Consider the following 227421-nt stretch of genomic DNA (forward strand, 5'->3'; position numbering starts at 1 on the left):
CGCCCGGTTACATTCCGAACCCGGAAGCTAAGCCTCACAGCGCCGATGGTACTGCAGGGGGGACCCTGTGGGAGAGTAGGACGCCGCCGAACAATCATTCAGGGAAAGCCCCCCGCCTTCTGGCGGGGGGCTTTTTCGCGTTTCCAGAGAATTCCCGACGCCGCCCGGCCCGGACCGCCCCACCGGCCCGGACCGCCCCACCGGCCCGGGCCGGCACGCCTCAGAGGTGCGAGCCGCCGGTCGCGTCGATGGTCTGGCCGGTGATCCAGCGGGAGTCGGGGGTGGCCAGGAAGGCGACGATGTCGGCGATGTCGTCGGGCTGGCCGATGCGGCCGAGCGCGGAGAGGGAAGACGCGTGGGCCTGGGCGGCGGGGTTGTCGCGGAGCCAGAAGGCATTGACGTCGGTGTCGATGATGCCGGGCCGGACCGAGTTGGCCGTGATGCCGCGGGGGCCGAGCTGGGCGGCGAGGTTGAGGGTGAAGTTGTCGAGGGCGCCCTTGGTGGCGTTGTAGGCGATGATCTCGGGCATGGCGATACGGGCGACGCCGCTGGAGATGTTGATGATGCGGCCGCCGTCGCGGAGCCGGGGCAGGGCCTGCTGGGTGATGAAGAACGGGGCGCGGACGTTGACCGCGAAGACCTCGTCGAACTCGTCCTCGGTGAGCTCGGGGAGCGCGGAACTGCGGCCTATACCGGCGTTGTTGATCAGGATGTCGAGCCCGCCGTCGGGGGTGTACTCGCGGCCGGCCCGGTCGAAGGCTTCCCAGAGGCGGGCGGCGTCGCCGTGGCTGCCGAGGGGTGCGTGGACCAGGAAGGCCCGGCCGCCGTTGGCGCGGATCTTCTCCAGGACGGTGGTGGCGGCGTCGTGGTCGCGGGCGTAGCCGATGGCGACGGTGGCTCCGTCCTGGGCGAGGCGTTCGGCGATGCCGCGGCCGATGCCGCGGGAGGCGCCGGTGACCAGGGCGATCTTGCCGTCAAGTGCGCGAGCAGACATGGTGGTTGACCCATCCCTCATTTGTTGAGTGACCGTTCAAGAAGGACCGTAGCACGGCCCGGCACACTTTTTGAGTGATCGCTCTAAAATGGATGGCATGACGACGAGTGCAGGTGCGAGACGCGGCCGCCCGCCGGCCTTCGACCGGGCGGCGGTGCTGGCGGCGGCGACCAGGCTGTTCTGGGAGCGGGGCTACCAGGCCACCTCGGTGGGGGAGTTGACCGGGGCGATGGGGATCAAGCCGGGCAGCCTGTATGCGGCGTTCGGCGACAAGGAGTCGCTGTTCCGCGAGGTGGTGCGGGCGTACCAGCAGTCCCCGGCGGGGGAGTTCGTGGGGCTGGCGTTCGCCGAGGAGCCGACCGTCCGGGCGGCGTTCGCCCGGATCCTGCGGGAGGCGGCGCGGGTCTACTCGGATCCGGAGCACCCGGCGGGCTGCCTGGTGATCAGCGCGGCCACCAACGTGGCCGCCCAGGACGACGAGGTGGCGGTGTTCCTCCGGGAGCTGCGGGCCGCGAACCTGGCGGCGTTCGAGGAGCGGCTGTCCTCCGCGCAACGGCTCGGCGAGCTCCCGCCCGGCGCGGAACCGGCCGCGCTGGCACGGTACTTCGGCGCGGTGCTGCAGGGGATGTCGCAGCGCTCCCGGGACGGCGCGGACACGGCGGAGCTGGCGGCGACGGCCGAACTGGCCATGGCGGCCTGGCCCGTTGTGGGCGCAGGCAGTATCGCCTCCTGAAAGCGGGCCGGAGGACGTACGCTCGGCAGTATGCAGACTGCTGAGAACACGTCAGGCGGCGGCCGGGTCGAACGCGTCGAGGTGCTGACGGCGGAACAGGCCGAGGCGGTACGGGAGTTGCTGGCGGAGGCGGCCCGGACGGACGGCCGGGAGGCGGTCTCGGAGGCGGGCCGACTGCGCATTCGCCCCGACAGCCCCCGCCCGGGCGTGCGGCACCTGGTGCAGCTGGCGGACGACCGGGTCACGGGGTACGCCCAGCTCGAGGGCGAGCGTCCGGGGACGGTCGAGCTGACGGTGGCCCCGGCCGACCGCGGCCGGGGCCTGGGCGGATCGCTGGTGGACGCGGTGCTGAACGGGGCGGACGGCGAGCTGAACTTCTGGGCGCACGGCGGCCTGCCCTCGGCCCGGCACCTGGCCGAGGCCCACGGGGCGGTGCTGGTGCGGGAGTTGCGGCAGATGCGGCGCACCTCCGAGGCCCCGGAGCCGGTGCCGCTGCCGGCCGGCGTCGAGCTGCGGACGTTCGAGCCGGGCCGCGACGAGCAGGCCTGGCTGGCGCTGAACGCGCTGGCGTTCGCCCACCACCCCGAGCAGGGCTCGTGGACGGAACAGGACCTGGCCGAGCGGATGGCCGAGCCGTGGTTCGACCCGAAGGGCTTCTTCCTGGCGGAGCGCGACGGCCGGCTGGTCGGCTACCACTGGACGAAGATCCAGCCGGACGGCCTGGGCGAGGTGTACGTGGTGGGCGTGGACCCGGCGGAGCAGGGCGGCGGCCTGGGCAAGGCGCTGACCGCGGCCGGCCTGCGGCACCTGATCCTGGAGCGCGGGGTGCCGACCGTGATGCTGTACGTGGACGCGGACAACGCTGCGGCCGTCCGGGTGTACGAGCGGCTGGGCTTCGCCGTCCACGAGGTGGACCTGATGTACCGCTGGGAGCCGTCCGCAGGCCGCTGAGCCGGTCGGGCTCGGGGCGGGTACCGGGCGGACGGAGCCGTCCGGTAACTGCCACAGGGGTGACGGACTCAGCTTTCCTCCCGGCCATGCGGTGTTTACCGTGGATTCAATTGGCGCCGCGAAGATCACAGAATGTCGTCCGTATTGCCCCGTCCGCGTCACCGCTCCACCCGCCGTCCGGCCGGGCCGGTTCCGGCTGCGCCGGGTGGGTGGCCGTGGGTCGACGAGGACGAGCAGCGAGCGGAGGCGTGTCCTTCGTCCCGCCGGGACCGTGTCCTGCAGGAGGAGCTGGAACAGATGAGCATCCCGCGCCCCGTCTCCGATTCGGCAGCGGCCGAGTCCAGCACCGAGCAGAAGCCGACCGCCCGGTCCGGCGCTAAGGCCGGGCCCGCGAAGGCCGGGCCCAGGTCCGGCGGCAGGTCCGCGGCCAAGGACCCGGCCGGTGGTCCGGTGAAGCCGTCGAAGCCCCGGGCCGCGGCGCGCGCCAAGGCCGAGCCGCCGGCGCCGGCCGAGCCGCTCCGGGCGACCACCGCACTGCCGGCGGCCTTCCTGGCGGGCAGCGCGGGCGGCGTGGGCGGCGTGGGCAGCACGGGCAGCACAGCCGTCGCGAGCAGCGCGGACGGGCGCGGCGCCGAGGAGGCGGAGCTGCCGCAGGGCCGGTTCCTGGACCGTGAGCGCAGCTGGCTGGCGTTCAACGAGCGGGTGCTGGAGCTCGCCGAGGACCCGAACATCCCGCTGCTGGAGCGGACCAAGTTCCTGGCGATCTTCGCGTCCAACCTGGACGAGTTCTTCATGGTGCGGGTGGCCGGCCTGAAGCGCCGGATCGCCACCGGGGTCGCCCAGCGGTCGGCGTCGGGGCTGCAGCCGCGCGAGGTGCTGGACCAGATCTGGCGCCGCTCCCGCGAACTGATGGCCCGCCACGCGGCGACGTTCCAGCAGGAGGTGCTGCCGGACCTCGCGGCCGAGGGCATCGAGCTGGTGCGCTGGCCGGACCTGGCGGAGACCGAGCAGTCCCGCCTGCACACGCTGTTCCGGCAGCAGATCTTCCCGGTCCTGACGCCGCTGGCGGTGGATCCGGCGCACCCGTTCCCGTACATATCGGGGCTGTCGCTGAACCTGGCGGTGGTGGTGCGCAACCCGGTGACGGGCCACAAGCACTTCGCCCGGGTGAAGGTGCCGCAGCTGCTGTCGCGCTTCCTGGAGGCCTCGCCGCAGCGGTACGTGCCGCTCGAGGACGTGATGGGCGCGCACCTGGAGGAGCTGTTCCCGGGGATGGAGGTGCTCGCCCACCACGCGTTCCGGGTCACCCGCAACGAGGACCTGGAGGTGGAGGAGGACGACACCGAGAACATCCTGAAGGCGCTGGAGAAGGAGCTGATGCGGCGCCGCTTCGGGCCGCCGGTGCGCCTGGAGGTCGAGGAGTCCATCGACCCGTACATCCTGGACCTGCTGGTGCGGGAGCTGAACATCACCGAGGCGGAGGTCTTCCCGCTGCCCGGCCCGCTCGACCTGACCGGCCTGTTCGGCATCGCCGACCTGGACCGCCCGGAGCTGCGGTACCCGAAGTTCGTGGCGGGCACCGCGCGCGGCCTGATCGACGTCGAGTCGGCCTCGCAGCCGGACATCTTCGCCGCGATGCGCGAGCGCGACGTGCTGCTGCACCACCCGTACGACTCGTTCTCCACCTCCGTGCAGGCGTTCCTGGAGCAGGCCGCCGCCGACCCGCACGTGCTGGCGATCAAGCAGACGCTGTACCGCACCTCCGGCGACTCGCCGATCGTGGACGCGCTGATAGACGCCGCGGAGTCCGGCAAGCAGGTGCTGGTCCTGGTGGAGATCAAGGCGCGCTTCGACGAGCAGGCCAACATCAAGTGGGCCCGCAAGCTGGAAGAGGCCGGCTGCCACGTGGTGTACGGCCTGATCGGGCTGAAGACGCACTGCAAGCTGTCGCTGGTGGTCCGCCAGGAGGGCGAGACGCTCCGCCGGTACTCGCACGTCGGCACCGGCAACTACCACCCGAAGACCGCCCGGCTGTACGAGGACCTCGGGCTGCTGACCTCCGACCCGCAGGTCGGCGCGGACCTCTCCGACCTGTTCAACCGGCTGTCCGGCTACTCGCGCCGCGAGTCGTACCGGCGGCTGCTGACCGCGCCGCGCGGGCTCCGCGACGGCCTGGTCGCCAGGATCAACGGCGAGATCGCGCACCACCGGGCCGGCCGGCCCGCCTCCGTCAAGATGAAGGTCAACTCGATCGTCGACGAGGTGGTCATCGACGCCCTGTACCGGGCCTCGCAGGCCGGCGTGCCGGTGGACGTGTGGGTGCGCGGCATCTGCGCGATCCGGCCGGGCGTGCCCGGGCTGAGCGAGAACGTCCGGGTGCGGTCCATCCTCGGCCGGTTCCTGGAGCACTCCCGGGTGTTCGTGTTCGGCAACGGCGGCGACCCCGAGGTGTGGATCGGCAGCGCCGACATGATGCACCGCAACCTCGACCGCCGGATCGAGGCACTGGTCCGGGTCACCGACCCGGCCCACCGGGCCGAACTGAACGGGCTGCTGGACCTCGGCGTCTCCGACGAGACCGACTCCTGGCACCTCGGCCAGGACGGCAGCTGGATCCGCCACGCGCAGGACGCCGAGGGCCGCCCACTGCGGCACGTCCAGGACCTGCTGATCGACTCACGCCGCCGCAACCGCGGCTCCGCCGCCGCACGCTGAGCGGCACCCCGCCCGCGCCGGGAGCCCTCCCGGCGCGGGCGGCATGCAGCCCCGGGGCAGGCCCGGGGACGGAATCGGGGAGAGCCACAGCCATGACCGATGCGCCGACGACGGCCCCGGTGGCGCGCGCCGCGACCGCCGGGGAGGTCCTTGCCGGCTACCTGACCGCACAGGCGGGCGTGTTCCTGCGCGCCCTGCCGCAGGCGGTCGGCGAGGCGGGCTCCAGACCGGGTGCGCTCCCGGCGTCGGCACAGGCCGCGGACGACCTGCTGCGCGCGGTGCGCCGGATCGGCGGGGCACTGCACACCTTCGGGCCTGCCTTCGACCCGGTGTGGGCGCAGGAGTCACGGACCGAACTGCGCTGGCTGATCGACCTGCTCACCCAGGAACCCGGCTACCGGCGCCGCTCCGACCGGCTGCTCGGCGCCGTCGACTCGCTGGCCGACACCGCCCCTGACGGGGCCGGCATGCTGGCCGGCCACCCGGGCGCGCCGAAAGCCCGGGCGCTGCTGGAACGCCAGCTGACGCTGGCCCGGACCCGTTCGCACACCGCGCTGCTGCAGGAGCTGCGCTCGGCCCGGCTGCACGCGCTGGCCGACCGGATGACGCTGCTGGCCGGCGAACTGCCGCTGGCGCCGGAGGCCGCCGCCGAGCCGGCGGTGGCGCTGCTGCCGCGGACGGCGGCGGCGCTGGCGGCGCTGGTGGCGGCGGCCGAGCGGCTGCCCTGGCAGCGTTCCGCGCAGGCGTACGCCGGTGCGGGCCTGCACCGGCTCGGTGCGGCCCCGGCGGACACGGTGCCGGTACCGCGCGGCGCCGGAGACACCGCGGACGTGGCGCTGGCGGCGGACGACGCGCCGTGGCTGCGGGCCCGGATCCTGGTGAAGCGGGCCCGGTACGCGCTGGAGGTGTGCAGCGCGCCGGACGGCGAACTGCTTGAGCTGGACCGGGTGCTGGGCCACCACCAGGACGCCTCGGACGCGGCGGCCACGGTCGCCGCGGCCGCCCGCACGCCGCGGATCACCCCGGCGACGGCATACGTGCTGGGTGTGGTGCACGCCGATCAGCGGCTGGACGTGGAGGCCGCCCGGTACGCTTTCGGGCGCCAGTGGCCGGCGTTGGCGCCCGGGCTGGCCGGCCCGGCAGCGGTGGCGTCGGACTGAACCCTGGATCCCCGACCCGGATGGACCGCGTGCCGCAGCTCCCAGATCACCCGTCCCCGTCCGACCGCGCCCACCCCCGGGCGGGCGGTGCCCGCACCGACCGCCGCCCGGCGGCCGGTGCGCGGTCGACGGTGCTGGCGGCGGGCGCGGTGCTGTGGGTGCCCGGGCCGCTGCGCAAGGACGGCAGCCGCAAGAAGCCGCGGGTGGCGCTGGTGCACCGGCCCAAGTACGACGACTGGAGCCTGCCGAAGGGGAAGCTCGACCCCGGCGAGGGCTGGCGGACGGCGGCGCTGCGCGAGGTGTGGGAGGAGACCGGGATGCGCTGCGTGCTGGGCCTGGAGCTGCCCACCCAGCACTACCTGGTGCAGGGCCGCCCGAAGGAGGTCCGGTACTGGGCCGCGGTGCCGACCGGCGGGGCGTTCCGGCCCAACCGGGAGGTGGACCGGCTGGAGTGGCTGCCGCCGCGGCGGGCCAAGGAACGGCTGACCCACCCCCGCGACCGGGTGCTGATCGACGCGCTGCTGGAGCTGTTGCTCGGCTGAGCGCCCCGGCCTGTTCCGTACGGCCGGGACGGGTGATCTGCCCGCGCCCGACCTGTGACGCAACCGTTACTACTGGCCAAGGTTTCCTGACATCCGTCCGAGGTTCACTCCCCGTTCATTTGTGACGGGCTGACGCGTCACCTGTCCTGCCTAACTTCGGGGTTACCGGAGGGCCGGAAGGGCCCCGGACCACAGCAAATCCGGTCACCCGTGGACCGGTATTGCCTCAGAAAGGGACACCCTGTGAACCTGCGGAACGGCCGCTCCAAGGCCCTCGCCATCGGTGCCGTCGCGCTCGTCTCCACGCTGTCGCTGTCGGCCTGCGGCACGGACGACAACTCCAAGCCCAGCGCGAACGGCTCGTCCGCCGGCGGGGCCCCGGCCGCCAAGATCGCCTGCTCCGACAAGGGCGGCCAGCTGCTGGCGGCCGGTTCGACCGCGCAGACCCCGGCGATCGAGGTCTGGAAGGCCGCCTACGGCGCCGCCTGCTCCAGCACCAGCCTGACCTACAGCGGCGGCGGCTCCGGCGCGGGTGTCACCCAGTTCAACCAGGGCAAGATCGCTTTCGCGGGCTCCGACGGTGCCCTCAAGGCGGCCGAGATCGACGCCTCGAAGCAGGTCTGCACCGGCGGCCAGGGCATCGACCTGCCGATGGTCGGCGGCCTGATCTCGATCGTCTTCAACGTCGAGGGTGTCGACAAGCTGACCCTGGACGCCCCGACCCTGGCGAAGATCTTCGACTCGCAGATCACCAAGTGGAACGCCCCGGAGATCGCCGCCCTGAACCCGGGCGTCAACCTCCCGGCCGCCGACATCCAGGCGATCCACCGCTCGGAGGACTCCGGCACCACCCAGAACCTGACCGCCTACCTGGCCAAGGCCGGCAACGGCGCCTGGAAGTACCCGGCCGCCAAGAGCTGGGCCGGCCAGGGCGGCCAGTCCGCGAACGGCTCCGCCGGCGTGGTGGCCCAGGTCAAGCAGGCCAAGAACTCGATCTCCTACGTCGAGCTGTCCTACGCCCAGACCAACAAGCTGAACAGCGCGTCCATCGCCACCGGCGCCTCCAAGCCGGTCGAGGCCAACGCCGCCAACGCCGCCACCACGCTGGCCAACGCCAAGATCACCGGCACCGGTGCGGACATGGCGCTGGACATCGACTACGCGACCAAGGCCGAGGGTGCCTACCCGCTGACCCTGGTCACCTACGAGATCGTCTGCGACAAGGGCAACAAGGCCGACACCCTGCCGGCCCTGAAGTCCTTCCTGAACTACACCGTCAGCGACGAGGGCCAGCAGGCCATCGGTGCGGTCGGCTACGTGCCGCTGCCGAAGGAGCTGGCCGGCAAGGTCAAGACCCAGATCGACGCCCTCGCCTGAGGCTGAGCGACGACCGGCCGGGCGGCCCCCGAAGGAGGGGGAGGGGCTGCCCGGCCGGCCGTGCGCCACGCGCACCACCTGTAACACCAGCACCACCCACCATCAGAACGTCCGGGGCACCGCCGCCAAGGTGCCGCCCTCCGCGGGGCAGCGCCGCCAGACCGGAGTAAACGATCATGACTTCTTCCTCCCCCGCCGACGCGCGGGGACGGACCCCACGACGCCGCGACAGCCGCCGCGGTGACGCCGTGTTCTTCAACCTCTCCCGCGGTGCGGGCATCCTGCTGCTGGTCATCATGGCCGCCATCGCAGGCTTCCTGGCCTACCGCTCGGCCCTCGCCCTGGGCAAGAACGAGGGCAACTTCCTCACCACCTTCGAGTGGACGCCGGACGCCGCGACGCCGGTGTTCGGCATCGCCGTGCTCGCCTTCGGCACCCTGGTCAGCGCGCTCATCGCGATGCTGATCGCGGTCCCGATCGCGGTCGGCATCGCGCTGTTCATCTCGCACTACGCGCCGCGCCGGATCGCCCAGCCGTTCGCCTACCTGGTGGACCTGCTGGCCGCCGTCCCGTCGATCGTCTACGGCCTGTGGGGCGTGCTGTTCCTGGTCCCGCACATGGACGGTCTGACCAGCTGGATGGACCAGTACCTCGGCTGGACGTACATCTTCGACCAGTCCAGCGCCGGCGTCCTGCCACGCAACCTGTTCACCGTCGGCATCCTGCTGGCGATCATGGTGCTGCCGATCATCACCGCGGTCACCCGCGAGGTGTTCCGGCAGGTCCCGCGGATGCACGAGGAGGCTGCGCTCGCGCTCGGCGCGACCCGCTGGGAGATGGTCCGCACCGCGGTGCTGCCGTTCGGCCGCCCCGGCATCATCTCCGCGTCCATGCTCGGCCTGGGCCGCGCGCTCGGCGAGACCATCGCGGTCGCCACCGTGCTGTCCACCAACAGCAAGCTGTCGCTGCACCTGCTCGACCCGGGCGGCGGCACCTTCGCGGAGAACATCGCGCTGAAGTTCAACGAGGCCCAGCCGCTCGGCCGGGACGCCCTGATGGCCTCCGGCCTCGTCCTGTTCGTGATCACGCTGCTGGTGAACGGTGCCGCCCGCGTCATCATCGCCCGCCGCAAGGAGTACTCGGGGGCCGCCGCGTGAGTACCGTCTCGACCGTCACCGACGCCACCGTTCCGCAGCTCAGCCACCGGCTGACCGCGGCCCGGCTGCCCCGCTGGGCACCGGCCGGCATCGCCGCGGCCTCGATCGCCGTCGGCTGCGGCCTCGGCGCCGTCGCCGGCCTCAAGAGCCACCTGCAGTGGGGCCTGATCTCCGCCCTGCTCTTCCTGGTCGCCAGCTACGCCGTCTCCGCCTCGGTGGAGGGCCGCCGGCAGGCCAAGGACCGCTTCGCCACCTCGCTGGTGTGGGTCGCCTTCATCTGCGCCGTGGTGCCGCTGGTCGCGCTGACCTTCTACACCGTGCAGCAGGGCATCGGGGCGATCAGCCCCGAGTTCCTCAGCCACTCGATGAAGGGCGTCGTCGCCACCCTCAGCCCGGACGGCGGCATCTACCACGCCATCATCGGCACCGTCGAGCAGGTCCTGCTGGCCACCCTGATCGCCGCGCCGATCGGTCTGCTCACCGCCGTCTACCTGGTGGAGTACGGCCGCGGCCGGCTCGCCAAGGCGGTCACCTTCTTCGTCGACGTGATGACGGGCATCCCGTCGGTCGTCGCCGGTCTGTTCATCCTCTCGCTCTGGAACATCCTCCTCGGCTTCCAGTACTCGGGCTTCTCCGGCAGCCTCGCGCTGGCGATCCTGATGATGCCGGTCGTGGTCCGCTCGACCGAGGAGATGCTCAAGCTCGTCCCGAACGAGCTCCGGGAAGCCTCGTACGCGCTCGGCGTGCCGCGCTGGAAGACCATCCTGCGGATCGTCCTCCCGACGGCCATCGGCGGAATCACCACCGGTGTGATGCTGGCGGTCGCCCGCATCACCGGTGAGACCGCCCCCGTGATGATGCTGGTGTTCGGCGCCGACTTCATCAACAGCGACCCGTTCAACGGACCTCAGCAGTCCCTGCCGCTCTACATCTGGCAGCAGTACTCGCAGGTCAACAACGACTACGGCTACTCGCGCGCCTGGGGCGCGGCGCTGGTGCTGATCGCCTTCGTGATGGGGCTCAACCTCATCGCACGGGGCATCGCCCGCTGGCGCGCGCCCAAGGGCGGACGCTGACCCCGACTGACGTACGAACAGACGAGAGAAGACGAAAGATCATGGCCAAGCGCATCGACGTCAGCGGACTGTCCGCCTACTACGGCTCCACCCGCGCCATCGAGGACATCTCGATGACCATCGAGCCCCGCTCGGTGACCGCGTTCATCGGCCCCTCCGGCTGCGGCAAGTCCACCTTCCTGCGCACCCTCAACCGGATGCACGAGGTGATCCCCGGCGCCCGGGTCGAGGGCAAGGTGATGCTCGACGACGAGAACCTGTACGGCTCGAACGTCGACCCGGTCGCCGTCCGCCGCTCGGTCGGCATGGTGTTCCAGCGTCCCAACCCGTTCCCCACCATGTCGATCTACGACAACGTGGTGGCCGGCCTGCGGCTGGCGGGCGTGAAGAAGAAGTCCGTCCTGGACGGCGTGGTGGAGAAGTCCCTGCAGGGCGCCAACCTCTGGAAGGAGGTCAAGGACCGCCTGAACAAGCCCGGCGCGGGACTGTCCGGCGGCCAGCAGCAGCGCCTGTGCATCGCCCGGGCGATCGCGGTCGAGCCCGAGGTGCTGCTGATGGACGAGCCCTGCTCGGCCCTCGACCCGATCTCCACCCTCGCCATCGAGGACCTGATCGGCGAGCTGAAGTCGCAGTTCACCATCGTGATCGTGACCCACAACATGCAGCAGGCGGCCCGCGTCTCCGACCGCACCGCGTTCTTCAACCTGGCGGGCGTCGGCCAGCCCGGCAAGCTGATCGAACTGGACGACACCCAGCGGATCTTCTCCAACCCGTCGGTGCAGGCCACCGAGGACTACATCTCCGGCCGCTTCGGCTGACCGGCCCCGCCGCCTTCCGGTGGCGGAGCACACCAGCTGCTCCACGGTGCTGCATGGCGGTGCCGCCGCGGAGCCGACGAAGGGCCCGCCCCCGTGCTGTGGGGGCGGGCCCTTCCGCTCTGTCGCTTACTCTGACGCGGTCAGAGGACCAGCAGGTTGGTGAGGCCGAACATCGCGGCGGCCACGAGCGCCGCCGCCGGCATGGTGATGAACCAGCCCATCACGATGTTCTTCGCCACGCCCCAGCGGACCGCCCGGACCCGCTTGGTGGCGCCCACACCCATGATCGCCGAGGTGATCACGTGGGTGGTGGAGATCGGTGCCGCGTAGACGAACGAGGTGACGTACATGACCGCGGAGGCGGTCGCCTCGGCGGCGAAGCCCTGCGGCGGGTCCAGCTCGATGATCTTCCGGCCGAGGGTGCGCATGATCCGCCAGCCGCCCGCGTAGGTGCCCAGCGAGAGCATCATGGCGCAGGAGATCTTCACCCAGATCGGGATGCCGGTGCCGGAGTGGTGGCCGGAGATGGTCAGTGCCATCACCACGATGCCCATGGTCTTCTGGGCGTCCTGCAGGCCGTGCGCCAGCGCCATCGCGGCCGCCGAGGCGGTCTGCGCCACCCGGAAGTTGCGCTTGGCCTTGTGCGGGTTGGCCTTCTTGAAGATCCACAGGATCGCCAGCATCACCAGGAAGCCGCCGATCAGGCCGACCACCGGCGAGATGACCATCGGAAGGATGATCTTCTCGACCACGCCGTGCCAGATCACCTCGGTACCGCCCGCCAGCGCCGCGCCCACCATGCCGCCGAACAGCGCGTGCGAGGAGGAGGACGGTAGGCCGAAGTACCAGGTCACCAGGTTCCAGGCGATGGCGCCGACCAGCGCGGCGAACAGGATCGCCATGCCCTTGGAGCCGGTCGGGGTCTCGATGATCCCCTCGGAGACGGTCTTCGCCACCCCGCTGCCGAGGAAGGCGCCCGCCAGGTTCATCACCGCGGCCATCGCCAGCGCCGCCCGGGGGGTCAGCGCCCGGGTGGAGACCGAGGTGGCGATCGCGTTCGCGGAGTCGTGGAAGCCGTTCGTGTACGTGAAGAAGAACGCCACGCCGACGACGACGATCAGTGCTGCCATGTCCACGGAGCTCAGGACTCCTTGACGGCGATGGTCTCCACCGTGTTGGCCACGTGCTCGAACGCGTCGGCGGCCTCTTCGAGGACGTCCACGACCTGCTTGAGCTTCAGCACCTCGATCGCGTCGTACTGGCCGGAGAACAGGTGGGCCAGCAGCTTGCGGTGGATCTGGTCCGCCTGGTTCTCCAGCCGGTTGATCTCGATCCAGTACTCGGTGAGGTTGGCCATCGAGCGCAGGTTGGGCATCGCCTCGGCGGTCAGCTCGGCGGCCCGGGCCAGCACCTCGATCTGCTGCTCGATGCCGTTCGGGAGGGTCTCGATGTCGTACAGGACGACAAGGTCGACGGCCTCCTCCATGAAGTCCATGATGTCGTCCAGCGAGGACGCCAGCGCGTAGATGTCCTCCCGGTCGAACGGGGTGATGAAGGAGGAGTTCAGCTGGTGGAAGATCGCATGGGTGGTGTCGTCCCCGGCGTGCTCGGCGGCGCGCATGCGCTCGACGATCTCCGCGCGGGCGGACACGTCCGAGCCCAGTAGTTCCAGCAGGAGCTTGGATCCGACGACAAGGTTCTCCGCCGCGGCGGCGAACATGTCGTAGAAGCTCGTCTCCTTCGGGGTCAGGCTAAAACGCACGGAAATCTCCGATGTGCGGGGTCGGTACTTGACGATGCTAGGCGCACGTCCGCCGTGTCCGGACACGGGGCCGCCGACGCGCGCCCTAAGTGTGTCCCACGACACGCCGGTTTGCTCCCGCTCTGCAGGGGGATCTGTGCCCTGACGCCCGGACGGCGGAACACCAGACCGGCGCCGGATGTTGGACACTGGGGGCACCTCCCGGCCGAAGGCTGGGGGAGGGCCGAGTACCGAAACCAAGAGGGCGGACCGGGATGACCACCATCGACACCCCCAGCACCGACACCGCACCGGCGTGCCACGGAGCGGCGCAGGGCGCCGGGCCGCACGGCTACAGCAGCGACAAGGAAGCACACCTGAAGCGACTGCGCCGGATCGAAGGTCAGATCCGCGGCCTGCAGCGGATGGTCGACGAGGACGTCTACTGCATCGACATCCTCACCCAGGTCTCCGCGTCGACCAAGGCGCTGCAGGCCTTCGCGCTGTCCCTGCTCGAGGTGCACCTGGCGCACTGCGTGGCGGCCGCCGCGGCGGCGGAGGACGGCGGCGAGGAGCTGAACGCCAAGGTCTCCGAGGCCAGCGCGGCCATCGCGCGACTGCTCCGCACCTGACGCCCGGTCGTCCTGACGTCCGCTCAGCCGTCCGTGCCGGACGGCTGTTCGTCGTCCCTGCGCAGCAGCACCTGGTCGATCTGCTCGGCGGCCAGCCGTTCGGCGCGGCTGGCCGAGGCGGCGATCATCAGCTCACCGGCCAGGTCGATCTCGTCCAGCGCGGTGCTGTCGTGGCCGCCGGTGCCGTTCTCCCCGGTTGCCATTGGCCTCCACCCCTTCCGCGCCCCGTCCGTGCCGACTACCCGCCCCGTACCAGCGTAGGCAGCGGGAGGCCGGCCCACATGGCACGGACGGGCCATCTCTGGTGTCCGAAACGGGTGGGACGGTCACTTCGGGGAGGGCGAGGCCGACATCGACCAGAGGTCGGCGGCGGACGGCTCGGCGGCCTCCACCGGCTTGCCGAAGTCGGTCAGCGCCAGCGTGGAGACCACCTTCACCTGGTCCTTCGCGGCGGTGGAGCCGGCCACCCCGGCGAAGGTGAAGTTCTCCACCACCTTGTGCAGCCGGCCCTGGCCGTCCAGCCAGACCTCGTACGGGACCTCCTTGACCGTGAAGGTCTGCCCGGCCATCCGCAGGCCGTCCGCACCGCGGCCGCCGGTGGCGTCGGCGGCCTTCACCAGGTCCAGGGTGCCCTTGTAGTGCTTCAGCTCCACGCCGTTCACCGTCTCGGAGCCGACCAGCTCGGCGCTCTGCGCCCCGCGCAGCGCACCCGCGGCGGACGCCGGGTCGGTGGCGCCGGAGCTCACCAGATTGCCGTCCGGGAGCTGGCGGACGTCCAGCTTGACCCACTTGCCCTCGGGGATCTTGGCGCCGCTGTTCTGCAGGTAGACCGTGCCCGGCAGCACCACCTCGACGATCTTCCCGCCGGCGGCGGCCCCCGACGGGACGTCGATCTCCAGCCGGCCCAGCCGCTTCACGTAGTCGTAGCCGCCGGTGCCGTGGAACACCGCCTTCTTCTCCGCGGACTCGGTGCTCAGCTCGGTGGACGCGTGCGCCGAGCCGGTGCGGCCGGTGATGTCGGCGGTGGAGCGGACCGCGGTCAGCGGGTCGGCGGACAGCTGGTCGGCGGAGCTGTCCTGGTTCTGCCCGCCGCCGGTGCAGGCGGTCAGCACACCGGCGAGCGCGGCCGCGGCAGCGGCCCGGTAGAGCTTCTTCACGACTTCGACAACCCCCTGGCCCCGGAAGGCCCGGCCAGCAGCCGCCCCGGATGGACAGCGCGCCTGCCAGGCAAACGAATTGGGGTCCGGAAGGTTACGGGCGATCGACCCTTCGCCGAACACGTACCGGCGTGCGACCAGGGAGGATTACCGTGAAGGACGTGGCAGACCGGCAGCCGGAGACGACCGGCGTGGCAGCGTGCAGCGACCATCGACCCGAGGTGGTGGAGCGCGGATCCTTCTGCTTCGCCCAGTGCGACTGCGGCTGGTTCGCCCCCGGGCGGCGCTCCCGCGACCGGGCCCGGCGGGACGCCGCCGACCACCTGGCCGACCCGGAGCCGCTCGACTGACTCGCTGCTTCCGTGAGGCGGTCAGGCCGCCAGGTCGGACTCCCGGTCGCGCTCCGCACGCCGGCCCGAACGGGCCGCCCGCCCGCTGCCCTGACCGGCCGACCGACGCCGGCCACCGGCCGCGGCGGGGGCCTTGGCCGCCACCAGCGGCCGCAGCGCCGTCCGGGACAGCGCGTGACAGAGCGGCACCAGCACGGCCATCGCGATCGGCGCGAGCAGCAGCACCACGGCGGTGGCCAGCGCGTAGCCGCCGATCACGTCCGTCGGGTAGTGCACGCCCACGTACATCCGGCAGAAGCCCTGCAACAGGGCGAGCGCACCGGCGGCCACCCCGAGCTTGCGGTTGACCAGGAACAGCGCGACGGCGATGCCCATGGACATCGCGGAGTGGTCGCTGACGAAGGAGAGGGTGTCCTCCTTGCCGGGCACCAGCACGTCGATCTCGGGGTGGTCGACGAACGGGCGGGGCCGGTCGACGATCGCCGAGATCGGCAGGTTGGCGAGCTCGGCGATGGCGACCGCGATCGGCGCCCACAGCACCCCGGCGACGGCGACCGGCGCATCGGGGCGACGGCGGGCACTCAGCCAGGCGGTCAACCCGATCGCGGCCAGGCCCAGCAGGATGCCGTACTCGGCGGTCCAGGCGACCAGTGAGTCCAGCCAGCCGGGCGCGTCGGCGGCCAGGCCGTTGACTGCCTTGAGCAGGCCGAGGTCGGGGTCACCCGAACCGGTTCCCGCATCGGCGAGCAGCGTGGCCACGCCGTACCTCCCTGTCCGCATCTCCGCAGTGGTTCCCGATCAGTGCGGCCGGGTGCGGACGTCCGGCAGCCTCCTGAGTCAACGCGATCGAGACCACCGGGGGTTCCGTCCGAAACATGCTGTTATGCAAACTTGACTCACCGTCCACCCCGCATGCACATGCCGAGCGGACGGCCCGTCAGCTCTTTACCGGTCCTTGACCCGCCGTGATGGTGCCGTCGTTCGTGTTCCGGTTGGGCAGCGCGGCCGCACCGTCCGGGGTGACCCGGGTCGCCCCGATGTAGTCCCGCTGGTCGATCTTGTCGTAGCGCACCTTGGCGCCGGTGTGCGGGGCGTCGATCATGTAGCCGCCGCCGACGTACAGACCCACGTGGTGGATGGTCCGCGGGTCCTCCAGGTCATTGGCGAAGAACACCAGGTCGCCGGGCCGGAGTTGGTCCCGCGACGGGTGCGGCCCGCTGTACCACTGGTCGTTGGCCACCCGGGGCAGCTCGATGCCCACACTCTTGAACGCCGCCTGGGTCAAACCCGAGCAGTCGAACCGCCCGTCCTCCCAGGTCTGCCCGGTGCCACCCCACATGTAGTCGATGCCCAGCTTGCTCTGCGCGTAATAGATCGCCCCCGCCGCCTCCTTGGACAGCGCGATCTGCGCCCCCGCCTTCGGCGGCGCGGTGAACGACTTCGCCAGCGACTGGATGCTCTTCACGTACCCCTGGGTCTCCTTGTACGGAGGCACCCCGTTGTTCTTGATCACCGCATACGGCCCGGCGTTGTACGCGGCCAGCATGTTGGCCTGCTTGTCCCCGGGCACCTTGGCGACGTCCCGGGCCAGCGCGCAGTCGTAGGTGGCGGCGGAGGCGATCGCGTCGTCCGGGTTCCAGATGTCCGGCTTGCCGTCGCCGTTGCCGTCCGTCCCGTACGTCGCCCACGTCCCCTCCAGGAACTGGGCCATCCCGTACGCCTTCGCCGGGCTCTTCGCCAGCGGGTCGAAACCGCTCTCCTGGTACAGCTGCGCGGCCAGCATCGGCGCCGAGATCTCCGGGCACAGCGCGCCCCACTTCTGGATCTGCGCCCGGTACTGCGCGGGCACCGTCCCACCGGACAGCGTCAGTTCACCGGCCTGCTCCGGCGCCCCGCTGGCCGCGTACGTCCCCAGCGTCACCACCCCGACGAACCCGATGGCCACCACCGCGGTCGCGGCACCAGCGAGCCGAGCCTTCCGGAGCACCATCCCGCACCATCCCGACGGATCGTCAGCAGTCATGTCCTGTTGCGTTATTGCCCGGTGCAATCATCACAGATACCAAGGGAGGGCAGTATCCTCGGACTACCGGACATCTTGGCGGAGGCGTCCGGCCACCACGAGCAATCCGCGAGAAGCAGCCAAGTCGGCGTCAGATCTGGCCAAGAATAGGACCTGCCCCTTCGCTCGACCGTGGTCCGGGGCCTTGAATTTTCCTGATCGGGCGGTGAGATGGGATGAACCTGAACGTGGACAGCGCAGTGATCGGGTACCTGGCGGAAGACCCGCCGAAGAAGGCCGGCATCGACACCATCATCGGCGGCATCGCCCCCGACTGGGGCCCGTTCGCCTCACTCGGCTCCTCGGCCCGCGTGATGGTCCAGGTCGTGATGGCCGTCGCCATCCTGGTCTGCCTGGGCATCGCGATCTGGGGCGCCGCCAAGCAGCGGATCGGCGCCACCGCGATGCGTGACACCTTCAGCGCCGAACAGGGCAAGGGGCTGATCATCGCCGGCCTGACCGGCGTGTTCATCATCGGTTCGCTCGGCACCCTGTTCACCATTGTGTACGGCATGGCGATCTGACCATCGGACAACTCCCGTCCACCTCGCGCAGATCCACGCTCCGCGCGCCGACACCGAGAACACCCGTCACGCCGCCGCGCCCCGCGCGGTGACGCCGCACCAGGAGGGCCCCCGTGCCGTTGTCCGACGACCAGCCGCACACCCGTACGCGGCTACCGGTCGCCGAACAGACCGCCCCCGCGGCCGGCCGCCAGGCCCGCCCCCTGCGCACCCTCCTCACCATCCTCGGCATCGTCACCCTGCTGGTGATCGCCGTCGCCATCGCCAACCGTGACAAGGCCCTACCCGGCCGCACCCCCGCCGCGACCTCCGGCGACCAGGCCCGCGGCGGAACCGCCCCCGCCGCCGACCGCACCGCCGCGACCGGCCAACAGCCCGTCACCACCACCACCAACGGCATCGGCACCGGCTACCCCCACACCGACCAGGGGGCGCAGTCCGCCGCCGCCAACTACGCGGTCGCGCTCGGCTCCACCGACATGTTCCGCCCCGACACCCGCCACACCATCCTCGCCACCGTCGCCGACCCCACCAGCCTCCCCACCCTCCAGACCCGCCTGGACCAGGCGTTCTCCCCGGAGATGGTGACCCGGTTCGGCCTGGACGCGCAGGGCCGCGCCCCGAAGGGGCAGACCTTCGTCAGCCGGATCGTCCCGGTCGGCACCCACACCACCAACGGCGCCGACACCGCCACCAAGGTCGATGTCTGGTGCACCGGGCTCTACGGCCTGGCCGGCGAGGACTCCACCAACCCGGTCAGCCAGGACTGGTACACCCTGACCGTCACCATGCGCTGGACCGGCAGCGACTGGAAGCTCACCGACTACTCCCGCGCCGCGGGCCCCGCCCCCCTGCCGGGCGACCAGCAGGCGGCCACCGCGAAAGAGATCGCCGATGCCGTCCAGCAGTTCGGAGGGTTCCGCTATGCCCGCTGACGCGTCCAGACTGCGCTTCCTGGGCCGGGCCGGGGTGCTCGGCGCCGCGCTGAGCAGCCTTCAACTCACCGCGCTGGTGGTCGCGCAGCGGGTCGCTGCCGATCCTTCGCCCTCCCCGTCCTCCACGTGTGCCGCCCAGAACGTGCCGCTGCCCGGGGCCGGGAGCCAGTGCCTTCCCCCTGGGGTGCCGGTGGTCGGCGGGGACACGGTCTCCTCGGTGACGGATCCGTTGGGGTCGTTGGCCAAGGGTTGTGCGCAGGCGGCGGCCTGGGTGGTGCGGCAGTTGGCGGGGGCGATCGACGGGACGACGAAGGTCGATTTCACCAACGCGGCGTTCCTGCAGCAGTACGCGGTGGTGTTCGCGGTGTCGACGGTGGTCACGCTGGTGCTGTGGCTGCTGGCGGTGACGAAGCGGGCGGTGCGCGGTGCGGCGCTGGGGCAGGCGTTCGGCGAGGCGGTCGGGTTCCTGTGGCTGACGGTGATCGCTTCGGCGTTCACGCCGCTGATCCTGTACACGGTGGTGACGGTCACCGACGGGCTGACGGATGCGATCGCGGCGGGGACGAAGTCCGACACGGGCACGTACCTGGGCGGGTTCGCGGACACCCTGGACAAGGGCAGCATGGGCGGTGGCCCGCTGATTCTGATCATCGTGTCGCTGGTGGCGGTGCTGGCCGCCGCGGTGCTGTGGATCGAGCTGGTGATCCGGGCGGCGATGCTGTACGTGGGCGCGCTGCTGGGGACGGCGGTGTACGCGGGGCTGGTGGACAAGCAGCTGTGGAAGCACGTGCGCCGATGGGCGGCGATGATGCTGGCGATAGATCTGGCGAAGCCGATCATCGTGATCATCCTGGGCCTGGCGGGTGCGGTGGCGACCGGTGCGGGCGCGGACGACGACTTCGCGCGGGTGCTGAGCGGGCTGGCGATCCTGTTCCTGTCGATCTTCGCGAGCGCCGCGGTGTACCGGTTCGTGCCGGGCTTCGGCGACGAGCTGCTGTCGATGCGGCAGGCCCGGGCGAGTGCGGTGCAGGCGGGCAGTGCGATGATCAACGGCCCGGCGAACTTCGTGAAGCAGGGTATTTCGACGCACGGTTCGCGTGGCGACGCGCAGGGCGGGGGCGGCTCCCCGGGCGCGGGTGGCGGTGGCGGGGTGGCCCCGGGCATCGCCGCGCACGCGTCCCGGCCCGCCGGTCCCGGCCGGCAGGCCGGTCCGCCCGCGCAGTCCCAGGCCCCGGTCAACAACCCGAAGGGAGGGTGACGGGCAGATGAGCAGCGAACAGTTCGGCCAGTACGGCGCCCAGTACGCCCAGCCTTATGCCCAGCCGCGTCGCAGTTACCTGATCGGCAAGGCGCGTCCGAACGCGCCGATCGGGCGCAACCGGGAGACCGGCGAGATCGTGCTGATCATCGCCGGCGCGGGCCTGGGCATGCTGTGGGGTCTCGGGGTGCCGTTCCTGACGCTGCGGCTGGCCGGCCTGGTGGGCTTCCCGCTGCTGGCGATCATGGCGGTGTACGTGCCGTACCGGCGGCGGACGTTCTACAAGTGGGTGGAGATCAACCGGACGTACCGGCGTACGGTGCGCAGTGGTCGGGCGGTGTGGAAGCCGGACGTGCACGAGGCCGGGACGCGGCTGGACGGGCGCGAGGTGGAGATCGGCCCGCCGCCGGGGGTGGGGCGGCTGCGCTGGCTGACGGCGCCGTTCGGGCCGGACGAGGTCACGGTGCTGATGCACCTGGAGCGCCGTACGGTGACGGCGGCGATCGAGATCGAGGGTCCGGGCGTGGGCCTGCGCGACTCGGAGGACCAGGAGGCGCTGGTCGACCGGTTCGGCACGCTGCTGAAGCACGTGGCCAACGGCGACGGTTTCGTGACGCGTCTGCAGATCCTGGCCCGCACCCTGCCGGCCGACCCGGACGCGCACGCCAAGGACGTGGAGCGGCGCGGCGACCACGCGGCGCCGCGCTGGCTGCAGGACAGCTACGACGAGCTGCAGTCGATGGTGTCGACCTCCTCGGAGCAGCACCGGGCGTACCTGGTGGCGTGCATGCAGTACACCCGTGACCTGGCGTCCGAGGCGCACGCGATGGGGCGGACCGCGTACGGGCGGGACGAGGGCAAGCGGGACCGCGGCGACGACGGTCTGGCGACCGTGATGGCGCGTGAACTGACGGACATCTGCGCCCGGTTGGCGGAGGCGGACATCCGGGTGCGGCAGCCGCTGGGGCAGGCCCGGCTGGCGTCGCTGATCCACTCGATGTACGACCCGGACCACCCGATCGACCACATCCAGGCGATGAGCCGGCGCAACGCCTGGCCGGCCGAGCTGGACGCCACGCACCCGCAGTACCTGACGGCGAAGACCCGGGAGTCGGCGACCCGGGAGCCGTGGTGCCACGCCACCGCGTGGATCAAGGAGTGGCCGCTGACCCCGGTCGGGGTGAACTTCCTGGCGCCGCTGCTGGTGCACACCCCGGACGTGATCCGGACGGTCGCGGTCACCATGGACCTGGAGCCGACCGACGTGGCGATCGAGCGGATGCTCACCGAGAAGACCAACGACGAGGCGGAGGCCAGCCGCGCGGCGAAGATGAACCGCACGGTGGACCCGCGCGACCTGGCGCACACCGGCCGGGTGGACCAGCGCGGCGACGACCTGGCGTCCGGCGCGGCCGGGGTGAACCTGGTGGGCTACCTGACGGTGTCCTCGCGCAGTCCGGAGGCGCTGGCCCGGGACAAGCGGACCATCCGCGCCTCGGCCGGCAAGAGCTACCTGAAGCTCGAGTGGTGCGACCGCGAGCACCACCGGGCGTTCGCCAACACCCTGCCGTTCGCCACCGGCATCCGCCGCTGACCCTCTCGGAGGCCCGCACATGCTCGGCAATCTCACCGACGCCTTCGCCAGCGCCCTGTTCGGCAAGGTGGAGACCACCCGGCTGCCGGTGCGCACCTCCAGCGGCCAGGCACAGGCGGTGTACCTGCCGACGGCGGCGCCCGGCCTGGGCGACTCCGGGGTGATCATCGGCCGCGAGGTGTACAGCGGCAAGGGTTACGTCTACGACCCGTTCCAGCTGTACGGCCAGCAGCTGCCGGCCCCGCACTGGCTGGTGCTGGGGGAGTCCGGCAACGGCAAGTCCGCGCTGGAGAAGACGTACGTACTGCGGCAGTTGAGGTTCCGCGACCGCCAGGTGGTGGTGCTGGACGCGCAGGGCGAGGACGGCGTCGGCGAATGGAACCTGATCGCCAACGCGCTGGGGATAAAGTCCATCCGGCTCGACCCGATGGCGGCTCGGGACGGCGGGGTGAAGCTGAACCCGCTGGATCCGGCGATCACCACCACCGGTCAGCTGTCGCTGCTGCGCACCATCATCGAGGTGGCGATGGCGCGTCCGCTGGAGGAGCGGGCCGGTTTCGCGCTGAAGGCCGCGCACGCGCACGTGCACGCCACGGTGAAGGACCGTCAGCCGGTGCTGAACGACATCATCGACACGCTGCGCAGCCCCGACCTGTCGGCGGTGGAGTCGCTGGGCGTCGAGGTCGGCGAGGTGCAGTCCTGGGGCCTGGACGTGGCGCTGGTGCTGGACCGGCTGGTCGACGGTGACCTGCGCGGAATGTTCGACGGCCCGACCTCGGCGGGCATCGACCTGGACGCGCCGCTGATCGTCTTCGACCTGTCGCACATCGACCGGAACTCGATCGCGATGCCGATCCTGATGGCGATCGTCGGGGTGTGGCTGGAGCACACCTGGCTGCGGCCGGACCGGGTGAAGCGGATCTTCCTGGTCGAGGAGGCCTGGCACATCATCAACAGCCCGTTCGTGGCGCAGCTGTTCCAGCGGCTGCTGAAGTTCGGACGCCGGCTGGGCCTGTCCTTCGTGGCCGTGGTGCACCACCTGTCGGACGTGGTGGACGGGGCGGCGGCGAAGGAGGCGTCGGCGATCCTGAAGATGGCGTCCACCCGCACCATCTACATGCAGAAGGCGGAGGAGGCCAGAGCCACCGGCCGGGTGCTGGGCCTGCCGCGCTGGGCGGTGGAGATCATTCCGACGCTGTCGCCGGGCATCGCGGTGTGGGACGTCAACGGCAATGTGCAGGTGGTCAAGCACATCATCACCGAGGCCGAGCGCCCGCTGGTGTACACCGACCGCGCGATGACCGAGGACGCGATGGAGGAGCGGGAACGGGCCGAGCAGCAGCTGGCCGCCCAGCCCAGGATCTGACCTCCGCAGGCGGGCTGAGCAGGCGTCAGCGGAAAACTCGTCAGGCTTCGGATACCAGCTCGTTACCCCAGGGTTCCTGACAGCTACGCGCGTGGACCCTAGGCTGCTCCCCGATACAACGCCAGGCCGCCGTCCGTCGCGGCCCCGACGGTGCAGGGGACCCTCATGCCCATTTCCGGTTCGACCGGCCGCCGCAGGACCGCGCTCGCGGTCGCCGCGACTGTTGCCCTCTTCGGCTCGATGGCCCTGCCGGCCACCGCCGAGGCCAACGGCCAGGGCAAGCCGAAGCTCGAGGACCTGCAGCTCCTCGCCATCAACGACCTGCACGGCAACCTGGAGCCGCCGGCGGGCTCGTCCGGCACCATCAACGAGATCGACGCGACCACCGGCAAGACCGTCGCCACCCCCGCCGGCGGAGTCGAGTACCTGGCCACCGCGCTGCGCAACGCCCGCGAGGGCCACCCGAACAGCGTGACCGTCGCGGCCGGCGACATCATCGGCGCCAGCCCGCTGATCTCCGGCCTGTTCCACGACGAGCCGACCATCGAGGCGATGAACCAGATCGGCCTCGACGTCACCTCGGTGGGCAACCACGAGTTCGACGAGGGCTCGGCCGAGCTGAAGCGCATGCAGGACGGCGGCTGCCACCCGACCGACGGCTGCTACGAGCCGGGCCGCACCTTCGAGGGCGCCGAGTTCCCGTACCTGGCGGCCAACGTCACCAACGAGAAGACCGGCAAGCAGCTGCTCAAGCCGTACTGGGTGAAGAACGTCCGCGGCGTGAAGGTCGGTTTCATCGGCGTGACCCTGGAGGGCACCCCGAACATCGTCACCGCGTCCGGCGTGCAGGGCCTCAAGTTCGGCAACGAGGTCGAGACGATCAACAAGTACACCGCCGAGCTGAAGCGCCAGGGCGTCAACTCGGTGGTCGCGCTGATCCACGAGGGCGGCCTGCCGGCCAGCAGCGTCTACAACTACGACTGCGGCTCGGGCGGCTCGGGCATCTCCGGCCCGATCGTGGACATCGCCAAGCGCCTCGACCCGGCGGTCGGCGCGATCGTCACCGGCCACACCCACAACTCGTACGCCTGCATGATCCCGGACCCGAACGGCGTGCCCCGCTCGGTCACCAGCGCCGCCTCGTTCGGCCGCCTGTACACCGAGATCGACCTCAAGCTGGACAAGCGCACCGGCAGCATCGTCCGCCCGTCGGTGACCGCGACCAACCACATCGTGCGCCGCGACGTCCCCAAGGCGCCGGACATGACCACCCTGATCGACCGGTACCGGCAGCTGTCCGCGCCGATCGCCAACCGGGCCGTCGGCTACATCAGCAGCGACATCAACGGCCGCGGCTCGACCGACCTTGAGAAGCCGCTCGGTGACCTGATCGCCGACGCGCAGCTCGCCGGTCTCGCGCCCGCCGACAAGGGGGGCGCGCAGGTCGCGTTCATGAACCCCGGCGGCATCCGCTCGGACCTGGTCTACAAGGCGTCCGGCAGCGAGGGCGACGGCGTGGTGACCTACGGCGAGGCGTTCACCGTCCAGCCGTTCACCAACATGATGCAGATCAAGACCCTCACCGGCGCCCAGCTGATCCAGGTCCTGCAGCAGCAGGTCTCCGGCTCCAACGCGGCCTCCCCGAAGATCCTGCAGATCTCCGGCAACCTCGCCTACACGCTCGACCTGAACAAGGCCGGCGCGGACCGCGTGGTCCTCGACTCGGTCCGCCTGAACGGCGCCCCCGTCGACCCGAACGCCAAGTACCGGGTCGCCGCCAACGAGTTCCTGGCCGGCGGCGGCGACGGCTTCCCGGCCTTCGCGGCCGGCACCGACAAGCTCGTCGGCGCCTCGGACCTGGACGTCTTCAACGCGTACCTGTCCGGCCACAGCACCGCCACCGCCCCGATCGCCCCGCCGGCCCAGAACCGGATCAAGGTCATCGCGGTCGGCCAGACCGGCTGACGAACCAGTCACGGCGAAGGGCGGGGCACTCCGGTGCTCCGCCCTTCGCCGTGCTCAGCGCGGGTCGTCCGGCTGCCCCGGCAGCACCATCACCGCCTGCGTCCCCGGGCCGCCGTCCGCCGCCGGCCCCAGCGAGACCTGGCCGCCGGCGTCCCGGACGGTCTGCGCGACGATCGACAACCCCAGGCCCGAGCCCGGCAGTTGGCGGGAGGACGGGGAACGCCAGAACCGGTCGAAGACGAACGGCAGCTCCTCGGCCGGGATGCCCGGGCCGTGGTCGCGGACCGTCAACCGGCCCGCGCGCAGGCGTACTTCGACGGTGCCGGACGGCGGCGAGTACTTCACCGCGTTGTCCAGCAGGTTGATCACGGCCCGTTCGAGTGCGGCCGGATCGCCGTGTACGTACCAGGGGTTGACCTCGGTGACGAAGGTCAGCGCCGGGCCGCGCAGCCGCCCGCGCTCCAGCGCCCGCTCCACCGTCTCGTGGAACGGCACCACGGTGCGCACCGCCTCCGGGTTCGGGGTGTCCGGGCGGGAGAGCTGCAGCAGGTCGCCGATCAGCACGGTGAGTTCCTGCATCTGCGCCTTCATGTTGCCCAGCATCCGGGCCCGCGTCTCCGGCGGCAGCGCCCGGCCCTGGGCGTCGGACCGGATCAGCAGGTCCACGTTGGTGCGCAGGGAGGTGAGGGGCGTGCGGAGCTCGTGCCCGGCGTCGGCGATCAGGCGGGTCTGCCGCTCCCGGGAGTTGGCGAGCGCGGTGGACATCGAGTTGAAGGAAGTGGAGAGCCGGGCGATCTCGTCGCTGCCGTTGACGGGGATGGTGGTGCCGACTTCTTCGGTGCGCGCGATGTGCTCGACGGCGCCGGTCAGTTGGTCGACGGGCTTGAGCGCGGACCGGGCCACCACCCGCCCGGCGACGCCCGCGCCGAGGACGCCGAGGCCGGCGACGCCGGTCATCAGCAGGGCGAGAGAGCTGAGCGAGTTCTGCACTCCCTGGGTCGGCAGGGCGGTCAGCAGGACGGCGGGCTGCAGGATGCCGTTCGGCAGCAGGACGGCACTGTTGGTGCGCCGCACCTGCGCGTGCTCGTCGCTGTCCACGTAGTGGCCGGTGCGGTAGACCGTGGTGTTCCGGGGCAGCGGTGCGCTGTCGCCGGGCGCCACCTGGATGGCCCGGGTGGCGTCGCCGGTCAGGCAGATGGTGCCGTCGGGCAGCACGTACTGGAAGTCGTACTTCTGCGGGCCGAGCCGGCCACTGCCCCCCGGGGGGACGTTCGCCAGCGCCTCGGCCGGGGTCGCGCCGCAGTGCAGCTGCCCCCGGTCGGGCGGCGCCACCGGGCTCCTGGGGGCGGCGGAGAGGGTGTCGTGCAGCTCCTGGTAGAGCCGCTCGCGGACCAGCAGCCAACTCGCCAAGCTGACCACCGCGATGGCCACCGCCACCGCGGCAGCCGTGAGCATGGCCAGTCGGCTCCGCAGCGACCTGCTGCGGAACCACCCCGTGAACCGGCCGATCAGTTTCACGCCGCAGCGCCGCTGGTGGCGGTGCGCAGCGCGTAGCCGACGCCGCGGACGGTCTGGATGATGCGGGGCATGGCGTGCTGTTCGGTCTTGCGGCGGAGGTACATGACGTAGACGTCGAGGGAGTTGGAGGAGGGCTCGAAGTCGAAGCCCCAGACGGCCTTGAGGATCTGTTCGCGGGTGAGCACCTGGCGCGGGTGGGAGAGGAACATCTCCAGCAGCATGAATTCGGTGCGGGTGAGCTCGATGGTGGTGCCGGCCCGGGTGACTTCGCGGGTCGCGGTGTTCATCCGCAGGTCGGCGAAGGCGAGCACCTCGCCGCCGTCCTCGTCGGCGGCGGTGCGGGCGGCGGCCTCGGTGGCGAGTGCGTTGCGGCGGAGCAGGGCGCGGACCCGGGCGAGGAGTTCGTCGAGTTCGAAGGGCTTGGCGAGGTAGTCGTCGGCGCCGACGTCGAGTCCGGTGACGCGGTCGCCGACGGCGTCCCGCGCGGTGAGCATCAGGACGGGGACGGTGTCGCCGCGCGAGCGCATCCGGCGGACGGCGGTGAGGCCGTCCATGCGGGGCATCATGATGTCGAGCAGGACGAGGTCGGGGTGTTCGCGGTCGACGGCGGTGAGGGCCTCGTAGCCGTCGGTGGCGGTGGTGACGTGGTAGCCCTCGAAGGCGAGGCTGGATTCCAGCGCGTCGCGCAGGGCGGGTTCGTCGTCGACCACGAGGACGCGGGCGCCGCCGCCCGGGGCCTCGGCAGGGGTGCGGTCGTCGGCGGGGGGAGTCATCGGCGCGGGGCCCTTTCTGAGTCCGGTGCGGTCGTGGCCATTGTCCGTCGCTGGGAGACGGAACCGGCGGGTGTCAGAGGTTCTTGCCGGCCTGGAGCTGCGGCAGCACCTGCTTGACGCTGTTGATCGGGATGGCGAAGCCGAGTCCGACGCTGCCGGCCTCGGTACCGCCGGTGGAGCCGGAGCCGCTCGCGGCGTACATGGCCGAGTTGAGGCCGATGACCTGGCCGGCGGCGTTGATCAGCGGTCCGCCGGAGTTGCCGGGGTTGAGGGCGGCGTCGGTCTGCAGCGCCTGGTAGGTGGCGGTCTCGGAGCCGGTGGCGCCGGTGGAGCCGCGCAGGCCGGGCAGGTTGGGGAGGCCGAAGCCGCCGTTTCCGCTGGTGGTGCCCTCGTCGACCTGGACGGTGACGGGGCGGTTCTTGGCGGAAATGATGCCGGAGGTGACGGTGCCGGTGAGGCCCTCGGGGTTGCCGATGGCGACCACGGGGTCGCCGACGGCGGTGGCGTCGGAGTCGCCGAGCACGGCGGTGGTCAGGCCGCTGACGCCGGACGCGGTGATGACGGCGGTGTCCAGGGACTTGTCGGTGCCGGTGACGGTGGCGGAGGCGGTCCGGCCGTCGTGGAAGGTGACGGTGGCCCGGCCGCCGTTCACCGCGCCGGAGATGACGTGGTAGTTGGTGAGGATCTGCCCGTCGGCGGTGAGGATCACGCCGGTGCCGGTCGCGGTGCCGTTGCCGGTCTTGACGGTGATCTGCACGACGGCGGGGGAGAGCGCGGCGGCGATCGCCGACACGTTGGCGCTGCCGTCGGCGTTGGCCGCCACCGGGCGGACCAGGGCGCTCGCAGTGGCGCTGCCGGAGCCGTTCCGCTCGTTCACCAGGGCGCCGCCGGTGACGCCACCGAGCAGGGCCGCCACCGCGGCGACGGCGGTGGCCAGCGCGACGCGGCTCTTCAGCAGGCCGCGCCGGGCACGGTGGCCGTGCGGGGGCGGCGGCAGTTCGGGGCCTTCGGGGCCGTGGAAGGCGGGCGGCGTCGGCGGGAGCCAGCCCGCGCCGCCGTCCTGGGGGTGGGGCTCGTGGGTGCTGCGGTACTGGTCGCTCATGGAGATGACGTTCCGCCCGTTTCATGAACGTTCGATGAGAGGGCGGTACGAGTTCCCCGAGAAGCGCGTCAGCTTCTCATAAAGCCTGGTCAGGCCGGAGGTCAGTCGGTTTCGCCGGAGCAGCCGCAGGAACGCCGCACGACCAGCCGGGACGGGAACTTGCGGACCCGTTCGGTGTCGCTGCCGGGCACCATCAGCGAGTCGTCGAGGACCAGGTCGACGGCGGCCCGGGCCATCGCGTCCCGGTCGGAGGCGACGGTGGTGAGCGGCGGGTCGGCGAACCCGGCCTCGGGGATGTCGTCGAAGCCGGCCACCGCGAGGTCCTCGCCGACCTTCAGGCCGAGTTCGCGGGCGGCCCGCAGCACGCCGATGGCCTGGTCGTCGGTGGAGCAGAAGATCGCGGGCGGCCGCCGGTCGGAGGCGAGCAGCTCGAGCGCGACCTGGTAGGCGCCGTAGCGGTGGAACGGGGCGTCGATCAGGTGCGGCTCGGTGGGCAGGCCGTGCGCGGCCATGGCGAGTTCCCAGCCGGCCACGTGGTCGATGACCGGGTCGCCGGGGGCGGGCGATTCGACCGGGCCGCCGAAGCACGCCACGTACGGGTGACCGTGCACTTCGAGCAGGTGACGGACGACCAGTTCGGAGCCGCCGACGTCGTCGGTGACCACGGCGACGTCGTCGATCGCCTCGGGGCGGCGGTGCAGCAGCACCACCTTGGCGCCCTCCATGGCGGCGAACTCCTCGGCGGCGCGCTGCGAAGGGCCCTGGCTGACCAGGATCAGGCCGGACACCCGCATGCCGAGGAAGGCGCGGACGTAGTGCACCTCGCGGTCGTCGACGTAGTCGGAGTTGCCGATCAGCACGAGCTTGCCGCGCTCGGAGGCGGCGCGTTCCACGGCGTGCGCCATCTCCGCGAAGAACGGCTGCCGGGCGTCGGGGACGACCATGCCGATCAGGTTGGTGCGCCGGGAGGCCATCGCCTGGGCGACGGAGTTCGGGCGGTACCCGAGCTGCTCGATCGCGGCGAGCACCTTTTCCCTGGTGGCCGGGGCGACCGGCCGGGGACCGTTGTTGATCACATAGCTGACGACCGCGGTCGAGGTCCCAGCCAGTCGGGCTACATCGTCGCGCGTCACCTTGGCCACGGGGGGAGTCTACGCGTGTGGTCAGGTGCCTCTCGCCGGGGTCTTGCCCGGTGGGACGGGGCGCTTTTCCGGACCGAATCGGACCGATCCGGGCAAGCCGGGCGGGCCGGGCGAGGGGTGCCGCCGCCCGGCCCGTCCGACGGCCGGTCAGCGTCCGCGGCGTGCCGCGGCTCTGCTCGGCTCGGCCCGGTCGGTGCCCTTGTCGGCCCGCTCGGGGACCACGAAGCGGTAGCCGACGTTGCGCACGGTGCCGATCAACTGCTCGTTCTCGACGCCGAGCTTGGCCCGCAGCCGGCGCACGTGGACGTCCACGGTGCGGGTGCCGCCGAAGTAGTCGTAGCCCCACACCTCCTGGAGCAGCTGGGCCCGGGTGAACACCCGGCCGGGGTGCTGGGCCAGGTACTTGAGCAGCTCGAACTCCTTGAAGGTGAGGTCGAGGACGCGCCCCTTGAGCTTGGCGGAGTAAGTGGCCTCGTCGACGGACAGCTCGCCGTTGCGGATCTCCATCGGGGAGTCGTCGACGGCGACCTGGAGGCGGCCGAGGGCGAGCCGCAGCCGGGCTTCGACCTCGGCCGGTCCGGCGGTGTCGAGCAGCACGTCGTCGATGCCCCATTCGGCGGTGACGGCGGCCAGGCCGCCCTCGGTGACCACCAGGATCAGCGGGCTGCCGATGCCGGTGGAGCGCAGCAGCTGGCACAGGCTGCGGATCTGCGGCAGGTCGCGGCGCCCGTCGACCAGGATCACGTCGGCGCTCGGGGTGTCGACCAGGGCGGACCCCTCGGCGGGGGCCACCCGGACGCTGTGCAGCAGCAGTCCGAGTGCGGGCAGCACCTCGGCGGAGGGTTGCAGGGCGTTGGTCAGCAGGAGCAGTGAACTCATACCCGGTTAGTCCCCTTTCCGGGTCGTCGCGGTCGCGGCCGCCGGGGGGAACGGCGGACGCGGTACAGGGCGGGGGAGCGCCGACAGTCCGGAGGGTGCGGCGGTGGACGGGGCGGTGGCCGGCCGGGGATCCCGCAACCCCTGGCGTCCCACTGGTGCCTCGTCCATCGGCGTACCCTCCGCTCTGTCCGCCGGCGGCCGACACGTCGTCGTGCGCCCGGCGGTGGGGCCGGTCCGGCGGCCGGTGCGGGTGGGGCACCGGTCGCAAGAACGTCCTACTGGCGTCCTGAAAGCACAAAAGGACCCGGGGGCGACTCTGCCCGGATCCCTTACGGAATCGAGGATAGCCGACCGCTCGCGTGGCCGGGAGTGGCTCGAGCGGCGCGCGGGCCCGCGACCGGCTCCGGAACGGGTGAGGTACGACACCTTGTGCCCCCGTGATGACCTGGGAGGTTTGCCCGGCGGCGGGGGCCGGGGGCGATGATGGGGGCCGCACCGGGCCGGCCGCCGACCGGGCGAGGACCACCGAGAGGGGTTGCCGTGACCGGGACCGCCGATGCCCGTCCCACGCCGGATTCACCTGTGCGGGTGAGTGGGACGGTCCGCTACTGGGCCGCAGCCAAGTCCGCCGCGGGCCGGGCCGAGGAGCCGTACCTGGCCGTCACGCTGGCGGAGGCGCTGGCCGAGGTGCGGGCCGCGCACGCCGGGCGGCCGGAGCTGCTGCGGGTGCTGACCATGTGCTCGTTCCTGGTGGACGGCGATCCGGTCGGCGCCCGGGAGCACGCCGCGGTGCCGCTGACCGAGGGCGGCACGGTGGAGGTGCTGCCGCCGTTCGCCGGGGGCTGAGCGCGCATTTGCCCGAGTACCGCGCCGGAACCCGGGCATCCGTGCGATCGTCCTGTCTTCGGGGCCGGTTCGTCGACGGAGCGGCCCGGCCGGAGCGTTTCAGGGGGAAGCGATGCGTGGCGCGGTGAAGTTGCTGATCGGCCTGGGGGTCGTGGGCGCCCTGCTGGTCGCCGCCGACCGGGTGGCCGTGGGGGTCGCGGAGGACCAGGCCGCCGATGCCGCGGTCTCCTCCGGCTGGCTGACCGGCAAGCCGGACGTCGAGATCGGCGACATCCCTTTCCTGACCAGCGCGGTGGCCGGTGAGCTCGACCAGGTCAGCCTCTCCTCGGACGGAATGACCGTCACCGACGGCAAGGAGAAGGTGACGGTGCACTCGTTCCGGGCCAGCCTGTCCCAGGTGAAGTTCACGGACTCCTACCGGGGCGTGACGGTCGGGCGCGGTGACGGCCAGGGCGTGGTCGACTACAAGGAGCTCGCCAAGTTCATGAACGGCAGCGGCCTGCTCGGCCTGGAGTACGCCGGCCCCGGCACGGTGAAGGCCGCGGTGCCCGGTGGCGGGATCGAGGGCAAGCTGCGCAGCGAGGGCAACGACCTGGTCGTCGACAACCTCCAACTGACCGGCGCCGCTTCGGTGTTGAAGGGCGTCGCGGGCGACCGGCTGAAGCCTCAGCGGTACCACCTGGCCGGCCTGCCCAAGGGCCTGTCGCTGGCCGAGGCCACCCCGGAGGCGGGCGGGGTGCGGCTGCGCTTCACGGTCGCCCCCGGCACGTCGCTGGGGCACTGAGGCTCCTCGGTGCCTGTCCGGTGGGCGAGACGCGCTGTCCAGCGCCGCCGGAAAAATCCTTCGCAGCACCGATTCGCCCGGCCCCCGTGCGGGGGTCCGGGCCCCCCGGTGTGTGTGCGTGCACGGCGGAAAGACGGTGAATCTCAGGATTCGAGTGATCCGGTCTCATTATTTGACACGATGATGACAGCGCCCCTCCGGAGTCCCTAGCATCGTCGTCATGAAGCGACAGGCAGACCTCACAAAGCGGCGGGCGGTAGACCACTGCCGCGTGTCGAGCTGCCTTTGTCGAATGCGCTGACCGGGCGGTCCTGACCCCAGTCACGGCAAGCCCGCCCCCGTTCCGACGCCGCAAACCGGTAGCAGTTGCGCACCGGTGCGTCGGGGACGACGAGCACACCTCACGATCAACTCCCCCGGCTCTGCCGCACCTAACGCCGTCCCAGCATGCGGACAGGTGTGCGGACAACGCGGCCCGGGAGAACCTCCAGCAGCCTTCCGCCAACCGCCCCCGGATGGAGAACAGCACATGAGCCGCAGCGACGTCCTGGTCGATGCCGACTGGGTCCAGGCCCACCTGGACGACCCGAAGGTCGTCATCGTCGAGGTGGACGAAGACACCGCCGCCTACGACAAGAACCACATCCGCAACGCGGTCCGGATCGACTGGAAGAAGGACCTCCAGGACCCGGTCCGCCGCGACTTCATCGACCAGGCCGGCTTCGAGGCGCTGCTGTCCGCCAAGGGCATCGCCAACGACGACACCGTGGTGCTCTACGGCGGCAACAACAACTGGTTCGCCTCCTACGCCTACTGGTACTTCAAGCTGTACGGCCACGGCGACGTCCGCCTGCTGGACGGCGGCCGCAAGAAGTGGGAGCTGGACTCCCGCGAGCTGGTCGTCGAGCAGCCCGAGCGGGCCGCCACCCAGTACACCGCGCAGCCGGCCGATTCCTCGATCCGCGCCTTCCGCGACGACGTGATCGACGCGATCGGCACCCTGAACCTGGTCGACGTCCGCTCGCCCGACGAGTTCTCCGGCAAGCTGCTCGCCCCGGCCCACCTCCCGCAGGAGCAGTCGCAGCGCCCCGGCCACGTGCCGAGCGCCAAGAACATCCCGTGGGCGAAGAACGCCAACGACGACGGCACCTTCAAGAGCGATGACGCGCTGAAGGCGCTCTACGAGGCCGAGGGCGTCGACCTGGCCACCGACACCATCGCCTACTGCCGGATCGGCGAGCGCTCCGCGCTCACCTGGTTCGTCCTGCACGAGCTGCTCGGCCAGCAGAACGTCAAGAACTACGACGGCTCGTGGACCGAGTACGGCAGCCTGGTCGGCGTGCCGATCGAGCTCGGCAACTGAGCCCCGGCTCGCGCGAAGCAAGGAAGAGGGAGAACAGACATGTGCGGTGCGAAGGCCGGCGGCCCGGACCTGGCAGGAGTTGACGTGGCGAACGAGACGATCATCCAGGGTTCGGTGACCCGCAACGAGGAGCCGGTCAACGGCTACGTGCGGCTGCTTGACGAGAACGGCGAGTTCACCGCCGAGGTGCCGACCTCGGCGACCGGGCAGTTCCGGTTCTTCGCCCGCCCGGGCAAGTGGACCCTGCGGGCCCTGGTGCCCGGCGCCACCGTGGACCGCCAGGTGGTCGCCACCCAGGGTGAGTTCACCGAGGTCGCGATCGCGGTCTGACGACCGTGGTGAGGGCCCCGGTCGTCTTCTGGCGGCCGGGGCCTTCGGCCTACCCTGGAAGCGTGCAGGCACACCGGCGGCATGTGCGCTACTTCGTGATGATGGGCGTCTGCCTTGGGCTGTTCGTCCTCGCCTGGGGCGTGGTGCGCTTCTTCTCGGTCGGCGCCGCCATCGGCATGTGCGTGGTCGCCATGCTGATACCGCCACTGGCCGCCGTCCTCGCCAACAAGCGCGACAAGGACGACGACTGGTGGAACGACCCGCGCTGGGAGGACCCGCGCTGGGAGCAGCGCGGCCACGACCGGGACCGGCCGGACCACGAGCCGCCCACGGACCCGTGGGGCGGTGAGGGCGCGGACGACCCGCGCTGGGACGACCCGCACTGGGAGCAGCCCGGCCACGACCGCGACCGGCCGGACCGGGAGCCCCCGGACGCTCAGTAGACGAGCGCCTGGGCGTCGTCCGCCATCACCTCGGACAGGAACACCTGCGCGCCGGCGATCCGCACGCCCTCGATGACGTCCGCCTGGCCGATGTCCCGGCGCGCCGCGCACTGGGTGCACAGGGTGACGGTGCCGGCGGCGAGGATCGCCTCCAGCAGGTCGGGCAGCGGTGCGGCGTGCGGCAGTTCGAACTCGGCGGCCTTGCCGGGCAGCGCGAACCACGAGGACTCACCGGTGAGCCAGAGCGAGACCGGCACGCCGCTGGCGACCGCGACCGAGGCGACGGTGAAGGCCTGCGAGCAGCGCTCCGGCGCGTCCGCACCGGCGGTGACCTTGATGACCAGCTTCTTCGACATGCCCCAGAGACTACGGCCGCAGGGGCCGCCCGATAGACTCCCGGCCGTAGTGGAAAGCCCCGTTCCTCCGTCGAACCCGCCCCTGGGAGCACACCGTGTCCGGTCTTGAGATCTTCTTCGAAAGTGTCCTGGTTCTGGTGGCCGTGCTGATCACCTGGTTCGCCATCTTCTCGGTCATGAAGCTCTACCAGGGCCAGCGCTGAGCACTGCCGTACGGTTGAGCCGGTAACCGCCCGACGACAGCAGCCAGGATCATGATCGAGATTCCTTCCGACCTCCACCGGGACGTCGTCCCGCTCGCCTTCCTCCTCGGTACCTGGGAGGGCGCGGGTGTGCATGACTTCCCCGGCAGCGAGAAGTGCAACTTCGGCCAGGAGATCGTCTTCCGTCACGACGGACGACCCTTCCTGGAGTTCCGTTCCCGCACCTGGGTGCTGGACGAGCAGGGCGAGAAGGTCCGCCCGCTGGAGATGGAGCACGCGTTCTGGCGCGTCACCAGCAACCAGCACGGGACCAGCGGCGAGCGCGAGATCGAGGTCTCCTCGGTGCGCGACGACGGCACTGTGGAGATCTGGTACGGCAAGCTGCACGACGGCAAGCCGCAGATCGACCTGGCCACCGACGCGGTCGCCCGGATCGAGGGCGCGGCCCCGTACAGCGGCGGCAAGCGCCTGTTCGGCCTGGTCAAGGACGAGCTGCTGTGGGTCGGCGAGAAGGCCGCCCCCGAGGTGCCGCTCCGGCCGTACATGTCGGCGCAGCTGAAGAAGGTGCTCAACCCGGCGCAGCTGATCAAGGACGTCAACGACCTCCCGGACGACGGGATCGCGTTCTTCCGCTGAGCGGACCGGCGTGGACGAGTGGGGGACCGACCCGGCGGTCGGTCCCTACACTGGTCGGCACGACCTCTCAACGGGCAGGGACACCGTGGCGAACACCGACACCACCGACTGGAAGGCCGACCTGCGCGAGCGCGGCTACCGGTTGACCCCGCAGCGCCAGCTGGTGCTGGAGGCCGTCGACGTGCTCGACCACGCCACCCCGGACGAGATCCTGGCGCAGGTCCGCCGCACCGCCAGCGGCGTCAACATCTCCACCGTGTACCGGACGCTGGAGCTCCTGGAGGAGCTCGGCCTGGTCTCGCACGCCCACCTCGGGCACGGCGCGCCCACCTACCACCTGGCGGGCCGGCACACCCACCTCCACCTGGTCTGCCGGGACTGCGACCAGGTCACCGAGACCGACACCGCGATCGCCGCGCCGCTGATCGACAGCCTGCGCACCGAGCACGGCTTCGACACCGACCTGAAGCACTTCGCCATCTTCGGCCGCTGCGCGGACTGCACCGCGAAGCTGGAGGACGGCCGGTCGTAACGGCGAGGCTTTAGGCTGGCCGGTATGAAGAGCCCGCTGCTTGCGCTGCCCGGCGCCGTCGCCGCCGAAGGTCCCGACGAAGGGGTCGCCGCCCACTACGGCAACCTGTTCCGCGAGCAGCGCGAACTGGCCGCCGGGCGCGGCTTCACGGACCTGTCGCACCGCGGCGTGATCACCGTGACCGGCCCGGACCGGCTGAGCTGGCTGCACCTGCTGCTCACCCAGCACGTCAGCGAACTGCCGCCGCAGCAGGCCACCGAGGCGCTGGTGCTGTCCCCGCACGGGCACGTCGAGCACGCCCTCTACCTGGTCGACGACGGCTCCACCACCTGGATCCACGTCGAGCCGGGCACCGCGCCCGCGCTGGTGAAGTACCTGGAGTCGATGAAGTTCTGGAACCGGGCCGAGGTCACCGACGCCACCGCCGACTACGCCGTGGTGTTCCTGCCGGCCGGCTCCACCGCCCCCGCCGACCGGGCCGCCGCGGTGCGCGAACTCCCGTGGGGCCGCGACCTGTTCGTCCCGCGCGCCGAACTCGCCGAGGCCGTCGCCGGGTTCGGCCCGGCCGCGGGCGTGTGGGCGTACGAGGCGCTGCGGATCGAGGGGCACCGGCCGCGCCTGGGCTTCGAGACCGACCACCGGACCATCCCGCACGAGGTGGACTGGCTGGGCAGCGCGGTGCACCTGAACAAGGGCTGCTACCGCGGCCAGGAGACGGTCGCCCGGGTGCACAACCTGGGCCGCCCGCCGCGCCGGCTGGTCTTCCTGCACCTGGACGGCACCGAGGAGAAGCTGCCCGGGCACGGCGCCGAGGTCCGCGTCGAGGGCCAGGACCGTCCGGTCGGCTTCGTCACCTCCTCGGCCCGCCACCACGAGCTCGGCCCGGTCGCGCTGGCCCTGGTCAAGCGCAACACCCCGGTCGACGCGGTGCTGCTGGCCGACGGCGTGCCCGGCAGCCAGGACGTGATCGTCCCGGCCTGACCGGTTCTCAGACCTCCAGCAGGACGGTGAACGGCCCGTCGTTCACCAGCGACACCTTCATGTCGGTGCCGAACCGCCCGGTCTCCACCTTCGCGCCCAGGGCGCGGAGCTCGGCGACCACGGCGTCCACCAGCGGTTCGGCAACCGGGCCGGGGGCGGCGGCGTTCCAGGTGGGGCGGCGGCCCTTGCGGGCGTCCCCGTACAGGGTGAACTGGCTGATCACCAGCAGCGGGGCGCCGAGTTCCGAGCAGGACTGTTCGGGGCTGCCGGGGAACAGCCGCAGCGTCCACAGCTTGCGGGCCAGTTGGGCGGCCTGCGCCGGAGTGTCCTCGTGGGTGGCGCCGACCAGGACGCACAGGCCCGGCCCCTCGATCGCGCCGACCGTCTCGCCGTCCACCGTCACGGCCGCCTCGGCGACCCGCTGCACCACTGCTCGCATGCCGCCATTGTGCCCGCACGTCCGTACCGGGGGCGCGCACCCTCCGGTTGCACGCCGGGGTCGCACGTGATGCGCCCCGATCGGTGCAGGTGAACCCATGGCGCGAATTCTTCGTACTAGCCAGGGGTGTTCGCCAGGGGGCCATCCGGGTACACGGGCGTGCGGCGCCGGGGCCCGGGGTGGCACGCTGTCCGACGGCCCGGAGCCATCCGGGCCCCGAGGGGGCGTCCGTCGTCCCGGCGAACCGCGTCACCCGCACGAGTGGCATCGCCCGCCGGGGGGAACCCTGAGTGGCGGGCGGCCGTGCGATCGGCGGGCACAGGTACTACGGCAGGTGGTCGGATTGATGGACGTGAGCGCGCTCGACGGGCTGGCCGGCCTGGCCCTGGAGGAACTGCGGGTGCTGCGCCGGGACGCCCTGGAGCAGGAGGCCGACCTGTCGTACCTGCGCCGCCTGCTGCACGGCCGGATGGACATCCTGCGGGCCGAACTCCAGCGCCGGGAGATCCCGTTGGCCGGCGCCAGCGAGGCGCAGTGCGCGCTGCTCGACCGGCTGCCCGCGATCCTGGCGGACGCCCCGTCCGCGACCCGCCGCCCGGCCCGGCACCTGACCCTCGGCCCGCCCCGCGGCGAGCGCTACCGGCTGGAGGCGGACGCCCTGATGGGCGACGTCCAACTGGCCGACCTCGGCGCGCACGCCACCGCCGACCTGCTGTCCGCCGTCGAACGGCTGGCCGAGCACGAGCGCGAGGTGTCCGGCCGCCGCCAGGCGCTGCAGCGCACCGCGGACGACTGCGGGGCGGAGATCACCCGCAGGTACCGTGAGGGGGAGGCCCGGGTCGAGGACCTGCTCGGCGGAGGCTGAGCGGTCGGGACGCGGCCGGAGCCCACCCACCCTCACCGCACGTCCTGGAGACCACCCGTGTCGCAGTCCGCCCTGCCCGCCCTCGCCGAGGTCATACGCTCCGGTTTCACCGAGGGCCGCCACCGCGGTTCGCTGGTCCTGCTCGACGCCGACGGCACCGTCGCGTACACGCTGGGCACCCCCGATCTGCCGGTCTACCCGCGCTCCACCGCCAAGCCGTTCCAGGCGATGGCCACCCTGCGGGCCGGCCTGGAGCTGCACGGCGAGCAGCTCGCACTGGCCGCCTCCAGCCACTCCGCGGAGCCCTTCCACCGGGCCGCGGTCCGCCGGATGCTGGCCGACGCGGGCCTCACCGAGGCCGCCCTGCGCACCCCCGCCGAGCTGCCGCTGGACGAGGTCGAGGCGGAGGAACTGCTGCGCTCCGGCGGGGAACGGGCGCCGATCATGATGGACTGCTCCGGCAAGCACGCCGGCTGGCTGGCCGCCTGCGCCGCCAACGGCTGGGACCTGGCGTCCTACCTCGACCCCGAACACCCGATCCAGCGCCTGGCCCGTACCGCGCTGGAGGAGACCACCGGCGAGCCGGCCGCGCACACCGGCACCGACGGCTGCGGCGCCCCGCTGCTGGCCGTCTCGCTGACCGGCCTGGCCCGCGGCTACCGCGCCCTGGTGCTGGCCGAGCCCGGTACCGTGCAGCGCCGGGTGGCCGACGCGATGCGCGCCCACCCCGAGTACGTGGCCGGCACCCGCCGGGCCGACACCTGGCTGATGCTTGCGGTGCCCGGCACGCTGTCCAAGATGGGCGCCGAGGCCGTCCAGGTGGTCGCGCTGGCCGACGGCCGGGCCCTGGCGTTCAAGATCGAGGACGGCGCGGAGCGCGCCCGCGGCCCGGTGCTGGCGGCCGCGCTGCGCCGCCTCGGCGTCCAGGACCCGGTGCTGGAACGGATCGCCTCCGCCCCGCTGCACGGCGGCGGCGCGGTGGTCGGCGAGGTCCGCGCGGCGTTCTGACGCCCCGTCGGGCGAAGCCGGGATGCCCGCCCCGGCGCTCTGGTGCACGGTGGACGGCGGGGGAGTGCCCGCCACCGCCGCACAGGGAGTACCTGCCATGTCCGACCACACCTACCGGGTCACCGAGATCGTCGGCTCCTCGCACGAGGGGGTGGACGCCGCCATTTGCAACGGCATCGCCCGCGCCGGCCGCACCCTGCGCCACCTCGACTGGTTCGAGGTGGTGCAGGTCCGCGGCCACATCGAGGACGGGGCGGTGAAGCACTTCCAGGTCGGCCTGAAGGTCGGGTTCAGGCTCGACGACAACGACGGCTGACCGGCCGCCGGAAACCGGCGAGGGGCGGGAGTCCGGTGTCGGACTCCCGCCCCTCGCACGGGCACTGCGGGCCACCCCGAAGGGCGTGACGGCTCAGTGGCCGCCCTGCTCCTGGAGGCGCTTGATCGAGGCCTCGACCTCGGCCTCGGCCTCGGCCCGGCCGACCCAGTCGGCGCCCTGGACGGACTTGCCGGGCTCCAGGTCCTTGTAGACCTCGAAGAAGTGCTGGATCTCCAGACGGTCGAACTCCGACACGTCGTTGATGTCCTGCAGGTGCGACCAGCGCGGGTCGGTCGCCGGGACGCACAGCAGCTTGTCGTCGCCGCCGGCCTCGTCGGTCATCTGGAACATGCCGATGGCGCGGCACTTGATCAGGCAGCCCGGGAAGGTCGGCTCCTCCAGGATGACCAGCGCGTCCAGCGGGTCGCCGTCGTCCGCGAGGGTGCCCTCGACGTAGCCGTAGTCGGCCGGGTAGCGGGTCGAGGTGAAGAGCATGCGGTCCAGACGGAGGCGACCGGTCTCATGGTCGACCTCGTACTTGTTGCGCGAGCCCTTCGGGATCTCGATCAGGACGTCGAACTCCAACGCTTCCTCCAAGGGTGGGGACTGACAGAATCCAAGTGTCTCCTACGGCAGGGAGTGCTCGGGAAAGGGGCCGGTCGGTGAGATCAGGGACAGGGGTGGGACGCGGGCGCAGGACGGCGCTCGTCGGGGTCCTGGGGGTGGCGCTGGCAGCGGGAGTGCTGACCGTCGCCGATCCGGCACTGGCCCAGCCCTCGCCGGGCGCCAGCCGCTCGGACGGGCACGGCAAGCACGCCGACGACGGGCACGGGCAGGGCGGGGACGGGCAGGGCAACGGCCGCGGCAAGCAGGACCGGCGCGGGGACCGGCACCGGGCCGTCCCGGTCAAGGGCCCGGTGCTGCCGGCCGGGGACGCCGGCGACAGCCACCCGCCGACCGGCAGCGGGCTGCGCGGCGCGCTCGGCGCCACCGTCCAGGACAAGTCGCTGGGCACCCTGAACTTCGCGGTCGCCGACGCCGCCACCGGCGAGCTGCTGTTCGGCGCGCAGGAGAACGCCCCGGCCACGCCCGCCTCCACCACCAAGCTGGCCACCGCGGTCGCCGCCCTGGCGCTGCTGCCGGCCGGCCACCGGATCGCCACCACCGTGGTGCAGGGCGCCACCCCCGGTGAGATCACCCTGGTCGGCGGCGGCGACCCCACCCTGACGGCGCTGCCCACCGATCAGATCCGGATCGGCGGCGCCCCCGTGGACGCGGACAGCGCACCCGCCTCGATGGCCGACCTGGCCCGCCGCACCGCCACCGCGCTGAAGGCGGCCGGCACCACGAGCGTCAAGCTGTCCTACGACACCTCGCTGTACAGCGGCCCGCTGCTGCACAAGGACCACGACGCGATGAACATCGCCGCGGTCACCCCACTGATGGTCGACGAGGGCCGGATCGACCCGCGCTCCGTCGACGAGGCCCCGGCCCGGGTGTTCGACCCGGCCGGGCAGGCCGCCGAGACCTTCGCGAACCTGCTGAAGGCCGAAGGCGTCACCGTCCAGAACAAGGCAGGCCAGGCCACCGCCCCCGCCGGGGCCAAGGAACTGGCCCGGGTGGAGTCGCCGGAGATCGGACGGGTGGTGGAGCGGATGCTCACCACCTCCGACAACCAGCTCGCCGAGGCCGTCGCCCGGCAGGCCGCGCTCGCCGCCAAGCAGCCCGCCAGCTTCGAGGGCGGCGCGAGCGCCGTCACCGCCGAACTCGGCAAGCTCGGGGTGCCGATGACCGGCGTGGTGCTCACCGACGGCAGCGGCCTGGCCAAGGCCAACCTGATCCCGCCGATCACCCTGGTGAAGCTGCTCGCCGAGGCCGCCTCCCCGCAGCACCCGGAGCTGCGCCCGGTGATCACCGGCCTGCCGGTCGCGGGCTTCACCGGCACCCTGGCCGGCCGGTTCGGCGCCAAGTCCGGGGCCGGCGAGGCGGCCGGCATCGTGCGCGCCAAGACCGGCACCCTGCAGGGCGTCAACACGCTGGCCGGCACCGTGGTCGACGCCGACGGCCGGGTGCTGGCGTTCGCGCTGATGACCCGCACCGGCGCCGACCCGACCGCGGCCCGCGCCGCGGTCGACCGGATCGTCGCGAAGCTCGCCGCCTGCGGGTGCTGATCACCCGGTGACACCCCGTCGGCCCGCTGACCCGCCGTCAACGGGCCGGACAGGCCGCCGGACAGACCAAGGGCCTGTCCGGACGCCCAGTTGTCTCCCGGGGGCGGGGGCGAGCACGTACCGTGAGGGCATGACGAGCGCGAACAGCGGTGCGGAGATGGTCGACTGGGATCTCGCGGTGGCGACCGCGGTGCGCCTGGCCCGGCCCGGGCCCCGGATCGGCCGGGAGGAGGCCCGTGCGGTGGTCTCCGAACTGCGCCGGCATGCCGTCGAGGCCGAGCGGCACGTGCGCGAGTTCACCCGGATGGGAACGGGCGAGGACACCCCCGGCACCCCCGTGCTGGTGGTCGACCGGCCCGGCTGGGTGCGGGCCAATGTGGCGGGTTTCCGTACCGTGGTCCGCCCGCTGACGGACCGGCTGGCGGCCCGCCGCCCGGAGGGCCCGGGCACGGCGGCGGTCGGCTCGGTGGGCGCCAAGGCCACCGGCGTGGAGGTCGGCGCGGTGCTGGCGTTCCTGTCGGCGAAGGTGCTCGGCCAGTACGAGACCTTCGCCCCCGCCGAGCTGCCCACCGCCCCGGACAGCCCCGAGGGCCTGTTCGACCAGCCGCGCCGGGGCCTGGCGATGCCGCCCGGACGGCTGCTGCTGGTGGCGCCGAACATCGTCCAGGTGGAGCGCGAACTCGACGTCGACCCGCACGACTTCCGGCTCTGGGTGTGCCTGCACGAGGAGACCCACCGCACCCAGTTCACCGCGGTGCCCTGGCTGCGCGACCACATCCAGTCCGAGGTGCAGGAGTTCCTGGCGCAGACCGACGTCGACCCCTCGGCGCTGCTGGACCGGCTGCGCGAGGCGCTCGGCGGCCTGCCGGGCTTCGGCGGCCGCGGCAACGGCTCCACCGCGGGCAGCCTCGTCGACCTGGTGCAGACGCCCGCGCAGCGGGAGATCCTGGCCCGGCTGACCGCCGTGATGTCGCTGCTGGAGGGCCACGCCGACGTAGTGATGGACGGCGTCGGCCCGGCCGTGGTGCCCTCGGTGGCGGAGATCCGGGAGAAGTTCCAGCGCCGCCGCGACCGCGGCAGCGGCCGGCTCGACCTGGTGCTGCGCCGGCTGCTCGGCATGGACGCCAAGCTGCGCCAGTACCAGGACGGCGCGGTGTTCGTCCGCGGCGTGGTGGAGCGGGCCGGGATGGACGGCTTCAACCGGGTGTGGACCTCGCCGAACACGCTGCCCACCAAGGACGAGATCCACGACCCGGCGTCCTGGGTGGCCCGGGTGGTCGGCTGAGGCGGATGTCCGGGAACGCCCGGTCGGGCGGCAGGTGGGCCCGCGGTGGACGGTCAACCGGGCGAGTCGTACACCTGGCGGCAGACGTAACGTTTCTCCATTCACCCGTACGTGGGACCGTGGATCCGCCGTTGGCGCGGAGGGCGTGGGCGGTGGCCGGATTCTGCGACCATCTGTGAGCGCCTGGTGACAGAGAGCTGACAGGCGGCCGACGTACCCCCCCCTCCGCCAAGGAGTGCCAACCATGGGCCCACACCCCGCTGTCGCGGCGATACGCCTCGCCGTCCGCCGTACCCTCACCGAGCTCGCCGCCGAGGCGGGCGTCACCCCCGGAGAGCCGGTGCGCGCCGTCCGCACCGCGCCGCCGGCGCAGGCCGCCCCGCTGCCCGCGCTTGCCACCACCGCCACGGTGCCCGGCACGTTGATCGGCAATGCCCGCCGCCACCCCTCCGGCCTGCCCCGCACCCCGGCCGCCCCCGGCTCCCCGCTGGTGCTGGTCGCTGTCTCCGGCGGCGCCGACTCGATGGCCCTGGCCACCGCCACCGCCTTCGAGGCCCCCAAGCTCGGCCTGCGGGTCGGCGCCGTCACCGTCGACCACGGCCTGCAGGACGGCTCCGCGGAACGCGCCGAACAGGTCGCCGTCCGGCTGCGCGAACTGGGCCTTGACCCGGTGGAGGCGGTCGCGGTGCACGTCGGCCGCGAGGGCGGCCCGGAGAACGCCGCCCGGGAGGCCCGCTACGCCGCGCTGGACTCCGCCGCCGAACGCCACGGCGCGCTCGCCGTCCTGCTCGGCCACACCCGCGACGACCAGGCCGAGACGGTGCTGCTGGGCCTGGCCCGTGGCTCCGGCGCCCGTTCGCTGGCCGGGATGCCCGCACAGAAGGGCCGCTACCGCCGCCCGCTGCTGGAGCTCGACCGGGCCGCCACCCGGCAGGCCTGCTCCGCGCAGTCCATCCCGGTCTGGGACGACCCGCACAACGCGGACCCGGCCTACACCCGCTCCCGGGTCCGCCACGAGGTGCTGCCGGTCCTGGAGAAGCACCTCGGCGGCGGAGTGGTGGAGGCGCTTGCCCGCACCGCCCGGCTGTTCCGCGACGACGCGGACGCGCTGGACCAGTGGGCGGCCCTCGCCGAACGCGACCTGCGCGGCCCCGACGAGGCCCTCGACGTGGGCAAGCTCTCCGAACTGCCCCCCGCGGTGCGCCGTCGGGTGCTGCGTCGCGCGGCCCTGCGCGCGGGCTGCCCGGCCGGCGACCTGTTCGCCCGCCACCTGGAAACCGTGGACCTGCTGGTCACCGGCTGGCGCGGCCAGGGCCCCCTGCACCTACCCGGGGGCGTCGAAGCCGTGCGCCGGTGTGGCACGCTGGTGTTTCGGCGGCAGGGCGACTGAGCACGAACCAGTCGTACCGCCGCCGCCGAACCCAGACCCCGAACGTTTGAGGACGTATCCCCGGTGGACCAGAACGACATGGGCGCAGACCTCGCGAAGGTGCTCATCAGCAAGGACGAGATCGACGCCAAGCTGGTGGAGCTGGCCGCGCGGATCGACCAGGACTACGCCGGGAAGGACCTCCTGCTGGTCGGCGTCCTCAAGGGTGCCGTGATGGTGATGGCTGACCTGGCCCGGACCCTGCACAGCCAGGTGACCATGGACTGGATGGCGGTCTCCTCGTACGGCATGGGCACCAAGTCCTCGGGCGTGGTGCGCATCCTGAAGGACCTGGACACCGACATCGCCGGCCGCGACGTGCTGATCGTCGAGGACATCATCGACTCCGGCCTGACGCTGTCCTGGCTGCTCGGCAACCTCGGTTCCCGCGGCCCGGCCTCGCTGAAGGTGTGCACCCTGCTGCGCAAGCCGGACGCCGCCAAGGTGGAGATCGACGTCGAGTACGTCGGCTTCGACATCCCCAACGAGTTCGTGGTCGGCTACGGCCTGGACTACGCGGAGAAGCTGCGCAACCTGCCGTTCATCGGCACCCTGGCCCCGCACGTCTACGGGGGCTGAACCGTTCGGGCGATGGGTGGGAACAGTGCCTTGTTCCCGCCCGTTGTGCGGGGGTAGGAAAATAGGCTGCACCGTGGTGTGATCCCGTCGTGAGCGGGGGCCGCTGCGGTACGGTCCAATCAACCGCTCGTCTGACGAGCACATATCGGATGCGCCACGGCCCACGGCCGACCAGCGCCCGTTGAATGGCAGGAGGGACGGGGCGGTGACGCCCCGCATGGATGGACGTCAAGCGATACTTCCGTGCGCCGATCATGTGGGTCGTGCTGGCCGCCCTCGCCGTGTTCGCGTTGATGGAGCTCGTCTCGGACTCGAGCGGCTACAAGACTGCGGACACCGGTCAGATCATCAGCGCGATCGACAACAACCAGGTGAAGTCGGCGCAGCTCACCACCGGTGACTCGAACCTCATCAAGATCCAGCTGCAGGACAACCAGAAGCTGAAGCCGGGCGCCAACGGCAAGTCGCCGTCCGGCAGCCGCTTCCAGGCCTCCTACACCGGCGACGTTCAGGCCGCCGACCTGGCCAAGAACCTGCAGACCAAGTACGCCGGCGGGCAGATCCCGGACGGTTACACCGTCAGCCCCGAGAAGCAGTCGACCTTCGTCAGCCTGCTGTTCTCGATGCTGCCGATCGTGATCATCGTCGTGGTCTTCCTGTTCCTGATGAACCAGATGCAGGGCGGCGGCTCCCGGGTCATGCAGTTCGGCAAGTCCAAGGCCAAGCTGCTCACCAAGGACACCCCGAAGACCACCTTCGCGGACGTCGCGGGCGCCGACGAGGCCGTCGAGGAACTCCACGAGATCAAGGAGTTCCTGCAGGAGCCGGCCAAGTTCCAGGCGGTCGGCGCGAAGATCCCCAAGGGCGTGCTGCTGTACGGCCCGCCCGGTACCGGCAAGACCCTGCTGGCCCGCGCCGTCGCGGGTGAGGCGGGCGTCCCGTTCTACTCGATCTCCGGCTCGGACTTCGTCGAGATGTTCGTCGGTGTCGGCGCCAGCCGGGTCCGCGACCTCTTCGAGCAGGCCAAGGCCAACGCCCCGGCGATCATCTTCGTCGACGAGATCGACGCTGTCGGCCGGCACCGCGGTGCGGGTCTCGGCGGCGGTCACGACGAGCGCGAGCAGACCCTCAACCAGCTGCTGGTCGAGATGGACGGCTTCGACGTCAAGGGTGGCGTCATCCTGATCGCCGCCACCAACCGCCCCGACATCCTGGACCCGGCGCTGCTGCGCCCCGGCCGCTTCGACCGGCAGATCGCCGTCGACCGCCCGGACCTCCAGGGCCGGCTGGACATCCTCAAGGTGCACCAGAAGGGCAAGCCGATCGCGCCCGACGTCGACCTGTCGGCCGTCGCCAAGCGCACCCCCGGCTTCACCGGTGCCGACCTGTCGAACGTGCTGAACGAGGCGGCGCTGCTCACCGCGCGCTCCGACAAGAAGCTGATCGACAACCTGATGCTGGACGAGGCGATCGACCGCGTCGTGGCCGGTCCGCAGAAGCGCTCGCGGATCATGTCCGACAAGGAGAAGAAGATCACCGCGTACCACGAGGGCGGTCACGCCCTGGTCGCGGCGGCCTGCAACTACTCCGACCCGGTGCACAAGATCACCATCCTGTCCCGGGGCCGCGCGCTCGGCTACACCATGGTGCTGCCGGACGAGGACAAGTACTCGACCACCCGCAACGAGATGCTCGACCAGCTCGCCTACATGCTGGGCGGCCGGGCGGCGGAGGAACTGGTCTTCCACGACCCGACCACCGGCGCCTCGAACGACATCGAGAAGGCCACCGCCACCGCGCGGGCCATGGTCACCCAGTACGGCATGAGCGAGCGCCTGGGTGCGATCAAGTTCGGCACCTCCGACTCCGAGCCCTTCCTGGGCCGCGAGATGGCCCACCAGCGCGACTACTCCGAGGAGATCGCCGGGCTGGTGGACGAAGAGGTCAAGAAGCTGATCGAGACCGCGCACAACGAGGCCTGGGAGATCCTGGTCGAGAACCGCGACGTGCTCGACAACCTGGTCCTCGAACTGCTGGAGAAGGAGACGCTGAACAAGGAGCAGATCGCCGAGGTCTTCGCTCCGGTCATCAAGCGTCCCCCGCGTCCGGCGTGGACCGGCTCGGCCCGCCGCACCCCGTCCACCCGGCCGCCGGTGCAGTCGCCGAAGGAGCTGGCGCTGAGCAACGGCGCCGTCTCCGGCAACGACAGCCCGGTCGACACCGTGAAGCTGCCGCCGGCCGACGGCGGCCAGGTCGAGAGCTGACCGACCGAGCACCTGTTCGGAATGGATGCCGCGTTTCCGGGGTTTGTACCCTGGAGGCGCGGCATTCGTGCTGCACGGACACTGTTTTCCCCTTTGACGAGCAGCGAGGCACGCATGATCGATCCGGTGACGCTCGACGGTGAGTTCCCCGTCCGCGAGTTCGACCAGAAGCGGGCCGAGAACGCCGTCCGCGAACTGCTCATCGCCGTCGGTGAGGACCCGGACCGGGAGGGCCTGCTGGAGACCCCCGCCCGGGTCGCGCGTGCCTACCGGGAGATATTCGCGGGCCTGTGGCAGCAGCCGGAGGACGTGCTCACCACCACCTTCGACCTCGGCCACGACGAGATGGTGCTGGTCAAGGACATCGAGGTGTACTCCACCTGCGAGCACCACCTGGTCCCGTTCCGCGGCGTCGCGCACGTCGGCTACATCCCCGCGGTCAGCGGCAAGATCACCGGCCTGTCCAAGCTGGCCCGGCTGGTCGACGTGTTCGCCCGCCGCCCCCAGGTGCAGGAGCGGCTCACCAGCCAGGTCGCGGACGCGCTGATGCGGATCCTGGAGCCGCGCGGCGCCATCGTGGTGATCGAGTGCGAGCACATGTGCATGTCGATGCGCGGCATCCGCAAGCCGGGCGCCACCACCGTCACCTCGGCGGTGCGCGGCCAGCTGCGCGACCCCGCGACCCGGGCCGAGGCGATGAGCCTCATCATCGGGCGATAGAGGCAGTACCGGGGAGGGATGCCCCCGTCAGGGCCGCGGTTCGCGGTCCTGCGGGGGTGCGAGGTGGTCGCTGAGCCACTCCAGGGTGGCCGGCAGTTCGCGGCGCCAGGTGTCGAAGGTGTGGCCGCCGTCCGGCAGCAGCAGCGAGTCGATCAGGAATTCCGGGTGGTCGGCGGCGGCCTGTTTCGCGGCGCTGAGGAACTTCTCGGTCGCCGGGTAGTCGTCCTCGGCGTGGGTGGAGACCACCAGCAGGGTCGAGGCCGGTGCGGGCAGGTTCTTCAGCCGCCAGTTCAGGTCGGCGTGCTTGGCGGCGTCCGCGTCGCCCCCGAACAGGTCGCCGTCGGTCCACCGGTCGTTCGGGACGACGTAGTCCGGGTGCATCCCGGCGGCGTTCCGGTACACGTCGGGGTGACGCATCGCCAGCCGCAGCGCGCAGGAGCCGCCGGTGGAGTAGCCGAACACGCCCCAGGACTCCGCCGTACGGCCCACCCGGTACGCGGAGCGCAGCGCGGCCGGCACGTCCTTGACGAACCAGGTCTCGGTCTTCGGGCCGCCCGCCACGTCCACGCACTCGGTGTCCCGCGGCGGGGCGACGGTGGGGCGGGCCATCACGATCACGGTGGGGGCCATCTGTCCGGTGCGCTGCAGTTCGGCGGCGGTCTGTGGCAGCTGGAGGTTCTCGACCAGGTGCAGCGTCGGGCCGGGGTAGCCGGCCAGCGCGACCAGCACCGGGAAGTGCTCGCGGTTGTAGCGGGGGTTGAAGTACTCGGGCGGCAGATAGACGAACATCTGATCCGACAGGCCGGACTCGGTGCCGGTCAGCCGCACCGAGTCGACCCGGCCGACCTGTTCGGGCGGCCCGGCCGGCAGCACGTCCTTGACCGTCTCCAGACCGCCGTCGGTGGTCGGCTGCACCAGCTTGTCGGTCTCGGGGGCGGCGCCGGGGGAGCGCCCGGTGTTCAGGGCCAGCGGGGCGGCCTTGCCGGGGCGGAGCAGGTCGTTCCAGGAGGTGTAGAAGCCGTAGGCGTTGTTCACCGACAGGAGCAGCACCGAAAGCGCCGCCACTTGAGTGACGGTCAGTAGCCCTAGTCGCCCCAGCACCGGAAGCGGCCGTTGCCGGGACAGTCGCGGCCACAGCCAGAGGGTCGCGATCAGGGCCGCCACACCCACCACGGTCAGCACGTACACCAGTGTCCGGCTGGTCAGCTCCATGCCGTCCGGCCCTCCTCGACTCCCGCTCGGTCAACGTTGTTTGACGGTCCGTCGGGTGCGAGTGGGGGTAGTCTGACCGAGCGTCGGAAACCAGTACGACCGGATGACTGCACGAACGGGAACCGTCGCCCTAGAATGCGGCGTCCACGGGTTGGAATCGCGCCGAACCGCCGGGCCGGCGGCCACAGGTGCGGCATCGGTGGTACCCGCCGCGTCCCCCGGTCCAATGAGCGCAGCCGTTCGAACCGAGCCCCGGGCGGGCCCCTTGCTCCGCCCGGTGTACCCCTCTTGACGTGCGGATTGCCAGAAAAAGGAACAGTCATGAAGGTTCATCACAACCCGGCGCCCGGGGTGCGCGAGCAGCGCCCGGGTGCCTCTAGGCTGGGTTCCCATGAGCGCTCCCGTGTCTGCTGAGACGACATCCGACCAGCCCCGCCGGCGGGGGCTGCAGGCGCTCCGGTCCCAAGCCTCCGCCGTACCGAGGCAGTGGCTGCCGGGTGTCGTCGGGTACGCCTGTCTGGCGATCGGCCTGATCGACATCACCTCCGCGGTCTTCCCTCGGTTCCGGGCCACCCGGATGCACACCTGGGCCGGTCAGCTGCCCGGCGGCACCACCACACTCGCCGCCGCCGGCACCCTGATGGTCGGCATGGTGCTGGTGCTGCTCGCGCACGCGCTGCGCCGCCGCAAGCGGCGCGCCTGGCGCGCCGTGTGCGTGCTGCTGCCGATCGGTGCCGCGCTCCACATGCTGCGCTGGCACCAGTTCGTCCAGGCCGCGATCTCGCTGGCGCTGTTCGTGGTGATGCTGATCCACCAGCGCGAGTTCTACGCCAAGGCCGACCCGCGCACCCGCTGGCGCGCGGCGCTCAACTTCGTCGTGCTCGGCACCGTCTCGGTGCTGATCGGCATGGCGATCGTCTCCGTCCGGTGGAAGTACGAGATCGGCGACCCGTCGCTGTACCAGCGGCTGGAGCACGTCGGCTACGGCCTGTTCGGCTTCGAAGGCCCGATCCACTACACCAGCGAGCGGATCAGCGACCTGGTCGGCTACTCGCTCGGCGCGCTCGGCCTGGTCACCGCGCTCACCACCGCGTACCTGGCGCTGCGCCCCGAGAAGCCCGAACCCGAGCTCACCCCCGAGGACGAACTCAAGGTCCGCGAACTGCTCGCCCGGCACGGCAAGCGCGACTCGCTCGGCTACTTCGCGCTGCGCCGCGACAAGAGCGTGCTGTTCTCGCCCACCGGCAAGGCCGCGATCTCCTACCGGGTGGTCTCCGGCGTGATGCTCGCCTCCGGCGACCCGGTCGGCGACGTCGAGGCCTGGCCCGGCGCGATCAAGGTCTTCATGACCACCGCCCGCGAACACGCCTGGGTGCCCGCCGTCATGGGCTGCTCCGAGGTCGGCGGTGAGGTGTGGACCCGCGAGGCCGACCTGGACGCGCTCGAACTCGGCGACGAGGCCATCGTCGACACCTCCACCTTCTCGCTCTCCGGCCGCGCCATGCGCAACGTCCGCCAGATGGTCAAGCGGATCGAACGCAACGGCTACTCCTGCAAGGTCCGCCGGGTCGGCGACCTCACCCTGGAGGAGAAGCGCCAGATCGCCGACGCGGCCGCCCGCTGGCGCGGCACCGACACCGAACGCGGCTTCTCCATGGCGCTCGGCCGCTTCGGCGACGCCGGCGACGACGACTGCGTGGTCGTCACGGCGCACAAGGCCCCCGAGGAGGGGGAGGGCGCTTCCGGCGGCGACGACCTGAAGGCCGTGCTGCACTTCGTCCCGTGGGGCGACGACGGCATCTCGCTGGAACTGATGCGCCGCGACCGGGAGGCCGACCCCGGCCTCAACGAACTGCTGATCGTCGCCGCCCTCCAGGAGGTCGGGGCGATGGGCATCCGGCGGGTCTCGCTGAACTTCGCGATGTTCCGCTCGGCGCTCGCCCGCGGCGAGCGGATCGGCGCCGGGCCGGTGCTGCGGGCCTGGCGCGGGTTGCTGGTGTTCCTGTCGCGGTGGTTCCAGATCGAGTCGCTGTACAAGTTCAACGCGAAGTTCCAGCCGGTCTGGGAGCCCCGGTTCCTGGTCTACCAGCAGACCCGCGACCTCCCGCGGATCGGTTTCGCCGCGATGCAGGCGGAGGCGTTCATCACGCTCGGCATGCCGCGGTTCGGGCGCAAGCGGCAGCGGCAGGGGCTCATGCCGGAGGTTCCGGCGCAGCTGGGCAAGGCCGCGTAGGGCGAAACCGGGGAGAGCACCATCAGGGGCGCGGGGGACTGCGCGAGGCGGAAGGCACCCCGACAGGAAGATCGCGACGCAGGGCAGTGGCCTGCACGTGTTCGCGACCTGGCTGTCGGGTGCGTGGTCGCTCGCGCAGTTCTCCCCCAGCCCTAGGGGGCTGGGAGGTGCCCCCACGCGCCCCTGGTTGTGCTCTCCCTGGTTGCCTCTCCTCAGCATCGATAATGGGTCGTATGAGCGAAAACCTCCCTGGCCTGCCCGTCCTGGACCGTTGTGCGGTGATGGGGGTGGTGAATGTCACGCCGGATTCGTTCTCGGACGGGGGGATGTGGCTGGATCCGGCGAAGGCGATCGCGCATGGGCTGGAGCTGGTGGCGCAGGGGGCTGACCTGGTGGACGTGGGTGGGGAGTCGACCCGGCCGGGGGCGTTGCGGGTGACGGAGGAGGAGGAGCTGCGCCGGGTGGTGCCGGTGGTGGCCGAGCTGGCCCGGGCGGGGGTGGTGGTGTCGGTGGACACCATGCGGGCGGGGGTGGCGCGGGCCGCGGTGGAGGCGGGGGCGAAGATCGTCAACGACGTGTCCGGAGGACTCGCGGACGCGGAGATGGCCCGGGTGGTCGCCGAGACCGGCGCGCCGTTCGTGGTCATGCACTGGCGCGGGCAGTCGGCGGACATGGACGCGCTGGCGGTGTACGAGGACGTGGTCGCGGACGTGGTGCGGGAGCTGACCGTCCGGGTGGAGGACCTGCTCGCGGCGGGGGTGAAGGAGGATCAGCTGATCCTGGACCCGGGCCTGGGGTTCGCCAAGACCAGTGCGCACAACTGGGCGCTGCTGGGCCGGCTGGACGCGCTGACGGCGCTGGGGCGGCCGGTGCTGGTCGCGGCTTCGCGCAAGCGCTTCCTGGGTACGCTGCTGGCCAACCCGGAAACCGGGGAGCTGCGCCCGGCGCGGCAGCGGGACGACGCCACGGCGGCGGTCTCGGTGCTGTCGGCGAAGGCGGGTGCCTGGGCGGTCCGGGTGCATGACGTGTCCGGCACGGCTGACGCCGTACGAGTCGTCGCGGCCTGGGAGCAGGCGGAGCAGAGGGGGTAGGCGTGGCGGAGGCAGTGAGCGGCAACGACCGGGCAGCGGCGCTGGAACCGGACGAGGAAGCCGTGCTGGCGGCCAATCAGACGCTGTACGAGGCCCTGGAGAACGGGGACCTGGACGCCGTCGAGTCGATCTGGCTGGGCCCGGGCGAGGCGGACGACAAGGGCGGGGTGTTCTGCGTGCACCCGGGCTGGCCGATGCTGGTCGGCCGGGCCCAGGTGACGCGTTCGTACATGCTGATCATGGCGAACACCGAGTACATCCAGTTCTTCCTGACGGATGTGGAGGTGGACGTGCAGGGAGATGTGGCGCTCGTCACCTGCACGGAGAACATTCTGTCCGGCGGGGAGCCCGAGGAGGAGGGCGAACTGGGGCCGCTGGTCGGCGGGAAGGTCGTGTCGACGAACCTGTTCCGGCGTACTTCGGACGGCTGGAAGCTGTGGTCGCACCACGGTTCGCCGGTTCTCACCAGCGGCGACGACGAGGACGACGAGGAGGAGTGAGGGCCGTCCGTCAAGGGCCGCGGTGGCCGGTCCGATCGGGTGGGCAGCCGGGGAGGCGGTCCGGGGCGGTCAGCACTCGAAGGTAGATTCGAGGGGCGGCGGGCGACGGTGCCCGCCGGTCCCCGCCGTGGCGGGGCCGTCAGCTGGGAGCAGTGATTCTTTTGCTGGACCGCGTCACTCTGCGTGGGCTCCGTGCCCGCGGCCATCACGGCGTGTTCGAACGGGAGCGGATCGAGGGGCAGACCTTCGTCGTCGATCTGACGCTGTTCCTGGACACCCGTCCGGCCGCCGCGAGTGACGACCTGACCCGCACCGCGCACTACGGCGTGATCGCGGAGGAGGTCACCGCGGCGATCGCGGGCGACCCGGTCGACCTGATCGAGACGCTGGCCCAGCGGATCGCCGACCAGTGCCTGCGGCACGAGGTGGTCGAGGAGGTCGAGGTCGTCGTGCACAAGCCCGACGCCCCGATCGCCGTCCCGTTCGACGACGTCACCATCACGATCCGCCGGAGCCGCGCCTGATGGCGTCCGGTGGAGCCCGAGTGGAGGGAACTCCCATGGCCACCACAGACCCGACCGCCACGCGGACCACGTTCGACCTGCAGGGCAAGGTGGACCGCGTGGAGTCCACCCTGCACGAGTCGCGGACCGCCGCGGTCGCGCTCGGCAGCAACCTGGGCAACCGTCTGGAGACCCTGCAGGGCGCGGTCGACGCGCTGGAGGACACCCCCGGTGTCCGGGTGACCGCGCTGTCCGCGGTGTACGAGACCGACGCCGTGGGCGGGCCCGCCGGCCAGCCCAACTACTTCAACGCCGTCGCGGTGCTGCGCACCTCGCTGCCGCCGCGCGACCTGCTGGAGCGGGCCAACGCCGTGGAGGACGCGTTCGGCCGGGAACGCACCGTCCGCTGGGGTTCCCGCACCCTGGACGTCGACCTCCTCACCTACGAGGGCGTGCTCAGCGACGACCCGCAGCTGACCCTGCCGCACCCGCGTGCCCACGAGCGGGCGTTCGTGCTGGCGCCGTGGCAGGACGCCGACCCGCAGGCCGAGGTGCCCGGGCACGGGCCGGTCGCGGAGCTGCTGGCGGGCCTCGGCGGGGCCGAGGGCCAGGGCGTGCGGCTGCGCGCCGACCTGCAGCTGCGACTGCCGGAGTGAGCGGCCCGGGAACTTCCGGCGGGGTGCGGGCGTAGCTCCCTGCGGGTGCGGCCCGGCCGGTACGGTGGGCTGGTCGCCGTGACCCGCCGGACCTCCGGGCCGTGAAGAGGCCGGGACGAACCACTGGGAAGGAAGCCCGTCCGCGTGAAGCCGCTCCGTCTCCGCCTGCTGCTCGGCATCACCGCCATCACGGGGCTGCTGTCCTGGGGCGGCGCCCGGCTGTGGGACTCGCTGGGCACACTGCCCGGGGTACCCGCGTACGCGCCGTTCGTGCTGGCGGCGATCGCCGTGGTGCTGCTGGCCGTGGCGATCTCGTTGCGGTCGCGGCTGAAGGCGATCCGGGAGCGGCAGCCGGGTGCGAAGCGGGTCGATCCGCTGCACGCGGCGCGGGCGCTGGTGCTGGGCCAGGCCAGTGCGCTGGTGTCGGCGGTGGTGACCGGGGTGTACGCGGGCGTCGGGGTGTTCCTGCTCGGCTCGCTGGAGGTCGCCGCCCGCCGGGCGCAGGCCGCGACGGCGCTGTTCTCGGTGCTGGCCGGCGCGGCGGTGATCGCGGTGGCGCTGTGGCTGCAGCACATCTGCAAGCTTCCCGAGGACCACGACGACCCGGACCACCCGCGCGGCACGGCCGCGTCCTCGCGCTGATCTCCCCGCCGGATCCGGTCGCGCTGCGTGGTGGGACGTACGCGGCCCGTGTTTCTGTCGGCGTGTCAAGGGCGGAATGGGGGCCGAGGCTGACAGCGCCTCGATTCGCACGCTAGTTTCTAGCCATGTCTCGCGGACGCCACCGTCATTCCTCCGTCCTTGGCCGGTCGCTGCCACCGGTCGCCTCCGGTGTGCTCGTGGTCGCGGCGGTGGCCGCGCTGGTGGCCAGTCCGGATCAGATCGTGGCCCGCTCGGTCGGGGTCGCCGCGGTGGTCGCGGTGGTCGGCCTGGCGCTGGTGCTGCGGCAGCGCGACCGGGCCGCCCGGAACGCCGCCGAGGTCGCCATGGTGCGCCGGCTGCGCGCCGAGGAGAGCTACGAGGAGCAGATCGCCGAGGCCGAGTACGCGGCCGAGGTCGCCGAGGAGCGGGCCACCCGCTTCGGGCGGCGCCTGACCGCGGAGAAGTCCCGGCTGGCGAAGGCGGAGACCGAGATCGCCCGGCTGCTGCGCGAGCGCGCCGTGCTGGTCGCCGAGCAGGCGCTGAAGGAGGCCGAGGCGGCCCGCCGGGCGCTCGAGGCGACCCGGCCCAAGAACCCGGCCACCCCGGCCGCGTTCGTCCGCGCACAGGCCGCGCTGCGGCACCTGGAGCGGCAGGCCGTGACGGCCGAGGCGCGTCGCGCGGTCGACGAGCGGGCCCAGGTCGAGCTGCGGCCGCGGATGCCCGAGCCGGTGCCGGCCACCGGTTCGGCGGCGCTGCGCCCGGTCGGCCCGGCGCTGCCCGCCCCGCGCCCGCAGGACGTCGAGCAGGAGGCCCCGGCGGCCCCGCAGCGGCCGCGGGCGGCGGCGTTCAGCTTCTTCGGCCGGCCGGGCGCCGCCCGGGCCGCGCTGCGGGCGGCCGCGCCGGCCCCGGCGGTCGGCGACCTGGCGGACGTGGTGGGCGACGAGGCGATGGCCGACAGCGAGCGCTACGCGGTGCTGGACGCCGCGCCGGTGGACGCCGCGCAGCCCGCGCACCGCGCGGTCGAGCAGCCGCCGAGCCACCAGCACGCGGAGTCCGACACCGAGCCCGTCGAGGTGGTCGACCTGACCGCGCACGACGAGACCGAGGTGCTGGAGCTGCCCGAGCTGCGGGCCGGCCGCCCCTGACGACGCGAAAGGGCCCCCGCTCCGGACGGAGCGGGGGCCCTTTTCACGTGCCGGCGGCTGCTCAGACGTTGACGCCGAAGTCCTGGGCGATACCGGCCAGGCCGGAGGCGTAGCCCTGGCCGATGGCGCGGAACTTCCACTCGGCGCCGTTGCGGTACAGCTCGCCGAAGACCATGGCGGTCTCGGTGGCGGCGTCCTCGGAGAGGTCGTAGCGGGCGATCTCGGCGCCGCCGGCCTGGTTGAGCACCCGGATGTAGGCGTTGCGGACCTGGCCGAAGCTCTGGCCGCGGGTGTTGCCGTCGTAGATCGACACCGGGAAGGCGATCCGGGTGACGTCGGCGGGCAGCGCGGCCAGGTTGACGTTGATCGACTCGTCGTCGCCCGCGCCTTCGCCGGTGCGGTTGTCGCCGGTGTGCACGACGGTGCTGTCCGGGGTGCTGGTGTTGTTGAAGAAGACGAAGTGGCGGTCGGAGTAGACCCGGCCCTCGCCGTTCAGCACGATCGCGCTGGCGTCCAGGTCGAACTCGGTGCCGGTGGTGGTGCGCACGTCCCAGCCGAGGCCGACGGTGACCGCGGTCAGGCCGGGGGCTTCCTTGGTCAGCGAGACGTTGCCACCCTTGGAGAGGCTCACGGGCATGGTCTGTGGTGTCCCTTCGGTCGGTTTTGACCGGAGAACGTGGGACGGGCGGCCGTTGGTTCCACCGCTCCGTGAACGGACGGATTTCTCCCCCGATCGGCCGCCCGGCGCCGGGTCAGATGCGCGGGTACCGGCCCTGCACGGTCCAGATGTTCGGATTGTCGGCCAGGTCCTCGTGCAGCTCGAACAGGTCGGCCAGCACGTCCTGCAGGAAGTCCCGGGCCTCCCGGCGCAGTTCGGCGTGCCGGACCACCAGCGGCTCGTCGTCCGGCCGCCAGGTGGCGGTGATCTCCACCCAGCCGAACCGGCGGGCGAAGCGCAGCAGTTCGGTGTTCTGGGTGAAGTCCAGGTCCTCGGTGCGCACCCGGGCCTCCCGGCTGCCGCGCGGGTCCTCGTCCAGGCGCTCGACGATGTCGCACAGCGCCCAGGCGAAGTCCAGCACCGGCACCCAGCTCCAGCGGGTCTCCACGCCGGCGCCGTCGTCGGTCTCCAGGTAGACGTCCCCGGCGAACAGGTCGTGCCGCAGCGCGCGGACCGGCGCGGTGCGGTAGTCGGTCTGCGGGGGGTCGGGGAAGCGGTTGGACAGGGAGTAGCCGAGCTCGATCACGCCCGCCATTGTGCCGGGTTAATCGGGTGACGGCCGCCGGGCCCGGGCGGGATGATGGCGGTATGACTGAGCCCGTGCGCGTACGGGGTTCGGTGGTCGTCCCCGACGCCGAGCTCGTCTGGCGCTTCTCCCGTTCCTCCGGCCCCGGCGGCCAGCATGTCAACACCTCGGACAGCAAGGTCGAGCTGCGCTGGGACCTGGCGGCTTCCGACGCGCTGCCGCAGGTGTGGAAGGACCGCGCCCTGGAGCGGCTGGCCTCCCGGCTGGTCGACGGGGTGCTGGTGGTGCGCGCCTCCGAGCACCGCTCGCAGTGGCGCAACCGCGAGATCGCGGCCGCCCGGCTGGCCTCGCTGCTCGGCGAGGCCACCGCGCCGCCGCCGAAGGCCCGGCGGGCCACCAAGCCGAGCCGGGGCATGGTCGAGCGGCGGCTGGAGAACAAGCGGCACCGCGCCACGCTGAAGCAGGGGCGGGGCCGGATCAAGCCGGAGTGACGGCCGGGGCCTGCCCCGGTCAGCCCAGGTGGCGGTAGCCGGCCCGGAAGTACACCAGCGGCTTCTCGGCCGGGGCGGGCACCCGGGCGGCCAGCACGCGGCCGAGCACCAGGGTGTGGTCGCCGGCCGGGATGCGCCGCTCGGTGCGGCACTCGACGGTGGCGAGCGCGCCGTCGATCAGCGGGGCGCCGGAGTGCGGGCCGCGCTGCCAGGCGGCGTCGGCGAACAGCAGGCGGTCGCTGAGCCGGCCCTTCATGGCGAACCGGGAGGCCAGCGTGCGGTGCTCCTCGCCGAGCAGCGACACCGCCCAGGTCTCGGCCCGGGTGAGCAGGTCGTCCATCCGGGAGTCCTCGCGCACCGAGATCAGCACCAGCGGTGGCTCCAGCGACACCGACAGGAACGAGGTGGCGGTCATGCCCGCGTCCTCGTCCTCCTCGGGGTCGTGCACGGTCACCAGCGAGACGCCGGCCGCCAGTTGGCCGAGGGCGGCGCGGAACTCCTCGGGAGTGGCGCCGGCATCCGCGACGGGGGCGGTGGGGGAGGTGGGGGACTGGGGGGAGCTGTACACGTACCGCACGGTAGTCGCCGGGCGGTCGTGCCGGTATCGGGCCCTGGTCGTAGGTCGGCTCGGTCGCTGGGCCGAGCGCACGGGAGGCGCGTCGCTGGAAGTCGCCTGGCGGGCGTCCTGTCGTTCCCTGCCGTTTCCGAATACGATCATCACTTCATCATTATGTGATTTGAGTCACACTGACAGCCTATTGCTGACCGAGCGTGCCTATCGGAGTGCTCGCTGTGATTCAGTTCTTCTGGCAATCGGACGACAACCTTTCAAGACCATCCGAAGCAGCCGGGGAGCCCCCGCATGGAAGCCGAGTCGGAGCCCTACGTCCGCCTCGCGACCCTCCGCACCTTGCACCGGGTCGTGGCGGACCTCAACGCTGCCCGGAGCCTGGCGGGAACCCTGCAGGCCGTCGTCGAGGGAGCGGTCCACGGACTCGGATTCGACGCCGCCGCGGTCAGCCTGGTGCGGCCCGACGGCGACCTGGTGATCGCCGCCGTCTGGGAGATCGAGGAGAGCACCTTCGGCGGCCCCGCCGTCCTGCTCGGCCAGGCCGCTTCCCGCGAATCCTGGGACCGGATGCTCCAGGTCGCCGACCACTGGGGCACCCTGCGCTTCCTCCCGCACGACCGCGGCTGGGCCATCGGCGCCGACATCCCCACCTGGACCGGCGACGGCCCGATGCCCGTCTACGACAACGACTGGCACCCCGCCGACATCCTGCTTGCCCCCATGTACAGCGCCGGCGGCGACCTGCTCGGCATCCTCTCGGTGGACCGCCCGCGCAGCGGTAAACGCCCCGGCGCGTGGACCCGCGAAGCGCTGGAGATGTTCTCCCTCCAGGCCTCCATAGCCATCGGCAACGCCCGGCTGCGGGCCGAGATGCAGCGCGCCCTGGCCCGGCTGGAGAAGGAGCAGCAGGCCCTGCGGGCCAGCGAGGAATCCTTCCGGCAGGCCTTCGAGTACGCCCCCAGCGGCATGGCCATCACCGAACTGCACGGCGACGGCACCGGCCAGCTCACCCGCGTCAACGACGCCCTGTGCCGCCTGCTCGGCCGCCCCCGGGCCACCCTGCGCCAGCAGCGCTTCGTCGACCTGGTCCACCCCGACGACCTGGAGCTGCTGCTGCGCACCAGCGCCGAGGGTGGCCGGGCCGAACTGCGGCTGTCCCGGCGCGACGGCGGCTACCAGTGGGTGTGCCTGCGCAACTCGGTGGTCGCCGACGCCACCGAGGGGCCCAGCTTCCTGCTCACCCACGTCGAGGACATCGAGGACCGCAAGCGGCACGAGCTCCAGCTCGCCCACCGGGCCAGCCACGACGCCCTCACCGGCCTGCCCAACGGCGCCGAGCTGCGGGCCCGGCTGGCCCGCCGGCTCTGTTCCCGCCCCCCGCTGCCCGCCCCCGGCCCGCACGGACAGGCACTGCCGCCCGGCCACGGCCTCCTGGACGGCCCGCAGGTGCCCGTGGCCCCCGTCCCCCTCGCGCACGGCTACGCGCCGCCCGACGGCGCCCTGGACCGCGCCCGGCAGGCCTTCGCGGCCGGCGAGGCTTTCCACGACGACGGCGCCCCCGCGCACCACGTGCACGCCGTCGTCCCCGCCGACCCGCCCGGCGGCGAACTCTGGCACGGCCACCGCCGCCCCGGCCCCGACAAGGGGCTCGCCGTCCTCTACTGCGACCTCGACGGCTTCAAGCTGGTCAACGACCGCTACGGCCACAACGCCGGCGACGCCGTGCTGATCGAGATCGCCCGCCGGCTCCAGCAGGTCGTCCGGGAGGGCGACACGGTGGCCCGGATGAGCGGCGACGAGTTCGTGGTGCTGGCCGACGCCATCGGCCGCGAGGAGGCCAAGGAGCTCGCCGGGCGGCTGCGCAGCGCCATCCTGCCGCCGATGCGGATCGACAACCGGGCCGTCCGGGTCGGCGTCAGCCTCGGCATCGGCTGGGCGGGCTGCGGCATGAGCATCGACGAGGTCCTGCACTCCGCGGACGAGCGGATGTACGACGAGAAGCGCACCCGCGGCGGCGCGGCCCGCGGCTCGCGCGGCGAGCGCTCGCACCGCCGGGCGGGCTGAACCGCGTACACCGTGTTCGAGCACGGCAGGTAGGGTGCCCTGGGTACGAGAGCATCCAGTCCTGGGGAGTTGACCGTGACGACGGCCGGCAGCAACGACGGCGCGGACGAGGACGACCCGTTCGCGTACCTCTACCGCCCCGCCGAGGGCGAGGAGCCCGCGCCCGAGCGGCCCCGGACCGGCTACAGCCGCCCGATGGAGGTCGGCCGCGCCAACTACGGCGAGCGCCCCGTCCACCCGCAGGCCCCGCCGCCCCCCGGCTACCCGCAGGCCGCGCCCGGGCAGGAGACCACCGCGCTGCCGCCGCAGCAGTCCCGGTACGCCGAGCGCTCCCGGCCCCGGCCCGGCGAGGACCGGCCGGCCGGCCGCGGCAAGGCCGCCGTGATCGGCGCCGTCGCGGTGGTCGCCGCGATCGCCATCGGCGCGGGCGTCGCGCTGTCCACCGGCGACCCGGACGGCGGCAAGAACCAGGCCGGCGGCGCCACGCACAGCCCGTCCGCCCCCGCCGAGCCCACCTCGTCGGCGCCGCCGTCCAGCGCGGCGCCCAGCCCGAGCACGCTCTCCGGCGGTACGGACATCGCCGACGCCGCCGGCCTGAAGCTCAGCGGAGGCAGCACGGCCGCTAACCAGGTGGCGGGCGCGAAGGCGGCCGGCGGCAAGTACGTCGACGGCCTCGGCGCGGTCGGCGCGTCGGTCTCCTGGGACGTCGACATGCCCGCCGCCGGACAGTTCCAGATCTGGCTGCGCTTCAACAACAGCGGCCAGAACGCCACCGCGACGGTCGCGGTCGACGGCCAGCCCACCTACACCCCTATAAAGCTGAACAACTACAGCCCCGGCCTGCCGCCGGACAGCTCCTGGTACTCGTCCTGGGTCAGCGGAACGGTCGCCCAGCCCGGCCACCACACCATCTCGGTGTCCTGCCAGGCCGGCAACCAGTGCGGCTTCCTGCTCGACCAGATCGCCGTCACCCCGAACGGGACCTCCAAGCCCCAGGGCTGGTGATCCGGCCCGACCATGGGCCGGCCGCGGCCCGGGCCTCCGTGCAGGTCCGGGCCGCAGCGGGTGTCGTCAGGCCGAGGTGTTGACCACCCGGGCCAGTTGTTCGACGGTGCGGGTCATCGCGTCGCGGGCGGCGGTGAGGTACTTGCGGGGGTCGGTGACGGTGGGGTGGGCCGTCAGGTGTTCGCGGACGGCGGCGGTGTAGGACAGGTTGAGCGCCGTGCCGATGTTGATCTTCACCATGCCGGCCGCGACCGCCGCCGTGAGCTGCTCGTCGGGGACGCCGGAGCTGCCGTGCAGGACCAGCGGGACGGGGACGGCGGCGGCCAGCTCGCGGATCAGGGCGAGGTCGAGGTCGGCGGTGCGCGAGGTCATCGCGTGCGAGGAGCCGACGGCGACGGCCAGTGCGTCCACGGCGGTGTCGGCGACGTAGCGGGCGGCCTCCGCCGGGTCGGTGCGGGCGCCGGGGGCGTGCGCGGACAGCGGCGGTTCGCCGTCCTTGCCGCCGACCTTGCCGAGTTCGGCCTCCAGGTGCAGGCCGTGGCGGTGCGCCCAGGCGGCGGCCTCGGCGGTGGCCTTGACGTTCTCGTCGTGCGGCAGCGCGGAGGCGTCGAACATCGCCGAGGAGAAGCCGGCGGCGGGGGCCGCGCGCAGCAGGTCGAAGTCCTCGCAGTGGTCGAGGTGGAGCGAGACGGGGACGCGGGCGGCGGCGGCGATCTCCGCGCAGGCCCGGGCGATCGGCAGCAGGCGGCCGTCGCGGTAGGCGATCGCGTTCTGGCTGAGCTGGAGCACGACGGGCGTGCCGGCGGCGTCGGCGCCGGCGGCGATCGCCTCGGCGTGCTCCAGGGTGATCACGTTGAAGGCGGGCAGTCCGCGCCGGTCGGCGGCGGCGGAGGCGAGCAGGTCGGAGGTAGGGGCGAGCGGCAAGGGGGTCTCCCGGGTGGGGTGAGCAACGAGGCGCAGGTTCCGCTGCTCACCCTCCCCGTGGCGGGAGCGACCGGGGGCGAACCCCAGTCGGGTCAGGCCGGGTTGCCGGCCCTGGTGAAGCGGTCCGCGCCGACGATCCACTCACCGCGGCGCATCACCGCGGCGAGCTCGTAGGTGTCGGAGTCGAGGACGACCAGGTCGGCGTTCTTGCCTGCCTCCAGGGAGCCGAGGGTGTCGGCCAGGCCCATCAGCCGGGCCGGGACGGTGGACAGCGAGGTGACGGCCTGGTCCAGGGACAGGCCGAGCACGGTGACGGCGCGCCGGAAGGCGACGTCCAGGGTGAGGGTGGAGCCGGCGATGGAGCCGCCCTCGACGAGGCGGGCGACGCCGTTCTCGACCCGGACCTGGAGCGGGCCGAGCGGGTACATGCCGTCGCCCATGCCGGCCGCGCCCATCGCGTCGGTGATCAGCGCGACCCGCTCGGCACCGGCGGTGCCGTAGGCGAGTTCGAGCACCGAGGGGTGCAGGTGGATGCCGTCGTTGATCAGCTCGACGGTGACCCGCTCGTCCTCCAGCAGCGCGACGATCGGGCCGGGGGCGCGGTGCTGGATGCCCGGCATCGCGTTGAACAGGTGGGTGGCGACGGTGGCCCCGGCGTCGATCGCCTCCAGGGTGACCGCGTAGTCGGAGTCGGTGTGGCCGACGGCGGCGATGATGCCCTGGTCGGCGAGCATCCGGACGGACTCCAGGCCGCCGGGCAGCTCCGGGGCGAGGGTGAACATCTTCGCGTGGCCGCGGGCGGCGTCGGCGAGCTTGCGCACCAGCGCCGGGTCGGGGTCGCGCAGCAGGTCGGGGCGGTGGGCGCCGCACCGGTTGTGGGAGATGAACGGGCCCTCGAAGTGGATGCCGGCCAGGACGCCGTCCTCGACGAGTTCGGAGAGCACGGCCGCCTGGCGGCAGACCTCGTCGATCTCGCCGGTGACGGTGGAGGCCATCGTCGTGGTGGTGCCGTGTTCCAGGTGCGTGCGGGCGGCGGTGAGGGCCTCCTCGGCCACGCCGGACGCGTACGAGGCGCCGCCGCCGCCGTGCACGTGCAGGTCGACGAAGCCGGGGACGACGGTGTACCCGGTCAGGTCGAGGTCGCCGGGTGCCCGCTCGCCGCCGAGGTCCGCGATGCGCGGCCCCTCGACCGTGAGCCGGCCGCCTTCGATCACCCCGCCGGGAACGACGAGTCGGGCTCCGGCCAGTGCAGTACGGTCCGCGGTCACGCGGTCACCTCCATGGAGAGCAGATCCCAGGCGAGCAAACCGGCGCCCAGGGACGCGGCGGTGTCTTTGAGCATGGCCGGAACGACCTTCGGGGGCATCTGGAAGGTCAGGCGCTCGGTCACCGCCGCGCGCAGCGGCGTGAAGAGGGTGTCACCGGCCTCCGCCAGCCCGCCGCCGACGATCACCGTCGACGGGTCGAGCAGGCTCTGCGCGATCACGATGCCGTCGGCGAGCGCGTCCACCGCGTCCTGCCAGACCACCAGGGCCGCCGGGTCGCCGGCGTCGACGGCCAGCGCGCAGGCGGCGGCGTCGGCCTCGGGGTCGCCGGTGGTCTCGGCCCAGGCCCGGGACACCGCGGAGGCGGAGGCCAGGGTCTCCAGGCAGCCGCGGGCGCCGCAGCCGCACTGCGGGCCGCCGGGGCGGACCACCACGTGCCCGATCTCGCCGCCGTAGCCGTGGGCGCCGGCCTCGATCGTGCCGTGGATGCCGATCGCGCCGGCGATGCCGGTGCCGAGCGCGATGAACAGGAAGCGGTCGACTCCGCGCCCGGCCCCGATCCGGCCCTCGGCGAGCCCGCCGGAGCGGACGTCGTGGCCGAGGGCGACGGGAATGTTGCCGAGGCGCTCGCCGAGCAGCTTGCGCATCGGCAGCTCCCGCCAGCCGAGGTTGGCGGAGAAGACCGCGATCCCGTTCCTCTCGTCGATCGTTCCCGGCACGGCGACGCCTGCCGCGAGGGGGGCGGCACCGAAGCGGGTGCGGCCCTCCTGCGCCAGGTCGGCGGCGAAGTCGAGGATGGTGGCGACGACGGCGTCGGTGCCGTGCTCCCGCCCGGTCGGTCGGCGTGCCTCGTACAGCACGGAGCCGTCCTGGGCGACCAGCGCGGCCTTCATGCCGGTGCCGCCTACATCGAGTGCGATGACGTGCTTCACGGGGGACAGTTTCCCTTGGCCAGGTCGAAGAGGTCTAGTCCAGTTGCTCGATTGGTCTGGTCCTGAGAGGTGAGCTTTGTCGCTCTTTGCCGACTCCTGGGGGTTTTCGGGGGCTTGGCGGACGGTCAGGTCAGGATGATCGAACGGGTCAGGTTGCGCGGCTCGTCCGGGTTCAGACCGCGGTGCGCGGCCAGCGCGACGGCCAGCTTGTGCACCCGGACCAGGTCGGCCAGCGGGTCCAGACCGCCCGCGCCCGAGTCGGCCACCAGCCGGCCGCCGACCGCCGCCACCTCGTCCGCCAGACCGGCCGGCAGCGCGCCGAACGCCCAGGCGGCGCGGCCCGGAGCGGTGATCGAGATCGGGCCGTGCCGGTATTCCATCGCCGGGTACGCCTCGGTCCAGGCCAGCGCGGCCTCGCGCATCTTCAGACCGGCCTCCTGGGCCAGGCCGTTGGTCCAGCCCGCGCCGAGGAAGGAGATCTGCTCCAGCTCGACCAGCTCCTGCGGCACCTGCCAGGCGACGGCACGCTCGGCGTCCGCGGCGGCCTCGGCGACGGTGGCGACGCCCACCGGGCGGGCCTCCTCCAGCTCCAGGTGGGCGCGGAGCAGGGCCAGCACGGTGGTGGCGAAGCGGGTCTGCACCACCGAGCGCTCGTCGGCGAAGCCCAGGTCGATCAGGTGGCCGGCGTCCGCGGCCACCGGCTTGTCCGGGCAGGCGGTGATCGCGGTGCTCGGCAGGTCGGTGTCGGCGAGCAGCCGCAGCACCTCGGTGGTGGTGCCGGAGCGGGTGATCGCCAGCACCCGGTCGTAGCGGCGGCCGTGCGGGAACTCGGAGGCGGCGAAGGCGTCGGTCTCGCCGTGGCCGCCGGACTCGCGCAGCGTGGCGTAGGCCTGCGCCATGAACCACGAGGTGCCGCAGCCGACCACGGCCACGCGCTCGCCGCGCTGCGGCAGGCCGGCCGGGCCGCTCGCCGCCAGCGCCGCGGCGGTGCGCCAGTTCTCGGGCTGGGTGGCGATCTCCTCGCCGGTCAGGGACGGGTGCGGCATGGGTGCGGACTCCTTCGGCTGTCACCGGACGGCGGCGTTCCCGCGGCGCATTCCTGCGAGCGGGCGAGCTGTGCGCAAATCTGATTGTTTTATAGCTGTTTCGCGCAGCATTGCGCAATGCATCCGCCGTGACTGCGGTGTGCGAAGCTGTCCCGACCGAGCCGCGGGGCGCGCGGTGGCGAGCGCGGAAGGAGCGGAACGGTGTCCAGGTACGAACGGTGGAACGCGCTGCTGGAACTGCTGGCCGAGCACGGCAAGTTGGACGTCGAGGAGGCGGCCGGCGCGCTGAATGTCTCGGCCGCGACCATCCGGCGCGACCTCGACCAGCTGGCCCGCCAGCAGATGGTCACCCGCACCCGGGGCGGCGCGGTGGCGCACAGCGTCTCCTACGATCTGCCGCTGCGCTACAAGACCGCCCGCAACGCCGACGCCAAGCAGCGGATCGGCGCCCTGGTGGCCGGCCTGATCGCGCCCGGCGAAGTGGTCGGCCTGAACGGCGGCACCACCACCACCGAGGTGGCCCGCGCCCTCGCCGTCCGCCCCGACCTGGCCGAGCACCCCGAGAACGGGCAGAGCCTCACCGTGGTCACCAACGCGCTCAACATCGCCAACGAGCTGACGGTCCGCCCGCAGGTGAAGATCGTGGTCACCGGTGGCGTCGCCCGCCCGCAGTCGTACGAGCTGATCGGCCCCCTGGCCGCCCAGGTGCTCGGCGAACTCACCCTGGACACCACGGTGCTGGGCGTGGACGCGATCGACGCCGAGCACGGCGCCACCGCCCACCACGAGGGCGAGGCGGCGGTCAACCGGCTGCTCGCCGAGCGGGCCCGCCGGGTGGTGGTGGCCGCCGACTCCTCCAAGCTGGGCCATCGCGCCTTCGCCCGGATCTGCGGCCTGGCCCGGGTGGACATCCTGGTCACCGACGACCAGGTCCCCGACCCGGTGGCGGCCGCCTTCGCCGACGCAGGGGTCACCGTTCTGAAGGCGTGAACGTCCTATAATCGGACAGTTTCTGATGGTCCGTCACACTGAGCGCAACTGGATGTGACACTTCGTTAACTCCGTTCCGGCAAGCCTGGACCGGGCCGTCGGACGCCTGTCAGGGTCACGCTGTAACCCTTACGAAGGCGGTCCATCCGTGAAGCGATCAGCGCTGCTCCCCCTGCCCATCGTCGGATCCCTGCTGCTCACCGGCTGCGGAGTCCTGGACATGTCGGGGGGTGTCACGCTCAACCTGGTCGCAGCCGACTACGGCGACAACGAGGCCAACTCCAGCTCGGTCTACTGGAACGACCTGGCCCGCCGCTTCGAGGCCGCCAACGCCGGCATCAAGGTCAAGGTCGACGTGGTCAGCTGGAACGACATCGACAAGCACCTCGCCGACCTGATCGCCAAGGGCAACACCCCCGACATCGCGCAGACCGGCGGCTACGCCGAGCAGGTCGCCGCCAACCGCCTCTACCCGGCCGGCGACGTGCTCTCCAACCGCACCCAGGTCAACCTGCTCGACTCCTTCGCCAAGGCCGGCCAGGTGCTCGGAAGCCAGTACGGCATCCCGTTCATCTCCTCCAGCCGGGTCTTCTTCTACAACAAGGACATCTTCGCCAAGGCCGGCATCGCCAACCCGCCCGTCACCTGGGACGACGTCCGCCGCGACGCCGAACTGATCAAGTCCAAGGTCCCCGGCGTCATCCCGTACGCGCTGCCGCTCGGCCCCGAGGAGGCCCAGGGCGAGGCGATGATCTGGACCATGAGCGGTGGCGGCGGACTCTCCGACGTCGCCGGCAACTACACCATCGACAGCCAGGCGAACCGCGCCACCTTCAACTGGCTGCGCACCAACCTGGTCGAGAAGCGCCTCACCTACGACGACCCGGCCAAGGTCGACCGCAAGGCCGCGTTCGCGGACTTCGGGGCCGGCAAGGCCGCCATGCTCAACGGCCACCCCGGGCTGATCAGCAAGGCCGTCGCGGGGAACATCCAGTACGGCACCGCGGTGATCCCGCGCAAGGACACCGGCGTCAAGCCCTCGACCCTCGGCGTCGCCGACTGGGTGATGGCGTTCAAGGCGAACGGCCACCGGGCGGAGATCAAGAAGTTCCTCGACTTCGCCTACACGAAGGAGAACACCATCAAGTTCGACGAGCAGTACAACATGCTGCCCGTCACCCAGGACACCCTCGAGGAGATGTCCGCCAACCCCGGGCACAAGGACCTCAACGAGTTCCTCAACGCGCTGCCGAGCGCCAACTTCTACCCGCTCGGCGACCCGTCCTGGGACAAGGTCTCCAGCATGCTCAAGCAGCGCATCGGCGAGGCCGTGCGGCCCGGCACGACGGACGTGCTCGGCGACCTCCAGTCCGCCGCCGCGGCCGAGGCGTCGCGGGCCCGCAAGGGCTGACGGCCGCGGCGCGGCGCCCGGCCGGGGGCTGACGGTCCTGGTGCTTAGCCTGGACGCATGGCCGAACTGACCGACCGCGACCGGGCGGTACTCGAACTGGAAGCACGCGGGTGGCGGACCGCCGGCGCCAAGGAGCAGGCGATCCGGCAGGAACTCGGCATCTCCGCCACCCGCTACTACCAGCTGCTCAACGCCCTGCTCGACCGGCCGGAGGCACTCGCCCACGCACCCGTCCTGGTCAACCGGCTGCGGCGGGTGCGGCAGGGGCGGCGTGACGCCCGGTAGTGGCGCGATCAGGGCCCACCGGGGGCCCCGGCCGGGTAGCGTCGGGGCCATGGGAATTGCTGAGCAGATCACGTCCCAGGCAGGGCGGACCGGACTGGCGGGCCTGCTCGCCGACCCGCGCTCCGCGGTCGTGGGACTCGACTTCGACGGCACGCTCGCCCCGATCGTGGCCGACCCCGAGAGGGCCCGCGCCCACCCCGGCGTCGTCCCCGCCCTCACCGCGCTCGCCCCGCTGGTCGGCTCGGTCGTCATCGTCACCGGTCGGCCCGCGGCGACCGCTGCCGCGTACGGCGGCTTCGGGGCTGTCGCCGGGCTCGAGCACCTCACCGTCCTCGGCCACTACGGCGCGGAACGCTGGGACGCGCGGACCGGTGCCGTCACGGCGGCGCCGGCGCCGCCGGGGGTTGCTGCCGTCCGGGGTGAACTTCCTTCGCTGCTGGGGGAGTTGAAGGCTGCCGGCGGAGTGTCCGTGGAGGACAAGGGACGGGCGCTGGCGGTGCACACCCGGCGGGCGGACGACCCCGACGGTGAACTCGCGCGCCTGCGCGCCCCGTTGGCCGAACTGGCCGCGCGGCACGGCCTGGTGGTCGAACCCGGCCGGATGGTCCTCGAACTGCGCCCGCCCGGCGTCGACAAGGGCGTCGCCCTGCGGAAGTTCCTCGCCGAACGGGAAGCCGGGCCGGTGCTGTTCGCGGGCGACGATCTCGGGGACGTCGCCGCGTACGAGGAGGTCGAGTCGCGCCGGAAGGACGGCCACCCCGGCCTGCTGGTGTGCAGCGGCCCCGTCACCGGCGAGGCCCCCGTCCGCGAGCTGGCCGATCGCGCGGACCTGGTGGTGGCGGGGCCGGCGGGGGTGGTGGACCTGCTCAGTGAGCTGGCGGAGCTGTTGGGCGCGTAAGCGGGGGTGCGACAAGCGCAAGCCCGCTTACGCGCCCAACCGCCCCTACAGCGCGTGGAGCTGGTCCAGGAACCACTGCTGCGGAGGCAGTGCCGTCGCCGCGGACGCCAGACGCTTGGTGCGGTCGGCGCGGTCGGCGGGGGGCATGGTGAGGGCCTGGGCCAGGGCGTCGGCGGTGGCGATGACGTCGAAGGGGTTGATGGTGATCGCGTCGTCGGCGAGTTCCGCGTAGGCGCCGGCCTCGCGGGAGAGGACCAGGGCGCAGCCGTGGTCGGAGACGACGGGGACTTCCTTGGCGACCAGGTTCATGCCGTCGCGGACGGGGTTGACCAGGGCGACGTCGGCGAGCCGGTACGCGGCGAGAGAGCGCGGGAAGTCGTCGTCGACGTGCAGGATGAGCGGCTGCCAGTCGGCGGTGGCGAACTCGGCGTTGATCTCCTCGGCGAGCCGCTGCACTTCGGCGGTGTACTCGCGGTACTCGGCGAGGTCGGTGCGCGAGGGGTAGGCGAAGGCGATGTGGACGACCCGGTCGTGCCATTCGGGGCGGGCGCGCAGCAGGTGCCGGTAGGCGAGCAGGCCGCGGACGATGTTCTTGCTGAGTTCGGTGCGGTCGACCCGGACGATGGTGCGGCGGTCGCCGACGGCTTCGCGCAGGGCGGCGAGGCGTTCGTCGACGTCGGGCCGGTGGGCGCGTTCGCGCAGGAACTCGGCGTCGGCGCCGAGGCCGTGGACCCCGAGCCGGGCGGTGCGGCCGGCGTACGTGACGGCGAGGACATCGCGGTCGACGCTCGCGCCGAGGACGGCTTCGCAGCAGTCGGCGAAGGCGAGGGCCCAGCGGCGGGTGAGGAAGGCGGCGCGGTCGGCGCCGAGAATGCCGCGGAGGACTTCGGCGGCGACGTCGTCGGGCAGCAGCCGGTAGTACTCGGGCGGCGCCCAGGGGGTGTGCGAGAAGTGGCCGATGCGCAGGTCGGGGCGGAGTTCGCGGAGCAGCGCGGGGGTCAGTGAGAGGTGGTAGTCCTGCACCAGGACGGCGGCGCCGGGGGCGGCCTCGGCGGCGAGGGCCTCGGCGAAGGCGGTGTTGTAGGCCCGGTAGGCGGCCCATTCGGTGCGGAAGTCGGCGTCGAAGGCGGGTTTGGTGGGGATGTCGTACAGCAGGTGGTGGACGAACCACAGGGTGGAGTTGGCGACGCCGTTGTAGGCGAGGGCGAAGGTCTCCGGATCGATGTCCAGCATCCGGACGGCCTGTCCGCCGACGTCGTGGCCGGCCCGGTCGAGGCGCCCGTCGGGGGCCTGCCGGGCGGCGGCGCGGTCGGCGTCGGAGAGGGCGGCGCAGACCCAGACGGCGTTCGGGTCGTCGATCGCGGAGAGCCCGGAGACCAGGCCGCCGCCGCCTCTGCGGAGGCTCAGCGTGCCATCGTCCTCCGTGCGGAAGGACACCGGGCCGCGGTTGGAGGCCACCAGGATCGGGGCGGCTCCGGACTGCGTGGGGCGTTCGGACGCGTGATCGGCCATACAGCCAACCTTGCCGTGCGACCAGCCGACCAAACCACCCGGCGCGGCCCGCGACGGGTGAACAGCGGGCGTCAGCCGCGATGGTCGGTCGGCGGGCCGGAGTCGCGGGCGGGCAGGAAGTCGGGCAGCCACGGCGGGCGGCCGTCCGGGCACTTCCCGGGCAGGTACCACCCGCGCGGCGGGGTGAGGTTGTGCTCCAGGTCGACGGCGGCGACGGCGAGTGCGGTGAGCAGGGCGGCGAAGGCCGCGGCGAGCGCCCGGGTGAGCAGGCAGGGGGAGCGGCGGGCGAGGTACAGGGCGAGCAGGACGGCGAGGGGCGGCAGGAACAGGTAGCTGCACTCGTACGAGTTGAGCAGGTTGAACCGGGCGTCGTCGGTCAGGTCGTAGGTGACCTGCCAGGCCATGTTCAGGCAGCCGGACCAGGTGTCCTCGATCAGTCGCAGCACCCGGGACTCGACCAGGAGGCCGAGGACGGGTGCGAGCAGCAGAGCGAGACAGCCGATGCCGACGTTGGCACCGGTGCTTCCGGGAGCGGACGCGGGTCCGGGTTCGGCTTCGGGTCCGGCTTCGGCGTCGGGTCCGGCCTCGGCTTCGGCGTCGGGTCCGGGTTCCGGGGAGGGGGCCATGCCGGGACGGACGCGGGTCGTCGGTCAGCGGTTGCGGTACTCGGGGACGGTGATCATCGGGGGGCGTTCGGCGGCGGGGACGGGGTGGGTGCGGGGGGTGAATCCGGTGGCGGTGCGGGTGTACTGGGTGAGCAGGGGGCGGACCAGGTCGGGGTCGGCCTTGAGGCGGTGGGCGCGGTCGAGGCGTTCCAGGGCGGTGCGGTAGATGGTGGCGGCCATCCGGCCGAGGGCCTGGCCGTCCTGGTGGCGGTGGTGCCGGACGCCGACGTCGACCTGGGCCAGCGCGTCCAGCCCGACCAGTTCCAACGCGTCGACCAGCAGGCCGAGTTCGACGCCGTAGCCGGTCGGGAAGGGCAGCTGTTCGAGCAGGCTGCGGCGGGCCGCGTACTCGCCGCCGAGCGGCTGGACGAAGCCGGCCAGCTGCGGCCAGTGCAGGTTGAGCAGGGGGCGGGCGACCAGTTCGGTGACCCGGCCGCCGCCGGCCGGGACGACGGCGCCGTCGGCCTCGAACGGGCGGTCGTACATGGCCTTGACCAGGTGCAGGTCGGGGTCGGTGAGCAGGGGGCCGATGATGCCGGAGACGAACGCCGGGTCGAATTCGCGCAGGTCGGCGTCGATGTAGCAGACGATCGCGCCGCTGCTGGCGAGCAGTGAGCGCCACAGCACCTCGCCCTTGCCGGGGGCGGCGGGCAGCCGGGGCAGGATGGCGTCGCGGTGCACCACCCGGGCGCCGGCGGCGGCTGCGGCGGCGGCGGTGCCGTCGACCGAGCCGGAGTCGACCACCAGCAGTTCGTCGACCAGCGGGACGCGTTCCATCAGTTCGGTGCGGATGGTGGTGACGATCTCGCCGACGGTGGGTTCCTCGTCCAGGGCGGGCAGCACCACGCTGACGGTGCCGGCCGGGCCGGCGGCGCGTTTGGCGGCGAGCAGCCGGTCGAGCGGCCGGTCGGTGGCCGTCCAGGACCGGCGGCGCAGCCAGTCGGCCACTTCCGGCAGTATCCCGGGCTCGGGCTGCTCGGCCAAGATCTCGCTCCCTGTCTCGCTCTGTCTCGGTTGTCGGACGGTGGGGTTCGACCGCACCGGCCTTCCGTTACAGTCTTCGTACTGCGCTCGGACCTTCGCACGCCGGGGTCGCTCGCAGCGTACGACCACAACTTCATACAGCTCATCCAGAGGGACTGAGGGAACGGCCCGTTGAAGTCCCGGCAACCCTCCCGCGCGGCCCAGCAGGCCCGGCGGGACAGGTGCCAATTCCGGCCCGGGCGCGACCGCGTCCCGGGGAAGATGAGGAGAAAGGGCCTCGCCATCATGGCTGTTGACACCCCCGCACCTGCCGCCGTCGACCTCGGTCCGGCCACCGCACTGTCCTGTCGCGAGTGCGGCACCCGCTTCCCGCTCGGCCCGAGCTTCGCGTGCCTGGAGTGCTTCGGCCCGCTGGAGATCGCCTACGACTACGCCGGCTACGACGCCGAGGAACTGCGCAAGCGGATCGAGGCCGGCCCGGCGTCGATCTGGCGCTACGCCCCGCTGCTGCCCGTCCCGGCCGACGTCGCGGGCAAGCCGAACCTGAACCCGGGCTGGACCCCGCTGGTGAAGGCCGACAACCTGGGCCGCGAGCTGGGCTTCACCGCGCAGCTGCACATCAAGGACGACTCCGGCAACCCCACCCACTCGTTCAAGGACCGGGTGGTGGCCTGCGCGATCGAGGCCGCCCGCGCCTTCCGGTTCACCACGCTGTCCTGCTCGTCCACCGGCAACCTGGCGGGCGCGGTGGGCGCCGCCGCGGCCCGGGCCGGCTTCAAGTCCTGTGTGTTCATCCCGCACGACCTGGAGCAGGGCAAGGTCGTGATGGCCGGGGTGTACGGCGGCGAGCTGGTCGGCATCGACGGCAACTACGACGACGTGAACCGGTTCTGCTCGGAGCTGATCGGCGACCCGGCCGGCGAGGGCTGGGGCTTCGTCAACGTCAACCTGCGCCCGTACTACGGCGAGGGCTCCAAGACCCTGGCGTACGAGATCTGCGAGCAGCTCGGCTGGCGGCTGCCCGAGCAGATCGTCATTCCGATCGCCTCCGGCTCCCAGCTCACCAAGATCGACAAGGGGCTTCAGGAGCTGATCAAGCTCGGCCTGGTCGAGGACCGCCCCTACAAGATCTTCGGCGCCCAGGCCGAGGGCTGCTCCCCGGTCTCCGCCGCCTTCAAGGCCGGCCGCGACGTGATCAAGCCGGTCAAGCCGGACACCATCGCCAAGTCGCTGGCGATCGGCAACCCCGCCGACGGCCCGTACGTGCTCGACATCGCCCGCCGCACCGGCGGCGCCGTCGAGGACGTCACCGACGCGCAGGTGGTCGAGGCGATCAAGCTGCTGGCCCGCACCGAGGGCATCTTCGCCGAGACCGCGGGCGGCGTCACCGTCGGCGTGCTGAAGAAGCTGGTCGAGACCGGGCAGCTCGACCCGAGCAAGGAGACCGTCGCGATCAACACCGGCGACGGCCTGAAGACCCTCGACGCGGTCGCCGACTCCGGCATGACCGCCGTGATCCGCCCGACGCTGGAGTCCTTCCGCGCCGCCGGTCTCGTCTCCGCCTGATCCCCCCACGACTTTCTTCTAGGAGCACCCCCATGAGCGCCACCGTCCGCATCCCCACCATCCTCCGCACCTACACCGGCGGCGCCGCCGAGGTGACCGCCGAGGGCGCCACCCTGGCCGCCGTCATCGCCGACCTGGAGGCGAACCACACCGGCATCGCCGCCCGCCTGCTGGACGACACCGGCAAGCTGCGCCGCTTCGTGAACGTGTACGTCAACGACGACGACGTGCGCTTCGCCGAGGGCCTGGAGACCGAGATCAAGGACGGCGCCTCGGTGTCGATCATTCCGGCGGTGGCCGGCGGCTGCTGAGGCAGCTCCGGGCGGCCGGTGGGGCCGCCCCGCGTATTCGCTCCGCCGCCGTCGGGCGCGGGCTCGGAATTCGATTTCCGAGCCGCCCGGCGGCGGCTTCGCGCATCGGCCGGGCGCGCGGGCAGCGGTGATTCCGACCTGGCGGGTCGCTGGAATTCCCGCGTTCGCGGGGGAGTAGAGTGCCGGTGGAGCCGTTCCCCGCCACGGCCCGTTCCAATCCTCGATTTTCCCGCAGCGCACCTCGCGCCGGCCCCGTCCCCGTCCCGCGCTCTGAGACATGCGCCGGACCGTTCACCGCCCGACCTGTCAGGCCGCCGTCAGAATTCTTTCGACGATTTGCGGCGACACGTCCGTTATGTCCGGTGGCAATTGTCGGGCCATATACCTTTCGACCCGTCATATCCGGTGTGGGGTGCGGACTTTCCGCGAAATTAGGGCCTGTTGCAGAGGGCGCATATCCGGATACATTCAGCCGCGACACGAGGCTGCGCCGTGCGGGGGGGAGTCCCCACAGGCCGGCCTTCCAGACCTCCGGGTCCGCGTCCCGCGGATCTCTGAAGGGCCAGCACAGCACAAGGGGAGTTCGGAATGGCTCAGGGCACCGTCAAGTGGTTCAACGCCGAGAAGGGCTACGGCTTCATCGCGGTCGACGGTGGAGCGGACGTGTTCGTCCACTACAGCGCGATCCAGATGGACGGCTACCGCACCCTGGAAGAGGGCCAGCGGGTCGAGTTCGAGATCTCGCAGGGTCAGAAGGGTCCGCAGGCCGACATGGTCCGCGCCGCCGGCGCCTGACGGCCCGGTAGACCGCACACACCACAGCTATGACCCGGCAGGTCCGGCCCCGGCGCGACGCGTCCGGGTCCGGGCCTGTCGGCGTTCCCGGGCCCGCCTGCGGGTTTCCCGGGAGGGGCATCGGAGCGCGGCGAATGGGCTTGCACTCGACACCCCCGAGTGCTAATCATTGGCGTTAGCACTCACAGCGTGAGAGTGACAACGGACCGGGCCGGTGAGGCCCCGGAAGCGGTAGGGGACGAGACCCCCGCTCTCCTGGGCCGTCCGTCGCGGGCACCCCCTTGGTCCGAGCAGTCGACCGTGTCCCGGAGGACCACTTCTAATGGCCAAGATCATCGCCTTTGACGAGGAAGCCCGCCGCGGCCTTGAGCGTGGCATGAACCAGCTTGCCGACGCCGTGAAGGTCACGCTCGGCCCCAAGGGTCGCAACGTCGTTCTGGAGAAGAAGTGGGGCGCCCCCACCATCACCAACGACGGTGTCTCCATCGCCAAGGAGATCGAGCTCGAGGACCCGTACGAGAAGATCGGTGCCGAGCTCGTCAAGGAGGTCGCCAAGAAGACCGACGACGTCGCGGGTGACGGCACCACCACCGCCACCGTGCTGGCCCAGGCGCTCGTCCGCGAGGGTCTGCGCAACGTCGCCGCCGGCGCCAACCCGATGGCCCTGAAGCGCGGTATCGAGAAGGCCGTCGCCGCCGTCTCCGACCAGCTGCTGGCCCAGGCCAAGGACGTGGAGACCAAGGAGCAGATCGCCTCCACCGCCTCCATCTCGGCCGCCGACACCCAGATCGGCGAGCTCATCGCCGAGGCCATGGACAAGGTCGGCAAGGAAGGCGTCATCACCGTCGAGGAGAGCAACACCTTCGGCCTGGAGCTCGAGCTCACCGAGGGCATGCGCTTCGACAAGGGCTACATCTCCGCCTACTTCGCCACCGACCTGGAGCGCATGGAGACGAGCTTCGAGGACCCGTACATCCTCATCGCCAACTCCAAGATCTCCTCGGTCAAGGACCTGCTCCCGCTGCTGGAGAAGGTCATGCAGAGCGGCAAGCCGCTCGTCATCATCGCCGAGGACGTCGAGGGCGAGGCCCTGTCGACCCTGGTCGTGAACAAGATCCGCGGCACCTTCAAGTCCGTCGCCGTCAAGGCCCCGGGCTTCGGCGACCGCCGCAAGGCCATGCTGGGCGACATCGCCATCCTGACCGGCGGCACCGTGATCTCCGAGGAGGTCGGCCTCAAGCTCGAGAACGCCGGCGTCGACCTGCTGGGCACCGCCCGCAAGGTCGTCATCACCAAGGACGAGACCACCATCGTCGACGGTGGCGGCGACAGCGACCAGGTTGCCGGTCGCGTCAACCAGATCCGCGCCGAGATCGAGAACTCCGACTCGGACTACGACCGCGAGAAGCTCCAGGAGCGCCTCGCCAAGCTGGCCGGCGGCGTGGCCGTCATCAAGGCCGGCGCGGCCACCGAGGTCGAGCTCAAGGAGCGCAAGCACCGCATCGAGGACGCGGTGCGCAACGCCAAGGCCGCCGTCGAGGAGGGCATCGTCGCCGGTGGTGGCGTCGCCCTGCTGCAGGCCGGTGTCGCGTTCGAGAAGCTGGAGCTGGACGGCGACGAGGCCACCGGCGCCAACATCGTCCGCGTGGCGCTCGAGGCCCCGATCAAGCAGATCGCCACCAACGCCGGCCTCGAGGGCGGCGTCGTGGTCGAGAAGGTTCGCAACCTGCCCGCCGGCCACGGCCTGAACGCCGCGACCAACGAGTACGTCGACCTGATCGCCTCCGGCATCATCGACCCCGCCAAGGTCACCCGCTCCGCCCTGCAGAACGCCGCCTCCATCGCGGCGCTGTTCCTCACCACCGAGGCCGTCATCGCCGACAAGCCGGAGAAGGCCTCCGCGGCCGCCGGCGGCGGCATGCCGGGCGGTGACATGGACTTCTGATCCGACCTCACCGGTTGGATCGGTCAGTCTCACGCCGTGAGGGCGGTCTCCTTCGGGAGGCCGCCCTTGCGGCGTTTCCGGGTTGTGGCGGCGGTTTGGGACAATGGGCGGATGTCCAGCAACGAGATCGAAGCCGCCCTGCACAGCGCCCGCGCGCTGATCCTCGCCGACCTCACCGCGCGGGACGTCGCCGACGCCGCGATCGTCTCGCTGGTCGAGGACGCCGTCACCCACCGCCGCTGGTGGCTCGAACAGTGGCCGGACGGCTGCGAGTTCGTGCTCGGGCTGATCGCGCAGGACGTGCAGGACGCGCTGCTGGAGTCGTACGGGCGGTGGCCGTTGTGCGCGGCTTGTGCGGCGGAGGACGACCCGCACGCGCTGGGCGTGGAGCCGGAGTTGGGGGCGGATCCGCACTGGGTGTGCGGCAAGAAGGGTCTGATCGTCGCGGCGGTGGGGGAGCTCGACTGACAGCAGGCGTTTCGCATCCGCTCGCGCCCCTGGTCTCGCACCCGCACAGTTTTCGCGCCCGCCCTCCTACCCGGCCAGCTCGCTGAGCTCGTGCTGCATGTTCGCCCGCGCCTGCGCGTCGTAGCGGGCGTGGGCCTCGGGGGTGCGGTAGAGGGCGGGGAGGGCGAGGAGGTGGTGGAGGATCGCGGTGCGGCCCTCGCGGAAGGCGTTCGGGGGGACGAAGGAGTATTCGTCGCGGATGGCGGCGGTGTAGGCCGCGTAGCGGTCGGGGGGTGAGCCGAGGACGGCGAGGTCGGCGTCGCAGAGGACTTCGCCGTTGTGGTCGCCGGGCGCGGGGTGGTGGGTGACGGTGAGTCGGACCAGGCGGTCGACCTCGTGGACCAGGGGTTCGGGCAGGCCCGCCTCGCGCAGGGCGCGGCAGGCGAGGGCGGCGCTGCGTTCTTCGTTCTCGGAGCGGTCGGGCCGGTAGACGGCGTCGTGGAACCAGGCGGCCAGCCGGACGGCGTCCGGGTTCTCGGCGTGGTCGGCGAGTTCGTCGATCCGGTCCAGGACGGCCCGCAGGTGGTCGGTGGTGTGGTAGCGGCGCTGCGGTTCGGCCCAGCGGGCGAGCAGGTCGCGGGCGTAGGGCTCCGGGTCGACGGTGGCGCCGCAGCGCGTGAGCAGGGCGTGCCAGCGCTCGGACAGCGATGCGGTCATGACGGTCATTCTGCTCCCTGCCGGTGGTGCGGTGGCATGGTTCGGCCCGCGATGTGATCCAGACTATATGTAGTTCACCGACTTATGACGCAGACTTGAGTAGTCGTCGCTCGGAGGCTATACATACTCGGTATGCAAGACGTTCCGCTGTTCCGAGGGGGAGCCATGACCGGATCGAGCGCGCAGGCCGTGCTGCGCCTGGAGGGAGTCGGCCGGGTGCACGGCCGGGGCGAGGCCCAGGTGCACGCCCTGCACCCGATCGACCTGGAAGTGCGGGCCGGGGAGTTCCTGGCCGTGATGGGGCCGTCCGGCTCCGGGAAGTCCACGCTGCTCGCTCTGGCCGGCGGCCTGGACCGCCCGTCGGCCGGCCGGGTGCTGGTCGAGGGCACCCCGCTGGAGGGGCTGAGCCGGGCCAAGCTGGCCGATGTGCGTCGCCGTTCGGTCGGCTACGTGTTCCAGTCGTACAACCTGATTCCGTCGCTGACGGCGGCCGAGAACATCTCGCTGCCAAGGGAGTTGGACGGCGTCTCCGCCCGGACCGCCCGCGCGGAGGCACTGGTCGCGCTGGAGGAGCTGGGGATCGCCCAACTCGCCGACCGGTTCCCGGAGGACATGTCCGGCGGCCAGCAGCAGCGGGTCGCGATCGGCCGGGCGCTGGCGGGTGAGCGCCGGCTGGTGCTCGCCGACGAGCCGACCGGCGCGCTCGACTCGGCCACCGGCGAGGCCGTGCTGCAGGTGCTGCGTTCGCGCTGCGACGCCGGCGCCGCCGCCATGATGGTCACCCACGACCCCACGCATGCGGCCTGGGCGGACCGGGTGGTGTTCCTCCGGGACGGCCGGTACCTCCGCGAGGCGGCGCAGCGCACCGGGGCCGGCCGATGAGCGCCTGGCGGGCGGTGCTGCGGATGGCGCGCCGCGACGCCCTGCGGGCCAAGGGCCGCAGCGCCCTGGTGGTCGCGATGATCGCGCTGCCGGTGCTCGGCGCGACCGGCGTGGACGTGGTGCACCGCAGCGGGCAGCTCAGCGCCGCCGAGCGCTCCGACCGGCTGATGGGCCGTTCCGACGCGCTGATCGGCGCCTACGACCCGGGCCGGAGCATCGAGCAGGCGGTGTTCCCGGCCGACGGCGTCCGCACCCTGCCGGTGCGCCCGGACAACCAGACGCCCGAGCAGAAGCGCGCCATCGGCACCGAACCGACCGTGCTGCTCGGCGAGTTGCTCCCGAAGGGCAGCACCCTGATCCCGGCCCGCACCGGCCCGGTGGCGTCCGTGCAGACCCACGACGGCCTGGCCCCCGTCGACACCTTCGAGGCCGATCTGACCGGCGAGCTCTGGCAGGGCCGGCTGAACCTGGTCTCCGGCCGGGCCCCCGCCGCCGCCCACGAGGCCGCCGCCACCCGGGCGTTCCTCACCGGCACCGGCCTGCGGATCGGCGACCGGGTCACCGTCCGCGGCCTGGAGTCCACCCCGTTCACGCTGACCGGCACCGTCGAACTCCCCGATGACCTGAACAAGTCCGAACTGGTCGCCCGCCCCGGCGAGTTGTACCAGCAGCTGGACGCCGCGCAGGTCACCGCCGGACTCGCCCCGCAGAACCCGGGCGCCGAGCAGGCCGCCGCCAACAAGGCCGCCTGGCTGGTCCGGCTGCCCGCCGGGGCGAGCCTCGGCTGGGAGCAGGTCCGCGAACTCAACCGCTACGGCTACACCCTGGCGAGCCGCCAGGTCGCCGCCCACCCGCCGGCCGACGTGCCGGCCGTGGAGGAGGCCGTCGGCGCGCAGGACGCCCGCGAACGCCGGTTGATGACGGTCGCCACCACCGCCGCGATGGCCCTGTTGGAGGTCGCGCTGCTGGCCGGCCCCGCCTTCGCGGTCGGCGCCCGGCGCGCCCGCCGCCAGCTCGCCCTGTTCGGCGCGGCCGGCGGCCGCCCCGGACACGTCCGGGCCGTGGTGCTCGGCGGCGGACTGGTGCTCGGCGCGGCTGGCGCGGTGCTCGGCACCGTGGTCGGCGCCGCCCTGGTCGCCGTGCTGCGCACCCGGATCGAGGAGTGGGGCGGCAGCCGGTTCGGCGGGCTCACCCTGAACCCGTCCGACCTGCTGGGGATCGCCGCCGTCGGCATGGTCACCGCCCTGCTGGCCGCCCTGCTGCCCGCCCTGCAGGCCGGACGCCGCGAGGTGCTCGACGGCCTGACGGACCGTGACCCGGTGCGCCGCTCCGCCCGCTGGACGCCACTGCTCGGCCTGGCGGTCGTGCTGGCCGGCATCGGACTCGCGCTGTACGGCGCGGTGGCCGCCCCGACCGGCGGGATGCCGGTGGTCGCCGGACTGTCGACGCGCACCCTGTCGGTGCTGGGCGGCGCCACGCTCGCCGAACTCGGCCTGCTGCTGTTCACCCCGCTGCTGCTCGCCCTGCTCGGCAGGCTCGCCCGCCTGCTGCCCGTCGGCCCGCGGCTCGCGCTGCGCGACACCGCCCGGCACCGCTCCCGCACCGGGCCCGCGGTCGCCGCCGTGCTGGCCGCCGTCGCCGGAGCCGTCGCGGTCGGCGTGCACACCGCGGGTGCCGAGGCCCAGGACCGCGCCTCCTACCGGCTCGAACAGCCCGTCGGCAGTGTCCGGCTCACCCTGCACGGCGACGCCGACACCATGCCCCAGCTGCGCACCGCCATCGTCCAGGACCTGCCGGACCTCGGTGAACGGGCCGACCTGTACGAGGCCAACTACGTGTTCTGCGAGGGCTGCTCCAGCGTGGTGTCCGCGGAGGGCGGGCAGCGCTACGGCCGGGACGTCACCAGGTCGGTCGTGGTCGGCGACGCCAAGGTGCTGCGCAACCTGCTGGCGGTGCGCGACCAGGCCGCCGAGACGGCGCTGCTCGCCGGGAAGGCCGTGGTCACCGACCCGTCCTACCTGCACGACGGCAAGGCCGTGCTGCGGATGCTGGGCAACAACATGGAGCCCAAGGACGTCACCGTCGACGCCGTCCTGCTCGAACGGCCCGCCGCGCAGCGCTACGCACCGCTGGTGATCTCGCCCGACACGATCCGCGGACTCGGTCTGAAGGTCGTGCCGGCCGGGGCGATCTGGCTGCCCACCACGCCCGTCGCCGACAAGGCCGAACAGCGGGCCGCCGCCACCGTCGCCCGACTCGCCCCGCACTCCGAGTTCGGCGTGGAACGCGGCTTCCGGCCGCAGAGCAGCGTGGTGCAGGTCGCGCTCAGCGGCTTCGCCGCCCTGGTGGTGCTCGGCGCGGCCGTGGTCTCCACCGCGCTGGCCGCCGACGACGCCCGCCGCGAACGCGTCCTGCTGTCCGCGATCGGCGCCCGGCCGCGCACCCGGCGCACCGTCGCCGGGCTCCAGGCCGGACTGATCTCGCTGCTCGGCGCCCTGCTCGGCACCATCAGCGGCTTCGTCCCCGCGTACGCCCTGCTGCGCTCCCGGGTGGCCGGGGAGATGGGCGCACCCCCCGTGCTGAACCCCGCCGACGTCCCGTGGGCCACCATCGCGCTGTTCGCCCTGGCGCTGCCGGTGCTGGCCGGCCTGCTCGGCGCGCTGCGCCGGGACGCCCCCGCGGGATGGCGCGGATAGGCAGGTCGGCGATATATGTAGTCGTATGACTGAACGCGCCATGCAGGAACCCACCCTGCTGCTGCTCACCGCCCTCGCGGACGCCCCCCGGCACGGATACGCGCTGATCCAGGAAGTCGACGCGATCTCCGGGGGGCGGGTGAAGCTCCGCACCGGGACCCTGTACGGCGCCCTCGACCGGCTGCTCCAGCAGGGCCTGATCGAGGTCGCCGCCGAGGAGATCGTCGACGGCCGGGCCCGCCGCACGTACTCCCTCACCGAATCCGGGCGCGGCGTCCTGGCCACCGAGGCCGAACGGCTGCGCACCGTCGCCGCCGAGGCGCAGCGCCGCCTCGGCGGCGCCGTCCGTCCGCGGGGGGCGACCGCATGAACATGGCCCTGCGCACCGCCCTCGCGCTCTACCCCGCCCGCTACCGCCGCGACCGGGGCGCCGAACTCGCCGAGGTGTTCGCCGACACCACCGCCGGCTCCGGCCGCCTCGCCACCGCCCGCGAGGCCCTCGACCTCGCCACCTACGGCCTGCGGCTGCGCACCGGCCTGACCGAGACCGCGCTCCCCGGCCGCCTGCTGGTCGCCGCCGCCCCGCTGCTGGCCGGCACCGTGCTCGGCCTCGGCACCCTGCCCGGCACCGGCGACTGGCGGGAGTACGGGATCACCGGCGCCGCCCACGCCGGAACGGACCTCCCGTGGGCCCAACTGGTGGAGAACCTCGCCGTGCTGGGCCTCGTCGTCGTCCCGGTGCTGCTGGCCGCCGCCGCCATGTTCGGCGCCTGGCGGGCCGTCCGACTGCTCGGCGCCGTGGTGGCGCTGCTCGGCACCGTCCGGATCGGGTACGCCGCGCTGGACCTGTTCGGCCCGCAACCCGGCATCGGATGGTTCTTCCTGTACTCCGCCACCGCCCTGCTGCCCTACCTGCTGGGCGGCCTGCTGCTGGCCGTCGCACCGACCGGCCCGGGCGACTCCCGCGGCCGCGCCGACCGGCTGCTGGTCCTGGCCGGCGCGGCCGCCGGATTCGCCCTGACCCGGGCCCAGGGCTACTACGACACCCGCTACCTGATGGACGGCTGGTGGCCGACCGCGCTGCTGCTGCTCCCGCTGCTGCTGATGCTGTTCGCCGCCCGCGACCGGCTGCTGCCCGCCGCGCTCGGCGTCGCGCTGCTGCCGCTGACCGCCGCGTTCAGCCTGTTCTCGCTCTGGGAGCAGCTCGGCGGAGTGTGGCGGGCCGCGCCCTACGCGCTCGCGACCGGGCTGGCGCTGCTGGCGGTGTTCCGACTGCTCGCCTCCACCCGTCCGACGGAGCGTCAGATCGCTGCCCCGCTGGGCTGAACGGCCCGCTGGGCTGAACGGGGAGGGAAGCGGGCGAACGGGCGCCGGCGGGGAGCGAACGGAGGAGGACGCGGGGCCGAACGGACGAGGGGGGTCGCCCGGGGCGGACCGATGTGGCAGGCTATCGGATATGTCTAGACCAATGTTCGAAGTGATCGCGCTGACCGCCCAGGACGCCAGGGCCGCCGAGTCGGGCGGCGCGGACCGCCTCGAACTGGTCACCGACATGGCCGCCGACGGGCTCACCCCCACCGTTCAGGACTTCGCCGCGATCCGCGCCGCCGTCTCGCTCCCGCTCCGCGTCATGCTCCGCATCCGCGACGGCTTCACCCCCGGCGACCTCGAGCTGCTGCTGACCCGGACCGCCGCGCTGCGCGCCGAGGGCGCGGACGAGTTCGTCTTCGGCTTCCTCACCCCCGATGGTGCGGTGGATCTGGACGCGACCCGAACCGTCGCCGACGCCGTCACCGGCTGCCGCTGGACGTTCCACCGGGCCATCGACCACAGCACCGACCGCTCCGAGGTCCGCGCCGCCGTCGCCGACCTGCCCGGACTCGACACCTTCCTCACCTCCGGCGCCCCGGCGGGCGTCGACGCCGGGCGGGAAGTCCTCCTCGGCGAACTCGCCAAGTCCGGCAACCCCGGCTACCGCCAGCAGATCCTGGTCGGCGGCGGCCTCCGCGCCGAGCACGTTCCCGAACTGCGTGCGGCCGGCTTCGACGCGTTCCACATCGGCGGGGCGGCGCGAACCGGTGGCTGGGCGGGGGCGGTGGACGCGGCGAGAGTTGCGCAGTGGCGGGAGCTCATCGGGGAGTAGTGAGGTGCGCAACCAGGGGCGCGGGGAACTGCGCGACAAGCGCAGGCCCGTCCGTAAGGTCGCGATCAAGTGCAAGTCATTGTCCTGCGTCGCGATCTTGCGGACGTGGTGCGTTCCCCTTCGCGCAGTTCCCCGCGCCCCTGGTGGTGCTCTAACTCAGCTCGTCCGGCATCGGGTCGGTGTGGAGCACCGTCAGCCCCGAGACCGCGCGCGTCAATGACACGTAGAGGCGGCGCAGCCCCGTGCGGTGGTCGGGTTCGCCGGCGATGATCGCGGTGGGTTCGTCGAGGACGACGTAGTCGTATTCGAGGCCCTTGGCGAGGGAGGCGGGGACGAGGGTCAGCCGGGCGTCGGCGGTGGTTTCGGTGCCGGGTTCCAGGCAGGGCAGCCCTGCGGCTCCGAGCATCTCGGTGAGGGCGGGGATGCGCGCGTCGGCGGCGATCAGGCCGACGGAGCCCTCGTGGCGGAGGGCGTCCTGGCAGGCGGCGAGGACGGCTTCGTCGCGCCCGGCGGGGACGTGGCGGATGGTGAGGGAGCCGGGGGTGTCGCGGACGGAGGTCGCGGGGGCCAGGCCGGGGGCGATCGCGGGGAGGAGGCGGGAGGCGTAGGCGATGACCTCGCCGGGGACGCGGAAGCCCTGGGTGAGTTCCTCGATGTGGGCGCCGTCCTTGCCGAGGTGGTGCAGGGCTTCCTGCCAGCTGTCGGTGGCCCAGGGGGTGGTGCCCTGGGCGAGGTCGCCGAGGACGGTCGCGGAGCCGGTGGTGCAGCGGCGGCCGACGGCCCGGTACTGCATGGGGGAGAGGTCCTGGGCCTCGTCGACGACCACGTGGCCGAGCGAGGCGGTGCGGTGGACGAGGTCGGTGGTCTCGTCGATCAGGACGGCGTCGGCGGCGGACCAGGGTGCGGTGCGGGCGGAGCGCGGCGCCTTGGCCCACAGGATGGTGGCCTGTTCGTCGGCGTCCAGGATGCCGTCTGCCGCGGCGGCCAGGAATTCGGCGTCGCTCAGCAGGCGGTGCACCAGTTTCACCGGGTCGACGGCGGGCCAGCTGGCTTTGACGACGGCCTTGACGGCGGTGTTGCGGGCCACCGCGTCCTGCACCCGGTCGTCGGGGGCCTCGCCGCCGTGTTCCATCTTGACCAGGACGGCGTGCGCGATCCGCTGCGGGAGGGCCTCGGCGGCAGCCCCGTAGCGGATGTCGCGGTCCATCAACTCGCGGACGATTTCCTCGAGTTCATAGGCCGGTACGCGCCAGCGGCGGGAGCCGCGGACCACCACGCAGGGCTCGGTGGGGACGGTGATCCCGGCCCGGACGGCGTTGCGCAGGACCTGGGCCATTCGGGCGTCGCCCTTGATCCGGGCGGTGTCGGCGGTGTCGGTGCCGCGCACCTCGACGTGGCCGACGAGTTCCTGCACGGTGGCCTGGGCGACGTCCAACTCGCCGAGGGCGGGCAGGACTTGCTCGATGTACTGGAGGAAGGACCGGTTCGGGCCGACCACCAGGGTGCCGGTGCGGGCGAGCCGCTCGCGGTGCGCGTACAGCAGGTAGGCGACACGGTGCAGGCCGACGGCGGTCTTCCCGGTGCCGGGGGCGCCCTGGACACAGACGGTGCCGGTGATGTCGGCGCGGACGATCTCGTCCTGCTCGGGCTGGATGGTGGCGACGATGTCGCGCATCGGGCCGACGCGGGGCTTCTCGATCTCCGCGGCGAGCAGCGCGGAGCGGGTGTCGCCCTCGTCGGGGTCGGACAGGTTCTCGTCCTCGTAGGCCGTCAACTCGCCACCGGTGTAACCGAATCGGCGGCGCTTGGCGACGTCCAGCGGGTCCTTGCGGCTGGCCCGGTAGAACGGCTGGGAGACCGGGGCGCGCCAGTCGATCACCATCGGGTCGCCGTCGGCGTCGTGGACGTGCCGGCGGCCGATGTAGAACTGCTCGCCGCCGCTGCCCTCGGACTCGGCCTCGCTGATCGCGTGCAGGTAGTCCAGCCGGCCGAAGAACAGCGGGGTGTGCGCGAGGTCGGCGAGCGCCTTGATGCGGTCGTCGATCTGCCTCTGCAGCACCCGCGCGGACACCCAGGTGCCGGTGACGTCGCGCAGGTCGAGCGCCTCGACGTCCTCGCGCATCGCCTTCAGCGCGGCCCGGGAGGCGGCCAGGTGGGAGCGTTCGCGGCCCAGCGGGTCGGTGTCGGCGGCGAACGTGTCGGTGGGGGTGGGGGAGTGCACGGCGGACCTTCCCGGCCGCCCGGCATCCAGGGGCGGCGGACTCGTCTTGGCTCACGGTGAAGGACACCGGCCGGTTTCCGAGCGGCCGGCACCTCCCACGGCTGCCGACGCGGCACCACGGTTCGGGAGGGGCAGACGGACGATCCTAGACCCGCCGCTGCCCGGGAGCGAATCCGTTTTCTCAGGGACGACCCTCCCCCCACCCCTGGGGGATCACCCCCTGACGGGCGTAGGGGTCGGTCCACCTCCAGGACGACCAACCGCCCGCCAGGTACGGCCTTCCGGTTGATGCCCGCCGACCGCCCCCGGACCCACCATGGAGACATGACGAACGAACGAATGAACCCGCAGGTCAACGGCGCCCACAGTGTCTCGGAGCGCCGCCGGGGCCCGGTGGCCGCCGCCTTCCGCAACGTCGGCATCGTCCTCGACACCGCCGCGCGCGTCCTCTTCCTCGGGCGCGACGGCGTCAAGATGTAGCCCCTCGCCTACAGGTCGTCGGCGTCGACGATCCGGTACGCGTAGCCCTGCTCGGCGAGGAACCGCTGGCGGTGCGCCGCGAAGTCCTGGTCCACGGTGTCCCGGGCGACCACCGAGTAGAAGTGCGCCGCGTGCCCGTCCGCCTTCGGCCGCAGCACCCGGCCCAGCCGCTGCGCCTCCTCCTGGCGGGAGCCGAACGTGCCCGACACCTGGATGGCCACGGTGGCCTCCGGCAGGTCGATCGAGAAGTTCGCGACCTTGGAGACCACCAGCACACTGATCTCCTTCGACCGGAACGCCTCGAACAGCTTCTCGCGCTGCGCGTTCGAGGTCTCACCCTTGATCACCGGGGCGTTCAGCGCCTCGCCCAACTCGTCCAGCTGGTCGATGTACTGGCCGATGATCAGCGTCTGGTCGCCCTTGTGCTTCTCCACCAGCCGCTCCACCACCCGGCGCTTGGTCACCGTGGTCGAACAGAACCGGTACTTCTCCTCCGGCTCGGCGGTCGCGTACATCAGCCGCTCCGAGTCGGACAGCGTCACCCGCACCTCGCAGCAGTCGGCGGGCGCGATGTAGCCCTGCGCCTCGATCTCCTTCCACGGGGCGTCGAAGCGCTTCGGGCCGATCAGCGAGAACACGTCGCCCTCGCGGCCGTCCTCGCGCACCAGCGTCGCTGTCAGACCGAGCCGGCGGCGCGCCTGCAGGTCGGCGGTGAACTTGAACACCGGCGCGGGCAGCAGGTGCACCTCGTCGTACACCACCAGGCCCCAGTTGCGGGCGTCGAACAGCTCCAGGTGCGCGTACACGCCCTTCCGCTTGGTGGTCATCACCTGGTAGGTGGCGATGGTCACCGGGCGGATCTCCTTGCGGGCGCCGCTGTACTCGCCGATCTCGTCCTCGGTCAGCGAGGTCCGCTTGATCAGCTCGTGCTTCCACTGCCGGGCCGAGACGGTGTTGGTCACCAGGATCAGCGTCGTCGACTTGGCTTCCGCCATCGCCGCCGCACCCACCAGCGTCTTGCCGGCGCCGCACGGCAGCACCACGACGCCGGAGCCGCCGTGCCAGAACCCGTCCACCGCGTGCCGCTGGTACGGGCGCAGCTCCCAGCCGTCCTCCTCCAGGTGGATCGGGTGCGCCTCGCCGTCCACGTACCCGGCGTGGTCCTCGGCCGGCCAGCCCAGCTTCAGCAGCACCTGCTTGATCTGGCCGCGCTCCGACGGGTGCACCACCACCGTGTCCGGGTCCACCCGGGCCCCGACCAGCGGCGCGATCTTCTTCGACCGCAGCACCTCCTCCAGCACCGGCCGGTCCGTGGTGGACAGCACCAGCCCGTGCACCGGGTGCTTCTGCAACTGCAGCCGCCCGTACCGCGCCATGGTGTCCGCGACGTCCACCAGCAGCGCGTGCGGCACCGGGTAGCGCGAGTACGTCACCAGCGCGTCCACCACCTGCTCGGCGTCGTGCCCCGCCGCCCGCGCGTTCCACAGCCCCAGCGGCGTCACCCGATAGGTGTGAATGTGCTCCGGCGCCCGCTCCAGCTCGGCGAACGGCGCGATCACCCGCCGGCACTCCGCCGCCTGCGGATGGTCGATCTCCAACAGCAGCGTCTTGTCGCTCTGCACGATCAGCGGTCCGTTCACGCCTGTGCATCCCTTCCGCGCGGGGCCAAACCTCCAGTGTGCCGCATCGGGTGAGGCTGGCCGTACGGATGATTCTCTGCGGATTTGTCAGCACTGAGTGTCCGCGTACGGGTGAACCCCCTAGAGATGCGCCCAGAGAGCTTGTATCGTCACTTTTTGACGTGAGAGGCATCTACAAAGCATGCCTGGATGCATGTGGAGGTTGTCGTGCTGCTTCGGTTTCGAGTGGCCAACCATGCTTCACTGCGTGATGAGCAAGAACTCTCCCTGATTGCGGCGGATCGTCACCCCGAACGGGCGGAGCGTGGCGTCGAAGGCGCGGGCGGTTTCCGGGTGGTTCCGGTGGCTGCCATCTACGGAACGAATGCTTCGGGCAAGTCGAACGTCATCGATGCCATCGGCTGGATGCGCTCGGCTGTCCTCTCGTCCTTCCGGAGCTGGGACCCGGAAGGCGGCGTTCCCCGTCGTCCTTTCGCCCTGCGTCCCGACACTGCGTCCTGGCCCTCGACCTTCAGCGTGGACTTTGTGGTGCACGGGGTTCGTCACGAGTTCGGCTTCTCCGTCGACGACGAGAAGATCCTGGAGGAGTGGCTGTACTACTACCCGGAGCGCAAGGCCAATCGCCTGTACGAACGCAAAGCGGACGGCACTGTCGTGTTCGGGCGTTCGCTTACCGGGCGAAAGAAGATCATCTCTGAGCTCTTGCGTCCGAACAGCCTCTACCTTTCCGTCGCTGCTGCCCAGAACCACGCCCAGCTCGGGGAGATCTTCCGGTGGTTCCGATCGGGTCTGCAACTGGCGACCGATGGAAACTATCGAGCTAGGATGGACAGCACCGTCCGGCTGCTACTCGATGATGAAGCGGGCGGCGGCACTTCGTCGCCCGTCATGCAACTGCTCAAGTATGCGGACCTCGGGGTCTCCGGACTCGCGGTCGAGGAACCCGACGAATCCGTGATGGACGAGTACCGGCGGCTCCGTCAGGTCATGCGGGACGTTCTGGGCGATCGGGTCCGGGTCGAGTCTCCGGGCCTGCACACGGTGCGTGTGGAGCACCGGACGGACGGCGGCGTCTTCCCGTTGGACCTGAACGAGGAGTCGAGCGGGACGAAGACCTGGATCGGGCTGATAGGGCCGATCCTCGGCGTCCTGTCCGCAGGATCGGTCCTCTGCGTGGACGAGCTCGACGCGCGCCTGCACCCGTACCTCGTGGACGCACTGGTGGGGATGTTCCAGTCACCCGAAGTGAACAGGACTGGGGCGCAGCTCATTTTCAGCACGCACGAGGCCGCGCTGCTGGGGAAGAACGTACGCACGGAGCTCTACCGCGATCAGGTCTGGTTCACCGAGAAGAGTCACGAAACGCTCTCGACCAGGATTTTCCCACTGACGGAATTTCATGTGCGGGACTCCATCGAAAATCTGGAGAAGCGCTATCTTTCCGGGCGATATGGTGCCGTTCCATCCTTGGACGACGAATTGTTGGGCAAAATTGGGCGAAGCATCGTCGTCGGCGGGAACGCATGAGGCGCGGCAAGTCGCTCCAGCGAGGGAAGAGCACGCGTGCCGAACAGCGCCGGTTCCTGATCTACTGCGAGGGCGAGTGCACGGAGTCCATGTACTTCAAGGGGCTCAGGAACGACCTCAAGTCCCTTCCTGTGACAATATGCCTGGGTGCGGACCACGGCGAGCCGAAGTCCTTAATCCGGGCGGCGATCAGCCACAAGGAGCGGGCCCCGTTCACAGCGGCCGACCGGCACACGGCCTACGACGAGGTCTGGTGTGTGGTGGACGTGGAGGCACCCAAAGCACACCCGTCCCTTGACGAGGCACTCGTGCTGGCCCGGCGAGCAGGCGTCAAGGTGGCCTTGACCAATCCGTGCTTCGAACTCTGGCTCTTGCTGCACCTCTGCAACTTGACGTCCTACCAGACGACCGCAGCCGCGCAGGCCGCCCTGGAAAAGGCCGGCACGTGCGGCTACAGCGCCCAGCGGAAACACCTGGACTACGTCGGCCTCCGGGGCCCGGACGACGAGCGGTATCTGAAGGCGCGGGAGCGTGCCGGCCTGCTTCGGGCACGTAGCGAGGACGCACATCGCACCAACCCGTGGACAAACGTCGACGAGTTGGTGGAACGACTGCGGGACGCGCGCGGCGTGTGACATTCCGGGACCTGAATCGGTCAGCCGAGGAAGAAGTTGTGGCCGACGTCCGGGGGGATGACCTCCTGGTACGGGGTGGAGCCGGGGCCGGGGAGGTGGGTGCCGGGGACGGGGTCGGTGCCGGTGTGGTGGAGGAGGGTGACGCCGTCCTGGTCGAACAGTTCCTGGTAGCCGTGGGCGAGCAGGAAAGCGCGGTAGGCGGCCTGGTCCGGGTCCTTCTGGAACGGGAAGGCGCGCTGGGTGTACCGCAGGATGACGTACTCCTGGCCGCGCGGGGTGCCGTCCGCCAGCATCACGTGGGTGCGGTTGGTCAGCCGCGGCGCGACCTGGTTGTCGGCCTCCACCGTGGCGCCGTCCGGGATCAGCTTCGCCGCCCGGGCCAGCGCCGCCGTCGGGGCCTTCGGCTGCCACTCGTACGGGAGGACCAGGTGGTACAGGCCGAGGGCGCCGGATGCGGCGAGGGTCAGCACGGCGGCGGTGGCGCCCAGGCGGCGGGCCTGCCGGTGTCGGCCGCGGGCCCACAGAACGCCCAGGGTCTCGATCGCGGCCGTGACCAGGATCGGCCACAGGAACGCGTCGTAGTGCCGGGCGATCGACCAGTGGTTCGGATTGTCGGACAGGATCCGTTCCGCGAGCAGCGGCAACGCGACCAGCATGGTGGCCGAGCGGAACGGCAGAGCCGCCGTGGTGAGCACCAGCCAGCCGAGCAGCATCGGCTTCAGCGGACTGGAGAACGCCGACTCCGCCAGCAGCCACGGATTGCCGAGCACGTGCCGCAGCGCCTCGCCGCCGTCCGCACCGAGCTGCCCGTAGTTCCAGTAGTAGCCCGGCTCGCCACCCATCGCCGGTATCACGTACGCGATCTCCACCGCCGCAGCCAGCGGACCGCACACCAGCAGCGACCAGCCCAGCACCTTCGCCCACCGGTCCGTGCCGCCGCGCTCACGCCACAGCAGCACCGCGCCGAACGCCCCGACCGCCAGCCCCAGGTCCTCCTTGGTCGCACACAGCAGCAGCGCCGCGAGCGCCGCCCACCCCCAGCGCCGCGCCCCCGCCCGTTCGAACAGCAGCAGGAACAGCGGGACGGCGAACCCCACCTCGTGGAACCCGCCGCGCGAGGAGATCAGCAGCGGCCAGCCCAGTCCGTACACCAGCGCCGCGACGTCCATCACCCGGGTACGGACCCGCGCGTCGGCGCCCGCGAACGCCCGGCTCGCGATCCGGCGCACCAGCGGAACACCCGCCGCGAACAGCGCCGCCTGCCCGACCAGCAGCATCCGCGGGTCGTCCCACACCCAGTACAGCGGCGCGAGCAGCGCCAGCACCGGGGAGAAGTGGTCGCCCAGCAACGAGAAGCCCGGTGGGAACTCGTGGTGCACGCTCTTCAACGTCGACACCGGCAGCCCGAAATGCGCATAACCGCGCATGCCCTGGTCGAAGATCCCCAGGTCGAAACCGCCCAGCTGGAGCGAGGTCCACTGCTGGACGCCCAGCGCCAGACAGACCGCGAAACTCAGCAGGGTGAACAGGGCCGTCCGGCGCCGACGGGTCAGCCGGACCCCGGACATGCGGCCGGTCGCCGCACGGGCGACCGAGGTCTGCAGAGCGGAGGAAATGGTTACGGCTCCGGTCCTGTCGGGGGCCGGCGAAGGCCCGGTTCCGGCACGGGTGAAGCCCTCCCACCCCCGGCCGCTCCGCAGTCTAACGGCCACCCGTGAGACGCCCGGCGCAGATCGTCAAGCGGAGCCCGGCCCCCCACAACAGTGACCCGCACGCGGTCGGATCGTTGGGCAGGCCATGACCATGCGCAACCGATTCCTGGCCGGCCTGGCGCTCTCCGGCGCGGCCCTCGCCACCACCCTCGGGGCGGCCCCCGCGAGCGCCGCCGGCGAGTCCCCGGCCCTCGACCAGGTCGCCGACGTCGGCCAGCCCGGCGGCCTGCTCGGGACCCTCGCCTTCACCGGCACCGGCCTGCTCACAGGCGTGGAGCCGAAGATGCCGGACCCGCACGCGATCATGGAAGAGGCGAAGAAGCAGAAGGCGGACGAGGACGCGAAGCAGCACAGGTCGGCGGACGACGACGCGAAGAAGCAGAAGGTGGAGGGGGACGTGGCGAAGCAGTACGTCTAGCTGGCTGGTAGGCGAGCGGGCGCGAAGCCGCGCGTCCGCGCAGTCTTCGCGCCCTTCAGTCGTCGACCTCGGCCACGCCGGTGATCCGGTGGAGGGCGAAGGTGCGGACCTCGTCGGAGAGGTGGTCGTAGGCGGTGACGAAGCCGCCCTCGACCTTGACGGGGTCGATGACGCGCTGGGAGGAGAGGCCTTCCGCGTTGAGGTAGCCGATCCACATGCGTTCGCCGAGGAGGACGGCGGTCTGCAGGGAGGCGAGGGTGTCGGCGGCGGCGGTGCGCGGGACGACCGCGTTCGCGGGGCCCGCGACAGCGTCCTTGCGGGGGGCGGTCGCGGCGCGGTCGCCGGCCCGGATGGCGCGGACGGCGGCGGTGAGCAGGGTGTCGTCGGGGCGGGCGGGGCCGTCGGGGACGGGCGTGGGCGCGGCACGTGGCGGGGTGCGGCGGGCGTCGGGGCGGGTGATCACGACGTCGCCTTCGGCGGACTCCGCGGCGGGCGCGTAGCCCATGGCGCGCAGCACGGTGAGCAGGGTGTCCGGCGGGGCCTGGGCGGCGAGCACGGTGGGGGCGAGCAGGCGTAGGCGCAGCTCGGCGGCGCGCCGGTCGGCGAGGACTTCGCCGAGCAGTTGGGGGTCGTCGCAGCGCAGGTAGGAGGAGGCGGCGCCGACCCGCAGGATGCCGTGGCGGCGGGCGACGTCGTCGATCAGGTAGGCGAGCGGCTGCGGGACGGGCGTACGGGAGTGCCGCCCGAGGAAGCCTTGCAGGTCGGCGGCGGTGCGTCCGGCGTCGAGGGCGCGGCGGATCGTTTGGGGGGTGAAGCGGTAGACGGTCGCGCCGCCCTTGGACTCGATGTCGGCGCAGAGTGCGAGTGCCTGGGCGAGCGGGGTGAGCAGCGGGCCGGGGGCGATCGCGGTGAGGTCGGGCTGCAGGATGACGTGGTCGAGGGGTTCGGGCAGCAGCGGGGCGAGGACGGCGGTGGGATCTGCGCCGGCGAGCAGGGCGCGGGCGGGGGCGGCGAGCGCGCCGCGGCCGGTGATGCCGAGCAGTTCGGCCTCGTGCAGGGTCCAGCCGGTGAGTGTCTCGCGCAGGTCGTGGCCGTCGGGGCCGGTGGGGCCGCCGCGCAGGGGGCGGTGCCAGCGCAGGGCGGGCAGGACGGCGTCGGCGCCGGCGGCGGTGCCGGGGGGCTGTTCGGCGAGCCGGGTGAGGGTGGCGCGGCGGACGGACGGGGCGAGGGTGCGGTCGAGTTCGGGGCCGAGGGCGGCACGCGGCCGGCCCTTGCTGTCGGGGGTGCCGGTCAGGCGGCCGACGCGGGTGGCGGTGAGCCAGGTGCGGGCGAGCAGGGTCCAGCGTTCGGCGGTGTCCTGCTGCCGCCACTGGTCGTACGCGGGGGTCGGCGCCCACACTTCGTCGATCTCGCCGTCGGGCGCCAACAGGCCTGCGGTGTAGGCGAGTTCGAGCCAGAACGCGGCGTCGGACTCGGAGCTTTCGAGCAGGGTCGCGGCGCGCTTGAGGTCGCGGATGCCGAGGCCGCCGGCCCGCAGGGTGGGCGGCGGGGTGACGCTCCAGGCTTCGAGGAGCTCTTCGAGGGTGCGGACGGCGGTGGCGGCCTGTCCGGCGGCGGTGCGGTCGACCATCGCGGGGTCGCGGGTGACGACGGGGGCGACGGCGGGCGGGGCGGGTTCGACGGTGCGGTGGGTGCGGCCGCCGCGCAGGTGCAGGGCGAGTTCGCGGGGCAGCACCACGGAAGTGGGGCTGGACGGCAGCAGCAGGCCGCGGGCGAGCAGCCATTCGACGGGGCCGCGCGCGTCGTCGGCGGTGACCTGCCGGGTGGCGTCCGGGACGGTGCCGGTGGGCGGCCCCCAGACCAGGCGTTCCAGCAGGCCGACGGCGGCGGGCGGGGCCTGGTCGAGCAGCGCGGTCAGGCGCTTGCGGTCGCCGAGCAGGGCGGTGAGCGCGGCGACGGCGGTGACCGGGTCGGGGGTGGGCGGCAGTCCGGCGCCGGCCAGCAGCTGCTGGAGGCGGGCGGGCGACATGCCGACGGTGGCCTCGGCGAGGGTCGGGCCGAGACCGGTGCGGCCCGGGTTGGCGGCGCTCGGGGCGAGTGCCTCGCGGACGGCGAGGACCAGCCGCAGTGACGAGTCCGGGCCCCAGATCAGGGCCTGCTCGCGCAGCCGGGCGAGCGCGCCGGGGAGCGCGGCGGTGACGGCGGCGCGGTCCACCGGCTCGGCGCCGGGGTGCGGCTTGACCCGGGCGGGCCCGGCCAGCAGGTTGCGCACCGCGGTCTCGGACGCGCCCTCTGGGGCGGCGGCCAGCGCCTCGACGGTCTGCAGGGTGAAGCGGTCGAGCCGTTCCAGCGCGCGCAGCACGGACGCCCGGCTGGAGAGCCGGGCGGACAGCTGGGTGAGGTCGGTCGGCACCGGGTTCAGCAGGTCGGGACGGGCCCGGAGCAGCGCGGCGACAGCGTCGTCCTCCCGGCCGCGGAGTTCCTCGGCCAGCGTGCGGGGGGCGCCTGTGCGGGCGGCGCGCGGTGCGGTCATCCGGTCCAGCCTAGTCAACGCCCCCGGCCGAGGCCCAGAACGGCGGAAGAACTCCCGGCGAAACCGGGGCAGTCCGGGCCCGACGGCCAGTGGAGCGGGCTCGCTTCGGGCGGCCGCGGGTGGGTACCGTCTCGATGCGGCGGGAAGTGCGACGTGAGGGCGGGTGGCGGGGCGATGGCGGGCGGCTCGTGGTGGCGCGAGGGCGGGTCGGCGGAGGGTTCGGACGGCGGGGACAGCGTGTACGTGCCCGCGCAGGCGGCGGAGCCGCCGCCGGTACCGGCCGTCCCGCCGATGCCTGCGGCACCCCCGCCGCGGCGCCCCGTCGAGTTCGACAAGCCGGTGCCGCCCCCCGTCGAGTTCGAGCTGCCGCCCGGGCCGTCCGCGGACGAGGTGGAGCGGGCCGCGCACTGGGCGGAGGGACGCGGCCGCGCCGACGTCACCTCGGTCTTCCCCGGCTGGACGGAGGTGTACTTCGACCTGCCGGCGGAGCCGGAACCCGAACCGGAGCCGAAGGCCACGCCCGAGCCGGAGCCCGAACCCGAACCCGAGCCCCCGGCCGAACCGCGCCCGGGGCTGGCGATGCGTGCCCTGCGCGCCCTGTTCGGCAAGCCGCAGCCCGCACCCGCGCCGGAGGCCGCCCCCGCCGAGGCCCCGGCGACGGGCGGCGGGGCCCGGCGGCCCGCGCCGCTGCTGGTGCTCGGCGCGGTGCTGCTGGTGGCCGGCGCGGTGACGGGTTCGCTGCTGGTGATGCTGGCGGGCTGGGGCGTGGCCTACCTGTCGAGCGGACTGTCCGACCTGCTGAAGAAGTTCGCCGTCCTGGGCATCCCGCTGATCACGGTGACCGGTCTGACGATATGGAACTGGGGCCGCGAGAAGGGCCGTTGGGGCACCCCCCTGACCCCGGGCACCGACGCCGGCCACGCCACCTGGGCAGCCGCCCCGGACGTCCTGCGGGCGGCGGCGGTACTGACGGCGCTGTTCCTGCTGGCGGTGACGCTGCGCCGCCGCAAGGCCTAGCAGCGAGGTGCCCGCGCGGTGATCCGTCCGGGGTCCGACTGCCGTATCGGCCGGCAGGCGTCTCAGCTCGCGCCGAGCAGGTGGAGCAGTTCGGCGATCAGGAAGTGCGCACCGGTGTAGCCGATGCCCTGGAACCAGAGCTGGTCGTTCACCGGGAAGGCCCGGTGTGCGCGGACGGCGCCGAGGGACTGCCAGGCGGGGGAGGCGAGGGCGGCGCCCAGTCCGTTGCGGTCGGGGTGGCCGTAGCCGGAGTAGAACAGCAGGTCGCCGTCGGCGGCGGAGAGCTGGTCGGGGGCGGTCTCGACGGCGAACTGGTCGGTGTTCTGCGGGTCGGGCCGGGGCAGTCCGAGGTCGGTGAGGACGCTGCCGGGGAAGTTCTGCCGGGCGTACAGGCGGACGGTGGGGGAGTCCTCGACGAATCGGACCAGGCTGACGCGCTGCCCGGTGAGGCCGGCGGAGGCGAGCGCCCGGGTGGCCTGGTCGAGGTGGCGGGCGTAGGCGGCGACCACGGCGGCGGCCTGTTCGTGGCGGTAGAGGGCGGCGGCGTGCAGCTGGAAGTTCTCCTTCCAGGGTGCGCCGGTGGTCTGCGTGAGCACGGTCGGGGCGAGGCCGCGCAGGGTGTCGAGGTGGGCGGCGTCGCGGGTGCGGTTGGAGAGGATCAGCTGCGGGCGCAGCTGGGCGATGGCCGCCGGGACGGGCGGGTCGCCGATGTCGCCGACCACAGCGATCCGGGCCAGCCAGGAGGGCGGCCAGTAGTCGGGCAGGCCGGGGTCGAGCGGGGCCTTGGCGGCGCCGACGGGCGGGATGCCGAGGGTGATCGCGGAGTCCAGTTCGGCGGTGTCGAGGGCGATCACCCGGGTCGCCCCGCCGGGGACGGCGACCGCCCCGTCCGCGCCGTTGACGGTGACACTGGGCGTCGGGCTGGGCGTGGGCGAGGGCGGCGCGGAGCCGGTGGCGGTCTGCGGCGGCGGCCCGGCGGGCAGGGCGTGCGGGCCGCAACCGGTGAGCAGGGCGGCGCCGAGCCCGGTGAGGGCGGCGCGGCGGGACAGGGGCGGCACCAGGGACCTCCGGTGGGGAGCTCGGCAGTATGTCCGCAATGTAGCCGTACATCCGGTTTTTCCGGCCGGAAACGGCGGCTGGTTACGCTGGAGCGCATGGCTCTCACCGTCGGCTTCGACCTCGACATGACACTCCTCGACACCCGCCCGGGCATCAAGGACACCTACGACGTGCTCTCTGCCGAGACCGGCACCTTCATCGACTCCCAGCTGGCGGCGAGCCGGCTGGGTCCGCCGCTGGCGCAGGAGCTGGCGCACTGGTTCCCGGCGGAGCAGCTGGACGCGATGGTCGCCCGCTACCGGGAGCTGTACGTGGAGCACGCGGTGCCCGTGGCGCTGGAGCTGCCCGGCGCGCTGGCGGCGGTCGCGGCGGTGCGGGCGGTCGGCGGCCGGGTGCTGGTGATCACCGGCAAGTGGGAGCCGAACGCGCGCCGGCACCTGGACGGCATGGGGCTGGAGGTGGACGTGCTGCTCGGCGACCTGTGGGCGGAGGGCAAGGGCGAGGCGCTGCGCGCGCACGGCGCGAACGTCTACGTCGGCGACCACCTGGGCGACATCCGGGGCGCCCGGGCCGCCGAGGCCGTCGCGGTGGGCGTGGCCACCGGCCCGTACAGCGCCGCCGAACTGGCCGCGGCGGGCGCGGACGTGGTGCTGGGCGACCTCACCGAGTTCCCCGGCTGGCTGTCCGCGCACCTGGCCTGACGGGCCGGTCAGCGCGCGGCGGCGGCCTCCCGGGCGGCGCGCCGGCGGCGGGACTCGGTGCGGGCGGTGACGAACAGCCCGACCAGCGTCACCAGCAGCCCGAACGGCATCATCATGGACAGGCCCCAGGCGATGGACAGGCCCCAGGCGATGGACGGCAGGCGCGGCAGGTCCAGGACGTACGGCACGAAGGTGGCGATGACGGCGAGCATGCCGAGGACGAACACCACTCCGCCGACGCGGACCAGGGTGTCGCCGGCGTCGCGGGACTGACGGGTCACTTCTGCACTCCTTCGTGCGGTCTTTTGTGCCAGTTTCCCACGTTCGCCCCCGCCGATCGGCGGGGGCGTGACGGTTCGCGCTCCACCTGAACGCTCAGGGTTCCCAGGAAACTCTCAGGCATTCTGATCCTCTGGGGGGAAAACGGCGGGGAGCGAGGTCGCGCGCGGTTATGGGTCTTACCAGTCACAAGGTGCTTGCGCTGTCGGCACTTTTCTCCGCACTGATGATCGCGGGCACCGTCTGGTTGTGGCCCCGACTGGCCAAGAAGAGCTGGCAGGCGGTGCTGGGCCGGCTGGGCACCATCATCGGCACCCAGCTTGCCGTGATGTGCACCCTGGGTCTGGTGGCCAACAACTACTTCGCCTTCTACAGCAGCTGGGCCGACCTGCTGGGCACCAACGACGACGGCCCGGTGACCATCCAGAACCAGATGCTGGGCCGCACCAAGGGTGTGGAGAAGATCAGCTCGGAGAACGTCCGCGACACCGGCGCGATGGGCCGCGACCCGGCGCAGGTCGGCCGGCTGGAGAAGGTCCGGCTGCCCGGCGCGGCCACCGGCCTGTCCACCGAGGGCTACGTGTACCTGCCGCCGCAGTACTTCCAGCCCGCCTTCCGGGACAAGCACTTCCCGGCGGCGATCGCCATCACCGGCTTCCCCGGCGACGCCAAGAACCTGATCACCAAGCTGAACTACCCGGCGGTGCAGCTGAAGCTCAGCACCGAGGGCAAGGCCAAGCCGACGGTCCTGGTGCTGATGCGCCCGTCCCCGGCGATGCCCCGCGACACCGAGTGCGAGGACGTGCCGGGCGGCCCGCAGTCCGACCGCTACTTCAGCGCCGACGTGCCGGCCGCGCTGCGATCGTCGTACCGGATCGCGGAGGGCCCGGGCAGCCTGGGCGTGATCGGCAACTCCACCGGCGGGTACTGCGCGCTGAAGCTGGCGATGCGTCACCCGGAGGTGTTCTCCGCGGCGGTGTCGCTGTCCGGCTACTACAAGGCCGCCGACGACCCGACCACCGGCGACCTGTTCGGCGGCGACCAGCAGCGCCGCGAGGAGGCCGACCTGAACTGGCGCCTCGCGCACCTGCCCGCGCCGGGCACCGCGCTGCTGGTCGGCGGCAGCCGCGAGGGCGACGGCGACTACTTCTCCGAGACGGAGCGGTTCCGGGCCGCCGCCAAGGGCACCGCGACCACCGTCAGCGCGATCACGCTGGACACCGGCGGGCACAATTTCAACACCTGGTCGCGGATGCTCCCGGCCTCGCTCGGCTGGCTCGGCGACCACCTGGCCAACCCCTCCTGACCGGCCCGGCGTCACTGCGCGCAACTCGGTGCGCGCGAAGAGTTTCGACCCTCGTCGGGGCCGGGTATGCAGCCATCGCGCGGGCGGACCAGCGGCTGGTCCACGAGTAACCCGCCCGGAACCGATGGGGGGTGTGGACCGATGGAGGGCGCGACAGGCGCGAGGCACGGCCGCACCCCGGTCCGGAATCCCGTCGCCGCTGAGGCGCACGCTGAGGGATCATTGCCGCACTGAGTGGCACCGGCCGCCAGTCCCGGCAGCCGAGCCGCACATCCATCCGCGACCCGACGAGGTCGCTCGCACCCGACACCGAGGACTTTTCGAGATGCCCACCGGCCAGGTCAAGTGGTTCAACGAGACGAAGGGCTACGGCTTCCTGTCGCGCGACGACGGCGGCGAGGTCTTCGTCCACACCAAGGCGCTGCCCGCGGGCGTCACCACCCTGAGGCCGGGGCAGCGCGTCGAGTTCGGCATCGCCGCGGGGCACCGCGGCGACCAGGCGATGAGTGTGACGCTGCTGGACGCGCTGCCGTCGCTGGCCGTGGCCAACCGCAAGAGCGCCGACGACATGGCCCCGATCGTGCAGGACCTGATCACCAAGCTGGACAGCGTCCTGCCCGGCCTGCAGCGCGGCCGCTACCCCAGCAAGCCGGAGGGCCAGAAGATCGCCATGGTGCTGCGCGCGATCGCCGACCAGTTCGACGTGTGACGCAGGCTCAGGGGAACGCCAGCGCGCCCGGGTCGACGGCGGGGACGAGTCCCTGTTCGGCGGCCCGGGTGAGCAGGCCGCGCACCGCCGCGTAGCCGTCCTCGCCGAGGTCGGCGGTGAACTCGTTGACGTACAGGCCGATGTGCTGCTCGGCGACGGCCGGGTCCATCTCCTGGGCGTGCGCCAGCACGTACTCCCGGGAGGCCGCCGGGTCCGCCCAGGCCTGCCGGACCGAGGAGCGCACGGTGGCGGCGAGTTCGCGCAGCCGCTCGGCGCCCAGCGAGCGCCGGGCCACGATCGCGCCCAGCGGGATCGGCAGCCCGGTCGCCGCCTCCCACGCCTCGCCCATGTCGGCCAGGCAGTGCAGGCCGTACTGCTGGTACGTGAACCGGGCCTCGTGGATCACCAGCCCGGCGTCCACCCGGCCGTCCCGGACGGCCGGCATGATCTCGTGGAACGGCAGCACCACGATCTCGCCGAACCCGCCCGGCACCGCCTCGGCCGCCCACAGCCGGAACAGCAGGTACGCGGTCGAACGCTCGCTCGGCACCGCCACCCGCCGCCCGGCCAGCCCGGCCGCGTCGACGGGCCCGGCGGTCAGCACCAGCGGCCCGCAGCCCCGGCCGAGTGCCCCGCCGCACGGCAGCAGCGCGTACTCGTCCAGCACCCACGGCAGCTGGCCGTAGGAGATCTTCAGGACGTCCAGTTCGCCGCGCTCGGCCAGCCCGTTGGTGATGTCGATGTCCGCGAACCGCACCTCGGGGGCGTCCGCGCCGGCGACCTGGCCGTGCGCCCAGGCGTGGAAGACGAAGGTGTCGTTCGGGCAGGGCGAGTAGGCGACACTCAGCGGCTCGGCCATGGGGTCAGACCTCCTGGAGCAGACGGGACACCGGCAGCGCCGCGAAGGCCCGCTCCAGGGCCGCCAGCGCCTCACCGATCCGCCACGCCGCGCGGTCGCGCGGCCCGACGGCGTTGGACACGGCCCGCAGCTCCCCCGCCGCGAGCCCGAAACGGGCGGCCGCCTCGGCCACCCCGAACCCCTCCATGGCCTCGGCCAGCGCCCGCGGATGACGAGCCCTCAGCTGCTCGGCGCGCGCCGCCGAACCCGTCACCGTGGAGACCGTCAGCACCTCGCCGACCGCACCGCCGGTGGCCGCCGCGACCAGCTTCACCACACCGCCCGGAACCGCGTGCCGCACCGTGCCGAAGCCCAGCTCGGTGACGTCGGCGAAGCCGTCCGGCGTCTCGGCACCCAGATCGGCCGCCACCAGGGCGTCCGCCACCACCAGCGACCCGGTCGGCGCGGCGGGCGCGAAACCGCCCGCGATGCCCGCCGACAGCACCAGCCGGAACCGGCCGCGGGCCAGCGCCACCGCCGTACCGGCCGCCGCGGCGGCCGGGCCGACGCCCGCCGCCAGCACCTCGACCGGCGCGCCCTCGCCCAGCCCCCGGCGGACCGCCTCGGCCTCCGCGGGCACGGCAACAACGACGAGCAGTCCGGCGGCGGGGCCGGACTGCTCGTCGGGACGCTCAGCGGTCATCGACCGGAGATTCAGCTCTTCTGGTTGTTCATGTTGAAGAACCACACCGCGTAGTACTCGTTGGTGTCCTTGTCGACCGCGGCGACCGTCACCATGGTCGTCTCGTCGCTGGTCATCAGACCGGAGGCCGACACCGAACCCGAGTAGGTCCGGCCGCTGGCGTCGGTGATGATCGGGGCGCGGTTCTGGCCCGAGCCGGTGAACGCGTACCAGCCCTTGTCCGCCAGGTCCTTCGGCACGCCCACGCCGACGCGGTCGCTCGCGCGCACGTCCAGGCTGGTGAGCTTCTTCTGCTCGGAGTCCTTCGAGGCCTGCTGGGCACACTTGGCGAGGTCGGCGTCGGAGATCGCCTTGCCGCCGTTGTAGCAGGTCGGCTCCGCCCGGACCGACGAGGTGCCGACGACCAGCGTGGCCTCGTTCTTGGGCGGCTTGCCGTTGTCCACGGCCTGGTAGACGCCGAAACCGACGAGGCCGGCACCGACGACGGTGGCGGCTGCGAGTCCGGCGGTGACGCTGGTGCTGAGGCTCATGCGCAAGAGGCTACTCGCCTTCCGTGATCACGTAACAGCGGGGTGGCCGAGTCGCGCGAGGTTACGCCACGCGCGGACGGGCCGCCGACCGGCGCGGCCCGATCCGCAGCAGCGACCGGAACGTCCACAGCAGCATCGCCGCCGTCACCCCCGCCGCCAGCCACAGACCCAGCTCCGCGTTCAACGGCAGCGAGATGCCCACCACGCCGCCCACCACCCAGCTCAGCTGAAGCGCCGTCTCCGAGCGGGCGAACGCCGACGTGCGCACCGCCTCCGGCACATCACGCTGGATCAGCGCGTCCAGTGCCAGCTTCGCCAGCGACGCCGCCATGCCCGCCGTCGCCGCCACCACCGTCACCGTCACGATGCCGTACCAGAGCGCCGCCGCACCCGCCGCCAGCGTCGCCAGCGCCAGCATCACCGTCACCGTCACCTCGGAACCGCGGGTGCGCAGCCACGAACCCAGCACCGAACCCAGCGCGTTGCCCAGACCCGCCGCCGCCGCGACCGCGCCCAGCGCCACCGTCTCCGGCAGCCCGCCCGGCGGGTTCTTGCGGATCAGGAACGCCAGGAACATCACCAGGAACCCGACCAGCCAGCGCAGCCCCGCCACCCCGCGCAGCGCCATGATCACCGACGGCCCGACCGCCCGCAGCACCCCCCTCGGACGCGCCTCGGACGGCTCCGCGAGCAACTCCGCCCGCTGCTCGCCCTTCGCCGAATCCACCTGGTGCGGCAGGTGAAACGCCATCAGGGTGCCGATCACGAACACCACGAACGCCCCGCGGAGCGGCCAGTCCGGCCCGATCAGGTGCAGCAGCCCGCCCACCCCGCCCGCCACCAGCGTCGCCACCAGCCCCGCCAGCGTGACCCGCGAGTTCGCCTTCACCAACGACAACTGGGCCGGCAACAGCCGCGGCACCACCACGCTGCGCACCACCCCGTACGCCTTCGACGCCACCAGCACACCCAGCGCCGTCGGATACAGCGCCAGCCCGCCGCCGGGCACCAGACCCGCCATCACCCAGGCCAGCACCGCCCGGGCCAGCATCGCCATCGCCATCGCGGAACGCCGGCCGTTCGGCAACCGGTCCAGCAGCGGGCCGATCACCGGGGCCAGCACCGCGAACGGCGCCATCGTGATCACCAGGTAGAGCGCCACCCGGCCGCGGGCCTCGCCGGTCGGCACCGAGAAGAAGATGGTCGACGCCAACGCCACCGTGATCAGCATGTCGCCGAACGAATTCAGCGCGTGCAGCTCGATCAGCTTCGCCAGGCCCGACTCGCCCGCGCCCTCCGCCGACGTCGCCCGCCGGATCCGCCGCCCCGTGCCGTGCACCACCCGCCCCGTGCGCGCCCCCGCCGCCGACGCGCCACGCGCCCACACCCCGCGCGGCTTCACCGTCGGAGGTTCCTTCGCGTCCTCCTGGCGCGCGGTCGGGCGTGGCTCGTCCGCCTCCGGCTCGCCGGGGGCTACGGGATGCTGCCGCGGCGCGTTCGACGGCTCCGGCCGGCTCTCGTCCTGCCCGGGGCGCAGTCCGTGCTGCGGGGGGTTCTCCTCCGCCACAAGCCCATCCTGCCCGACAAACGCACGCCGTACGAGTGATTGCCACGGGCGCGGCGCGCCCGTCCCCGCGGCCCCGGACTGTGCTCCACCGCCGACCGGCGGGTAGCCTGCACTACGCGCCTGCCCGGCCTGCGCAGGGGGTGGCCGACCGGGGCGGCGCGGCCCGGCCACGGAGCGGTCCCCGGTCGAGCAGAATAGATCGGTCCCGCGTCAGCGGGGGTTGCTCTGGTGACGTGGCAGCGGCAACCGGCGCGAGCCCGCCCTGTGCGGGGGCCGTCTCGGGACAGACCGCAGGATGACAGGACTGGGAGAGAACCGACGCCGTGAGTGCTGCGATGCGAAGCCGTACCCCTGACCGGCTCTGTGCCGAGGCCGTCGAGCTCGCCCGCCAGGCAGCCGTGGAGAGCGTCGGAGAGTCCGTCGTCGGCTCCCACGTGAAGGCCAACGCCGACGCCGAGCGCCTGGTCACCCACACCTTCGAGTGCCTCGACCCCGCCTACCGGGGCTGGCACTGGGCGGTGACCGTGGCCCGCGCCCCGCGCGCCAAGAACGTCACGCTCGACGAGATCGCACTGCTGCCCGGCCCCGACGCCGTCCTCGCCCCCCAGTGGGTGCCGTGGAGCGAGCGCCTGCTGCCCGGCGACCTCGGCCCCGGCGACCTGCTGCCCACCGGCGCGGACGACCTGCGCCTGGAGCCCGGCTGGACCGGCGAGGACGAGCCCGCCCCGAACTCGGTGCTGGTCGAAGCCGCCGAGGACGACCTGGTGATCACCGAGGCCGGGATCCAGCCGCCGCCGGCCCGCGCCGAGATCGGTGCCGTGGCCGACGAGCTGGGCTTCGGCCGCCCCCGCGTGCTCTCCCGGAGGGGCCTGCACCAGGCCGCCGAACGCTGGGAGACCGCGTACGGACCTCAGACGCCGATGGCGCAGTCCGCACCCGCCTCCTGCAGCACCTGCGGCTTCCTGGTGCCGATCGGCGGCTCGCTCGGGCAGGCGTTCGGCGTCTGCGGCAACGAGTTCAGTCCTGCCGACGGCCAGGTCGTCTCGCTCGCGTACGGCTGCGGCGCGCACTCCGAGGCCGCGGTGCTGCCGGCTCCGCCGGTGCCGTCCGAGCTGATCCTCGACGAGACGGTGGTCGAGCCGCTGCACATCCACGCGGACCGCGACTCGGGCTCCGTCGAGCCGGACGCGCCCGCCGAGGAGCTCGGCCACTCGTAGCGGGCGCGAGAACCAGGGAGAGCACAACCGGGGGCGCGGGGAACTGCGCGACAAGCGCTCACCACGTCCGCAAGGTCGCGATCAAGTGCAGGTCATTGTCCTGCGTCGCGATCTTGCGGTGGGGTGCCTTCCGCTTCGCGCAGTTCCCCGCGCCCCTGGTTGCGCTCCCTGCTTGTGGCTCTTGCCGTCGTTGGCCCCTGGCAGAATGCCGAGTCGTTAGGCAGACCACGCGAAGGGCGGCTCGGCACGTGGAGTCTCGGATCATCGGCAGCGCGGCGGCACCCGAGGGGCCGGATGTGTTCGACACGGCTCGGCTGCGGCACACCGTGGTGGCTGCGTGGACGGCTGCGCCGGCGAGATTCCGGGAGGACGCGAACGCCGAGGAGGAGCTGGCGCTCGGGGGGTACCGGGATCGGCTGGTCGTCGAGCTGGCGCAGAACGCCGCCGATGCGGCGGCCCGTGCGGGGGTGGCCGGGCGGCTCCGGCTGACGTTGCGGGACGGGGTGCTGGCGGCGGCCAACACGGGGGCGCCGCTGGACGCGGAGGCGGTGGAGTCGTTGTCCACGCTGCGGGCGTCCGCGAAGCGTGGGGACGAGCGGCCGGTGGTCGGGCGGTTCGGCGTGGGGTTCTCCGCGGTGCTGGCCGTCAGTGACGAGCCGGCGGTGCTGAGCCACTCCGGTGGGGTGCGCTGGTCGCTCGTCGAGGCGCGGGCGCTGGTCGCGCAACGGCCGGAGCTGGCCGAGGAGTTGACGCGGCGGGAAGGACACGTGCCGCTGTTGCGGCTGCCGTTCCCGGCGCAGGGGCAGGCCCCGGAGGGCTATGACACGGTGGTGGTGCTGCCGCTGCGCGACAGTGCCGCCGAGGACCTGACGGGCCGGCTGCTGGCGGCGATCGACGACGCGCTGCTGCTGACCCTGCCTGGCCTGGCCGAGGTGGTGGTGGAGACCGCCGAGGGCGTGCGGACGCTGACCCGCGGTGAGCGGGCGCCGCGGCCCGAGCAGCTGCCGGTCGTCACCGTCACCGACGGGGAGCGGAGCACCGGCTGGCAGATCGTCAGCGCGTCCGGGACGGCCTCGGCGGAGCTGCTGGCCGACCGCACCACCGAGGAGCGGGCCCGGCCGCAGTGGACGCTGACCTGGGCCGTCCCGGTGGACGGGCAGGGCCGGCCGCAGCGGCCCGGCACCGCGGCCGTGGTGCACGCCCCGACGCCGAGCGACGAGCCGCTCGGGGTGCCCGCGCTGCTGATCGCCTCGTTCCCGCTCGACCCGACCCGCCGGCACGTCGCGCCCGGCCCGCTGACCGACTTCCTGGTCGAGCGCGCCGCCGAGGCCTTCGTCGAGCTGCTGCGGGCCCGCGGCGCCGACGCGCACTCGCTGGACCTGGTGCCGTCCCCGCTCGGCGGGAGCGCGCTCGACAACGCGCTGCGCACCGCGATCCTGGACCGCCTGCCCGGCACGCCGTTCCTGCCGCACCCGCGCGGCACCGAGGAGGGCACCCCGGCACTGCGTCCGCGCGACGCGCTGGTGCTGGAGGGCGCCGACCACTCGGTGCTGGAGGCGCTCGCCCCGATCTTCCCCGGCCTGCTGCCGGCCGGCCTGGAGCGCCGCACCGAGCTGCGCACGCTGGGGGTGCGCCGGGTGCCGCTGGCCGAGGTGGTCGACCAGCTGGGCGGCCTGGAGCGGGATCCGGCCTGGTGGCGGAGCCTGTACGCGGCGCTGGCCGGCGCCGACCCGGAGGCGCTCGGCGCGCTGCCCGTCCCGCTGGCCGACGGCCGTACGGTGACCGGCCCGCGCCGGGTCCTGCTTCCGTCCGACGCCGCCGACTGGGCCGGCTTCGAGGGCTACCCCGAGTCGCTGGCCGAGGCCCTGGACCTGCTCGACCTGCGCCTCGCCCACCCCGAGGCCGCGCACCCGCTGCTGGCCAAGCTCGGCGCCGCCACCGCCACCCCCGGCGGCCTGCTGGAGACCCCTGAACTGCGCGCGGCCGTTGCTCGTTCGCTGGAGCTCGGCGAGGACGACTACGACGCCGCGGTGGACCTCGCGGACGCCGTGCTGGCGGTGGTGAAGGCCGCCGCGCCGGCCCCTGGCGAGTACCCGTGGCTGGCCCGGCTGGCGCTGCCCGACGACGAGGGCGAACTCGCCCGGGCGGGCGAACTGCTGCTCCCCGAAAGCCCGTTGGCGAACCTGGCGGGCGAGGACGACGCCGCGTTCGTGGACGAGGACCTGCTGGAGCGCTGGGGCCCGGAGGTGCTGGCCGCGGCCGGTGTGCTCACCACGTTCACCCTGGTGCGCGCCGAGGACGTCGTGCTCGACCCCGACGACCTGGAGCGCCTCGACCCCACCGCCCCCGCCGACCGCGCGGCCGGCGGCGCCCCCACCGGCCTGATCGACGAGGCCCCCGACGGCCTCGCCGACTGGTGCGAGGACGCCCTGGAGGCCCTGCATGCCGACGAGGCGGGCGAGTTGGGTGTCCCGCCGGTCGCCGCCGAACTGCTCGCCGTCCGCGACCTCGACCTGGTCGCCGACGACGCCTGGCCCGAGGCGCTCGCGCTGCTCGCCCGCCCCCCGTACCGGGACGCCGTCGTCACGCCGGTGCGCACCCTGCTGCCCGACGGCACCTACACCGACCTGCCGTCGTACACCGCCTGGTGGTTGCGCGACCACCCCGTGCTGGACGGCCGGGAGCCCGCCGGCCTGCGCGCGGCCGGCGCCGACCCGCTGCTGCGCGGCCTGTACGACGAGGCCCGGACGAGCCTGGACCCGCAGTTCCTGCACGCCCTCGGGGTGCGCACCACGCTGGCCGCGCTGCTCGCCGAACCGCACGGCCCCGAGGAACTGATCGACCGCCTCACCGACCCGCTGTCCGACGTCACCCACCGCCAACTGCACGGCATCTACAGCGCGTTGGCGGCCCTCCCGGCCGAGCGGGTGGAGGGCCTGGACGTGGTGCGGGCACTGGCCCCGCTGGACGGCGGCACCGGCCGCCGGGACGACCGCACGGTGATCGTCGACGCCACCGCCGCGGTCGTCGCCGACGCCCCCGACCTGGTCGAGCTGCTGCACGACCACCCGGTGCTGCCCGTCCACCCCGCGCTCGCCCCCGCGCTCGCCGAGCGGCTGCACGTCTCGCTCGCCAGCGAGGTGGCCGGCGGCCGGGTGCTCTCCGAGGGCACCCTGCACCGCACCCCCGCCGTGGTCCGCGAACTGCTCCCCGGCTGCCCCGCCGTGTACGAGGAGCACGAGGAACTGCTGGTCGTCGGCCCCGACGGAGAGGACGCCCGGGTGGACTGGCGCTGGGACACCGCCGCCACCGCCCCCGAGCTGCCCTACGACCCCGAGGACGTCGAAGAAGCGGACCAGGACGACGAGTTCGAGGTGCCGCCGGTGCCCGGACTGCTGCACGCCTCGACGCCCGAGGGCCTGGCCGCCGGCCTCGCCTGGTCCGTCCAGCAGTGGCACCGCCGGTTCGAGATCCTGGCCGCGCTCACCGAGCCCGACCGGGCGTACGAGCTGCTGGCGGCCCGCGACTACGAGTGACGCCCCGGGAGGAGGCCTACGCCGCGTGGGCCTCCTCCTCCTTCTTCTCGACGAACACCCGCGAGGTGATCTCCAGCAGACACCCGGCGACCGCCGCGATCGCGACGCCGATCAGGGGGTCGCGCCAGCCGACCAGCTGGAGCTGGAAGAAGTCGGACAGCCACGGCACCACCAGCACCAGCGCGAACGCGCCGGACATGGCGCCGATCAGCAGCAGCCGCCACCAGGTGTAGGGGCGGGCGACGATCGCCAGCACCCAGATCGCGGAGATGAACAGCGTCAGGGTGGCGACCGAGGTGTCCGCCTTCAGCTCGGTGGCGTGGTCGGCGCGGGCCAGCGCGTAGGCGACGAACGTGGCGGTGCCGCAGATGACGCCACCCGGGATCGCCAGCCGCAGCACCCGTCGCACGAACCCGGTCCGGGCCCGCTCGTTGTTCGGGGCCAGGGCCAGGAAGAACGCCGGGATGCCGATGGTCAGCGAGGACAGCACCGTCGAGTGCCGGGGCAGGAACGGGTACGGGACCTGGGTGAACACCACCAGCAGTGCCAGTAGCACCGAGTAGACGGTCTTCACCAGGAACAGCCCGGCCACCCGCTCGATGTTGCCGATCACCCGGCGGCCCTCGGCGACCACCGACGGCAGGGTGGCGAACCGGTCGTCCAGCAGCACGATCTGCGCGACCGCCCGGGTCGCGTCCGAGCCGGTGCCCATCGCCACGCCGATGTCGGCGTCCTTCAGCGCCAGCACGTCGTTCACGCCGTCGCCGGTCATCGCGACCGTGTGGCCCTTCGACTGCAGCGCGCCGACCAGCGCCCGCTTCTGCTGCGGGGTGACCCGGCCGAACACCGCGGTGCGCTCGGCGACCTCGGCCAGCTGCTCGGGGTCGGTGGGCAGCTTGCGGGCGTCCGTCGCGGTCTCCGCGCCGGGCAGGCCCAGGTGGGCGGCGACCGCGCCGACCGAGACCGCGCTGTCGCCGGAGATCACCTTCGCCCGGACGTCCTGCGAGCGGAAGTAGCGCAGGGTGTCCGCGGCGTCCTCGCGCACCCGCTGCTGGAGCACCAGCAGGGCGAGCGGCTCCAGCCGGCCCGCCGGGTCGGGGTCGTCCAGCGGCAGCGGGCTGCGGCCCAGCAGCAGCACCCGCAGGCCCTTCGCGCCGAGCTCGTCGACCTCGGCCAGCGCCGGATGCCCGGTCGGCAGCAGTACGTCGGGGGCGCCCAGCAGCCAGCTGCCCTCGGTGCCGCCCGGCTCCAGCAGCTGCACGCCGCTCCACTTGCGGGCCGAGGAGAACGGGATCGCCTCCAGCAGCCGCCAGCGGCCCTCCTCCGGCGGCCCGTACGCGTCGATGACGGCCCGCATGCTCGGGTTCGGGCGGGTGTCGGCCGCGCCGATCGCGCCGAGCGCCTCGGCGATCCGGGCCTTGTCGGCGGCGCCGATCGGGCGCAGGTCGATCAGGTCCATGCCGCCCTCGGTGAGGGTGCCGGTCTTGTCCAGGCAGACCGTGTCGACCCGGGCCAGGCCCTCGATCGCGGGCAGCTCCTGCACCAGGCACTGCTTGCGGCCCAGCCGGATCACGCCGATCGCGAAGGCCACCGAGGTCAGCAGCACCAGGCCCTCCGGGACCATCGGCACGATGCCGGCCACCATCCGGCGGACGGCCTCCTGCCAGTCGTTGCGCTGCACCGCGAGCTGGCTGATGATCAGGCCCAGCGCGGTCGGGATCAGCAGGTACGTGATGATCCGCAGGATCTGGTCGATGCCGGTGCGCAGCTCCGACTTGACCAGCGTGAACTTGCTGGCTTCCTCGGCGAGCTTGGCGGCGTACGCCTCCCGGCCGACCTTGGTCGCGGTGAACGCGCCCGCGCCGGCCACCACGAACGAGCCCGACATCACGTGGTCGCCCGGGTGCTTGTGCACCGGGTCCGGCTCGCCGGTCAGCAGCGACTCGTCGATCTCCAGGCCGTCCGCCTCGGTGACCGTGCCGTCCACCACGACCTTGTCGCCGACGCCGAGCAGCACGGTGTCGTCCAGCACGATCTCGCTGGTGGCGACCTGGACGGCCGCGCCTTCGCGACGCACCTGCGGGCGGGCCTCGCCGATCAGCGCCAGGCTGTCCAGGGTCTTCTTGGCGCGCAGCTCCTGCACGATGCCGATCGCCGTGTTGGCGACGATGACCAGGCCGAACAGGCCGTCCTGGATCGGGCCGACCACCAGGATGATGCCGAACATCACGCCGATGATCGCGTTGAACCGGGTGAACACATTGGCCCGGACGATCTCCCGCACCGAGCGGCTGGAACGCGCCGGCACGTCGTTGACCTGCCCGCGGGCGACCCGCTCCGCCACCTCGGCCGCCGTCAGGCCGGGTCGGTACGACCCGCCCGCGCCGGAGGGGTGCGCGCCGGGGCTCGCAGGGGCCGTGCCTTCCGCTGGGTGCGTCATGGCACCGACTCTAGGTGGGTGATTTGGGCGCTGCGCCCCGCCTCGGCCGTTTCGTGCCGGACGAGTGCAGCGTCACACCTTCTGGTCGGAGTTCTCCGCCGCCTCGGCGGCACGGGCGCGGCGGATCGCGTCCCGGCGGGCCCGGCAGTACTTCAGGCCGATCAGGCCGAGCAGGCCGCCGGACAGGCAGATCCACGGCCAGCTGCCGTGGTCGTGGTCGGACAGCCAGCCCTGGAACGGCAGCAGCACCACGAAACCGACGAACCACAGCACCGTGCCGGCGCCGACAATGGCGACGTCGTTCGCCTCGAGCGGCGGGGGAGCGGAGCGCAGCGCGGTCTTGGGCATGCGCCTAGCCTACGGGGCGGGCCCGGGCGGGCGGCGGGGTCCGGCGGGTGCGCCGCTGTTTCGTATTCGACCGATGCTGATCGCAAGGGGGTTGTGGGGGGATCGTAAGGGCCTCGCTCTACGCGCGAAGATGGCGCGTCCACGACGGGGATCGCCATACTTGACACTCCCCCCACCCTTGCCTCACCCGATCGAGGACGCCCGAATGTCTCAGGCCCAGTCGACCACCGCGTCGCCCGAGCCCACCCAGCCTGCGCCGCAGCCCTCGTCCGGCGCGCTGGATCGTTACTTCAGAATCTCCGAGCGCGGCTCCACGCTGCCCCGCGAGATCCGCGGTGGTGTCGCCACGTTCTTCACCATGGCGTACATCCTGGTGCTCAACCCGATCATCCTGGCCTCGGCCACGGACATGAACGGCACCCACCTCAACAGCGCCCAGCTGGTCACCGCGACCGCGCTCACCGCCGGTCTGACCACCCTGCTGATGGGCGTCATCGGCAACGTCCCGATCGGTCTCGCCGCGGGCCTGGGCGTCAACACCATCGTGGCGCTCCAGCTCGCCCCCAAGATGACCTGGCCCGACGCCATGGGCATGGTGGTGCTGGCCGGTATCGCGATCATGCTGCTGGTCGCCACCGGCCTGCGCGAGCGCGTCATGAACGCCGTCCCGCTCGGGCTGCGCAAGGCCATCGCCATCGGCATCGGCCTGTTCATCGCGCTGGTCGGCCTGGTCGACTCCGGCTTCGTCTCCCGCATCCCGGACGCCGCCCACACCACCGTCCCGCTGCAGCTCGGCGTCGGCGGCCACCTGCACGGCTGGCCGGTCCTGATCTTCATCATCGGCCTGCTGCTCACCATGGCGCTGGTCGTGCGCAAGGTGCCCGGCGCGATCCTGATCTCGATCGCCGTGATGACCGCCGCCGCGGTGATCATCCAGCAGTTCGCGAACCTCGCCCCCGAGCACTGGGGCCTCACCGTCCCGGCCTGGCCCGGCAACCCCGTCGCCACCCCCGACTTCGGTCTGGTCGGCCAGGTCAGCCTGTTCGGCGGCTTCTCCAAGGTCGGCGTGCTGACCGGCATCCTGTTCGTCTTCACCGTGCTGATGAGCTGCTTCTTCGACGCGATGGGCACCATCCTCGGCGTCGCCGACGAGGCCCACCTGCTCGACGAGAAGGGCGACCTGCCCGGCATCAACAAGGTCCTGATGATCGACGGCATCGCGACCGCCGCCGGTGGCGCGACCTCGTCCTCCGCGAACACCTGCTTCGTCGAGTCCACCGCCGGCGTCGGCGAGGGCGCCCGCACCGGCTTCGCGTCCGTCGTCACCGGCGCGCTCTTCATGATCGCGCTCTTCCTCACCCCGCTGGCGACCATGGTCCCCGCCCAGGCCGCCACGCCCGCGCTGGTCACCGTCGGTTTCCTGATCCTGGCGAACTCGATCAAGGACATCGACTGGAGCGACTACACCATCGCGATGCCGGCCTTCCTCACCATCGCGATGATGCCGTTCACCTACTCGATCACCAACGGCATCGGCTTCGGCTTCATCGCCTTCTGCCTCCTCCGCGTGGTCGCCGGCCGCGCCCGCACCGTCCCGATCCCGATGTACGCGGTTGCCGCGGTCTTCGCGTTCTACTACCTGATGCCGGCCCTCGGCCTGCTCTGACCTCAGGTCGTACGACGGCCCTGTGCTCCTCGGAGCACGGGGCCGTTTTGATATCGAGCGTGGCCCTGGGTTGATATCGTTATCTTGTTGCTGCCTGCGGAAGGAACAGCCATGGCACGGACTGTGATCGACATCGATGACGACCTCCTGGCCGAGGCCCAGCGCCTGTTCGGCACGACCACCAAGGTCGCCACGGTCAATGCGGCGCTGCTGGAGGCCGTGAAGCTGGCCAGGCGGATAGAGCTTGCCGACGCCATCGCCAGTGGGGAGTTCGACCTCCTCGAAACGTCGGGCAAGTCGGCGGCGGCGTGAGCCGAGAGCGCTTCCTGATCGACAAGTCGGCCCTGGCGCGCTGGGGAAAGCCGACAGTGCGGCCTGTCCTCGACGACCTGTCGCAGCGTGGCCTGCTGGCGGTGAGCGCGGCAGTCGAGATGGAGGTTCTGCACAGCGCCCGCAGTGCGGCGGAAGCCGACCGCTTGAGCCATCTGCTCAGAGGGTTCGACTACTTGGCGAGCACCGACGAGGTCTGGGACCGGGCGAAGGACATCCAGCGCCGTGCCCTGTTCCGGGGCAACCACCGGGCTCTGTCGATGGCCGACATGCTGATCGCCGCCACGGCCGAACGGCACGGCGCCACGATCCTGCACTACGACGGCGACTACGACATGATCGCCGCCATCACCGGGCAGCCGACCCGCTGGGTCGTGCCCGCCGGAATCGCTGACTGAGTTTCCGGACCCGCTGTTGGCCCTTCCCCGCGAGTGCTGCGGGGGAGGGCCGTTTGTCTGTTCAGGGTGTGGGTCAGGCGGTGGTGCGGGTGACCAGGTCGTCGATGGTTTGGGCGGGGCGGAGGGTTTCGAAGTGGATGGTGCCCGAGGCGTCGGTGCGGGCGCCGTACACGGGGGGTTCGGGGAGTGAGTTGTAGCTGAAGTGGTGGGAGGCGTAGTAGGCGCCGGTGTCGAGGAGGCAGACCAGGTCGCCGGGTTCGAGGAGGGGGAGGGGGCGGTTGCGGGCGACCAGGTCGCCGGCGAAGCAGCAGGGGCCGGCGATGTCCTGCGGGACGGTCTCGCCGTGCTTGGCGGCGCCGGACGGGGTGTGGGCGGTGAGGCGCAGGGGCCAGCTGTCGGGCATGAAGACGGTGCGGGTGGCGACCTGGGCGCCGGCATGGCCGACGGCGATGGCGCGGCCGCCGGCCTGCTTGGTGTACTCGATGTAGGAGGCGGTGAAGCCGGCCTTGGCGAGCACGGAGCGGCCGAATTCGGTGACGAGCCGGTAGCCGCCGTCGAAGAGCGCGGGGGCGTGCCGGCGCAGTTCGTCGACGTAGGTGTCCCAGCCGGGCGTGATCCGGTCGTCGGTGAAGTTGACGGGGAGGCCGCCGCCGAGGTCGATGCCGGTGATCTGGCGGCGGCCGAGCTCGCGGTTGACGCGTTCGGCGAAGTCGACGGTCGCGCCGACGCCGGCGGCCATCAGGGAGAGGTCGATGCCCTGCGAGCCGATGTGGCAGTGCAGCCAGGTCAGCCAGGGGCGGGCCCGGAAGGCGTCGATCAGGCGTTCCGCGTTGCCGGGGTCGGCGAGCGGGATGCCGAACTTGGAGGTGGCGGTCGCGGTGCTCATCGCCGCGATGCTGCCGCCGCCCACCTGAGGGTTGACCCGGACGCCGATCCGGGAGGTGGTGGGGCGGCGGGTGAGCAGGTCGTCGACGCGGGTGAGTTCCTGCCAGTTGTCGATGTTGACGGCGACGCCGAGGTCGAGCGCGAGGGTCAGCTCGCGGCGGGTCTTGGCGGGGGAGTCGAGCACGATCCGGTCCGGCGCGAAGCCGGCGGCCAGGGCCTGGGCGAACTCGCCGGGGCTGGCGACCTCGCAGCCCATGCCGAGGCCGCGGAGTCGGCGCAGTACCGGTCCGAGCGGGTTGGCCTTGGCGGCGAAGGCGTGCAGCACGTCGAGCCGGGCGGGGAACGCGGCGTGCAGGGCGGCGACGGTCCCGGTGACGGCGTCGAGGTCGAGGAAGGCGGCGAGCGGGGCGTCCTCCGGGTCGAGCAGGCCGTGCTGGACGGCCGCGCGGAGGACGAGTTCACGGCGTTCGGCGCCGATCAGGGGCTGGTGGTCGGTCATGGGGCACGCTCCGCGCGAGGTCGGCAGGAAGGGGGACCGGGCCCGGTCGTGGTTCCGGGCCGTGGCTCCAGCGTGCGGTTCGGGGTGCCTTGGTGTCTGTGCCCGCCGCGCCGGGTTTCGGCGGGTGCGGCAGGGTGCGTGCACCGCCGGAGGCGCCCGTTCGGGTGAGGCCGGTGCGGGGCGGCGGTTCGGGCGGGCCGGGGGTGCGCGGGCGGACGAGCGGCGGGCGGGAGGAGGGCGGAGTGGTGTCCGGGCACCGGTTCGCCGGGCCGATGTGGTGTCAGGGCGTGGTGGGGTCGTCCAGCAGCCGGAGTTGGAGGTGGGCGAGCAGGCGGGCGTCGGAGTTGGAGACGTCCAGGCCGGAGATCTTCAGGACCTTGTTGTGGAACCGGTTGGCGAAGGTGGTGCGGGCCACGCCCAGGGTGTCGGCGGCGCGGCCGAGTTCGCGTGAGTGGTCGAGGTAGGCGCGCAGGGCGTCCAGCGGGGTGCGGTCGCCCTTCTGCTCGGCGTGCTCGACCAGCCGGGAGACCGAGGTGCGGACGGGGAGCGGCAGGTCGCGCAGGGCTTCGACGATGTGTCGCAGGGCGACCGCGTCGGCGACCTGGTCGACGGTGGCGCTGCTGAGCTCGCCCCGGCCGAACAGCAGCCCGCTGAGGGCGAGTTCGGCGGATTCGCGGGAGCGGGAGGCGTGGTCGAGGCGGTCCTGGACCGGGCCGAGGCCGGCCAGGACGCGGGTCTTCAGGTGGGCGGACAGGTCGGCGGTCAGCCGGCGGCCGTAGTCGGCGACCTGGAGTTCGGCGGTGGGCAGGTCGGCGGCGAGGCCGGCCAGCAGGATCAGCACGCCGCGTTCGCCGGGGAGCAGCAGGGAGCTGCGGCCGGGGCCGGCGGGGTGCCAGCCGGCGTGCCGGGCGAGCCGGACCCGCAGGTCGTCGTCGAGGGGGCCGGCGACGCCGACGGCGAGGACGGCGCAGTGGGTGTCGGCGGGCAGGCCGCTGTGCCGGGCGAGCAGGGTGCCGGAGCCCCGGCCGTCCAGGACGGCACGGGTGGCTTCGGTGAGCAGTTCGCTGCGGCCGTGGTGCCGGGAGTGGTGGTGCAACAGGTGGGCGGCGGCCAGTCGGGCGGCGACCCGCAGGGCTTCGACGGCGCTGTCCTGGAGGGTGTGTCCGTTCAGTGCGGCGACCCAGATCGAGCCGAGGCGTTCGCCGCCGGCCTGGACCGCCACCGCCATCCGTTCCGGGATGTCGCCGGCGGCGCGGCGGTGCAACACCTGTTCGGTGGACCAGAGTTCTTTGAAGAAGCCGTCCTCGGTCATCGCCCGGCGGCGTTCCTCGGGGACCTGGCCGGTGGAGATGGTGAGGATCCGGATCGGGTCGAGGGCAGCGCTCTGCGCGTAGTGCGCGAGGACCCGGGAGTCCGGGTCCTCGATGGTCACGGCGCCCTGCACCTGGACGGCGATCAGGCGGGCCAGTCCGCCGAGGTCGCCGAGCGGCACGTTGGCGCTGTCGGGGACGGGGCCGATCGCGGCGGCGGCTTCCAGGGTGCCGATCAGCCGCGGCCAGTTCATCCACGCGGCGCGGAACAGCAGTGCCGTACCGGCCTGTTCGGCGAGCGCCCGCAGTTCCTGCTTGCGGTCGAGGTGGCGGGCCTCGCGCAGCACCACGCCCGCCGCGCCGGCCGCTCCGGCCGTGCGCAGCAGGTCCTCGGCCTCGGTGCTGTGCGAGTCGAGGCCGGCGGCGACCACCAGGTCGCCCCGGCCGATCGGCCGGTCGAGCGGGTCGTGCACCACCAGCTGCCGGACGGTCGTCTGCGCCCGGGGCAGTGCCGCCACCTCGATCCGGGAGCCGACCAGGTCGATCAGCCCTTCCAGGGTCTGCGGCCGCACCATCGGCCGGTCCCACGCGTCCTCGCCCATCGGACGACCTCCCCAGCTGCGCGTATCGCCGTTCGGCCTTCAACTCCCCCTGGTTTCAGCCGAGTCGGGCCATCCTAGGTCGCTCTGGCGTCGGCGGTGCGGAAAACCGGAAGCGTCGCAGGTGGGTGGGCCGCTAGTGTGGGCGCGTCCTAGGGCGGCTGTTTACCGCTCTATTCGTGGCGCGAACAACGCGCCCGCAACCCAGGGAGTTGCTGATCATGGTACGTACCCTCGTCGGCGAGCTGCCGTCCGCACTGGACGGGACAGTGACGGTCAAGGGGTGGGTGAACACGCTGCGACTGCAGAGCAGGATGCAGTTCGTGGTGGTGCGGGACCACACCGGCATGGTGCAGGTGACCCACCGGCGCGGGGGTGACGGAGACCAACTCGACGAGATCCTACGGGGGTTGACGCCGGAGTCGGCGGTGGAGATCACCGGCAAGGTGGTCGCCAACCCGGTGGTGAAGCTCGGCGGGCTGGAGATCCTGCCGGAGCGGATCGAGGTGGTGTCGGCCGCCGAACCGGGCCTGCCGATCACCGCGGAGACCGGCCCGGAACAGCGCCTGAACTGGCGTTTCCTGGACTTGCGGCGCCCCGAGCGGCGGCTGGTGTTCGAGGTGCAGACCACCGTCGAGCAGGCGATGCGGGAGGTCGCCGCCGAGGAGGGCTTCACCGAGCTGCACACGCCGAAACTGATGGGCACGGCCTCCGAGTCGGGCGCCGAGGTGTTCAAGGTCGGGTACTTCGACCGGACGGCTTACCTCGCGCAGTCGCCGCAGTTCTACAAGCAGATGGCGATCGCCAGTGGCATCGACCGGGTCTTCGAGATCGGCCCGGTGTTCCGTGCGGAGCCTTCGTTCACCTCCCGGCACGCCACCGAATTCACCGGCGTGGACGTCGAGTTGGCCTGGATCGACAGCGTCGAGGACGTGATGTCCTTCCAGGAGCGGATGCTGCACCGGGTGCTGGCCCGGGTCGCCGAACGGCACGGCGAACAGATCGAGCGGCACGGGGACACCCGCGTCGTGGTGCCCGAACTCCCCTTCCCCCGGCTGACGATGGCCGAGGCCACGGCGAAGCTCCGGGCCGCCGGCTGGGACCAGGAGGGCGTGCGGGAGGACCTCGACCCGGAGGGCGAGCGGCTGCTCAGCGCGCTGGTGGCCGAGGAGAGCGGGCACGAGTTCGTGTTCGTCACCCGATTCCCGGCCTCGGTGCGGCCGTTCTACCACCACCGGCCCGCCGACGACCCGACCGTCACCGAGTCCTACGACCTGCTGTGGAAGGGCGTGGAGATCACCACCGGCGCCCAGCGCGAGCACCGGCACGGCCAACTCGTCGCGCAGGCACGGGAGAAGGGCATGGACGCGGGCCCCGAAGGCCCGCTCGGCCGCTACCTGGACTGCTTCCGCTACGGGATGCCCCCGCACGGCGGCTTCGGCCTGGGCCTCGGCCGGGTGCTGATGCTGGCCCTCGGGCTGTCCTCGATCCGGGACGCGGTATTCCTGTTCCGCGGGCCGAACCGGCTGGAGCCGTAAGGCAGTTCAACTTCCGGTGCGGGCCGACCCGGCCGGCCAGAGCACGTACACCGGCACCCCGGCGGCCCGGGCGGTGGCGACCATGTCGGCCGTCCCGCCCGGGCCGTTGCCCGGCCCGCCGTCCCAGACCGCGACCAACTCGTCTGTCAGCGCGAGCAGTTCGGTGTTGGCAGCGACGTAGGCGGCGTCGTCGAGCACGGCCGCGGGTAGCACTAGCACCCGGTCGGCGGCGGCGCGCAGCCGGGCGAAGTCGGCTGCGGCGGCCGCGGGTTGCGGGCCGGGGTAGGACGGGCTCGGCAGCACGGCGACCAGGCGGCCGCCGCGGGCCAGTACGGCGTCCGCGAACAGCGTGTCCGCGCCCGGGGCGAGGCACGACAGCCCCGTCAACTCCCCGGCGGGGTAAGGCGCGAGGAGCGCGTCGAGGGCGGCGCGCACCGCGCGGATGGTGGTCGGGGTGAGGTCCATGTGCCCGGTCACGGCGATCACGGCCATGTCGGCGCTCCCTCGTGCGGCGGATCGTGCTGCACCGGATCCTGCCAGGGCTTCGTTGCCGGGCCGGCGAGTTGACGGGGATTTCGCCGAATGGCGCACGGTGGGGGCGCAGTTGAGGACTGCGCAGATCAGGGGTGCGCCGCACGCTGGACAGCCGCGCCCCACCCGGCCGACAATCGCGCCATGAGCGCTCAGGAGTTCGGCACCGAGCTGGCCCGCCCCTCGCAGGGCGAGCGGGACAGCGCGCTGGAAGTGCTGCGGGACGGCGTCGGCAGCGGTCGGCTCTCCCACGACACCTTCATCCGCCGGATGGAACTGGTCCTCACCGCCCGCAGTCGCGCCGAACTCGCCGAGGTGGTCGGCGATCTGCGCACCTACGGCCCGGTCTCCCGGCTGCTGCTGCGCACCGTCGCCAAGGTCTCCTCGCTCAACGTCCGGCTGCGGCAGACCTGGCAGGCCGAGCAGCTCACCCGGCTCCAGCTCCCCGCCCCGGCCGTCGGCCGCCTGCTGATCGGCCGGATGACCGGCTCCGGCCTGCGCCTCGGCGACGCGACGGTCTCCCGCCGGCACGCCGAGCTGCGCTTCGAGGGCGGCGACTGGGTCCTCTACGACCTCGGCTCCAGCAACGGCACCTTCGTCAACGACCGCCGCCTGGCCGGCGGCACCGTCGTCCGCCCCGGCGACCGCCTGCGCTTCGGTCGGCTGGGCTTCCAGCTCAGCGCGGACTGAGTCTGCCGGGCCTCGGGCAGGGTTGATCGAAATCCAATTTTCTTTAGCTTTGGTAATGACGTAGGCTAAGGACATGCCCGAGATGTCCGAGGACGACCTGGTGGCGATCAGCCAGCTGAGGTCGTCCGCGATGCGTTTGGCCCGACGGTTGCGACACCAACGGGTCGAGGAGTCGCTGAGCCCCACCGAAATGGGGGTGCTCGGCACGCTTGCCCGCTGTGGCAAAGCGACGCCCGGTGAGCTGGCGCGCAAGGAGCACGTCCAGCCGCCCTCCATGACCAGGATCATCGCGATGCTGGAGGAGAAGGGCCTGGTACGGCGCGAGCCGCACCCCGAGGACCGCCGGCAGGTGGTGGTCAGCAGTACCGAACAGGCCGAGCAGATCCTCAACGAGTCCCGCAGGCGGCGCAACGCCTGGCTGGCGGAGCTCGCCCACGGCCTCGACGAGGAGGAGTGGGAGCGGCTGAGAGATGCCGCGCCCGTGCTCTACAAACTGGCCCACCTGTAAGCGTTTTCAGACCGACTCGGACCGCCTCAGGGCAAACGAAGGGGCTCACCGCATCACCGCAACAACCACCAGCGCCACACACCGCGCCGCGGCCGTCGAAACGGCCGCGGCGCGTCGAGGGGAGACAACTGTGACACCGCCGGCCGCCCGCGCCGCCGCGATCCGCACCGCGACCATCCGCACCGACCTCCGAACCGACCCCCGACGCATCAGCGCCCGCCCCGCCGGGCAGCGCACCGACGAACCGTTCGCCGACGAGACGGCCGCAAACGAACCCGCGCCCACCGGCGCCCCCGCCGCGCAGAGCCAGGCACCCGCCCCCACGGGCCTGCCGGGCAGCGGCGACGACGACCCCGAGGAACGCACCGCGGCGGAGATCCCCGCCGCTTCGCCGGGCCGATTCACCCGCCCGGGAGGGATGTTCTCGTCCCTGCGCATCCGCAACTACCGGTACTACTTCGCCGGTCAGGTCGTCTCGAACACCGGCACCTGGATGCAGCGCATCGCCCAGGACTGGCTGGTCCTCAGCCTCACCGGCAGCCCCTTCGCGGTCGGCATCACCACCGCCATGCAGTTCCTGCCCATGCTGCTGCTCGGCCTGTGGGGCGGCGTCCTCGCCGACCGGCTGCCCAAGCGCCGCCTGCTGATCGCCACCCAGGGCGCGATGGGCCTGCTCGCCGCCGGCCTCGCCCTGCTCACCATCACCGGCACCGTCACGCCCGTCGTGGTCTACCTGTTCGCGCTGCTGCTCGGCCTGGTCACGGTGGTCGACAACCCGACCCGGCAGGCCTTCGTCAGCGAGATGGTGCCCCCGCGCGACCTCGCCAACGCCGTCAGCCTGAACGCCGCCAACTTCCAGACCGCCCGGCTGGTCGGCCCCGCCGTGGCCGGTGCGCTGATCGCCGCGGTCGGCAGCGGCTGGGCGTTCGCCGTCAACGCGCTGTCCTTCGCCGCGGTCATCGGCGGCCTGCTCGCCATGCGCAGCAGCGAACTGCGCCCTGTCGAGCGGATCGCCCGCGAACGCGGACAGCTCCGCGAAGGACTGCGCTACGTCCGGGAACGCCCCGAACTGCTGTGGCCGATGGTGCTGGCCGGCTTCATCGGCACCTTCGGGTTCAACTTCCCGACCCTGCTCTCCGGCTTCGCCCGCGACACCTTCCACGTCGGCGCGGGCGCGTACGGCCTGCTCAACACCGCGATGGCGGTCGGCTCGCTGGCCGGCGCACTGCTCGCCGCACGGCGCGGCGCGCCCCGGCTGCGCCGCCTGGTCTTCGCCGCGCTGGCGTTCGGCGCACTGGAGATCACGGCCGCGTTCGCGCCCGGCTACTGGACATTCGCGCTGCTGCTCACCCTGATCGGCATCTTCGGTCTGACCTTCAACACCTCGGTCAACTCGGCGCTCCAGCTCGGCACCGACCCCGAGATGCGCGGCCGGGTCATGGGCCTGCTGGTCCTGGTCTTCACCGGCGGCACCCCGATCGGCGCCCCGCTGGTCGGCTGGATCACCGCCGAGTACGGCCCCCGCCTCGGCCTGCTCGCCTGCGGACTGGTCTCCGCCGCGGCCGCCGGCGTGGTCGCCCTGGTGCTCGGCCGGATCAGCGGCCTGCGGCTCCGGTTCGACCTGCACCCGGTGCGGACCCGCGGGCGGGTGTTCTCGGTGGTGCAGAAGAGCGACCTGGCGACTGCCTGCTAGTCGCGCGGGACGCGCTGTTCCAGCACCTGGCCCGGCCACGGGCCGGTCGGCTGGTCGAGGGTGAACGTGGCGGTCCGGGTGAACCCGAGCCGCTCGTACTGCTCGACCAGCCGGCCGTCGCCGCCCGCGTAGCAGTCGACCCGCAGCAGGTCGATGCCGCGGCCCCGGGCCTCCCGCAGCGCGTCCGCGATCAGCGCGGAACCGATGCCGGAACCACTGTGCACGCGGTCGGTGACCAGCCAGCGCACGTACAACTCCCGCTCCGGCACCGGCGGCGCGTACGACGGCGCATCCTCCGAGAGGACGCTGATGCCCAGCGCGTCGCCCCCGCCCGCGGCCCGCTCGGCGACCCGCACCAACTGCTCGCGGCACGCCTGCTCGGCCCGCGCCACCGACTCCGGACGCTGCGACCACGGCACCGACCCCCACTGCCCGGTACGGCCCTGCGCGGTCAGCCAGGCGACCGCGCCATCGATGAGGGAGAGCAGAGCGGGAGCGGAGTCGGGACCTCCGGTGCGGATGCGCATGGCCTCCTTTCTATCCGGTGGCGGCCGTCGGGCGGTAGGGCACGATGGCGGAATGAGGCTCTTCGTCGCCGTGAACCCGCCGGCCCGCGCCATCCAGGAACTCGCCGACGCGACATCTGCTCTCCGAGAACTCCCCGGGGCGGACCGGCTGCGCTGGAGCGAGACGGCCGGGTGGCACCTCACCCTGGCCTTCCTGGGGGACGTTCCGGCGGACGAAGTGCCTTCGCTGTGCCAGAAGTTGGCGGTCGTCGCGGCTGAGCACCCCCGACACCGCCTGCGGCTGGCCGGCGGCGGGACCTTCGGGGACCGGGTGCTCTGGTGCGGCGTTCAGGGCGGGACGGCTGCCCTGCGACGACTCGCGGACGCGGTCCGCGACGCGCTCGACGTCACGGACGACCATCCGTTCCACCCGCACCTCACCCTTGCCCGCAGCCGTTTCAGGGCGGGCGGGATGCGGGCGATGGCAGACGCGATCAATCACTTCCGGGGGGCGGAGTGGGAGGCCGGGCGGGTCCACCTGATGCGCAGCGAGACGGGGTTCGGGCCTGCGAGGTACACCGAGGTCGAGAGCTGGCGGCTGCGGAGTTAGAGGCGCGGGGAGACTTGCGCGAGCTGGCGGGCGACCGATCAGGGGCGCTGGGGGTACCCCCAGCGAAGCGAGGGGGCGGAACTGCGCGACAAGCGCAAGGCCCGTCCGCAAGGTCGCGATCAAGTGCAGGTCATTGTCCTGCGTCGCGATCTTGCGGTTCGGGTCTTCCGCCTCGCGCAGTTCCCCGCGCCCCTGGGTTACCCGAGTTCGGGAGCCTCGCGAAGCTCGATGCGCTTGGGCGCCGCCTGTCCCAGTTCCAGCAGGGTGAGCGTGTTGGTGCCCTCGTGGAGCAGGGGCTGGGGGCAGTAGAGGGTGACCTGGGGGCCGCGGCGGTCGTAGCGGCCGAGGAGGAAGCCGTTGATCCACAGGTAGCCGTGGTCGCCGTCGGGGACGGCGAGGAAGGTGTCGCCGGTGGTGTCGAGGTCGAAGGTGCCGCGGGCGAGCGTCTCGGGGGCGGGCTCGCCGGGGGTGTAGCCGGCGGTGGGGAGGGGATTGAGGGCGAGGGGCTGTGCGTGCCAGCCGTGCAGGTACTGGCGTTCGTGGCGGACGCCGGTGATGCCCTTGGTTTCGCCGACCTGGGGGCCGTAGTTGACCCGGCCGAGCGATTCGACGAGCAGGGTGAGTCGGTCGCCGCCCGTGGCGGTGACGTCCGGTGGGGTGACGCCGCGTTCGAGCGTGGCGGCGTGCTTGCCGTTGATGTGGAGGGCGGCCCGGTCGCGCAGGTTCTCGACGGTGACCGGCTGGTCGGAGCTGATCGCGGGCACCGTCGTGGTGTAGCGGATCAGGCCGTGTTCCAGCCCGAGGTCTTCGAACAGCGGCGGTACGGGCGAGGAGACGGCGTCCCCGAACGGCAGTTCGGCGATCTCGTTGAGCGCGACCTCGCGAGCGGCCAACACCGTTACAGCGGGCGGCAGTTCGGCGACCCGGTCGTCCAAGTAGTGCACCAGTGACGGGTTTTCGGCGGCGAAGTCGGCGATGACCTGCTGGAAGGCGTGGAACTTGGGGCTGGGCAGGCCGCGTTCGTCGAGGGCGGCGTCGTAGTCGTAGGAGGTGGTGGTCGGCTGGTACGGGGAGTGCGTCCAGTCGGTGGAGTTGAACGGCGCGTCCTCGTGGTTGGCGCCGGCGGTGGTGCCGAAGTTGGTGCCGCCGTGGGCCATGTACAGGTTGACGGAGCCGCCGGCGGCGAGGATGCGGCGCAGCGAGTCGGCGGCGTCGGCGGCGTCGCGGGTGTGGTGGGGCTTGGCCCAGTGGTCGAACCAGCCGTTCCAGAACTCCATGCAGAACGGCGGGTCCTGGGGGCGGTGGCGGCGCAGCGTCTCGAACGCGGTCTCCGGGTCGGAGCCGAAGTTGACGGTGGCCAGGATGCCGGGGACGGTGCCGCCGCCGAGCATGTGGTCCTCGGGGCCGTCGGAGGTGAACAGCGGGACGGTGATGCCGCGTTCGCGCAGGCCGCGGGCCAGGTGGTCGAGGTACAGGTGGTCGCTGCCGAACGAGCCGTACTCGTTCTCGACCTGGACCATCAGCACGGTGCCGCCGGGCCGCCCCCACTGGCGTTCGACGACCTGCGGCAGCAGGACGTCGAAGAACGCGTCGACGGCGGCCAGGTACTCCGGGTCGCTGGTGCGGGCGCGGCGCCCGACCTTGGCGGTCAGCCAGCCGGGGAGGCCGCCGTTGTCCCACTCGGCGCAGATGTAGGGGCCGGGCCGGACGATCGTCCACAGGCCCTGGCGGTGCGCCTCGTCGAGGAACGCGCCGAGTTCGTCCAGGCGCTCGAAGCGGCCGGGGGAGGGTTCGTGCAGGTTCCACGGCACGTACGTCTCGACGGTGTTCAGCCCCATCGCGCGCAGCGCGGCGAGGCGGGCGGGCCACTGCTCGGGGCGGGTGCGGAAGTAGTGCATCGCGCCGGAGAGAATGCGCAGCGGGCGGCCGTCGAGGCGGAAGCCGGTCGAGTCGTAGGTGAGCATGCCTCCTAGCCTGCTGGAACGCACCGGCCCGGACCATGGACAAAGCCCGGCGGCGTGTTGGACTTGTCCGGGAGGAAATCCGCGGACGGAGGACGATGGAGCGCTGGTGGCACTACCTGACGCCGGGGCCGGCGCAGTTGGGCACCGGCCTGGCGTGCCTGGGCGTGGGCCTGCAGCGCGGGCGGCTGCCGGTGGTCGGGCCGCGGGTGCTGGACCACTGGGTGGCGGTGGTGGTCGGTTCGGGGCGCGGTTGGTACGCGCCGCCGGGCGGCCGGCGGCTGCCGGTGGTGGCGCCCGCGGTGCTGTGGCTGCGGCCGGGGGTGCCGCACCACTACGGGCCCGACGCGGACGGCTGGGCGGAGTCCTTCGTGGACTTCACCGGCGCGGGCACCGCCGGGTACGCCGAGCTGGGCCTGCTGCCGGAGGCCGAGGTGGTGCCGCTGGATTCCGCGGAGACCGCGCTGCGGGTGATCGCCCGGATCGCGGCGGTCTGCCGCCGGGGCGGGCCGACGGCCGGCCCGGAGGCGTCGGCGGCGGTCCACGAGCTGCTGGTGGAGCTGCACCGGCACCGGGCCGACCTGGGCCCGGAGGGCGCCCCGGTGATGGAGGTGCTGCGCCGGGACGCCTGCCTGCCGCTGTCGGTGGCCGAGCACGCCCGGCGGGTCGGCATGGGCGTGGAGGAGCTGCGCCGCGCGGTGCGCGCACAGGGCGCGACCAGCCCGAAGGAGTACCTGCTCACCGTCCGCCTGAACGAGGCCAAGCACCTGCTGGCGGCCAGCGAACTGCCCGTCTCCGCGGTGGCCCGCCGGGTCGGCTACCAGGACCCGGCGTACTTCACCCGCCTGTTCACCCGCCGCGTCGGCGTCGCCCCGACGGTCTTCCGCCAGCGCGAGTACCGCGGCGGTGCCCTGCCCGCGAAGCAGGGGCCGGAGCCCGGGTAGGTCGGGCGACCGACTAGTCTCGAAGCGTGGACCCGAAGACCCGTATGCGGATCGTCACCGGCGCGTTCGTCCTGCTGCTCGCCGTAGTGATCATCAGCGCCCTCGTGCAGAAGTAGCCCCCAGGCCGTTCCGGCGTTGGGGCCGGTTCGCGGGCGGTCGATCCGTAGGGTGGGGCGCGACGCGGGCCCCGTGGGGCCTGCCGCGACGCGGGGGGCTTCCATGGAGTACACCCGCGTACGCGATCGGTGACCTGGCCGACCTGCCGGAGGCCTGCACGGCGGGCTTCGCCATGCAGCACGCCGAGGTGGTGGCGAAGAACATCTCCGCGCATCTCCGCGCAGCTGCGCGACGAGCCGTCGACCGAGGCCTACCGTCCGCTCGGCCACCCGATGATCCTGCTGCCGCTGGGCAGCGGCGGCGGCGTGGGCCAGTTGCCCTCGCCGGACGGCCCGTTCGCCGCGCCGGCCGCGATGGTCGCCGAGTTCAAGGGCGCCGACCTGTTCGTCGGCCGCTTCCTCGGCCAGTTCGGCCCGACGCGGCATGAACGAAGGCCCTGGTCCGCGGACCAGGGCCTTCGAGCGCGACGGGGTGTCAGTCGTTCAGGTGCTCGACCACGTAGTCGATCGCGCCGGTGAGCTTCTCGACGTCCGCCGGGTCGATCGCCGGGAACATCGCGATGCGCAGCTGGTTGCGGCCGAGCTTGCGGTACGGCTCGGTGTCCACGATGCCGTTGGCACGCAGTGCCTTGGCGACCGCGGCGGCGTCCACCGACTCGTCGAAGTCGATGGTGCCGACGACCTGCGAGCGCTCCTCCGCCTTGGCGACGAAGGGCTGCGCGTAGGGGGACTTCTCGGCCCACGCGTACAGGATCGAGGACGACTCGGCGGTGCGGGACACTGCCCAGTCCAGGCCGCCCTGGCCGTTCATCCACTCCAGCTGGTCGGCCAGCAGGAAGAGGGTGGAGAGGGCCGGGGTGTTGTACGTCTGGTCCTTCGAGGAGTTGTCGATCGCGGTCGGCAGGTCGAAGAACGGCGGGATGTACCGGCCGGAGCCGGCGATCTCCGCGGCGCGCTCCAGGGCGGCGGGGGAGAAGGTGGCCAGCCACAGGCCGCCCTCGGAGGCGAAGGACTTCTGCGGGGCGAAGTAGTAGACGTCCGTCTCGCGGATGTCGACGGGCAGGCCGCCGGCGCCGGAGGTGGCGTCGACCAGCACCAGCGAGCCGGCGTCCGCGCCCTCGGGGCGGCGGATCGGCATGGCGACACCGGTGGAGGTCTCGTTGTGGGTGAGCGCGTAGACGTCCACCCCCGCCTCGGCGACCGGCAGCGGGTGGGTGCCCGGCTCGGTCTTGATGACGGTCGGTTCGGCCAGCCACGGGGCGGCCTTCACGGAGGAGGCGAACTTGGAGGAGAACTCGCCGAAGTTCAGGTGCTGCGACTTCTCGCGCACCAGGCCGAACGCGGCGATGTCCCAGAACGCGGTGGAGCCACCGTTGCCGAGCACGACCTCGTAGCCCTCGGGCAGCGAGAACAGTTCGGCGACGCCCTGGCGGACGCGCTTCACGATGTTCTTGACCGGGGCCTGACGGTGGGAGGTGCCCAGCAGGGAGGTTCCGGTGGCGGCGAGGGCACTCAAGGCCTCGGGGCGCACCTTGGAGGGGCCGCAGCCGAAGCGGCCGTCGTTGGGCAGATTGTCGGCGGGGATCTGAATCTGAGCCACACCCGCACCCTATCGCCCCGAATTGCCCGGCTGTACGGCCGTCCGGCGGCTGAGACGCGATCTTCGTGGCACCGGACAGCGCTCACCGGGGCGCGCGCCGCCCCTGGTCAGGGGTGGTGCGCGCGCCCGGGGGCGGTGTCACGGATGCTGACGGTCTATCAGGTGTTCACCTGATCGGGTGTCAGCGGGCGATCTGGTCCCAGCCCTCGATCTCCTGCGGCGTGCGGGAGCCGGGGCCGATGTAGCGGGCGGCCGGGCGGACCAGCCGGCCGGTGCGCTTCTGCTCCAGGATGTGCGCGGACCAGCCGGCGGTGCGGGCGCAGGTGAACATCGAGGTGAACATGTGCGCCGGGACCTCGGCGAAGTCCAGCATGATGGCGGCCCAGAACTCGACGTTGGTGGCCAGCACGCGGTCGGGGCGGCGGTTGTGCAGCTCCTCCAGCGCGGCCTTCTCCAGCGCCTCGGCGATCTCGAAGCGCGGCGCGCCGAGCTCCTTGGCGGTGCGGCGCAGCACCCGGGCGCGCGGGTCCTCGGCGCGGTAGACGCGGTGGCCGAAGCCCATCAGGCGCTCGCCCTTGTCGAGGGCCTTCTTCACGTAGCCGGCCGCGTCGCCGGTGCGCTCGATCTCCTCGATCATGCCGAGCACCCGGGACGGCGCGCCGCCGTGCAGCGGGCCGGACATCGCGCCGACCGCGCCGGACAGCGCCGCGGCGACGTCGGCACCGGTGGAGGCGATCACCCGGGCGGTGAAGGTGGAGGCGTTCATGCCGTGCTCAGCGGCGGACGTCCAGTAGGCGTCGACGGCCTTGACGTGCTTCGGGTCCGGCTCGCCGCGCCAGCGGATCATGAACCGCTCGACGATGGTCTCGGCCTTGTCGATCTCGCGCTGCGGCACCATCGGCAGGCCCTGGCCGCGGGCGGACTGGGCGACGTAGGACAGCGCCATCACGGCGGCCCGGGCGAGGTCGTCGCGGGCCTGCTCGGCGGAGATGTCCAGCAGCGGCTTGAGGCCCCAGACCGGGGCGAGCATGGCGAGCGCCGACTGCACGTCGACCCGGATGTCGCCGGAGTGGACCGGGATCGGGAACGGCTCGGCCGCCGGCAGCCCGGGGGCGAACCGGCCGTCCACCAGCAGGCCCCAGACGTGACCGAAGGAGACCTGGCCGACCAGGTCCTCGATGTCCACCCCGCGGTAGCGGAGCGCGCCGCCCTCGCGGTCGGGTTCGGCGATCTCGCTCTCGAAGGCGACGACACCCTCAAGGCCGGGTACGAAGTCCGACATGTAGAACGGCTCCTTCAGTGATCCGACACGACGTGCGGCCGTGGTGGGGCGGCACGCCGGTGACCGATGGTGGTTGGCACTCGGTGTCAGAGTGGCAGGCACGGAGTGCATTGCGCCATACACCACGACGGTGATGTTTCCCCCACGCGCCGCTCGAACCCCTGCCGCCCCGCGCGTTGTCGGCGGATTTTCCGGGACACTCCGGCCGAAATCCGGACGATTCACCGGGCGGTGGCGGCCGCGCATCCCGACTCCGGGTGTTTGCGCGGACGTAGCGGCGCTCGGCGCTTGTCGTACGGGATGATGTTGGCGTGCCTACCGCGGAACGCCACAGTCACCCGAACGCCCTGTCCACGCCGGCCGGGGAGCGGCCCGTGCCGGACCTGACCGTGATGCGCAAGCATTACCAGCACGAGGGCCTGGCCGAGGACCAGTTGGCCGAGGACCCGTTCCGGCAGTTCGCCCGCTGGTTCCACGAGGCCGTCGAGGCGGGCGTGGTCGAACCCAACGCGATGGTGGTCTCCACCGCCGACGCCGACGGCCTGCCGTCCTCGCGCACCGTGCTGCTCAAGGGCTACGACCCGCGCGGCTTCGTGTTCTTCACCAACTACGGCTCCCGCAAGGGCACCGACCTGGCCGCCAACCCGAACGCCTCGCTGCTCTTCCCCTGGATCGGACTGGCGCGCCAGGTGGTGATCGGCGGCCGGGTGGAGAAGGTCGGCCGGGACGAGACCGCCGCCTATTTCCGGACCCGCCCGCACGGCTCCCAGCTCGGCGCCTGGGCCAGCGAACAGTCCAGCCCGGTGGCCGGCCGCGAGGTGCTGGAGCGGCGCTACGCCGACCTCGCGGCCCGCTACCCCGAGGGCGAGGGCGTCCCCGTCCCGCCGTTCTGGGGCGGCTACCGGGTCGTCCCGCGCACCGTCGAGTTCTGGCAGGGCCGCGAGAACCGCCTCCACGACCGCCTCCGCTTCGTCGCCGAGGGCCCCGGGGGTGCGGAGGGCGGCGGGTGGCGGGTGGAGCGGCTCTGCCCCTGACGGAGTGTCAAGTTTGCTGCCCCTGAGGCCCCTCACGAGCTGCTTCCCGTCCCGCACCGACTGCTGCTGGACGGTGCGCCAGGCCCGGTTCCCGCGCGGGCGTTCAACTCCTCCGTCCCGGTCTGTCGTTGGCCGCCAAGTTTGGCCGAAAAGCGTTGCTCCGATGGCACGTTGAGGCAGACACCGCCCTCCGGGCGGTGCGAGAGTGACGGGCATGACGGGATTCACCGACGTGATGCTCGCCGACGGCACGTCCGTATTGCTGGAGGTCTCCGAACTACAGGCGCCCGACCGCGCTTCCGGTGACCTGGATCTGCCCGACGGCAGCGGTGAACTGGTGGCGGTCGGCCGGGCCCGGGACGCCGCCCGGACCACCGGCGAGGCGCTTCGGGAGGCTCTCCAGCCGCTCGGCGGCGTCCTCGACCTGGTGCACGGGGCGGTGCGTTCCGCCGTCCGTCCGCCCGACGAGGTCGAGGTCGAGTTCGGCGTCAAACTCTCCAAGGACCTACGCCTGGGCATCGTCGCGGCGGGCGCCCAAGCGGTACTCACCGTCCGGGCCACCTGGCAGGTCGGCCGGGAGGCCGGCGTCCCGGCCCGGGCCGACACCGAAACCGACTGAGACCGAGCGGTTGGGGGACTGCTTTGGGACACACTCCGGACTCCCGGTGGCAACCCGGTTCGCTTTCAGGGGAGGACCCCGACGCGGCGGCCAAAGCCGCCCACGTCGCAGTCCACCGGGAGGGCGACCCGCGAGCCCACGGCGGCGGCCTGCTGCTGCCCGACGGCCGGGTACTGACCTGCGCACACGTCGTCAACCTGGCCCTCGGCCGGGACTCGCACGAGCGGAGCAGGCCCGGCGAACGGGACGGGGCCGTCGACGGTCTGGTGTTCGCGCTGCCCAACCTCGCCCCCGGACGGCACTGGCGGGCCGTGCTCGAACAGTGGCTGCCACCCGGCCACAGAACGGACCGGCCGGTCCGGGACAGCGACCGGGAATGGGCCGCGGACCTGGCCCTGCTGACCCTGGTCGGTCCACTGCCCGAGCAGGCCCGGCCCGTACCGCTCGGCCACCACCGGATCGGGCCGTCCGCGTTCGCCTGGTTCGGCAGCGGCAACGCCAGCACCGTCGCCGCCGTGACCGTCCAGGGCGTCACCGAGCACTGGCTGGTGCTCGACACCCCGGGCTCCGCGCAGGGACTGGTCGAGGGGTACAGCGGCTCCCCGCTGTGGGACCGCGAACAGCGCCGGATGGTCGGCCTGGTGGTGGGACGCCGCGATCGCCGGGCCTTCGCCATCCCCACCGGAGTGATCACCGCACACTTCCCGCACCTCGCCGCCGGCCGGACCGGGCCGGATGGGGAGACGTCGGCCGAGGCCTGGCCGAACCTGGTCGACGCCGTCCGCCGCACCCTGCCCGACGCCGCCCGCCGGGCCGGACCCGCCTGGCGACTGGCCCGCGAACTCGGCGCCGCCCCGCCCCCCGACGACGCCCCGCCCGAGTGGTTCGCCCACACCGCGCTCACCGCCGACCACGGGACCACTACCCTGCTGGCGCTGCTCGCCGACCTCGCCACCACCCCCGAACAGCGCCTTGCCCTCCAGACCGAGGCAGTGTTCACCGCACCCGACGAACTGCTCACCGCCGCCGAACACCGCGAACTGCTCGCCCTGCTCGCACACGGCCCGGACCACCCGCGCGGGGTGGCCGCCCGGGCCGTACCGCTGCTGCCCGTGCCCGCGGACGCCGACTGGCCCGCGCTGGTGAGCTTCCTGGAGGGCCACCGGCCCCGCCACGGCAAGGTGCCGGCCCTGCTGCGCACCATCGAGTTCGCCGCGCAGGACACCGATCCGACCGTCGCGGCCGCGCTGCGGGCCTGGTCGGACGCGGTGGCCGAGCGGCTCGGCGTGGCCGCCGGACTCGCCGAGCACCGGGCCCAGGCCGCGGAGGCCGCCACCGCCCGCGAACAGGACGGCGACGGCGCACCGCTGGTACAGGTGCAACTGTGGCGCTCCGGCCGCACCGGACTGTTCGGCTGGACCCTCGAAGCCGTCGGCACCGACGGGACGGTCCTACACCGCAGTGCACAGGACGTCCCCGCCCGCCGCGAGGAGCTCCTGGAGCAGCTGGCCGGCCTGCTGGCCAGGACCGCCCGGGAGAGTCAGGCCGGCGTGCTGCCCCGGGTCGAGTTCTTCGTCCCCCAGGACGAGCTCGACATCGAGGTGGACCAGTGGGTGTACCGGCCGGACCCGCTGTTCCCCGGAGTGCTCGGCGAGGACTTCCTGGTGGTCCTGCGCTGCCCCGAACTGCGCCGCCCCGAGTACCTCCCGGAGCTGCGCTACCGCTGGCAGACCCGGCACAGCGCCCAGGTGCTGGCTCAGGAACGCCGCGACCCGGTGGTGCAGGAACGGGGCCGGCCCCGGCCGGTCGGCGGAGTGACGCTGTGCTGTCCGCCGGCCGACACCGGCGTGCTGCGGGCGATCGCCATGGCGGTCGGAGTCCCCGGGGTGGTGTGGGCCCGGCCCACCGCCGGTCGCGACAGCGGGGCCCGGCTGCGTGACCTGGCCGACGGATTGACTCCCGCCCAACTGCCCCGGGTGGTGTACCAGACCAGGGTCCGGCAGGCCGATGACGCACTGGGCAGGCACCTGGCACTGGTCTACGACGGCCCGGACGGCATCCCCGCGGCGCTGACCCTCGCCGATCCCTCCTGATCCCACCGACCCGCGACCGGACTCACAGAAGGATGCACCGCAGTGACCGATGGATCGAGCAACTGGCAGCTGTACCAGGGCGACGGAGAGCCGCGCTCCATCACGGCCATGCCCGAACCGCCGCCGTGGCGGCGCTTCCCCTCGCGGGGTTTCGAACGGCGCGCCCGCACCTACCGGATCGCCCCCGACGACGTGCGGATCGTCAACGCCGCCCTGCACCTGCGTCGCCCCCTGCTGGTCACCGGCCCGCCCGGCACCGGCAAGTCGTCGCTGGCCTACTCCCTCGCCCACGAGCTGGGCCTCGGCGAACCACTGCGCTGGGACGTCAACAGCCGTACCGTGCTCGCCGACGGCCTCTACCGGTACGACGCGGTCGGACGGCTGCGGGACGCCGGGCTCGGCGGCGCGGCCGCACCCGGCGCCGAGTCGGACATCGGCGACTACCTCCAACTCGGCCCGCTCGGTACGGCGCTGGCCACCAGCCGGCCCGACCGGCCCAGGGTCCTGCTGGTCGACGAACTCGACAAGGGCGACATCGACCTGCCCAACGACCTGCTGGTGGTCTTCGAGGAGGGCGAGTTCCGGATCCCGGAACTGGCCCGGCTCGGCGAACGCCGCCCGGAGGTGGCGGTGATGGTCGAGGGCGACCGCGAACGTCATACCGTCCGGCACGGACTGGTCGGCTGCGCCGAGTTCCCGATCGTCGTCCTCACCAGCAACGGCGAACGTGACTTCCCGCCCGCCTTCCTGCGCCGCTGCCTCCGCCTCGACCTCAAGCCGCCCACCGGCGACCAGCTCCGCGAGATCGTCCGCGCCCACCTCGGCGACGGCGGCCCGCACGCCGACGCCCTGATCGAACGATTCCTGGCCCGCCGCGACACCGGCCAGGCCGTCCTCGCCACCGACCAGCTGCTGAACGCCGTCCACCTCTTGGCCGGGACCGGCCCGGACGACCGCCTGCTCGACGAGGTGCTGCGCTCGATCGACGCCGGACAGCCGCAGTGACCGGCGCGCGGCCACTGGAACTGCTGCAACAGGCCCTGGCCGCCGCCGGAACCGAGCTGACGGCCCGGGAACTGGCCGAGGCCGTCTGGCTCGCCGACCGCCTGCCGTCGTCCGGGCCGCCCGTCGGCCCGGGCGGCGCGTCCGCACCCTCCGGCGCCGCGCCGGCCGCAGCCACCGGCGCCGACACGCGTCTCGCGCCGCCCGCGCCGTACCGCGGCACCGACGTGTACACGGCTGTCGGCGGTGTCGCCGACGGCACCGCCGCGCTGCCGGTGCTGGTGCCCGACGGCCGGGCGCTGCCCGGCCACTCCGCGCTGACTCGGGCACTGCGGCCGCTGCGCCGGTTCGCGCCCTCCCACCACGACAGCGACCTGGACGAGAGCGCCACCGCCGACCTGGCCGCCGAGACCGGGCTGCTCGACCCGGTGATGCGCCCGCGCCCGGAACGCCGCCACGAAATCGTCCTGGTCGTCGACGACGGCCTCTCCATGCAGCTGTGGCGCGAACTCGCCGGCGAACTGCGGGCGGTACTGGTCCGGGCCGGCGTGTTCCGGCGGCTGCGCAGCTACGGGTTGGACACCCGGCACCCGAACGGCCCCCGGTTGCGGGCCCGCCCGTTCGCGCCTGACGCGCCCGCCGTGCCGCCGACCGCGGTCCGTCCGCCGGGCGGCCGCGGCCTGGTCGTGGTCCTGTCGGACACCGTCGGCGAGCACTGGCGCGGCGGCGGCATGGACCGGATGCTGGCGGGCTGGGCCCGGAGCTGCCCGACCGCCGTCCTCCAGCCGCTGCCGCAGCGGCTGTGGTCGGGCGCCGGACTGCGTACCGAGGCCAAGGTGCTGCGGGCGGGCGCACCGGGCGGTCCTAACGCGTCCTGGCGGGTGATCGACCCGCTGCTGCCGTCCGACCTCGCTCCGTTCGACGGGCTCCCGGTGCCGGTGCTGGAACTGAGCCCCGGCGCCGTCGCGGGCTGGACGTCCTTCCTGACGGACGGGGGCGACCTGGCCGCCAGGGTCGCCGAAGTCCCCGGGCCTGCGGCGGCCCGGCCCGCCCCCGCCACCGGCTCCGCACCCGACATGCGTTCCCGGCTGGCGGGGTTCCGCTCGGCGGCCTCGCCGGAGGCGTTCCGGTTGGCCGCGCACCTGGCGGCGGTCCGCCCCCTCACGCTGCCGGTGATGCGGCTCGTGCAGCGCGCGGTGCTGCGCGGCCGGAGCAGCCCGGCGCAGCTGGCCGAGGTGCTGCTCGGCGGGCTGCTGCGACGCGACCACGGGCCCGGGCACCCGGAGCGCTACGACTTCCGGCCCGGCCTGCGCGAGCTGCTGCTGGAGACACTGCCCACCAGGGCCGCGCTCGGCACCGCCGCCCTGGTCACCGACCTGCTGCGGAACGGGGGACAGACCGGCCGGTACACGCCGGCGCTGCGGGCCGACACGGCCGGCACACTGGCGCTGCCACCCGGCGCGACCGCCTTCGCGGGCTCCGACACGCCGCTGTTCCGGCACTTCGCACCCGTCGCCGCGACCGGCGGTCCGGTCGAGGACGTGGCGATCGGCGCGCTCGCGTCCGCCGACCGCGCGCTGGCCGAGCTGGTCGCGGCCCAGCAGTGGAAGCAGGCGGTGGAGCGCGGCGAACAGGTGCTGGAGGAGCTCCTGGGCACCCTCGGTCCCGACCACCCGGTGGTGCTCGGCGGCCGTCACGACCTGGCCCGCTGGATCGGCGAGGCGGGCTCCCCGCAGACCGCGCTGCGGCTGACCAGGGAGCTGTTGGTGGAGTGCGCGGCCCGGCTCGGCGACAGCCACCCGCGCACCCTGACACTGCGGGCCGCCGTCGCGCACTGGACCGGCCGGTCGGGCGACCGGGCGGCCGCCGCGGCCGCCTACGGTGCGTTGCTGCCCGAGCAGGAGCGGCTGCTCGGCGCCGACCACCCCGACTGCCTGTACTCCAGGCACCAGCGCGGCTTCTGGCTGTCCGAGTCCGGGGAGCCGGTGGATGCTCTTGAGACGTACCGCGATCTGCTACCACGCCAGGTCCGGGTGCTCGGCGAGGAGCACCGGGAGACCCTGCGCACGCGTGCCAACATCGCCTCCCACACCGGGATCACCGGACATCCGGCCGAGTCGCTGGCGCTGTGGGAGGCTCTGCTGCCGGACCTGCGGCGGGTGCTGGGCCCGGACGAGCTGCTGACCCTCACCACCGAGGCCGAGATCGGCCACTGGAGCGCCGTCGTGACCGGCGATCCGGGCGAGACCGTACGGCGGATAGCGCCGATGATCCCGCGCCTGACCGAAGTGTTCGGGCCGCGTCATTCGTCCCTGTACGGTCACCGCCGGCGGTTGGCCACCGCGACCGGCGAACTGGGCGACCCGGCTGCCGCGGTCGCCCTGCTGCGGGAGCTGCTCGCCGACCTCAGCCGGTGGCTGCCGCCGGAGCACCCGGAATTCCTGGCCGCCCGCGCCGATCACGCCTATTGGACGGCGCTGGCGGGCGACCGGTCGGCCGGGTTGCGGCAGCTGCGGGAACTGCTCCCCGAACTGGAGGGCCTGATCGGTACCGGCCACCCGTACACGGTCGAGGCCCGGGCCGCGCTGGATCGCCTGGAGGGGGAGGGCTGACACGGGGCCGCTGGGGCCACCAGTTCGGCTGTCGCTAGCACGCTCGGTCGAACAGCGGTACCGCCGAACGGGTTCTCCATGAATGGCTGATGCACAGTCAACTTCGGTGCGGCGCAAGCGATGAGGGTGTGATTGGTGGGTTTTCGACGGGAGGTCGCCGGGCTCGTCGGAGGCTATGCTGTGCCTCGGTGTCAGGCCGCAGTGACTCGCGACACTGGAATTCCGGCTGCGGCGATTCCCCGTCCGCACGCCTCAGTGAAAAGGCAACGCCGATGACCACTGCAATCGCCGAAAACCTGTCCGAGCCTCAGGCGGCTTTCGAGCACGCCACCCTGGCGGATCTCGCTGCCCTGGATGTCGAGGATCTCAACGCGCAGATCCAGCGGGTGATTCCGGCCGCGACCGCCCGCCAGGTGGCGGTGGCCGCGTTCCAGTCCTCCATCTGACCGGGCGGAACTGTCGAATCGGTTCGCCTGTAATGTCCGGAACGGTGCCTTTCAGTCAGTTCGTCCTCAAAGTTCACAGCCGGTGTGATCTTGCCTGTGACCATTGTTACGTGTACGAACATCGGGACACGAGTTGGAGCCGCAAGAGCAGGGCGGTCACGGACGAGGTGCTGGAGCGGACCGCCGGACGGATCGGCGAGCACGCCAGGACCCACCGGCTCCCCGCTGTGCACGTGGTGCTGCACGGCGGGGAGCCGCTGCTCGCGGGCCCAGCCAGGTTGCGGCGGGCCGCCGAACTGTTGCGGGCCGCGCTGCCCGAGTGGTGCGCGCTGGACCTGCGGATCCACACCAACGGGGTGCTGCTGAGCCGCCGGTTCTGCGAGCTGTTCGCCGAGCAGGGGATCAAGGTCGGCATCTCGTTGGACGGCGACCGCCTCGCCAACGACCGCCACCGGCGTTTCCCGGACGGCCGCTCCAGCCACGCCAAGGTACTGGCCGCGCTGTCGCTGCTGCGCGAGCCGGAGTTCCGTCACCTGTATGCCGGGCTGCTGTGCACGATCGACGTTGCCAACGACCCGGTCGCGGTGTACGAGGCGCTGGTCGCCGAGCAGCCGCCGCGCATCGACTTCCTGCTGCCGCACGCCACTTGGGACCACCCGCCGGCCCGGCCCGAGGGGGCGGGGCCGACGCCCTACGCGGACTGGCTGCTCGCGATCCACCGCCACTGGACCGAGCGGGGCCGGCCGGTGCCGGTGCGGATCTTCGATTCGGTGCACCGCACGCTGCGGGGGCGCTCCAGCCTCACCGAGTCGCTCGGGCTGGACCCGGCCGACCTGGTGGTCGTCGAGACCGACGGGACGCTGGAGCAGGCCGACAGCCTCAAGACCGCCTACGACGGCGCGCCCGCCACGGGCTTCGACGTGTTCGCGCACAGCCTGGACGAGGTCGCCCGGCACCCCGGGATGCTGGAGCGGCAGTCCGGCCTTGCGGGCCTCGCGGCCGAGTGCCGCGCCTGCCCGGTGGTCCGGAGCTGCGGCGGCGGCCTGTACGCCCACCGATACCGAACCGGCGGGGGCTTCGACCACCCGTCGGTGTACTGCGGGGACCTCTTGAAACTCATCACCACCATCCGCGACCGGGTCTCGGCCCCGGTCGCCGTGCCTGCCGCGGCCGGGCCGTCGCTGACCGACCGGCACCTGGACGAACTGGCTCACGGGCTCGGCGGGCCGGAAGCCGTCGCTGCCCTCGGCCGGGCCCAACTGGGGCTCTGCCGAAGGCTGGTGGCTGCCGTCGGCGGCCCCGGGAGCAGCCCCGCGTGGCAACTGCTGGTGGAGGCCGACCGGACTGCTTCGGGGGCACTCGACGCGGTGCTCGCCCATCCGTACGCCCGGGCCTGGGCGGTGCGCTGCCTGCAGGGCGACCCGCGCGGGGACGTGGGCGGACTGGCCGAGCTGGCGGCGGCGGCTGCGGCCCGCGGGCGGGCGGAGTTCGAACTGGTGCTGCCGGTCCGGGCGGGTTGGCTGCACCTGCCGACGCTCGGCCGGCTGCGGATGGACGGCCGGACCGAGGCGGTGCTGCGTGGGGACGCCGACGGGCTGTCCTGCGGCGAGCACACCGTCCGGTGGGACCGGCCCGGCGACCACCTGTGGCAGCCCGTCCGCCGGGTCGCCCTGCCGGGCTGGACGGTCGCACTGGAGGACACCGACCCGCAGCGCGACAGCCACCAATGGGCGGTTGCCGACCGCCTGCCCGACGCCGAACTCCTCGACTGGACAGGCGCGTTGCGGGAGGCGTGGGAACTGCTCGGCAGGGACCTGCCCGAGTACGCGGCCGGCCTCGCGGCCGGGCTGAACACCGTCACCCCGCTCGCCCGCGGCACGGACGGACGCGACATCAGCGCCGCCGCCCGGCAGGCGTACGGGGCGGTCGGGATCGCCCGGCCGACCACCGCGCCGGTGCTGGCGCTGCTGCTCGCCCACGAGTTCCAGCACGTCAAGCTCGGCGCGGTGCTCGACTTCCACGACCTGTACGACCGGGAGGACGAGCGGCTCTACCACGCGCCGTGGCGGCCCGACCCGCGGCCGCTGGAGGGGCTGCTGCAGGGCACTTACGCGCACCTCGCGGTCGCCGCGTACTGGGCGAGCCGGGTGCGGGCCTTTGACGGCATCCGGGGCGACGCCGCCACTGCGGCCCGACTGCAACTGGCCACCTGGCGGGCGCACACCGCCGACGCGATCGAGACGTTGGCCGGGTCCGGCTCACTCACTCCGCTCGGGCAGCGGTTCGCCGCCGGGATGCGTACGGCGCTCGCCCCCGCGCTGGAGGTGCCGGTCGGGGCGTCCACCGAGCAGGCCGCGAAGGAGGCCGTCGCGGCGAACCTGGCGGCCTGGCAGGGCACGGTAGGGCGGCGGTGACCGACGCGGCGGTCCGTCCGGACGTGGCGCCGGGTGCCGAGCCGGAGCGCCCCTGGGGGATTGGCGAACTCGTCGATCAGCTAAGGGCCTTGGGTGTGCGGGACGGCGAAGTCCTGCTGGTGCAGGCCTCGCTGCGGGCGATCGGGCCGGTGGTGGAGGGCGCGAAAGGGGTAGCGAAGGCGCTCGTCGAGGCGCTGGGGGTGCGCGGCACGCTGGTCGTGTACACCGCTACACCCGAGAACTCCCGCACCTCCCCGTACTACCGGGCCGCGACCGCGGGGCTGACGCCCACCCAACTGGAGAAATACCACCGGCAGATGCCCGCCTGGGACCGTGACCGGACTCCTGCCTCACCGACCATGGGTCACCTCGCCGAGGTGGTCAGGCGCTGGCCCGGCGCGCGGCGCAGCGCGCACCCGCAGACCTCCTTCGCCGCGTTCGGCCCGGCCGCCGAGGAACTGACCGCGGTCCACGCGCTCTCCTGCCACCTCGGCGACGAGTCGCCTGTCGGGTGGCTGTACCGCAACGGGGCACGCAGCCTGATGCTGGGGGCCCCCATGCGGCACTGCACCTGTCTTCACCTGCTGGAGTACTGGCAGCCGGACCGGCCCGAGCAGGTGTACACCTGCGTCCGGCGCACCGCCGCGGCGGAGCGGAAGGTCGAGGCGTTCACCGCCACCCGGCTGGATGACACGCACTTCGAGAAGATGGGCGAGATGCTCGGCCAGGATCTGGCGAGCCTGCGGCGCAGCCGGGTCGGACGGGCCGACAGCGTGCTGCTGCCGATTCGCGAGGCGGTCGATCTGGCCGCCAAGTGGTTTCCGAACAGATGTAGTTGAGCCTCCATCAGATCAAGGCCCTATTCCATTCCGGCGTCAGCCGTTCCTACACTTGAGTCCCTTTCGGGGAACAGGTGTCAGGCGGGCTCGGGGGAGGCGCGTGTGAACAGCCCAGCGGGCCGGGGGAAGGAAGCACCGAGGCCGTACTTCTTCCTCAGCTACGCGCACACCCCGCGGGTGAACTCCAGAGGCGCCGCGGATCCGAACCTCTGGGTGGCGAAGCTCTACCAGGACCTGTGCGAGGCGATACTTCAGATCACCGACCTGCCGGCCGGGCATCCGATCGGGTTCATGGACCGGTCCATGCACCAGGGGCAGAAGTGGGCCGAGCGGCTGTCGCGGGAGCTCTCCAGCTGCCGGGTGTTCGTGCCGCTGTACTCGCCGCGCTACTTCAAGTCCGAGGCGTGCGGCCGGGAATGGCACCTGTTCACCCGCCGGTCGGTGTACCAGCGCCGCCCGACGGCCGAGCGGATGACCGGGATAGTGCCGGCGCTGTGGGTGCCGATGGACCACTACCCGCTGCCCCGGGTGGCCGGCGAACTGCAGTTCAACCACGACAGTTTCGGCGACGACTACGCCGCCGAGGGCCTGTACGCGCTGATGAAGATCGCCGCGTTCAGCTCGCAGTACCACCAGGCGGTGTGGCGGCTCGCCCAGCGGATCGTCGACGTCGCCGAGCAGACCGTCATCCCGGCCGGCCAGGTCTTCGACTTCGAGTCCCAGCCGTCCGCGTTCGACCAGCCGGACGTCGCCGACAAGGTGCGGATCTCGGTGTTCTCCTACAACCAACCGGAGTTGCCGCCGCAGCGCAGCGGCGCCTGGTACGGCGAGCTGCGCACCGACTGGCAGCCGTTCCGGCCGGACTCCAGCCGGCCGCTCGCGCAGGACGCCGCGGACGTCGCCCGGAACATGGGATTCCAGCCCACCGTACGGGAGTTCGAGGAGGAGTCGGAGCAACTGCTGACCGGCGAACGCCCGTCCGCGCCGTGCGTGCTGCTGGTCGACCGGTGGGCGTTCCTGGACGTGCAGAGGGTCGAGGCGGTGCGCCGGCTGGACCGGCGCAACCTCGGCTCGGTGGCCATCATCGAACCCTGGAACCGCGAGGACCAGCAGAGTCGCGACCACGAACGGATGCTCAACGACATCGGCGACAGCGTGCTGGCCGTCAGCCGCGGCGCCCTGCAGAAGCCCAGCCTGCGCGACGACGCCGCGGCCGGCGCCCCCGGCAGCCTCGAGGAGTTCCGCGGCGAGATGGAACGCGCCGTCATGCGCGCCTGCACCGCCCATGAACAGCACCACCGCGACCGGCCGGACGACGGCCCCACGGACCGCAGACCCAGCATCGGACCCTAGGAGCTGGGAGCGGGTGACAGCAGGACGCCGGACGGTCGGAACTCCGTTCGGCGGTACGGCGTGCGGGAACACGACGGGCACCAAGGGCCCGGGGGAGGGAACGTCATGACCGAGAGGCCGGCGAAGGGCCCGCAGATCCAGGCGCGCCGTCGCGACGCCACCGTGGAGAACCGTCACGGACGGATCGTCACCTTCTACTCGTACAAGGGCGGCACCGGCCGCACCATGGCGCTGGCCAACACCGCCTGGATCATGGCCGCCAACGGCTACCGGGTGCTGGTCGTCGACTGGGACCTGGAAGCCCCCGGGCTGAGCCAGTTCTTCCGGCCGTTCCTCAACCCCGAGATCGTCGCCGCCACCACCGGCATCATGGACCTGTTCGCCGACTACATCGAAGAGGCCCGGCGCCCGGTCGACCGCGACCCCGACTGGATCGAGGACTTCGCCCGGATCCACCCGCACGCGCTCTCCCTCGCCTGGCCGCACTTCCCCGGCGGCGGCCGGATCGACCTCGTCCCGGCCGGCCAGCAGAACCGCGACTACTCCGTCACCCGCCTCGACTGGGACCTGCTCTACGAGCGCTACCAGGGCCGGCGGTTCATCCAGTCGCTGCGCGCCGACATGAAGCGCCGCTACGACTACGTGCTGATCGACAGCCGCACCGGCCTCACCGACACCGCCGACATCTGCACCGTCGAGATGCCCGACGACCTGGTGGTCTGCTTCACCCTCAGCGACCAGTCCATCGACGGAGCCTCCCGGATCGCCCGGGTCATCGAGGACCGCTACGGCGACCGCGACATCCGCATCCTGCCCGTCCCGATGCGCATCGACGAGGGCGAGAAGGAGAAGGCCGACGCCGGCCGGGCGCTCGCCCGGATCAAGTTCGGCGGACTGCCCGCCGGCTTCGGCGAACCCGACCTGGCCCGCTACTGGGCCGGCGTCGAGATCCCCTACCGGCCGTTCTACGCGTACGAGGAGATCCTCGCCCCGTTCGGCGACCAGCCCGGCCTGCCCGGATCCATGCTCGCCGCCAACGAACGGCTCACCCGGGAGATCACCCAGGGCCGGGTCGCCGGACTCCCGCCGATGCCCGAGGACCTGCGGCTGCGCCACCTCGACGGCTTCGCCCGCCGCCGCCCCACCGCCCCCGCCGACCTGTACCTCAGCTACGTGCCCGAGGACCGCGCCTGGGCGGACTGGATCTCCGCGCTGCTCACCGACGCCGGCTACCGCGTCGTGCCCCGCGACCTCGGCGCCGGCGCCAACCCGCGCGAGGCCACCGGCCGCGGCATCGACTCCGCGTACCGCACCGTCGCCCTGCTGTCCGCCGCCTACCTGCAGTCCCCGCAGGCCCAGGCGCTGTGGGACCGGACCGTGCTCGCCGACCCGGCCGGCGCCCGCCGCCAGCTCATCCCCGTCCGGGTCTCCGACGTGCGCCTCAACGCGCCCTACAACAGCCGCAACCCGGTCGATCTGATCGGCCGCGACGAGACCGCGGCCGCCACGGCGCTGCTGCGCGCACTCGGCCGCACCGAGACGGACCTGCCCGAGCGCAGCACCGGCGCGCCGCGCTTCCCCGGCACCAAGCCCACCCACTGGGAGGTGCCGCAGCGCAACCACTCCTTCACCGGCCGGGTCAAGGTCCTGGACGACCTGCGCGCCCAACTCGCCGGTGGCACCACAGCGGTGCTGCCACCGCCGCAGACCCTGTACGGCCTCGGCGGCGTCGGCAAGACCCAGGTCGCGCTGGAGTACGCGCACCGGTACATGTCGTACTACGACCTGGTGTGGTGGATCGACGCCGAGCAGAGCGAGAACGTCGTCGCCGACCTCGCCGACCTCGCCGGACGCCTCGGCCTGCGGGTCGGCGACAACGTCAGCGAAGCCGCCCAGGCCGCCCGCGACGCGCTCCGGCAGGGCATCCCGACCTCCAAGTGGCTGCTGATCTTCGACAACGCCGACGAGCCCGGCGAGATCCGGCGGTTCTTCCCCGACGGCCCCGGCCACATCCTGGTCACCTCCCGCAACCAGGGCTGGTCCGGGCAGGCCGGCGTGCTCAGCGTCGACGTGTTCGACCGCACCGAGTCCATCGACCACCTCACCCGCCGGGTCCGCGGCCTGAGCCGCGCCGACGCCGACCGGGTCGCCGAGGCCGTCGGGGACCTCCCGCTCGCCGTCGAGGTCGCCGCCGCCTGGCTGGAGACCACCCGCACCCCCGTCGACACCTACGTCAACCAGCTCAAGGCCGAGGCCACCAAGGTGCTCGCCGCCGGCGAGACCCCCGTCGACTACCCCACCCCCGTAGGCCTCACCTGGAACGTCTCCATCGCCCGGCTGCGCGAGCAGTCCCCCGCCGCCGTCCGGCTGCTGGAACTGTGCGCCTTCTTCGCGCCCGAGCCGATCTCGCTCAAGCAGTTCTTCTTCTCCGAGCAGATGCGGCTCGCCCTGGTCCCCTACGACGAGGAACTCACCGACACCTTCCTGCTCGGCAAGGTGCTGCGCGCCGTCAGCCGCTACGCCCTCGCCAAGACCGACGCCGGGTCCGACTCCTTCCAGGTCCACCGGCTGGTCCAGGCCGTCGTCCGCAGCGGCATGGACGAGAACGAACGCAACCTCGCCATGCACCAGGTGCATCGCATCCTGGTCAACGCCCGCCCCCCCCGCGGCGACACCGACGACCCGGCCAACTGGCCCACGCTGGAAGCCATCTGGCCGCACCTCGGGCCCTCCCGCGCCCAGGACTGCGACGAGCGGGAGGTGCGCGAACTGCTCATCGATCGGGTCCGCTACCTGTGGAAGCGCGTCGACCTCGACCAGGCACTGCAACTCGGCCGGCAGCTCGACGCCGCCTGGGCGGTGCGGGCCGAAGCCGAGGCCGACCCCGTCGAACAGCGTCTGTGGCGGCGCCAGATCTTCAGCCTGCGCTTCCAGGTCGCCAACGTGCTGCGCTCGAAGGGCTCCTACAACGAGTCCCTGGCGCTCAACCAGGCGACCCTGGCCGGCCAGCGCGAACTCCTCGGCGAACACCACCCGTACGCCCTGATGACCGCCAACTCGATGGCCGCCGACCTGCGGTACCTGAACCGCTTCCAGGAAGCCCTCACCCTCGACCAGGACACCTACAACCAGTTCATCGAACTGTTCGGCGAGGACGACCCGCGCACGCTCTCCGTCGCCAACAACCTCGCCATCGACCACCGCCTGGTCGGCAACAGCGTCGCCGCCCGCGACCTCGACCAGGACACCGTCGAACGCCGCTCCGCCGTCCTCGGGCCGCACCACCCCTACACCCTCGGATCCAAGTCCCACCTCGCACGGGACCTGCGCGAGATGGGCGACTACAAGGGCTCCGTGGACCTCCTGCGGGAAGTTACCGAGGCCTTCACCGACGTCGACGCCTCCGGCCTGCCCGAGGAGCTCCGCAACGCCAAGTCGCTCGCCGTCTCGCTGCGCCGGGCCGGCCAGTACTCCGAGGCCAGGGAACTCACCGTCCGTACCTACGAGCGCTACATCGCCCTCTACGGGCCGGACTTCGCCGACTCGCTGGCCTGTCGGCTCAACCTTGCCGCGGACTTCAGCGCCGCCGGGGACAAGGAGACCGCCCGCGACATCGCCACCGACGCCTACGAGGGACACCGGCGACTGTTCGGCGACGAACACCCCTTCACGTTCGCCTGCGAGAACAACCTCGGCATCTACCTGCGAGGATCCGGCGACACCGACGGCGCCATCCAGCACGGCCGCTCCGCGGTCGACGGACTGACCCGGGTGCTCGGCGCCGACCACCCGTTCACCCTCAACGCCGTCATCAACCTCGCCAACTCGCTTGCCGAGAACCGGGACCTCGACGAGGCCGAACAGCTCGGCCGCAGTGCGTACGACGGCCTCGCCACCCGCTACGGGGCCACTCACCCCGACACGCTGGTCTGCCAGGCCAACCTCGCCGTCACCCTCCGCGCGGCCGGGCGGCGCAGCGAGGCGGAGAGCCTGCGGATGCAGGCGGTCGCCGCACTGGTCGAACTCTTCGGCGAGGAACACCCGTCCGTGGTCGCTGCGCGCAGCTGGCAGCGCAGCAACAGGGACCTGGAGCCGCAGCCGCTGTAAGGAGAAGGCAGACGGGTGCGAAAACAGGGGCGCGTGGGGTACCTCCCGGCCCGCCAGGGCTGGGGGAGAACTGCGCGACAAGCGCAAGGCCCGTCCGCAAGGTCGCGATCAGGCGCAGGTCATTGTCCTGCGTCGCGATCTTGCGGTTGGGTTCCTTCCGCTTCGCGCAGTTTCCCGCGCCCCCGGTGTCGCACCCGCCCCCGGTCTCAGCTGCTCGCCGCCCAGCGGATGGCGTCCGTCATCTCCTTCAGGGAGCCGAAGTGCGCCGCGCCGGGTTCCAGGTAGAGCTGGGCGGTGGGGATGTGGTCGGCGAGCCAGGAGGAGTGGCCGACCGGCGAGAACTTGTCGTCCGCGCCGTGCCAGATGCGGACCGGGACGCGGATGGTGTCGACGGCGAAGCCCCAGTTGGCGATGAAGGCGAGGACGTCGTCGATCCAGCCGTCGGCGCCGTAGCGGAAGGCCTGGCGGTAGGTGGACTGGAGCATGCGGCGGATGCCGATGTCGGCGACCACGGTGCGGTCGGGCGGGGTGAGTTCGGGGACCAGGTTGCGGATGAGCTGGGCGGGGTCGCGGCGGATCACCTGGGAGCGGACCTGGAACGGGCCGGCGATCCGGGGCTGGCCCAACTCGGCCTGGCGGTAGGCGCGTTCGTTGGACGGGGTCATGCCGTCGAACCAGTCGAGGCCGTCCGCGTCGCGGGGGGCGAGGGAGACCTGGGTGGCGGCCCGGACCACCCGGTCGGGGAGCAGGGCGGCGCAGGCGAGCGCGTGCGGGCCGCCGCCGGAGCGGCCGACGACGGCGAAGCGGTCGAGGCCGAGGGCGTCGGCGATGGTGGTGACGTCCTCGGCGGCGGCGCGGACCCGGCGGCCGGGCAGCCGGGTGGACTCGCCGTAGCCGGGGCGGTCGAAGGAGATCAGCCGGACCCGCATCCGGGCCAGGACGGCGCTGCGCGGGGCGGGGCCGACCCGGCTGCCGGGGGTGCCGTGGAGCAGGAACACCGGCCTGCCGGTGGGGTCTCCGGACATCTCGACCGCGAGGATGCCCCCGTCCGGTGTGTCGATCCTGCGGGTGGCCACGCGGCGCCTCCAGGTCAGCTGGGGATGTCCAGGCTGCGCACCTCGCGGCGCGCCTGCCAGGTGGTGTGTTCCCGGGAGATGGCGTCCTCGGCGTCCCGGGCGAGTCGCGCCCAGTTCTCCTCGGCGTCCGGGGCGGACAGGTCGACGGCCGCCAACTGGGCTTCGACCTTGGAGAGTTCGGCGGCGGCGAGGGTGTAGGCGGCAGCCTGCGGACGGTACTGGCGCAGCTGGGCCCAGGCCGAGATGGAGGCGGCGACGGCGGAGATCGCGCCGAGCGCGTCGAAGGTGAATTCGCCGAGGGCGCGCAGGACGGCGAGGACCAGGCCGGCGGCGGGCAGCACGATGGCGAGCCGGCCGACCCGGCGGGTGGCGTTGCGGCACTGGATGGCCTTGGCCTGGTACCACTCGCGCTGGCTGTGCACCCGTTCACGCAGGTAGATCTCGCGGCGGACCGGCAGCGGCTGGTCGCGCAGCCGTTCCATGGTCTCGGTGATCTGCGGGTGCCGGGCCGGGGCGCGCCAGCTGCGCAGTTCCTCGGCGAGCCCCGGGGTGAGCCGTTCGGTGTCGAACTCGCCGAGGATGTCGGTGAGTTGCATGCCGTACAGGCGTTCGGCGTCGGGGAGTTTGCGGGGCGGCGGCCGGTAGGAGTCGGCGCGCACCGCGTACTTCCACACCAGGGTCTTGACCGATTCGGCGATCGCCCGGCCGTCGTACCAGAGCCGCTGCGGGTTCTGCCAGGCGACGGTGACGGCGATGAACAGCGCGCCGAGGTAGGCGACGGCGGCCAGCCAGGCGTACAGCGGGCCGTCGGCGGAGCCGGCGAAGGCCGCGCCGACCAGCAGCAGCAGCTCCCAGCGGGACAGCGCCACCGCCCGGGCCTGACCTTGCAGGGACGCGCCGTCGGCGGCCCAGAACAGCCGCGGCAGCAGGTCCTGCTCCCGTACGAAGCCGATCGAACGCCCCGCTCCAGTTGCCATTTTTGCCCCCGCAGCGCCGTCTCACCGGTCTCGGGAGTCCTTCCCAGCGCCGGTCGAACTTACGCGACCGGCACCGGAGTTGGCCGAATGCGCGGGGTTGCGCCGGGGGCGCGGGGCGGTCAGCGGGAGGTCGGCGGAGGTCGCCCGGCGGTCACCAGGCGTAGAAGATGCGGTCCGCGTTGTCGGCGATCACCTTGTTGTTCCACTCGGTGCCGCCGTCCACGTTGCCGGAGCGGAACAGCGGCGGGGTGATGCCGCGGTCGGCGAGCTTGGCGGTGGCGGAGGCCATCACGGACTGCATCAGCGCACTGGTGACGATGGTGGAGACCGAACCGAACGGGGCGCCCGCGCCGGGGTGGTCGAGTTCGCCGTCGCCGGGGGCGATCTTGCTGTCCAGCACCAGGTCGCAGTTGTCCTTGAGGTACGTGCCGGACGGGTGGTTGGAGCTCACCGCGGCCGGATACGCCAGCGAGGTCACGCCGATCACCCTCATGCCGCGGTCGCGGGCGTGCCGGGCGAGTTCGACCGGCATCACCTGGCGGCCGGACAGCGAGATCAGGAACAGCAGGTCGCCGCTGCGGGCGGGCGTGAGGTCGAGGGTGGTGGTGGCCAGCCCGGAGACCCGCTCCAGCGCGCTGCCGAGGTGTGCGGGCATCACGTTCACGCCGGTCATGCCGGGCACGTTGAGCAGGTTCATCACCACCAGGCCGCCGGCCCGGTAGACCACGTCCTGGGCGGCCAGCGAGGAGTGCCCGGCACCGAAGGCGAAGATCCGGCGCCCGTGCTCGACGGCCTCGGCCAGCAGCTCGGCGGCGGCGTCGATGTTCTCGCCCTCCTCGGCGCGGATCCGCTCCAGGTGGGCCACGGCGGCATCCAGGTAACGGCCGACCAGTTCGGTCATCTCGTGCTCCGTCCGAGCGCGCGGGCGGTCCGGGGGACCGGGCCGCATGGGGACAGCTACGGCGTGCACGGTGGCCCCTGCCGCGCCCGGCTGTCAACCGTCGCGCAGGGCGTCCGGCAGCCGGGCACAACGGCGGAGCGCACCGGGTTGTCACCTTCGTACGTCAGAATTGGCGGTGAGGACACCGAAGAACGGAGCCAGGGGCGATGTCAGGGCTGATCGACACCACTGAGATGTACCTCCGCACCATCCTGGAGCTGGAGGAGGAAGGCATCACCCCGATGCGCGCCCGGATCGCCGAGCGGCTGGAGCAGTCCGGCCCGACGGTGAGCCAGACGGTGGGCCGGATGGAACGCGACGGCCTGCTCCAGGTCGCAGAGGACCGGCACCTCGAACTCACCGTGGAGGGCCGCCGGCTGGCGGTGCGGGTGATGCGCAAGCACCGCATCGCCGAGTGCCTGCTGGTGGACGTGATCGGCCTGGAGTGGGAGCAGGTCCACGAGGAGGCCTGCCGCTGGGAGCACGTGATGAGCGAGACGGTCGAGCGCAAGGTGCTCGCCATGCTCGGCCACCCCACCCAGTCCCCGTACGGCAACCCGATCCCGGGCCTGGACGAGCTCGGCGACACCAAGGCCGAGGGCGAGGGCTTCGACGCCGGGCTGGTGACGCTGGAGTCGGTGGCCGGCAAGGACGGCGCGGACGTGGTGGTGCGGCGGATCGGCGAGCCGATCCAGACCGACGGCGAACTGATGCGCACCCTGCGCCGCGCGGGCGTCCGCCCCGGCGCGACGGTGCGGGTCGCCCCGGCGGCCGGCGGCGTGCTGGTCGGCACCGGTGACGGCGCGGCCGAACTGGGCAAGGAGATCGCGGCGCACGTGTTCGTCGCGCAGCCGTAGCGGGAGGCGCTGCTGGGCCGGGCAAGCCCGGGGCCTCGGAACACGCGGGGGCCCGCGCTTCGGGGCACACGCTTCGGGGCCCGGTGTCCCCGCACCGGGCCCCGCCGCGCCTCCCTCCCCCGACTCCCTCCCTGATCCCCTCCGGTCCCTCCCTGATCCCCTCCAGCCCCTCCTGCTGCCGCACTCGGCTTCCCCGACCGAACGCCCTCCCGGCAGTCCCCCACGCTCTCGGCCCGCCCGCTCCTTCCGTTTCTTCGACCCCGTGCCGACGCTGAGAATGATCCCCTCGGTCGACGCCGCCAATCCTTGAGCGCTGTCACCCGATCGGTTGGCTTGTCCCGCTGACCTGCGGGTATGACGACTTGTTTCCGGAAGATCGCGTTCCGAGCGGTCGGAGGCGCGGCGCGCGGTCGCTCAGTGCACCGCGGCGGCCTCCCGCTGCGCGGGGCGCGGGGCCGAGGGGTCGCGCCGGCAGGCGTACGCCAGCGGGCTGACCAGATCCACCACGTCCGGCAGCCACCGGTTCTGGGCCGTCGGCGGCCGGGCCCAGATGGCCGTCCCGCCGCGGCCGGAGAACCGGGACGGCGGGGCCACCATCCAATCGCCCTCGCCGCGCGCCACCAGGTCCAGCCCGCCCGAGGTACAGCCGATCTGCCGCAGCAGCTCCGGCAGTTTGGCGACCGCGCCGGGCATCACCAGGAAGTGCAGCCGCCGCCCGCGCCGCCCCGCCGCGGCCGGCACCGAGACCACCGGGCCGAGCGGCAGCCCCATCCGCTCCATTCGGGCCAGCGCGAGGCAGCCCGCCACCTCCGGCACGTCCAGCACGTCGAACGCCCGCCCGGTGGGCAGCAGAATCGATGCTTCAGGGTGCTCCGCCCACCACCCGCGGACCACCGCGGACCCGACGGTGGCCAGCAGCCCCCAGTCGGCGCCGACGGGGTGTGCGCCGGGGAGCGCACAGCGCGGATCGCCGCAGGAGCAGCGGGTGAAACCGTCGTCATCGACCAGCCACGCCCCGGGGACCACCTCCCAGTGGCGGACCTCGGCACAGCGGACGGCTTCGGCCAGTAGCGACGGCGAGTCGGGTTCGGGGGATTGGGAGGCGTTGTCCACGTGGAGCACAACTACCGTCCGTGAGTGGGGGTTACGGGCCGCCGCCGAACGATTCGAACGGGGCGCACGTTGTCACCCGGGACGGTGATCCTGGTCGGAACCCCCCGGCGCGACAGGGGCGGTAACGGGCGCAGTGGGGGCGCACAGGGGCATTCAGCAGGGCGCGTGGGGAGTGGGTACGTCACCGTGGGTATTCCGCATGGTGTTGCACAGTCGTCGCCCTCCGGTCGGGTCCGGACGGCGTTGGGGAGGCGGAAAAATCCCATGGCCGCGAGACCGCTCGTCGCACGAGAGCCGAACGAACGTCTGCAGCAGCTGATCCAGGAGGCAGGCTGCTCCAACGCGGGCCTGGCCCGCCGGGTCAACCTCTGCGGAGCCGAGCACGGGCTCGACCTGCGATACGACAAAACGTCCGTCGCCCGCTGGCTGCGCGGGCAACAACCACGCGGGCAGGCGCCCGCCGTCATCGCCGAGGCCCTCGGCCGCAAACTCGGCCGCGGTGTCACCGTGGACGAGATCGGCATGGCCGACGGCAAGAGCCTCAGCTCCGCCGTCGGACTCCAGTTCGCGCCCAGCCTGGCCACCGCGCTGGAGCAGATCTGCGAACTGTGGCGCAGCGACGTCGGCAAGCGCGACTTCCTGGCCGGCACCACCGTCGCCGCGTCCGCCCTGGTCGAACCCAGCCGGGACTGGCTGATCACCCCGCCCGACCCGGTGGTCGCGCGGACCGGCGGCACCCGGGTCGGCCTCGCCGACGTGGCGGCGATCCGCGCCACCACCCAGATGCTGGTCGACCTCGACCACCGCTTCGGCAGCGGCCACGTCCGCCCCGTCGTGGTGCACTACCTCAACAGCGTGGTCTCCGGCTTCCTCGGCGGCTCCTACCGGGACGAGACGGGCCGTCAACTCTTCGGCGCCGTCGCGCGGCTGACGGAGCTGGCCGGTTACATGGCGGTCGACACCGGCCAGTCCGGCCTCGCCCAGCGCTACTACATCCAGGCGCTGCGCCTCGCCCAGGCCGCCGACGACCGCGGCTACGGCGGCTACGTGCTGGCGGCCTCGATGAGCCACCTCGCGGCGACCCTCGGAAACCCCCGGGAGATCGCCCAACTCGCCCGCGCCGCCCAGGAAGGCGCCCGCACGGTGGCCACCCCCACCGCGATGGCGATGTTCTACGCCGCCGAGGCCCGCGGCCACGCCCTGCTCGGCGACGCGTACGCCTGCGAGGCGGTCGCCGCGAAGGCGCTCGCCTCGATGGAACGCCGCAACCCCGCAGACGACCCGGACTGGATCGTGCACTTCGACGAGGCCTACCTGGCCGACGAGTTGGCGCACTGTCACCGGGACCTCCAGCAGGGCGAGCGGGCCGAGCACTACGCCCGCACCGCGCTCGAACTGCACCCCGCGCACCGGGTCCGCCGGCGCGCCGTCGACCTGGTGCTGCTCGCCACCGCCCAACTCCAGCAGCGCGACCTCGAACGCGCCTGCGAGACCGGCACCGAGGCGGTCCGGCTGCTCAGCGGGCTGCGCTCGAACCGGGGCGTGGAGTACCTGGACGACTTCCGCAGCCGGCTGGAGCCGTACCGGAGCCACCGGGCGGTACGCGAGTTCCACGCCCGGATGGACGGGGAGGCCGCGTAGCAGGTGGGGTGGCCGCGCAGCAGGTGGGGCGGGGTCGGCCGGTACAGGTGGGGACGATCGGGCTTCGTGAAGCAATAGCACAGAACAGCAGCCCACGTAGTCACCTGTGCCGGTGAACCGGTAGCGTGGCCTCGCAGTTGTGGTCCGTCGTCAGCAACTCGGCGGGGCAACCGAAAGGCCCGGGGTCCCGGTGCCGTGCACAGGTGAGGTAATCGCGTTGAGCCAGCGCCGCTCGTATCCGAACTCCGGCGACTTCAATCTGGACGACCTGTTCCGGCCGGAACCCGCCACGGACGGTCAGGGCACCGGTACCCCGGTGCAGGCCGCCTCGCAGCCCCCGTACGCCCAGCCGCAGAACCCCGTTCCGCAGCAGCAGTCCGCCCCGCCGCTGGGGCAGAGCGGCAGCCCCGAGTACTGGGGCGCGCCGCAGCAGGCCGCGCCGGTCGCCCCGCAGGGGGACGTCGGGGCCACCCAGTACCTGCCGCCCTACCCGGCGGGCGACCCGTCCGTGGCGGCCGCGTCGAACGCGCCGACGCAGATCGGATTCCCGCAACAGGGCTACGCCGGCGGGACGTTCGGCGGGCAGCAGCAGTACGCGGCGCCCGCGCCCGCTCCCGCGCAGCCGAGCTACGGGGGTGCGTACGGGGCGGTCCCGCCGCAGCAGCAGGCGTACCAGGCTGCGCCGGCCGCTCCGGAGGCCGGGTTCGGCGGGTCGGCGAACGGTGGGTCGGGGAACGGCGGTGGCCGCAAGCCCAACACCAAGGTGCTGATCGGTGCGGGCGTGGCCGGTGTCGCGGTGATCGCGGTGCTGATCGGTGTGTTCGCCAGTGGTGGCGGCGACGACACCAAGAAGAGCCAGGCCAAGACCAAGAGTTCGAGCAGCCAGTCGCCGTCCGCGCAGGCCGGTGGCGGCGGCGCGGACGGCGCCGTCGGCCCCGAGACCAAGGCGCAGGCGCAGGCGATGTCCGACCTGCTCGGCACCGCGAGCGCGAGCCGCACCTCGGTGGTCAACGCGGTTTCCGCCGTTGGCAAGTGCCAGGGTCTGCCGGACGCGCAGGCCGCGCTGACCGCGGCCGCCGCGCAGCGGCAGGACCTGCTGAAGAAGCTCGGCGACCTGAAGGTGGACCAGCTCACCGACGGCGGCAAGCTGGTCGAGCAGCTGCAGAAGGCCTGGCAGGCGTCCTCCACCGCCGACTCCGAATACGCCCTGTGGGCCGGGGACATGGTCGCGGGCTGCGACGGGGGCAAGGCGAAGGACAACGACCACTACCGCAACGGCAACACCGCGAGTGGCTCCGCCACGACGGCGAAGGAGCAGGCCTCGAAGCTGTGGGGCGCGATCGCGTCGAAGACGGGGCTGGCGGAGAAGGGCGCGACGGAGCTGTAGCAGCGCGGTTGGGACGCAGGCGGGCGCGAAGTGAGGGGCGCGGGGAACTGCGCGACAAGCGCAGGCCCGTCCGTTAGGTCGCGATCAAGTGCAAGTCATTGTCCTGCGTCGCGATCTTGCGGACGTGGTGCGTACCCCTTCGCGCAGTTCCCCGCGCCCCTGGTTTCGCGCCCGCCTGCGTGCGCGCACCCCACCTGCCTTTTATCCGGCAAGGATGTTGCGGACGTTGGTGAAGCCCTGGTGCTGTTCGACCAGGCGGCCGTTCTGGACCTGCTGGAAGGTGACGGAGGTGTTCACCAGGCGGGGGGAGTCGGCGGTGGGGAGCATGTTGGTGACGCCCCAGCCGAGGGGTGGGGTGGTGCCGGCGGTGTCGATGGGGTCGCCGCTGTCGAGGACGGTCTGCAGGGCCTTCGCGGTGAGTGGCCGGGTGGGGTCGATGCGGCCGGCGGCCTGGCGGAGGACGGTGTAGGCGACCCAGGTGGTCTGGACGCCGGGGTCGGTGACGTCGATGGTGGTGCCGTTGCCGTAGGTGCGGGCGGTGGCGCGCAGGTTGTCCCAGACGGGGGAGCTCTCGGCGGGGAACCAGCCGGTGGCGTACGCGCCGCGGAGCGGGCCGTTGTCGCCGCCGGTGGAGTCGACCACGGACTGCTGGAAGGAGCCGATGACCGAGGCGAGTTGGGTGTTCTTGGGGTTGGCGCGGCGGTAGGGGTCGAGCAGGTTGCCGGTGGGTTCGGCGCCGAGTGCGGAGAGTACGCAGTTGCCGGGGCGGTCGTCGCCGATGGCCCGCCGGGCGTAGGGGGCGTAGTCGGGGGACTTTTCGGGGGCCTTGATGTCGGTGACCTTGATGCTGGTCTGCTTGACGGCGGTGTTGAGGTAGCTGACCAGGGCGTCGCCGGCCCGGGTGTCGGGGCGGATCAGGGCGATCTGCTTGCAGCCGGCGTCGATCAGTTGGCGTCCGCTGCCGGCGACGAGGGCGGGGGTGCCGCCGTTGACGGGGTAGGACAGCGGGCTGCTGAACTCGGGGGTGGAGAGGCCGTATCCGCCGATGAAGGGGATGCCGGCGGCTTCCAGGACGGGGATGAAGTTGCTGCCGTACTGGCTGGCGGAGCCGACCACGGCGACGGCGTGTGCGCCGACGGCCTGGTTGGCGCAGGCGGTGGCGCCGTCGGTGGTGTCGTGCTCGTTGCAGGTGAGGACGGTGACCTTGCGGCCGTTCAGGCCGCCGTGCGCGTTGAGGTCGCGGCCGATGGCTTCGGCGAGGGCCGTCATGCCGGGGCGGTCGGCGGCGCCGGTGCCGGACGGGGCGAAGGTCATCACGGTGACGTCCCGGCCGGTGGCGTCGGCGGCGGCGGGGCCGCCGCAGGCCGTGGTGGAGAGCAGGGCGGGCAGCGCCAGGCCGGCGGCGAGGGTGGCGGTGGTGCGGTGGTGGCGGCCGCTGACGGCGGGTTTCGGGCGGGGGGTTCCGTTCCGCGTCATGGTGCTCTGTTCCTCCCTGGAGATGCTGCGGGGACTGACCCGTGCTTCTTTGCGCAGGTTCGGCGCGTCCAGCGTGGTGGGGGCTGCGCACGGTGAGAGGGACGTGATGTGAACGGTCCGTCAACGGGGGAGGAACACGGGGTGCGCGGGTGTGATGACGTCGCGTGTGGAGGGCGACCGGCCGGGGAACGTACGATCATCTCCCGTGTCCGACAGCGTGGATTCTCCGTACCGTTCTGCCCGAAACTCTTCTCGAACGGGCGGCCGCTCCAGCACGATGGGCGTCATGCCCCTGACTGACGTGCCCTGGTGGCGCTGGCGCGCCCGGATCCGTTCGGCGTTGCACATGCTTTCCGACCCCGGCTTCCAGCGGATGGCCTGGCTGGAGGGGCAGGGCGACTACGGGGATCTCCACGACGCGGTGTACCGGTTGGTCGAGGACAGCTGGCTGGACCGGTGGAAGGCGGCGGAGAAGTACGTCGGCTCGGTGTTCCGGGACTCCGCGGAGGCGGTCGCGGTGGACGCGGCGGTGCTGCGGGTGCTGCGGATCGTGAGCCAGGTCGGCGAGTACGCCCCGGCGGCGGTCTACCTCGGGCACCCGGACTGGCCGGAGGCGGTGCGGGCGGCGCGTGAGGCGCACCACCTGCTGGCCGTCAACGACGGTACGGACCCCGACCTGCCGCCGTCCACGCCGGCCGAGCTCCGGCAACTGACCGCGCACCGCTGAGCGGTGGGGGTGGCGCGCAGTCTCGGGTGGCGGGCGGTGGCCGCAAGGCGGGCGGATTTGTGCCAGGCTGGGCGATCCGTCCGCACCAGAGCCGAGAAACGGGACCCCGCGACATGGAAGAGACCGCCCACTCCCAGTACGTTCTGACGCTGTCCTGTCCCGACAAGCAGGGCATCGTGCACGCGGTCTCCAGCTATCTGTTCATGACGGGCTGCAACATCATCGACAGCCAGCAGTTCGGCGACGCCGGTACCGGGCTGTTCTTCATGCGGGTGCACTTCTCGGCCGAGCAGCCGGTGACGGCGGAGAAGCTGCGGGCGTCGTTCGCGGCGGTCGGCGCCTCCTTCCGGATGGACTGGCAGATCCACGAGTCCGCGGAGCGGATGCGGGTGCTGCTGATGGTCTCGAAGTTCGGCCACTGCCTGAACGACCTGCTGTTCCGCACCCGGATCGGGGCGCTGCCGGTGGACATCGTCGGGGTGGTGTCCAACCACACCGACTTCCGCGAGCTGACCGAGTCCTACGGCGTCCCGTTCCACCACCTGCCGGTCACCAAGGACACCAAGGAGCAGGCCGAGCAGCAGCTGCTGGACCTGGTCGAGCAGGAGCGGGTCGAACTGGTGGTGCTGGCCCGCTACATGCAGGTGCTGTCGGACGGGCTGTGCAAAGAGCTGTCCGGCCGGGTGATCAACATCCACCACTCGTTCCTGCCGAGCTTCAAGGGCGCCCGGCCCTACCACCAGGCGCACGCCCGCGGTGTGAAGCTGATCGGCGCGACCGCGCACTACGTCACCGCCGACCTGGACGAGGGTCCGATCATCGAGCAGGAGGTCGCCCGGGTCACCCACGACGTGACGCCGGAGCAGTTGGTGGCGCTCGGCCGGGACGTCGAGTGCCAGGCGCTGGCCCGTGCGGTGAAGTGGCACAGCGAGCGGCGGGTGCTGCTGAACGGCACCCGTACCGTGGTGTTCGCCTGACGAATGCTCGGCGGGCGCCGTTCGAGCGCCCGCTGGACATTTGTGGGAAGGGTGGTTCGCTCGTGGCGGCCCGGTGATGACGGGGCGTGGGGAGTACGGTCGGGAGTACCCGCGGTGGCGGTGCCGCCGACCGGTCGTGCGAACCCCGGCAGGGTGAGCGGGACAGTATGCACCGAGACATCCCCCGAACGCTGGAATATGCCCGAAGCTCTTGCTGCGACCCGGTCCCGGAATCATTCTGGGGCGTATTCGTGTCGATGCCATGGGCAGTGCGGATCGGCGGCCTCCACGAGGCGCGGCCGACCGGACCGGCGGGATCAAGCGGGCCGAATACCGAGTGCGGGTGGTGGAACGGTGCAGGTACTTCAGGTACAGCTGGCGGTCCAGGCGGACCCGGCGGAGGTCTCACGAGCCCGGCGCTGGGTGCGGGCCCGGTTGGAGGCCGGCGGTCTCGACCCGGACTCGCCGGTTGCCGAGACGCTGGTGCTGGTGGTCTCCGAACTGGTCACCAACGCGGTGGTGCACACCGGTTGTCCGGCGGTGCTGCGCCTGCTGATGCCGGCCGGTCCGGACGCCCCGCCGGGGGTCCGGGTGGAGGTCGCGGACGCCAGCTGCGCCGCCCCCGCCCCCCGGCACGCCGGGGCCGACGCGGAGGCCACCAACGGGCGCGGCCTGGAGCTGGTGGAGCTGCTGTGCGAGCGCTGGGGCTGGTACCCGGACGGCTCCGGCAAGCGGGTGTGGTGCGAGATCGGCCCGGTGGCGGCGGTGTGCGAACGGGCGGCGCAGCCGGTCGCTTCGGCGCGCTGAACGCCCGTCGGCGGGTCCGGGCGCGCCGCGCGTGCGCTGTTCGCGCTCCGGGTGATCCATCTGAATTTCGGACAACCCATTGACGTGACGTATCCGACTGATCACTCTTGGGTGCGGCGTTCCGTTGCGAGGGGACGCCGAGGGAGCCCGGGCGGTGCCGACACTCAGGGGGTCGTTGGCCGCATCCGCCCGGAACCTCGGCGAAATCGGGACGCCCGGCGTCACGGCTTCAGGGCCCGGACGCAGACCCGGACGACAGCCCGCGGTGCCGTGCTCGGGGCGCGCACGGCGGGCTGTCGTCCGGTCAGTTGCCGGTCGGACGCCGCATCGTGATCCAAAAGCACTGGCAAACGGTGGTGGTCTACACCAAAACTGTGGGTCGTGACCGCACCAGAACTCGATACTGCCTCCACCGCGCGCGTCAGTACCCCCGCCGAACCCGCCATCTGGTCGGGCAATTTCCGGCTCTACTTCACCGCCCGCTCGGCCGGCCTGCTGAGCGACGCGATGCTCCCCGTGGCCGTCACCACCGGACTGCTGACCAGCGGGCACTCGGCCTCCACGGTCGGCTACGCGATGGCCTTCCTGCTCGCCCCGTTCGCCGGCCTGGTCCTGATCGGCGGCGTCCTCGCGGACCGCTTCACCGCCCGGCGGCTGATGATCTTCGCCGACCTGCTCAACCTCACCACCCGGGTGCTGCTCGCGCTGCTGTTCTTCCGCGGCGTCGACCAGCTCTGGCAGCTCTACCTGCTGCTCGCGCTGGCCGGCACCGCCGCCGCGATGTTCCAGCCGGGCGCCGCCTCCACCGTCCCGCTGGTGGCCCGCGACGTGCAGGGCGCCAACGGCATCCTGCGCATCTCCGAGGCGCTCACCGTCCTCGCCGGGCCGCCGCTGGCCGGCCTGCTGGCCGCCGCCTCCACCGGCTGGGTGATGGTCATCGCCGGCGTGATGTACGCGATCAGCGCCAGCTCGCTGCTGGTGCTCCGGCTCGGCCCCGTCCCCGCGCCGCCGCCCGGCGACAGCCTGTGGAAGAACCTGGTCGAGGGCTGGCACGAGTTCCGCTCCCGCAGCTGGATGTGGGGCGTCATCGTGATCTGGATGATCTTCACGGTGCTCTCCTGGGGTCCGCTCACCCCGCTGCTCGGCTCGCTGGTGGTGCCCGCGCACGGCGGCACCGTGTTCGGCATCCTGAACGGCATGTTCGGCGCCGGCACCGTGATCGGCGGACTGATCGCGATCCGGGTCAAGCCCGTCCGTCCGCTCGCCGCCGGTGCGTTCGCCCTCCTGGCCTTCCCGCTTCAGCAGTTCGCGCTCGCCTTCGACCTGCCCTGGCCGGTGCTCGGCGCGGCGATGACGGTCTCCGGCATCGGCATCAGCTTCTGGGGCGTCATGTGGGCCACCAGCGTGCAGACCCAGGTGCCCGGCGAGGTGCTCAACCGCATCCACGCGTACGAAGTGGCCGGCTCCGTCTGCATGTTCCCGCTCGGCTCCGCGCTCGCCGGACCCGCGATGGAGACCTTCGGCGCGCAGCACGTCCTGGTGGTCGGCGGCATCGTCACCGTACTGACCGCCACCGCCCTGCTGCTCAGCCCGCCCATCCGCGGCCTGCGCAGGGTCCCCGACGGCGGGCCGGTCGCCGGCGGGCACTGACGTCGCGGCCGCCCGGACGGCGTCCGGATCTCGATGGGAGATGGCAGCAAACCCCGTCGTGCGGGCGGGGCCGGGAACCGCAGACTCGGCGGGTGAACGAACTCACCACCACGCCCGTCGCCGACCCGGCCCCGCCACGGCCCGCCCCGCGCCTGCACTACGCCTGGATCGTCGCAGCCGTCTCGCTGGTCGTCCTGGTCGGCTCCGCCGGATTCCGCTCCGCGCCAGGCCTGATGATGGACGCCCTGCACAACGAGTTCGGCTGGTCGCACGCCACCATCTCCAGCGCCGTCTCCGTCAACCTCACCCTCTACGGCCTCACCGCCCCGTTCGCCGCCGCCCTGATGGACCGCTTCGGCGTCCGGCTGGTGGTGGTCTGCGCACTGCTCACCATCTCCGTCGGCGCCGGACTCACCGTCCTGATGACCGCCTCCTGGCAGCTGATCCTCTGCTGGGGCGTCCTGGTCGGACTCGGCAGCGGCTCGATGGCCGGCGCGTTCGCCACCACGATTTCCGGACGGTGGTTCCAGGCACGGCAGGGATTGGTGACCGGCGTGCTGACCGCCGCCGGCGCGGCAGGCAACCTGATCTTCATGCCGGTGCTCGCCGCGCTCGTCGAACACCAGGGCTGGCGGACGGCGGTGGTGGTCGTTTCGCTTGCCGCCACGGCCGTCGCCGTCCCCGTACTGATCCTGATGCGCGAACGCCCCGCGGACCTCGGGCTGCTGCCGTACGGGGCCACCGAGGCCCCCGCGCCGCAGGTGGTCGACGGCTCGGCGATCGCTCGCTCCCTGCGAGTGCTGCGCGGGGCCACCCGCAGCCGGGCGTTCTGGCTGCTCGCCGCCTCCTTCGCGATATGTGGTGCGACCACCGCCGGTCTGGTCGGCACCCACTTCATCCCCGCCGCCCACGACCACGGCATGCCCGTCACCACCGGGGCCTCGCTGCTGGCGCTGATCGGGGTCTTCGACGTGGTCGGGACGATCGCGAGCGGGTGGTTCACGGACCGGTTCGACTCCACGCGGCTGCTGATCGCCTACTACGGTCTGCGGGGTCTCTCGCTGGTGCTGCTGCCCTCGCTGTTCGGGGAGAGCCTGCGGCCGCCGATTCTCGCCTTCGTCGTTTTTTACGGGCTGGACTGGGTGGCGACCGTGCCGCCGACCGTTGCGCTGTGCCGGCGGCACTTCGGGGCGGATGCGCCGATCGTTTTCGGGTGGGTGCTGGCGGCGCACCAGGTGGGGGCGGCGATCGTTGCCGGGCTGGCCGGGTTGGCTCGGGACAGCTTCGGGAACTACGACGCGACTTGGTACGCGGCGGGGGTGTTGTGTGTGGTGGCGGTGGGGTGCTGCGTCGCGCTCAGGGCTTCAGGGGCTCGTGGGGGCACCTCCCAGCCCCCAGGGCTGGGGGAGAACGGCGAGGGCGAGTTGCTGACGGTCGGGGACAGCGGGGGGTCGTGACTGCGGCGGGCCTCAGGCCCTGGCGGGGCTCCCCTCTGCGCTTGAAAGATGTGAGGTCGTGCTTCACTGGGAGGGCCATTACCCCCTCGTGCCCTGTGGTGCGACCCGGCAGTGAAGGACGATCCCCGGTGAGCAGCAAGATCAACGCGACGCTCCGCTACACCTCGCTGCGGGCGAGCATCTTTCTGGCCTGCCTGCTGGTCGCGTTGCTGCTGGCCCATTTCGGGGTGATTCCGGTGGTCGGTGACCTCGGGCTGATCCTGCTGTTCGCGCTGGCGATGGTGGCGTCCTCGGCGATCAGCTACGTGGTGCTGAGCAAGCAGCGGGACGAGATGTCGGCGCAGATCGCGAACCGGATCGACAACCGCAAGGCCCGCTCCGTCGTCCGGGACGCCGCCGAGGACGAGGCGGACGACGCGGCCCGGGCCGCTGCCGCCCGGCAGGCGCAGGCCGGCTGACCGGCGTGTCGGACTCCGGGTCCGGCGAGGGGGCGCGGCGGCGGCCGACCGGGCGGGACGTGGCCCGGCTGGCGGGGGTGTCGCAGGCGACGGTCTCGCTGGTGTTCTCCGGCAGCGCCGGGCACCGGGTCTCGGACGCCACCCGTCAGCGGATCACCGATGCCGCCCGGGAGCTGGGCTATCGCCCGCAGGCGGCCGGCCGGCAGTTGCGGTTGGGCCGCAGCGGCATGGTGCTGCTGACGGTGCCGAACCTGCTCGGCCCGTTCTTCGGCCGGGTGCTGACGGGCGTGCACGAGGAGGCGGCCCGGCACGGTCTTTCGGTGGTGGTCTCCAGCGGCTGGGACGCGGCGACGCTCGCCGAGGCCGCGGCCGCGGGCCGCTTCGACGGCATGCTGATCTGCTCCCCGGACGACAAGCAGCTCGGGGGGCTGCCCGCCGACACGGCGGCGGTGTTCCTGGACGCCGACCCGGCGGCCAACCCCGGCCGCCCCACCGTCGAACTGGACCTGACCGCGGGCATGCGGGCCGCCGTCGACCACCTGGCGGCGCTGGGGCACCGGCGGATCGGCTACCTGCGTTCGGTGCACTCGGCGTACACCTTCCGGGTCCGGCAGGCGGCGTTCGCGGCGGCGGCCGCGGAGCTGGACGTGCAGGAGCGGGCGGTCAGCCTGAACGAGGGCAACCGGGAGGCGGCGCGGGCGGCCCGGGAGCTGCTGGCCGGGCCGGACCGGCCGCGCGCCGTGGTGTGCGACGACGACGTGGTGGCGTCCGGGCTGTACCAGGCGGCGAACGAGCTGGGGCTGCGGATCCCCGGCGACCTGTCGGTGGTCGGCATGGACAACATTCCGGTGGCGGAGCTGCTCAGCCCGCCGCTGACCACCGTCGATCTGCCGGGGGAACAGCTCGGCCGGACCGGCCTGGCCACCCTGGTGGCCCTGCTGGGCGGTGAACTGCCGTCACCGGCCGACCCGTTGGCGACCACGCTGGTGGTGCGGCGGTCCACGGCGCCGGCCTGAGCGGCTACTGCTCGCCGAGCACCATCCACTTCTCCGGTAGCGCGAGCGGGTTGAACCCGACCTTGGCGTACACCTCGTGCGCGTCCCGGGTGGCCAGCATCAGGCGGCGCAGTCCGAGTGCGGCCAGCTCGTCGCGGACGGCGGCGGTCAGGGCGGTGCCCAGGCCCAGGCCGCGGGCCGGCGGGGCGATGTACACGTCGCACAGCCAGGCGAAGGTGGCCCGGTCGGTGACCACCCGGGCGTAGCCCACCTGGGCGCCGGAAGTCTCCTCGTACAGGCCGAAGTTGAGGGAGTGGTCGATCGCCCGGTCCTGCTTCTCGCGGGGCCGGCCGAGGGCCCAGTAGGCGTCCTCGGAGAGCCATTGGTGCACCGACTCCCGGTCGAGGAGCGCCGGATCGGTGGAGACCGTGTAGCCCGCGGGCAGCTGGAAGTTCGTCATGCGGCGCATCCAAGCAGGCCGCGGGCGGTGCGGGCGAGCGGTTTCAGGCGGCCAGCGCGACCTGGGCGGGGCGCAGGCGGTGGCGGGTGGTGAGGAGCAGCAGGCCGCCGAGGGCGGAGCCGGCGACGGCGCAGAGGGCGACGGCGTGCAGGGAGGTGTCGACCAGTGCGCCGGAGACGGCGTAGCCGGCCGCGTTGCCGGTGGCGAACAGGGTGACCAGCCAGGCGAACGCCTCGGTGACGGTGCCGGCCGGGGCGAGTTCGGCGACCAGGATGAACGCGGCGGCCAGCAGCGGGGCCAGGCCGAGGCCGGAGAGGAACGCGAGCGCGGCCATCGGCAGCGGGCCGGGCAGGAGCAGCAGCGGCAGGTAGCCGAGGGCCATGCCGAGCGCGAGTATCCAGGTGCGGGTGGCGGTGTCGGCCTTCCAGGTGGCGGCGCCGTAGCCGAGCGCGCCGAGCAGGCCGGCCAGTGCGGCCAGCGCCAGCAGGGTGCCGGCGCCGCCGGGCAGGCCGCCCGGGTGGCGTTCGGCGTAGGCGATGAACAGCACGTTCTGCGCGCCGACCGCCCAGCCGGTGCCGGCCAGGCCGAGCAGCAGGAGGACCAGGCCGGGGGAGCGCAGCGGGCCGAGCAGCCCGGCGGATTCGGCGCGCGGCGGGGCCTGCCAGTGGCGGGCGGGGGCGGTGGTGGCGACCACCAGCGAGCCGAGCAGGCCGAGCGCGGCGGCCGTCCACAGGGCTGTGGACGGCGAGAACGCGGCGGCCAGTCCGGCGACGGCCAGCGGTCCGGCGACGTACAGGATCTGCTGGGAGGCGGAGTCGAAGGCGTACGCGGTGTCGAGCTGCTTCTCCTCGACGACGTCGGGCCAGAGGGAGCGCAGGCAGGGTTCCAGCGGCGGCATGCACAGGCCGGCGATCGCGGCGCCGAGCGGGGCGGCGACGGGGGAGCCCGGGGCGAGCGCGAGCAGCGCGTAGCCGCCGCCGGCCAGGGTGGCGGAGGCGAGCAGGACGCGGGGCTGGCCGGTGAGGTCGACGATCCGGCCGAGGATGGGGCCGCCGATCGCGGCGGCGATCGCGTACGCGGCGGTGGCCAGGCCGATCCGGCTGTACGGGGTGCCGGCTTCGCGCAGGGCGAGGGCGATCACCAGTGCGGTCATGCCGGCGGGGAGTCGTCCGATCAGGGTGCCGACCAGCAGCCGGGTGACGTGCGGGGCGCGGAGCAGTGCGGCGTAGCCCATGGGCGTCCTTCTGGCGAGGTCTCGGTGAAGCCTCAAGTTATACGTATAACCAGAGGGGCGTCAAAGCTGCAGGCCGCGGGCCGTTCGAGCTGATGATCCGTCAGTGAAGGGTGGTTCGAGAACGATCTCAAACAAGTACTTTGAACATCTCAAAGGTTTGTTGCTAATCTACGGGGCATGACCACCGCAGACGCCGCGCGCCAGACCGGGACGAGCACCCCGCTCATGTCCCGCTGCCCGCGTCTGCCCGGTGCCGTGGACGGCCCGTGCCGCTGTCGCTCCGGCGGCTGTATGCGGGCGGCACGCCGCTCCTGACGCGCTGACAGCTCCGCTGTCGGCTCCCGGGTCTCCCCACCCGGCCCGCGTCCGGCGTGCCGCCGCCTCCGCCCCTCACCCCACCCCCGCACCTCACCGGAGTCGCACACCCATGTCCACCGCGCCCGTGCCCGCGCCCACCCTGCTGGGACGCATCCGACGCACCCCGTTCTGGGTCCAGATCGTCGGCGGCCTCGTCCTCGGCCTGCTGCTCGGCTGGATCGCCCGGTCCGGCGACGTGTCCTGGCTGAAGACCACCCTCGACACCATCGGCAAGACCTTCGTCCAGCTGCTCAAGCTGGCCGTCCCGCCGCTGGTCTTCACCGCGATCATCGTCTCGGTCGCCAACCTGCGGAACGTCACCAACGCCGCCCGGCTGGCCGTCCGCACGCTGTTCTGGTTCCTCGCCACCTCGCTGATCGCGGTCGCCGTCGGCCTCGGCCTCGGCCTGCTCACCGACCCCGGCAAGGGCGCCAACCTCTCCACCGCCGGCGTCAAGGGCGTGGAGAAGGGCGGCAGCTGGGTCGACTTCCTGACCGGCATCATCCCGACCAACATCGCCGACGCCTTCCTGAAGGTGAACGTCCTTCAGATCGTCTTCCTCGGCGTGGTCGTCGGCGCGGCCCTGCTCAAGCTCGGCGACAAGGCCGAGCCGGTCCGCAAGCTCTCCGAGGCGATCCTCGAACTCGTCCAGACCGCCCTGTGGTGGGTCATCCGGCTCGCCCCGCTCGGCACCCTCGGCCTGATCGGCAAGTCCGTTGCCGTCTACGGCTGGGACCTGCTCAAGCCCTTCTCCACCCTGACCATCGATGTCTACGTCGGCTGCGCGATCGTCATGTTCGGCGTCTACTCGCTGCTGCTGCGCTTCGTCGCCGGTCTCAACCCGCTGAACTTCTTCAAGGGCGCCTGGCCCGCGATCCAGCTGGCCTTCGTCTCCCGCTCCTCCGTCGGCACCCTGCCGGTCACCCGTCGTGTCACCGAGCGCCTCGGCGTCCCGTCCGAGTACGCGTCGTTCGCCGCGCCGTTCGGCGCTACCACCAAGATGGACGGCTGCGCCGCGATCTACCCGTCGCTCGCCGCGATCTTCGTCGCCCAGGTGTACGGCATCGACCTCGGCATCAAGGACTACCTGCTGATCGCCTTCGTCTCGGTGATCGGCTCCGCGGCCACCGCCGGCCTCACCGGCGCGATCGTGATGCTCACCCTGACCCTCTCCACCCTGGGCCTCCCGCTGGAGGGCGTCGGCCTGCTGCTGGCCATCGACCCGATCCTCGACATGATGCGCACCGCCACCAACGTGGCCGGTCAGGTCGTCGTCCCGATCCTGGTCTCGGCCCGCGAGAAGACCCTCGACCTCACCGCCTACAACCGCCCCACCGGCGACCTCCTCACCGAGGACCGTCCCGCCGCGGTTCCGGCCGCCGCCTGACACACACCCTGCCCGACGGCCCGCACCCCTTCCCGGGGGTGCGGGCCGTCGCTCGTTGGGGTGAGATTTCTTTGGGACGAGCAGGGACGATCGGTAGCGTGGAGCCGACGAAGGAGGGGTCGATGAGTGCTCTGCCCAGCGAACTGCCGTACAACTCGGTCGATCCGGAACAGGCCCTGAAGTACGCGATCCAGCATCACGCCGGTGAACGCGTCCAGATCATTGAGGGGGTCATCGAGCCGATGGCACCGGGGTGGGACCACGAGGCGATCGCCAGTCATGTGCGCCGCCAACTGAACGACAAGGTCCACGCGCTCGACTGTGTGATGGGCGCGGGCGATCTCGATCTTCCAGGGTCCAGCAACTGGTTCATCCCGGACGTGGCCGTCGTACCCACCCCGTTGGCCAAGGGCAGCGGCGCACTGCTCCCCGACCAGACCTTGCTGGTGGTCGAGGTGACGTCCGACTCCAACGGCGACACCGACCGGGTGGTGAAGCGGCGGCGGTACGCCGAGTACGGGGCTCCGCTCTATCTGCTGATCGACCGCCGGGACCGGGCCTGCACGCTGTTCTCAGAGCCGGGGCCGCTCGGGTACACCCGGACGGTGGGGCCGCTGCCGTTCGGGGAGCCGGTCGAGCTGCCGGAACCGTTCGGGCTGCGGGTGGACACCTCGGACTTCTGACCGCCCGACGGCCCGCACCCCTTCCCGGGGGTGCGGGCCGTTCTGCTGGGTGGGGGTCAGACGCCGGTGGCGATTTGGCCGAGGTCGGTCCAGCCGCCGCCGGTGTCGTCGCCGCCGTTGTTGGCGAAGGCGCGGGTGGGGCCGTTGACGATGAGGTAGTCGGCGCGGGCGTCGCCGGTGATGTCGGCGAGGTGGACGGTGTTCTGGTCGGTGGTGAGGCCGGCGGCGATCTTGGGGCGGAGGGTCCAGCCGCCGTGGCCGTCGCCGCCGTTGTTGGTGTAGCTGGTGATGGAGCCGTCCGGGTTGATGACGTTGTAGTCGGCGCGGCCGTCGCCGGTGACGTCGGCGAGGCGGACCCGGGAGCGGTCGGTGGTGACGCCACCGGCGACCTTGCCCTGGACGTTCCAGCCGCCGTGGCCGTCGCCGCCGCGGTTGAGGAAGACGTTAACGGCGCCGTCGTCGCCGATCGTCACGTAGTCGGCGCGGCCGTCGCCGTCGAAGTCGGCGAACCGGACCTGGTCGGGGTTGCTGGTGGTGCCGCTGGCGACCTGACCGTAGTCCTGCCAGCCGCCGCGGCCGTCGCCGCCCTTGTTGAGGAAGACGTTCACCGCGCCGCCCGGCTGGATGACGAGGTAGTCGGCCTTGCCGTCGCCGTCGAAGTCGGCGAACCGGACGCGGGACTTGTCGCTGGTGAGGCCGGTGGCGACCTGGCCGAGGTCCTGCCAGCCGCCGTGGCCGTCGCCGCCCTTGTTGAGGAAGACCCGGATCGCGCCGGAGTCCTCGACCACGATGTAGTCGGCCTTGCCGTCGCCGTCGAAGTCGGCGAACCGGGCCCGGCCCGCGCCGCCCGACTCGGTGCCGGCCCGCGGGGCGGCGGGGCGGACGGCCAGGCCGTCGGTGAACGCCTGGTCGAGGCCGGCGGTGAAGACCTGGGCCATCCGCGCGTAGCCCTTGTCGTTGGGGTGCAGACGGTCGTTCATCTCGGCGGTGGTGAGCGCGGGCGGCGTGAGGTAGCGGACCTTGCGGCCGGCGTCGGCGCGGCTCTGGAGCTGGGCCTGGACGGCGGCGTTGAAGGTCTGGGCGGCGCTCTCCAGCTGGCCGGTGGTCGGGATGAGGCCCTGGACCAGCACGGTCGCGGTGGGCCGGTCGGCGGCGATCCGGTCGACCAGGGCGGCGAGCCGGTCGGGGGCGTGGGTCCGGTCGCCGCGGTCGAGGTCGTTGATGCCGAGGTGCAGCAGGACCACGTCGGGCTGGGCGCCGGCCAGCCAGCTGTCGATGTTCTGGGTGATCTCGTCGATCAGGGCGCCGCTGTGGCCGTCGTTGTCCGGGTCGCCGACCGCGCCGCCGGACCAGGAGCCGACCAGGTCGAAGCGGTAACGGGACTGTCCGGACAGCGTGTTGTAGAGCGGCAGCCGGTAGCCGGCGCCGGAGGTGCTGCCGACGCCCGCGGTGATGGAGTCGCCGAGCGGCATGACGCGCAGCGGGGCCGGGGTGGGCGGAACGGTGGCGGCGGAGGAGGGGGTGGCCGTCGCGGAGAGGACGCCCACGGCGATTGCGGCGGCCAGGGCGAGGGAGGTGGGGCGCTTCACAGCGATGTCCTTCGGCTCGTACGGGTGCGGTCGGAGGGCGGCGCCGGCCGGCCGCTCCCCGGGCGGGGACGGCGGGCCGGCGCTGCGGCGATGCGGTGCTGCGGGGGTCAGACGCCGGCGGCGATCTGGCCGAGGTCGATCCAGCCGCCGCCGGTGTCGTCGCCGCCGTTGTAGGCGAAGGCGTTGGTCGGGCCGTTGACGACCAGGTAGTCGGCGCTCCCGTCGCCCGTGACGTCGGCGAAGTGGACGACATTCTGGTTGGTGGTCAGGCCGGATGCGATCTTGGCGCGCAGGGTCCAGCCGCCGCCGGTGTCGCCGCCGTTGTTGGTGTAGCTGGTGATCGAGCCGTCCGGGTTGATGATGTTGTAGTCGGCCCGGCCGTCGCCGTTGATGTCGGCCCAGCGGATCCGGGAGCGGTCGGAGGTGACGCCGCCCGCGACCTTGCCGAGGTCCTGCCAGCCGCCGGCGCCGTTGGTGTTGCGGAAGACGCCCACCGAGCCGTCGGCCTGGGTCATGACGTAGTCGGCCTTGCCGTCGCCGTCGAAGTCCGCGAACCGGACCTGGTCGGGGTCTGTGGTGAGGCCGGTGGCGACCTGGCCGAGGTCCTGCCAGCCGCCGCGGCCGTCGCCGCCGTTGTTCTTGAACACACCGACGGCGCCGCCCGGCTGGATGACGATGTAGTCGGCCTTGCCGTCGCCGTCGAAGTCCGCGAACCGGACCCGGGACTTGTCGCTGGTCAGGCCGGAGGCGACCTGGCCGAGGTCCTGCCAGCCGCCGTGGCCGTCGCCGCCCTTGTTGAGGAAGACCCGGATCGCGCCGGAGTCCTCGACCACGATGTAGTCGGCCTTGCCGTCGCCGTCGAAGTCCGCGAACCGGGCCCGGCCCACGCCGCCCGACTCGGTCCCGGCGCTGCCGTTGATGACCTTCTTGTAGCGCAGGGCCTTGTAGTCGCCGTTGGGGTGCGAGTCGAAGGTGGCGGCGTTGATCGACTGCCCGGTGACGTGCTTCACCGGGGTGGACCCGAAGGAGTAGTAGGAGAAGGTGGTGTGCGCGGCGTCGTCCCATTTCTCGAACAGCAGCACGTGGTCGTAGAAGCTGTTGAGGATGTCGCCCGGCTTGAGGTCGCTGCGCGAGATCTCGGTGGCGACGCCCGGCAGGGTCTGGGTGCTCAGGCTGGAACCCAGGTGCCAGGCCATCGAGACGTAACCCGAGCAGTCGGTGCGGTAGCTGCGGCCGGAGGAGTCGCCGTACGAGCCGCCCTGGTTGTAGGGGATCGACTTGCCCAGCCAATACTGGGCGCGCTGGATGATCTCGCTGCGGGTGATCGGACCGTCCACCGAGGACGTGGTCGCGGCGTGCGCCGAGGTGGCGCCGAAAACGGCCGTGGCGGCGGTGGTGGCGACCGCACCGGAGAGCGAGACGGTGGCGGCCAGGGCGAGGCGGGCGAGCTTGGACGCGTTTGCGGGCATGGCGAATCTCCTTGTGGCGATGGGTGATTGATGGGCTGCGCCCCGATGGGGCGGCGTGTTCGGGCGGACGGCTGTCCTGCAGGGCCAGCGGTCGGGTCTGCGCGGGTGAGCGAACGGACTTGCCCGGCGCGGGAGTTCAGCGCTCGGGCGGGGCGGATTCCCGTGCCGCGCCAGGAAGCGTCGGCGTGGCGCGGGGGAGGTGCGGATGCTGCGATTGGATGCGCGAACGTCGGTGCCCGGTGTGGGAGTTCAGTGCCCGGGCGGGGCGGGCGTCGACGCCCGGAAGTGGCGAGGTCCGGTGGCCGCGGTGTTGCCGGGTCAGACGCCGGTGGCGATCTGGCCGTCCACGGCCGAGGCGGCCCGGGCGGTGGTGGCGGTGGCGAGGGTGACAGCGGTGGCGGCGACCGAACCCGAGGCGGCGATGGCGGTGGCCAGGGCGACGCGGGCGAGCTTGGACGTGGCGGCGGGCATGACGGATCTCCTTGTGGCATCGAACGGTTGACGGGCGATGCCCCCGAGGGGCGACGTGCGCGGGCGGACGGCTGTCCTGCAGGGTCAGCGGTCGGTTGTGCGAACGGGCTTGCCTGGTACGGGAGTTCAGTGCTCGGTCGGAACGGGATCCGGGGTCGGTGCCTGGAAGCGTCGGCGCAGCACGGGGGAGGCCTGGTGGCTGCGGACGAGCAGGCTGTGGGCGGCGGCCACGGGTGGTGGCGTGGCGGCGCCGGGCCGGGGGGTGAGCAGGTAGAGCAGCAGATCGAGGCGGTCGCGCTCGCTGCGGGCGCTCACGTGTTCGAGGTTCTCCTCGGGGCGGGCGTGCGCCCACAGGATGCCGAGGACCTCGCCCACCTCGTTGGGCGGGACCGGGTCGGTGGTGCTTCTGCGATGCAGGCTGGCGTAGACGATTTCCATCGGGTCAGCTGCCCCAGCCGAGGCTGTCGCCCTGGGCGATGTTGCCGCCCCAGCCGAGGCTGTCGCCGCTGACGATGTTGCCGCCCCAGCCGAGGCTGCCGTCGATCGGGCCGTCGGCGACGGTGGTGCGGGTGGTCGGGGCGGAGTCGGCGGCGGCCAGGGCGGCGGGGGCGGTGATCAGGGCGCCCAGGGCGAGCAGGACCGCGGCGGCCTTGGCGAAGTGGTTGCGAAGCATCGATTTCTCCTCAACTGTCGGTTTCGGCAAAGGGGTTGGTCGTTCCCGTGGAGGCGTCCCGCGGTTGACGCGCTCTCCGGTTCGCCGCCCGGCCGGTTCTCCCTGGCGGCGATGACTACTCTCGTCGCCCGGCCGCCCGTCGAGAAGGCTTCCGGGCCGTCCCCAATCCGCCTGTCCGACTTCGGACACGGGGGCATGTCCATGTCAATAGTCTCCCCGCAATGCGGCCATATCGGCTGCAACGGTGATGTGCCGCACACGCAGGATCCTTCCGGCATCCGGTGCGAGAGCTCAGCAATGCCACATATTCGATCTTGTGAGCGATTCTCTGTGCTGAGAGGATTCCGTGACGCTTCGTGTGGGGGAGCTCACGAGGCATGCACGTCCGCCACCTGGAGGGGGTACTCATGCTGGAAGCACTCGGACTGTCGGCCCGTGCCGGTCGGGTCTATCAGGCCATGCTCGACCACCCGGCCGATTCGGTGACCGACGTGGCAGTGCGCTGCGACCTGACACCCGGAGACGTCCACGACAGCCTGGACGAGCTCGGCGCGCTGATGCTGGTCCGCGCCTCCGCCGAGCAGCCGGGCCGGATGCGCGCGGTCGACCCGTCGATCGGCCTGGCCGACATGCTGGCCCGGCAGGAGGCCGAACTCGCCTCCCGGCAGGCCGCGCTGGCCGCCTCCCGGGCCGCCGTCACCCGCATGGTCGCCGACCGCGCCGAGCACCACGCCGCGCACGGCGAGCGGCTCACCGGCATGGACGCCATCCACCGTCGGCTGGAGCGGATGGGGCGCGCCGCCGCCGTCGAGGTGCTCAGCAGCCAGCCGGGCCAGCAGTTCGCGGAGGACCTCGACGCGTCCCGGCCCGCCGATGCCGAGGTGCTCGACCGCGGGGTGGCCGTCCGGACGCTCTATCAGGACTCCACCCGCAGCCAGCCGCACGTGTCCGGATACGCGCACTGGTTGCTCAGCCGCGGCGGCGAGGTCCGCACCGCACCCGTCATCCCGCAGCGGATCGTGCTGGTGGACCGGCGGGAGGCGCTCGTCCCGATCGACCCGGACGACAACCGCAAGGGCGCGCTGCACGTCACCGAGCCCGGCATCCTGCGCGCCCTGGCGGACCTCTGCGAGCAGGCCTGGAACACCGCCGTCCCGCTCGGCGCCGCCACCCCCGACGACCCCGCCACCGGACTCACCCCCACCGAGCGGGAGTTGCTGCGGCTGCTCGGCACCGGGCTCACCGACGACACCGCCGGGCAGCGGCTGGGCATCTCCTCGCGCACCGTCGGCCGGCACATGGCGTCGATCATGGAGCGGCTGAGCGCGGCCAGCCGGTTCGAGGCGGGCATCAAGGCGGCGCAACGCGGCTGGCTCTGAACGGCCGGCTTCGGAGTGGCCGGCCGCGCAGGTCAGCGGCCGCGGGCGTGCCGGACGCGCAGGCGGCCAAAGCCGGGGGTGCCCGTGATCCGGATGAGCGGGCCGCCCGGGACGGCGTGCCGGGGTGGCCGGTAGCGGACGTCCTTCCAGCCGCCCTGGACGCCGGACACGTCGACGGTGGCGTTGTGCGGGACGGTGATGGTGGTGCGGCCGAAGCCCAGGCCGAGCTCGATGTCGACCACCGGGTGGTCGATGATCGCGTGCGACAGGTCGAGCCGGACCTTGCCGAACGGGGAGGCGACCTTCAGGACGCGGGGCACCCGCCAGGCGCCGCGGCGGACGATCCGGCCGCCGCCGGTGGCGATGGTGGCGGTGTCGTCCCCGACCGGCCGGTCCGCGGGCAGATCGGCGGTGACCAGGTCGAGTTCGGCCCGGGTGGTGGCGGTGAGCGCCTGCTGCAGGCGCTGCTCCATCTCCTCGTGGGTGATCCGTTCTTCGGCGTACGCCTGCTGGAGGCGTTCGGTGGTGGCGTCGCGCTCGGCGGAGCCGACCCGGGTCTGCGGGGTGTCCGGCAGTGAGGTCACCCGGGCAGCGTAGTAGCTGATGCCCCGTCAGGGACATTCCTCGCCCAGCGCTGGGCGAGGACGGTGCAGACCATCAGCTGGATCTGGTGGAACAGCATCAGCGGCAGCACCGTCAGCCCGACCGCCCCCGCCGGGAACAGGATGGTTGCCAGCGGCAGGCCGTTGGCCAGGGACTTCTTGGAGCCGCAGAACTGGATGGTGATCCGGTCCGGGCGGGCGAAGCCGAGCCGCCGGGAGGCCACGTGGGTGAAGCCGAGGACGGTGGCCAGCAGCACCGAGGACAGCACCACGAGAGCCAGCAACTGTCCGACCGTGACCCGGCTCCAGATGCCCTCGCGGACGCCCTCGCCGAACGCGCTGTAGACGATCAGCAGGATCGAACCCCGGTCCACCAGCCGGGTCGCCAGCCGGTGCCGGGCGATCCACGGCCCGACCCAGCGGCGCAGCAGCTGACCGGCGGCGAACGGGACCAGCAACTGCAGCACCACGTCCAGCACCTGGCCGCCGTCCACCGAGACGCCGGACGCGCCGGAGAGCAGCCAGGCGGCGAGCAGCGGGGTCAGCACGATGCCCAGCAGGCTGGAGAAGGTCGCGGCGCAGATCGCGGCGGCCACGTTGCCGCCGGCGATCGAGGTGAACGCGATCGAGGACTGCACGGTGGACGGCAGCAGGGTGAGGAACAGGACGCCGGTGAACAGCTCCGGCGGCAGCACCGCGTCGGGCAGCAGCCGGGTGGCCTCGCCGAGCAGCGGGAACAGCACGAAGGTGCAGCCGAGGATCAGCAGGTGCAGCCGCCAGTGCCGGGCACCGGCCAGCGCCTCCTGCGGGGAGAGCCGGGCGCCGTACAGGAAGAACAGCAGGCCGACGGCGAGGTGCACACCGCCGGTGAAGGCATTCGCGGCGGCGCCCCGGGCGGGCAGCACGGTGGCCAGCAGGACGGTGCCGAGCAGCAGCAGGAGATAGGTGTCGATACCGATCCGGCGCAGCGTGCGGTCGAGGGTGCGGTGGGCGGATCGGAGGCGGTGCATGCCTCGATGATCCCCCCGTCGGGCCGCGGCCCGGATAGCGGGGTCGGGGCCGCTCCCGCGGTGGGGCCGGAGGTTTATCGGAAATGCGTCCGGAATGCGGACGGAATGTGTCGGGAGGGGAAATTCGGGCGGAAAAGGCAGGGGGCCCGCCGATGGGCGGGCCCCCTTGGGGACTTCAACTCATACGGACCCGAGGGGCCGTGAGCGATCAGAAGTGCAGAGATGTCAGATAGCGACGACGTTCTCGGCCTGCGGGCCCTTCGGGCCCTGGGTGACGTCGAAGCTGACCGCCTGGTTCTCCTCCAGCGAGCGGAAGCCGCTCGCGTTGATGGCGGAGTAGTGGACGAAGACGTCGGGGCCGCCGCCCTCCTGGGCGATGAAGCCGAAGCCCTTCTCGGCGTTGAACCACTTGACGGTTCCGGTCGCCATACCGTTCTCCTTGCAAGGGACGTAGTGGACACCACACCTTGTGGCGCCCGGGTCCGCTGCGCTGATCGCCCTGCCTCCGGACGAGCCCGGAGTTTTTTCGCACAGTGCTCAATCAATGCTCAATTGATGCCTGATACTGCTGAAAAATTACAAAAAGCCCGCGGTTACATGCTCCGCAGGCTCCAAGTACTGCAAGGGGAATCAAACTGCAACTGGTGTGAACGGTAGCACGCGGTGGCGGCCCCGACCAGGGGCCGACGGAGGTGTCGGAGAGCGTGTCGGAGAGCATGTCGGAGCGCCCCCGAACGGTGTGTCGGGCACCGGGTGCGAGCCCCCCGGAGCGGCAGGCATACGCTGCCCGGAGAGCACCAACGGCAAGGGAGTACACGGTGAGCAGTCGGGAAGCCGAACGGCCGGCGGCCGCGGTCAGGCCGCGGGTCGGACACATTCAGTTCCTCAACTGTCTTCCCCTCTACTGGGGGCTGGCGCGCACGGGGAACCTGCTCGACCTCGACCTCACCAAGGACACCCCGGAGAAGCTGAGCGACCGGCTGGTGGCCGGCGAACTCGACCTCGGCCCGATCACCTGCGTGGAGTACCTGCGCAACGCCGACCGGCTGGTGGTCCTCCCCGACATCGCGGTGGGCAGCGACGGCCCGGTGATGTCCTGCGTGATCGTCAGCAAGGTCCCGCTGGACCAACTGGGTGGCCGCAAGGTCGCGCTCGGCTCGACCAGCCGCACCTCCGTCCGGCTGGCCCGGCTGCTGCTGGAGGAGCGCGAAGGGGTGCGCCCCGAGTACTTCAGCTGCCCGCCCGACCTGGACGCGATGCTCGCCGAGGCCGACGCCGCCGTGCTGATCGGCGACCCCGCGCTGCGCGCCTCGCTGGAGCAGGCCCCCCGGCAGGGGCTGGCCGTGCACGACCTCGGCGCGATGTGGAAGGAGTGGACCGGCCTGCCCTTCGTGTTCGCGGTCTGGGCCGCCCGCCGCGAGTACGTCGAGCAGCACCCGGAGCTGACCGCCGCCGTGCACCGGGCGTTCCTGGAGTCCCGCGACCTCTCGCTGACCGAGGCCGCCAAGGTCGCCGAACAGGCCGCCCGCTGGGAGGAGTTCGACGCGCCGCTGCTGGAGCGGTACTTCAGCGAGGCGCTGGACTTCTCGCTGGGCGAGCGCCAGTTGGCCGGTCTGGCCGAGTTCGCCCGCCGGGTCGCGCACGACAGCGGCTTCGCGCCGGACGTGGAGATCCGGCTGCTGGAGCCGGTCGGGGCCGAAACGGCCGTTCCTGCCTGAGAATTGACGCGCCGGACCTCCGATCATTTTGGGATGATCGCACCGGTCCTGGTGGGTTTCGCCGGAGGTCGAGGGGCGGCGGCCGGCGCCGGAGGGGGAACGGTCATGGAGCTGCTGACGGCTGACGACCCGTCGACGATCGGCGACTACCGGCTGCTGCGGCGGCTCGGCGCCGGCGGCATGGGGCGGGTCTACCTGGGCCGGACGGCGGGCGGGCGGACCGTCGCCGTCAAGGCCGTCCGCCCCGAACTCGCCGACGACCCGGAGTTCCGGGCCAGGTTCCGCCAGGAGGTGTCCGCCGCCCGCAAGGTCGGCGGCCGGTGGACCGCGCCCGTCCTGGACGCCGACACCGAAGGCCCCCGCCCCTGGGTGGCCACCGGCTACATCGCCGGCCCCTCGCTCGGCGCCGCCGTGCACACCGGCGGCCCGCTGCCCGCCCCCTCCGTGCACGCCCTCGGCGCCTGGCTGGCCGAGGCCCTGGACCAGGTGCACACGCTCGGCCTGGTGCACCGGGACGTCAAACCGTCCAACGTGCTGCTCACCCTGGACGGCCCCCGGCTGATCGACTTCGGGGTGGCCCGGGCGCTGGACGCCGCCGCCTCGCTCACCCACAGCGGGTACGTGGTCGGCTCGCCCGGCTTCATGTCGCCCGAGCAGGCCGCCGGTTCGCCGGTCGGACCGGCCGGCGACCTCTTCTCGCTGGGCGCCCTGCTCGCCTTCGCCGCCACCGGCACCGCCCCGTTCGGCGAGGGCGTCAGCGCCGCCGTCCTGCTCTACCGGGTGCTCCACGAGGAACCGGAACTGCGCGGCCTGGACGGTGAGCTGCGCGAGATCGTGACGGAGTGCCTGGCCAAGGACCCGGACCGCCGCCCCACCCCCGCCGAACTGCGCGCCCGGCTCGCCCCCGGCGCCGCCGCCGTCGGCCCCGAGACCTGGCTGCCCGGCCCACTGGCCGCGGCGGTCGGCCGCGCCGCCGTCGAGCTGCTCGACCTGGAGGCCGACGGTGCGCCTGGCGTCGCCGGCCCGGCGACGCCCGCCGTCGTGGACCGGGTGCCCACCGCGCTGGACGGCGGGGCGGCGCGGGTCGCCCCGGGCGCGGTGACGGAACAGCTGGAACGCGGGCGGCGGAGCCGGGTGTGGATGGCGGTGGCGGCCGGGGTGGTGCTGCTGGGCGCGCTGTACGGCGGGCTGGCCGCGACCGGGAACCTGCCCTGGCAGTCCGGGACGCCGGGCGCCACGCAGTCTCCTGCCGCGCCGGTTCCTCCGTCGGGCGCGGCCAGTAGCAGCCCGCCGTCCGGCGGCAGTTCCGGTCCGGCAAGCAACGGGAAAGCGCTTCCCGGCGCGTTCCTCGGCACCTGGAAGGGCACCATCACCACCAAGGTGGTCGCGCTGCCGTCCACGTTCACGGCCACCTTCACCGCAGGGAAGGTCGGCGAGGACGTCGGACGGACCAGCAACGCCTCGGCGTTCAGCAGCACCGTCTGCCGCGGCGTGCTGACCCTGGTGTCGGCCGACGCCCGGACGATCACCCTGCGGGAACGGCTGGACGGTCCGCAGTCCGGGTGCGGCGTGGTGTCCGAGACGCAGACGTACACCGTCCGGGACAACGGTGCGGGCCTGCACGTGTCGGTCACCGGGGCGCAGCTCGGCACCGACCCGGAAGGGGACTTGCTGAAGCAGCAGTAGGGCTGAGCAGGGGCGGAAATGCCCTGGCGTAGTCTGGGCGGGACGCCCCTCCGACGATGAAAGCAGGCCCGCCAGGTGTCCGAGCAGAACCTTTCCGCCGCCCAGCTGCAGGCCGTTCTGGACCGTGCGGCCGAGGGCGGCCGGATCACCGCCGAAGAGGCGCTGGAGCTGTACCGTTCGGCCCCGCTGCACGCGCTCGGCGCGGCAGCCGACGCGGTGCGCAGGCGGCGGTACGCGGGCGTTGAGCACATCGCCACGTACATCATCGAACGGAACATCAACTACACCAACGTCTGCGTGACGGCGTGCAAGTTCTGCGCGTTCTACGTCCCGCCGAAGAGCGACAAGGGCTGGTCGCGGGACCTCGAGGAGATCCTGCGCCGCTGCGCGGAGACCGTCGAGCTCGGCGGCACCCAGATCATGTTCCAGGGCGGGCACCACCCCGACTACGGGGTGGAGTACTACGAGCGGAACTTCTCCGCGATCAAGGAGCGCTTCCCCGAGCTGGTGATTCACTCGCTGGGCGCCTCCGAGGTCGAGCACATGGCGAAGATCTCCGGCGTCTCCATCGAAGAGGCGATCACCCGGATCCACGCCGCCGGCCTGGACTCGTTCGCGGGCGCCGGCGCCGAGCTGCTGCCGGAGCGGCCGCGCAAGGCGATCGCCCCGCTGAAGGAGTCCGGCGAGCGCTGGCTGGAAATCATGGAGACCGCGCACCGCCTCGGCGTCGAATCCACCTCCACCATGCTGATGGGCACCGGCGAGACCAACGCCGAGCGGATCGAGCACCTGCGGATGATCCGCGACGTGCAGGACCGCACCGGCGGCTTCCGGGCCTTCATCCCCTACACCTACCAGCCGCAGAACAACCACCTGAAGGGCTCCACCCAGGCCACGGTGTTCGAGTACCTGCGGATGATCGCCATCGCCCGCCTGTTCCTCGACAACGTCGCCCACATCCAGGGCTCCTGGCTGACCACCGGCAAGGAGGCCGGCCAGCTGTCGCTGCACTACGGCGCGGACGACCTCGGCTCGGTCATGCTCGAGGAGAACGTGGTCTCCGCGGCCGGCGCCAAGCACCGCTCCAACCTGCACGAGCTGATCCACCTGATCCGCACGGCCGGCCGCGTCCCCGCCCAGCGCTCCACCACGTACCAGCACCTGCGCGTCCTGGACGACCCCGCCAACGACCCGGTGGACCCGCGAGTCGCCTCGCACATCGCTTCCACCGCGATCGAGGGCGGCACCGCGCACCCCGAACTGACCATCCTGGCCACGAACTGACCACTGTCCCGTGCTGACGCTTCATCGCGCCCGCGAGGTCGTGGCCGCCCCTGCCGACCCTGCCGCCCCGTCGATCGTGGACGGGGCGGTGCTGGTCGACGGGACGACCGTCGCCGCGATCGGGCCGTTCGCCGAGCTGGCCTCCGGGTCGGCCAGGATGCGTGAGTGGGACGGCGTGCTGGTGCCCGGGCTGGTCAACCGGCACGGGCGGTGGCTGCTGGAGAGCGCCTACCACCCGGACCCGCGCGAGGAGTTGGGGGACCAGCCGCTGCTGCCGTCCGGCGAGTTGAGCGAGGAACGGTGGGGCGGGAGCGCCCGTCGGGGCCTCCAGCGGATGCTCGGGTTCGGCGCGACGGCCGTGACGGGCCCGTTCGACCGGGCGTCGGTGCGGACCGCGGTGGCGCGGTCCGGGCTGCGAGCGCTGCCGGGGGCCGGGGAAGCGGGGGAGCTCGATCCGCTGGACGGTCAGTCGCTGCGCGCTGCCGTGCACGGGCCGTTGACGGTCGGCGGGGCGGCGGACTTCGCGGTGTTCGACGCCCGGACGCTGGAGGAGCTGGAGACCGGGGCGAGCTGCCTGGCGACGGTCCTCGGCGGACGGCTGCTTTTTCGCAGAAGGTGAGGAAAGTCAGGGGCCCGAGGAACGGCCGGGCCGGGCTGTGGGTGGTCGGAGACAGCGGGGGGTCGTGGCTGCGGCGGGTCAAAGGCGGGGGCCAGAAACGACGGGACCTCTTCGCACCCTGTTGATCCTCCGCGGACTCGCCCTCGCCGTTCCCCTGGCCCCTGGTCGTTGACCCCAAATCCTGACGCATCGTGACCTGATGGCCTACCAGCGGCTACGATCCCGATTCAGTACTTCGCCGAGTCAGGAACAGGACGCATGCGACCCGCCACCTCCGATTATTCGCGGACCAGGTCCGGCCGGGGGTGGTACGTGGGGGCGGTGCTGAGTGCCGTGGTGGCCGTCACGATGTGTCTGCTGGGGTGGCGGCAGGCGGACCAGGCGGACCGGATCAATGCGCATCCGGTGCGGGTCGAGGGCACGGTGACCCAACTGCCGGGTGGCAGCGGGACGTACAGCCAGGTGAGCTATCTCGCGGACGGGCGGAAGCTGACGGCCGCGGACCTGTGGCTGCCGGAGGGCGCGAAGGTCGGCGATCCGATCTGTCTGGAGCGGGCGGCGGACGACGCGGGTGCGGTGCGGGTGTGCGGGAAGCGGTATCCGCAGCCGGTGGGTGTCGGGTTGGCGCAGACGAGTGTGCCGGTGGCGGTGCTGCTGTGCCTGGTGTGCGTGTTGCGGATCCGGCGGCTGAGGCGGGCGCACCCGGCGGACGGGCAGGCGGGGGCGGCCGGGATCACGGTGGCGTTCGCGGCGGAGGGGATGCCCGCGCTGACGCACGGGAAGCGGTCGCGTCGGCGCCGCAAGGGGGGCCGCCGCGCGCTGCGGTGAGCCCTGGTGACGGTCGTCCGGGGGGCTGGGTTAAGAATGGGGGCGTGACCCGAGCCCATCTGGACAAGCAGCCGCACGATGTCGCCGCCATGTTCGACGACGTCGCGGCCAAGTACGACCGCACCAACGACGTGCTCTCGCTGGGCCAGGCCCGGCTGTGGCGCCGCGCGGTGGCCGATGCGGTGGGGGCCGTCGCGGGCCAGCGCATCCTGGACCTCGGTGCGGGCACCGGGACGTCCTCGCTGCCGTTCCTGGAGGCCGGCGCGGACGTCGTGCCGTGCGACTTCTCGATCGGGATGCTGACCGAGGGCAAGAGCCGGCACCCCGAACTGGCGCTGACCGCCGGCGACGCGACCCGGCTGCCGTTCGCGGACGAGTCGTTCGACGCGGTGACGATCTCCTTCGCGCTGCGCAACGTGCAGGACCACCAGGGCGCGATGCGCGAGATGCTCCGGGTCACCAAGCCCGGTGGCAAGGTGGTGATCTGCGAGTTCTCCACGCCGACCTGGACGCCGTTCCGCACCGTGTACACCGAGTACCTGATGCGGGCGCTGCCGCCGGTGGCCACCAAGGTGTCCTCGAACCCGGAGGCGTACGTCTACCTCGCCGAATCGATCCGGTCCTGGCCCGACCAGCCTTCGCTGGCCGCCGAGTTGCAGCAGGCCGGCTGGACGAAGGTGGCCTGGCGCAACCTGACCGGCGGCATCGTGGCCCTCCACCGCGGCTTCAAGGCCCCGTAGACTGCGAGGGTTCGGCACTCCGGGCCGTTTCCGACGACGGAGGGTCCGGACCCGACCCCCGTGACCCCGACGCGCTCAGGAGAGAGCCGAATGACCGAGACCGCCGTGGAGTCCACCGCCGACGTCATCGTGGTCGGGGCCGGTCCGGCCGGCTCCACCACCGCGTACTGGCTGGCCCAGGCGGGCCTGGACGTACTGCTGCTGGAGAAGACCGAGTTCCCGCGCGAGAAGGTGTGCGGCGACGGCCTGACGCCGCGCGCCGTCAAGCAGCTGGTGGACATGGGCATCGACGTGTCCACCGAGAACGGCTGGCTGCCCAACAAGGGCCTGCGGATCATCGGCGGCGGCGTCCGGCTGGAGCTGGACTGGCCGGAGCTGGCCTCGTTCCCCGACTACGGACTGGTCCGCAAGCGCGCCGACTTCGACGAACTGCTGGCCCGTCAGGCGCAGAAGGCCGGCGCCCGGCTGTACGAGAACTGCAACGTCAGCGGCCCCATCCAGGACCGCACCGGCCGGATCACCGGCGTCACCGCCAAGCTCGGGCCGGAGAAGCGCGAAGTCGCCTTCCACGCCCCGCTGGTGGTCGCCGCCGACGGCAACTCCACCCGGCTGTCGCTGGCCATGGGCCTGCACCGGATCGAGTCCCGCCCGATGGGCGTCGCCTACCGGACGTACTTCACCTCGCCCCGGCACGACGACGACTACCTGGAATCCTGGCTGGAGCTGTGGGACACCCGCGGCGGGCAGAAGAAGCTGCTGCCCGGCTACGGCTGGATCTTCGGCATGGGCGACGGCACCTCCAACGTCGGCCTCGGCATCCTCAACTCCTCGCCGGCGTTCGGTGACCTGAACTGGCGCGAGGTGCTGAAGAGCTGGTGCGCCGGCATGCCCGAGGAGTGGGGCTACACGCCGGAGAACATGACCGAGCCGATCCGCGGCGCCGCCCTGCCGATGGCCTTCAACCGCCAGCCGCACTACACCCGGGGCCTGCTGCTGGTCGGCGACGCCGGTGGCATGGTCAACCCGTTCAACGGCGAGGGCATCGCCTATGCGATGGAATCCGGCCAGCTCGCCGCCGGCGTCATCGTCCAGGCCATGGCCCGCATCACCCCCGAGGGCCGCGAGCGGGCCCTGGCCCGCTACCCGCAGATCCTCAAGGACACCTACGGCGGCTACTACACCCTCGGCCGCGCGTTCGTGAAGATGATCGGCAACGACCGCGTGATGCGCATCGCCGCCGAGCGCGGCCTCACCCACCCGGTCCTGATGAAGTTCGTCCTCAAGCTCCTGGCCAACCTCACCGACCCCACCGGCGGCGACGCCGCCGACCGCATCATCAACGGCCTCGCAAAGGTCGCCCCCCGGGCCTGAGGACGCAGCGCCCTCAACAGGGCCCGCCGGAAGTACCGATCGCCTGAAGGACGCCCGCCGCACTCGATGCGGCGGGCGTCCTTTTCGTTGCCGCCAGCGGCGGGTCCACCAGGAGCCAGGGACGACGGGCGTCGCGGGGGTGGAGGTCATCTGGCCCGAGGATGGCGGGTTCCACGAGGCGGGCAACCTGCGGGCTGCCGAGGAACGAGGAGCGGGCGCCTAACGGGGAGTCGCGGTGCCGAGGGGCGGCGGGCGGACGGAAGCGTCTGTTCGCCGCCTTTTGCGTGCCGTGGGGGCGGTACCGCGGTGCCGTCGGCCGGTTGTTCTTGAGTGCTTGTGAACGAAGGGTCAAGCGGGTGGGGGTCGGGGTCCATCGGGTGGGTGAGGGGCTTTATCACGTAAACGCGATCATGCAGAAATTTGCTTGTTCCGCCGCACAATTGATATAGGCCGTGGCCGAACAGCGGTTGTTTCGCGTTGAGTTGCGACTGTATGTGGCCAAGTGCCTGCTCTGGGTCGAACAGTGGTGCCCTGTGCCGGTCTGTGCGGTTCGTCGGGTGGCGAAGATCACAAAGATCGTCGGGAACTGCGTGTCGCAGATCACAAGCAGACAGGCATAGGATGCGCTCCAACCTGGCTTTGTGAACTGCCTCACATGGAGCCGGATCTCACGAAGTGGATCATCGGTTCACCGCTGGTGACCTGGTGGTTCCGATCTGCAGTCAAGGACGACTGGACGGAGGGAGCGGGGGCTATGAATGCCTACGCGCCGATCCTCGTACTCGGTGCCATTGCCGCGGCGTTCGCGGTCGGCTCCGTGGTGATGGCCTCGCTCACCGGCCCGAAGCGCTACAACCGGGCCAAGTTGGAGGCGTACGAGTGCGGCATCGAACCGACCCCGCAGCCCGTGGGCGGCGGTCGGTTCCCGATCAAGTACTACCTGACGGCGATGCTGTTCATCGTCTTCGACATCGAGATCGTCTTCCTCTACCCGTGGGCGGTCAGCTTCGACGCCCTGGGGATCTTCGGGCTGGTCGAGATGCTCCTGTTCATCGCCACCGTGTTCGTCGCCTACGCCTATGTGTGGCGCCGCGGCGGCCTGGAGTGGGACTGACCCCCGACCCCGTGTTTGTGAACGGGCGGACAAGCCACCGGACTCGAAGGCATTGAGAGGGAACTGATGGGTATCGAGGAGAAGCTGCCGAGCGGCTTTCTGCTCACCAGCGTGGAGGCCGCCGCGGGTTGGGTGCGGAAGGCTTCGGTCTTCCCGGCCACCTTCGGGCTCGCCTGCTGCGCGATCGAGATGATGACCACGGGGGCGGGCCGTTACGACCTGGCCCGGTTCGGCATGGAGGTGTTCCGCGGGTCGCCGCGGCAGGCCGACCTGATGATCGTGGCCGGCCGGGTGAGTCAGAAGATGGCTCCGGTGCTGCGCCAGGTGTACGACCAGATGCCGAATCCCAAGTGGGTCATCTCGATGGGCGTGTGCGCCTCCTCCGGCGGCATGTTCAACAACTACGCGATCGTCCAGGGCGTCGACCACATCGTGCCCGTGGACATCTACCTGCCGGGCTGTCCGCCCCGTCCGGAGATGCTGCTGGACGCGATCCTCAAGCTGCACGACAAGATCCAGCACGAGAAGCTCGGCGTGAACCGCCGCCGGGCCGAGGAGGAGGCCGAGCGCCTCGCGCTGCAGGCCACCCCGACCAGTGAGATGCGGGGGCTGCTGCGATGAGCGAGCAGGAGAACGGCGAGCAGGCCGAGGTTCCGGCGACGCGGCGGGAGATTCCGGTCGAGGTGGTCGGCACCCGGCAGGGGATGTTCGGTGCGCACGGTACCGGCGACACCTCGGGTTTCGGTGGACTGAACGCCGCGATCGTGCTGCCCGGCCCGAGCGAGCGGCCGTACGGCGGCTACTTCGACGAGGTGGCGGACGAGTTCGAGGGCGCGCTGGAGGAGCAGGGCCTCGACGTCGACGACGTGATCGAGAAGACCGTCGTGGACCGCGGCGAACTGACCTTCCACGTCGCCCGCGAGCACCTGCTGAAGGCGGTGCGGATCCTGCGCGACGACCCGGCGCTGCGGTTCGAACTGTGCCTGGGCGTCAGCGGCGTGCACTACCCGAGCGAGGTGGGCCGGGAGCTGCACGCGGTCTACCACCTGCGTTCGATCACCCACGGCCGGCTGATCCGGATCGAGGTGACCGCGCCGGACGCGGACCCGAGGATCCCGTCCGTGGTGAGCGTCTACCCGACCAACGACTGGCACGAGCGGGAGACCTACGACTTCTTCGGCCTGGTCTTCGAGGGCCACCCGGCGCTCACCCGGATCATGATGCCGGACGACTGGCTGGGGCACCCGCAGCGCAAGGACTACCCGCTCGGAGGCATTCCCGTCGAGTACAAGGGCGCCCAGATCCCGGCGCCCGACCAGCGGAGGTCGTACACCTGATGAGCAGCACACAATACGAAGCGGGCTCCAGGGAGACCACCGAAGGACGGGTGTTCACCGTCACCGGTGGCGACTGGGGCGAGGTCGCCGAGGCCGTCGTGGGCGCCGACGACGAGCGGATCATCGTCAACATGGGCCCGCAGCACCCGTCCACCCACGGCGTGCTGCGGCTGATCCTGGAGATCGACGGCGAGACGGTCACCGAGGCCCGCTGCGGCATCGGCTACCTGCACACCGGCATCGAGAAGAACATGGAGTTCCGCAACTGGGTGCAGGGCACCACGTTCGTGACGCGGATGGACTACCTCACTCCGCTGTACAACGAGACCGCCTACTGCCTGGCCGTGGAGAAGCTCCTCGGGATCACCGCCGACATTCCCGAACGGGCGTCCGTGATCCGGGTGTTGATGATGGAGCTGAACCGGATCTCCTCGCACCTGGTGGCCCTCGCCACCGGTGGCATGGAGATCGGCTCCACCACCCTGATGATCTACGGCTTCCGCGACCGCGAGACCATCCTGGACATCTTCGAACTGGTCACCGGCCTGCGGATGAACCACGCCTACGTCCGCCCGGGCGGGCTGGCGCAGGACCTGCCGCCCGGCGCGGTCGACAAGATCCGCGAGGGCGTCAAGCTGCTCCGCTCCCGGATGCACGAGTACGACAAACTCGCCACCGACAACCCGGTGTTCAAGGCCCGCCTGGTCGACGTCGGCTTCCTCGACCTGCCCGGCTGCCTGGCGCTCGGCGCCACCGGCCCGATCCTGCGCTCCACCGGGCTGCCGCACGACCTGCGCAAGACCGACCCGTACTGCGGGTACGAGAACTACGAGTTCGACGTCGCGACGGCCGACAGCTGCGACTCCTACGGGCGGTTCGTGATCCGCCTGGAGGAGATGAAGCAGTCGCTGCGGATCGTCGAGCAGTGCCTGGACCGGCTGAAGCCCGGACCGGTGATGGTCGCCGACAAGAAGATCGCCTGGCCCGCCCAACTCGCCGTCGGCCCCGACGGCATGGGCAACTCGCTGGACCACATCCGGAAGATCATGGGCACCTCGATGGAGGCCCTGATCCACCACTTCAAGCTGGTCACCGAGGGCTTCAAGGTGCCGGTCGGGCAGGCGTACGCGGCCGTCGAGTCGCCCAAGGGCGAGCTCGGCGTGCACGTGGTCAGCGACGGCGGCACCCGGCCCTACCGGGTGCACTTCCGCGACCCGTCGTTCACCAACCTGCAGACGATGGCGGCGATGTGCGAGGGCGGCCAGGTGGCCGACGTGATCGTGGCAGTGGCCGGGATCGACCCGGTGATGGGAGGCGTGGACCGGTGAGCAGCACAGAACTCGGCCTGCCGGCGCTGCCGGCCAAGCCCTACCCGCCGGAGGTCGAGCAGCGACTGGCCGCCGACGCCGCCGAACTGATCGCCCGCTACCCGCACTCCCGCTCCGCGCTGCTGCCGCTGCTGCACCTGGTGCAGGCCGAGGAGGGCTTCGTCTCGGCGACCGGAATCCGGTTCTGCGCCGAGCAGTTGGACCTCACCACCGCCGAGGTCACCGCGGTCGCGACCTTCTACACCATGTACCGGCGCCGCCCGGCCGGTGAGTACCACGTCGGGGTGTGCACCAACACGCTGTGCGCGGTGCTCGGCGGCGACCAGATCTTCGACGAGCTGAAGCAGCACCTGGAGATCGAGAACAACCGCACCACCGAGGACGGCGCGATCTCGATCGAGCGGATCGAGTGCAACGCGGCCTGCGACTACGCGCCCGTGGTGATGGTGAACTGGGAGTTCTTCGACAACCAGACACCGGAATCCGCACGGGAGTTGGTGGACCGGCTGCGCGCGGGCGAAGAGGTCCGGCCGACCCGCGGCGCGAAGCTCTGCTCGTTCAAGGAGACCTCCCGGATCCTGGCCGGTTTCGCCGACGAACGCGAGGGCGCGGTCGACGAGTCCGGGGCCGGCGGCGCGCCCTCGCTGGCCGGCCTGCGGCTGGCCAAGGGCGAGGCACTGCCCGGCACCCCGGGCGCCAAGGTGGTCTCCCCCCGGCACGAAGGGACGGAAGCGTGATGACCTCCGCCGAGCCGGCCGAGAAGCTGCTCTCCCCGGTCCTCTCCGCGTTCTGGGACGACCACCGCCCCTGGACGCTCGAAACCTACCGCCGGCACGGCGGCTACGACGGCCTGCGGGCCGCCCTGGCGATGGCCCCGGACGACGTGATCGCCCTGGTCAAGGACTCCGGCCTGCGCGGCCGCGGCGGCGCCGGCTTCCCCACCGGCATGAAGTGGCAGTTCATCCCGCAGAACGACGGCAAGCCGCACTACCTGGTGGTCAACGCCGACGAGTCCGAGCCGGGCACCTGCAAGGACATCCCGCTGCTGTTCGCCAACCCGCACTCGCTGATCGAGGGCATGGCGATCGCCTCCTACGCGATCCGCTGCAACCACGCCTTCATCTACCTGCGCGGCGAGGTCGTCCCGGTGCTGCGCCGCTTGCAGGCCGCCGTCGCCGAGGCTTACACGGCCGGGTTCCTCGGCAAGGACGCCCTCGGCGAGGGCATCGACCTCGACATCACCGTGCACGCGGGCGCCGGCGCGTACATCTGCGGCGAGGAGACCGCACTGCTGGACTCGCTGGAGGGCCGCCGCGGCCAGCCCCGGCTGCGCCCGCCGTTCCCGGCGATCGCCGGCCTGTACGCCTGCCCGACGGTGGTCAACAACGTCGAGTCGATCGCCTCGGTGCCGCCGATCCTGGCCCGCGGCAAGGAGTGGTTCAAGTCGCTGGGCACCGAGAAGTCGCCCGGCTTCACGCTGTACTCGCTGTCCGGGCACGTCACCAACCCCGGCCAGTACGAGGCCCCGCTGGGCATCACGCTGCGCCAGCTGCTGGACATGTCCGGCGGCGTCCGGACCGGGCACCGCCTCAAGTTCTGGACGCCGGGCGGCTCGTCCACCCCGATGTTCACCGACGAGCACCTCGACGTCCCGCTCGACTACGAGGGCGTCGGCGCGGCCGGCTCGATGCTCGGCACCAAGGCGCTGCAGGTGTTCGACGAGACCACCTGCGTGGTGCGGGCCGTCACCCGGTGGACCGAGTTCTACGCCCACGAGTCCTGCGGCAAGTGCACCCCCTGCCGGGAGGGCACCTACTGGCTGGTCCAGCTGCTGAAGCGGATCGAGGCCGGCCAGGGCGTGCCCGGCGACCTGGAGAAGCTGCTGGACATCGCCGACAACATCAACGGCAAGTCCTTCTGCGCGCTGGGCGACGGCGCCGCCAGCCCGATCGTCTCCTCGCTCCAGCACTTCCGCGCCGAGTACGAGCAGCACATCAACGAGCACCGCTGCCCGTTCGACCCGGCGGCCTCCACCGTCTGGGCCGACCGGGCCTCCGTCCACGAGTCCGCCACCGAGAGGGAGGTGCACGCGTGACGGTCACGGAGCCTTCGTCCACCCAGACCGAGCTGGTCACGCTCACCATCGACGGCGTCGAAGTCAGCGTCCCCAAGGGCACGTTGGTGATCCGCGCCGCCGAGCAGATCGGCACCCAGATCCCGCGCTTCTGCGACCACCCGCTGCTCGACCCCGCCGGGGCGTGCCGCCAGTGCATCGTGGAGGTCGAGGGGCAGCGCAAGCCGGTCGCCTCCTGCACCATCCCGGTCGCCGAGGGCATGGTGGTGCGCACCCAGCTGTCCTCGCCGGTCGCCGAGAAGGCGCAGCGCGGCGTGATGGAACTGCTGCTGATCAACCACCCGCTGGACTGCCCGGTCTGCGACAAGGGCGGCGAGTGCCCGCTGCAGAACCAGGCGATGACCAACGGCGACGCGGAGTCCCGGTTCGAGGGCGTCAAGCGGACGTACGAGAAGCCGATCCCGCTCTCCACCCAGGTGCTGCTGGACCGCGAGCGGTGCGTGCTGTGCGCGCGCTGCACCCGGTTCTCGCAGCAGATCGCCGGTGACCCGTTCATCGACCTGGTCGAGCGCGGCGCGCTCCAGCAGGTCGGCACCGGCGTCGACCAGCCGCTGGACTCGTACTTCTCCGGCAACACCATCCAGATCTGCCCGGTCGGCGCGCTCACCTCCGCCGCCTACCGGTTCCGCTCCCGCCCGTTCGACCTGGTGTCCTCCCCGTCCGTGTGCGAGCACTGCTCGGCGGGCTGCGGGCAGCGCACCGACCACCGGCGCGGCAAGGTGCTGCGGCGCCTGGCCGGCAACGAGCCGGAGGTCAACGAGGAGTGGAACTGCGACAAGGGCCGGTTCGCGTTCCGCTACGCCCAGCAGCGGGACCGTTTCACCTCGCCGATGGTGCGCCGTGACGGCGAACTCGTCGCGGTGTCCTGGTCGGAGGCGCTCGCCGAGGCCGCCGAGGGGCTGCGCGGCAAGCGGGCCGCGGCGCTGGCCGGCGGCCGGGTCACCGTCGAGGACGCCTACGGCTGGGGCAAGTTCGCCCGCCTGGCGCTCGGCACCAACGACGTCGACTTCCGTTCCCGCCCGCACAGCGCCGAGGAGGCCGAGTTCCTGGCCGCGGTCGTCGCCGGGCACGGGACGGATGTGGACGGCGGCGGGGTGACGTACCGCGAGCTGGAGGCCGCACCGGCCGTGCTGCTGGCCGGACTCGAAGCGGAGGAAGAGGCGCCGATCGTCTTCCTGCGGCTGCGCAAGGCCAACCGGGCCACCGGACTGCGGGTGTTCTCTATCGCCTCGCACGCCACCCGGGGCCTCGCCAAGCTGCACGGCGCGCTGCTGCCCGCCGCCCCCGGCACCGAGGCCGAATGGCTCGGCGCGCTCGCGGGCGACGAGGTGCTCGCCGACGACGCGGGACGCTGCGCCGACGCGCTGCGCTCCCCGGGCGCGGTGATCCTGGTCGGCGAACGGCTCGCCCAGACCGCCGGCGGCCTGACCGCCGCGCTGCGCCTGGCGCAGACCACCGGGGCGAAGCTCGCCTGGGTGCCGCGCCGGGCCGGCGAGCGCGGCGCGGTCGAGGCGGGCGCGCTGCCCGGGCTGCTGCCCGGCGGCCGGTCCGTCGAGGTGCCCGCCGCCCGCGCCGACGCCGCCACCCACTGGGGCGTCGACGAACTGCCCGCAGCGCCCGGCCGCGACACCGGCCGGATCCTGGCCGCCGCCGCGGCCGGCGAGCTGGACGCGCTGGTGATCGGCGGCGTCGGCCTGGACGACCTGCCGGACCCGGCGCTCGCCGAACAGGCCCTGGAGAGCGTTGAGTTCGTGCTCTCGCTGGAGCTGCGCCCGTCCGCCGTGACGGCGCACGCCGACGTGGTGCTGCCGGTCGCGGCCGTCGCCGAGAAGGCCGGCACCTTCCTGGACTGGGAGGGCCGGGTCCGGATGTTCGAGCCGGCCATCAAGCCCGACCAGCTGATGGGACGTCACCTGCACGCCGACGTCCGGGTGCTGTCGATGGTCGCGGACGCGCTGGAGCGGCCGATCGGCCTGCCCGACGTCCGGGCGGCCCGGCTGGAGCTGGACCGCTTCGCACCCTGGCAGGGCGACCGCCCCGCCGAGCCCGCCGCGCACCCCGCCGCGCTGCCCCGCCCCGTCACCGGGCAGGCCGTGCTGGCCGGGCACCGGATGCTGCTCGACAACGGCTCGCTGCAGGACGGCGACGAGCACCTGGCCGGCACCCGGCACCCCGTGGTGGCCCGGCTGTCCGCCGCCACCGCCGCCGAGATCGGCGCCACCGGCGCGCTGCTGCGGATCTCCGGCCCGGCCGGGTCGCTGACCCTGCCGCTGGAGGTCACCGGGGCGATGCCGGACCGCACGGTCTGGCTGCCGCTCAACTCGACGCCCGGCGGCGGCGTGCACCGCACGCTCGGCACCACGCTCGGCCACCTGGTCACCATCGCCCCGGCGGAGGAATCATGACGGACCTCGCTGCTGCGTACGACACTCTGGGCTACTTCGGCCGCGACCCGTGGTGGCTGGTGCTGCTGAAGGCGGTGTTCTGCTTCGCCTTCCTGGTGCTGACGGTGCTGATCGCGATCGTCTGGGAGCGCAAGGTCGTCGCCTGGATGCAGCTGCGGATCGGCCCGAACCGGCACGGCCCGTGGGGTCTGCTGCAGTCGCTGGCCGACGGTGTGAAGCTGGCGCTGAAGGAAGACCTGGTGGTGAAGGGCGCCGACAAGGCGGTCTACATCCTGGCGCCGATCGTCGCGGCGATCCCCGCGTTCATGGCGTTCGCGGTGATCCCGTTCGGCCCGGCGGGCAACGAGGTGTCGATCTTCGGTACCCGGACGCCGCTGCAGCTCACCGACCTGCCGATCGCGCTGCTGTACATCCTGGCCACCGCCTCGGTGGGCATTTACGGCATCGTGCTGGCGGGCTGGTCGTCCGGTTCGACGTACCCGCTGCTCGGCGGTATCCGCTCGTCCGCCCAGATGATCAGCTACGAGATCGCGATGGGCCTGTCGTTCGCGGCGGTGTTCATCTACTCGGGCTCGATGTCGACCTCGGAGATCGTCTCCTCGCAGCAGCCGACCTGGTTCGCGGTGCTGCTGCCGGTGTCGTTCATCGTCTACATCATCGCGATGGTCGGCGAGACCAACCGGGCCCCGTTCGACCTCCCGGAGGCCGAGGGCGAGCTCGTCGGCGGTTTCAACACCGAGTACTCCTCGCTGAAGTTCGCGATGTTCATGCTGGCCGAGTACGTCAACATGGTCACCGTCTCGGCGGTCGCCTCGACGCTGTTCCTCGGCGGCTGGCGGGCCCCGTGGCCGATCTCGACGTTCTGGGCGGGTGCCAACCGCGGCTGGTGGCCGATGCTGTGGATCGTGCTGAAGATCCAGCTGCTGCTGTTCTTCTTCATCTGGCTGCGCGGCACGCTGCCCCGGCTGCGCTACGACCAGTTCATGAAGCTCGGCTGGAAGGTGCTCATCCCGGTCTCGCTGGTGTGGCTGGTGATGGTGTCCGCGGTGCGGGCGCTGCGCAACGAGGGCTACGACTTCACCAAGGTGCTGCTGTACGTGGGCGCCCCGCTGGCGGCGATCCTGCTGATCGCGCTGGTGGCGGACGTGATCCGGAAGAAGCCCGCGGAGCCGCCGGCCGCCGCCCCGCCCGCGGCGTTCGACCCGATGGCCGGCGGCTATCCGGTGCCGCCGCTGCCCGGTCAGCAACTGCCGCCCGTCCCGCGCCGCCGTCGCCGGACCCCGCAACTCCAGGACGCCCTCAACGGGGCCGACCATTCCGAAGGGAGCTGAGCCCCGCCATGTCTGACGAATCTTCGGAAAAGTCGGTCCTCGGGCCGGCCGCCGGCTTCGGCGTGACCTTCAAGGCCATGTTCAAGAAGCGGCTCACCGAGCAGTACCCGGAGTACAAGAAGCCCACCGCTCCGCGTTTCCACGGCCGCCACCAGCTGAACCGGCACCCGGACGGCCTGGAGAAGTGCGTCGGCTGCGAGCTGTGCGCCTGGGCCTGCCCGGCCGACGCGATCTACGTCGAGGGCGCCGACAACCATGACGACGAGCGGTACTCGCCCGGCGAGCGGTACGGCGCGGTCTACCAGATCAACTACGCCCGCTGCATCCTGTGCGGGCTGTGCATCGAGGCCTGCCCGACCCGGGCGCTCACCATGACCAACGAGTACGAACTGGCCGACGACAGCCGGCAGGACCTGATCTTCACCAAGGAGCAGCTGCTGGTCGGGCTGACCGAGGGCATGGTCGACTCGCCGCACGCGTACTTCCCGGGCGCCGACGAGGGCGCCTACTACCGGGGCGAGATCACCGGCGCCGCGCCGGGCACCGTGCAGCAGGAGAAGCACGCGCACGACAAGGAGGCGCAGTCATGACCTCCACCGGCGAGGCCGTGCAGTTCTGGGTGCTGGCCGTGATCGCGGTCGGCGGGGCGCTCGGCATGCTGCTGATGAAGAAGGCGGTGCACTCGGCGCTCTGCCTGGCCGCCACCATGCTGTCGCTGGCGGTCTGTTACCTGGCGCAGGGCGCGGTGTTCCTGGGTGTGGTGCAGATCGTGGTCTACACCGGCGCGATCATGATGCTGTTCCTGTTCGTGGTGATGCTGGTCGGCGTCTCCTCGGCGGACTCGCTGAAGGAGCAGCTCAAGGGCCAGCGGATCGCCGCGGTGCTCTGCGGCGTGGGCTTCGGCGTGCTGCTGATCGCCGGTCTGGCGAACGCCAAGCTGTCGCACTTCACCGGCCTGTCCGAGGCGAACGCCGAGGGCAACGTGCAGGGCCTGGCGAAGCTGATCTTCACCAAGTACGTCTGGGCGTTCGAGGTGACCGGCGCGCTGCTGATCACCGCGGCGGTCGGCGCGATGGTGCTGACCCACCGCGAGAAGGTCCGCGACCGGCTGACGCAACGTCAACTCGCGGCGCAGCGCGTCAAGGACAACATCCAGGTGCCGCCGATGCCCGCCCCCGGCGTGTACGCCCGGCACAACGCGGTGGACATCCCGGCGCTGCTGCCCGACGGCACCGTCGCCGAGGACTCGGTGATGGGCACCCTGCGCGAGCGCGGCCAGATCCGCGACGTCAGCCAGGAGATGCTGCAGCGGATGGCCGAGCTGGAGGAGAGCACCGCCGACTGGCTCGGCCGGCCGTCCTCCGCCCGTCCGAAGGTCACCGGGCCCCGCCAGGCGCTGGAGACCGTGCCGACCCCGAGCAAGGAGGAGGCGGAGTGAACCCGGTCAACTACCTGTACCTGGCCGCGCTGCTGTTCACCATCGGCGCCTCCGGCGTGCTGATCCGGCGCAACGCGATCGTGCTGTTCATGTGCGTGGAGCTGATGCTGAACGCCTCGAACCTGGCGCTGGTCACGTTCTCCCGGCTGCACGGCAACCTGGACGGCCAGATCCTCGCGTTCTTCACCATGGTGGTCGCGGCGGCCGAGGTCGTGGTCGGCCTCGCCATCATCGTCTCCATCTTCCGGACCAGGCACTCCGCTTCGGTCGACGACAGCAACCTGATGAAGCTGTAGGCGGAGGGCCCTTCAGTGAACTCTCTCATTCCGCTGCTGGTCGCGGCGCCGCTGGCCGGCGCTGCCCTGCTGCTGCTCGGCGGACGGGCCCTGGACCGTTTCGGGCACTGGATCGCGACCGCTCTCGCGGCGCTGTCCTTCGCCTTCGGCCTCACCCTGTTCGCGGACATGCTCGGCCGTGACACCGCGCACCGGGCCGTCATCGAGCGGCTGTACACCTGGATCCCGGTGGACGGCTTCCAGGCCGACATCTCCTTCCAGCTCGACCAACTGTCCATCGTCTTCGTGCTGTTGATCACCGGCGTCGGCACCCTGATCCACCTGTACTCGGTGGGCTACATGGCGCACGACGAGCGCCGCCGCCGGTTCTTCGGCTACCTGAACCTGTTCGTGGCCGCCATGCTGCTCCTGGTGCTGGCCGGCAACTACCTACTGCTGTACGTCGGTTGGGAGGGCGTGGGCCTCGCGTCCTACCTGCTGATCGGCTTCTGGCAGCACAAGCCGAGCGCCGCGACGGCCGCCAAGAAGGCGTTCATCGTCAACCGGGTCGGCGACATGGGCCTGTCCATCGCGATCATGCTGATGTTCGCGGAGTTCGGCTCGTTCGCCTTCGGCCCGGTGTTCGGCGCGGCCGGCGACGCGAGCCAGGGCAAGCTCACCGCGATCGCGCTGATGCTGCTGCTCGCCGCCTGCGGCAAGTCCGCGCAGGTGCCGCTGCAGTCCTGGCTGGGCGACGCGATGGAGGGCCCGACCCCGGTCTCCGCGCTGATCCACGCGGCCACCATGGTGACCGCCGGCGTCTACCTGATCGTCCGCTCCGCGGCGATCTTCGACCTGGCCCCCGACGCGCAGACCGTCGTCGTGGTGGTCGGCGCGGTGACGCTGCTGTTCGGTGCGATCGTCGGTTGCGCGAAGGACGACATCAAGAAGGCGCTGGCCGGCTCGACCATGTCGCAGATCGGCTACATGATCATGGCGGCCGGCCTCGGCCCGATCGGCTACGCCTTCGCGATCATGCACCTGGTCACCCACGGCTTCTTCAAGGCCGGACTGTTCCTCGGCGCCGGATCGGTCATGCACGGCATGAACGACGAGGTGAACATGCGTCACTACGGCGGCCTGCGCAAGTACATGCCGGTCACCTTCTGGACGTTCATGGCCGGCTACGCGGCGATCATCGGCTTCCCGTTCCTGTCGGGCTTCTGGTCGAAGGACCAGATCATCGACGCGGCGTTCGCCAAGGGCGGCGCCGAGGGCTGGATCCTCGGTGTGTGCGCGCTGGCCGGTGCCGCGATCACCGCGTTCTACATGACCCGGGTGGTGCTGCTCACCTTCTTCGGCGAGAAGCGCTGGCAGCCGGACGAGAGCGGCAACCCGCCGCACCCGCACGAGTCGCCGAAGAGCATGACCGTTCCGATGGTCCTGCTGGCCTTCGGCTCGGTGTTCGCGGGCGGGCTCTTCACCCTCGGCAGCTCCTTCGTGAACTTCCTGACGCCGGTCACCGGCCACGAGGAGGGCCACTCCCCGATCAACTCGGTGACCGTCAGCGTGATCGCCACCGTCTGCATGCTGGCCGGCGCCGGCCTGGCCTACGCGATGTACGGCCGCAGCCCCGTCCCGGTGCAGGCGCCGGTCGGCTCGCTGCTCACCCGGGCCGCCCGCCGCGACCTGCTGCAGGACGACTTCAACCACGCCGTCCTGGTCCGGCCCGGCTCGGCGCTCGCCGCCACCCTGGTCTGGTTCGACAGCAGGGGCCTGGACGGCTTCGTCAACGGCCTGGCCGCCGCCATCGGCGGGCTGTCCGGGCGGCTGCGCCGGATCCAGACCGGATACGTCCGGACGTACGCGCTCTCCATGTTCGGCGGCACGCTGGTGCTGGTCGCCTCCACTCTCCTGATGAGGTCGGTCTGATGAGCTACCTCCTCTCCGCCACCTGTGCCGTCCCGGCCGCCGGAGCAGTGCTCACCGCTGCCCTCCCGGCCGGCACCAGCGAGGCCCGGCGGCGCACCACCAAGGCCGTCGCGCTCGCCGTCTCGGCGGTCACCCTGGGGCTGGCCGTCGCGGTCGCCGTCGCCTTCGAACCCGGCGGCCCCCGTTACCAGTTGACCGAGTCCTACAGCTGGATCCGGTCCTTCGGGATCAGCTTCTCGCTAGGCGTGGACGGCATCGGCGCCGTGCTGGCACTGCTCACCGCCGTGCTCGTCCCGCTGGTGATGCTGGCCGGCTGGCACGACGCCGACCCGACCGCACCCGAGGGCTCCTTCGAGTCCAAGCGCCGCACCCAGGGCTTCTTCGCCCTGATCCTCGCCGTCGAGGCGATGGTGCTGGTGTCCTTCCTGGCCACCGACGTGTTCGTGTTCTACGTGTTCTTCGAAGCCATGCTGATCCCGATGTACTTCCTGATCGGCGGCTTCGGCGACCGGGCCGGCGGACCCGACTCGGACCGCCAGCGCTCCTACGCCGCAGTGAAGTTCCTGCTGTACAACCTGCTCGGCGGACTGGTCATGCTGGCCGCCGTGATCGGCCTGTACGTGGTGGCCGCCGACCAGGGGCACGCGACGTTCAGCCTGCCCGCGCTGACCGACGCGATCTCCTCCGGCAAGCTGGTGATCGACCCGACCGCGCAGCGCGCGCTGTTCCTCGGCTTCTTCTTCGCCTTCGCGGTGAAGGCCCCGATGTGGCCGCTGCACACCTGGCTGCCGAACGCGATGGGGGAGTCGACCGCCGGAACCGCCGTGCTGATCACGGCAGTTGTCGACAAGGTCGGCACCTTCGCGATGCTCCGGTTCTGCCTCGGCCTGTTCCCGGACGCGTCCAAGACCTTCGCCCCGGCGATCCTGGTGCTGTCGCTGATCGGCATCGTCTACGGCGCGCTGGTCGCCATCGGACAGAAGGACATGAAGCGGCTGGTCGCCTACGCGTCCATCTCGCACTTCGGGTTCATCATCATGGGCATCTTCGCGATGACCAGCCAGGGCCAGTCCGGCGCCACCCTCTACATGGTCAACCACGGCATCTCCACCGCCGCGTGGATGCTGGTCGCGGGCTTCCTGATCTCCCGCCGCGGCTCGCGCCTGATCGCCGACTACGGCGGCGTGCAGAAGGTCGCGCCCGTGCTGGCCGGCACCTTCCTGATCGGCGGACTCGCCACCCTGTCGCTGCCCGGCATGGCCCCGTTCGTCAGCGAATTCCTGGTCCTGGTCGGCACGTTCACCCGCTACCCGGTGATCGGCATCATCGCCACCTTCGGCATCGTGCTGGCCGCGCTGTACGCGCTGATGCTGTACCAGTGCACCATGACCGGCCCGGTGAAGGCCTCCGTGCAGGGCATGCCCGACCTGAAGGCCCGTGAACTCGCCGTCGTAGCCCCACTGGTGGCCCTCACCCTGCTGCTCGGCGTCTACCCGCAGCCGCTCACCAAGATGGTGAACCCGGCCGTGAACGACACCCTCGGCCAGGTCCACCGGACCGACCCCGCGCCCGCCCACCCGGTCGCCGCCACCAACGGAGGTGAGCAGAAGTGATCGCCACCCACGCGCTGGCCGCCGCCGGCGGCAACAGTCCGAGCATCCCCGCCCCGCACATCGAGTACGGCCAACTCTCGCCGATGCTGGTGGTGTTCGGCGCCGCCCTGATCGGCATCCTGGCCGAGGCGTTCCTGCCGCGACGGCTGCGCGCCTCCAGCCAACTCGGCATCTCGCTGACCGGCCTGGTCGGCGCGTTCGTCGCCGTGGTGGTGCTCGCCGCCCAGGGCCACGCCTCCACCAAGGCCGGGCTGCTCGCGATGGGCTCGGTCGCCATCGACGGGCCCGGGCTGTTCCTGCAGGGCGTCATCCTGCTGACCGCCGTCCTCGCCGTCCTCACCTACGCCGAGGGCCGGCTGGAGCCGCGCATCAACGGCCACCGGATCGACGCGTTCACCGCGCAGGCCGCCGCCGTCCCCGGCGGCGAACAGGAACGCGAGGCCACCCGCGAGGGCATGCGGACCACCGAGATCTACCCGCTCACCCTGTTCGCGGTCGGCGGCATGCTGCTCTTCCCCGCCGCCAACGACCTGCTGACCATGTTCGTGGCGCTCGAAGTGCTGTCCCTGCCGCTGTACTTGATGTGCGCGATCGCCCGGCGCCGCCGCCTGCTCTCGCAGGAGGCCGCCGTCAAGTACTTCCTGCTCGGCGCGTTCGCCTCCGCGTTCTTCCTGTTCGGCACCGCCCTGCTGTACGGCTACGCGGGCAGCGTCCGGCTCGGCGACATCGCCGATGTGGTCGCCGGCACCGCCCCCGTCACCCCCGCGCTCGCCGTCACCACCCAGAACGACGCGCTGCTGCTGATCGGCCTGGCCATGCTCGCCGTCGGCCTGCTGTTCAAGGTCGGCGCGGTGCCGTTCCACTCCTGGACGCCGGACGTCTACCAGGGCGCGCCCACCCCCGTCAGCGGGTTCATGGCCGCCGCCACCAAGACCGCCGCGTTCGGCGCCATGCTGCGGCTGTTCTACGTCGCCTTCCCCGGCATCCGCTGGGACTGGCGGCCCGTCATGTGGGGCGTCGCCATCCTCACCATGGTGGTCGGCTCGATCCTCGCCGTCACCCAGCAGGACGTGAAGCGCCTCCTCGCCTACTCCTCGGTCGCGCACGCCGGCTTCATCCTCACCGGCCTGATCGCCACCGACCGGCGCGGCGTCGCCGCCGTCCTCTTCTACCTGCTCGCCTACTCCTTCGTCACCCTCGGCGCGTTCGCCGTCGTCACCCTGGTGCGCGACTCCAAGGGCGAAGCCACCCACCTCTCCAACTGGGCCGGCCTCGGCCGCCGCTCACCGCTGCTCGCCGCGGTCTTCGCGCTGTTCCTGCTGGCTTTCGCGGGCATCCCGCTCACCTCCGGCTTCACCGGCAAGTTCGCGGTCTTCCAGGCCGCGGCCGCCGGCGGCGCCACCCCCCTGGTGATCGTCGGTGTGCTGTCCTCCGCGATCGCCGCCTTCTTCTACATCCGCGTCATCGTCCTGATGTTCTTCTCCGACCCCCAGCCCGCCGGCCCCGCCGTCGCCGTCCCCAGCGCCCTCACCGCCACCACCATCGCCTTCGGCGTCCTGGTGACGCTCGGCCTGGGCCTGCTCCCGCAGTACTTCCTCGACCTGGCCTCGAAGGCGTCCGTCTTCATCCGCTGACGTTCTTCAGCACGATCCGGCCCCCGCCTGCACTACCTGGCGGGGGCCCGGTCGTTGTCCGTGGCAGGGGGCAACAGGGAGTTCGGCCTGCCGTCCGACTTCGAGCTGGACCTCACCCGGATCATCCCCCGCTGACCTGCGGCCCCCGTCCCCCGGCCCCGCCACCAGGGGCGGAAGGTCCATGCCCGTGCAGTGATCCACTCGGGACCGGATACGCTGCCTTGTATGTGCATCGGCGGCGCTGAGGGACCGGCCCGCTGGATCGACCAGGGACAGGAGTGGTCAGCGTGACCGTCGTGGGGCCCTTCGGGCTGAGCGTGCAGGACCGCGATCTGACCCGTGACGTCCAGGCCGGGATGGAGGCCGTGGAGGCCGCCCTGATCGAGGCCGTCAAGTGCGACGTGCCCTTCATCACGGTGACCGCCAGCCACCTCATCGAGGCAGGGGGGAAGCGGTTCAGGCCGCTGCTGGTGATGCTCGCCGCCCAGTTCGGCGACCCCGCCGCGCGCGGGGTGGTGCCGTCCGCGGTGGTGGTCGAACTGACCCACCTCGCGACGCTGTACCACGACGACGTGATGGACGAGGCCCCCGTGCGGCGCGGCGCCCCCAGCGCCAACAGCCGCTGGGACAACTCGGTCGCCATCCTCACCGGCGACTTCCTGTTCTCCCGCGCCTCCCAGGTGCTCTCCGACCTCGGCCCCGAGGCCGTCCGGGTCCAGGCCGACGCGTTCGAACGGCTGGTCACCGGCCAGATCCTGGAGACCGTCGGGCCCCGCGCCGAGGACGACCCGCTGCAGCACTACCTGGACGTCCTCTCCGGCAAGACCGGCTCGCTGATCGCCGTCTCCTGCCGCTTCGGCGCGATGATGGCCGGCGCCGAACCGTGGATCGTCGACCTGCTCACCCAGTACGGCGAGCGCATCGGCACCGCGTTCCAGCTCGCCGACGACGTCCTCGACATCGCCAGCGACGGCCACGAGTCCGGCAAGACCCCCGGCACCGACCTGCGCGAGGGCGTCCCCACGCTGCCGGTCCTGCTGCTGCGTCAGATGCCCGTCGACCCGGCCGACCCCGAGGACGTCCGGTTGCGCGAGCTCCTCGACACCGATCTGGCGTCCGACGACGACGCCCACGCGGAAGCGCTGCGCCTGCTGCGTCGGCACCCCGCGCTGGAGCGGGCCCGCCGCGAGACGCTGCGCTACGCCGAGGAGGCGCGGGCGCTGCTCGACCCGCTGCCGGACTGCCCGGCGAAGGCGGCGCTGCAGGAGCTTTGTGACACGGTGGCGATTCGCACCATGTGACCGTCCGGTTGGGCGCTCTCACGTGCAAGTGGCTGTCCGTGCCGCGATCCTGCGATCGGGTGCGTTCCCCTTCGCGCAGTTCTCCGCGCCCCTGCGCGCTAGGGTTCGGCCTATGTTGCGTGTGGTGATCGCCGAGGATTCCGTGCTGCTCCGGGAGGGGCTGACGCGGTTGCTGACGGACCGGGGGATGGAGGTCGTGGCGGGGGTCGGTGACGGGGAAGCGCTGTTGCGGGCGGTGGACGGCCTGCACGGGGAGGGCTCGTTGCCGGATGTGGTGGTGGCGGATGTGAGGATGCCGCCGACGCACACCGACGAGGGGGTGCGGGCGTGCGTGGAGTTGCGCAAGCGGTACCCGCAGTTGGGGGTGCTGGTGCTGTCGCAGCACGTGGAGGAGCAGTACGCGGGTGAGCTGCTGGCGGGTTCGACCCGCGGGGTGGGGTACCTGCTGAAGGACCGGGTCGCGGAGGTGCGGGAGTTCGCGGACGCGGTGACCCGGGTCGCGGAAGGCGGCACGGCGCTGGACCCGGAGGTGGTGCAGCAGTTGCTGAGCCGCAGCCGGCAGGTGGACACGCTGGCGAATCTGACGCCTCGTGAGCGTGAGGTGCTGGGCCTGATGGCGGAGGGCCGGACCAACGCGGCGATCGCCAAGCAACTGGTGGTGTCCGACGGGGCTGTCGAGAAGCATGTGTCGAACATCTTCCAGAAGTTGCGTTTGGGACCGAGCCAGGAGGATCACCGGCGGGTTCTCGCGGTGCTGGCGTATCTGGAGTCCTGACCGGCCCGCGGACCCGCGTGGCGGTCTTCGCGAGTTCCCTTCCAGCGGTGCTCTGCCCGCTTAGGATTCCCTTGGTGCGCCAGGCGGACGGGGCACACGGCTCACGCCCGCTGCTGGCTCCCCTCGAGGAGGTCCGCGGCAGTGACCAGTCAGGTCGATCAGTCAGAGGCAGTGGACGGCCCGGGCGGCGAGCGCCGGTCGGGTCCGGCCTCGGCCCGGTCCGGGCGGCCGGCCAAGCCGATCCGGCGGTTGGACCGGGTGATCATCCGGTTCGCCGGTGACTCGGGCGACGGTATGCAGCTCACCGGCGACCGGTTCACCTCGGAGACGGCGGCGTTCGGCAACGACCTGTCCACGCTGCCGAACTTCCCGGCCGAGATCCGGGCCCCCGCAGGCACCCTGCCGGGTGTGTCGAGCTTCCAGCTGCACTTCGCCGACCACGACATCCTGACGCCGGGCGACGCCCCGGACGTGCTGGTGGCGATGAACCCGGCGGCGCTGAAGGCGAACCTGCCGGACCTGCCGGCCGGCGCCGAGATCATCGTCAACACCGACGAGTTCACCAAGCGCGCGCTGGCGAAGGTCGGGTACGACAAGGATCCGCTGGCGGACGGTTCGCTGGAGTCGTTCCGGCTGCACCCGGTGCCGCTGACCACGCTGACGCTGGAGGCGCTGAAGGACAGCGGGCTGGCCCGCAAGGACGCCGAGCGGGCGAAGAACATGTTCGCGCTGGGCCTGCTGTCGTGGATGTACCACCGGCCGACCCACGGCACCGAGCTGTTCCTGCGGCAGAAGTTCGCGAAGAAGCCGCAGATCGCCGAGGCCAACGTGGCGGCGTTCCGGGCGGGTTGGAACTTCGGCGAGACCACCGAGGACTTCGCGGTCTCCTACGAGATCCCGCCGGCCAAGCTGCCGGCCGGCACGTACCGCAACATCTCCGGGAACCTGGCGCTGTCGTACGGCCTGGTCGCGGCGGGGGAGCGGTCCGGGCTGCCGGTGTTCCTCGGCTCGTACCCGATCACCCCGGCCTCGGACATCCTGCACGAGCTGTCGAAGCACAAGAACTTCGGCGTGCGGACGTTCCAGGCCGAGGACGAGATCGCCGGTATCGGCGCGGCGCTCGGCGCGGCGTTCGGCGGCGCGCTGGGCGTCACCACCACGTCCGGTCCGGGCGTGGCGCTGAAGTCGGAGACCATCGGCCTGGCGGTGTCGCTGGAACTGCCGCTGCTGGTGGTCGACATCCAGCGCGGCGGCCCGTCCACCGGCCTGCCGACCAAGACCGAGCAGGCGGACCTGCTGCAGGCGATGTTCGGCCGCAACGGCGAGGCCCCGGTGCCGATCGTCGCCCCCGCGACGCCCGCCGAGTGCTTCGACGCCGCGCTCGACGCGGCCCGGATCGCGCTCACCTACCGCACCCCGGTGTTCCTGCTCTCGGACGGCTACCTGGCCAACGGCTCCGAGCCGTGGAAGCTCCCGGACGTCGACGAACTCCCGGACCTGCGAGTCGAGTTCGCCACCGAGCCGAACGGCCCCGACGGCACCTTCCGCCCCTACCAGCGCGACCCGCACACCCTCGCCCGCCCGTGGGCGGTGCCCGGCACCCCCGGCCTCGAGCACCGGATCGGCGGCATCGAGAAGCAGGACGGCACCGGCAACATCTCCTACGACCCCGCCAACCACGACTTCATGGTCCGCACCCGGCAGGCCAAGATCGACGGCATCGAGGTGCCCGACGTCGAGGTCGACGACCCGAGCGGCGAGGCCCGGGTCCTGGTGCTCGGCTGGGGCTCCACCTACGGCCCGATCACCGCCGCGGTGCGCCGGGTCCGGGCCGACGGCGGCCAGGTCGCCCAGGCCCACCTGCGCCACCTCAACCCGTTCCCGGCCAACCTCGGCACGGTGCTGAGCCGGTACGAGCGGGTGATCGTCCCCGAGATGAACCTCGGGCAGCTCGCCCTGCTGCTGCGCGCGAAGTACCTCGTCGACGCGCAGTCCTACAACCAGGTGCGCGGCCTGCCGTTCAAGGCCGCCCAACTCGCCGACGTGCTGCACGCGGCGATCGGCACGCTCGACGCGGAGGCGACGACCCGATGACCGACTTCCCCGCCCTGCGGCTCGTCCCCAAGGCCGACGGCCCGCAGACCGCGAAGGACTTCAAGACCGACCAGGAAGTGCGCTGGTGCCCCGGCTGCGGCGACTACGCGATCCTGGCCGCCGTCCAGTCCTTCATGCCGGAGCTCGGCATCCGCCGGGAGAACACCGTCTTCGTCTCCGGCATCGGCTGCTCGTCCCGCTTTCCGTACTACATGAACACGTACGGCATGCACTCGATCCACGGCCGCGCCCCGGCGATCGCCACCGGCCTGGCCGCCTCCCGCCCCGACCTGTCGGTGTGGGTGGTGACGGGTGACGGCGACGCGCTGTCGATCGGCGGCAACCACCTGATCCACGCGCTGCGCCGGAACGTCAATCTGAAGATCCTGCTGTTCAACAACCGGATCTACGGACTGACCAAGGGTCAGTACTCGCCGACCAGCGAGGTCGGGAAGATCACCAAGTCCACCCCGATGGGTTCGCTGGACGCACCGTTCAACCCGCTGTCGCTGGCGATCGGCGCCGAGGCTTCGTTCGTGGCCCGGACGATCGACTCCGACCGGCAGCATTTGCAGTCCGTGCTGCGGGCCGCGGCGCAGCACGAGGGCACCGCGCTGGTGGAGATCTACCAGAACTGCAACATCTTCAACGACGGCGCGTTCGAGATCCTCAAGGAGCCCGGCACCCGGGACGAGGCGCTCATCCGGCTGGAGCACGGGCAGCCGGTCCTGGTCGGCGCGGACCGGCACGTGGTGCGTGGCGCGGACGGGGAACTGCGGATCGCTCCGCGGAGCGAGGGGGAGGCGCTGGTGCACGACGCGCACGCCAGCAGTCCTGCGACGGCGTTCGCGCTGACCCGGCTGACCGAGACGGACCTGCTGCACAACACGCCGATCGGGGTTCTGCGGGATGTGAAGCGGGCTGTTTACGACACGCAGATGGCCGAGCAGTTGGCGCTTGCGGAGGAGCAGAAGGGGCGTGGGGAGCTGGCTGGTTTGCTGGCTGGGTCCAGCACCTGGACGGTGACCGCCTAGCCCGGAAGCTGTCAGCAGCAAAAGTTCCGTTTGGGGATGACACCTTCACCCGCGTGCCGCTACCTTTCGTAGGACGTTTCGTGCGCGGGTGAAGGGCAGGCCATGGCGGAGAGTGCGCGGGAGGCCAGGGTCGGGCTCTGGAACGGGTTCGCGGCGTACGGGATGTGGGGGCTGTTCCCGCTGTTCTGGCCGTTGCTGGAGCCGGCCGGGGCGGCGGACATCCTGGCGAACCGGATGGTGTGGTCGCTGGTGGCGGTGGTGGTGATGCTGCTGATACGCCGGCGCTGGGAGTGGATACGCCCGCTGTTGCGCCAGCCGCGCAGGCTGGCGCTGCTGGCGGTGGCGGCGGCGACCGTCTCGGTGAACTGGGGCGTGTACATCTGGGCCGTGAACGCCGGGCACGTGGTGGAGACCAGCCTCGGGTACTTCATCAATCCGCTGGTGACGATCGCGTTCGGCGTCCTGGTGCTGCGCGAGCGCCTGCGTACCGCGCAGTGGGCGGCGGTCGGGATCGGTGTGGCGGCGGTGGCGGTGCTGACGGTGGCGTACGGGCGGCTGCCGTGGATCGCGCTGACGCTGGCGCTGTCGTTCGCCACGTACGGTCTGCTGAAGAAGAAGGCCGCGCTGGGCGGTGCGGAGAGCCTGGCGGTGGAGAGCGCGGTGATGTTCCCGTTCGCGCTGGGGTTCCTGGTGTACCTGGGCGTGCGCGGTGAGGGCAGTCTGACGCACTACGGCTGGGGTCACACCGCGCTGCTGGTGGCCAGCGGGGTCATTACGGCGGTGCCGCTGATGTGCTTCGGGGCCGCGGCGCTGCGGGTGCCGCTGACCACGCTGGGCCTGTTGCAGTACCTGGCGCCGGTGTTCCAGTTCCTGATCGGGGTGACGGTCTTCCACGAGTCGATGTCACCGGCCCGCTGGGCGGGTTTCGGGCTGGTGTGGGTGGCGCTGGTGGTGCTGAGCGTGGACGCGCTGCGCCGGGTGCGGTCGGAGCGGCGGCAGGTCGCGGTGCCGGTGCCGGCGGAGACGGTCGCCAACTGAACGACGACGCGGGGCCCCGGGCGGTCCCGGGGCCCCGCGTGGTTGTTTGTGGTTACTTGCCGGAGGCCGCGGCCTGCTCCAGGGTCTCCGGGGTGACGGCGCCCATGTAGACCTTGCCGTCCTTGGTGATCAGGGCGTTGACGATGCGGGTGGACACCAGGGTGCCGCCCTTGACCTCGCGGCCGGCGAACTTGGCGATGCCCTTGGCGGCGTCCGCGCCGGCGTCGCCGTGGGCGATGGCCGTCCAGCCCTCGCCGATGACGCCGCCCTTGGCGCCGTCCTTGGCGCCGTCCGTGCCGCCGCCGGTGGGCAGCGAGGGCAGGCCGGGGATGGACGGCATCGGGTTGGCGGTGTGGTCCTTCGCGGACTGCTCGATCACCTTGGCGCCCTTGGGGACGCTGAACTGGAAGGTCTTGGCGTCGGGCTTGTCGTAGGACAGGGTGCCGAAGCGCACGTCGAACGCGGTGGCGCCGTCCACGGTGCGCAGCTGCACGGCCAGCGGCATGCCCTTGTCGGCGTCGATCGAGACGCGGATCTCGGCGACGGTGGAGCCGGCCTGCTTGGGCTTGATGCTGAGCTTGTACGCGGCGTGCCCGGCGACCCGCTCGGTGCCGTCGACCGTCACCGAGGTGGTGTCGGAGGAGTGCTCGAGGAGCTGCTTGGCGACGTCCTGCGGGGTGATGGAGCCGATGCCCTCCTTGCCGTCGGGCCGGTGGCCGTTGGTGCCCGTGCCGGTGAGGTGCAGGGCCTGCTGGGAGCTGCGGTCGTACGCCCACACCTGGTCGCCGTTGTGGACCAGCTCGTAGCCGGACTTCTGGCCGGACAGGGTGAGCCGCTGGCGGTCCGGGCCGTCCGAGGAGACGGACAGGGTGTGCGAGCCGCCGAGCAGTTCGACGGCCTTCATCTGCGGGTCGGCGCTGCCGGTCTTGGCGCCGGCGCCGCGGGCCATCTCGCCGAGCGGGCCGGAGCCGGAGGCGAGGTCGGTCAGCGCGGTGGGCAGGCCCAGGTCGGCGTTGACCCGGACGGTGCCGCTGAAGGTGTCGGTGTTCGCGGAGATGGCCTTGGCGATCAGGTCCTGGGCGCTGATGGCCGGCAGGTTCGGCGACTCGTCGCTGGCCAGTGCGGGCACCAGGCCCATGCCGATGGCGACGACGGTGGCGATCGCCGCCGGCACGCCGATCCGGACGGCGGTGCGGCGCCTGCCCGCCCGAACCGCCGTCATGTCCTCTACTGCGGTGGCTTCCTGGTTCACTGCGGCCCCCTCCAGAGCTCGTCTGCTGTCACTGTCCATTGAAGCCCCGCGGCACCCCTCGACGCGTCGCCCGGCGGCAGCAGATCGCGCTACGTCTCGCGTTGTATCCGGAGTATTGCGACCCTGAGACGCCGTCAGGGTCGTGTCCATCCGGAGGTGTACGCCTCGCGTAGGGTCGGGCCCATGAGCCACCAGCCCCCGCTGTCCGCCCCTTCTTCGCCCACCCCGACCGCGATGCGGCGTGCGCTGCGCCGGGCCCGTGACGGGGTGGCGCTGGACGCCGCGGAGGCGGCGGTGCTGCTCCAGGCGCGCGGCGCGGACCTGGCGGAGCTGTGCGGGGTCGCGGCGCGGATCCGGGACGCCGGGCTGGAGCAGGCGGGCCGTCCGGGCGTCATCACGTACTCGCGCAAGGTGTTCATCCCGCTGACCAGGCTGTGCCGGGACCGCTGCCACTACTGCACCTTCGCCACCGTGCCCGGCAAGCTCCGCAAGGACGGCCACGGGCTGTACCTGTCCCCGGACGAGGTGCTGGAGATCGCCCGCCGGGGTGCCGAACTCGGCTGCAAGGAAGCCCTGTTCACGCTCGGCGACCGCCCCGAGACCCGGTGGCCCGAGGCCCGCGAGTGGCTGGACGCGCACGGCTACGACGACACCCTGGCGTACGTGCGGGCTATGGCGGTGCGGGTGCTGGAGGAGACCGGGCTGCTGCCGCACCTGAACCCGGGCGTGCTGTCCTGGACGGACTTCCAGCGCCTCAAGCCGGTCGCCCCGTCGATGGGCATGATGCTGGAGACCACCGCCACCCGCCTGTGGTCGGAGCCCGGCGGCCCGCACCACGGCTCCCCGGACAAGGAGCCGGCGGTGCGGCTGCGGGTGCTGGAGGACGCCGGGCGCAGCGCCGTGCCGTTCACCACCGGGGTGCTGATCGGCATCGGCGAGACCTTCGAGGAGCGGGCCGAGTCGCTGCTGGCGATCCGCAAGGTGGCCCGCGCCTACCAGGGCGTGCAGGAAGTGATCGTGCAGAACTTCCGGGCCAAGCCCGACACCGCGATGCGGGCCATGCCGGACGCCGAACTGTCCGAGCTGGCGGCCGCGGTGGCGGTGGCCCGGCTGGTGCTCGGCCCGGCCGCCCGGATCCAGGCGCCGCCGAACCTGGTGGACGCCGAGTTCGCGCTGCTGATCGGCGCGGGCATCGACGACTGGGGCGGCATTTCGCCGCTGACGCCCGACCACGTCAACCCGGAGCGTCCCTGGCCGCACATCGAAGAGTTGGCCGAACGGACCGCCGAGTCCGGGTACCTGCTGCGCGAGCGGTTGACGATCTACCCCGAGTACCTGAAGCGCGGCGAACCCTGGCTCGACCCCCGGCTGCTGCCGCACGTGCGGGCGCTCGCCGACCCGGCCACCGGCCTGGCCGTCGAGGGCCGCCGCCCCGCCGGCCTGCCCTGGCAGGAGCCCGACGAGCCGATGACCGGCGGAGGCCGCACCGACCTGTTCCGCACCGTCGACACCGAGGGCCGCACCGGCGACCGCCGCTCCGACTTCGACGAGGTCTACGGTGACTGGGAGTCGCTGCGCGAACAGGTCGCCGTTCCCGCCCCGAGCCGCCTGCCCGCCGACGTCCGCGCCGCACTGTCCACCGCCGCCGACGACCCGACGAAGCTGACGGACGACCAGGCCCTCGCGCTGTTCCAGGCCGACGGGGACGCGCTGGACGCGCTGTGCCGGATCGCCGACGAGCTGCGCCGCGACACGGTTGGCGAGGAGGTGACGTACTGCGTCACCCGGAACATCAACTTCACCAACGTCTGCTACACCGGCTGCCGGTTCTGCGCGTTCGCGCAGCGCCGCACCGACGCCGACGCGTACACCCTGTCGCTGGACCAGGTCGCCGAACGGGCCGAGCAGGCCTGGGAGGTGGGCGCGACCGAGGTGTGCATGCAGGGCGGCATCCACCCGGACCTGCCGGGCACCGCGTACTTCGACATCGCCCGGGCCGTGAAGCAGCGGGTGCCGGGCATCCACGTGCACGCGTTCTCGCCGATGGAGGTGGTCAACGGCGCCACCCGCACCGGGCTCTCGATCCGCGACTGGCTGGCCGCCGCGAAGGAGGCCGGCCTGGACTCCATCCCCGGCACCGCCGCGGAGATCCTCGACGACGACGTGCGCTGGGTGCTCACCAAGGGCAAGCTGCCCGCCGCGACCTGGGTGGAGGTGGTCAGCACCGCGCACGAACTGGGCCTGCGCTCCTCGTCCACCATGATGTACGGGCACGTCGACACCCCCAAGCACTGGCTGGGCCACCTGCGGCTGCTGGCCGAAGTCCAGCAGCGCACCGGCGGGTTCACCGAGTTCGTCACGCTGCCGTTCGTGCACACCAACGCCCCCGTGTACCTGGCGGGCATCGCCCGGCCCGGCCCGACCGCGCGCGACAACCGGGCGGTGACCGCGATGGCCCGGCTGCTGCTGCACCCGCACATCCCCAACATCCAGACCAGCTGGGTGAAGCTCGGCGCGGAGGGTGCCGCGGAGATGCTCCGCAGCGGCGCCAACGACCTGGGCGGCACGCTGATGGAGGAGACCATCTCCCGGATGGCGGGCTCCGGTTGGGGCTCCTACAAGTCGGTCCGCGACCTGGAGGCGATCGCCGCCCTGGCCGGCCGCCCCGCCCGGCAGCGCACCACCGACTACGGCCAGGTGCCCGCCGAACGCCGCGCGGCGGCCCTCGCCTCGGACGGACACCTGCCGCGGCTGCTGCCCGTGTTGGACTAGTGCCGCAACAGGCAACCTTTGCCCCGACGGGCAAAAGTTGCCTGCCGCGGCACTGGTGCCTGTCGGGCGGATGGATGTTCGGTGGAGCCCGGCGGTTTCGGCCGGGCCTTCGAATACAGTGCGTCTGCTGTCCGACGCCCGCCGACCGAAAGGCCCCCACCCGTGATGCCCCTGTGGTCACGCGCCCAGCAGCAGGACTTCCGCAGCCGGGTGCGGGGCTGTCTGCTCGGTGGCGCGATCGGCGACGCCCTCGGCGCCGGCATCGAGTTCGAACGGCTGGGGCAGATCCGCGCCACCCACGGCGAGGCGGGCGTCACCGGCTATGTCCCCGCCTACGGGCGGCGCGGCGCCGTCACCGACGACACCCAGATGAGCCTGTTCACCGTCGACGGCCTGATCCGCGCCCACATAGGCCGCGACACCGGAGCCTGGCACCCGCCGTCCGACGTGCACCGCGCCTACCTGCGGTGGTACGCCACCCAGCAGGACTGGGGCCCGGACGAGCGCCGCAAGGACCTCGGCTGGCTGGGCCGCGAGGAGTGGCTGTACGAACGCCGGGCCCCAGGCAACGCCTGCCTGTCCGGTCTGGCCGGTGCCGGGGACGGGCCGCCGGCCACCGTCGAGGAGCCGCGCAACCCTAACTCCAAGGGCTGCGGCACCGTGATGCGCGCCGCCCCGTTCGGGCTGCTCACCGCCTGGGACCCGACCCTGGTGTTCCAACTCGCCGTCGAGTGCTCGGTGCTGACCCACGGCCACCCCACCGGTTACCTGTCCGCCGGGGCCTTCGCGGTGATCGTCCACGCGGTGGCCCGCGGCGGCACCCTGGAGGAGGGCGTCCACCTCGCCCTGGCGCTGCTGTCCGAGCGGCCGGGCCACGAGGAGACCACCGCCGCGCTGCGGGCCGCGCTGGACGCCGTCCGGGCCGGCGTGCCGTCCGCCGAACGGGTCGAGCAGCTCGGCGAGGGCTGGACCGCCGAGGAGTCGCTCGCCATCGGCCTGTACTGCGCCCTGGTCGCCGAGGACGTCCGCAGCGGCCTGCTGCTGGCCGTCAACCACTCGGGCGACAGCGACTCCACCGGCTCCATCTGCGGCAACCTGCTGGGCACCCTGCACGGCGAGACCGCGCTGCCGCCCGAGCTGCTGGCCGAACTCGAGGGCCGCGGCACGATCCTGGAACTCGCCGACGACCTGGTGCTGGAACTGCTGCACGGCCCCGCGCTGCACGGCACCGAGGGCTGGAACACCCGCTACCCCGTCGGCAGTTGACGCTCCTCGGTACGACGGTGCCCGCCGCGGGGGAGCGACGGGCACCGGGAGTTGTGCAGGGAGCCGTGGATCAGACCTCGCCGAAGGCGCCGGTGCCGGCAGCCGCCGCGAAAGCCGCCCAGCTCTCGTTGGAGAAGTGCAGCTGCGCGCCGTGCGGGTCCTTGGAGTCCCGGACCGCGACAGAGGCAGAAGTCGGGACGGCGATCTCGACGCACGCGCCGTTGCCGCCGCTGTAGCTGCTCTTGCGCCAGGTCAGGGTCTCGATGGCCTTGCTCATTTCATGAACTCCTCTGCCAATTCGGTGATCATCGACCGGCTTTCCGTGACACTCATCGCCGCGGCTCGCAGGTGGTCGTAGAGATTGGTATAGCGGCGTACGTCGGCTTCCTTCTCCAAGTAGAGATCGGCCGTCACTCCTTCGAAGTAGACGACTGTGGAATCCGCTGACTCGGGGAACTCCATCAGGGAGAATGTGCCGGTCATCCCGGGGTGGGCACCGTGCTTGAACGGTATGACCTGCAGGTTGATGTTCGGTCGTTCGCCGAGCTCGACCAGCTGGAACAGCTGCTCGGCCATCACCCGCGGCCCGCCGACCTGGCGGCGCAGCACCGCCTCGTCCACCACCACCCACAGGCTGCCGAGCTGGTCGTCACCGTGTATCCGGAGCTGGCGCTTGAGCCGCACCTCCACCCGGCGGTGGATCGCCGCCGGATCGGTGTCCGGCTGGGTGCCGGCCACCACGGCCTCCGCGTACTCCCGGGTCTGCAACAGCCCCGGCACGAAGGAGGATTCGTAAGCCCGGATCGACGAGGCCTCCGCCTCCAGTCCGATGTACACGCTGTAGGGGATGTCCCCGAACTCGTGCCACCAACCGCGCTGGCGCGACTCCTTGGCCATCTCCATCAGCCCGTTGCGGACCCGCTCGTCCTCGACCTCGTAGACGTCGCACAGGTCGCGCACATCGCGCGGGCTGATCGATCGGCGACCGTTCTCCAGTCGGCTGATCTTCGACTGGGAGACCATCAGGCGGCCGGCCACCTCCTCGGCGGTCATCCCCCTGAGTTCGCGCAGCCGCCGGAGCTCGGCGCCGAGCCTGCGGCGGCGAACCGTCGGATTCACGCTGGCGGACACATCGACCTCCGGCCCTACTACTGGCAACAGTGCGGTAATTGGTACCAACCCCCTGACGCTGAGCAGCATGCCACCTCAACTGCGGTCCACGCCCGGGAATCGAGGCAGCACGGTAGAACAGATCATCGGAAAATAGCTCAATCGGGATGGGGGTACTTGCGGACCACCCGCCCCACGCGCTAAAGGGCATTCCTTGCGCCCCAAGACACTTGACGCGGCGCCGGGAAAACGCCCGTCGTGAGAGAACGCCCAAAGGCGGGGGGGGGGGGGGGGGGGGGCCGCGCGCCCCCCCCCCCCCCCCCCCCCCCCCGGCCGCGGGGCAGGTCACGCACCGGCCGCGGGGCAGGTCACGCACCGGCCGCGGGGCAGGTCAGAAGGTGCCCATCGCGGTGCGGACTTCGGTGAGGGTGCGGTCGGCGATGGCGTTGGCGCGGGTGTTGCCGGTGTGCAGGACTTCGCGCAGCAGGGCACGGTCGGCCGCCAGCTCGGCGCGACGGGTGCGCAGGGGGCGGAGGTGTTCGTTGACCGCCTCGGTGGCGGTGCGCTTGAGCCGGGCGGCTCCACCGGAACCGATCTCCTCGGCGACGGCGTGCGGGTCGCGGTCCTGGCAGAGGGCGATCAGCAGCACCAGGTTGGAGACGCCCGGGCGGGTTTCGGGGTCGTAGCTGATGTGCCGGTCGTTGTCGGTGACGGCGCCGCGCAGCAGTCGGGCGGTCTCGTCCTCGTCGGCGCCGAGGGCGACGGCGTTGCCCCGGCTCTTGCTCATCTTGCCGGCGTCGGTGCCGAGGAGCAGCGGGGCCTCGGACAGCAGGGCCTGCGGTTCGGGGAACAGCGGGGTGTAGCGGTCGTTGAAGCGGCGGGCGATGGTGCGGGTGGTTTCCAGGTGCGGCAGTTGGTCCTGGCCGACCGGAACCAGGTCCGCCTTGCAGAACAGCAGGTCGGCGGCCTGGTGGACGGGGTAGGTGAACATCAGCCCGCTGACCGCGGACTGCCGGGAGTGGGCGATCTCGTCCTTGACGGTGGGGTTGCGGGAGAGTTCAGCGACGCTGATCAGGCTGAGGAAGGGCAGCATCAGCTGGTTGAGGGCGGGGACGGCGCTGTGGGTGAAGATCGTGGTGTGGTCGGGGTCGACTCCGGCGGCCAGGTAGTCGAGGACCAGGTTCTCCGCGTGCTCGGCGATCCGGTCGGCCCGGTCGCGGTCGGTGATCACCTGGTAGTCGGCGATCACGATCATCAACTCGAGTCCTTGGGACTGGAGTTGGACCCGGTTCCGGAGTGTGCCGAAGTAGTGGCCGAGGTGCAGCGGTCCGGTCGGGCGGTCGCCGGTCAGGATGCGGTGGTGGCCTTCGGCGCTGGGGGCGATCAGCGGGTTGGCGGTGCGGGGTGCGGTGGCCGTGGTGGCGGTCATGGCGGGAGTTCTCCTCGGTCGCGATGGTGACCGCCCGCCGGGGTGGGCCCAAGTCCGTCGGAGATGATCGCGCCGGGGCCGCCCGTACGGACGGCCCTGGAGTCATGCTTGGGGATCGGCCGTCCTAGGACGGCCACCAACGCAGGCATGACGTGAGAGACATGCGCTCACCCTAACGCGGCGGCCCGGTCGGCGAGACAGATTTCCGGCAGGACGGGACGGAACCGCCAGGCTGTCCAGACACGTCCCTTGGCCCGGCACGCACTGGTGGTGCAGGATCGGGCGAGCCGAGAATCCGGAGGGTTGCAGCCATGACCTCGCTCGACCAGAACGCGCCGAACCGGCCGGACGCGGACACCAACCGCGCCGCGGCAAGCGCGACTTCGGCGGGCCCCGGTTCGGAACACGGCTCGGGCCATGGCTCGGCACCGTCCGGGTCGGACCCGGGCGGGTACTCGGACGCCGACGCGGACGGTCACAGAGCGCCGGACAGCTGCGACGGGATCCGCGCAGGGCTGCCGATGGTGCCCGGGCCGGCCCGCGAAAGCAGTGGTCTCGGGGCGGCAGGTGCCGAGGGCCTGGTGACGGGTGGGGCTACGGGCTCTCCTGGGTCGCTCGGTTGGTCGTCGGGGGTCTGGGGCGGGGGCGTGGTGGCGGGGCGGGTGCGGCCACCTCGGCGGCCGACGCCTTCGCGGCGGCTGAGCCAGGTACGGGCCGTTCCGCCTACGTCGGCACCGCTCGGCGGCGCGGTGGTGGACGGGCCGGTCGCCATCTCGGTGGAGACCGCGCCGGTGGCCCCGGTGGGTGTGCCGATGGGTGTGCTGATCGGTGGGTCACCCGGGCTGCTCGACAGTGCCGCCCCCGGCGTGGCCCGGGTCGTGGAGCGCCGGGTGGCCGCCAAGTTGCTGCGTTTCGGCGCCGGGACCTGCCAGGTGGTGCTGCCCGAGTGGCGGTCTGCCATCGCGGTGTCGGTTTCCACCGAGCAGTTGCAGCGCTCGACCGGGATGACTCCGGAGGAGCTGCGTTCCGCCCTGCTGTCGGTGGTGATCAACCCGGAGGCGGTGCACGACCGTGAACTGGGGCTGCGCGACTGGCAGGCCGAGGTCCCGGCGGCTCGCGGACGCCGGAGGGGGCGGCGCCAGGTCCGCTGATCGGACTCGATCGGCATCAGCGTGCGGGTGCGGGTGGTCGGGGGCGGCTCCTCTCTACGGGCTGGCGGGGTTCGGTGCGGCTGGGGTTGGGTGCGGCCGCAGGCCCCTCCGTCAGCTGCTGCGGGTTGTGGTGTCGTTGGGCACGTAGCCGAGGTGAACCGGAACGATCGGACCGGGTACCGCGGCGCGGAGTGCGGCGAGCAGGGCCGGCAGGTTCGGTGGCCAGAGTGGATCGGCGTCCGGTGCTGCCAGCTCGGTTGGCGTCCACCAACGCCACCCGAGGATGCCGTCGACACGGTGGACTGCCGCTACATCTCCGGGCTCACGTCGCGGGCCGTGAGTCAGGAATATGTGCTCGTGCTGGCGGACGGGCGTGCCGTGCCAGGTGAAGTCGTGCTCCCAGGTGCAGAGGAGTTCACCGGGCCGGAGGTCGGTCCAGCCGGTTTCCTCGTGCAGCTCGCGGAGCGCTCCCTCGGCGGGCGTTTCGTCTGCCTCCAGGCCACCGCCCGGAGCGTTCCAGTGCACCCCGATCTCGGAGTTGTCCGATCGGAACAGGAACACCTCACCCTCCGGTGAAACCACCACCGTTCGCGCCGCTCGACGGGGCAGCCGCTCGCCCTTGGGCCTGTGACGTCCTGTGATCCATCGCACACGGAAAGCCTGGCAGCGCAACCGCCGGACTGTCGATCGAATTTTCGGCCACAGCGACGGGCGCGGTGCGGGCGTGTGGAGCAGAATGCCTGGTCAACGCCAGGCCAAGGAGAGCGCCTCCACCGATCGGTGGACCTAATCTGAGCCCCATGGTCGACCCCATCGTCATCCTTCCCTCGGACCCGCTCCTGCCGCGTCGGACGGACCCGCACTTCGCCTGGGAGGCCGGGCTGATCCGGGCCGCCGGCGGCAGCACGGCGCTGCTCGACCACGACGCCCTGCTGGCCGGGGATGCCGAGGCCGCCGTCCGGCGCGTCCCCGTCGGGTCGGGACCGCTCTGGTACCGGGGCTGGATGATTCCCGTCGCCCGGTATGCCGAGCTGGCCGGGGCTCTCGCCGACCGTGGCTGCGCGCTGCTGACCGGACCGAACGAGTACGCCACCGCCCATGAACTGCCCGGCTGGTACCGGACTTTCGAGCCCGTGACCCCCGCCAGCGCCTGGCTGCCCGGCACCTCCTGGGACCGTCCCACCCTGGCTGCGGCCGCTTCCGCTCTCGGCGGGCGCGGCCCCGCGATCGTCAAGGACTACGTCAAGTCCCGCAAGCACGAATGGCACGAGGCCTGTTACGTGCCCGAGTTGGCCGATGTCGACGCGCTGGCGCGCGTGGCGGCACGGTTCGCCGAGTTGCAGGGCGAGTTCCTCGCGGGCGGGCTGGTGCTTCGCCGCTTCGAGTCCTTCGCGCGCACGACGGACGGCCGGTCGGAGGAGGCGCGGGTCTGGTGGCTGGACGGCGAACCCGTGCTGGTCGGGCCGCACCCCGACTGCCCGGCAAGCCGGGTCGAGCCCGACCTGTCCGCCGTCCGCCCGCTGGTGCGGGAGTTGGGGTGCCGCTTTGTCACCACCGACCTGACGCGACGGGCCGTGAGCAGTAGCGGTGCTGGCGGGGCGGGCGGCGCCGAAGGCGGATGGCGGGTGGTGGAGGTCGGGGACGGTCAGGTCAGCGAGCTGCCGTCCGGGGTGGATGCCGCGGCGCTGTTCCAGGCGCTGTTGGGTGCCGTGCAGGCTGCGCGGTTCTGAGGGGACCGGCCCCGATTCCGGGCGGCCCCCGGGCCCGGCGGTGTGCCGAGCCCGGGGGCCGATTCCGAAGTGATCAGCCGAGTACCGGGGCGGGGTGCCCCTCGGCGATGAAGGCCTTCCACAGCTTGGCGTAGGTGCCGTCGCGGTCGAGCAGTTCGGTGTGGGTACCGTCCTCCACTATTCGTCCGTGGTCGAGGACGACGATCCGGTCGGCGCGTTCGGCGGTGGTGAGCCGGTGGGCGATGACCAGGGTGGTGCGCCCGCCGCTGAGCCGGTCGGCGGCATTGTTGACGGCGGCTTCGGTGGCGAGGTCGAGAGCGGCGGTGGCCTCGTCGAGGAGCAGGATGTCGGGGTTGACCAGCTCGGCCCGGGCGAGGGCGATGAGCTGGCGCTGGCCTGCTGAAAGGTTTCGGCCTCGGGCGGCGACGGTGTGCTGGTAGCCGCCGGTCAGCCGGGTGATCATGTCATGTGCTCCGACCGCCTTGGCCGCGGCTTCGACTTCGGCGTCGCTCGCTCCGGGGCGTCCGTAGGCGATGGCATCGCGGACCGTCCCGGCGAACAGGTAGGCCTCCTGTGGGACGACACCGAGCCGGTGCCGGTAGCCCTCCAGGTCGTAGGCGGTCAGGTCGGTACCGTCGACCCGGACGGTGCCGCCGGTGGCGTCGTAGAACCGGGCGACCAGTTTGACCAGGGTGGACTTGCCCGCGCCGGTCTCGCCGACCAGCGCGACGGTCTGACCGGCGGGTATGTGCAGGTCGATTCCGGCGAGCACCTCGGGGTTGCCCTCGCCTCCACCGTTGTAGGCGAAGCTGACGTTTTCGAAGTCGATCTCGCCGCGCAGCGCCCCGACCGCAACAGGCTGTTCGGCCTGGGGCGTGCTGGTGGGCGTACGCAGCAGTTCGCGGATCCGGCCGAGGCCGACGGCGGCCTGCTGGTAGCCGTCGAAGATCTGCGAGAGCTGGTTGACCGGTGCGAAGAACAGGTCGATGTACAGCAGGTACGCGACCAGGGCGCCGATGGTCAGAGTGCCGTGGTCGACCCGGGTGGCGCCCGCGATCAGGACCAGGGCGGAAGCGACGCTCGACAGGAACTGGACGAACGGGAAGTACAGCGAGATGTACAACTGGGCCTTGGCCCGGGCGTGCCGGTAGGCGAGGCCGCGTTCGACGAACCGGTCGGTGTTGGCGTCCTGGCGGCGGAACGCCTGGACGATCCGCATGCCGGCGACGTTCTCCTGCAGGTCGGCGTTGACGGTGCTGATCAGATCGCGGGAGACCTGGTACTGCTGGGCGGACTTCTTGCGGAACACCAGGGTGGCGATGATCAGCAGCGGCAACACCGTGAGGACCACCAGGGCGAGGCCGGGGTCGATCACGACGAGGGCCACGAAGATGCCGAAGAAGGTGAACACGCTGACCACGGCGGTGACCACACCGGTCTGCAGGAACGAAGATATGGAGTCCACGTCCGTCGTCATGCGGGTCATGATCCGGCCGGTCAGCTCGCGCTCGTAATAGTCGAGACCGAGCCGGTTGAGGTGGGCGAAGATCTTCAGCCGCAGGGTGTAGAGGACACGCTCGCCGGTGCGCCCGGAGACCGTGCTCTCGGTGGCCTGCACCAACCAGTCGAGCAGGACGACGGCGAGGGCCAACAGGGCGGCGACCGCGACGCCGCCGATGGCGGCCTTGCTCACGCCGTCGTCGATGCCGTGCCGGATCAGCACCGGCAGAGTCAGGCCGGCGGCGGTGTCCAGCGCGACCAGCAGCAGCGCGAGCAGCAGGGGACGGCGGAACGGGGCGAGCAGCCGGGCCAGGTTGAACCTGGGGTCGGCGGTCTCGGCCTGCTCGACCGGGACATCGGGGGTGTCGGTCGCGGGTGGCAGGGCGGCGACCTTGGCGAGCATTCCGGCGTCGGCGGCGGGCTTCTCGGCGACCGCGGAGGTGTCCGCGTTCCGTGCGGGTTCCGTGTCCTGTACGGACTCGGCGGCGGGCGCGGCCAGGGCGTCCGGGTCAGTGATCAGCGACCGGTAGCGCGGACAGCGGGCGGTGAGTTCCTCGTGGGTGCCGATGTCGATCAGCCGGCCGGCTTCCAGCACGGCGATGCGGTCGGCGAGTTGCAGGGTGGAACGGCGGTGCGCGATCAGCAGGGTGGTGCGGCCGGCCATCACACTGTCCAGCGCGTCGTGGATCTCCGCCTCGATCTGCGGGTCGACCGCGGAGGTGGCGTCGTCGAGCAGCAGGATGCGCGGGTCGGTGAGGACGGCACGGGCCAGGGCGATGCGCTGGCGCTGGCCGCCGGAGAGTGTGAGGCCCTGCTCGCCGACCTTGGTGTCGTAGCCGTCGGGGAGCCCCTGGATGAACCCGTCGGCCTGGGCGATCCGGGCAGCGGAGAGGATCTGCTCTTCGGTGGCCTCGGGGTGGCCGTAGGCGATGTTGGTGCGGACCGTCTCGGAGAACAGGAAGCTCTCCTCGGGCACGATGCCGATGGCGGCGCGCACCGAGTCGAGGGTGGCTTCCCGCAGGTCCTGCCCGAACAGTCGGACAGTGCCGGAAGTTGGGTCGTAGAACCGGGGCACCAACTGGGCCACGGTCGACTTGCCGGAGCCGGATGCGCCGACCAGGGCCAAGGTCTCCCCCGGCGCGATCTTCAGGCTGAGGCCGTCCAGCACCGGGACGCCGTCGGGGACGCTGCCCGGCTCGGGGTGCTCCTCGGCCCGGTAGTGGAAGCCGACCCGGTCGAACTCCAGCGCCGGGGTGCCGACCGGGGCCGCGTCCGGGGCGAGGGGCCGGGCGTCCGGCGTCTCGGCGACCAGCGGGCGCTGGTCGATCAGCTGCACGACTCGTTCGACACCGGCGCGGGTCTGCTGGGCGACGGTGATCACCATGGCGAGCATCCGGACCGGGGCGGTCATCTGTGCCAGGTAGGTGGAGAAGGCGACGAAGGTGCCGAGGGTGACATCGCCCCGGACGGCCAGCCAGCCACCGACGGCGAGCACCGCGACCTGCCCGAGTGCGGGGACCGCCTGCATGGCCGGGGTGTAGCGGGCGTTCAACCGGATCGAGCGCAGCCTGGCGGCGAACAGCTCCCGCGAAACCCGCTCCAGCTTGCCGCGCTCCTGGGCCTCCTGGCCGAAGCCCTTGACGACCCGAACGCCGCCGACCGCGGCATCCACCACACCGGCGACCTCGGCGGCCTGTTGCTGGGCGGCCCAGGTGGCAGGGAAAAGACGCTTGCGGCTGAGCGTGGAAAGCCACCACAGGGCCGGGGTCATCACCAGCGCGATCAGGGTGAGCGGCAGCGACAGCCAGAGCATGACCACCACCGACATGCCGAACATCAGGGCGTAGCCCGTCATCATCGGAATCATCGAGAGCAGCCCGGTGACCAGTTGCAGGTCGGAGGTGGCGCGGCCGACCACCTGGCCGGTGTCCAGCCGGTCCTGGCGGTGCCCGTCGAGCCTGGTCAGCGAACGGAACAGGTCAACGCGCATGTCGTGCTGGACGTCAAGCGCGAGCTGCCCGCCGTAGTAGCGCCGGACCTGCGTGCACAGGAACACCGCGGCGGCCGCGACCAGCAGCAGCACCGCCCAGGGCATGAGCGGGCGGCGGTGCGTGGTGATCACGTCATCGATGATCAGCTTGGTGATGAGCGGGACGATCGCGGTGATCGCCATGCCGACGAGTGACGCCCCGAAGGACAGCAACAAGTTGCGGCGGTAGCGCCAGCAGTAGCCACCGAGCCGGCGGAGCCAGCCTTGCTCTGGGAAACCATGAGTCTCGGGCATATTTAGTGATGCTAACCATTCGGCCGATTGGGCGTCCATCGGATTCGAAGGGCGCATAGGAGGCTGAACGACCCGGGGCCGCGCTTCCTTCCCGTCTACAGACTGCCCGCAGCACGCGGTGGTGCGCCTCCAACGATCGGCTACTTCTGGGTCGTCCGATCGTCCTAGGCGGGGGTGCAGCCAGCTTCAGCCCGGGCCTCGACCTGCCCGTAAACCCACAGGTCAGACGACTGAACGCGGCTCCACGACCGCTGCGGAGGCTGCTACGAACGCCCCCTGGGCCAGCGCGCGCAGCAGTGCCGCCATCGCCTCCCGGGACAGGCCGGTCCGCTCGGCGGTGAGGTCCGCCGGGGCGGCCTGCGGCGCAGCGCTGTGCGGGGTGGAGTTCAGCAGACCGAAGACCGCGTGGACGGCCGCGCGGGCGGTCGGCTCCGCCTCGGCGACGGCCAACGCGGCGAAGGCCTCGCGCACCACCGTGACCCACAGCTCGACGTAGCCGCGCTGCAGTCGGCGGACCCGGCGGCGGTCCTCTTCCTTGAGGTGGAGCAGTTCACGGTCGTGCAGGATGATCAGGTCGCGGTCGTCCAGCGCGAAGTCGATGTGACCGTCGATCAGGGAGTCCAGCGCGGCCTGCGGCCCGGCGGCCGCGCCGACCCGGCGGCGGCCCTCGTCCAGCAGGCGCTCGCTGATGCCGACCAGGAGATCGGCGAGCATCGCGTCCTTGCCCGCGAAGTGCCGGTACAGGCCCGGTCCGCTGATGCCGACCGCCTTGCCGATCTCGTCCACACCGACGCCGAGGAAGCCGCGGGCGGCGAACAGCCTGGCGGCCTCCTTCCGGATCTGGTCACGGCGTGGGAGCACGGGGGCGGCGGGGCGGTTGGGCATGCTGCCCATCGTAGACAGTCGGGTTATCGGTGGTTAACCTGGCGGCAGAGTTAACGCTCATTAACACGGGCTGGCCGGCTCGCCCTTCGGCCTGCCCGGATCCGAATCCGAGGGCAAGGGAGCTCTTGGGATGGTCCCCTCTTCGGCACCGACCTCATCGTGGTCTCCGGCTTCGCCGCGAAGCGCTGCCGCATCCACACCGCTGGTACCGCTGTTCGGCGCGGCCGCCGCACCGGCGCCCCGACTGGAGAGCGCGGTCGATCCGGCATCACCTGCCGGACTCGCCAACGCGCAGGCCCACCGGGAGCTGGTCGCCGAGCTGCGCGACAAGCTCGCGGCGGCGGCGCTCGGCGGCGGCGAGAAGGCGCGCGCCAAGCACACGGCCCGCGGCAAGCTCCTGCCCCGGGACCGGGTGGACACCCTGCTCGACCCCGGTTCGCCCTTCCTGGAGCTGGCCCCGCTGGCGGCCGACGGCCTGTACGACGGGGCCGCCCCCGCCGCCGGCGTGGTGGCCGGCATCGGACGGGTCGCCGGGCGCGAAGTCCTGGTGGTGGCGAACGACGCCACCGTCAAGGGCGGCACCTACTACCCGATGACGGTGAAGAAGCACCTGCGGGCGCAGGAGGTGGCCTTGGAGAACAGGCTGCCCTGCATCTACCTGGTGGACTCGGGCGGTGCCTTCCTGCCGATGCAGGACGAGGTGTTCCCCGACCGCGACCACTTCGGCCGGATCTTCTACAACCAGGCGCGCCTGTCCGCCGCCGGGATCCCGCAGATCGCGGCGGTGCTCGGCTCGTGCACCGCGGGCGGGGCCTACGTTCCGGCGATGAGCGACCAGGCCGTGATCGTCCGCAACCAGGGCACCATCTTCCTCGGCGGCCCGCCGCTGGTGAAGGCCGCCACCGGAGAGGTGGTGACCGCCGAAGAGCTCGGCGGCGGCGACCTGCACTCGCGTACCTCCGGCGTGACGGACCACCTGGCGGAGGACGATGCGCACGCGCTCTCCATCGTCCGCACCATCGTGGCCGGGCTCGGCCCGCGCACGGCAAAGCCCTGGCCGCTCGCCCCGGTCGAGCCGCCCGCGGTCGACCCGGCCGGCCTGTACGGCGCCGTGCCGGTGGACCCGCGCACCCCTTATGACGTGCGCGAGGTGATCGCCCGGCTGGTCGACGGCAGCCGCTTCGCCGAGTTCAAGGCCGAGTACGGCACCACCCTGGTGACCGGGTTCGCCCGCATCCACGGACATCCGGTCGGCATCGTCGCCAACAACGGCGTGCTGTTCGCCGAGTCCGCGCTCAAGGGCGCGCACTTCATCGAATTGTGCGACCAGCGGGGCATCCCCCTCCTCTTCCTGCAGAACATCACAGGCTTCATGGTGGGTCGCCAGTACGAGGCCGGCGGCATCGCCAAGCACGGCGCCAAGATGGTCACCGCGGTGGCCTGCACCCGGGTGCCGAAGCTGACCGTGGTGATCGGCGGTTCGTACGGCGCGGGCAACTACTCGATGTGCGGACGGGCCTACTCGCCTCGCTTCCTGTGGATGTGGCCGAACGCGAAGATCTCCGTGATGGGCGGGGAGCAGGCGGCCTCCGTGCTGGCCACGGTCCGACGCGACCAGTTCGAAGCCCGGGGAGAGGACTGGCCGGCCGAGGCCGAGGACGAGTTCAAGCGCCCGGTCCGCGAGCAGTACGAGCGGCAGGGCAACGCCTACTACGCCACCGCGCGACTGTGGGACGACGGCGTGATCGACCCCATGCAGACCCGTACCGTGCTCGGCCTGGCGCTCACCGCCTGCGCCAACGCCCCGCTCGCCGAACCCCGCCCGTACGGGGTCTTCCGAATGTGACGCCCCACCGGAGGGCCGAGCCACGAACCGGTCACCGCTCCTGATGCATCGTCAATTCGCTCACCCGTTCTTCTCGCAACGGAGGCACACCTCCATGTTCGACACCGTGCTCGTCGCCAACCGCGGCGAGATCGCGCTGCGGGTGATCCGCACCCTGCGGCGGCTGGGCGTGCGCTCGGTCGCCGTGCACAGCGACGCGGACGCGGACGCCCCGCACGTCCGGGCCGCCGATCTGGCCGTCCGACTCGGGCCCGCCGACCGGAGCGACAGCTCGGCCGCCGAGACGTACCTGCGCACCGACCTGATCCTCGACGCCGCCCGCCGAACCGGCGCGCAGGCCGTCCACCCCGGCTACGGGTTCCTCGCCGAGAACCCCGCGTTCGCCGAGGCCTGCACGCAGGCCGGGCTGGTCTTCATCGGCCCGCCGCCGGCTGCGGTGGAGCTGATGGGCGACAAGATCAACGCCAAGGAGGCCGTTCGGGCCGCCGGAGTGCCCGTCGTCCCCGGCAGTGAGGACGGCGCGCCCAGCGACGAGCAGCTGATCGAGGCGGCGACCCGGATCGGCTACCCGGTGCTGCTCAAGCCCTCGGCCGGCGGCGGCGGCAAGGGCATGCGCCTGGTCCGCGACGCGGCCGAGCTGCCCGCCGAGCTCGCCGCCGCCCGCCGGGTGGCCCGCACCGCGTTCGGCGACGACACCCTGCTGCTGGAGCGCTGGGTGGACCAGCCGCGCCACATCGAGGTGCAGGTCCTGGCCGACACCCACGGCCGAACCGTCCACCTCGGCGAGCGCGAATGCAGTCTCCAGCGCCGCCATCAGAAACTCATCGAAGAGGCTCCTTCCGTCCTGTTGAACGCCCCGACCCGGGCCGCGATGGGCGCGGCCGCGGTACGTGCCGCCGAAGCCTGTGGTTACACCGGCGCCGGCACGGTCGAGTTCATCGTTCCCGGCGGGAACCCCGCGGGGCCCGGCGCGGACGACGTTCTCGACTTCTTCTTCATGGAGATGAACACCCGCCTCCAGGTGGAACACCCCGTCACGGAACTGGCCGTCTCCGTCAACGGCCCCGATGGCCCGCAGCGGCTCGACCTGGTCGAGTGGCAGCTGCGCGTCGCCGCGGGCGAAGACCTGTCCTTCACACAGTCCGACATCTCCTTCCTGGGCCACGCGATCGAGGCCCGCATCTGCGCCGAGGACCCGGAACGGGACTTCCTGCCCACCGGCGGCGAGGTACTGCTACTGGACGAACCCTCGGGTGAGGGCATCCGGGTGGACTCCGGAATCGCACCCGGCGACCGGATCGGCAGCTTGTACGACCCGATGCTCGCCAAGGTGATCGCGTACGGGCCCGACCGTCCCACTGCGATCCGTCGACTGCGGGCCGCGCTTGCCGAGACCCGCATCCTGGGCGTCACCACCAACACCGGCTACCTGCGCCGGCTGCTGGCTCAGCCCGAGGTGACGGCAGGTCGGCTCGACACCGGCCTGGTGGAACGCAGCGCCCAGCAGGACCCCTCCCAGCTGAGCTCTCCGTACACCCGACCCGAAACGATCGACCTGCTCTACTTCGCCGCCGCACTGGTGCGACAGCTCGAACTCGGCCACGCCGGCGCCTCCGACGGCTGGACCGATCCCTTCTCCCTCCCTTCGGGATGGCGGCTTGGCGGCGAGGCCGCATGGACCACGCACCGGCTCCGGCTTGCCGGCCGCGACCCGGTTGCCGTGCGTTGCCGAATGACTACCAGCAGTGAATTCGAGAGCGCTATCGGTTTTTCCGCCGCAACCGCCCCCGAGTGGGAGGTCCGGCTCGACGAGGGCCCGGCCCGGAAGGCCCGCGCGACTCGGGACGGAAACCTGCTCCGCCTTGCGGTTGACGGCCTGCAGGCCACTTTCACGGTCGCCGAGGAGCGCACCGCCGGGGGCATCACGCACTGGCTCGGCGTCGACGGAGACGCTTGGCCCGTTCACCCGTTCGATGCAATCGCCGAGCGCGCCGCCGCCGGCTCCGCCCACCACGGCACCCTCACCGCTCCGATGCCCGGCACCGTCACCGTGGTGAAGGTCGAGGCCGGCGAACGCGTCAGCCGCGGGCAGGCGCTGCTGGTCCTTGAGGCCATGAAGATGGAGCACGTCATCTCCGCGCCGCACGACGGCACCGTCGAGGATCTCCGGGTCACCGCCGGCGCGACCGTCGCGATGGACGAGCCCCTGGTTGCGGTTGCCCCCGACGACGAGGAAGCCACCACCACCATCAAGACGGAGGCCGAACTCAGCGCCGGAGCGGGAGCCCACACCACCGCCGGGGCGGAAGCCGACCCCACCGCGAAGCTGACGGAGGCTGCAGGATGACCACCACTCCCGACCGGGCCACCCCTGAGCCGACCGTGCTGGAACTCGGCCTGCCGAATCCTGTGCGCGACCCCGAGCTGCCCGCCCGAGTACGAATCCACGAGGTCGGCGCACGCGACGGGCTGCAGAACGAGGGCGGTCTCGTCCCGGTGGAGGTCAAGGCCGAATTCATCGCCCGGCTCGCCGCCGCCGGGCTGCGCACCGTCGAGGCCACCAGCTTCGTCCACCCCAAGTGGGTACCGCAGCTGGCCGATGCCGAGGAGCTGATGCCGCGGCTGGCCGAACTCCCCGCTCGGTACCCGGGCCTGCGTCTGCCGGTCCTGGTGCCCAACGAGCGCGGGCTGGATCGGGCGCTGGCCCACCACGCCGGCGAGGTCGCCGTGTTCGCCAGCGCCACCGAGACATTCGCCCGGCGCAACCTCAACCGCTCGGCGGACGAGGCGATGGCCATGTTCCGGCCCGTGGTCGAACGCGCCACGGCCGCGGGCGTCCCGGTGCGCGGCTACCTGTCGATGTGCTTCGGCGACCCGTGGGAGGGGCCCGTCCCGATCCCCCAGGTGGTCCGGCACGGCCTGACGCTGCTGGAGATGGGTTGCACCGAGCTGAGCCTCGGCGACACCATCGGCGTCGCGACCCCCGGTCAAGTCAAGGCACTGATCGACGAATTCACTCGTTCCGGCGTACCGATCGACCAGGTCGCGGTGCACTTCCACGACACCTACGGGCAGGCGCTGGCCAACACGCTGGCCGCGCTCCGCTCCGGGGTGACGGTGGTGGACGCCTCCGCCGGCGGCCTCGGCGGCTGCCCGTACGCCAAGAGCGCGACCGGCAATCTGGCGACCGAGGACCTGGTCTGGATGCTGCACGGCCTGGGCATCGAGACCGGCGTCGACCTGGCGGCGCTCGCCGACACCAGCGGCTGGATGGCGCGCCACCTCGGTCGCCCCAGCCCCTCGCGGACCGTCCGCGCCCTGCTCGGGCCCACGGCCTGAGGTCCGACTCAACAACCCCCACCCGGCCCACCAGGCCTCGATCCCGGGAGGATCACCCGTGCTCGACCACCGGCTGAGCAGTGACTACGAGGAACTCCGCCGCACTGTCGCGGAGTTCGCCAACGACGTGGTTGCGCCGAAGATCGGCGAATACTACGAGCAGAATGAATTCCCGTACGAAATTATTCGGGAAATGGGACGGATGGGCCTGTTCGGACTGCCCTTCCCCGAGGAGTACGGCGGCATGGGCGGCGACTACTTCGCGCTCTGCCTGGCCTTGGAGGAATTGGCCCGGGTCGATTCCTCGGTGGCAATCACCCTGGAGGCGGCGGTCTCGCTCGGCGCCATGCCGATCTACCTCTTCGGCACCGAGGAGCAGAAGCGCGAGTGGCTGCCGAAGTTGACGTCCGGCCAGATGCTCGGCGCGTTCGGCCTGACCGAGCCCGAGGGTGGCACCGACGCGGGTGGGACGCGCACCACCGCGCGCTACGACGCGGCCACCGACGAGTGGGTGATCAACGGCAGCAAGTGCTTCATCACCAATTCCGGAACCGATATTACCGGGCTGGTGACCGTCACCGCACTGACCGAACCGATCGCACATTCGAGTGACGAGGGCGTAAATAGCTCGCCCACGAGGGAAATCTCCTCCATTATCGTTCCCACTGGAACCCCCGGGTTCCAGGTGTCGAAGAAGTACTCGAAGGTCGGGTGGAACGCCTCCGACACCCGCGAACTGTCCTTCACCGACTGCCGAGTTCCTGCGGCCAACCTTCTCGGTCGCCAGGGCCGCGGCTACGCCCAGTTCCTTCGCATCCTCGACGAGGGCCGCATCGCCATCGCGGCCCTGGCCACCGGCCTGGCCCAGGGATGCGTCGACCAGTCACTGTCCTACGCCGGCACCCGCCGCGCCTTCGGCCGGCCGATCGGCGCCAACCAGGTCATCCAGTTCAAGCTCGCCGACATGGAGATGCGCGCACACACCTCCCGCCTGGCCTGGCGGGACGCCGCCTCCCGGCTGCTGCACTCCGAGCCCTTCAAGAAGGAGGCAGCCATTGCCAAGCTGTTCGCCTCCGAGGCTGCGGTCGACAACGCTCGCGAGGCGACCCAGATCCACGGCGGCTACGGCTTCATGAACGAGTACCCGGTCGCCCGGTTCTGGCGCGACTGCAAGATCCTCGAGATCGGCGAGGGCACTTCCGAGGTCCAGCGCATGCTGATCGCGCGCGAGCTCGGCGTGAACTCCTGAACCTCGCACTGACACAACCCTGCTGACGGCTCAGTACCTGCGGGAGCGTCCGGACCTGTCGTATCCCGGATCCACCTGCAGGTCGGTCCGCCGGTCAAGGTTGAAACAGCGGCAGAGCCGATGTCCTGGCGTCGGTGTCGATCTGGTCGTAGCGCTCCAACGCCAGTTGGAACGCGGTCGGCTGGATCCGCACCGCGCCGGAGAACGGCCCGCTCATCACCGCCACCATGCTCACCCCGAACGCCACGGAGGCTCCCACGAAGCACATCAGCATCAGATTGCGTGTGTTGGCCATCAGGCCGATCACCGATGGCGTGGCCAGGACGAACACCGCGCCCACCAGTAGGCCACCGATCGCCACCACCGGCACGGACGCACGAATATCACCCAGTCGCGCGTTCCGCATGGCGTTGACGTCGGACAGGCTGCGCAGCACATCGGTCCGCGCGCTCGTCGCCGCTGCGGTCTGCACCGTCGCGTGATCGACTGCGGCCCGCACCTCGTCGGCCGCCTGCCAGGCGGCCTGGCTACCGACGTCGTGCTGCATCGCCTTCCACTCGTCGTCGATCACCACCCTGGTGTAGTTCCGTAGCCGGTCCCGCACCAGCGACCGGTCGGCGGCCGGCAGCCCACCGGCGTTCCAGTAGGCCTCCGCGAGAGCCCGTGACTCCTCGTAGGTGTGCTGGCGGGCCGAGTTCAGCTGCTGCCAAGTGCCGGCGATGCTGAAACCGAGGAACAGCGCGAAGAAGCCGAGGATCGCCGCCCCGGCAAAGGACAGCGCCTGCGGTGTCGTGGACCCCTCCCGCGCCCGCTTGGTCTGCCCCAGCAACAGACCGATCACCAGCGCGAGCGCCGCGCCCGACACGACGGCGATCGCGACGATCAGCATCGCCACCGCCCGTTCCCACTGCCCAGGGCACCCCGCACCGCACCGGGCCGCCTGCCGTGGACGGTCGCCAACGGCCGGACGGCGAACGCGCCCGCCTGCTGAGCACCGCTCCTTGACTCGACAACAGTTGCGCCATCGACGACCCCGCGCATCGACCGGTCGGCTACCGACCCGCCCCCGGCCGGTCGGATCATCTCTCCGTAGGCGATCACCGCCGCCACCGGCCCCGAACGGAGAACGCTGCCGCCAGCACGCACAGCACAGGAAGGAGAATCACCAACAGCAGCATCATCACCTGGGTGATGCCCCACGGGTTGTCCTCACCCTCCTGGGGCGTCCGGTCCTCGTCCCCGGCGGCCTGCGCCTGCCCGCCCGGCGATTGCCCGCTGCCCGAC

At 72.1% G+C, this 227421-nt stretch carries 202 protein-coding genes, 1 rRNA gene, 1 pseudogene and 1 riboswitch; of the genes and pseudogenes, 135 read left to right on the forward strand and 69 right to left on the reverse strand.

Annotated elements, in window-relative coordinates:
- Positions 1 to 92, forward strand: a 5S ribosomal RNA gene (gene rrf, locus ACGFWJ_RS08075); the annotation flags it as partial.
- 128 nt (positions 93 to 220) lie between these two features.
- Here the strand turns inward: rrf and ACGFWJ_RS08080 are convergent.
- Positions 221 to 994 (reverse strand): SDR family oxidoreductase, encoded by a 774-nt coding sequence (locus tag ACGFWJ_RS08080; RefSeq protein WP_392946519.1) that lies wholly within the window; start codon positions 992 to 994, stop codon positions 221 to 223.
- Positions 995 to 1082: 88 nt separating this feature from the next.
- Between ACGFWJ_RS08080 and ACGFWJ_RS08085 the strand changes: the two genes are divergently transcribed.
- The 9 genes from ACGFWJ_RS08085 to pstB all read left to right on the forward strand — a co-directional run bounded on the left by ACGFWJ_RS08085 (position 1083) and on the right by pstB (position 11523).
- Positions 1083 to 1727 carry a TetR/AcrR family transcriptional regulator gene (locus tag ACGFWJ_RS08085; protein WP_392946522.1) on the forward strand — a complete coding sequence of 215 codons (645 nt, stop codon included), beginning with the start codon at positions 1083 to 1085 and terminating at the stop codon, positions 1725 to 1727.
- Positions 1728 to 1757: 30 nt separating this feature from the next.
- Positions 1758 to 2678, forward strand: coding sequence for a mycothiol synthase (gene mshD / locus ACGFWJ_RS08090; RefSeq protein ID WP_392946524.1), 921 nt, complete (start codon positions 1758 to 1760; stop codon positions 2676 to 2678).
- 297 nt (positions 2679 to 2975) lie between these two features.
- Complete coding sequence (locus ACGFWJ_RS08095) at positions 2976 to 5393, forward strand: RNA degradosome polyphosphate kinase (protein ID WP_392946526.1); 2418 nt, start codon at positions 2976 to 2978, stop codon at positions 5391 to 5393.
- A 92-nt stretch (positions 5394 to 5485) separates the two neighbouring features.
- Positions 5486 to 6553 carry a CHAD domain-containing protein gene (locus tag ACGFWJ_RS08100; RefSeq protein WP_392946528.1) on the forward strand — a complete coding sequence of 356 codons (1068 nt, stop codon included), beginning with the start codon at positions 5486 to 5488 and terminating at the stop codon, positions 6551 to 6553.
- A gap of 29 nt (positions 6554 to 6582) precedes the next feature.
- A complete protein-coding gene (locus ACGFWJ_RS08105; RefSeq protein WP_392946530.1) occupies positions 6583 to 7095 on the forward strand; it encodes an NUDIX hydrolase in 513 nt (170 codons plus the stop codon).
- A gap of 243 nt (positions 7096 to 7338) precedes the next feature.
- On the forward strand, positions 7339 to 8472 hold the full coding sequence (gene pstS, locus ACGFWJ_RS08110) for a phosphate ABC transporter substrate-binding protein PstS (protein WP_387638804.1): 1134 nt from the start codon (positions 7339 to 7341) through the stop codon (positions 8470 to 8472).
- A gap of 176 nt (positions 8473 to 8648) precedes the next feature.
- Positions 8649 to 9629, forward strand: a complete 981-nt coding sequence (gene pstC / locus ACGFWJ_RS08115) for a phosphate ABC transporter permease subunit PstC (protein ID WP_387638801.1) — start codon at positions 8649 to 8651, stop codon at positions 9627 to 9629.
- Positions 9626 to 10705 carry a phosphate ABC transporter permease PstA gene (gene pstA / locus ACGFWJ_RS08120; protein ID WP_387638798.1) on the forward strand — a complete coding sequence of 360 codons (1080 nt, stop codon included), beginning with the start codon at positions 9626 to 9628 and terminating at the stop codon, positions 10703 to 10705. Before pstC ends, pstA begins: the two co-directional genes overlap by 4 nt.
- A gap of 41 nt (positions 10706 to 10746) precedes the next feature.
- On the forward strand, positions 10747 to 11523 hold the full coding sequence (pstB, locus tag ACGFWJ_RS08125) for a phosphate ABC transporter ATP-binding protein PstB (RefSeq protein WP_380488732.1): 777 nt from the start codon (positions 10747 to 10749) through the stop codon (positions 11521 to 11523).
- Positions 11524 to 11663: 140 nt separating this feature from the next.
- Here the strand turns inward: pstB and ACGFWJ_RS08130 are convergent, their stop codons facing one another.
- Complete coding sequence (locus tag ACGFWJ_RS08130; RefSeq protein WP_387638795.1) at positions 11664 to 12659, reverse strand: anion permease; 996 nt, start codon at positions 12657 to 12659, stop codon at positions 11664 to 11666.
- A gap of 5 nt (positions 12660 to 12664) precedes the next feature.
- The gene (locus tag ACGFWJ_RS08135; RefSeq protein WP_387638793.1) at positions 12665 to 13285 is read right to left on the reverse strand and encodes a DUF47 domain-containing protein; all 621 of its coding nucleotides are present in this window, start codon (positions 13283 to 13285) and stop codon (positions 12665 to 12667) included.
- Between the two features lie 254 nt (positions 13286 to 13539).
- Between ACGFWJ_RS08135 and ACGFWJ_RS08140 the strand changes: the two genes are divergently transcribed.
- Positions 13540 to 13896: a metal-sensitive transcriptional regulator gene (locus ACGFWJ_RS08140; protein ID WP_392946532.1), complete on the forward strand. Its 357-nt coding sequence runs from the start codon at positions 13540 to 13542 to the stop codon at positions 13894 to 13896.
- A 23-nt stretch (positions 13897 to 13919) separates the two neighbouring features.
- Here the strand turns inward: ACGFWJ_RS08140 and ACGFWJ_RS08145 are convergent, their stop codons facing one another.
- Complete coding sequence (locus ACGFWJ_RS08145; RefSeq protein ID WP_387865882.1) at positions 13920 to 14099, reverse strand: hypothetical protein; 180 nt, start codon at positions 14097 to 14099, stop codon at positions 13920 to 13922.
- A gap of 123 nt (positions 14100 to 14222) precedes the next feature.
- A complete protein-coding gene (locus ACGFWJ_RS08150; protein ID WP_392946535.1) occupies positions 14223 to 15053 on the reverse strand; it encodes a hypothetical protein in 831 nt (276 codons plus the stop codon).
- A gap of 152 nt (positions 15054 to 15205) precedes the next feature.
- Here ACGFWJ_RS08150 and ACGFWJ_RS08155 point away from each other — a divergent pair, with 152 nt between their 5' ends.
- Positions 15206 to 15403, forward strand: a complete 198-nt coding sequence (locus ACGFWJ_RS08155; protein ID WP_392946538.1) for a hypothetical protein — start codon at positions 15206 to 15208, stop codon at positions 15401 to 15403.
- 21 nt (positions 15404 to 15424) lie between these two features.
- Here the strand turns inward: ACGFWJ_RS08155 and ACGFWJ_RS08160 are convergent, their stop codons facing one another.
- Positions 15425 to 16183 carry a phosphatase PAP2 family protein gene (locus tag ACGFWJ_RS08160; RefSeq protein WP_387638779.1) on the reverse strand — a complete coding sequence of 253 codons (759 nt, stop codon included), beginning with the start codon at positions 16181 to 16183 and terminating at the stop codon, positions 15425 to 15427.
- 157 nt (positions 16184 to 16340) lie between these two features.
- Positions 16341 to 17393 (reverse strand): NlpC/P60 family protein, encoded by a 1053-nt coding sequence (locus tag ACGFWJ_RS08165; protein ID WP_392946541.1) that lies wholly within the window; start codon positions 17391 to 17393, stop codon positions 16341 to 16343.
- Positions 17394 to 17641: 248 nt separating this feature from the next.
- Here ACGFWJ_RS08165 and ACGFWJ_RS08170 point away from each other — a divergent pair, with 248 nt between their 5' ends.
- From ACGFWJ_RS08170 to ACGFWJ_RS08195, 6 genes are all read left to right on the forward strand, one after another.
- On the forward strand, positions 17642 to 17989 hold the full coding sequence (locus ACGFWJ_RS08170; RefSeq protein ID WP_392946543.1) for a hypothetical protein: 348 nt from the start codon (positions 17642 to 17644) through the stop codon (positions 17987 to 17989).
- A 113-nt stretch (positions 17990 to 18102) separates the two neighbouring features.
- On the forward strand, positions 18103 to 18924 hold the full coding sequence (locus ACGFWJ_RS08175; RefSeq protein ID WP_392946545.1) for a hypothetical protein: 822 nt from the start codon (positions 18103 to 18105) through the stop codon (positions 18922 to 18924).
- The gene (locus tag ACGFWJ_RS08180; RefSeq protein WP_392946548.1) at positions 18914 to 20182 is read left to right on the forward strand and encodes a hypothetical protein; all 1269 of its coding nucleotides are present in this window, start codon (positions 18914 to 18916) and stop codon (positions 20180 to 20182) included. The genes ACGFWJ_RS08175 and ACGFWJ_RS08180 overlap by 11 nt, the downstream gene beginning before the upstream one ends.
- Positions 20183 to 20189: 7 nt before the next feature.
- Positions 20190 to 21776 (forward strand): SCO6880 family protein, encoded by a 1587-nt coding sequence (locus tag ACGFWJ_RS08185; RefSeq protein WP_387638765.1) that lies wholly within the window; start codon positions 20190 to 20192, stop codon positions 21774 to 21776.
- 19 nt (positions 21777 to 21795) lie between these two features.
- Complete coding sequence (locus tag ACGFWJ_RS08190) at positions 21796 to 23142, forward strand: ATP-binding protein (RefSeq protein WP_387865869.1); 1347 nt, start codon at positions 21796 to 21798, stop codon at positions 23140 to 23142.
- A gap of 165 nt (positions 23143 to 23307) precedes the next feature.
- Positions 23308 to 25107, forward strand: coding sequence for a bifunctional metallophosphatase/5'-nucleotidase (locus tag ACGFWJ_RS08195; protein ID WP_392946553.1), 1800 nt, complete (start codon positions 23308 to 23310; stop codon positions 25105 to 25107).
- A gap of 54 nt (positions 25108 to 25161) precedes the next feature.
- On the opposite strand, the gene ACGFWJ_RS08200 is transcribed toward ACGFWJ_RS08195, so the two are convergent.
- The 5 genes from ACGFWJ_RS08200 to ACGFWJ_RS08220 form a co-directional block, all read right to left on the reverse strand.
- A complete protein-coding gene (locus ACGFWJ_RS08200) occupies positions 25162 to 26562 on the reverse strand; it encodes a sensor histidine kinase (RefSeq protein WP_392946556.1) in 1401 nt (466 codons plus the stop codon).
- A 59-nt stretch (positions 26563 to 26621) separates the two neighbouring features.
- The gene (locus ACGFWJ_RS08205; RefSeq protein ID WP_387638753.1) at positions 26622 to 27398 is read right to left on the reverse strand and encodes a response regulator transcription factor; all 777 of its coding nucleotides are present in this window, start codon (positions 27396 to 27398) and stop codon (positions 26622 to 26624) included.
- A gap of 73 nt (positions 27399 to 27471) precedes the next feature.
- Positions 27472 to 28500 (reverse strand): S1C family serine protease, encoded by a 1029-nt coding sequence (locus ACGFWJ_RS08210; RefSeq protein WP_392946559.1) that lies wholly within the window; start codon positions 28498 to 28500, stop codon positions 27472 to 27474.
- A 101-nt stretch (positions 28501 to 28601) separates the two neighbouring features.
- Entirely contained in the window at positions 28602 to 29642 is a 1041-nt protein-coding gene (locus ACGFWJ_RS08215; RefSeq protein ID WP_392946562.1) for a LacI family DNA-binding transcriptional regulator, read from the reverse strand.
- Between the two features lie 147 nt (positions 29643 to 29789).
- Positions 29790 to 30521, reverse strand: a complete 732-nt coding sequence (locus tag ACGFWJ_RS08220; protein WP_387638744.1) for a response regulator transcription factor — start codon at positions 30519 to 30521, stop codon at positions 29790 to 29792.
- Positions 30522 to 31109: 588 nt separating this feature from the next.
- Between ACGFWJ_RS08220 and ACGFWJ_RS08225 the strand changes: the two genes are divergently transcribed.
- The 5 genes and pseudogenes from ACGFWJ_RS08225 to ACGFWJ_RS08245 all read left to right on the forward strand — a co-directional run.
- On the forward strand, positions 31110 to 31367 hold the full coding sequence (locus ACGFWJ_RS08225) for a MoaD/ThiS family protein (RefSeq protein ID WP_392946566.1): 258 nt from the start codon (positions 31110 to 31112) through the stop codon (positions 31365 to 31367).
- A 112-nt stretch (positions 31368 to 31479) separates the two neighbouring features.
- Entirely contained in the window at positions 31480 to 32151 is a 672-nt protein-coding gene (locus tag ACGFWJ_RS08230) for a DUF2993 domain-containing protein (RefSeq protein WP_392946569.1), read from the forward strand.
- Positions 32152 to 32680: 529 nt separating this feature from the next.
- Entirely contained in the window at positions 32681 to 33514 is an 834-nt protein-coding gene (locus ACGFWJ_RS08235) for a sulfurtransferase (RefSeq protein ID WP_387638736.1), read from the forward strand.
- Positions 33515 to 33553: 39 nt separating this feature from the next.
- Complete coding sequence (locus tag ACGFWJ_RS08240; protein WP_035864892.1) at positions 33554 to 33844, forward strand: DUF1416 domain-containing protein; 291 nt, start codon at positions 33554 to 33556, stop codon at positions 33842 to 33844.
- A gap of 62 nt (positions 33845 to 33906) precedes the next feature.
- Positions 33907 to 34158, forward strand: a pseudogene (locus ACGFWJ_RS08245) (DUF3099 domain-containing protein); the annotation flags it as partial.
- Between the two features lie 122 nt (positions 34159 to 34280).
- Here the strand turns inward: ACGFWJ_RS08245 and ACGFWJ_RS08250 are convergent.
- Positions 34281 to 34643: a DsrE family protein gene (locus ACGFWJ_RS08250; RefSeq protein WP_392946574.1), complete on the reverse strand. Its 363-nt coding sequence runs from the start codon at positions 34641 to 34643 to the stop codon at positions 34281 to 34283.
- Between the two features lie 254 nt (positions 34644 to 34897).
- Here ACGFWJ_RS08250 and ACGFWJ_RS08255 point away from each other — a divergent pair, with 254 nt between their 5' ends.
- The 3 genes from ACGFWJ_RS08255 to ACGFWJ_RS08265 all read left to right on the forward strand — a co-directional run bounded on the left by ACGFWJ_RS08255 (position 34898) and on the right by ACGFWJ_RS08265 (position 36995).
- On the forward strand, positions 34898 to 35482 hold the full coding sequence (locus tag ACGFWJ_RS08255) for an FABP family protein (RefSeq protein WP_043915577.1): 585 nt from the start codon (positions 34898 to 34900) through the stop codon (positions 35480 to 35482).
- Between the two features lie 85 nt (positions 35483 to 35567).
- A complete protein-coding gene (locus ACGFWJ_RS08260) occupies positions 35568 to 36014 on the forward strand; it encodes a Fur family transcriptional regulator (RefSeq protein WP_387638729.1) in 447 nt (148 codons plus the stop codon).
- Between the two features lie 24 nt (positions 36015 to 36038).
- On the forward strand, positions 36039 to 36995 hold the full coding sequence (locus ACGFWJ_RS08265; RefSeq protein ID WP_392946578.1) for a YgfZ/GcvT domain-containing protein: 957 nt from the start codon (positions 36039 to 36041) through the stop codon (positions 36993 to 36995).
- Positions 36996 to 37002: 7 nt separating this feature from the next.
- Here the strand turns inward: ACGFWJ_RS08265 and dtd are convergent, their stop codons facing one another.
- A complete protein-coding gene (dtd, locus tag ACGFWJ_RS08270; protein WP_392946580.1) occupies positions 37003 to 37434 on the reverse strand; it encodes a D-aminoacyl-tRNA deacylase in 432 nt (143 codons plus the stop codon).
- A 346-nt stretch (positions 37435 to 37780) separates the two neighbouring features.
- Here dtd and ACGFWJ_RS08275 point away from each other — a divergent pair, with 346 nt between their 5' ends.
- The 3 genes from ACGFWJ_RS08275 to ACGFWJ_RS08285 all read left to right on the forward strand — a co-directional run bounded on the left by ACGFWJ_RS08275 (position 37781) and on the right by ACGFWJ_RS08285 (position 39623).
- A complete protein-coding gene (locus ACGFWJ_RS08275; protein WP_392946583.1) occupies positions 37781 to 38299 on the forward strand; it encodes an ABC transporter substrate-binding protein in 519 nt (172 codons plus the stop codon).
- A gap of 57 nt (positions 38300 to 38356) precedes the next feature.
- Entirely contained in the window at positions 38357 to 39307 is a 951-nt protein-coding gene (locus ACGFWJ_RS08280) for an asparaginase (protein WP_392946586.1), read from the forward strand.
- A gap of 97 nt (positions 39308 to 39404) precedes the next feature.
- Complete coding sequence (locus tag ACGFWJ_RS08285; RefSeq protein ID WP_392946589.1) at positions 39405 to 39623, forward strand: dodecin; 219 nt, start codon at positions 39405 to 39407, stop codon at positions 39621 to 39623.
- 93 nt (positions 39624 to 39716) lie between these two features.
- Here ACGFWJ_RS08285 and ACGFWJ_RS08290 read toward each other — a convergent pair whose 3' ends face one another.
- Complete coding sequence (locus ACGFWJ_RS08290) at positions 39717 to 40208, reverse strand: inorganic diphosphatase (protein WP_387638715.1); 492 nt, start codon at positions 40206 to 40208, stop codon at positions 39717 to 39719.
- A gap of 137 nt (positions 40209 to 40345) precedes the next feature.
- Here ACGFWJ_RS08290 and dacB point away from each other — a divergent pair, with 137 nt between their 5' ends.
- The 6 genes from dacB to folE all read left to right on the forward strand — a co-directional run bounded on the left by dacB (position 40346) and on the right by folE (position 48071).
- On the forward strand, positions 40346 to 41794 hold the full coding sequence (dacB, locus tag ACGFWJ_RS08295) for a D-alanyl-D-alanine carboxypeptidase/D-alanyl-D-alanine-endopeptidase (protein WP_392946593.1): 1449 nt from the start codon (positions 40346 to 40348) through the stop codon (positions 41792 to 41794).
- Positions 41795 to 41924: 130 nt separating this feature from the next.
- Positions 41925 to 43079 carry a zinc-dependent metalloprotease gene (locus tag ACGFWJ_RS08300; protein ID WP_387865848.1) on the forward strand — a complete coding sequence of 385 codons (1155 nt, stop codon included), beginning with the start codon at positions 41925 to 41927 and terminating at the stop codon, positions 43077 to 43079.
- Between the two features lie 244 nt (positions 43080 to 43323).
- Positions 43324 to 44469: a tRNA lysidine(34) synthetase TilS gene (gene tilS, locus ACGFWJ_RS08305; RefSeq protein WP_392946596.1), complete on the forward strand. Its 1146-nt coding sequence runs from the start codon at positions 43324 to 43326 to the stop codon at positions 44467 to 44469.
- A 63-nt stretch (positions 44470 to 44532) separates the two neighbouring features.
- Complete coding sequence (gene hpt / locus ACGFWJ_RS08310) at positions 44533 to 45087, forward strand: hypoxanthine phosphoribosyltransferase (protein ID WP_043915585.1); 555 nt, start codon at positions 44533 to 44535, stop codon at positions 45085 to 45087.
- Positions 45088 to 45308: 221 nt separating this feature from the next.
- Positions 45309 to 47351 (forward strand): ATP-dependent zinc metalloprotease FtsH, encoded by a 2043-nt coding sequence (ftsH, locus tag ACGFWJ_RS08315; protein ID WP_387638706.1) that lies wholly within the window; start codon positions 45309 to 45311, stop codon positions 47349 to 47351.
- 114 nt (positions 47352 to 47465) lie between these two features.
- Positions 47466 to 48071, forward strand: coding sequence for a GTP cyclohydrolase I FolE (gene folE / locus ACGFWJ_RS08320; protein WP_387638704.1), 606 nt, complete (start codon positions 47466 to 47468; stop codon positions 48069 to 48071).
- A 27-nt stretch (positions 48072 to 48098) separates the two neighbouring features.
- Here folE and ACGFWJ_RS08325 read toward each other — a convergent pair whose 3' ends face one another.
- The gene (locus ACGFWJ_RS08325) at positions 48099 to 49283 is read right to left on the reverse strand and encodes an alpha/beta hydrolase (RefSeq protein WP_392946600.1); all 1185 of its coding nucleotides are present in this window, start codon (positions 49281 to 49283) and stop codon (positions 48099 to 48101) included.
- A 391-nt stretch (positions 49284 to 49674) separates the two neighbouring features.
- Between ACGFWJ_RS08325 and ACGFWJ_RS08330 the strand changes: the two genes are divergently transcribed.
- The 7 genes from ACGFWJ_RS08330 to ACGFWJ_RS08360 all read left to right on the forward strand — a co-directional run bounded on the left by ACGFWJ_RS08330 (position 49675) and on the right by ACGFWJ_RS08360 (position 56053).
- Complete coding sequence (locus ACGFWJ_RS08330; protein WP_392946602.1) at positions 49675 to 51516, forward strand: phosphatidylglycerol lysyltransferase domain-containing protein; 1842 nt, start codon at positions 49675 to 49677, stop codon at positions 51514 to 51516.
- 224 nt (positions 51517 to 51740) lie between these two features.
- Positions 51741 to 52607, forward strand: coding sequence for a dihydropteroate synthase (folP, locus tag ACGFWJ_RS08335; protein WP_387638697.1), 867 nt, complete (start codon positions 51741 to 51743; stop codon positions 52605 to 52607).
- A gap of 2 nt (positions 52608 to 52609) precedes the next feature.
- Entirely contained in the window at positions 52610 to 53107 is a 498-nt protein-coding gene (locus ACGFWJ_RS08340) for a nuclear transport factor 2 family protein (protein ID WP_387638694.1), read from the forward strand.
- Between the two features lie 164 nt (positions 53108 to 53271).
- Positions 53272 to 53631 (forward strand): dihydroneopterin aldolase, encoded by a 360-nt coding sequence (gene folB, locus ACGFWJ_RS08345; RefSeq protein ID WP_392947220.1) that lies wholly within the window; start codon positions 53272 to 53274, stop codon positions 53629 to 53631.
- 35 nt (positions 53632 to 53666) lie between these two features.
- A complete protein-coding gene (gene folK, locus ACGFWJ_RS08350; protein ID WP_392946604.1) occupies positions 53667 to 54266 on the forward strand; it encodes a 2-amino-4-hydroxy-6-hydroxymethyldihydropteridine diphosphokinase in 600 nt (199 codons plus the stop codon).
- 144 nt (positions 54267 to 54410) lie between these two features.
- A complete protein-coding gene (locus ACGFWJ_RS08355) occupies positions 54411 to 54908 on the forward strand; it encodes a DUF3180 domain-containing protein (protein ID WP_387638690.1) in 498 nt (165 codons plus the stop codon).
- A gap of 125 nt (positions 54909 to 55033) precedes the next feature.
- A complete protein-coding gene (locus ACGFWJ_RS08360) occupies positions 55034 to 56053 on the forward strand; it encodes a hypothetical protein (RefSeq protein WP_392946606.1) in 1020 nt (339 codons plus the stop codon).
- 61 nt (positions 56054 to 56114) lie between these two features.
- Here the strand turns inward: ACGFWJ_RS08360 and ACGFWJ_RS08365 are convergent, their stop codons facing one another.
- Complete coding sequence (locus tag ACGFWJ_RS08365) at positions 56115 to 56690, reverse strand: TerD family protein (protein ID WP_387638684.1); 576 nt, start codon at positions 56688 to 56690, stop codon at positions 56115 to 56117.
- A gap of 115 nt (positions 56691 to 56805) precedes the next feature.
- Positions 56806 to 57297: a hypothetical protein gene (locus tag ACGFWJ_RS08370; RefSeq protein WP_387638682.1), complete on the reverse strand. Its 492-nt coding sequence runs from the start codon at positions 57295 to 57297 to the stop codon at positions 56806 to 56808.
- 62 nt (positions 57298 to 57359) lie between these two features.
- On the opposite strand from ACGFWJ_RS08370, the gene arfB reads away from it, so the two are divergent.
- Complete coding sequence (arfB, locus tag ACGFWJ_RS08375) at positions 57360 to 57788, forward strand: alternative ribosome rescue aminoacyl-tRNA hydrolase ArfB (RefSeq protein ID WP_387638680.1); 429 nt, start codon at positions 57360 to 57362, stop codon at positions 57786 to 57788.
- Positions 57789 to 57807: 19 nt separating this feature from the next.
- Here arfB and ACGFWJ_RS08380 read toward each other — a convergent pair whose 3' ends face one another.
- Positions 57808 to 58356, reverse strand: a complete 549-nt coding sequence (locus ACGFWJ_RS08380; protein WP_392946608.1) for a flavin reductase family protein — start codon at positions 58354 to 58356, stop codon at positions 57808 to 57810.
- A gap of 294 nt (positions 58357 to 58650) precedes the next feature.
- Between ACGFWJ_RS08380 and ACGFWJ_RS08385 the strand changes: the two genes are divergently transcribed.
- Together ACGFWJ_RS08385 and ACGFWJ_RS08390 are read left to right on the forward strand one after the other, a co-directional pair.
- Positions 58651 to 60423 (forward strand): diguanylate cyclase domain-containing protein, encoded by a 1773-nt coding sequence (locus ACGFWJ_RS08385; protein ID WP_392946611.1) that lies wholly within the window; start codon positions 58651 to 58653, stop codon positions 60421 to 60423.
- 75 nt (positions 60424 to 60498) lie between these two features.
- Positions 60499 to 61428 carry a hypothetical protein gene (locus tag ACGFWJ_RS08390; protein WP_392946614.1) on the forward strand — a complete coding sequence of 310 codons (930 nt, stop codon included), beginning with the start codon at positions 60499 to 60501 and terminating at the stop codon, positions 61426 to 61428.
- Between the two features lie 66 nt (positions 61429 to 61494).
- On the opposite strand, the gene ACGFWJ_RS08395 is transcribed toward ACGFWJ_RS08390, so the two are convergent.
- The 4 genes from ACGFWJ_RS08395 to ACGFWJ_RS08410 all read right to left on the reverse strand — a co-directional run bounded on the left by ACGFWJ_RS08395 (position 61495) and on the right by ACGFWJ_RS08410 (position 65595).
- Positions 61495 to 62352: a ketose-bisphosphate aldolase gene (locus tag ACGFWJ_RS08395; RefSeq protein WP_392946616.1), complete on the reverse strand. Its 858-nt coding sequence runs from the start codon at positions 62350 to 62352 to the stop codon at positions 61495 to 61497.
- A gap of 92 nt (positions 62353 to 62444) precedes the next feature.
- Positions 62445 to 63620 carry an N-acetylglucosamine-6-phosphate deacetylase gene (gene nagA / locus ACGFWJ_RS08400; RefSeq protein WP_392946618.1) on the reverse strand — a complete coding sequence of 392 codons (1176 nt, stop codon included), beginning with the start codon at positions 63618 to 63620 and terminating at the stop codon, positions 62445 to 62447.
- Positions 63617 to 64549 carry an ROK family protein gene (locus ACGFWJ_RS08405; RefSeq protein ID WP_392946619.1) on the reverse strand — a complete coding sequence of 311 codons (933 nt, stop codon included), beginning with the start codon at positions 64547 to 64549 and terminating at the stop codon, positions 63617 to 63619. The genes nagA and ACGFWJ_RS08405 overlap by 4 nt, the downstream gene beginning before the upstream one ends.
- 125 nt (positions 64550 to 64674) lie before the next feature.
- Positions 64675 to 65595 (reverse strand): SIS domain-containing protein, encoded by a 921-nt coding sequence (locus ACGFWJ_RS08410; protein WP_387638660.1) that lies wholly within the window; start codon positions 65593 to 65595, stop codon positions 64675 to 64677.
- Between the two features lie 201 nt (positions 65596 to 65796).
- Here ACGFWJ_RS08410 and ACGFWJ_RS08415 point away from each other — a divergent pair, with 201 nt between their 5' ends.
- The 4 genes from ACGFWJ_RS08415 to otsB all read left to right on the forward strand — a co-directional run bounded on the left by ACGFWJ_RS08415 (position 65797) and on the right by otsB (position 69179).
- Positions 65797 to 66585 (forward strand): DeoR/GlpR family DNA-binding transcription regulator, encoded by a 789-nt coding sequence (locus ACGFWJ_RS08415; protein WP_392946621.1) that lies wholly within the window; start codon positions 65797 to 65799, stop codon positions 66583 to 66585.
- A 148-nt stretch (positions 66586 to 66733) separates the two neighbouring features.
- Complete coding sequence (locus tag ACGFWJ_RS08420) at positions 66734 to 67996, forward strand: extracellular solute-binding protein (protein ID WP_392946622.1); 1263 nt, start codon at positions 66734 to 66736, stop codon at positions 67994 to 67996.
- 57 nt (positions 67997 to 68053) lie between these two features.
- Complete coding sequence (locus ACGFWJ_RS08425; protein ID WP_387638653.1) at positions 68054 to 68281, forward strand: DUF3263 domain-containing protein; 228 nt, start codon at positions 68054 to 68056, stop codon at positions 68279 to 68281.
- A gap of 49 nt (positions 68282 to 68330) precedes the next feature.
- Positions 68331 to 69179 carry a trehalose-phosphatase gene (otsB, locus tag ACGFWJ_RS08430; RefSeq protein WP_392946624.1) on the forward strand — a complete coding sequence of 283 codons (849 nt, stop codon included), beginning with the start codon at positions 68331 to 68333 and terminating at the stop codon, positions 69177 to 69179.
- 45 nt (positions 69180 to 69224) lie between these two features.
- Here otsB and ACGFWJ_RS08435 read toward each other — a convergent pair whose 3' ends face one another.
- The 3 genes from ACGFWJ_RS08435 to ACGFWJ_RS08445 all read right to left on the reverse strand — a co-directional run bounded on the left by ACGFWJ_RS08435 (position 69225) and on the right by ACGFWJ_RS08445 (position 72316).
- Entirely contained in the window at positions 69225 to 70691 is a 1467-nt protein-coding gene (locus ACGFWJ_RS08435; RefSeq protein ID WP_392946626.1) for a trehalose-6-phosphate synthase, read from the reverse strand.
- Positions 70692 to 70762: 71 nt separating this feature from the next.
- Entirely contained in the window at positions 70763 to 71317 is a 555-nt protein-coding gene (locus tag ACGFWJ_RS08440) for a hypothetical protein (RefSeq protein WP_392946629.1), read from the reverse strand.
- 24 nt (positions 71318 to 71341) lie between these two features.
- Entirely contained in the window at positions 71342 to 72316 is a 975-nt protein-coding gene (locus tag ACGFWJ_RS08445) for a glucosyl-3-phosphoglycerate synthase (protein WP_387638905.1), read from the reverse strand.
- Between the two features lie 163 nt (positions 72317 to 72479).
- Positions 72480 to 72608, forward strand: a riboswitch (SAM riboswitch).
- 17 nt (positions 72609 to 72625) lie between these two features.
- Between ACGFWJ_RS08445 and thrC the strand changes: the two genes are divergently transcribed.
- From thrC to ACGFWJ_RS08470, 5 genes are all read left to right on the forward strand, one after another.
- The gene (gene thrC, locus ACGFWJ_RS08450; protein WP_392946632.1) at positions 72626 to 73906 is read left to right on the forward strand and encodes a threonine synthase; all 1281 of its coding nucleotides are present in this window, start codon (positions 72626 to 72628) and stop codon (positions 73904 to 73906) included.
- 32 nt (positions 73907 to 73938) lie between these two features.
- A complete protein-coding gene (locus ACGFWJ_RS08455; protein ID WP_387638643.1) occupies positions 73939 to 74217 on the forward strand; it encodes a MoaD/ThiS family protein in 279 nt (92 codons plus the stop codon).
- A 588-nt stretch (positions 74218 to 74805) separates the two neighbouring features.
- Positions 74806 to 75012 (forward strand): cold-shock protein, encoded by a 207-nt coding sequence (locus ACGFWJ_RS08460; RefSeq protein WP_014137493.1) that lies wholly within the window; start codon positions 74806 to 74808, stop codon positions 75010 to 75012.
- A gap of 322 nt (positions 75013 to 75334) precedes the next feature.
- Complete coding sequence (gene groL / locus ACGFWJ_RS08465) at positions 75335 to 76957, forward strand: chaperonin GroEL (RefSeq protein WP_387638638.1); 1623 nt, start codon at positions 75335 to 75337, stop codon at positions 76955 to 76957.
- A 111-nt stretch (positions 76958 to 77068) separates the two neighbouring features.
- Positions 77069 to 77425, forward strand: coding sequence for a hypothetical protein (locus ACGFWJ_RS08470; protein ID WP_387638636.1), 357 nt, complete (start codon positions 77069 to 77071; stop codon positions 77423 to 77425).
- Positions 77426 to 77491: 66 nt separating this feature from the next.
- Here the strand turns inward: ACGFWJ_RS08470 and ACGFWJ_RS08475 are convergent, their stop codons facing one another.
- On the reverse strand, positions 77492 to 78121 hold the full coding sequence (locus ACGFWJ_RS08475; RefSeq protein ID WP_392946636.1) for a hypothetical protein: 630 nt from the start codon (positions 78119 to 78121) through the stop codon (positions 77492 to 77494).
- Between the two features lie 165 nt (positions 78122 to 78286).
- Here ACGFWJ_RS08475 and ACGFWJ_RS08480 point away from each other — a divergent pair, with 165 nt between their 5' ends.
- The 5 genes from ACGFWJ_RS08480 (at position 78287) to ACGFWJ_RS08500 (ending at position 83842) form a co-directional block, all read left to right on the forward strand.
- Positions 78287 to 79003, forward strand: a complete 717-nt coding sequence (locus tag ACGFWJ_RS08480; RefSeq protein ID WP_392946638.1) for an ABC transporter ATP-binding protein — start codon at positions 78287 to 78289, stop codon at positions 79001 to 79003.
- Positions 79000 to 81699, forward strand: coding sequence for an ABC transporter permease (locus tag ACGFWJ_RS08485; RefSeq protein ID WP_392946640.1), 2700 nt, complete (start codon positions 79000 to 79002; stop codon positions 81697 to 81699). The genes ACGFWJ_RS08480 and ACGFWJ_RS08485 overlap by 4 nt, the downstream gene beginning before the upstream one ends.
- A 25-nt stretch (positions 81700 to 81724) precedes the next feature.
- Entirely contained in the window at positions 81725 to 82069 is a 345-nt protein-coding gene (locus ACGFWJ_RS08490; protein ID WP_387638625.1) for a PadR family transcriptional regulator, read from the forward strand.
- Positions 82066 to 83025 carry a hypothetical protein gene (locus tag ACGFWJ_RS08495; protein ID WP_392946642.1) on the forward strand — a complete coding sequence of 320 codons (960 nt, stop codon included), beginning with the start codon at positions 82066 to 82068 and terminating at the stop codon, positions 83023 to 83025. The genes ACGFWJ_RS08490 and ACGFWJ_RS08495 overlap by 4 nt, the downstream gene beginning before the upstream one ends.
- 130 nt (positions 83026 to 83155) lie before the next feature.
- Complete coding sequence (locus tag ACGFWJ_RS08500) at positions 83156 to 83842, forward strand: copper homeostasis protein CutC (RefSeq protein WP_392946645.1); 687 nt, start codon at positions 83156 to 83158, stop codon at positions 83840 to 83842.
- Between the two features lie 151 nt (positions 83843 to 83993).
- Here the strand turns inward: ACGFWJ_RS08500 and ACGFWJ_RS08505 are convergent, their stop codons facing one another.
- Complete coding sequence (locus ACGFWJ_RS08505; protein ID WP_392946648.1) at positions 83994 to 86063, reverse strand: HelD family protein; 2070 nt, start codon at positions 86061 to 86063, stop codon at positions 83994 to 83996.
- A gap of 324 nt (positions 86064 to 86387) precedes the next feature.
- On the opposite strand from ACGFWJ_RS08505, the gene ACGFWJ_RS08510 reads away from it, so the two are divergent.
- Positions 86388 to 86543, forward strand: coding sequence for a hypothetical protein (locus ACGFWJ_RS08510; protein ID WP_387638615.1), 156 nt, complete (start codon positions 86388 to 86390; stop codon positions 86541 to 86543).
- An 8-nt stretch (positions 86544 to 86551) separates the two neighbouring features.
- Here the strand turns inward: ACGFWJ_RS08510 and ACGFWJ_RS08515 are convergent, their stop codons facing one another.
- Entirely contained in the window at positions 86552 to 88183 is a 1632-nt protein-coding gene (locus tag ACGFWJ_RS08515; RefSeq protein WP_392946651.1) for a DNA repair helicase XPB, read from the reverse strand.
- 189 nt (positions 88184 to 88372) lie between these two features.
- Here ACGFWJ_RS08515 and ACGFWJ_RS08520 point away from each other — a divergent pair, with 189 nt between their 5' ends.
- Together ACGFWJ_RS08520 and ACGFWJ_RS08525 are read left to right on the forward strand one after the other, a co-directional pair.
- Positions 88373 to 89710: an ATP/GTP-binding protein gene (locus ACGFWJ_RS08520; RefSeq protein WP_392946653.1), complete on the forward strand. Its 1338-nt coding sequence runs from the start codon at positions 88373 to 88375 to the stop codon at positions 89708 to 89710.
- On the forward strand, positions 89707 to 90345 hold the full coding sequence (locus ACGFWJ_RS08525) for an RloB family protein (RefSeq protein WP_392946656.1): 639 nt from the start codon (positions 89707 to 89709) through the stop codon (positions 90343 to 90345). Before ACGFWJ_RS08520 ends, ACGFWJ_RS08525 begins: the two co-directional genes overlap by 4 nt.
- A 20-nt stretch (positions 90346 to 90365) precedes the next feature.
- Here the strand turns inward: ACGFWJ_RS08525 and ACGFWJ_RS08530 are convergent, their stop codons facing one another.
- The gene (locus ACGFWJ_RS08530; protein ID WP_392946659.1) at positions 90366 to 91913 is read right to left on the reverse strand and encodes a DUF2079 domain-containing protein; all 1548 of its coding nucleotides are present in this window, start codon (positions 91911 to 91913) and stop codon (positions 90366 to 90368) included.
- A 229-nt stretch (positions 91914 to 92142) separates the two neighbouring features.
- Here ACGFWJ_RS08530 and ACGFWJ_RS08535 point away from each other — a divergent pair, with 229 nt between their 5' ends.
- Complete coding sequence (locus tag ACGFWJ_RS08535) at positions 92143 to 92475, forward strand: hypothetical protein (RefSeq protein ID WP_392946662.1); 333 nt, start codon at positions 92143 to 92145, stop codon at positions 92473 to 92475.
- Positions 92476 to 92530: 55 nt separating this feature from the next.
- Here ACGFWJ_RS08535 and ACGFWJ_RS08540 read toward each other — a convergent pair whose 3' ends face one another.
- Positions 92531 to 95008 carry a helicase-associated domain-containing protein gene (locus ACGFWJ_RS08540; RefSeq protein ID WP_392946665.1) on the reverse strand — a complete coding sequence of 826 codons (2478 nt, stop codon included), beginning with the start codon at positions 95006 to 95008 and terminating at the stop codon, positions 92531 to 92533.
- A 174-nt stretch (positions 95009 to 95182) separates the two neighbouring features.
- On the opposite strand from ACGFWJ_RS08540, the gene ACGFWJ_RS08545 reads away from it, so the two are divergent.
- Entirely contained in the window at positions 95183 to 96025 is an 843-nt protein-coding gene (locus ACGFWJ_RS08545; RefSeq protein ID WP_392946668.1) for a hypothetical protein, read from the forward strand.
- A gap of 62 nt (positions 96026 to 96087) precedes the next feature.
- On the opposite strand, the gene ACGFWJ_RS08550 is transcribed toward ACGFWJ_RS08545, so the two are convergent.
- Positions 96088 to 97083, reverse strand: a complete 996-nt coding sequence (locus ACGFWJ_RS08550; protein ID WP_392946671.1) for an ABC transporter substrate-binding protein — start codon at positions 97081 to 97083, stop codon at positions 96088 to 96090.
- 96 nt (positions 97084 to 97179) lie between these two features.
- Here ACGFWJ_RS08550 and ACGFWJ_RS08555 point away from each other — a divergent pair, with 96 nt between their 5' ends.
- Positions 97180 to 97785 carry an HAD family hydrolase gene (locus tag ACGFWJ_RS08555; RefSeq protein WP_387638595.1) on the forward strand — a complete coding sequence of 202 codons (606 nt, stop codon included), beginning with the start codon at positions 97180 to 97182 and terminating at the stop codon, positions 97783 to 97785.
- 8 nt (positions 97786 to 97793) lie between these two features.
- Here the strand turns inward: ACGFWJ_RS08555 and ACGFWJ_RS08560 are convergent, their stop codons facing one another.
- Positions 97794 to 98066 carry a hypothetical protein gene (locus tag ACGFWJ_RS08560; protein WP_392946674.1) on the reverse strand — a complete coding sequence of 91 codons (273 nt, stop codon included), beginning with the start codon at positions 98064 to 98066 and terminating at the stop codon, positions 97794 to 97796.
- 191 nt (positions 98067 to 98257) lie between these two features.
- On the opposite strand from ACGFWJ_RS08560, the gene ACGFWJ_RS08565 reads away from it, so the two are divergent.
- Both ACGFWJ_RS08565 and ACGFWJ_RS08570 read left to right on the forward strand, forming a co-directional pair.
- Entirely contained in the window at positions 98258 to 99370 is a 1113-nt protein-coding gene (locus ACGFWJ_RS08565; protein ID WP_392946677.1) for an alpha/beta hydrolase, read from the forward strand.
- Positions 99371 to 99695: 325 nt separating this feature from the next.
- Positions 99696 to 100079, forward strand: a complete 384-nt coding sequence (locus tag ACGFWJ_RS08570; RefSeq protein WP_387638587.1) for a cold-shock protein — start codon at positions 99696 to 99698, stop codon at positions 100077 to 100079.
- Positions 100080 to 100086: 7 nt separating this feature from the next.
- On the opposite strand, the gene ACGFWJ_RS08575 is transcribed toward ACGFWJ_RS08570, so the two are convergent.
- The 4 genes from ACGFWJ_RS08575 to ACGFWJ_RS08590 all read right to left on the reverse strand — a co-directional run bounded on the left by ACGFWJ_RS08575 (position 100087) and on the right by ACGFWJ_RS08590 (position 103552).
- Entirely contained in the window at positions 100087 to 100938 is an 852-nt protein-coding gene (locus ACGFWJ_RS08575) for a 1,4-dihydroxy-6-naphthoate synthase (RefSeq protein ID WP_392946680.1), read from the reverse strand.
- Positions 100939 to 100942: 4 nt separating this feature from the next.
- Entirely contained in the window at positions 100943 to 101620 is a 678-nt protein-coding gene (locus ACGFWJ_RS08580; RefSeq protein WP_392946683.1) for a futalosine hydrolase, read from the reverse strand.
- Positions 101621 to 101631: 11 nt separating this feature from the next.
- Positions 101632 to 102150 (reverse strand): hypothetical protein, encoded by a 519-nt coding sequence (locus tag ACGFWJ_RS08585; RefSeq protein WP_392946685.1) that lies wholly within the window; start codon positions 102148 to 102150, stop codon positions 101632 to 101634.
- 61 nt (positions 102151 to 102211) lie between these two features.
- Positions 102212 to 103552 (reverse strand): MFS transporter, encoded by a 1341-nt coding sequence (locus ACGFWJ_RS08590; protein WP_392947223.1) that lies wholly within the window; start codon positions 103550 to 103552, stop codon positions 102212 to 102214.
- 500 nt (positions 103553 to 104052) lie between these two features.
- On the opposite strand from ACGFWJ_RS08590, the gene ACGFWJ_RS08595 reads away from it, so the two are divergent.
- Both ACGFWJ_RS08595 and ACGFWJ_RS08600 read left to right on the forward strand, forming a co-directional pair.
- The gene (locus ACGFWJ_RS08595) at positions 104053 to 104934 is read left to right on the forward strand and encodes a DUF3027 domain-containing protein (protein WP_387638576.1); all 882 of its coding nucleotides are present in this window, start codon (positions 104053 to 104055) and stop codon (positions 104932 to 104934) included.
- Between the two features lie 296 nt (positions 104935 to 105230).
- A complete protein-coding gene (locus tag ACGFWJ_RS08600; RefSeq protein WP_392946688.1) occupies positions 105231 to 108470 on the forward strand; it encodes a sacsin N-terminal ATP-binding-like domain-containing protein in 3240 nt (1079 codons plus the stop codon).
- 16 nt (positions 108471 to 108486) lie between these two features.
- Here the strand turns inward: ACGFWJ_RS08600 and ACGFWJ_RS08605 are convergent, their stop codons facing one another.
- Both ACGFWJ_RS08605 and ACGFWJ_RS08610 read right to left on the reverse strand, forming a co-directional pair.
- Positions 108487 to 110910, reverse strand: a complete 2424-nt coding sequence (locus ACGFWJ_RS08605; RefSeq protein ID WP_392946690.1) for an HAD-IC family P-type ATPase — start codon at positions 110908 to 110910, stop codon at positions 108487 to 108489.
- 72 nt (positions 110911 to 110982) lie between these two features.
- Positions 110983 to 111258 carry a DUF2530 domain-containing protein gene (locus tag ACGFWJ_RS08610; RefSeq protein ID WP_387638567.1) on the reverse strand — a complete coding sequence of 92 codons (276 nt, stop codon included), beginning with the start codon at positions 111256 to 111258 and terminating at the stop codon, positions 110983 to 110985.
- A 205-nt stretch (positions 111259 to 111463) separates the two neighbouring features.
- Between ACGFWJ_RS08610 and ACGFWJ_RS08615 the strand changes: the two genes are divergently transcribed.
- From ACGFWJ_RS08615 to ACGFWJ_RS08625, 3 genes are all read left to right on the forward strand, one after another.
- Positions 111464 to 112924, forward strand: coding sequence for an NCS2 family permease (locus ACGFWJ_RS08615; protein WP_392946692.1), 1461 nt, complete (start codon positions 111464 to 111466; stop codon positions 112922 to 112924).
- A 111-nt stretch (positions 112925 to 113035) separates the two neighbouring features.
- Complete coding sequence (locus ACGFWJ_RS08620) at positions 113036 to 113236, forward strand: type II toxin-antitoxin system VapB family antitoxin (RefSeq protein ID WP_392946695.1); 201 nt, start codon at positions 113036 to 113038, stop codon at positions 113234 to 113236.
- Complete coding sequence (locus ACGFWJ_RS08625) at positions 113233 to 113652, forward strand: PIN domain nuclease (RefSeq protein WP_392946697.1); 420 nt, start codon at positions 113233 to 113235, stop codon at positions 113650 to 113652. Before ACGFWJ_RS08620 ends, ACGFWJ_RS08625 begins: the two co-directional genes overlap by 4 nt.
- Before the next feature lie 73 nt (positions 113653 to 113725).
- Here the strand turns inward: ACGFWJ_RS08625 and ACGFWJ_RS08630 are convergent, their stop codons facing one another.
- Both ACGFWJ_RS08630 and ACGFWJ_RS08635 read right to left on the reverse strand, forming a co-directional pair.
- Complete coding sequence (locus tag ACGFWJ_RS08630; RefSeq protein WP_392946700.1) at positions 113726 to 115036, reverse strand: diaminopimelate decarboxylase; 1311 nt, start codon at positions 115034 to 115036, stop codon at positions 113726 to 113728.
- A 280-nt stretch (positions 115037 to 115316) separates the two neighbouring features.
- A complete protein-coding gene (locus ACGFWJ_RS08635; RefSeq protein WP_392946702.1) occupies positions 115317 to 116948 on the reverse strand; it encodes a helix-turn-helix domain-containing protein in 1632 nt (543 codons plus the stop codon).
- 218 nt (positions 116949 to 117166) lie between these two features.
- Between ACGFWJ_RS08635 and aspS the strand changes: the two genes are divergently transcribed.
- Positions 117167 to 118483, forward strand: coding sequence for an aspartate--tRNA(Asn) ligase (gene aspS / locus ACGFWJ_RS08640; RefSeq protein ID WP_392946704.1), 1317 nt, complete (start codon positions 117167 to 117169; stop codon positions 118481 to 118483).
- A 6-nt stretch (positions 118484 to 118489) separates the two neighbouring features.
- Here aspS and ACGFWJ_RS08645 read toward each other — a convergent pair whose 3' ends face one another.
- Entirely contained in the window at positions 118490 to 118975 is a 486-nt protein-coding gene (locus ACGFWJ_RS08645; protein WP_392946706.1) for a hypothetical protein, read from the reverse strand.
- Positions 118976 to 119158: 183 nt separating this feature from the next.
- Between ACGFWJ_RS08645 and ACGFWJ_RS08650 the strand changes: the two genes are divergently transcribed.
- The 3 genes from ACGFWJ_RS08650 (at position 119159) to ACGFWJ_RS08660 (ending at position 121905) form a co-directional block, all read left to right on the forward strand.
- The gene (locus ACGFWJ_RS08650; protein WP_387638551.1) at positions 119159 to 119704 is read left to right on the forward strand and encodes an FHA domain-containing protein; all 546 of its coding nucleotides are present in this window, start codon (positions 119159 to 119161) and stop codon (positions 119702 to 119704) included.
- Between the two features lie 73 nt (positions 119705 to 119777).
- Positions 119778 to 120212: a MarR family winged helix-turn-helix transcriptional regulator gene (locus ACGFWJ_RS08655; RefSeq protein ID WP_387638549.1), complete on the forward strand. Its 435-nt coding sequence runs from the start codon at positions 119778 to 119780 to the stop codon at positions 120210 to 120212.
- 418 nt (positions 120213 to 120630) lie between these two features.
- Positions 120631 to 121905, forward strand: coding sequence for an MFS transporter (locus ACGFWJ_RS08660; protein WP_392947225.1), 1275 nt, complete (start codon positions 120631 to 120633; stop codon positions 121903 to 121905).
- Here ACGFWJ_RS08660 and ACGFWJ_RS08665 read toward each other — a convergent pair.
- Positions 121902 to 122432 carry a GNAT family N-acetyltransferase gene (locus ACGFWJ_RS08665; RefSeq protein WP_392946709.1) on the reverse strand — a complete coding sequence of 177 codons (531 nt, stop codon included), beginning with the start codon at positions 122430 to 122432 and terminating at the stop codon, positions 121902 to 121904. The two genes, ACGFWJ_RS08660 and ACGFWJ_RS08665, sit on opposite strands and share 4 nt — an antisense overlap.
- Before the next feature lie 52 nt (positions 122433 to 122484).
- Between ACGFWJ_RS08665 and thpR the strand changes: the two genes are divergently transcribed.
- Positions 122485 to 123021 (forward strand): RNA 2',3'-cyclic phosphodiesterase, encoded by a 537-nt coding sequence (gene thpR, locus ACGFWJ_RS08670; RefSeq protein ID WP_392946711.1) that lies wholly within the window; start codon positions 122485 to 122487, stop codon positions 123019 to 123021.
- Positions 123022 to 123218: 197 nt separating this feature from the next.
- Here the strand turns inward: thpR and ACGFWJ_RS08675 are convergent, their stop codons facing one another.
- A complete protein-coding gene (locus tag ACGFWJ_RS08675; protein ID WP_392946714.1) occupies positions 123219 to 124985 on the reverse strand; it encodes a glycoside hydrolase family 35 protein in 1767 nt (588 codons plus the stop codon).
- A gap of 95 nt (positions 124986 to 125080) precedes the next feature.
- On the opposite strand from ACGFWJ_RS08675, the gene ACGFWJ_RS08680 reads away from it, so the two are divergent.
- Positions 125081 to 125926 (forward strand): AraC family transcriptional regulator, encoded by an 846-nt coding sequence (locus ACGFWJ_RS08680; protein ID WP_392946716.1) that lies wholly within the window; start codon positions 125081 to 125083, stop codon positions 125924 to 125926.
- Positions 125927 to 126517: 591 nt separating this feature from the next.
- Here the strand turns inward: ACGFWJ_RS08680 and serC are convergent.
- Positions 126518 to 127642: a phosphoserine transaminase gene (serC, locus tag ACGFWJ_RS08685; protein WP_387638532.1), complete on the reverse strand. Its 1125-nt coding sequence runs from the start codon at positions 127640 to 127642 to the stop codon at positions 126518 to 126520.
- A gap of 181 nt (positions 127643 to 127823) precedes the next feature.
- Positions 127824 to 128924 carry a citrate synthase 2 gene (locus ACGFWJ_RS08690; RefSeq protein ID WP_387638529.1) on the reverse strand — a complete coding sequence of 367 codons (1101 nt, stop codon included), beginning with the start codon at positions 128922 to 128924 and terminating at the stop codon, positions 127824 to 127826.
- 392 nt (positions 128925 to 129316) lie between these two features.
- Between ACGFWJ_RS08690 and pdxH the strand changes: the two genes are divergently transcribed.
- From pdxH to fxsT, 10 genes are all read left to right on the forward strand, one after another.
- Positions 129317 to 129958, forward strand: a complete 642-nt coding sequence (gene pdxH / locus ACGFWJ_RS08695; RefSeq protein ID WP_392947228.1) for a pyridoxamine 5'-phosphate oxidase — start codon at positions 129317 to 129319, stop codon at positions 129956 to 129958.
- A gap of 214 nt (positions 129959 to 130172) precedes the next feature.
- Positions 130173 to 130577, forward strand: coding sequence for a CU044_2847 family protein (locus ACGFWJ_RS08700; protein WP_392946719.1), 405 nt, complete (start codon positions 130173 to 130175; stop codon positions 130575 to 130577).
- Between the two features lie 23 nt (positions 130578 to 130600).
- Complete coding sequence (locus ACGFWJ_RS08705) at positions 130601 to 132670, forward strand: trypsin-like peptidase domain-containing protein (protein ID WP_392946722.1); 2070 nt, start codon at positions 130601 to 130603, stop codon at positions 132668 to 132670.
- Between the two features lie 108 nt (positions 132671 to 132778).
- Positions 132779 to 133675 carry an AAA family ATPase gene (locus ACGFWJ_RS08710; RefSeq protein ID WP_392947231.1) on the forward strand — a complete coding sequence of 299 codons (897 nt, stop codon included), beginning with the start codon at positions 132779 to 132781 and terminating at the stop codon, positions 133673 to 133675.
- On the forward strand, positions 133672 to 136284 hold the full coding sequence (locus tag ACGFWJ_RS08715; protein WP_392946724.1) for an SAV_2336 N-terminal domain-related protein: 2613 nt from the start codon (positions 133672 to 133674) through the stop codon (positions 136282 to 136284). The genes ACGFWJ_RS08710 and ACGFWJ_RS08715 overlap by 4 nt, the downstream gene beginning before the upstream one ends.
- A gap of 272 nt (positions 136285 to 136556) precedes the next feature.
- Positions 136557 to 136730 (forward strand): FxSxx-COOH cyclophane-containing RiPP peptide, encoded by a 174-nt coding sequence (fxsA, locus tag ACGFWJ_RS08720; RefSeq protein WP_392946727.1) that lies wholly within the window; start codon positions 136557 to 136559, stop codon positions 136728 to 136730.
- Positions 136731 to 136762: 32 nt separating this feature from the next.
- Positions 136763 to 139144, forward strand: a complete 2382-nt coding sequence (locus tag ACGFWJ_RS08725; protein WP_392946730.1) for an FxsB family cyclophane-forming radical SAM/SPASM peptide maturase — start codon at positions 136763 to 136765, stop codon at positions 139142 to 139144.
- Positions 139141 to 139983: an aminoglycoside N(3)-acetyltransferase gene (locus tag ACGFWJ_RS08730; RefSeq protein ID WP_392946733.1), complete on the forward strand. Its 843-nt coding sequence runs from the start codon at positions 139141 to 139143 to the stop codon at positions 139981 to 139983. The genes ACGFWJ_RS08725 and ACGFWJ_RS08730 overlap by 4 nt, the downstream gene beginning before the upstream one ends.
- A gap of 102 nt (positions 139984 to 140085) precedes the next feature.
- Positions 140086 to 141336 (forward strand): TIR-like protein FxsC, encoded by a 1251-nt coding sequence (locus tag ACGFWJ_RS08735; protein WP_387638511.1) that lies wholly within the window; start codon positions 140086 to 140088, stop codon positions 141334 to 141336.
- A 105-nt stretch (positions 141337 to 141441) separates the two neighbouring features.
- The gene (gene fxsT / locus ACGFWJ_RS08740) at positions 141442 to 145443 is read left to right on the forward strand and encodes an FxSxx-COOH system tetratricopeptide repeat protein (protein ID WP_392946736.1); all 4002 of its coding nucleotides are present in this window, start codon (positions 141442 to 141444) and stop codon (positions 145441 to 145443) included.
- Positions 145444 to 145649: 206 nt separating this feature from the next.
- Here the strand turns inward: fxsT and ACGFWJ_RS08745 are convergent, their stop codons facing one another.
- The 3 genes from ACGFWJ_RS08745 to ACGFWJ_RS08755 form a co-directional block, all read right to left on the reverse strand.
- Positions 145650 to 146468 (reverse strand): alpha/beta fold hydrolase, encoded by an 819-nt coding sequence (locus ACGFWJ_RS08745; RefSeq protein ID WP_392947233.1) that lies wholly within the window; start codon positions 146466 to 146468, stop codon positions 145650 to 145652.
- Between the two features lie 65 nt (positions 146469 to 146533).
- Entirely contained in the window at positions 146534 to 147496 is a 963-nt protein-coding gene (locus ACGFWJ_RS08750) for a DUF4231 domain-containing protein (protein ID WP_387865734.1), read from the reverse strand.
- Between the two features lie 151 nt (positions 147497 to 147647).
- Positions 147648 to 148397: a sugar isomerase domain-containing protein gene (locus tag ACGFWJ_RS08755; protein ID WP_387865732.1), complete on the reverse strand. Its 750-nt coding sequence runs from the start codon at positions 148395 to 148397 to the stop codon at positions 147648 to 147650.
- Positions 148398 to 148603: 206 nt separating this feature from the next.
- Between ACGFWJ_RS08755 and ACGFWJ_RS08760 the strand changes: the two genes are divergently transcribed.
- Positions 148604 to 149293 (forward strand): metal-dependent transcriptional regulator, encoded by a 690-nt coding sequence (locus ACGFWJ_RS08760; protein ID WP_387638500.1) that lies wholly within the window; start codon positions 148604 to 148606, stop codon positions 149291 to 149293.
- 414 nt (positions 149294 to 149707) lie between these two features.
- Here the strand turns inward: ACGFWJ_RS08760 and ACGFWJ_RS08765 are convergent, their stop codons facing one another.
- Positions 149708 to 150415 carry a bifunctional DNA primase/polymerase gene (locus ACGFWJ_RS08765; RefSeq protein WP_392946740.1) on the reverse strand — a complete coding sequence of 236 codons (708 nt, stop codon included), beginning with the start codon at positions 150413 to 150415 and terminating at the stop codon, positions 149708 to 149710.
- 255 nt (positions 150416 to 150670) lie between these two features.
- On the opposite strand from ACGFWJ_RS08765, the gene ACGFWJ_RS08770 reads away from it, so the two are divergent.
- Positions 150671 to 152047, forward strand: a complete 1377-nt coding sequence (locus ACGFWJ_RS08770; protein WP_387638495.1) for a transcriptional regulator — start codon at positions 150671 to 150673, stop codon at positions 152045 to 152047.
- Between the two features lie 217 nt (positions 152048 to 152264).
- A complete protein-coding gene (locus tag ACGFWJ_RS08775) occupies positions 152265 to 153434 on the forward strand; it encodes a hypothetical protein (protein ID WP_392946743.1) in 1170 nt (389 codons plus the stop codon).
- A 201-nt stretch (positions 153435 to 153635) separates the two neighbouring features.
- Here ACGFWJ_RS08775 and ACGFWJ_RS08780 read toward each other — a convergent pair whose 3' ends face one another.
- Complete coding sequence (locus ACGFWJ_RS08780; RefSeq protein WP_392946746.1) at positions 153636 to 154910, reverse strand: ABC transporter substrate-binding protein; 1275 nt, start codon at positions 154908 to 154910, stop codon at positions 153636 to 153638.
- A 286-nt stretch (positions 154911 to 155196) separates the two neighbouring features.
- On the opposite strand from ACGFWJ_RS08780, the gene ACGFWJ_RS08785 reads away from it, so the two are divergent.
- The 7 genes from ACGFWJ_RS08785 (at position 155197) to ACGFWJ_RS08815 (ending at position 162002) form a co-directional block, all read left to right on the forward strand.
- Positions 155197 to 155637: a hypothetical protein gene (locus tag ACGFWJ_RS08785; RefSeq protein WP_387638487.1), complete on the forward strand. Its 441-nt coding sequence runs from the start codon at positions 155197 to 155199 to the stop codon at positions 155635 to 155637.
- Positions 155638 to 155750: 113 nt separating this feature from the next.
- Entirely contained in the window at positions 155751 to 156614 is an 864-nt protein-coding gene (purU, locus tag ACGFWJ_RS08790; protein ID WP_387638485.1) for a formyltetrahydrofolate deformylase, read from the forward strand.
- A 354-nt stretch (positions 156615 to 156968) separates the two neighbouring features.
- Positions 156969 to 157421 carry an ATP-binding protein gene (locus ACGFWJ_RS08795; RefSeq protein ID WP_387638482.1) on the forward strand — a complete coding sequence of 151 codons (453 nt, stop codon included), beginning with the start codon at positions 156969 to 156971 and terminating at the stop codon, positions 157419 to 157421.
- A 381-nt stretch (positions 157422 to 157802) separates the two neighbouring features.
- Positions 157803 to 159071 (forward strand): MFS transporter, encoded by a 1269-nt coding sequence (locus tag ACGFWJ_RS08800; protein WP_392946749.1) that lies wholly within the window; start codon positions 157803 to 157805, stop codon positions 159069 to 159071.
- A 92-nt stretch (positions 159072 to 159163) separates the two neighbouring features.
- Positions 159164 to 160528: an MFS transporter gene (locus ACGFWJ_RS08805; protein WP_392946751.1), complete on the forward strand. Its 1365-nt coding sequence runs from the start codon at positions 159164 to 159166 to the stop codon at positions 160526 to 160528.
- A 128-nt stretch (positions 160529 to 160656) separates the two neighbouring features.
- Positions 160657 to 160986 (forward strand): DUF4229 domain-containing protein, encoded by a 330-nt coding sequence (locus ACGFWJ_RS08810; protein ID WP_387638475.1) that lies wholly within the window; start codon positions 160657 to 160659, stop codon positions 160984 to 160986.
- A 5-nt stretch (positions 160987 to 160991) separates the two neighbouring features.
- Positions 160992 to 162002 carry a LacI family DNA-binding transcriptional regulator gene (locus tag ACGFWJ_RS08815; RefSeq protein ID WP_387638472.1) on the forward strand — a complete coding sequence of 337 codons (1011 nt, stop codon included), beginning with the start codon at positions 160992 to 160994 and terminating at the stop codon, positions 162000 to 162002.
- A gap of 4 nt (positions 162003 to 162006) precedes the next feature.
- Here ACGFWJ_RS08815 and ACGFWJ_RS08820 read toward each other — a convergent pair whose 3' ends face one another.
- Both ACGFWJ_RS08820 and ACGFWJ_RS08825 read right to left on the reverse strand, forming a co-directional pair.
- Positions 162007 to 162441, reverse strand: coding sequence for a GNAT family N-acetyltransferase (locus ACGFWJ_RS08820; RefSeq protein ID WP_387638469.1), 435 nt, complete (start codon positions 162439 to 162441; stop codon positions 162007 to 162009).
- Positions 162442 to 162484: 43 nt separating this feature from the next.
- Positions 162485 to 163675, reverse strand: a complete 1191-nt coding sequence (locus tag ACGFWJ_RS08825) for an MFS transporter (protein ID WP_392946755.1) — start codon at positions 163673 to 163675, stop codon at positions 162485 to 162487.
- A gap of 427 nt (positions 163676 to 164102) precedes the next feature.
- On the opposite strand from ACGFWJ_RS08825, the gene ACGFWJ_RS08830 reads away from it, so the two are divergent.
- Together ACGFWJ_RS08830 and ACGFWJ_RS08835 are read left to right on the forward strand one after the other, a co-directional pair.
- Positions 164103 to 165419 carry a dicarboxylate/amino acid:cation symporter gene (locus ACGFWJ_RS08830; RefSeq protein WP_387638464.1) on the forward strand — a complete coding sequence of 439 codons (1317 nt, stop codon included), beginning with the start codon at positions 164103 to 164105 and terminating at the stop codon, positions 165417 to 165419.
- A 122-nt stretch (positions 165420 to 165541) separates the two neighbouring features.
- Positions 165542 to 166102, forward strand: coding sequence for a Uma2 family endonuclease (locus ACGFWJ_RS08835; protein ID WP_392946758.1), 561 nt, complete (start codon positions 165542 to 165544; stop codon positions 166100 to 166102).
- Between the two features lie 56 nt (positions 166103 to 166158).
- Here the strand turns inward: ACGFWJ_RS08835 and ACGFWJ_RS08840 are convergent, their stop codons facing one another.
- From ACGFWJ_RS08840 to ACGFWJ_RS08860, 5 genes are all read right to left on the reverse strand, one after another.
- Positions 166159 to 167691, reverse strand: coding sequence for an FG-GAP-like repeat-containing protein (locus tag ACGFWJ_RS08840; protein WP_392946761.1), 1533 nt, complete (start codon positions 167689 to 167691; stop codon positions 166159 to 166161).
- A gap of 107 nt (positions 167692 to 167798) precedes the next feature.
- Entirely contained in the window at positions 167799 to 169160 is a 1362-nt protein-coding gene (locus ACGFWJ_RS08845; protein WP_392946764.1) for an FG-GAP-like repeat-containing protein, read from the reverse strand.
- A 318-nt stretch (positions 169161 to 169478) separates the two neighbouring features.
- On the reverse strand, positions 169479 to 169631 hold the full coding sequence (locus ACGFWJ_RS08850; RefSeq protein WP_392946766.1) for a hypothetical protein: 153 nt from the start codon (positions 169629 to 169631) through the stop codon (positions 169479 to 169481).
- Between the two features lie 126 nt (positions 169632 to 169757).
- On the reverse strand, positions 169758 to 170069 hold the full coding sequence (locus ACGFWJ_RS08855) for a hypothetical protein (RefSeq protein WP_392946769.1): 312 nt from the start codon (positions 170067 to 170069) through the stop codon (positions 169758 to 169760).
- Positions 170070 to 170073: 4 nt separating this feature from the next.
- Positions 170074 to 170304 carry a hypothetical protein gene (locus ACGFWJ_RS08860; protein WP_392946772.1) on the reverse strand — a complete coding sequence of 77 codons (231 nt, stop codon included), beginning with the start codon at positions 170302 to 170304 and terminating at the stop codon, positions 170074 to 170076.
- Between the two features lie 407 nt (positions 170305 to 170711).
- Here ACGFWJ_RS08860 and ACGFWJ_RS08865 point away from each other — a divergent pair, with 407 nt between their 5' ends.
- Positions 170712 to 171683, forward strand: a complete 972-nt coding sequence (locus ACGFWJ_RS08865) for a LuxR C-terminal-related transcriptional regulator (RefSeq protein WP_392946774.1) — start codon at positions 170712 to 170714, stop codon at positions 171681 to 171683.
- Between the two features lie 32 nt (positions 171684 to 171715).
- On the opposite strand, the gene ACGFWJ_RS08870 is transcribed toward ACGFWJ_RS08865, so the two are convergent.
- The 3 genes from ACGFWJ_RS08870 to ACGFWJ_RS08880 all read right to left on the reverse strand — a co-directional run bounded on the left by ACGFWJ_RS08870 (position 171716) and on the right by ACGFWJ_RS08880 (position 173724).
- The gene (locus tag ACGFWJ_RS08870; RefSeq protein ID WP_392946777.1) at positions 171716 to 172267 is read right to left on the reverse strand and encodes a DUF1707 domain-containing protein; all 552 of its coding nucleotides are present in this window, start codon (positions 172265 to 172267) and stop codon (positions 171716 to 171718) included.
- Entirely contained in the window at positions 172264 to 173295 is a 1032-nt protein-coding gene (locus tag ACGFWJ_RS08875) for a bile acid:sodium symporter family protein (RefSeq protein ID WP_392946779.1), read from the reverse strand. Before ACGFWJ_RS08875 ends, ACGFWJ_RS08870 begins: the two co-directional genes overlap by 4 nt.
- Positions 173296 to 173520: 225 nt before the next feature.
- Entirely contained in the window at positions 173521 to 173724 is a 204-nt protein-coding gene (locus ACGFWJ_RS08880; RefSeq protein ID WP_031063656.1) for a cold-shock protein, read from the reverse strand.
- A gap of 389 nt (positions 173725 to 174113) precedes the next feature.
- Here ACGFWJ_RS08880 and ACGFWJ_RS08885 point away from each other — a divergent pair, with 389 nt between their 5' ends.
- The 26 genes from ACGFWJ_RS08885 to rarD all read left to right on the forward strand — a co-directional run bounded on the left by ACGFWJ_RS08885 (position 174114) and on the right by rarD (position 204324).
- The gene (locus tag ACGFWJ_RS08885) at positions 174114 to 175013 is read left to right on the forward strand and encodes a menaquinone biosynthetic enzyme MqnA/MqnD family protein (RefSeq protein ID WP_392946783.1); all 900 of its coding nucleotides are present in this window, start codon (positions 174114 to 174116) and stop codon (positions 175011 to 175013) included.
- Positions 175014 to 175118: 105 nt separating this feature from the next.
- A complete protein-coding gene (locus ACGFWJ_RS08890) occupies positions 175119 to 176699 on the forward strand; it encodes a serine/threonine-protein kinase (RefSeq protein WP_392946785.1) in 1581 nt (526 codons plus the stop codon).
- A gap of 75 nt (positions 176700 to 176774) precedes the next feature.
- Positions 176775 to 177983 (forward strand): cyclic dehypoxanthinyl futalosine synthase, encoded by a 1209-nt coding sequence (gene mqnC / locus ACGFWJ_RS08895; RefSeq protein ID WP_387638433.1) that lies wholly within the window; start codon positions 176775 to 176777, stop codon positions 177981 to 177983.
- A gap of 10 nt (positions 177984 to 177993) precedes the next feature.
- Entirely contained in the window at positions 177994 to 178602 is a 609-nt protein-coding gene (locus ACGFWJ_RS08900) for a hypothetical protein (protein ID WP_392946788.1), read from the forward strand.
- 258 nt (positions 178603 to 178860) lie between these two features.
- The gene (locus tag ACGFWJ_RS08905; RefSeq protein ID WP_392946791.1) at positions 178861 to 179430 is read left to right on the forward strand and encodes a hypothetical protein; all 570 of its coding nucleotides are present in this window, start codon (positions 178861 to 178863) and stop codon (positions 179428 to 179430) included.
- Positions 179431 to 179474: 44 nt separating this feature from the next.
- Positions 179475 to 180170, forward strand: coding sequence for a demethylmenaquinone methyltransferase (locus ACGFWJ_RS08910; RefSeq protein WP_387638426.1), 696 nt, complete (start codon positions 179475 to 179477; stop codon positions 180168 to 180170).
- A gap of 90 nt (positions 180171 to 180260) precedes the next feature.
- On the forward strand, positions 180261 to 181541 hold the full coding sequence (locus tag ACGFWJ_RS08915; protein ID WP_100587508.1) for a geranylgeranyl reductase family protein: 1281 nt from the start codon (positions 180261 to 180263) through the stop codon (positions 181539 to 181541).
- A 754-nt stretch (positions 181542 to 182295) separates the two neighbouring features.
- Positions 182296 to 182655 (forward strand): NADH-quinone oxidoreductase subunit A, encoded by a 360-nt coding sequence (locus tag ACGFWJ_RS08920; protein WP_014137597.1) that lies wholly within the window; start codon positions 182296 to 182298, stop codon positions 182653 to 182655.
- Positions 182656 to 182721: 66 nt separating this feature from the next.
- Positions 182722 to 183276: an NADH-quinone oxidoreductase subunit B family protein gene (locus tag ACGFWJ_RS08925; RefSeq protein ID WP_035865125.1), complete on the forward strand. Its 555-nt coding sequence runs from the start codon at positions 182722 to 182724 to the stop codon at positions 183274 to 183276.
- A complete protein-coding gene (locus ACGFWJ_RS08930; protein ID WP_387865700.1) occupies positions 183273 to 183992 on the forward strand; it encodes an NADH-quinone oxidoreductase subunit C in 720 nt (239 codons plus the stop codon). Before ACGFWJ_RS08925 ends, ACGFWJ_RS08930 begins: the two co-directional genes overlap by 4 nt.
- The gene (locus tag ACGFWJ_RS08935; protein ID WP_392946794.1) at positions 183992 to 185320 is read left to right on the forward strand and encodes an NADH-quinone oxidoreductase subunit D; all 1329 of its coding nucleotides are present in this window, start codon (positions 183992 to 183994) and stop codon (positions 185318 to 185320) included. Before ACGFWJ_RS08930 ends, ACGFWJ_RS08935 begins: the two co-directional genes overlap by 1 nt.
- A gap of 17 nt (positions 185321 to 185337) precedes the next feature.
- On the forward strand, positions 185338 to 186057 hold the full coding sequence (gene nuoE / locus ACGFWJ_RS08940; protein ID WP_392947236.1) for an NADH-quinone oxidoreductase subunit NuoE: 720 nt from the start codon (positions 185338 to 185340) through the stop codon (positions 186055 to 186057).
- A complete protein-coding gene (gene nuoF / locus ACGFWJ_RS08945; RefSeq protein ID WP_392946796.1) occupies positions 186057 to 187415 on the forward strand; it encodes an NADH-quinone oxidoreductase subunit NuoF in 1359 nt (452 codons plus the stop codon). Before nuoE ends, nuoF begins: the two co-directional genes overlap by 1 nt.
- The gene (locus ACGFWJ_RS08950; RefSeq protein ID WP_392946799.1) at positions 187412 to 189859 is read left to right on the forward strand and encodes an NADH-quinone oxidoreductase subunit G; all 2448 of its coding nucleotides are present in this window, start codon (positions 187412 to 187414) and stop codon (positions 189857 to 189859) included. The genes nuoF and ACGFWJ_RS08950 overlap by 4 nt, the downstream gene beginning before the upstream one ends.
- Positions 189856 to 191190, forward strand: a complete 1335-nt coding sequence (nuoH, locus tag ACGFWJ_RS08955) for an NADH-quinone oxidoreductase subunit NuoH (protein WP_392946802.1) — start codon at positions 189856 to 189858, stop codon at positions 191188 to 191190. Before ACGFWJ_RS08950 ends, nuoH begins: the two co-directional genes overlap by 4 nt.
- An 8-nt stretch (positions 191191 to 191198) precedes the next feature.
- Positions 191199 to 191780 (forward strand): NADH-quinone oxidoreductase subunit NuoI, encoded by a 582-nt coding sequence (nuoI, locus tag ACGFWJ_RS08960; protein WP_387638409.1) that lies wholly within the window; start codon positions 191199 to 191201, stop codon positions 191778 to 191780.
- Positions 191777 to 192628 carry an NADH-quinone oxidoreductase subunit J gene (locus ACGFWJ_RS08965; protein WP_392946805.1) on the forward strand — a complete coding sequence of 284 codons (852 nt, stop codon included), beginning with the start codon at positions 191777 to 191779 and terminating at the stop codon, positions 192626 to 192628. Before nuoI ends, ACGFWJ_RS08965 begins: the two co-directional genes overlap by 4 nt.
- Positions 192625 to 192924, forward strand: a complete 300-nt coding sequence (gene nuoK / locus ACGFWJ_RS08970; protein WP_043915678.1) for an NADH-quinone oxidoreductase subunit NuoK — start codon at positions 192625 to 192627, stop codon at positions 192922 to 192924. The genes ACGFWJ_RS08965 and nuoK overlap by 4 nt, the downstream gene beginning before the upstream one ends.
- A 15-nt stretch (positions 192925 to 192939) precedes the next feature.
- The gene (gene nuoL, locus ACGFWJ_RS08975; RefSeq protein ID WP_392946808.1) at positions 192940 to 194835 is read left to right on the forward strand and encodes an NADH-quinone oxidoreductase subunit L; all 1896 of its coding nucleotides are present in this window, start codon (positions 192940 to 192942) and stop codon (positions 194833 to 194835) included.
- A complete protein-coding gene (locus tag ACGFWJ_RS08980; protein ID WP_392946811.1) occupies positions 194835 to 196448 on the forward strand; it encodes an NADH-quinone oxidoreductase subunit M in 1614 nt (537 codons plus the stop codon). The genes nuoL and ACGFWJ_RS08980 overlap by 1 nt, the downstream gene beginning before the upstream one ends.
- Positions 196445 to 198082 carry an NADH-quinone oxidoreductase subunit NuoN gene (gene nuoN / locus ACGFWJ_RS08985; RefSeq protein ID WP_392946813.1) on the forward strand — a complete coding sequence of 546 codons (1638 nt, stop codon included), beginning with the start codon at positions 196445 to 196447 and terminating at the stop codon, positions 198080 to 198082. Before ACGFWJ_RS08980 ends, nuoN begins: the two co-directional genes overlap by 4 nt.
- 287 nt (positions 198083 to 198369) lie before the next feature.
- Complete coding sequence (locus tag ACGFWJ_RS08990; protein ID WP_387865687.1) at positions 198370 to 199383, forward strand: polyprenyl synthetase family protein; 1014 nt, start codon at positions 198370 to 198372, stop codon at positions 199381 to 199383.
- Between the two features lie 115 nt (positions 199384 to 199498).
- Positions 199499 to 200158 (forward strand): response regulator, encoded by a 660-nt coding sequence (locus ACGFWJ_RS08995; protein ID WP_387638885.1) that lies wholly within the window; start codon positions 199499 to 199501, stop codon positions 200156 to 200158.
- 171 nt (positions 200159 to 200329) lie between these two features.
- The gene (locus ACGFWJ_RS09000) at positions 200330 to 202252 is read left to right on the forward strand and encodes a 2-oxoacid:acceptor oxidoreductase subunit alpha (RefSeq protein WP_392947239.1); all 1923 of its coding nucleotides are present in this window, start codon (positions 200330 to 200332) and stop codon (positions 202250 to 202252) included.
- Positions 202249 to 203286, forward strand: coding sequence for a 2-oxoacid:ferredoxin oxidoreductase subunit beta (locus ACGFWJ_RS09005; RefSeq protein ID WP_392946815.1), 1038 nt, complete (start codon positions 202249 to 202251; stop codon positions 203284 to 203286). The genes ACGFWJ_RS09000 and ACGFWJ_RS09005 overlap by 4 nt, the downstream gene beginning before the upstream one ends.
- 102 nt (positions 203287 to 203388) lie before the next feature.
- A complete protein-coding gene (gene rarD, locus ACGFWJ_RS09010) occupies positions 203389 to 204324 on the forward strand; it encodes an EamA family transporter RarD (RefSeq protein WP_392946817.1) in 936 nt (311 codons plus the stop codon).
- Between the two features lie 52 nt (positions 204325 to 204376).
- Here the strand turns inward: rarD and ACGFWJ_RS09015 are convergent, their stop codons facing one another.
- Positions 204377 to 205576 (reverse strand): outer membrane lipoprotein carrier protein LolA, encoded by a 1200-nt coding sequence (locus tag ACGFWJ_RS09015; protein ID WP_392946820.1) that lies wholly within the window; start codon positions 205574 to 205576, stop codon positions 204377 to 204379.
- A gap of 183 nt (positions 205577 to 205759) precedes the next feature.
- Between ACGFWJ_RS09015 and ACGFWJ_RS09020 the strand changes: the two genes are divergently transcribed.
- The gene (locus ACGFWJ_RS09020) at positions 205760 to 208348 is read left to right on the forward strand and encodes a bifunctional FO biosynthesis protein CofGH (RefSeq protein ID WP_392946823.1); all 2589 of its coding nucleotides are present in this window, start codon (positions 205760 to 205762) and stop codon (positions 208346 to 208348) included.
- Between the two features lie 165 nt (positions 208349 to 208513).
- Complete coding sequence (locus tag ACGFWJ_RS09025) at positions 208514 to 209614, forward strand: ADP-ribosylglycohydrolase family protein (protein WP_392946825.1); 1101 nt, start codon at positions 208514 to 208516, stop codon at positions 209612 to 209614.
- A 70-nt stretch (positions 209615 to 209684) separates the two neighbouring features.
- Here ACGFWJ_RS09025 and ACGFWJ_RS09030 read toward each other — a convergent pair whose 3' ends face one another.
- From ACGFWJ_RS09030 to trpS, 3 genes are all read right to left on the reverse strand, one after another.
- The gene (locus ACGFWJ_RS09030; protein ID WP_387638378.1) at positions 209685 to 209891 is read right to left on the reverse strand and encodes a DUF397 domain-containing protein; all 207 of its coding nucleotides are present in this window, start codon (positions 209889 to 209891) and stop codon (positions 209685 to 209687) included.
- Complete coding sequence (locus ACGFWJ_RS09035; protein WP_392946828.1) at positions 209888 to 210745, reverse strand: helix-turn-helix domain-containing protein; 858 nt, start codon at positions 210743 to 210745, stop codon at positions 209888 to 209890. Before ACGFWJ_RS09035 ends, ACGFWJ_RS09030 begins: the two co-directional genes overlap by 4 nt.
- Before the next feature lie 370 nt (positions 210746 to 211115).
- Positions 211116 to 212153, reverse strand: a complete 1038-nt coding sequence (gene trpS, locus ACGFWJ_RS09040) for a tryptophan--tRNA ligase (protein WP_392946831.1) — start codon at positions 212151 to 212153, stop codon at positions 211116 to 211118.
- Between the two features lie 749 nt (positions 212154 to 212902).
- Between trpS and ACGFWJ_RS09045 the strand changes: the two genes are divergently transcribed.
- A complete protein-coding gene (locus tag ACGFWJ_RS09045) occupies positions 212903 to 213304 on the forward strand; it encodes a hypothetical protein (protein ID WP_392946833.1) in 402 nt (133 codons plus the stop codon).
- 111 nt (positions 213305 to 213415) lie between these two features.
- Here the strand turns inward: ACGFWJ_RS09045 and ACGFWJ_RS09050 are convergent, their stop codons facing one another.
- The gene (locus tag ACGFWJ_RS09050) at positions 213416 to 213865 is read right to left on the reverse strand and encodes an NUDIX domain-containing protein (RefSeq protein ID WP_392946836.1); all 450 of its coding nucleotides are present in this window, start codon (positions 213863 to 213865) and stop codon (positions 213416 to 213418) included.
- Between the two features lie 239 nt (positions 213866 to 214104).
- Between ACGFWJ_RS09050 and ACGFWJ_RS09055 the strand changes: the two genes are divergently transcribed.
- Positions 214105 to 215034, forward strand: coding sequence for an ATP-grasp domain-containing protein (locus ACGFWJ_RS09055; RefSeq protein WP_392946839.1), 930 nt, complete (start codon positions 214105 to 214107; stop codon positions 215032 to 215034).
- Between the two features lie 73 nt (positions 215035 to 215107).
- Here the strand turns inward: ACGFWJ_RS09055 and ACGFWJ_RS09060 are convergent, their stop codons facing one another.
- Complete coding sequence (locus ACGFWJ_RS09060) at positions 215108 to 218818, reverse strand: ABC transporter ATP-binding protein (protein ID WP_392946842.1); 3711 nt, start codon at positions 218816 to 218818, stop codon at positions 215108 to 215110.
- Between the two features lie 222 nt (positions 218819 to 219040).
- Positions 219041 to 219703, reverse strand: coding sequence for a TetR/AcrR family transcriptional regulator (locus tag ACGFWJ_RS09065; protein ID WP_387647237.1), 663 nt, complete (start codon positions 219701 to 219703; stop codon positions 219041 to 219043).
- Between the two features lie 130 nt (positions 219704 to 219833).
- Here ACGFWJ_RS09065 and ACGFWJ_RS09070 point away from each other — a divergent pair, with 130 nt between their 5' ends.
- From ACGFWJ_RS09070 to ACGFWJ_RS09085, 4 genes are all read left to right on the forward strand, one after another.
- Entirely contained in the window at positions 219834 to 221549 is a 1716-nt protein-coding gene (locus tag ACGFWJ_RS09070; RefSeq protein ID WP_392946846.1) for a carboxyl transferase domain-containing protein, read from the forward strand.
- Between the two features lie 94 nt (positions 221550 to 221643).
- A complete protein-coding gene (locus ACGFWJ_RS09075; RefSeq protein WP_392946848.1) occupies positions 221644 to 223896 on the forward strand; it encodes a biotin carboxylase N-terminal domain-containing protein in 2253 nt (750 codons plus the stop codon).
- Positions 223893 to 224888 carry a hydroxymethylglutaryl-CoA lyase gene (locus tag ACGFWJ_RS09080; protein ID WP_392946851.1) on the forward strand — a complete coding sequence of 332 codons (996 nt, stop codon included), beginning with the start codon at positions 223893 to 223895 and terminating at the stop codon, positions 224886 to 224888. The genes ACGFWJ_RS09075 and ACGFWJ_RS09080 overlap by 4 nt, the downstream gene beginning before the upstream one ends.
- A gap of 58 nt (positions 224889 to 224946) precedes the next feature.
- Positions 224947 to 226137 (forward strand): acyl-CoA dehydrogenase family protein, encoded by a 1191-nt coding sequence (locus ACGFWJ_RS09085; RefSeq protein ID WP_387647247.1) that lies wholly within the window; start codon positions 224947 to 224949, stop codon positions 226135 to 226137.
- Positions 226138 to 226231: 94 nt separating this feature from the next.
- On the opposite strand, the gene ACGFWJ_RS09090 is transcribed toward ACGFWJ_RS09085, so the two are convergent.
- Positions 226232 to 227032 (reverse strand): hypothetical protein, encoded by an 801-nt coding sequence (locus tag ACGFWJ_RS09090; RefSeq protein WP_392946855.1) that lies wholly within the window; start codon positions 227030 to 227032, stop codon positions 226232 to 226234.
- Positions 227033 to 227421 lie beyond the last annotated feature (389 nt).

It is taken from the genome of Kitasatospora sp. NPDC048407, from assembly GCF_043200475.1.
In the GTDB taxonomy this organism is placed as follows: domain Bacteria; phylum Actinomycetota; class Actinomycetes; order Streptomycetales; family Streptomycetaceae; genus Kitasatospora.

Excerpts from the sequence above, each read along its gene's own strand:
- ACGFWJ_RS08085 (WP_392946522.1), top strand. The coding sequence starts at position 1,083 with ATGGATGGCATGACGACGAGTGCAGGTGCGAGACGCGGCCGCCCGCCG.
- ACGFWJ_RS09030 (WP_387638378.1), bottom strand. The coding sequence starts at position 209,891 with ATGAGCAAGGCCATCGAGACCCTGACCTGGCGCAAGAGCAGCTACAGC.
- ACGFWJ_RS08920 (WP_014137597.1), top strand. The coding sequence starts at position 182,296 with ATGAATGCCTACGCGCCGATCCTCGTACTCGGTGCCATTGCCGCGGCG.
- ACGFWJ_RS08605 (WP_392946690.1), bottom strand. The coding sequence starts at position 110,910 with ATGACGCACCCAGCGGAAGGCACGGCCCCTGCGAGCCCCGGCGCGCAC.
- ACGFWJ_RS08285 (WP_392946589.1), top strand. The coding sequence starts at position 39,405 with ATGTCCGACCACACCTACCGGGTCACCGAGATCGTCGGCTCCTCGCAC.
- ACGFWJ_RS08475 (WP_392946636.1), bottom strand. The coding sequence starts at position 78,121 with ATGACCGCATCGCTGTCCGAGCGCTGGCACGCCCTGCTCACGCGCTGC.
- ACGFWJ_RS08495 (WP_392946642.1), top strand. The coding sequence starts at position 82,066 with ATGAACATGGCCCTGCGCACCGCCCTCGCGCTCTACCCCGCCCGCTAC.
- ACGFWJ_RS08660 (WP_392947225.1), top strand. The coding sequence starts at position 120,631 with ATGTTCTCGTCCCTGCGCATCCGCAACTACCGGTACTACTTCGCCGGT.
- ACGFWJ_RS09020 (WP_392946823.1), top strand. The coding sequence starts at position 205,760 with ATGAGCCACCAGCCCCCGCTGTCCGCCCCTTCTTCGCCCACCCCGACC.
- ACGFWJ_RS08140 (WP_392946532.1), top strand. The coding sequence starts at position 13,540 with ATGACCACCATCGACACCCCCAGCACCGACACCGCACCGGCGTGCCAC.
- ACGFWJ_RS08165 (WP_392946541.1), bottom strand. The coding sequence starts at position 17,393 with ATGGTGCTCCGGAAGGCTCGGCTCGCTGGTGCCGCGACCGCGGTGGTG.
- folK (WP_392946604.1), top strand. The coding sequence starts at position 53,667 with ATGGCCACCACAGACCCGACCGCCACGCGGACCACGTTCGACCTGCAG.
- ACGFWJ_RS08780 (WP_392946746.1), bottom strand. The coding sequence starts at position 154,910 with ATGACGCGGAACGGAACCCCCCGCCCGAAACCCGCCGTCAGCGGCCGC.
- ACGFWJ_RS08650 (WP_387638551.1), top strand. The coding sequence starts at position 119,159 with ATGAGCGCTCAGGAGTTCGGCACCGAGCTGGCCCGCCCCTCGCAGGGC.
- ACGFWJ_RS08480 (WP_392946638.1), top strand. The coding sequence starts at position 78,287 with ATGACCGGATCGAGCGCGCAGGCCGTGCTGCGCCTGGAGGGAGTCGGC.
- ACGFWJ_RS08725 (WP_392946730.1), top strand. The coding sequence starts at position 136,763 with ATGTCCGGAACGGTGCCTTTCAGTCAGTTCGTCCTCAAAGTTCACAGC.
- pstC (WP_387638801.1), top strand. The coding sequence starts at position 8,649 with ATGACTTCTTCCTCCCCCGCCGACGCGCGGGGACGGACCCCACGACGC.
- ACGFWJ_RS08645 (WP_392946706.1), bottom strand. The coding sequence starts at position 118,975 with ATGGCCGTGATCGCCGTGACCGGGCACATGGACCTCACCCCGACCACC.
- ACGFWJ_RS08595 (WP_387638576.1), top strand. The coding sequence starts at position 104,053 with ATGCGAAGCCGTACCCCTGACCGGCTCTGTGCCGAGGCCGTCGAGCTC.
- ACGFWJ_RS08630 (WP_392946700.1), bottom strand. The coding sequence starts at position 115,036 with ATGACCGACCACCAGCCCCTGATCGGCGCCGAACGCCGTGAACTCGTC.
- ACGFWJ_RS08830 (WP_387638464.1), top strand. The coding sequence starts at position 164,103 with ATGTCCACCGCGCCCGTGCCCGCGCCCACCCTGCTGGGACGCATCCGA.
- thrC (WP_392946632.1), top strand. The coding sequence starts at position 72,626 with ATGGCTGTTGACACCCCCGCACCTGCCGCCGTCGACCTCGGTCCGGCC.
- aspS (WP_392946704.1), top strand. The coding sequence starts at position 117,167 with ATGGTACGTACCCTCGTCGGCGAGCTGCCGTCCGCACTGGACGGGACA.
- ACGFWJ_RS08440 (WP_392946629.1), bottom strand. The coding sequence starts at position 71,317 with ATGGCCCCCTCCCCGGAACCCGGACCCGACGCCGAAGCCGAGGCCGGA.
- ACGFWJ_RS08435 (WP_392946626.1), bottom strand. The coding sequence starts at position 70,691 with ATGGCCGATCACGCGTCCGAACGCCCCACGCAGTCCGGAGCCGCCCCG.
- ACGFWJ_RS09070 (WP_392946846.1), top strand. The coding sequence starts at position 219,834 with ATGGTCCCCTCTTCGGCACCGACCTCATCGTGGTCTCCGGCTTCGCCG.
- dtd (WP_392946580.1), bottom strand. The coding sequence starts at position 37,434 with ATGCGAGCAGTGGTGCAGCGGGTCGCCGAGGCGGCCGTGACGGTGGAC.
- ACGFWJ_RS08585 (WP_392946685.1), bottom strand. The coding sequence starts at position 102,150 with ATGAGCCTCAGCACCAGCGTCACCGCCGGACTCGCAGCCGCCACCGTC.
- ACGFWJ_RS09065 (WP_387647237.1), bottom strand. The coding sequence starts at position 219,703 with ATGCCCAACCGCCCCGCCGCCCCCGTGCTCCCACGCCGTGACCAGATC.
- ACGFWJ_RS08690 (WP_387638529.1), bottom strand. The coding sequence starts at position 128,924 with ATGTCGGACTTCGTACCCGGCCTTGAGGGTGTCGTCGCCTTCGAGAGC.
- nuoH (WP_392946802.1), top strand. The coding sequence starts at position 189,856 with ATGACGGACCTCGCTGCTGCGTACGACACTCTGGGCTACTTCGGCCGC.
- nuoF (WP_392946796.1), top strand. The coding sequence starts at position 186,057 with ATGACCTCCGCCGAGCCGGCCGAGAAGCTGCTCTCCCCGGTCCTCTCC.
- ACGFWJ_RS08755 (WP_387865732.1), bottom strand. The coding sequence starts at position 148,397 with ATGACCGAACTGGTCGGCCGTTACCTGGATGCCGCCGTGGCCCACCTG.
- ACGFWJ_RS08580 (WP_392946683.1), bottom strand. The coding sequence starts at position 101,620 with ATGACCGCTGAGCGTCCCGACGAGCAGTCCGGCCCCGCCGCCGGACTG.
- ACGFWJ_RS08860 (WP_392946772.1), bottom strand. The coding sequence starts at position 170,304 with ATGCTTCGCAACCACTTCGCCAAGGCCGCCGCGGTCCTGCTCGCCCTG.
- nuoI (WP_387638409.1), top strand. The coding sequence starts at position 191,199 with ATGTCTGACGAATCTTCGGAAAAGTCGGTCCTCGGGCCGGCCGCCGGC.
- ACGFWJ_RS08235 (WP_387638736.1), top strand. The coding sequence starts at position 32,681 with ATGAGCCGCAGCGACGTCCTGGTCGATGCCGACTGGGTCCAGGCCCAC.
- ACGFWJ_RS08915 (WP_100587508.1), top strand. The coding sequence starts at position 180,261 with ATGACCGAGACCGCCGTGGAGTCCACCGCCGACGTCATCGTGGTCGGG.
- ACGFWJ_RS09060 (WP_392946842.1), bottom strand. The coding sequence starts at position 218,818 with ATGCCCGAGACTCATGGTTTCCCAGAGCAAGGCTGGCTCCGCCGGCTC.
- rarD (WP_392946817.1), top strand. The coding sequence starts at position 203,389 with ATGGCGGAGAGTGCGCGGGAGGCCAGGGTCGGGCTCTGGAACGGGTTC.
- thpR (WP_392946711.1), top strand. The coding sequence starts at position 122,485 with ATGAGGCTCTTCGTCGCCGTGAACCCGCCGGCCCGCGCCATCCAGGAA.
- ACGFWJ_RS08610 (WP_387638567.1), bottom strand. The coding sequence starts at position 111,258 with ATGCCCAAGACCGCGCTGCGCTCCGCTCCCCCGCCGCTCGAGGCGAAC.
- ACGFWJ_RS08145 (WP_387865882.1), bottom strand. The coding sequence starts at position 14,099 with ATGGCAACCGGGGAGAACGGCACCGGCGGCCACGACAGCACCGCGCTG.
- folE (WP_387638704.1), top strand. The coding sequence starts at position 47,466 with ATGATCGATCCGGTGACGCTCGACGGTGAGTTCCCCGTCCGCGAGTTC.
- ACGFWJ_RS08745 (WP_392947233.1), bottom strand. The coding sequence starts at position 146,468 with ATGTCCGGAGACCCCACCGGCAGGCCGGTGTTCCTGCTCCACGGCACC.
- mshD (WP_392946524.1), top strand. The coding sequence starts at position 1,758 with ATGCAGACTGCTGAGAACACGTCAGGCGGCGGCCGGGTCGAACGCGTC.
- ACGFWJ_RS08965 (WP_392946805.1), top strand. The coding sequence starts at position 191,777 with ATGACCTCCACCGGCGAGGCCGTGCAGTTCTGGGTGCTGGCCGTGATC.
- ACGFWJ_RS08770 (WP_387638495.1), top strand. The coding sequence starts at position 150,671 with ATGGCCGCGAGACCGCTCGTCGCACGAGAGCCGAACGAACGTCTGCAG.
- ACGFWJ_RS08555 (WP_387638595.1), top strand. The coding sequence starts at position 97,180 with ATGGCTCTCACCGTCGGCTTCGACCTCGACATGACACTCCTCGACACC.
- purU (WP_387638485.1), top strand. The coding sequence starts at position 155,751 with ATGGAAGAGACCGCCCACTCCCAGTACGTTCTGACGCTGTCCTGTCCC.
- ACGFWJ_RS08160 (WP_387638779.1), bottom strand. The coding sequence starts at position 16,183 with ATGCGGACAGGGAGGTACGGCGTGGCCACGCTGCTCGCCGATGCGGGA.
- ACGFWJ_RS08190 (WP_387865869.1), top strand. The coding sequence starts at position 21,796 with ATGCTCGGCAATCTCACCGACGCCTTCGCCAGCGCCCTGTTCGGCAAG.
- ACGFWJ_RS08785 (WP_387638487.1), top strand. The coding sequence starts at position 155,197 with ATGCCCCTGACTGACGTGCCCTGGTGGCGCTGGCGCGCCCGGATCCGT.
- ACGFWJ_RS08100 (WP_392946528.1), top strand. The coding sequence starts at position 5,486 with ATGACCGATGCGCCGACGACGGCCCCGGTGGCGCGCGCCGCGACCGCC.
- ACGFWJ_RS08635 (WP_392946702.1), bottom strand. The coding sequence starts at position 116,948 with ATGGGCGAGGACGCGTGGGACCGGCCGATGGTGCGGCCGCAGACCCTG.
- tilS (WP_392946596.1), top strand. The coding sequence starts at position 43,324 with ATGGGCCCACACCCCGCTGTCGCGGCGATACGCCTCGCCGTCCGCCGT.
- ACGFWJ_RS08365 (WP_387638684.1), bottom strand. The coding sequence starts at position 56,690 with ATGCCCGTGAGCCTCTCCAAGGGTGGCAACGTCTCGCTGACCAAGGAA.
- otsB (WP_392946624.1), top strand. The coding sequence starts at position 68,331 with ATGGGAATTGCTGAGCAGATCACGTCCCAGGCAGGGCGGACCGGACTG.
- ACGFWJ_RS08930 (WP_387865700.1), top strand. The coding sequence starts at position 183,273 with ATGAGCGAGCAGGAGAACGGCGAGCAGGCCGAGGTTCCGGCGACGCGG.
- ACGFWJ_RS08530 (WP_392946659.1), bottom strand. The coding sequence starts at position 91,913 with ATGTCCGGGGTCCGGCTGACCCGTCGGCGCCGGACGGCCCTGTTCACC.
- ACGFWJ_RS08460 (WP_014137493.1), top strand. The coding sequence starts at position 74,806 with ATGGCTCAGGGCACCGTCAAGTGGTTCAACGCCGAGAAGGGCTACGGC.
- ACGFWJ_RS08455 (WP_387638643.1), top strand. The coding sequence starts at position 73,939 with ATGAGCGCCACCGTCCGCATCCCCACCATCCTCCGCACCTACACCGGC.
- ACGFWJ_RS08835 (WP_392946758.1), top strand. The coding sequence starts at position 165,542 with ATGAGTGCTCTGCCCAGCGAACTGCCGTACAACTCGGTCGATCCGGAA.
- ACGFWJ_RS08080 (WP_392946519.1), bottom strand. The coding sequence starts at position 994 with ATGTCTGCTCGCGCACTTGACGGCAAGATCGCCCTGGTCACCGGCGCC.
- ACGFWJ_RS09025 (WP_392946825.1), top strand. The coding sequence starts at position 208,514 with ATGCCCCTGTGGTCACGCGCCCAGCAGCAGGACTTCCGCAGCCGGGTG.
- ACGFWJ_RS08820 (WP_387638469.1), bottom strand. The coding sequence starts at position 162,441 with ATGACGAACTTCCAGCTGCCCGCGGGCTACACGGTCTCCACCGATCCG.
- folP (WP_387638697.1), top strand. The coding sequence starts at position 51,741 with ATGGGTCGTATGAGCGAAAACCTCCCTGGCCTGCCCGTCCTGGACCGT.
- groL (WP_387638638.1), top strand. The coding sequence starts at position 75,335 with ATGGCCAAGATCATCGCCTTTGACGAGGAAGCCCGCCGCGGCCTTGAG.
- pdxH (WP_392947228.1), top strand. The coding sequence starts at position 129,317 with ATGCGCAAGCATTACCAGCACGAGGGCCTGGCCGAGGACCAGTTGGCC.
- ACGFWJ_RS08905 (WP_392946791.1), top strand. The coding sequence starts at position 178,861 with ATGCGACCCGCCACCTCCGATTATTCGCGGACCAGGTCCGGCCGGGGG.
- ACGFWJ_RS08540 (WP_392946665.1), bottom strand. The coding sequence starts at position 95,008 with ATGACCGCACCGCGCGCCGCCCGCACAGGCGCCCCCCGCACGCTGGCC.
- ACGFWJ_RS08170 (WP_392946543.1), top strand. The coding sequence starts at position 17,642 with ATGAACCTGAACGTGGACAGCGCAGTGATCGGGTACCTGGCGGAAGAC.
- ACGFWJ_RS08195 (WP_392946553.1), top strand. The coding sequence starts at position 23,308 with ATGCCCATTTCCGGTTCGACCGGCCGCCGCAGGACCGCGCTCGCGGTC.
- ACGFWJ_RS08760 (WP_387638500.1), top strand. The coding sequence starts at position 148,604 with ATGTCAGGGCTGATCGACACCACTGAGATGTACCTCCGCACCATCCTG.
- ACGFWJ_RS08655 (WP_387638549.1), top strand. The coding sequence starts at position 119,778 with ATGCCCGAGATGTCCGAGGACGACCTGGTGGCGATCAGCCAGCTGAGG.
- ftsH (WP_387638706.1), top strand. The coding sequence starts at position 45,309 with ATGGACGTCAAGCGATACTTCCGTGCGCCGATCATGTGGGTCGTGCTG.
- ACGFWJ_RS08325 (WP_392946600.1), bottom strand. The coding sequence starts at position 49,283 with ATGGAGCTGACCAGCCGGACACTGGTGTACGTGCTGACCGTGGTGGGT.
- pstB (WP_380488732.1), top strand. The coding sequence starts at position 10,747 with ATGGCCAAGCGCATCGACGTCAGCGGACTGTCCGCCTACTACGGCTCC.
- ACGFWJ_RS08205 (WP_387638753.1), bottom strand. The coding sequence starts at position 27,398 with ATGACTCCCCCCGCCGACGACCGCACCCCTGCCGAGGCCCCGGGCGGC.
- ACGFWJ_RS08925 (WP_035865125.1), top strand. The coding sequence starts at position 182,722 with ATGGGTATCGAGGAGAAGCTGCCGAGCGGCTTTCTGCTCACCAGCGTG.
- ACGFWJ_RS08675 (WP_392946714.1), bottom strand. The coding sequence starts at position 124,985 with ATGCTCACCTACGACTCGACCGGCTTCCGCCTCGACGGCCGCCCGCTG.
- fxsT (WP_392946736.1), top strand. The coding sequence starts at position 141,442 with ATGACCGAGAGGCCGGCGAAGGGCCCGCAGATCCAGGCGCGCCGTCGC.
- ACGFWJ_RS08180 (WP_392946548.1), top strand. The coding sequence starts at position 18,914 with ATGCCCGCTGACGCGTCCAGACTGCGCTTCCTGGGCCGGGCCGGGGTG.
- ACGFWJ_RS08095 (WP_392946526.1), top strand. The coding sequence starts at position 2,976 with ATGAGCATCCCGCGCCCCGTCTCCGATTCGGCAGCGGCCGAGTCCAGC.
- ACGFWJ_RS08250 (WP_392946574.1), bottom strand. The coding sequence starts at position 34,643 with ATGTCGAAGAAGCTGGTCATCAAGGTCACCGCCGGTGCGGACGCGCCG.
- trpS (WP_392946831.1), bottom strand. The coding sequence starts at position 212,153 with ATGACCGCCACCACGGCCACCGCACCCCGCACCGCCAACCCGCTGATC.
- ACGFWJ_RS08890 (WP_392946785.1), top strand. The coding sequence starts at position 175,119 with ATGGAGCTGCTGACGGCTGACGACCCGTCGACGATCGGCGACTACCGG.
- ACGFWJ_RS08570 (WP_387638587.1), top strand. The coding sequence starts at position 99,696 with ATGCCCACCGGCCAGGTCAAGTGGTTCAACGAGACGAAGGGCTACGGC.
- ACGFWJ_RS08220 (WP_387638744.1), bottom strand. The coding sequence starts at position 30,521 with ATGAGTTCACTGCTCCTGCTGACCAACGCCCTGCAACCCTCCGCCGAG.
- ACGFWJ_RS08875 (WP_392946779.1), bottom strand. The coding sequence starts at position 173,295 with ATGCACCGCCTCCGATCCGCCCACCGCACCCTCGACCGCACGCTGCGC.
- ACGFWJ_RS08230 (WP_392946569.1), top strand. The coding sequence starts at position 31,480 with ATGCGTGGCGCGGTGAAGTTGCTGATCGGCCTGGGGGTCGTGGGCGCC.
- ACGFWJ_RS08200 (WP_392946556.1), bottom strand. The coding sequence starts at position 26,562 with ATGCTCACGGCTGCCGCGGTGGCGGTGGCCATCGCGGTGGTCAGCTTG.
- ACGFWJ_RS08385 (WP_392946611.1), top strand. The coding sequence starts at position 58,651 with ATGGAAGCCGAGTCGGAGCCCTACGTCCGCCTCGCGACCCTCCGCACC.
- ACGFWJ_RS08620 (WP_392946695.1), top strand. The coding sequence starts at position 113,036 with ATGGCACGGACTGTGATCGACATCGATGACGACCTCCTGGCCGAGGCC.
- arfB (WP_387638680.1), top strand. The coding sequence starts at position 57,360 with ATGACTGAGCCCGTGCGCGTACGGGGTTCGGTGGTCGTCCCCGACGCC.
- ACGFWJ_RS08850 (WP_392946766.1), bottom strand. The coding sequence starts at position 169,631 with ATGCCCGCCGCCACGTCCAAGCTCGCCCGCGTCGCCCTGGCCACCGCC.
- ACGFWJ_RS08485 (WP_392946640.1), top strand. The coding sequence starts at position 79,000 with ATGAGCGCCTGGCGGGCGGTGCTGCGGATGGCGCGCCGCGACGCCCTG.
- ACGFWJ_RS08680 (WP_392946716.1), top strand. The coding sequence starts at position 125,081 with ATGGAGCGCTGGTGGCACTACCTGACGCCGGGGCCGGCGCAGTTGGGC.
- ACGFWJ_RS08535 (WP_392946662.1), top strand. The coding sequence starts at position 92,143 with ATGACCATGCGCAACCGATTCCTGGCCGGCCTGGCGCTCTCCGGCGCG.
- ACGFWJ_RS08615 (WP_392946692.1), top strand. The coding sequence starts at position 111,464 with ATGTCTCAGGCCCAGTCGACCACCGCGTCGCCCGAGCCCACCCAGCCT.
- ACGFWJ_RS08240 (WP_035864892.1), top strand. The coding sequence starts at position 33,554 with ATGTGCGGTGCGAAGGCCGGCGGCCCGGACCTGGCAGGAGTTGACGTG.
- ACGFWJ_RS08710 (WP_392947231.1), top strand. The coding sequence starts at position 132,779 with ATGCCCGAACCGCCGCCGTGGCGGCGCTTCCCCTCGCGGGGTTTCGAA.
- ACGFWJ_RS08500 (WP_392946645.1), top strand. The coding sequence starts at position 83,156 with ATGTCTAGACCAATGTTCGAAGTGATCGCGCTGACCGCCCAGGACGCC.
- ACGFWJ_RS08865 (WP_392946774.1), top strand. The coding sequence starts at position 170,712 with ATGCTGGAAGCACTCGGACTGTCGGCCCGTGCCGGTCGGGTCTATCAG.
- ACGFWJ_RS09055 (WP_392946839.1), top strand. The coding sequence starts at position 214,105 with ATGGTCGACCCCATCGTCATCCTTCCCTCGGACCCGCTCCTGCCGCGT.
- ACGFWJ_RS09080 (WP_392946851.1), top strand. The coding sequence starts at position 223,893 with ATGACCACCACTCCCGACCGGGCCACCCCTGAGCCGACCGTGCTGGAA.
- ACGFWJ_RS08470 (WP_387638636.1), top strand. The coding sequence starts at position 77,069 with ATGTCCAGCAACGAGATCGAAGCCGCCCTGCACAGCGCCCGCGCGCTG.
- ACGFWJ_RS08880 (WP_031063656.1), bottom strand. The coding sequence starts at position 173,724 with ATGGCGACCGGAACCGTCAAGTGGTTCAACGCCGAGAAGGGCTTCGGC.
- ACGFWJ_RS08575 (WP_392946680.1), bottom strand. The coding sequence starts at position 100,938 with ATGGCCGAGCCGCTGAGTGTCGCCTACTCGCCCTGCCCGAACGACACC.
- ACGFWJ_RS08255 (WP_043915577.1), top strand. The coding sequence starts at position 34,898 with ATGATCGAGATTCCTTCCGACCTCCACCGGGACGTCGTCCCGCTCGCC.
- ACGFWJ_RS08510 (WP_387638615.1), top strand. The coding sequence starts at position 86,388 with ATGACGAACGAACGAATGAACCCGCAGGTCAACGGCGCCCACAGTGTC.
- ACGFWJ_RS08520 (WP_392946653.1), top strand. The coding sequence starts at position 88,373 with ATGCATGTGGAGGTTGTCGTGCTGCTTCGGTTTCGAGTGGCCAACCAT.
- ACGFWJ_RS09075 (WP_392946848.1), top strand. The coding sequence starts at position 221,644 with ATGTTCGACACCGTGCTCGTCGCCAACCGCGGCGAGATCGCGCTGCGG.
- ACGFWJ_RS08525 (WP_392946656.1), top strand. The coding sequence starts at position 89,707 with ATGAGGCGCGGCAAGTCGCTCCAGCGAGGGAAGAGCACGCGTGCCGAA.
- ACGFWJ_RS08665 (WP_392946709.1), bottom strand. The coding sequence starts at position 122,432 with ATGCGCATCCGCACCGGAGGTCCCGACTCCGCTCCCGCTCTGCTCTCC.
- ACGFWJ_RS08980 (WP_392946811.1), top strand. The coding sequence starts at position 194,835 with ATGAGCTACCTCCTCTCCGCCACCTGTGCCGTCCCGGCCGCCGGAGCA.
- ACGFWJ_RS08410 (WP_387638660.1), bottom strand. The coding sequence starts at position 65,595 with ATGCCGCACCCGTCCCTGACCGGCGAGGAGATCGCCACCCAGCCCGAG.
- ACGFWJ_RS08265 (WP_392946578.1), top strand. The coding sequence starts at position 36,039 with ATGAAGAGCCCGCTGCTTGCGCTGCCCGGCGCCGTCGCCGCCGAAGGT.
- ACGFWJ_RS08300 (WP_387865848.1), top strand. The coding sequence starts at position 41,925 with ATGACGAGCGCGAACAGCGGTGCGGAGATGGTCGACTGGGATCTCGCG.
- ACGFWJ_RS08185 (WP_387638765.1), top strand. The coding sequence starts at position 20,190 with ATGAGCAGCGAACAGTTCGGCCAGTACGGCGCCCAGTACGCCCAGCCT.
- ACGFWJ_RS08275 (WP_392946583.1), top strand. The coding sequence starts at position 37,781 with ATGGACGTGAGCGCGCTCGACGGGCTGGCCGGCCTGGCCCTGGAGGAA.
- fxsA (WP_392946727.1), top strand. The coding sequence starts at position 136,557 with ATGACCACTGCAATCGCCGAAAACCTGTCCGAGCCTCAGGCGGCTTTC.
- ACGFWJ_RS08825 (WP_392946755.1), bottom strand. The coding sequence starts at position 163,675 with ATGGGCTACGCCGCACTGCTCCGCGCCCCGCACGTCACCCGGCTGCTG.
- ACGFWJ_RS08750 (WP_387865734.1), bottom strand. The coding sequence starts at position 147,496 with ATGGCAACTGGAGCGGGGCGTTCGATCGGCTTCGTACGGGAGCAGGAC.
- ACGFWJ_RS08545 (WP_392946668.1), top strand. The coding sequence starts at position 95,183 with ATGGCGGGCGGCTCGTGGTGGCGCGAGGGCGGGTCGGCGGAGGGTTCG.
- ACGFWJ_RS08210 (WP_392946559.1), bottom strand. The coding sequence starts at position 28,500 with ATGAGCGACCAGTACCGCAGCACCCACGAGCCCCACCCCCAGGACGGC.
- ACGFWJ_RS08490 (WP_387638625.1), top strand. The coding sequence starts at position 81,725 with ATGACTGAACGCGCCATGCAGGAACCCACCCTGCTGCTGCTCACCGCC.
- ACGFWJ_RS08700 (WP_392946719.1), top strand. The coding sequence starts at position 130,173 with ATGACGGGATTCACCGACGTGATGCTCGCCGACGGCACGTCCGTATTG.
- ACGFWJ_RS08935 (WP_392946794.1), top strand. The coding sequence starts at position 183,992 with ATGAGCAGCACACAATACGAAGCGGGCTCCAGGGAGACCACCGAAGGA.
- ACGFWJ_RS08360 (WP_392946606.1), top strand. The coding sequence starts at position 55,034 with ATGTCTCGCGGACGCCACCGTCATTCCTCCGTCCTTGGCCGGTCGCTG.
- ACGFWJ_RS08425 (WP_387638653.1), top strand. The coding sequence starts at position 68,054 with ATGGCCGAACTGACCGACCGCGACCGGGCGGTACTCGAACTGGAAGCA.
- ACGFWJ_RS09005 (WP_392946815.1), top strand. The coding sequence starts at position 202,249 with ATGACCGACTTCCCCGCCCTGCGGCTCGTCCCCAAGGCCGACGGCCCG.
- ACGFWJ_RS08855 (WP_392946769.1), bottom strand. The coding sequence starts at position 170,069 with ATGGAAATCGTCTACGCCAGCCTGCATCGCAGAAGCACCACCGACCCG.
- ACGFWJ_RS08330 (WP_392946602.1), top strand. The coding sequence starts at position 49,675 with ATGAGCGCTCCCGTGTCTGCTGAGACGACATCCGACCAGCCCCGCCGG.
- ACGFWJ_RS08845 (WP_392946764.1), bottom strand. The coding sequence starts at position 169,160 with ATGCCCGCAAACGCGTCCAAGCTCGCCCGCCTCGCCCTGGCCGCCACC.